A 207,550-nucleotide genomic window follows, 5' to 3' on the forward strand; every position below is an offset into this window, starting at 1 on the left:
GGTCTTCAGCGACGAGATCAGGGTCGCCGAGGTCATCGTCAGGGACGGCGGCGGCAGGACGTTCCAGGCGGGCGCCGCCGAACGCTCGGGGACGACGGTCACGCAGAGGCTGTCGGGCGCGCTGCCCGCCGGGTCCTACACGGTCGCCTACCGGGTCGTCGGCGAGGACGGGCACCCCATCGAGAACGACGACCTGACGTTCACCGCGGCCGGCGGCGCCGGGGCGCTCGGCGACGCCGCCCGCGCCCCGGGCGAGCAGCCGCCCGAGGCGGACGCGCAGCCGGCCGCCGCGAAGGAGGAGCCCGGCTCCGGGGCGGCGCTGTGGGTGCTGATCGTCGCCGGGCTGGTGGTCGGAATCGGCATCGGAATCGGCATCGTGTTCCGGGCCCAGCGCAAGTACCAGGCGGACTCCGGCCGTGAATAGGCGGAGCCTCGGCGTCTGGCGGGCCGCCGTGATCGCGGTGGCCGCGGCCGCCGCCGTCCTGGTGGCCGGACTGGTGCTCGGCGGCTCGGTCGCCGAGAGGGTCATCCCCGGCCTCGGCGACGCCGGCGCCCTCACCCGCTGGGGCCTGCCCGCCTCCCGGACGGCGATGGACCTGCTGTCCGCGCTGACCGTCGGCGCCCTGCTGGCCGCCGCCGCGTTCCTGCCGGTCGAGGGCGGGCGCGGCTCCGGCCGGTCCGCGAAGGACCGCGCCGGCCGGTCCGCGAAGGACGGCGCCGCCCGGCTCTCCAAGGACGCGGTCGGCTACGTGCTCGCCGCGTCCTGGCTCGCCGCCGCCTGGGCCGCCGCCGCGGCGGCCACCCTCGTGTTCACCGTCGCGGACGTCCTCGGCCAGCCGGTGCAGGAGGTCGTCACCGGCAGCGAGCTGAGCAGCTATGTCGGCTCGCTGCCGCAGGGCACCGCCCTCATGCTCGTGGTGCTGCTGGCCGTCGTCGTGGCGCTGCTGGCCCGCACCACCACCACGCCCGCCGCGGCGTTCGGGCTGCTCGCGATGGCCGGGATCGCGCTGCTGCCGGCGCCGCTGACCGGGCACTCGGCCTCCGCCGCCAACCACGCCATCGCGACGACGGGCGTGGCCCTGCACGTGGCGGCCGTCGCCCCGTGGGTCGGCGGCCTCGCCATCGTCGGCGTCCACGCCCTGCTCCGCCGCGACCGGCTCCCGATCATGGCGGACCGGTTCAGCCGCATGGCGCTGTGGTGCTTCGTCACCGTCGGCGCCAGCGGCCTGGTCAACGTGATCGCCCGCCTCCCCGATCCGGTGGAGCTCGTCGAGACCGACTACGGCAGGCTCGCCCTCGGCAAGATCGTCTTGTTCTGTGCACTCGGCTGTTTCGGCTGGTGGCACCGGACCCGCACCCTGCCCGCCCTCGCCGACCGCAGGCCGTGGTCGTTCACCCGGTTCGCGTCCGTCGAGGCGGCCGTGATGGCCGCCGCCATGGGCCTCGCCGTCGCGCTGGCCCGCACCGCGCCGCCCCCGCCGGCGGCCCCGGAGAGCGCGATCAAGTCGCTGCTCGGCTACGAGATGCCGCCCGAGGTCACCCCCGTGCGGCTGGCGACGCTGTGGCAGTTCGACCTCTTCTTCGCCGTCCTGGTCATCGTGTTCGGCGGCCTCTACCTCGCCGCCGTCCTCCGGTTGCGCGCCCGGGGGGACGGCTGGCCGGTGGTCCGCACCGTGTCATGGTTCGTCGGCCTGCTGACCATCGTGGCCGTCACCCAGACCGGCGTCGCCAAGTACGCGCCGATCCTGTTCAGCGTGCACATGGCGCAGCACATGGTGCTGAACATGCTGACGCCGATCTTCCTGGTCGTCGGCGCGCCGGTGACGCTGGCGCTGCGCGCCCTCAAGCCCGCCCGGATCCGCGGCGACCGCGGCCCCCGCGAATGGCTGACGGCGATGATGCACAGCCGGTACCTCACGGTCATCGCGCATCCCGCGGTCGCGACGGTCGTCTTCGTGGCGAGCACGTTCACGCTGTACTTCACACCGCTGTTCGAGGCCGCGATGCGCAACCATCTCGGCCACATCGCGATGATGGTGCACTTCCTCGCCGCCGGGTTCCTGTTCTTCTGGGTGCTGCTCGGCGTCGACCCGGCGCCGAAGAAGCTGCCCTACCCCGGACGCCTCCTCCTCCTGTTCGTCACGATGCCGTTCCACGCGTTCTTCGGGATCGCCCTGATGAACATGAGCCAGGCGCTCGCCCGCGGCTGGTACGCCTCCGTCGACCCGCCGTGGGGCACGACGATCCTGCACGACCAGCAGACCGGCGGCGCGATCGCGTGGGCCTTCGGCGAGATTCCGACGTTCATCGTCCTGATCGTGCTGGCGTTCCAGTGGTTCTTCGACGACCAGCGGCAGGCGCGCCGCATGGACCGCAAGGCCGACCGGGCCGCTCTGCCCGGCGGCCGCCCCGAGGACGACGAACTCGCCGCCTACAACGCCCGCCTGGCCAAACTCGCCGCACGCGACAAGAGCGCCGCCGAGGAGCAGGGCGAACGCGCCTGACCCGTCTCCCTCTCGCGGGGGAGTGGGCGGGCGGCCCGGTCTGCCAGGATCGGGGGTGTGAGACGTGTGCTGCGGCCGTTGGTCGACCGGACGACCTGGCAGCGCTGGTCCCATCTGGTGGTGGGCGGCGCGCTGCTGATGCCGTACTGGTTCCTCGGGGTCACCATCGTCCCGGCCCTGGTCGGGAACGTCGTGGTCATGCTGGTGCTGTCGCTGCTCGTCATGCCGGCGGCGGCGACGTTCGTCACCGGGCTGGTGCCGACGGTGCGGCTGCTGGAGGGGGCCCTCGCCAAGGAGCTTCTCAGGGGCCCGGCAACGGCCGTCGTGCCGGGGCCGGCGCGGTCGTGGGAGAGCCGGCTCCGGGCCGGGGCGTGGTTCAGCCTGCACCTGGCGGTGGGCGTGGTGGTCAGCGGGCTGAGCCTGGCGGTGCCGCCGTTCGCGCTCGTGATGATCGTCGCGCCGGTGGTGAACTGGGATACCCGGTTCCTGGAGTCGCTGGGGCTGCGCGAGACCTGGCACCAGTGGGCCGCGCCGCCGATCGGGCTGGCGTCGATGGCGGTGCTCCTCGCGCTGATCGTGGGTGCGGGCACACTGCTGTCCCGGCTGGCGCCGTGGCTCCTCGGGCCGTCCGCCGCCGAGCGGCTCGCCGACATGGAGGCCAAGGCCGTCAAGCTGGCCGAACGCAACCGGCTGGCCAGGGAGTTGCACGACTCGGTGGGGCACGCCCTGAGCGTGGTGACGCTGCAGGCCGGGGCGGCGGGACGGGTGCTCGACAGCGACCCGGCGTTCGCCCGGGAGGCGCTCGGCGCCATCGAGGAGTCGGCCCGCGCCGCGCTGGAGGACCTCGACCATGTGCTGGGGCTGCTGCGTGAGGACGCCGCGTCCCGTCCCGCGCCGCAGGCCACCCTGAGCGATCTCGGGCGGCTGCTGGAGCAGACGAGGATCGCCGGGGTGAAGATCGACGCGGAGGTCGGCCCCGAGGTGGGGCGGGTCCCGGCCGCGGTGTCGCGCGAGACGTACCGGATCGTCCAGGAGGGGCTGACGAACGCGCTGCGGCACGCCGGGAAGGTTCCGGTGCGGCTGCGGCTCGGGATCGAGGGGGAGAGGCTGGAGATGGAGATGAGCAATCCGCTCGGCGCGCCGCGCGGCGACGGCGCCGACCACGGCGGCGGGCGCGGCCTCGGCGGCGTCCGCGAGCGCGTCACCGTGCTGCGCGGCGAGATGACCGCCGGGCCGGACGGGGATCTCTGGCGTTTCCACGTGTCACTGCCGCTAAGGTCCGGAACATGACGATCAAGGTTCTGCTGGTCGACGACGAGCGGCTGATCCGGGCGGGCCTCGCGGCCATCATCGGCGCCGAGGACGACCTGACCGTGGTCGGTGAGGCGTCCGACGGGTCGGAGGTGCCGGGCGAGGTGAAACGGCTGCGTCCCGACGTGATCCTGATGGACGTGCGGATGCCCCGGCTCGACGGCATCCAGGCGACCCGCCACATCCTGGAGACCGTGCCGGAGCCGCCCCGGATCATCGTCGTCACCACGTTCGAGAACGACGAGTACGTCTACGACGCGCTGAAGGCGGGCGCGAACGGCTTCCTGCTCAAGCGGACGCGGCCGGAGGAGATCCTCCAGGCGATCCGGATGGTCGCGCACGGCGACAGCCTGCTGTTCCCCGCGGCGATCCGGGAACTGGCCGCCCTGCACGGCACGTCCGGCCGCTCGGCGGACGGGGCGCGCTGGCATGAGCAGCTCACCGAGCGGGAGGGGGACGTCCTGCGGCTGATGGCCAAGGGGCGCTCGAACGCCGAGATCGCCCGGGAGCTGTACGTGAGCCCGCAGACGGTGAAGACGCACGTGGGCAACATCCTGGCCAAACTCCAGGCCCGCGATCGCACCCAGGCGGTGATCCTCGCGTACGAGACGGCCTTCATCACACCGGGCTGATGAACCGGTCCTTACGCGTCGTTTACCTGCGAGTAGCTACAACGGAGTCAGAAGCGAACAAGTCCGACGATCGGGGGATCATGGACGCCGCGACCCTGTCCGAACTGCGCAAGCCGAGGACCTACCCGGCCGTGTCGGTGCTGATGCCGACGCACCGGTCCCTCCCGGAGAACCGGCAGGACCCGATCCGGCTGCGCAACCTGCTGGCGGAGGTGCGGCGGCGGCTGCACGACGACACCCGGGTGGCGTCCGACGCCGCCGACAACGTCGTCCGCGGACTGGAGCGCGCCGCGAACGAGGTCGACCTGCGGCACGCCTCCGACGGGCTGGTGCTGTTCGCCGCGCCCGACGGGGAGCACCACGCGTTCACGATCGGCCAGCCCGTTGACGAGCGGGTGGTCGTCGACACCGGCTTCGCCACCCGCGACCTCGTCGCCGACTTCACCCGCACCCCCCGCTACTGGCTGCTGTCACTGTCGGACCAGCGGACGCGGCTGTGGAACGGCCACGACGGCGACCTGACCGAGCACGTCGGCGGCGGTTTTCCCGCCGTGCCGGAGCCGATCGACGAGGCGGGCTCCGGGAAGCAGTCGCGGCGCGCCGCGCAGGGCGGCGACGCGGCACGGCACCGGCAGGCCGTCCGGGACGTGGCGCACGCCGTCGACCGGATCCTCGCGCACGACCGCCGTCCCCTGATCGTCGCCGGCGTCACCCGGCACCAGGCGCTGTTCGACGAGGTGGCGGGCCCTCACACGGTCGTCGCGGGACGCGTCGACGGCAGCTACGAGGGTGCCGCGCCCAGCACGCTCGCCGAGGCGGCCCGTCCGGCGCTCGCCGCCTACGAGGACCTCCGCGAGGTGGGCGTGCTGTCCGAACTGGAGGCCGCGCGCAGCATCCAGCGGTACGCGGGCGGTCTCTGCGAGGTCACGCGGCTGGTCGAGGAGGGCCGCGGCGAGCATCTGGTCGTCGAGCGCGGCTACTACGCGCCCGCTGTGAAGTCCCGCGGCGAACTCGTCCCGGTGGACGGCATGCCCGGCGTCCTGAAGGGCGCGGACGTGGTCGACGACGCCGTGGACGACGTCATCGAGTCGACGCTGGAGTACGGCGGCGAGGTCACGTTCGTCTCGGACGGCTTCCTGGTCGACCACGGCCGCATCGCCCTGGTGACCCGCTACTGAGCCTCCGGGTCAGCCGCGGGTGAGCCACTGGGCGGTGACGTCGCCGAGGACCGAGCGGACGGCGAGGACGGCGATGCCGAGGGTGAGGACGGGCATCACCACGAAGCGCTCCACCTTGCCGTCCGTCCTCGGGACGACGGGGACGTCGAGGCGCCACCGCAGCGGCCAGAACACCGGGCATCCCCGCGGTGTCAGGCAGTCGCCGGCGACGTGCGCCAGGCAGCCGAGCGTGACCGCGTACCCCGCGAAGCTCATGTCGATCTTGTGCATCAGCCAGACGGCGATGAGGGCGAGCGCGCAGTCGGCCAGCGCGGACTGGGGCTCCTTGCCCTCGAAGTCCAGGCCGACGCCGCGCAGCCCCAGGCCGACGATCATGAACAGGCAGGCCCACCAGGCGTAGACGTAGTGGGTGGCGAGGATGTCCATCGTCCAGCCGATGCCCACGGCGAACAGGATCGAGTGGGTCGCCTGCCGGTGCCCGCCCGAGATCTTCCCGATCCATTTGCACATGTGGCCGGTGATGGGCCCGAACGTGTTGGCGATGCGGCCGTTGTGGTGGTCGATGTCGGGCAGGAGTGCCGCTCCCGCGCACACCACGGCGCCCGCGGCGACCTGCTCCACCGACAGCGACACCGCGTAGTCGCCGAGCAGCCGCTCCTGCGCGAGCACCGGCACGGCCGCCAGCCACACCAGCGCGCCGCTGAGGGCGTGCGTCTTGCCCATCATCTGCCGTTCCCCCGCCTTCCAGCGCGTCCACCGCCCGGTTTCAGAGCGGGACTCTAGCCCGCTACTGATCGTTTTCAGCGGCGACGCGCCGAACCGGGCGTTACGTCCGTTTGGATGCGGGAAACCCCGCCCCGGTTCCGCTCAGGGCGGCGTGGCGGTCGCGGGCCGCGACGACGGCTTCGACGTTCTCCTCGGCCCATCGCGTGATGGCCTCGATGGGGGTTCGCAGGGAGCGGCCCAAGGGCGTCAGCGCGTATTCGACCCGGGGCGGGACCTCGGCGAAGACCGTCCGGGTGAGGAGGCCGTCGCGTTCCATCGCGCGGAGCGTCTGGGTGAGGACCTTGGGGGTGACGCCGCCGATCATGTCGCGGATCTGCGTGAAGCGGCGCGGCCCGTCGCACAGGCCGAGCACCACCAGCACGGACCATTTGTCGCCGATGCGGTCCAGGACGAGCCGGGTCGGGCAGTCGGGGTCGAACGCGTCGCCTCTCATGGTTTCCAGAGGGTACCAATGGAACGTTGAAGTAACCAGTATCCAATGGATACCGTCCTGTACCGACAGCGTTCTAGGAGGTCACATGAGGATTCTGCTGATCGGCGCGACCGGGATGATCGGGAGGCGGGTCGCGGACGAGGCGCGCCGGCGCGGCCACGAGGTCACCGGCGTCACCCGGAGCGGGAACGAGGGCACGGCCAGGGCCGAGGCGCGCGACACCGAGGCGATCGCCGCGCTTGCCAAGGGCCACGACGCCGCCGTGCTGTCGGTCCCGCCGCCCCGCGACGGTTCGGAGACGACCGGCCCGCTGCTCGCCACCACGCGAGGCGTCCTCGACGGGCTGCGGCGGGCGGACGTCCGCAGGCTGATCGTGGTGGGCGGCGCGGGAAGCCTGGAGATCGCGCCCGGCGTCCGGCTCGTGGACACGCCCGGCTTCCCCGCCGAGTACGAAAGCGAGGCGCTCGCGGCGGCGGAACAGCTCGGCGTCATCCGGGCGGAGGCCGGCGACCTCGACTGGACCTACATCTCGCCCGCGGCGGTGATCGAGCCGGGGGAGCGCACCGGTGAGTTCCGCCTGGGCGGAGACCGGTTCCTCAGCGACGCCGACGGCAACAGCGCCATCAGCGCCGAGGACTACGCCATCGCGCTGGTCGACGAGCTCGAGAAGAACAACGCCGTCCGCCAAAGGATCACGGTCGCCTACTAGGACGGAACCGAACGCCAGGCGCCGGACTCCTCGCCCGGCTCGTACGGGGAGTCCAGGCGCTTGGCGACCACGCCGGGCAGGCCCTGCTCGCCCGCCGCGGCGCGGACGGCGTCGCCGTCGCCGGGAAACCACGGCGCGGTCTGCCACAGCGGACCCGACAGGCCGAGGCCGTCCAGCGTCTCCCGGCGCTCCCGGTACGGGACGTCCAGCAGCGGCCGCCCGTCCAGATGCAGCACGTCGAAGATCATGTAGGTTTCGCGGCCGTCGAGGACGGCCAGCTCACCGTCCAGCAGCGCGGGCCGGGCGCCGAGCGCGGCGCCGAGGCGGGACCCGAGACCGCCCGGGCCGTCGACGGGGCGGCCCCGGCCGTCGGTGAACCGGGTCCGGCCGCCCTCGACGTAGGCGGCCGTCCGCCTGCCGCCCCACGCGAACTCGAAACCCCACGCGTCCTGGTCGCGCGGCAGCCGGGCCCTCTCCACCGGACGCATGGGACGCAGCGACTCCGGCAGCGGCTCGGCGTCCGGGTCGGCGGGCGGGTTCATCCGGTGGATCATCCAGTTCCTGCCGCGCGTCCGGAACAGCACGTACCGGCCGGAGACCCGCGAGCCGTGGATGACGACCTTCACCTCGCGCTCGGACCACTTCTCCGTCTCGTACGTCCCGCGATCCCAGAGGATCACCTTGCCGCCGCCGTACTCCTCCTTCGGGATGTCGCCCTCGAACGTGGCGTACTCCAGCGGGTGGTCCTCGGTGTGCACGGCGAGATGGTTGGTCTCCGGGCTCCACGGCAGGCCCTTCGGGACGGCCCACGAGACCAGCACCCCGTCGCGTTCGAACCGCAGGTCCCAGTGCAGGCTGCTCGCGTGATGCTCCTGGACGACGAACGTGTCGTCGTCACCGTGCGGCAGCGCCCTCTCCTCGGGAACGGGCTCCGGTGTCCGTTCCCGGTCGCGCTTGCCGCGGTACTCCGCCAGCCGGTCGCCGTTCTTCCGCTTCTCAGGGGTCACGCCCGTTCCGTACCCGAGATCAACGGATGAAGACGGCGTAGTCGGCGACCTCGCCGGTGAGGGCCGCCGGCAGGCCCGCCACCGCGGACAGCTCCTCCGCGGACATGAACCCGCCCGTCTCGGCCCGCACCCGCTCGATCTTCGCGGCGAGGTCCGGGGTGATGCCGGGCAGCAGCGTCAGCGCCTCCGCCGGGGCGTGGTTGACGTCGACCAGCCCGCCGTCGTTGTACTGGCGCGGCAGGTCGGGACGCCCGATCCGCAGCTCCTTGGCGAGACCCGGATCGTCCGCCGCCAGCTCGCGCGCCTTGTCCCGCAGCAGCCGCCGCCGCTTGACCCGCTCCACGACGGCCTCGTTGTCGACCGCGGACAGCCCGTGCGGGTCGAACACGCGGCGGCGGATGATGAACGCGTGCGCGCAGCCCACCACCGCGAGGACGAACAGCAGCACGCCGACCGTCCGTTCGGTGCCGTCGTCCTCGCCCATGCCGGGCAGCAGGTACAGCATCACCGCGAACACGCCGAGGTAGGCGGCCGTGGACAGCAGCAGATGCACGCTGCGCCGCCACAGCGCGGCCGCGGCGAACGTGAACGGGGTGGCGTAGCCGAGGGTCAGGAACGGCAGCGCCGCCCACGTCACGCTCAGCGCCGCGCGCCCCGGCGGCATGCTGTCGGACGGAACCCGCGGCTCGTACGGCGCTGGGGCGTTCATCTCTAGAGAGTCTCCCGGCCGGATAAGGGGGCGAATCGGACTCTAGATCAAGAGGTGCGTCACGGCAGGGTGAGGATTTCGTGGCCGTCCTCGGTCACCAGCAGGGTGTGCTCGAACTGGGCGGTGCGCCTGCGGTCCTTGGTGACGACCGTCCAGCCGTCCTTCCACATGTCGTAGTCGTGGGTACCGAGCGTCAGCATCGGCTCGACCGTGAACGTCATCCCCGGCTCGATGATCGTCGTGGCGCTCGGGTCGTCGTAGTGCGGGACGACCAGCCCGGAGTGGAACGTCGTGCCGATCCCGTGGCCGGTGAAGTCGCGCACGACCCCGTACCCGAACCGCTTGGCGTAGGACTCGATGACCCGCCCGACCACGTTCAGCGCCCGTCCCGGCTTGACCGCGCGGATGCCCCGCATGGCCGCCTCGCGGGTGCGCTCCACCAGCAGCCGCGACTCCTCGTCCACGTCGCCGCACAGGAACGTCGCGTCGGTGTCGCCGTGGACGCCGTCGATGAACGCGGTGATGTCGACGTTGATGATGTCGCCGTCGCGCAGGACGGTGTCGTCCGGGATGCCGTGGCAGATCACCTCGTTGATCGAGGTGCACAGCGACTTGGGGAACCCGCGGTAGCCGAGCGTGGACGGGTACGCGCCGTGGTCGAGCATGAACTCGTGCCCGATGACGTCCAGCTCGTCGGTCGTGACGCCCGGCCGGACGTGCCTGCCGACCTCCTGCAGCGCCTGTGCGGCGATCTTCCCCGCCACCCGCATCCGCTCGATGATCTCGGGCGTCTTGACGTCGGGCTCACCGGTCTTCGGGCGCTTCTTCCCCACGTACTCCGGGCGCGGAATGGTCGCCGGGACCTTGCGCATGGGGGAAACGTGTCCGGGCCGGAGTAGCTGGGTCGTCATAGTGATGGAGTGTAGTCAGCGGGATCGCGGCAACGAATCCCGTGCCGAGCGCACATTCGAGAGGAGCGCCGATGGCCGGCGACGACGGTGACTGGTGGTTCTGCCTGAAGCACATGAAGGTCGAGCACGGACCCGGCTGCCCCGGCAAGGACCGGATGGGCCCGTACGAGACCGAGAGCGACGCGGCGGGTGCCCTCGCCCTGGCGCGCGAGCGCAACGAGACGTGGCGCAGGCAGAACGGAGAAGAGTAACCCGGCCGGCCGGGTCAGTCGACGGTCGGGCCCGACACCGTGTCGAGCAGCCTGGCGAGGCGGCGCCGGAGCCCGCGGGGACTCCTCGCGGGCTCCTCGCCCGCCGCCGCGCTGACCAGGTGCTGCGCGCCGTCGAACGACAGGAGCGCCTCCCGCGGCGGGACGGTCAGCGCCTCATGGGCGAGGCCGCGAAGCTCGCGGTCGCCGCCCTCCAGGGCGAGGACGGTCGCGCCCGTGCGGCGCGCGTCGTCCACCCGCTCCAGCAGCGGGACGGGCGCGTCCTCCTCGGCGACGACGAACAGCGTCTCGCCGCGCCGTGCCGCTTCGAGCCGCTCCAGGCCGATCTTCAGATGCGCGGGCGCGTCCGCCGGCGGTTTCCAGCGCACCAGCGTGGGGGCCAGGCCGGGGACGTCGGCGAGGCGGCTCTCGTCGTCCAGGTGGGCCGCGAGATGCCATGGGTCGCCGCCGGGGGTCCCGACCAGCAGCAGCCCGCCCGGCGTCCGGGACGTGACGCGCAGCGCGCGGCCGAACTCCCGGGTCCGCTCCAGCCAGCCCGTGGCCGACAGCACCTCGCGCAACATGGTGATCTGCTCGGCGTCCACGGGACCATGGTGCCGCAACCGGACGCCTTGAGCAGGACGGTTCCGCGATGTGGGAGCCCGGGGCGAGGCGCCCGGAAGGCCGCCTGGCAGACTCGGCCGCATGACGGAGCAGCAGCAGAAGACGCCCTACGACCTCCCCGACGCGAGCGGCCTGTCGATCGGCATCCTCGGCGGCACCGGGGACCAGGGCAAGGGCCTCGCGCGCCGGTTCGCGCTCGCCGGCCACCGGGTGACGATCGGGTCGCGCAAGGCCGAGCGCGCCCAGCAGGCCGCCGACGACCTCGCCGGTGAGCGCGCGGACCTTCCCGTGTCCGGCGCCGAGAACCCGGTCGTCGCCCAGGGGTCCGACGTCGTGATCGTCGCGGTGCCGTGGGAGGGCCACAAGGCCACGCTGGAGTCCCTGCGCGACGAGCTGGCCGGCAAGATCGTCGTTGACTGCGTGAACCCGCTCGGCTTCGAAAAGGGCAAGGGCGCGTTCGCGCTGCCCGTCGAGGAGGGCAGCGCCGCCGAGCAGGCCACCGCCGTCCTGACCGGCAGCCGTGTCGTCGCCGCGTTCCACCACGTCTCCGCGAAGCTGCTGCTCGACCCCGGGGTGGACGAGATGGAACTGGACGTGCTCGTCCTCGGCAACGACCGGGAGGCGACCGACCTCGTCCAGTCCCTGGCCGGCCGGATCCCCGGCATGCGCGGCGTCTACGGCGGCAGGCTGCACAACGCCGGCCAGATCGAGGCGTTCACCGCCAACCTCATCTCGATGAACCGCCGCTACAAGGCACACGCGGGGCTGCGCATCACCGACGTCTGATCGTCCGACCCGGTACGGTGCCGATGGTGAACGATCCGGAGGCGGCGAAAGGGCCGCTCGTCCTGCTGCCCTCGGCCCGGACGGGGCCGCTGCGCGCCGTCGCCAAGCGGGTCGGGGTCGCTCTGCTGCTGCTCTTCGCGACGGTCGCCGCCGTGTACGCCGACCGCGACGGGTACCGCGACGGCGCGAACGGAACGCTGTCGCTGCTGGACGCCTTCTATTACGCCACGGTGACCATCTCGACCACGGGCTACGGCGACATCACGCCGGTCAGCGAATCCGCCCGGCTGGTCAACATTCTCTTCATCACGCCCGCGCGGGTGCTGTTCCTCATCGTCCTCGTGGGCACGACCCTTGAGGTGCTGGCGGAACGCACCCGCCAAGACTGGCGCAAGGCCCGCTGGAGGACACGCGTGCGCGACCACATCGTGGTGGCCGGCTACGGCACGAAGGGCCGCAGTGCCATCAAGACCCTGCTCAGCACCGGCGTGAGCCGCGAGTCGATCGTCGTCGTGGACCCGGACCCGCGCGTGGTGGCCGAGGCGGCGGAGGCCGGGTTCGTCGGCATCGTCGGGGACGCCACCCGCAGCTCGGTGCTCAGGCAGGCGGCGGTCGCGCGGGCCCGGGAGATCGTCGTCGCCAGCGCCCGCGACGACACGGCCGTGCTGGTCACCCTGACGGCGCGGCAGCTCAACCCGCACGCCGGCATCCAGGCGTCGGTGCGCGAGTCCGAGAACGTCCCGCTGCTGCGGCAGTCCGGCGCCGACCACGTGGTGACGTCCTCGGAGGCGGCCGGGCGGCTGCTCGGAGTGTCCACCAGCCAGCCGAACGTCGGCCAGGTCATCGAGGATCTGCTCGACCAGGGCAGCGGCATGGACCTGACGGAGCGCGAGGTGCGCCCGGACGAGGCCGGCGGGCCGGCCGGGGTGGTGGGCGAGCCGGTGCTCGCGGTGGTGCGGGACGGCCGGCTGCTGCCGTTCGACCACCCCGCATGCGCGGACCTCCACACCGGCGACCGGCTGATCGTGGTGCGCTCCCAGCGGGAGCGGCGGGCGTCGCCCGAATCCGGCGAGGCCGAGGCCCGCGACAACGGCCGCCACGAGAACGGCGCCTGACCGTTCCCGCGGGGGAGTGGTCCGCCGGCCGGACCGGCCACGCCGCCGCCACGGCGGCGGCGGGACCGGGATGCGGCCGGGAATCTAGTGGTAGGTGTGCTCGGGTGCCGGGTAAACGCCGCTCACGACCTCTTCGGCGTAGCTGCGCGCGGCATCGCTGAGCAGGCCGTTCATGTCGGCGAACTTCTTGACGAACTTCGCGGTGTGCGGGGTGAGCCCGGCCATGTCCTGCCAGACGAGGACCTGCGCGTCGGTCTGGTTGCCGCCGCCGATGCCGATCGTCGGGATGGACAGGGACGCGGTGACGCGGGCCGCGAGGTCCTCGGGGACGCATTCGAGCACGACGGAGAACGCGCCGGCCGCTTCGAGGGCCTTCGCGTCCGCCATCAGCTCGTCGCCGTCCTGGCCGCGGCCCTGCACCCGGTAGCCGCCGAAGACGTTCACCGACTGCGGGGTCAGGCCGAGGTGGCCCATCACCGGGATGCCCGCGGAGACCATCGCCTCGGCCTGCGGGATGACCCGGCGGCCGCCTTCCAGCTTGACCGCGTGCGCGCCGGTCTCCTTGAGGAACCGGGTGGCGGCCGACAGCGCCTCGGGGACGCCCGTCTGGTACGAGCCGAACGGCAGGTCGGCGACGACCATGGCGCGCTTGGAGCCGCGGACGACGGCCGCGGTGAGCGGGATCAGGTCGTCCACGGTGACGGGGATGGTCGAGTCGTAGCCGTACACGACCATCGCGGCGGAGTCGCCGACGAGCAGCACGGGGATGCCGGCCTCGTCGAAGATCCGCGCGGTGAGCGCGTCGTAGGCGGTGAGCATCGGCCACTTCTCGTGCCGCTCCTTGGCGGCCGCGATGTCGCGTACGGTGACCCTCCGCCCGCTCGTACCGCCGTACAGTGCGGTCGGCTGCGCTGGGGGTGCGACAGAAGAAGACATGCGAGAACCTCCGGTCTTGAGGCGCCACGGTGGCGTACCCAGACGGAACCGATCGTGCCACTTCGAGAACGATTCTGGTAGCCCCCGCCATTCCCGGATCGTGACGTCCGCCACACACCACCCGGCCGGGAATGGAATCCGAAACGGTACCGTTGCGTATCCATATGGACTCCCCCGCGATCCAGCGGCGCCGCTGGTACATCCTCGGCGTGCTGACCATGAGCCTGCTGGTGGTGGTGCTCGACAACACCATCCTCAACGTCGCGCTGAAGACCATCGCCGACCCGGTCAAGGGCCTCGGCGCGACGCAGAGCGAGCTCGAGTGGTCCATCAACTCCTACACGCTGGTCTTCGCGGGCCTCCTGTTCACCTTCGGCGTGATCGGCGACCGGCTCGGGCGCAAGCGGGTCCTGATCGGCGGGATGGCGGTGTTCGCGCTCGCCTCGCTGGTGTCGGCGTACGCGCAGACCCCGGACCAGCTCATCTATGCCCGCGCGCTGATGGGCCTCGGCGGGGCCGCGATCATGCCGCAGACGCTGTCGATCATCACCAACGTCTTCGAACCGCACGAGCGCGCCCGCGCCATCGGCATCTGGGCCGGCGCGGTCGGCCTCGCCATCGCCATCGGCCCGCTCACCGGCGGCCTGCTGCTCGCCCACTTCTGGTGGGGCTCGGTCTTCCTGGTCAACGTGCCGGTCATCGCGGTGGGCATCGCGCTGATGGTGTTCCTGGTGCCCGACTCTCGCAACCCGAAGCCCGGACGGCTCGACCCGCTCGGCGTGCTGCTGTCGGTCGTCGGCCTGGTCGTCCTGTCGTACGGCATCATCCGCGGCGGCGAAACGGGGAACTGGCTGGAGCCGCCCGTGGTCGGCCCGATCCTCGCGGGCTTCGCCGTCCTCGCGCTGTTCGTCCTGCACGAGGCCCGCAGCGACTCCCCGGCCTTCGACGTCCGGCTGTTCAGGGACCCGCGGCTGTCGGCCGCCGTCGCGTCCATCGCGCTGTGCTTCTTCGCGGCGTCCGGCGTGTTCTTCTTCGCCAACTTCTACATGCAGTCGGTGCGCGGCATGGTCCCGCTGGCGGCGGGCGCGATGCTGCTGCCGTTCGCCGCGGCCCAGCTCATCTTCTCCGCGCGCAGCGCCGTCATGGTCCGCCGCTTCGGCGCCAAGGCCGTCTGCACGACCGGGATGGTGCTGGTCGCCGCCGCGCTGGCGAGCTACCACTTCATCGGCACCGACACCCCGATGTGGATCCTCGGCGTGATCTTCTTCGTGCAGGGCGCCGGGATGGCCAACGTGATGCCGCCCGCGACCGAGTCGGTCATGTCCGCGCTGCCCCGCGAGAAGGCGGGCGCCGGGTCGGCCATCAACAACGTCGCCCGGCAGGTCGCGGTCGCGATGGGCGTCGCCGTGCTCGGCTCCGTCGTCGCGTCCGTCTACCGCCGCGACCTGCACGGCGACCTCGCCGCGCTGCCCGAGGGCGTGCGGGAGGCCGCCGGTGAGTCCATCGAGGGCGCGCACGGCGTCGCCGCCCAGATGGGCGCCTCCGGGCAGGGCCTCATCGAACCCGCCAACGCCGCGTTCGTGCACGCCATGCACACCGCGTCGGCGGCCGCAGCCGTCGTCGCCTTCGTCGGCGCCGTCGTCGTCTTCAGGTGGATGCCGGGACGTGCCGCGACCGGCCCCGCGCCCGCGCCCGCCGCGCCCGCCGCGGAGCCGGACGCGCCGCGGCGGCAGGAGAAGGCCGGCGTGTGAGAGCCGTGACCAAGAGCACCCGGGCGCCGGGACGGCCCCGCAGCGAACGGGCCGAGAAGGCCATCATCGAGGCGACCCTCGACCTGCTTGCCAGGGAGTCGGGCGTGGCGGGCGTGTCCATCGAGGCGGTCGCCGCCCGCGCCGGCGTCGGCAAGACCACCATCTACCGGCGCTGGCCCAGCAAGGAGGCGCTGATCGTGGAGGCGCTGGGCTCGGCGAAGGCCCCGCTGCCCGAGCCGTCCGGCGCGTCCGTCCGGGAGGACCTCACCGAGATCGCCCGCGCGCTCGCCGCCGAGCGGGGACGCCGGCACTCCCGATGCTTCTGGAACGTCGTCGGCAGCGCGGAGAAACACCCCGAACTGTACGCCCGCTACAAGGAGAACATCATCGAGCCGCGCCGCGCGATCGTCCGCGACGTGCTGCGCCGCGGGGTCGCCGGAGGGGAACTGCGCGCCGACCTCGACGTGGAGGTCGCGATGTCGATGCTCGTCGGCTCCCTGACGCCGAGGAGGGTCCGGGAGCCGGTCCCGGAGGGGTACGCCGACGCCGTCGTCGACACCCTCCTGAAGGGGATCGGAGCCGTCCGGGACTGATATGCGGCAAATGCCGAATGGTTTTCGGCGTGGTAAGCGTGATCTTCTCCCATGGAAACGGTGTCATGCCCCATACTGTCGCTGGGTAGTGCTAAGACGACCGGCTGTCTGGAGCGCGTCAGGTGAGATCAGTGATGGCGCCGCGTGGCGATGCGCCCGCCACCGATTCCGCGTCCCGGACCCTTGTCCTGGGCATCGACGGTTCCCGGCGGATCGTGCAGTGCGGACCGAACGCCCGGGCCGTCCTCGGCCGCGCCCCCCAGGACCTCATCGGCCGTCCCGCGACGGACCTGGTGGGGGACGAGGCGAAAGCCGAGCTGGAGGCCCTCCTCGAAGCGAACGACGTCGGCCAGGAGCGCAACGGCGTGATGACCGTGCTGCGCGGCGACGGCACGTCCGCCGACGCCGTGGTGACCGCGCAGCCGATGGTCGGCGACGCGGGCTCGGCGCCCTCCGCCCTGCTGTACGTCCGGGTCGCGCTGCCGCCGAGCGAGCGCTACCAGGACCCGGCCCTCATGCGCCGCGCGCTGATGGACGACCAGGTCACCCGGTTCGGTGCGTCCCTCGACCTCGACCAGTCCGCCCGCGGCCTCGTCGACGTCGTCGTCCCGCACTACTGCAACGTCGCCTCGGTGCTGGTGCTGGAGAGCCTGGTCGCCGCCGACGAGGTGCACAGCGAGTCCGGCTCGGCGGTGCTGCGCCGCATCGCCGTCACCTCCGACGACGGCAACGCGGGGTGGACGTCCACGTTCCCCGTCGGCGAGGTGCTCGTCTTCCCCGAGGGCACCCCGTACCGCGAGGTCATGGAGACCGCCCGGCCCGTCCACCTGCCGAACGTCGACATGGGCGCCGCGTCCGAGATCGCCCGGCTGTGGCGGCGCGGCCCGGTGGGCGACCTGCTGTCGGACGTGTCGATGGTGCTGCTCCCGATGATCGCCCGCGACACCCTGCTCGGCTTCATCGCCTGCACCCGCGTGCCCGGGTTCCGCAAGTTCGACGCCTACGACGTCGAGATCGGCATGGAATTCGCCGCCCGCGCCGCGATCGTCATCGACAACGCCCGGCTGTTCAGCCGCGAACGGGCCACCGCGCTCGCCCTGCAGCGCAGCCTGCTCCCGAACCGGCTGTCGGCGCCGTCGTCGGTCGAGGTCAGGCACCGCTACCTGCCCGGCAGCAAGCTCGTCGAGGTCGGCGGTGACTGGTACGAGTCGATCGCGCTGCCCGGCGCCCGCGTCGCCCTCATCGTCGGCGACGTCGCGGGGCACGGCGTCCGCGCCGCCGTCACCATGGGACGGCTGCGCACCGCGCTGCACACCCTCGCCAACCTGGAACTGCCGCCCGCCGACGCGCTGCACGTCATGCACGAGCTGATGATCGAGCTGGGCGAGCAGGAACCGCACTTCGCCACCTGCGTGTACGCGGTGTACGACGCGACGACCGGCACCATCGAGATCGCCTCCGCCGGCCACCTGCCGCCGCTGCTGGCCGGTCCCGCCGGCGACAACGAGTACCTGCAGGTCCCGCCCGCCCCGCCGCTCGGCGTCGCCGGCGGCGCCGCCATCGAGAGCCGCGAGTTCACCGTCGAGGACGGCAGCCTCTTCGTCATCTACACCGACGGCCTCGTCGAGAACCGCGGCCGCGACATCGACGACGGCCTCGCCCGCCTCCAGAAGATCTTCGGGCCGGAATCCGTCGACCGCCCGATGGAGGACCTCGCCAAGGCCACCCTCGCCGGTGTCTACGCCGACCAGCACCGCGACGACATCGCCGTCCTCATCGCCCGCCTGCGCCGCCTCCCCGAGGACCGCTACGCCTCCTGGACCCTGCCCGCCGACCCGGCGGCCGTCCGCCGCGCACGCGGCCTCGTCCGCACCCGCCTGGGGGAGTGGGGCCTGGAGGAGCTGGAGTACACCACCGAGCTGCTGACGTCCGAGCTGATCACCAACGCGCTGCGGTACGCGCCCGGCCCGATCGAGTTGCGCCTCCTGCTGGAACGCACCCTCGTCTGCGAGGTGCTGGACCGGTCCGCCGCCCTGCCGCGCCTGCGCCGCGCCGAGGACGACGACGAGAACGGCCGCGGCCTCCTCGTCGTCAGCCAGCTCGCGCACCGCTGGGGCACCCGCCGGACCGCGGCGGGCAAGGTCGTCTGGTGCGAGCAGATCGTCCCCGGCGTCGACCCCGACGCCTCCGAGCAGGTCTCCGGCTGGCCCGGCGAATCCTGGCCCGGCGAGAACCACCACCGCGAATAGGCCGGGCGGCTACCTCTCCCGCCAGCGGCTGGTGATGGGGAGGCGGCGGTCCCGGCCGAAGTTCTTCGGGGTGATCTTGGGGCCGGGCGGGTACTGGCGGCGCTTGTACTCCGCGATGTCGACCATGCGGATGACGCGGTCGACGAGGGCGGGGTCGTGGCCTGCGGAGACCAGGGCGTCGCGGCCCATGTCGCGTTCGACGTAGTCGGTCAGCACCGGGTCGAGGTCGGTGTACGGCGGCAGGCTGTCGATGTCGCGCTGGCCGGGGCGCAGCTCGGCGGACGGCTCCTTCTCGATGATCGCCTCGGGGATGGGCTCGTCGGCGAAGGGGTGCAGGAACGGCAGGTCGACGCCGGCCTGCGCGTTGCGCCAGCGGGCGAGGTCCCACACGGTGAGTTTGAAGACGTCCTTGATGGGGGCGAAGCCGCCCGCGGAGTCGCCGTAGAGGGTGGAGTAGCCGGTGGCGAGCTCGCTCTTGTTGCCGCCGGTGAGGACGAGGTGGCCGTGCTCGTTCGACAGGCCCATCCAGACGTTCGCGCGGATGCGGGCCTGGAGGTTCTCGGCGGCGAGGCCGTGCAGATCGAGCTGCTCCTCGAACGCCTCGACCATTCCGGCGATGGGGACGATGCGGGAGTTGACGCCCTGCCGTTTGACGAGGTCCTCGGCGTCGACGACCGAGCCCTCGGAGGAGTGGCGGCTCGGCAGCAGTATGGCGTGGACGTTCTCCGGGCCGATGGCGTCGGCGGCGATGGTGGCGACGAGGGCGGAGTCGATGCCGCCGGACAGGCCGAGGACGACGGAGCGGAACCCGTTCTTGCGGACGTAGTCGCGGGTGCCGAGGACGAGCGCCGCGTACACCTCGGCGAGGTCGTCCAGCGGCTCGGCGATGGTCTGCGGCTCGACCGGATAGGCCGGCAGGGGAGCGCTGGACAGGACGTGCCGGTCGATGGTGATCGTGGTGCCGTCCAGGGCGTCCACCGGGGTGCGGTCCGGGCCCGCGGAGGTGGCGGCGGGGAGCGCGAGGTCGGCGATGAGGAGGTGCTCGACGAAGCGGGGGGCGCGGGCGAGGAGCGACCCGCCGGCGCCGACGATGACGGAGTCGCCGTCGAAGACCAGCTCGTCCTGGCCGCCGACCATGTTGACGTAGGCGAGGGCGCAGCCGGCCTCGCGGGCGCGCCGGGCGCACAGGTCGAGGCGGACGTCGTCCTTGTCGCGCTCGTACGGCGAGGCGTTGATCGCGAGCAGCAGCCCGGCGCCCGAGGCGGTGGTGACGCTGACGGGGCCGCCGTCCTGCCAGAGGTCCTCGCAGACGGCGGTGGCGACGTCGACGCCGTGGACGCGGACGACGGGCAGCCGGTCGCCGCGCACGAAGATCCGGTACTCGTCGAACACGCCGTAGTTGGGCAGGTGGTGCTTGGCCGAGCGCACCACGACCTTCCCGCCGTGCAGCCACGCGGCGGCGTTCTGCGGCGCCCCGGCGGGCTGCCCGGACCGGACGAGCCCGACCGGACGGCGGTCGAGGTAGCCGGTGACGACGGCCACGTCGCCGAGACCCTCGTCGGCGAGCCTGCGGGCGAGGCGGTCGAGGGCCCGCTGGGACGCCTCGACGAAGGACGCGCGCAGCGCGAGGTCCTCCACCGGGTAGCCGGTCAGCATCATCTCGGGGAAGGCGACCAGGTGCGTGTTCGCGCCGGCGGCGCGCCGGACCCAGTCGACGATCTTGTCGGCGTTGCCGTCGAGGTCGCCGACGGTCGAGTTCACCTGTGCGAGTGCGATCCTGAGCTGTGCCACGGTCCAAGGATAGGTGTCCGGCCCCAGTTTCGTCACTATGACGAAAAGTACGCACGGGGCGTGTTCCGACGGTTGATGATCACCGGAGTGAGGCGAGGGCGTCCAGGCGCAGCGGCGAGCCGCCCGTGCCGCCCGTGCCGCCCGTGGCGGCCTCATAGCGGCCCGACTCGGCCAGCCAGTCCACATGGGCGCGCGGCGTGTCCAGCAGCACCTTGACGACCTGGGCGGCGGCGGAGCGCTGGGCGACGGTGAGCTCCAGCCGGTCGAGCATCTCCGGGAGCCGGCGCGCCGCCGTCCAGGCGTCCTCGATCCGGTCCGCGATCCGGTCGGCGACCGCCGCCGCGGCCTGCGCCGGGTCCAGCCCGTGCGCCCTGGTGAGGACGGCGGGCAGGTCGTGGACGTCGCCGCGGGCCGACTCCAGATCGTGGGAGGCGAGGTCGTTGGACCAGGCCACCACGTCGGCGACGCTGTGGGCGAGCGTCTTCCACCGCGGCGTGCGCAGCAGCCGGGCGGGCAGCTCGATGCCGAGGACGGGCTCGATCAGGTCGTACAGGAACGGCCCGCACGCCCGGCGGCGCAGCGGCGCGAACTCCGCCTCCGTCGGGACGTGCCGGATGCGGCGGTTGACCGACTCCTCGGCGCAGCCGTCCCGGTGCGCCTCCAGCTGCAGCATGAACCGGCGGCGCCAGTCGCGGCTCATGCCCGTGGACGTGGCGTGCCACAACTCCACCAGCGCCGACTCCAGCGGCCGCGCCCCCGGCCGGGCGTGCCCGCGCCGCATCGCGCGCAGCAGGTCGTCGTACAGCCCGTGGACGGCGCTGCCGCTGTCGGCGAGCGGCGGATGGTCCATCGCGTCGTCCAGGGCGAGAGACCATGTCAGCCAGCGGGCGAACAGGTCCACGGCGGCCAGGTCGGCGGCGGGGAAGACCCGCGCCGCGAGGCGCTCGCAGCGGGCGCGGCCGAGCGGCGAGGTGTCCGGATCTCCGAGCACCAGGCCCCGGCCGCGTGCCCAGGTCTCCACCTGCGCGCACAGCTGCCACGACTCCGGATGCATGGCCGACGGGGCGGCCAGCGCGGGCACCCGGTCGGTCATCGAGAGAAGAAGAGAGATGTCCACGACCCCGTCCACGCTAATGATCACTGCGTACGGCGAGCATGATCGCCACGTCAATTTTCGGGAAACCGGTAAGCGGGACCGTCATGGGCGTGCCGCGCCCGCCCTCCGGGACCGAGAAGACCGGGGAGTCGGATATGTTCCGTTCAGCGGTGCCCGACGCGTAACGTCGCGGTAACAGCGGCCGGGCATACTGCAACGTGGCCGGACCGGCGATCGCGGCCGGCGTGCGTCGCCCGGCCCCGTCAATGGCAAGGTCAACGGCAAGGTCATCGGCAGGGCAGTACCGAGGGAGAAGGCTTTGGACCGTCAGCAGGAGTTCGTGCTCCGCACGCTGGAGGAGCGCGACATCCGCTTCATCCGGCTGTGGTTCACCGACGTGCTCGGGTTCCTGAAGTCCGTGGCCGTCGCCCCGGCCGAACTCGAGGGCGCATTCGGCGAGGGCATCGGGTTCGACGGGTCGGCGATCGAGGGCTTCGCGCGGGTCTACGAGGCCGACATGATCGCCAAGCCGGACCCGTCCACGTTCCAGGTACTGCCGTGGCGGTCGGAGTCGCCCGGCGTGGGCCGGATGTTCTGCGACATCCTCATGCCGGACGGGACGCCGAGCTTCGCCGACCCCCGCTACGTCCTCAAGCGGGCGCTGTCGCGGGCCGCCGACCTCGGGTTCACCTTCTACACCCACCCCGAGATCGAGTTCTTCCTCCTCAACGACAAGCCGGAGGACGGCCGCGAGCCCGAGCCCGCCGACTCCGGCGGCTACTTCGACCACACCCCGCACAGCGCCGCGCACGACTTCCGCCGCAACGCGATCATGATGCTGGAGGCGATGGGCATCTCGGTGGAGTACAGCCACCACGAGGGCGCCCCAGGCCAGCAGGAGATCGACCTCCGGTACGCCGACGCGCTCACCACCGCCGACAACATCATGACGTTCCGGCTGGTGATGAAGGAGGTCGCCCTGGAGCAGGGCGTCAACGCGTCCTTCATGCCGAAGCCGTTCACCGAGCATCCCGGCTCGGGCATGCACACGCACATGTCGCTGTTCGAAGGCGACCGCAACGCCTTCTACGAGCCGGGCGCGGAGTTCAAGCTGTCCAAGGTCGGGCGGGCGTTCATCGCCGGGCTGCTGCGCCACTCCGCGGAGATCACCGCGGTGTGCAACCAGTGGGTCAACTCCTACAAGCGGCTGTGGGGCAACGTCGGCTCCGCCGCCGGCGCGGGGGGAGAGGCCCCGTCCTACATCTGCTGGGGCCACAACAACCGGTCCGCGCTCGTCCGCGTCCCGATGTACAAGCCGCACAAGGGCCACTCGACCCGCATCGAGTTCCGGTCGCTGGACACGGCCGCGAACCCGTACCTGGCGTTCGCGGCGATCCTCGGCGCCGGGCTGAAGGGCATCGAGGAGGGCTACGAGCTGCCGCAGGGCGCGGAGGACGACGTGTGGGCGCTCACCGTGGCCGAGCGGCGCGCCCTCGGCATCGAGCCGCTCCCGCAGGACCTGGACGACGCCATCCACGCGATGGAGCGCAGCGAGCTGATGGCCGACGTGCTCGGCGAGCACGTGTTCGACTTCTTCCTGCGCAACAAGCGTCAGGAATGGGAGGACTACCGGCGCCAGGTGACCGAGTTCGAGCGCAAGCGGCTGCTGGCGGTCCTCTGACCGTCCTCCAGCCCCCACCCGCCGCCATTCAACGGACGGGCTCCGTTCCATGCCCTGCGGGAATACGGTGGACCCTGTGACCGAGTCCTGGACTCCCGACCGCCGTCCCTCCTTAGCCGGCCGCCTGGCGAGGCTCGGCTTCACCGACGCCGCCCGCGCCGAACGCCTCCTCCTGGAGGCCGGGCGGGACACCGTCGCCGGCCCCGGCGACGACCTGCTCGACGCCCTCGGCGGCACCGCCGACCCCGACCTGGCCCTGGACGGGCTGCTCCGTATCCTCGCCGCCGCGTCCGAGCACGGTGCCGGCGGCGAGTTGCGGAACGCCCTCGCCGCGGAGCCCGGCACGCGGGAGCGGCTCACCACCGTCCTCGGGGTGAGCGCCGCGCTCGGCGATCACCTGGCCCGGCACCCGGACCACTGGGTGATGCTGCGCGACGGCCAGGGGAGACCCGCCGGGAGTCCCCGCGACGATCTGCTGGCCGCCGTCGGCGCGGACCCGGCCGCCGACGAGCCCGTCGCGTCCGGATCCGGCCCCGAAGCCCTCGTCGCGCTGCGGGTCGCGTACCGCAGGCGGCTCCTCGCCCTGGCGGGACGCGACCTGATCGGCGTCGCCGACGTCGCCGACGTCGCCGCCGAGCTGGCCGACCTCGCCGCCGCGGCGCTGGAGGCGGGCCTCGCGGTCGGCCGCGCCGAGGTCCCCGGGCACGGGACGTGCCGGCTCGCCGTCATCGGGATGGGCAAGTGCGGGGGACGCGAGCTGAACTACGTCAGCGACGTCGACGTGATCTTCGTGGCCGAAGCGCGCGAGGGCGAGCCCGAGGACGCCGCGCTGCGCACCGCGACGCGGCTGGCGTCGGCGATGATGCGGGCGTGCTCGGCCAGCACCGAGGAGGGCTCGCTGTGGGAGGTGGACGCGGCGCTGCGTCCCGAGGGCAGGGCCGGGCCGCTCGTGCGGACCCTCGCCAGCCACCGCGCCTACTACGAGCGCTGGGCCAAGACGTGGGAGTTCCAGGCCCTGCTGAAGGCCCGTCCCGTCGCCGGTGACGCGGGCCTCGGCGCCCGCTACCTGGACACCGTCACCCCGATCGTGTGGAAGGCCGCCGAAGGGGAGAGCTTCGTCGAGGACGTCCAGGCCATGCGGCGCCGCGTCGAGGCCGACCTGAACCAGCGCACCGCCGACTCCGAACGCCAGCTCAAGCTCGGCCCCGGCGGCCTGCGGGACGTCGAGTTCCCGGTGCAGCTGCTCCAGCTCGTCCACGGCCGCGCCGACGAGACGCTGCGGAGCCCGACCACGCTGGACGCCCTCGCCGACCTGTCGCAGGGCGGGTACGTCGGACGCGACGACGCGGCGGCGCTGGCCTCCGCGTACCGGTTCCTACGGCGCGTGGAACACCTCGTCCAGCTGCACCGGCTGCGCCGCACCCACCTCGTCCCCGGCGACGAGGACGGCCTGCGCCGCCTCGGCCGGGCCCTCGGCCTGCGCACCGACCCGGTCGGGGAGTTCACCGCGCTGTGGCGGCGGCACGCCCGCGAGGTCCGCCGCATCCACGAGAAGCTGTTCTACCGGCCGCTGCTGCGGGCCGTGGCGCGGCTGCCGGGGGAGGAGTCCCGGCTCACCCCGGAGGCGGCCCGCACCCGGCTGGAGGCCCTCGGCTACGCCGACCCGGCGGGCGCGCTCCGGCACATCGAGGCGCTGACCTCCGGGGTGTCGCGGCGCGCCGCGATCCAGCGGACGCTGCTGCCGGTCATGCTCGGCTGGTTCGCCGACGCGCCCGACCCGGACGCGGGCCTGCTCGGCTTCCGGCAGGTCAGCGACGCGCTCGGTACCACCCCCTGGTATCTGCGGCTGCTGCGCGACGAGGTGACCGTCGCCGAGCGGATGGCCTGGGTGCTCGGGTCCAGCCGCTACGCCACCGACCTGCTGCTGCGCGCCCCCGAGGCGGTCGCGATCCTCGGCAGCGACGCCGACCTGGCGCCGCGTCCCTTCGAAGCCCTCCGCTCGGAGGCGCTGGCCGCCGTCCGCCGGCACTGGGGCGTTTCCGGGGGGCCCGGCGACGCGTCCTCCCAGGACGGAGCGCTCGCCACGGCATCGGCGGAGGACGCGGTCGGGATCGTGCGGGCGCTGCGCCGCCGGGAACTGTTCCGCGTCGCGGTCGCCGACCTGCTGGGGATGGCGGACGTCCGGACGGTCGGGGAGGCCCTCACCGGCATCGCCACCGTCACCGTCGAGGCCGCGCTCAGCGCCGCCGTCAACAAGATCGAGACGGCGGCGGGTGAGCCGCTGCCGACCCGGATGGCCGTCGTCGCGATGGGCCGGTTCGGCGGCCACGAACTCGGCTACGGCAGCGACGCCGACGTGATGTTCGTCCACGACCCGCTGCCCGGCGCGGACGAGCGGGCCGCGGGGCGCGCCGCCCACGCCGTCGCCGAGGAACTGCGCCGCCTCCTCGCGCTGCCCGCCCCCGACCCGCCGCTGGAGATCGACCCGAACCTGCGGCCGGAGGGCCGGCAGGGCCCGCTGGTCCGCACGCTGGCGTCCTATGCCGCCTACTATGCGCGCTGGTCGGAGCCCTGGGAGGCGCAGGCGCTGCTGCGCGCCGACCCGCTGATCGGCGACGCGGGGCTGCGCGACCGGTTCCGCGCCCTGATCGACCCGGTCCGCTGGCCGGAGGACGGCATCGACGACGCCGCCGTCCGGCAGATCCGGCGGCTGAAGGCCCGGATGGAGTCCGAGCGGCTCCCGCGCGGCGTCGAGCGGCGGCTGCACACCAAACTCGGCCCCGGCGGCCTCGCCGACGTCGAGTGGGTCGCTCAGCTCCTCCAGCTCCGGCACGCGCACGAGATCCCCGGCCTGCGCACCACCCGCACCCTGGACGCGCTGGACGCGGCGGTCGAGGCCCGCCTCCTGGACGCCGAGGACGCCGCCGTCCTCGAAGACGCGTGGTGCCTGGCGACCCGCATCCGCGGCTCGATCATGCTGGTGCGGGGCCGTGCGTCCGACCTGCTGCCCACCGACCACCACCGGGAGCGCAGCGCCGTGACCCGCGTCCTCGGCTACCCGGGGACGGGGGACCTCCTGGAGGATCACCGCCGCCACACCCGCCGCGCCCGCGCGGTCGTCGACCGTGTGTTCTACGGCGCGGAGTGACCGGCCGCCGTACTCCCGGGGGAGTACGCGGGGGTCAGGTGCGTCCGGCGCACCGGGTGGCGGCGGAGCCGGCCGCCGACCCGCTCGGGCCGCGGCGGGTGCGCTGGGCGAGGCTGTGGGACGCGCGGGCCCGCGCGATGAGGAGCGGTTGGGGGCACCGCGTGTAGAGCATCCACGACACCCACAGTGCGCCGCTGACCAGCGCGATCCCGGCCACGGCGTCCAGGACGTAGTGGTTGGCGGTGGACAGGATCACCACGACGGTCGTCGCGGGATAAAGGGCTCCGAGCGCCTTGGCCCACGTCTGCGTCGCCAGCTTGACCAGGATGGCCCCGCACCAGAGCGACCATCCGGCGTGCATCGACGGCATCGCCGCGTACTGGTTGGTGAGGCTTCCCGAGGCGTCACTGGCGTACAGGCCGAGTGAGTGCAGCGCCGTCACCGGGTCGACGAAGCCCTCGCTGTGCAGGAACCTCGGCGGCGCCAGCGGGTACAGCCAGAATCCGATCAGCGCGACCCCGGTGGCCACCATGATCGACGTGCGGAGCCACCGGTAGTGCTGCGGCCGGTAGCGGTACAGCCAGATGACCACGGCGAGAGTCACGATGAAGTGGGCCGTGGCGTAGAAGACGTTGGCGGTGCGCGCCAGCCAGGGGACCGCCAGCAGCGTCTCGTTGAGGTAAAGCTCGATGTCCAGCCCGAGGGCGCGCTCTACGCTCAGGATCTGGTCGGCGTGCGCGAACGCCGGCCCCGTGCCGTCTTGAACCAGGACGATGCGCGTGAGCGTATACCCGGTGTAAAAGAGCACGACCAGCAGAAGCTCACGCCACACCGGAGGTGCTCTGAGCACCCGGCGCCGCACCGTCGCGGCAGGCTTTCGCTGCTCGCCCTGCCGGGCCTCGGCGGCCTGGCCTCGGCGGGCTGCTGGGGGGGCGGGTTGAGCCATGGTACCTATCTTTGCCGCACGGCCCCCTGACTGTGATCACCGCGGCGAATGGTCTTCATCTCAGACTTGAGTAGTACGACCCTGATGCGGTATCCGGACTTTCGGGGGAGAGATGTCGGGGTCGCATCCCCCTCCGCTCCTCCCCCGCGTGGAGCCACTGAAGTTGATCAGGAGTCAGCATAGGAGGCCCTGGGTAGGTTCGGACCGCCCCCCCGCGAAACGAACGGGGGACGAATGACCCGCCAGTGGGCGATACCTGGCATCGTGCTGGTCGGCGCCTGTGCGCTGGCCGTTTCCGGACTGATCTCCTGCCTCGGCGGAACGTCCGTGCGGCGCCCGGAGGCGACGACGGCCGCCGCGGCGGTGAGCCTGCCGCGCGCGACCGCCCGTCCACCGGACTGGAAGCCCTGCACCGGCCTCCCGGAACCGCCGCCGGGCGCCGAGACGCCACCGTCCGGGCTCCGCTGCGCGACCCTGAAGGTGCCCCTCGACCACGCCCGCCCCGCCGGCAAGAAGATCGACATCGCGCTGATCAAGGTGCCGGCCACCGACCGGGGTCACCGCGTCGGCTCGCTGCTGTTCAACTTCGGCGGCCCCGGCGGCGACGGCGTCGAGACGCTCGCCCAGGTCGCGGGCCAGTACGCCGAACTCGGCACCCGCTACGACCTCGTCGCGTTCGACCCCCGCGGAGTCGGACGCAGCACCCCCGTCACCTGCGTCGGCGACCGGCGCATGGACGAGATCGTCGCCCGGGACGACAGCCCCGACACGGCCGCCGAGGAGAAGGCGTACGCCGACGGACGCGCCGCCTACGTGAAAGGGTGCGCGACCCGCTCCGGCGGACTCCTGCCCCATGTCGGCACCCTCAACGCGGCCCGCGACATGGAACTGATCCGCGTCGCCCTCGGCGACAGGAGACTCCACTACTTCGGGATCTCCTACGGCACCTGGCTTGGCGGCGCCTACGCGCACCGGTTCCCCGACAAGGTCGGACGAGCCGTCCTCGACGCCGCCGTCGACACCCGCATCAGCGGCGTGGACCTCGCCCTCCAGCAGGCCGCCGCGTTCCAGCGCGCCCTCCGCGACTTCGGCGACGCCTGCGCACGCCTCGGCAGGAAGCACTGCCCGCTGGGCGCCGACGGCCCGTCCGTCGTGAAATCCATCGGGCGCATCCTGGACGGCCTCGACCGGAAACCCCTGCCCACGTCCGGCGGCCGCAGGCTCACACAGAGCCTCGGCACCTCCGGCGTGGCCGCGGCGCTCTACTCCCGCGACGCCTGGCCGTACCTCGCGCAGGGCCTCGTCGACGCGGTCAAGCGCCGCGACGGCTCGCTGCTGCTCATGCTCGCCGACGTCCAGAACGGCCGCGACGAGGACGGGACCTACACCAACCTGACCGCCGCCAACACCGCGATCACCTGCGCGGACGGCACCGGCCGGCACACCCCGTCCGACGTCCGGCGGCTCCTGCCGGCGTTCCGCAACGCCTCACCGGTCTTCGGGACGTCCATGGCGTGGGGCCTGCTGCAATGCACCGGCTGGCCGGTGCCGGGCGACGACGCGGCACGCGAGGTGTCCGCCCCGTCCGCCGCGCCCATCCTCGTCGTCGGCAACACCGGCGACCCGGCCACCCCCTACGCGTGGGCGCCCGCCCTGACCAGGGAACTGGGCGGCCGGGCGACGCTCCTCACCCTCGACGGGGAGGGCCACGGCGCCTACGACACCGGCGACCCGTGCGTCCGCAGGACCGTGAACGCCTACCTTCTGCTCGGGAAGGTGCCGGCCGCGGGCACGACCTGCGGCTAGGCGTCGCCGCCCGGTCCGGCGTCCACGACCTGCTCCACCTTCATCGGCTCCCGGAGGGCGGCGCCGACCGTGCAGTACCTCTCGTGCACCCGCGCGGCCACGGACTTCAGCACGTCCTCGGCCTTGTCGTCGCCCTCGGGCAGTTCGACGTCGTAGGTGACCGTGATCGTGCCCAGCGTGCTCGTCGCGACCTTGTCGGCCTGGACGGTCGCGGCGAGCCGCGCCATCCGGTGCCCGCGCTTGGCCGTCAGCGGCTCCACGGTGACCAGCTCGCAGCCGCCGAGCGCCGCCAGCAGCAGTTCCACCGGCGTGAAGACCCCCTCGGTGTCGTGATCCCCGATGGCGACCTTCGCGCCGCGGTCGTTGACGGCCTGGAAACCGTCCCCGGTGCGCTCCACCCTGACCTCGGCCATGGCATCCCCTTTGATCGTTCGGTCTCGCCCACGTGAACAGCGCGACCGGGCGCGCTCTTCCCGGCCCTCAGGACGTGCCCAGGCGCTCTTGTTCCTCCGCGACGATCTGGCGGGCGAGGGTCTGCTCGGAGATGTCGGTCGCGTCGGGCGTCTGCTCCGCCAGGTCGCTGCGCCGCGCGTACTGGTCGAACAGCCTGGTCTTGGTGTACAGGATCTTCAGCATCCGCTCGTCCACGCTGTCGGGCGTCAGCAGGCGGTGCACCTGGACGGTGCGCACCTGGCCCATCCGGTGGGCGCGGGCGATCGCCTGGGTCTCCATCGTCGGCTTCACCTGCGGCTCGCACAGGATGACGACCGACGCCGCCTGAAGGTTGAGCCCGACCCCGCCCGCCTGGATCTGGGCCAGCAGGACGGCGTGCCCGGGTGCGGCGGTGAACTCGTCCACCACCTCCTGGCGTCTCACCGGTGCCACGTCGCCCGAGATCGGGCCGTGCACCTCCGGGCCGAGTGCGTCGTCGACGGCGGCCAGCACGTCCCGGAAGTAGGAGAACACCACGACCTTCAGCTCGTTCGCCTCGGCCTCCGCGACCAGTTCCAGCAGCCGGTCGAGCTTGGCGGACCTCTTCGGGACGGCGTACGCGGCGCGGCGCATCGCCATGAAATTGCCGGCCGCCACCGCCCGCCGGTAGGCCGCCTGGTCCGCCGCGCTGAACTCCTCCAGCTCGTCCACGTGCACGACCTCGGGCAACTCCACGAGGACGTCCTCCTGGTTGCGGCGCAGGTAGACGGGGGCGACCGCCGACCGGAACGCCTGCGGACCGAGCACCGCCTCTCCCGGGCTGACCTGCTTCGCCAGCTCCGGCCGCAGATGCGCGACCAGACTGCGGAACTCCTCGACGCGGTTCTCCATCGGCGTGCCGGTGAGGAACAGCACCCGGTTCACCCGCCGGCACCACGACGCGACGGTCTTGGCGCGGCGCGTCTCGTGGTTCTTGGCGTAGTGGGCCTCGTCCACCACGAACATCGCCACGTCGACGTCGAGGGGAACGTCCAGCATGGGCAGTGTGGCGAAGGTCGTGACCCCGATGCCGCCGTCGGCGACGAACTTGGCCAGCGCCTCGTCCCGGCCGGGGCCGTGCAGCGGATGCGCGGGGATCGTGCTGCGCGCCTCGATCTCGCGCACCCAGTTGATCAGGACGCTCGCCGGGCACGCCACCACGAAGTGCGTCCCGCCCTCTGCCCGCAGATGGGCGATCGCCGCGATCGCCTGGATCGTCTTCCCGAGCCCCATCTCGTCGCCGATGATCACCCGTTCCTGGACGAGCGCGAACCGCGCCCCGAACGACTGGTAGCCGCGCAGCGAGACCCGCCGGCAGGCGTCGTCGAGCGGCTGCGCTTTGACCCGGGCGGCCAGATCACTCGGAACGAACCCTTCGGCGGCCTCCCGCCCGGGCTCCACGGAGGCCAGCTCCGCCAGGAGGGTCTGGTAGTCGGACGCGCGCAGCTCGAAGTCGATCCACGCCTCGTCCGCCGAGACGGCCGGCCGCAGCAGATCGACCGACGCCTGCGACATCAGCAGGCCGGTGTCCCGCGAGCCCTCCGCCTCCACGGCCTGGGCCAGCTCGCTCAGCGCATTCTCCGCACGCTCCCGCTTGGCCGGCCGGGCGAACAGCCTCCGCCACCACGACCCCGCCGGCCTCGCATCGTGTGCCAGGGGGCCGAGCCGCTCCGCCAGCCGCTCCGCCGCGGCGCGGGCGCGCGGAATGTCCGGCCCGGCGTTCACCAGCCGGTGCAGTGCGATGACAAGCGGCGTCGTCACGCCGTCCCGCCGCTCCAGGTCGACCCGTATCCCGGCCGACCGTTCCGCCGCCTCCGCCAGGCTGCCCGCCGCCGCATGCACCTGCGCCGCCGTCTGCGGCCCGATTCCCGGCACGAGCTGCAGCCGGTACCGGGTCGTCTCCAGGACGTCCGCGACGGTGGTGAACCCCGCCTTCTCCAGCGCGCCGACACGCAGCCGCCCGCCGGTGACGTCCTTCAGCCGCTCCACCGGGATCGACGCGAGCTTCTCCCGCGCCGCCTCCGCCCGCAACGGCGCCAGCGCCCGCTGCACCTCTCCGAGAGCCTGGTCATGATCGGCCAGCAGAACACGCGCGGCGCCCAGCAGGGAGTTGCCATCCCGCAGGACGTCCTTCGGGTCGTACGCCATCCCGCTCCTCAGCCACATCGCCCCGCACATCATGCCAGGACCCCGATACAGGGCCGCTTCCGGATTTGTCATTAGACGTATACGTCTATATCATCCATGGGTGCCCTTGGACGCGTCACGGAACAGCCTGGTGCTGCCGCTGCTCGGGCTTCTGGTCGAGCAGCCGTCGCATGCCTACGAACTCACCTCGCGCCTGCGCGAGCGATACGGCCATCTGCCGGTCACACGCAGCACGGTCACCTCGCTGCTGAAGGCGATGGAGACGTCGGGCCTGGTCGCCTCCCGCCGGCCCGAACGGGTCGGCAACCGCCCGCCGCGCACGGCGTATGAGCCGACCGAAGCGGGCATGGCCGATTTCCGGCGGAAGGTCGAGGCGGGCCTGCGCGAGGGCCAGGTCGCCTCCGTGGACTTCGTCATGGCCGTCGCCTACGCCGGTGCCCTCCCGGCCGATCATGCGGCGTCCATCCTGGACGCCCGCGCCGACCGCCTCGACGAGGAACTGGCCACCCTGCGGCGAACGGAGCGCCCCGACGGCGTGGCCGAAGCGCACATGCTCGAAGCCGCCTACTGGCGCACCATCGTGACCGCCGAGACCACCTGGATCAGGAGTCTGGCGTCGCGGATCCGCTCACACGACATCGACTGGCCGGACGTCCGGCCCGACGAAAGGAGGGCCGGACCGTGAAGTTCGGCATCTACCCGGGCGGCCGGGCGGCCACCGTCTGCTCGCACCCGCCCGACCCCGCCGCGATCGGTGACCTCGTGGACGACCTCGCCGGCGGCAACGCCTTCGTCGTCCGCGAGTACGTGCACTTCTTCGGCGACGCGACACCACCGGACGTCGTCACCTCACTCGGAGCGGACGACGAACTCGCCCGCCTCACGATGCCCGACGAGTGGTACGTCCAGGCGGGCCGTGAACTGGACCTCGTGGTGAGCTACATCCCCCAGGTCGCCGACCTTCCCGGATGGCTGGCCTTCCTCGACACCGTCATCGGCCGCTACGGCCACCTGGCGCGGTACCTGCAGGTGACGCTCGAACCCAACTTCCCCATCCCGCTCATCGACGGAAGCGCCCCGGGAGTCCTCGAAGCCCTGACCCTCGGCATCCCGCACGCACGCGCCGCGCTGGACCGACGCGGCCTCAGCGACGTGCGGGTCGGTTTCTCCGTCGCCGAACCACCGGAATGGCTGGGCGGCGACGACGAGTTCTGGCGGTACCTGTCCGCCGTGCCGCAGCAGGATTTCGCCGACCACGTCGACTACGTCGGCCTGGGCCTGTACCCGGACGCCTTCTCACCCGCCGCCCCGCGCGGTACACCGGGAGATGCCGCGTCCCTCACCGTCCACGCCCTGCACCACCTGCGAGAGCACTCGCTACCCCGTGCCCGCATCCCGGCCGGCACCCCGATCCACATCGCGGAGAACGGCACCCCGAGCGGGGAGCCGCGCACCGAGCAGGCGCAGTGCGACTCCCTGTCCAGCATGATCAATACGATCCTCGCCCTCCGCGAACCCCTGAACATCACCCAGTACGAATTGTTCAGCCTCCGGGACGCCGACAGCGGCTCGACCCAGCCCACCGGAACACTGGGGGTCGTCACCGACACCTACCGCCCCAAGCCCGCCTACACCCTCTACCGCGATCTCGTCCGCAGCGGTGTCCGGCCGCACACCACCGGAAGCCACTGACCGCACCGAGCCAAGTGCACCGGCGCGGCCACGTCGCTCATGCGCCTGCCGGCCGTCAGGCCGCGTAGGGCGCGGTGAGGGTCATGGGCGTGTTCGCCACGTCCAGTGCTTCTTCCGGGAAACGGGGGCCTGCGGTGTAGTAGCGGGCCCGGGTGCGGCCGACGGGGGTCAGGATCTCGGCGGTGACGAGGTCGCGGAGGTCGCGCTGGGCTTGCTGGAGGCTGAGACCTTCTGCGCGCTCGTAGCGGAGTCGGCGGACGCGTCCCGTCATGGCGACGTCATGCAGGGCCGTGACGGTGCGTTCATCTCGGCCGGTCTCCTCCGCGAACTCGGCCAGTGCTCTCCAGACCCCGGCGGCTCGGTCGAGGCGGCCTCGTACCGTCTGGGCCTGCTGGTGGTACGCGGTGAGGTTGAAGCGGATCCAGCTGGAGACGTCCTGGTCCGGGAGGTACCGCGCGCCGCGGCCGGCGAGTTCCCGGTAGTACTCCCAGGTGTTTCCCGGCCGGCCCAGCCACGCCTCGATGGAGGAGAACTCCGGGGCGAGGACGCCTTCCCGGGCGATCAACAGCGTCTGCAGGGAGCGGGACATCCGGCCGTTGCCGTCGGCCCAGGGGTGGATGGACACGAGGTGAAGGTGGGCCATCGCCGCGCGGATCAGGGGGTGGGTGCCGTTGTCGGAGTTGAGCCAGTCGATCAGTTCTTCGATGAGGGCCGGGACCTGGTCCGCGTCCGGCCCTGTGTATGCGGCGATGCTCGCGTCTCGGGGGTCGGTGACGTGGATGGGGCCGCGGCGCCACTGGCCGGCGGGCTTGCGCGAGGTATGCCGGTGTCCCTGGAGCATCCAGTGCAGGGCGTTGAGGAAGCTCTTGCCGTAAGAAAAGTCCTCGACGTCATGGAGGGTCTGGATGTAGGTCATCATCCGCTGGTAGGCGAGGGTTTCCTCGCGGTCCTCCTCGGAGACCTCGACATCGCGTTCGCCGTCCATCAGGTCTTCGACGTCGACCGTGGCGACCTTGAAGCCCTCGATGGAGTTGGAGGCCGCGACGGCGTCGGCGGTGAGGAACTTCCGCAATCCCTGCGTCCACTTCAACGGTGCGTTGCGCACCTGGTTCCGCAAGGCTTCACGCATCTGCTCGACTTCGCCGAGTACCCGCGTGTCCTCGGGAGTGAGCGCCGGGGTAGGGAAGAGCATGGCAGCGATGATAGTATGACCTAATCATTGCGTCTACCCGGAACCGCGGCCTCGCGCGGAACAAAGCTCGAACCAGGCGTGGGCGCGTTGACGATGTGCCGGGTCAACGCGCCCGCCGGTCCTAAATGTCGTAGTAGAGCTCGAATTCGTGGGGGTGGGGGCGGAGGCGGATGGGGTCGATCTCGAACTCGTTCTTCATCGTGATCCAGGTCTCGATGAGGTCCGGGGTGAAGACGCCGCCTTCGAGGAGGTAGTCGTGGTCGGCCTCCAGGGCCGCGAGGACCTCCGGCAGCGAGCCGGGGACCTGCGGGATGGCGCGGGCCTCCTCGGGCGGGAGTTCGTAGAGGTCCTTGTCGACCGGCTCCGGGGGCTCGATCTTGTTCTTGATGCCGTCCAGGCCGGCCATCAGCATCGCGGAAAAGGCCAGATAGGGGTTGCAGGACGGGTCCGGGACGCGGAACTCGACGCGCTTGGCCTTCGGGTTCGAGCCGGTGATCGGGATGCGGATGCAGGCGGAGCGGTTGCGCTGGGAGTAGACCAGGTTGACCGGGGCCTCATAGCCGGGGACGAGGCGGTGGTAGCTGTTGACCGTCGGGTTCGTGAACGCCAGCAGGGACGGGGCGTGCTTGAGCAGGCCGCCGATGTAGTAGCGGGCGTTGTCGGACAGGCCCGCGTAGCCGACCTCGTCGTAGAACAGCGGTGAGCCGTCCTTCCAGAGGGACTGGTGGCAGTGCATGCCCGAGCCGTTGTCGCCGAAGATCGGCTTCGGCATGAAGGTGACGGTCTTGCCGGCGTCGCGCGCGACGTTCTTGACGATGTACTTGTAGAGGAGCAGCTGGTCGGCCGTCTTCAGCAGGGTGTCGAAGCGGAAGTCGATCTCGGCCTGGCCGGCGGTGCCGACCTCGTGGTGCTGCATCTCGACATGGATGCCGACGTCGAGGAGCTGCGCGACCATCTCCGAGCGCAGGTCGGTGTAGTGGTCCATCGGCGGGACGGGGAAGTAGCCGCCCTTGTAGGGGGGCTTGGCGCCGAGGTTGCCGCCGGGCTCCTCGCGGCCGGTGTTCCAGGCGCCCTCGACCGAGTCGAGGTAGTAGTAGCCGGCGTTCTGCTTCGTCTCGAACCGGACGTCGTCGAAGATGTAGAACTCGGCCTCGGGGCCGAAGTAGCACGTGTCGGCGATGCCGGTGCCGCGCAGGTAGTCCTGCGCCTTCTTGGCCACGTTGCGCGGGTCGCGGCTGTAGGGCTCGCCGGTCAGCGGGTCGTGGACGAAGAAGTTCAGGTTCAGGGTCTTGTGCCGGCGGAACGGGTCGACGACGGCGGTGGACGGGTCCGGGAGCAGGAGCATGTCCGACTCGTGGATCTCCTGGAAACCGCGGACCGACGAGCCGTCGAACATCAGCCCCTCGGTGAAGACGCTCTCGCCGAAGCTCTCGACGGGGAACGTGAAGTGCTGCATCTTGCCCGGCAGGTCCACGAACCGGCAGTCGACGAATCGCACACCTTCGTTCCTGATGTAGCTCAGGACCTCTTCGGCGCTGCTGAACATCCAGCCTCCTTGGGGCGCTACTTGGCTTCCGGCAGGCTACGGCGGCGCCGTTTCCCGGCCGTGTCTCATATGTTTCCGCTGTGTTACGCGTCACGCCGTGGCTCCGGGAGCCGGGTCCGGACCCGCGAGGGGACGGGATAGCTTAGAGGGCATGAGCAGTGGCAAGGCGAAGGCCGGCGGGCCGCGGTGGACGCAGACGTGGCTGAGCGGGGCGCGTTCGGCCGGCGCCGATCTCGGTGAGCCCGGTGCGAGGCTCGGCCTCCCGGAGAAGGGCAGCGGCGCCGTCGCGTCCTACGGCCGGAGGCTCGTCGCGCTGTTCGTCGACTGGGGGCTGTCGATGCTGGTGGCGAGCCTGCTGGCGCGTTCGTTCGGGTGGGACCCGTCGCAGCGCAGCATGTGGACTCTGGTCATCTTCGGGATCCAGGTGTGGCTGCTGACGGCGCTGCTCGGCACGACGATCGGCAAGCGGCTGTGCGGCATCCACGTCGCCCGCCTGGACGGACGACCCGTCGGGCTCGGCTGGGCACTGGCCAGGACGCTGCTACTGGTGCTGGTCGTTCCCGCGCTGATCTGGGACCGGGACTACCGGGGCCTGCACGACCGAGCGAGCAACACGGTCGTCGTCAACATCTGAGCCGTGAACGAGGAAAGCGCCCCGGCCGGGGCGCTTTCTCATCGCATCTTGGGCTTGGGGCCCTTGGGCATCTTCGCGCCCTTGGGAATCGGGCCCTTCGGCATCTGCATCGACCGGGGGAGTGCCTGGAGCCGGTCGTTCAGCTCGCTCACCTGCCCCTTGTTCAGGTTGCGGGGCAGCTTCATCAGATGGCGCTGCAGCTTGTCCACCGGGATCTGGCCCTCGTCGTCCCCGACCTGCACGTCGTAGATCGGCACCTGCTGGGCGGCGCGGGACAGGCGCCTCTTCTCTGCGCCGAGCAGCGGCCCGACGCGGTTGCGGGCCCCCTCCGACACCAGCACCACCCCGGGACGGCCGACCGCGCGGTGCACCATGTCGAGGTTGCGGTTGCCGGCGACCGCCTCGGTGACCGTCCAGTTGCCGCGCATGTTCTTCAGGATCGCGGCGGCGGCGCCCGGCTGCCCGGCGATCACCTTGTACTGGGCGCGCTGCGCGAGCTGACCGAACACGATCATGCCGACGGCCAGGGCGGCCATGACGCCCATCGGGATGAAGAACCACAGCTGGCCGACGATCCACCCGATGAGGATGACGACGACCAGCGCGCCGATCGCCGAGGCGAACACGATCGGCAGGGCCTTCGGGTCGGCCTGGCGGAGCACCTGGGCGACCATGCGGATCTGCTTGAGGCGGCCCGGACGCTCCTGCGCCCCGTCCGTGGGCTTCTTCGACATGTGCCCAAGGATAGTCGTGTCGCGACGTTCGCGCGTTCAGCCCTCCCGCGCCTCGATCGCCTGCTTGTACAGACGGCCGGCGCGGTAGCTGGAACGGACCAGCGGCCCCGACATGACGCCCGCGAAGCCGATCTCCTCGGCCTCGGCCGACAGCTCGACGAACTCCTCCGGCTTCACCCACCGCTCCACCGGGTGGTGGCGGGCGCTCGGCCGCAGATACTGGGTGATCGTGATCAGTTCGCAGCCGGCGGCGTGCAGGTCGCGCAGGGCCTGCGAGACCTCCTCGCGGGTCTCGCCCATGCCGAGGATCAGGTTGGACTTGGTGACCAGGCCGTCCTCCCGCGCCATCGAGAGGACGTCGAGGGAACGGTCGTAGCGGAACCCGGGCCGGATCCGCTTGAAGATCCGCGGGACGGTCTCCACGTTGTGCGCCAGGACCTCCGGGCGGGACGAGAAGACCTCGGCGAGCTGCTCGGGGACGGCGTTGAAGTCGGGGATCAGCAGTTCGACGCCGCAGCCGGGGATCGCCGCGTGGATCTGCCGGACGGTCTCGGCGTACAGCCAGGCGCCGCCGTCCTCGAGGTCGTCGCGGGCGACGCCGGTGACGGTGGCGTACTTCAGGCCCATCGTGGCCACGGACTCGGCGACGCGGCGCGGCTCGTCCCGGTCGAGCGCGGAGGGCTTCCCGGTGTCGATCTGGCAGAAGTCGCAGCGCCGGGTGCACTGGTCGCCGCCGATCAGGAACGTGGCCTCCCGGTCCTCCCAGCATTCGTAGATGTTGGGGCAGCCTGCCTCCTGGCACACGGTGTGCAGGCCCTCGGACTTCACCAGGCCGCTGAGCTCGCGGTACTGCGGGCCCATCTTCAGCCGGGTCTTGATCCATTCGGGCTTGCGCTCGATCGGGGTCTCGCTGTTGCGTGCCTCGATGCGCAGGAGTTTGCGTCCGTCAGGTGTCACCGTCGTCACGGGACCCAGCGTACGTCGCGATCTACGGTGGCGGCACACCGGCCGCCGCCGGGGCCGGGTCGGCGGGGCGGGGCTCAAAGGCGTATCGGAGCGATCTCGAACGTATGACAGTACCCCGTTCACCTCGCGGATTCGCGTGTTTCCCCCATGTCCAACAGTGGATCTCTCTAGGGTGACTCCCTGTCGTCACGCAACAGCGTTAGCAGGAGGGCCGCAGTGGGTCTGGCAATGTCGTACCTCAGGGTGCCGCCGGTGCTGGAGGGGGAGCCGGATCCCGGCCGGACCGCCCGCCACATCTTCGGTGCCGCCGACTGGCGCCGGCGCGGCGCGGCGGAACTGTTCGATCTCGGCTGGGCGTGGCAGGCGATGCACTACCTCGTCACCGGCGACCCGTGGGACGGGCGGCAGCCCGAGGCCGACCTCGTGTGCGGCGGGCGGCTGCTCACCGAGGACGGAGCCGACGAACTGGGCATGGACGTGATCTACCTCGCCCCCGAACGGGTCAAGCCGGCCGCCGACCACCTGTCCGCGACGCCGTTCGCGAAGGTCGCCGGACGGTACGACCCGGCGGCGATGGGCAAGGCCGGGGTCCAGGACGCCGGCAGGCTCGACGCCGCCGCCCGCGACAAGCTCTTCAAGCCCGCCTACAAGGGGCTGGGGGAGTTCTTCACGGCCGCCGCCGCAGAAGGGCAGGCCGTCTACAAGGTGATGACCCCCGAGGGCTGACCCCGAGGGCTGACCCCGAGGGCCGGCCCCCTGCGGCCCTTCAGGCTCCCAGTTGTGCCGTGGTGCGGTGGAGCGTTTCCGCCGCGCCGAGCGCCGCGGACAGGCACCGCTCGACCATCGGGACGACCTCGGCGACCGGGACGTCCCGGCCGAGCTCGCGGCTGAGGCTGGTCGACCCCACGTCCCGGATCCCGCAGGGGACGATCTTGTCGAACCAGCCCATGTCGTTGTCGCAGTTGAGCATGAACCCGTGCATCGTCACGCCACGCGCCACCCGGATCCCGATGGAGCCGATCTTGCGGTTCGGGGCACCGGGCACCCAAAGGCCGCTGGCCCCCTCGACGGTGGCGGTCTCCAGGCCGAGTTCGACGCAGACGTCCATCATCATCCGCTCCAGCAGCCGCACGTACCCGACGACGTCCTTCGGATCGGGCAGCCGGACGATCGGGTAGCCGGTGAGCTGCCCCGGCCCATGCCACGTGATCTTGCCGCCGCGGTCGACGTCGATGACCGGGGCGCCCGGGTCGCCGAAGGGGCGGTCGAGCGGCTCGGTGCGCTTGCCCGCCGTGTAGACCGGCTGATGCTCCAGCAGCAGGACGGTGTCGGGGATCGCGTCGTCCACCCGCAGCGCGTGGGTGCGCTTCTGCAACTCCCATCCGTCCGGATAGGGGACGGCCGCCGTGCCGAACCCCGCGTGCACCACCACCAGCTCGCGTACGTCCACATCGCTCACACGAGCAAGCTTAAGCCTTCGCGGCGCGCGGTCCTCGGACGGCGGCGCGTCTTCAGAGGGCGGCGAGCAGGCGGGGCTCCAGCCGGGACTCCTTCGCCGTCCCCGGCCCGTCGGGCTCGACGCGGTAGGCGCCGGCCTCACGCCGGTACGACACGGCCTGGACGAACTCGGTGCCCACGTAGTGCAGGCCCACCGACTCGTCGGCCGCGTAGCCGCCGGGCACGGTCCCCTCGCCGACGAGCTGCTGCAGCAGCGGACGCCGCTGCGGGTCGCTGTCGTAGTGCACGCCGCACGAGAACGGCAGGAAGCCCAGGCCGTCGGTGAGCGGGCGGAGCTGCGGCCCGAACGAGTCGGTGTTGCCGCCGACGTGCCAGCACAGCGCGCCCGCGCTCTGCCCGGACAGGACCACGCCCTCCTGCCACGCCTCCCGCAGGATCTCGTCCAGGCCGTGCAGGCGCCACAGGGCCAGCAGGTTCGCGACGCTGCCGCCGCTCACGTAGACGAGGTCCTGGGTGAGCAGGTGCGCCCGGACGTCGGCGACGTTCGGCATCGGGAACAGCGCCAGATGGCTGACCTCCGCGTCCATCGACGAGAACGCCGTGTAGAAGCGCGCGATGTACTCGGCGCCGTCACCGACGGCCGTCGTGATGACGCAGACCCTCGGCCGGTCCTGCCCGGTCAGGTCGAACGCGTAGCGCAGCAGCGGGCTCGGTTCGAGCCCCTCCCGGCCGTCCGGCACGAACGTGCCCCCGCCGATCGCGAGGATGTGCGGCTGTCCGTCGGTGCTCATTCACCCTCCTCTGGGCCAAGCTGTCTCAATGTCACCGTATGGCTACCGAACGGGATCGGCCGGGACTTTGACGATTCTTGGGACTCACAGGACGGCGCGCAGAGCGGAGTCGAGGTCCTGGTGCGCGAACCGGAACCCCGCCTCCTCCAGCCGCCGCGGCAGGACCCGCTGGCTGACCAGCGGCCCCTCGTCGGCGAACTCGCGCAGCGCCGCCCGCAGCGCGAACGCCGGGACGGCCAGCCGCGCCGGCCGGTGCAGGAGACGGCCGAGCGTCCTCGTGTAGGTCTCGTTGGTCACCGGGGTCGGCGCGGTCAGGTTGACCGGCCCGGCGATCTCATGGTCGATGAGGAACCGCAGTGCCGCGATCTGGTCGGCCATGGAGATCCAGCTCATCCACTGCCCGCCGCCGCCGAGCCTGCCGCCCAGCCCGAACCGGAACAGCGGCAGCGTGCGGCCCAGCATCCCGCCCTCGCGGGTGAGGAGCACGCCCGTGCGCGGGTGGACGACCCGGACGCCGGCCTCCTTCGCGGGCGTGGCGGCGGCCTCCCAGTCGCGGACGAGGCCGGCCAGGAAGCCGCGCCCCGCGGGGTCCTTCTCGTCGACCTCCCGCCCGCCGGTGTCGCCGTAGAACCCGATCGCGGACCCGCAGACCAGCACCGGCGGCCGCGGGCCGGCCGCCGCGATCGCCTCCGCGATCGTCCGGGTGCCGACCACGCGGCTGTCTCTGATCTTGCGCTTGTACGCCTTCGTCCACGGCCGGTCGCCGATCCCGGCGCCCGCGAGGTGCACCACGGCGTCCGTGCCGTCCAGCGCGGCCGCCTCGACGCACCCGTCGGCGGGGGACCAGCGCGCCTCGTCGGATCTGGACGGTTCTCGCCGGATCAGCCGGACGACGTCGTGGCCGTCCTCCCGCAGCGACTGCACCAGTGCCGAGCCGATGAGGCCCGACGAGCCCGTGACGGTGACCCTCATGCCCTCCACCCTAAGCGGACGGCGCCACCGAAGGCTGAGACTCCCAACCGGTCCCGGGTTTCCACGGATCACATGCGCGGGACCCGCCGGCCGGTGGCGCGGCGGGGTCCCGGATCGTCGGGCGGACCGAGGTCCGCGGGAAACGGTCAGAGGCCGAGGTCGGCCTCGAAGTTGCCCTCCTCCAGGCGGTGCTTGATCGTGGCGAGGAAGCGGGCGGCGTCCGCGCCGTCGATCAGCCGGTGGTCGTAGGTCAGCGCCAGGTAGACCATCGAGCGCACCGCGATGACCTCGCCCAGGTCCGGGTCGTCGATGACGGCGGGACGCTTGACGACGGCGCCGGTGCCGAGCATGCCGACCTGCGGCTGGTTGAGGATCGGGGTGTCGAACAGCGCACCACGGCTGCCGGTGTTGGTCAGCGTGAACGTGCCGCCGGCCAGCTCGTCCGGGCTCACCTTGCCGGCGCGGGTGCGCTCGGCGAGGTCGGCGATCCGCTGCGCGAGACCGCCCAGGTTGAGCTGGCCCGCGTTGTGCACGACCGGGACCATCAGGCCGCGCTCCGGCACGTCCACGGCGATGCTGAGGTTCTCCACGTCGTGGTAGGTGACCTCGTTGGTCTCACCGTTGATGAGCGCGTTCATCTTCGGGTGCGCCTTGAGCGCCTCGACCGTCGCCATCGCGAAGAACGGCAGGAACGACAGCTTGACGCCCTCGCGGGCCTGGAAGTCGGCCTTCGCCTGCTCCCGCAGCCGCGCGATCTTGGTGATGTCCACCTCGACGACGGTGGTGAGCTGCGCGGAGACCTGCAGCGACTCCACCATGCGGCGCGCGATCGTCTGGCGCATGCGCGACATTTTTTCGGTGCGTCCGCGCAGCGCGAGCTGCTCGGCGGGGGCGCCGGCGGGTGCCGGTGCGGCGTGCCGGCCGGCGGGGGCCTGCGGAGCCGGGGCCGGGGCCGGGGCCGGGGGCGCCTCCCGGGCCGCCTCCTGGGCGGCGCGGGCCGCCTCCAGGACGTCCTGCTTGCGGATGCGCCCGCCGACGCCGGTGCCCTTGACCGTGGACAGGTCCACGCCGTGCTCGGCGGCGAGCTTGCGCACCAGCGGTGTGACGTACGGGCCCTCACCGGCCGGCGCCTCGGCCGGAGCGGGCGCGGACGGCTGCTGCGCCTGGGCCTGCTGCGGCGCGGCCGGCGGGGGGGCCTGCTGGGCCGGGGCGGGCGCCGGGGTCGGCGGTGCGGGCGGCTGCTCCTGCGCGGGCGGCGGCCAGGCGGCGGGCGGCGGGGCCTGCTGCGGCTCCGGTTCCGGGGCCGGCGCCGGGGGCTGGGCTGCCGGGGCCTGGGCGGCCGGGGCCTCCTGCTCCCCGGCGGCGGGGGCGCCGCCGCCGGACGGCGCCTCGCCCTCGTCCCCGATGACGGCCAGTTCGGCGCCGACCTCGACGGTCTCGTCCTCGGCGACGGTGATGCTGGTCAGGACGCCCGAGGCGGGCGACGGGATCTCGGTGTCGACCTTGTCGGTCGACACTTCCAGAAGCGGCTCGTCGGTCTCGACGCGCTCGCCCTCCTTCTTGAGCCAGCGGGTGACGGTGCCCTCGGTGACGCTCTCGCCGAGCTGGGGCATGGTGACGGAGACCGGCATGTCTCAGCGACTCCTTCGGAATACTTGTGCGGCGTTCAGCCGTGCACGTGCAGTGGTTTGCCGGCGAGGGCGAGATGAGCCTCGCCGACCGCCTCGGACTGGGTCGGGTGGGGATGGATCAGCTGGGCGACCTCGCCCGGCAGGGCCTCCCAGTTGTAGATGAGCTGGCCCTCCGCGATGAGCTCGCCGACGCGGGCGCCGACCATGTGGAGACCGAGGACGGGACCGTCCACGGCCGCGATCACCTTCACCTCGCCCTGCGTCCCCAGGATCTTGCTCTTGGGGTTGCCCGCGAGGTCGTAGGTGACCTCCTTGATCTCGTACCCGCGCTCCCTGGCCACGGCGGTGGTGATGCCGACCGAGGCCACCTCGGGGGCGGAGTAGGTGATGCGGGGGACGCCGTCGTAGTCGATCGGCGGCGGGGTGAGGCCCGAGAGCCGCTCGGCGACGAGGATTCCCTCGGCGAAGCCGACATGGGCGAGCTGCGGCGTCGGGATCAGGTCCCCGACCGCCGAGATCGTGGGGACGTTCGTCCGGCAGTACTCGTCGACCTTGACGAACCCGCGCTCGGTCTCGACGCCGGCCTCGGCCAGGCCGATCCCTTCGGAGACCGGGGCGCGTCCCACCGCGACCAGCAGCAGTTCGGCGTCGACCGTCTTGCCGCCTTCGAGGGTGACGGCGATTCCGCCCTGCGTCGTCTTGGCGCTCTCGAAGCGGGTGCCGACCTCGAACTTGATGCCGCGCTTGCGGAACGCGCGCTCCAGCCGCTTGGAGCTGGACTCCTCCTCCAGCGGCAGCAGGTGCGGGAGGGCCTCCACGATGGTGACCTCTGCGCCGAACGAGCGCCAGACGCTGGCGAACTCGACGCCGATCACGCCGCCGCCGAGGATGACGACCGAGCCCGGGACGCGGTCGAGCCGCAGCGCGTGGTCGCTGGAGATGATCCGCTCGCCGTCGAACTCCAGGCCGGGCAGCGTCTTCGGCTCCGATCCGGTGCCGAGCACGAGGTGCCGTCCCTCGATCATCCGGACCTGCCCGCCGGCGGTGGTGACCTCGACCGTGGTCGGGCCGGTGAGCCGCCCGGCACCGTGCACGACCTCGATGCCCCGGGACTTGATCAGCCCGGTGAGGCCCTTCACGGTCGTCGTGACGACCTTGTCCTTGTAGGCGTTCACACCGGCGACGTCGATGCCCTCGAACGTGGTCCTCACGCCGATCGACGACGCTTCGCGGGACTGGTCCGCCACCTCCGCCGCGTGCAGCAGCGCCTTGGTGGGGATGCAGCCGCGGTTGAGGCACGTCCCGCCGAGGGACTCGTCCCGCTCGATGAGCGCGACGGACTTGCCGAGCTCGGCGGCGCGCAACGCACACGCGTAACCGCCGCTGCCGGCACCTAGGACGACGATGTCGAAGGGGCCGCTGTTGGCCACTGGTCGCTCCCTTTCCCCGGTTGTGGCGCCCGCGTGGTCCGGGGCGCCCTGGGCGGGGCGGGGCGCACCGGGTTCCGGGCCCCCACCGCCACGAGAAAATCTATTCTGTTCTCCACCCGGAAAGCGGGCGGACCCCCTACAGAATTCCCGCGGCGACGTCCTCGGCGATCTGGACGAGCGTCCGGGCCGCGGCGCCCGTGCCGCCCTTCGGGGTGTAGCCGTAGGGCTCGCCCTTGTTGAACGACGGTCCGGCGATGTCGAGGTGGGCCCACTTGACGCCGTCCGGGACGAACTCCTTGAGGAAAATCCCGGCGACGAGCATGCCGCCCCACCGCTCTCCGCTGATGTTGGCGATGTCGGCGACGGCCGAGTCGAGGCCCTTGCGCAGCTCCGCCGGAAGGGGCATGCCCCAGGACGGTTCCCCGGCGCGCTCGGCCGCCGCGACCACCTTCTCACGGACGTCGTCGTCGTTGGCCATGACCCCGGTGGTCCGGGTGCCGAGCGCGACGAGCTGCGCGCCGGTCAGCGTGGCCACGTCCACGATCAGGTCGGGGGAGTCCTCGCCCGCGCGGACGAGGGCGTCGGCGAGGACGAGGCGGCCCTCGGCGTCGGTGTTGAGGACCTCGACGGTCTGGCCGCCGTAGATGCGCAGCACGTCGGACGGGCGCTGGGCGGTGCCGCTCGGCATGTTCTCCGCGATGGCCAGGTAGCCGACCACGTTGACCCGGGGGCCGAGCGCGGCGATGGCGGACAGCGCGCCGAGCACCGCTGCCGCGCCGCCCATGTCGGACTTCATCCAGTCCATGGCCTCGGCGGGCTTGAGGGACAGGCCGCCGGAGTCGAACGTGATGCCCTTGCCGACCAGGGCGAGGGTCTTGGACGCCTCAGGGTGCGTGTAGGAGAGGCGGACGAGCCGCGGCGGGTTGACCGAGCCCTGCCCGACGCCCGCGATGCCGCCGTAGCCGCCTTCGACGAGGCCCTTCTCGTCCAGCACCTCGATGGAGAGCCCGGTCTCGCCGGCGACCCGCTCGGCCTCGCCGGCGAGGTCCTCGGGGGACAGGTGGGACGGCGGGGTGTTGACCAGGTCGCGGACCAGCGTGACCGAGGCGGCGAGGGTCCGCGCGCGTTCCACGGCCGCCTCGGCGCCGCCGGGTGCCGCGGAGGAGACCAGCAGGATCTCCTCGACCGGGCTCTTGTGCTGGTCACCGGTGCGGTAGGAGTCGAAGGAGTAGGCGCCGAGCAGCGCGCCCAGCGCGACGGCCTCGACGTCCTCGGCGGATCCCCCGGCGGACAGGCCGGGCAGCGCGACGGCGACCCTGGCGGTGCCGGCGAGGGAGCGGACGGCGGCGCCGGCGGCGCGGCGCACGTTCTCGGCGGACGGCGTCTCGCCCAGCCCGGCGGCGACGATGACCTTGGCGGTGACGGCGCCTAGCGCGGGCAGCTTGGTGATCTCGCCGGCCTTGCCGGTGGCGCCCAGCGCGCCCAGCGCCTCCGTGAGCCGCCCGTCCAGCGCGCGGTCGAGGTCCTCGGCGCCGGCGGCCGGCACCGGGCCCGCCTCGGCTGGTGCGACGCCGACCACGATCGCGTCGACGTCGATGCTGGCCAGGGCTGCGCTGTCAAGGCTGATGCTCGTCACGTAGCACGATGTTAGTCGTCCCGGTGACCGGTTTCGTCCTTTTGGATCAAGCATTGCCCGTCCCGGCGAGTCATCCGCCCGGCGGCACGGCAGCGAGAACGATCAAGGCGGCGGTGCCGGCGATCTCGACCAGGGCGCCCAGGACGTCGCCGGTCACACCGCCCAGACGGCGCACGGCGTGGCGGAGCACGAGCAGGGCGGCGGCCAGCGCGGCGGCCACCGCCGCGACGGCGTGGAGCGCGCCGCCGAGGCCCCCGGCGGCCGTCCCGGCGGCCGCGGCGGCGGCCAGGACGGCGGCCGTGGCGGCCGACGCGGCGCGGACGGGGACCGTGCCCGCGACCAGTGCGCCGAGGCCGCCGGGGCGGGCGGCGGGGACACCGGCGCGGCAGGCCCAGGGGAGCGCCAGCCGGCCGGCGGCCGCCGCGACCAGCGCCGCGACGGCGGGATGCGGGGCCGCGGCCAGGGCGGTGACCTGGATCAGCAGGGTCAGCAGGAGGGTGACGACGCCGAACGGGCCGATGTCGGACCGCTTCATGACCGCCAAGGCGCCGGCGGCTGGACGCCCGCTGCCAAGACCGTCCGCGAGGTCGGCCAGGCCGTCCAGGTGCAGGGCCCGGGTGACCGCCGCCGTGGCGGCCACCGCGAGGGCCGCCGCCAGGAGACCGGGCAGACCGAGCAGGCCGCCCGCCAGCAGGACCAGCGCGGCGGCGCCGCCGGTGATCAGGCCGGCCGCCGGGGCGAGCAGCATGGCCGTCCGGGCGGCGCCCCGGTCGACCCGGTCCGTCCCGAGCGGGACGACCGTGAGCAGCGTGACGGCCAGCCGCAGACCGGCGATCATCCGAGCTCCGTGACGCGGCCCGCCACGACCAGCGCCGTCTCCTCGGACTCGGCCGCCAGCCGCTGGTTGAGCCGGCCGAGCACGTCGCGGAACGCCCGCCCGGACGGCGTCGCCGGCACCAGCGACAGGCCGACCTCGTCGCTCACGGCGACCACGCGCGCCCGTGTGCCGCGCCACGCCGTGACCAGATCGTCCAGAGACGGCTGTGCCAGGGCCGGGTCGTCCCATGCGGCGGCCTCGTCCATGGCGGCGGCGAGCCAGGTGCCGATGCCGTCCACCAGTACCGCGCCCGTTTCGGATTCCAGGACGTCCACCAGGTCCGTCGTTTCGGCCGTGCGCCACCATGCCGGGCGGCGAAGCCGGTGGGCGGCGACGCGCTCCCTCCATTCCGGGTCGCCGTCGCCGGCCGGCCCGGTCGCGGCGTAGAGGACGTCCGGGCAGGCGGCCAGACGCAGTTCCGCCTCGGCGGACTTGCCCGACCGTGCCCCGCCGAGAAGAAGGGTCCGATGCGGGCCGTGCCGGGGACGGCTCCAGAAGTCCATGCGGCGTTCCAGTTCGGCGGGCGACGAGATGCGGTGGTCCACGTGCATCGCCACCACCTCCGTCATGGGCGTCACCGCCCCCGTGCGGCGAAGGCGGCCGAGGTGTTCCGGGGAACCGGCCAGGTCCAGCAGGACGGCGTCGTACTCCGCGCCGGCGGCGGGCTCCGGCTTTGCCCCGGGGCCGGCCGCCACCAGCACCCGATGCCCGTGCGGGGCGCGCACCTCGTAGCCGCCGGGCACGTCCGTCCGGGGCCAGGACTGCAGCGGGACGCCGTCGATGACGACATCGGCCGGCTCGTGCCGGACACCTGCGGCGCGGAGCCGGCTGCAGGACGCGCAGCGGCACCCCTGCGCGGGCCAGCCCTCCGGGGCGGCGATGCCGCGAAGCTCGATGTTCATCTTGCCCGGAACTCTACGATTACGCTCGCCTGGAAGGATTACGCCGTCCCCCCGTCAGGAGGCCCCGTGGGCAACCCCCCGAACGCACCATGGCCGGGTTCGCCGGGCCCCGGTGCCCAACCGCCCTACGGCCCGCCCCCCGGCCCGCCGCCGGGCGGCTCCGGCTGGCAGCCCGGCCCGCCCGGCCCGTTCGGGCCGCCGCCGCCTCACCGGGGCAAGGGCGGTGCCGCCGGTCTGGTGATCGCGCTGACCGCGGGCGGCCTGGTCCTGTTGCTGGCCGCGGCGGTGGTCTTCTTCGTGGTCGTCCGGGGCGACGACGGCGGTGGCGGCGGTGGCGGCGGCGACGTCGAACTGACGGTCGGGAAGATCGCCGGTGGTGCGGAGGCCACGCCCCTCCCCGACGGCGGCCTGGCCATGGCGCGGCCGGGCGTCGAATCGCCCGTCGTCGAGGTCTACGAGGACTTCGCCTGCCCGCACTGCGGCGATTTCGACCGCAAGAACGACCCCATGCTCAAGGAACTGGCGGTCTCCGGGCAGGCCAAGGTCGTGTTCCGCCCGATGGTCGTCTTCAGCGAGGGCAACCAGCCGGCGTACGGCAACTCCCTCCGGGCGGCGTCCGCGCTGCGTTGTGTCGGCGACGGAGCACGCTGGCTCTCCTACCAGGACGCCCTGTACGCCCACCAGCCGGCGACCCTCAACTCCCCGGGGTACTCCACGGAGGACCTGCTCGTCTGGGCCGGGGACCTCGTGGCCGCCGACGACGGCTTCGCGTCGTGCGTCAAGGAGCAGCGCTACGCCGAGAGCGTGAAGACGGTCAGCCAGGGCTACATATCGGGCGGCGTCCGGGGCACGCCCAGTGTGCAGGTGAACGGCCGCACGCTCGGCTCGTCCGACATCGAGAGCCCGGAAGCGATGCGCCGCGCCATCGAGGCCGCATCCTGAGGGGCGCGACGCGGCTAGTCTCAGCGCGACGAGGGAGGTCGAACGCGATGGCGTGGAGCTGGCGTTTGGAGAAGGCCGACGGGCACACGGTCGGCATGTCGGAAGAGACCTTCTCCACCCAGGCGGACGCGGAGAGCTGGCTGGGGGAGAACTGGCGGGGGCTGCGCTCCGGCGAGGTCGACAAGGTGGCGTTGCTGGACGGCGAGTCTCTGGTCTACGAGATGAGCCTGCACGAACCGGAGTGAGACGGGGACACGCGGACGGGCCGCGGGGCTGAGGCTCCGCGGCCCTTCGCGCTGGTGTCCGGGCGGGCCGGTCAGGGGCGCCGGCTGGGGCTGGCGGTCTTGCCCGGGTCGCGGATGACGACCGGGTCGATGATGTCGTCGATCCGCTTCATCACCTCGTCGTCCAGCTGCACCCCGGCGGCCTTCACGTTGTCGGCGACCTGTTCCGGGCGGCTCGCGCCCACGATCGCCGCCGCCACGTTCGCGTTCTGCAGCGTCCAGGCGATGGCGAGCTGCGCCATCGACAGCCCGAGATCGGCCGCGATCGGCTCCAGGTCCTGGACGCGGGTCAGCAGGTCGTCGTTCAGGTAGCGCCTGATCATGTCGGCGCCGCCCTTGTCGTCGGTGGCGCGCGACCCCTCGGGCAGCGGCCCGCCCGGCTTGTACTTGCCGGTGAGGACGCCCTGGGCGATCGGCGACCAGACGATCTGGCCGATGCCCTCCCGCTCGCACAGCGGAACGATCTCCTCCTCGATGACCCGCCACAGCATCGAGTACTGCGGCTGGCTGGAGACGATCCGGTCGAAGCCCATCTCGTCGGCGATCTTGAGGGCGCTCTCGATCTGGTCGGCGCGCCACTCCGACACCCCGACGTAGAGGACCTTGCCCTGGCGGACGAGGTCGTCGAACGCCCGCAGCGTCTCCTCCAGCGGCGACTCGTAGTCGAAGCGGTGGGCCTGGTAGAGGTCCACGTAGTCGGTCCCGAGACGGCGCAGGGAACCGTTGATCGACTCCATGATGTGCTTGCGGGACAGGCCCCGGTCGTTCATGCCGGGGCCGGTGGGCCAGTAGACCTTGGTGAAGATCTCCAGCCCCTCGCGGCGCTGCCCCTTGAGCGCGCGCCCGAGGACCTCCTCGGCGCGCGTGCCGGCGTAGACGTCCGCGGTGTCGAAGGTGGTGATCCCCTCGTCGAGGGCCGCACGCACGCACGCGCGCGCCGCGTCCTCCTCGACCTGGGAGCCGTGGGTGAGCCAGTTGCCGTACGCGATCTCGCTGATCTTCAGACCGCTCCGGCCCAGGTTTCGGAACTCCATGACCCAGACCCTAGCCCGCCGTTGACCGGGAATCCCATGACGGAAACCGCACACGTGACAGACCCGGGGGGCGGTTCCGGACGGGGACGGGCCGTCCGGTCAGACCTTCTCCTTCTCGCCGACCTTGAGTTGCGGGTTCGGGATGCGCAGCCGGCGGATCTGCATGGCCCGCATCGCCGCGTACATGCCGACGCCCTTGGCGTCCTCTTCGGGGTAGCGCTCGGCGGCCAGCTTCTTGATGCCGCGGCTCAGCAGGATGCCCTCGGCGAACACCACGAAGAGCAGCACCGGTGGCGCGAACAGCACCAGCAGGCGTGCGATGGGGATCGGGAGCATGCTCAGCAGCACGATCGCGAACATGCCGTACATCAGGTAGGAGCCGACCGTGCGGCGCGAGTCCACATAGTTGCGGGCGAGCCTGCGCACGGGGCCCTTGTCCCGCTTGAGCAGGTGCTCCTCGCTGCCCTTGGCCATGCCCGCGCGGACCTTGGCGCGGTCGGCGGCCTGCTTCTCCCGCAGCTTCTTGTAGGCCTCCTTGCGGGTGGCCGGTGCGGTGATCGGCTGCCGGCGCCGCTTCTCGGCCTCGCTGCGCTTGGGCGTGGGGCGGCCCTTGCCTCCCGGCTTTACTACCTGAGGAGGATTCGCCGGGGCCTCCGGGGTACGACGCTTGAACACGGGATCAGCCTACCGGCTGCGAACATCGTGGCTGCCTCGCGCGTTAACGCGTAGGGTGATAAGAACCCCAGCAGTGGTCATTGAGCCCAGTTTGCGACTGAGGCGACAGCACGAAGGGACCGGCGCCGCGCGATGAGCGTGATGAAACGAATGTCGATGATCTTCAAGGCCAAGGCCAACAAGGCGCTTGACCGGGCCGAGGATCCTCGCGAGACCCTCGATTACTCCTACCAGCGCCAGCTGGAGATGCTGCAGAAGGTCCGTCGCGGGGTCGCCGACGTCGCCACCTCGCGCAAGCGTCTCGAGCTGCAGATCAACCAGCTGGAACAGCAGCAGGGCAAGCTGACCGACCAGGGCAAGAAGGCGCTGCAGGTGGGCCGCGAGGACCTCGCCCGCGAGGCGCTGACCCGCAGGTCCGGGCTGGAGGGCCAGCTGAACGACCTGCGCGTTCAGTACCAGCAGCTGCAGGGCGAGGAGGAGAAGCTCACGCTCGCCTCCCAGCGGCTGCAGGCCAAGGTCGACTCCTTCCGCACCCGCAAGGAGACGATCAAGGCGACCTACACCGCCGCCGAGGCGCAGACGAAGATCAACGAGGCGTTCTCCGGCATCTCCGAGGAGATGGGCGACGTGGGGCTGGCGATCCAGCGCGCCGAGGAGAAGACCGACACGATGAAGGCGCGTGCCGGCGCGATCGACGAGCTGCTGGCCTCCGGCGCCCTGGAGGACTTCTCCGGCCCGAAGGACGACATCCAGGCCGAGCTCGACCGGATGGGCTCCGGTCCCGGCGTCGACATGGAGCTGGAGCGGCTCAAGGCCGAACTCGGCCAGGGTCCCGCGCCCAAGGAGCTGAACCAGGGCACGCCGACCGCGCAGCCGCAGCAGCAGGACACCCCCCAGCAGGCCCAGTGGCCGCAGAATCCCGGGGGTGCCCAGTGATCGTCCGCCTGATGGGGGAGGGCCAGCTCGATGTGGCGGACGAGGAGCTGTCCGCCCTGAACACGCTCGACGCCGAGCTCGAGTCGGCGATCGAGTCGGGCGACGAGACGGGCTTCCGCTCCGCGCTGCACGCGCTGCTGGAGAACGTCCGCAAGGTGGGCAAGCCGCTGCCGCCCGACAGCCTGGCCCCGTCCGAGCTGATCCTCCCCCCGGCGGACGCGCACATCGACGAGGTGCGTTCGATGCTCGGGGACGAGGGATTGATTCCCGACTGAGCGCGTAAGGACTGGGGGCGGGCCCGTTCGAATTGGACAGTCGGGCACAAAACCGTGCTTTCACGCGTTATGACAAGTGAATAACGAAATCGGGGAACCGCAGGGGGTGGCCGCATGGCCAGTACGCGTTATGCCTCCGACCGGGGGCTGACGTCGCGCATGCTCGTGACGATGTTCCTGCTGGGGCTGGTCTACGTCGTCTTTGTGGGGGCTTTCTTCGTCTTCGTGCCCGAATGGGCCTTTGTCGCGCTGGCCGTGGCGGGCCTGTTCCTGCTTGCCCAGTACTTCTTCTCCGACAAGATGACGCTGTTCGCCATGCACGGCCGGGTCGTCTCCCCCGAGGAGGCGCCCGAACTGCACGGCGTCGTCGACCGGATCTGCGCGATGTCGGACGCCCCCAAGCCGAGGGTCGCGATCGCCGACACCGACGTGCCGAACGCGTTCGCCACCGGCCGCAACCAGAAGAAGGCCGTCGTCTGCGTCACCACGGGGCTGCTGCGCCGGCTCGACCCCGTGGAACTGGAAGGCGTGCTCGCGCACGAGATGGCGCACGTCGCCCACAAGGACGTCGCGGTCATGACGATCGCCTCGTTCCTCGGCATCTGCGCGGGCCTGATCACCCGGTTCGGCCTGCACTTCGGCCTGTGGGGCGGCTTCGGACGCCGCAGCAACGACCAGAACACCGGGCTGATCCTGCTGGCCGTGGTCGGGGCCAGCGCCCTGGCCTATGCGATCAGCTTCATGCTCACCCGGGCGCTGTCGCGCTACCGCGAACTGTCGGCCGACCGGGCCGCCGCGCTGCTGACCGGCCGCCCCTCGGCGCTGGCCAGCGCGCTGACCAAGGTCAACGGGGAGATCGCGCGGATTCCGACGAAGGATCTGCGGTCGGCGCAGGCGTTCAACGCGTTCTTCTTCACCCCGGCGTTCGGCAAGGGCTTCAGCGTCTCCTCGCTCTTCTCCACGCACCCGCCGCTGGACAAGCGGCTCGCCCAGCTCTCGAAGATCTCCGACCAGCTCAGCAGGGGAGTCTGATCCGTGGGTTTCCTGGACACGCTGCTCGGCCGATCCAAGCCGGTCAAACCCGACCTCGACCGGCTGTTCGGGCTGTCGACGGCCGCCGTCACGCTGGAGGCGGCGACGGGTTTCACCCCGACGGGGCTCGGCTCGGTGTGCTTCCGCGCCGCGGAGGGCGGCGCGTTCGCGCGGCTGCAGAGCGACGTCCGGGAACTGCTGGACGCCGACGAGGGCCCCAAGGTCGAGGTCAGCACCGACACCTACGGCTACACCTGGCTGCTCGCCACGCACCGGCCGGACGAACTGCCCGACCTCGTCACCGATCTGCACGCGGTGAACGCGACGCTGGAGTCCGGCGGGTTCGGCCCGCATCTGCTGTGCTCCCTGGCCGGATTCCGCGGCCCCGACGGGCGGCGCCTCGCGCTCGTCTACCTCTACAAGCGCGGAACGTTCTACCCGTTCGCACCCCTGCCGGGAGACAAGCGCGACAACGCGCTGGAGCTTCAGGTGCGCGGCGCGGTCGGCGCCGACCTGCCGTTCGAGGACGACCTCGGCCGCTGGTTCCCCGTCTGGGGCGCGCCCGGCCTGTGACCCGCGGCAAGTCGTCACCGGCTCGTGTCCTGGATTTGTGGCATAAGACGCTGACCGTAACCTGAAGCCGCTCTAGCGTCGGGCCATGGAGCCCTTCCGTGACGCACCCGACGCGGGGCTGGCCTGGCGGATGCTCGCCACGGCGGTCCTGGTCGCGCTCGTGTACGCGGCCGCCGTGCTGCCCGCATTCCTGGCCGGTCCGGTCTGGGGCGCGGTCGCGGCGGCCGTGGCGGTGGCCATCGCGGTCGTCTCGGTGCGGGCCGCGGACCGGCTGGCCCTGTACGCGATGGACGCCCGCCCGGTCGCCTCCGACGAGGAGCCGGAACTGCACGCCGTCCTGGACCGGCTGTGCATGTCGTCCGGCCTCCCCAAGCCGCGCCTCGCGGTCTCCGCCCTGGACATGCCCAACGCGTTCGCCGCCGGGTCGGGCCCCGGCTCGGCGGTGGTGTGCGTCACCGACGGGCTGCGCGCCCGCCTCGAACCCGCCGAACTCGCCGCCGTCCTCGCCCACGAGACCGCGCACGTCGCCAACCGGGACGTCCTCGTCGGGGCGATCGCCGCGTTCCCCGGCCTGTGCGCCGGCCTGTTCCTCGGCTGGTGGACGGGCCTCATCACCGGCCGGGACAGGTACGGAGCCGGACGCGTGGCGGCGGCCATGGCCGGCGGGGTGGTCCTGCTGCCGCTCGGGGCGGCGGCGGCCGTCCTGCACGGCGTCGGCACGCTGGTCGGGCTCGCGCTGTCGCGGCACCGGGAACTGTGCGCCGACTCCACGGGGGCGCTGCTGACCGGGCGTCCCACCGACCTCGCGTCCGCGCTCGGCAAGATCAGTGACGGGCTGCGGGACGCGTCCCCGCACGATCTGCGCGCGCTGCGGCCGGTGAGCGCCCTGTGCGTGGTCGGGGTGAGCGGCGGCGTCGACGGGCTGCTGTCCGGCCATCCGACTCTGGAGCGGCGCAGGGAACGGTTGTCGGCCATCTCCTGGCGGCTCACGGGCGGCGGCTGACATGGGGATCCTGGACGGGCTGCTCGGCCGTCCCGCGCCCGGCATGCCCGACCTGGACCGGCTGTTCGACCTGTCCGCCGCCGTGCCGGCGCTGGAGGCCGTGACGGGTTTCGCCCCGGACGGCACCGGCGCAGTCTGCCACCGCCTCGTCGAGGGCGGGCCGTTCGGTGCGTTCGGCGGCGCGCAGCGGGACGTCGTCCGGCTGCTGCGCGGCGACGGGACCCGCGAGACGGGCATGAGCGCCGGCCCGCACGGCTGGGGATGGGCGCACGTCACCCGCCCGCCGGACGCGTTCGATCGGCTGATCGCCGACCTGCACATGGTCGGCTCCATGCTGACCGGCGCCGGGTACGGGCCCTACCTGCTGTGCTCGGTCGCCGGCTTCCGCAGGGGAGACGAGCCGCAGCGGCTGCTGCTGGTCCATTCGCCCGGCCGCGGGACGTTCTACCCGTTCGCCCCCGGCCCGCCCGGCGAGCCGGGGGCGCGCCGCCGCCGCAACAACACGGTCGAGATGCGCGTCCGCGACGCGCTCGCCGGCGAACTGGCCATGGAGCCGGACACCGGCCGGTGGTTCCCCGTCTGGGACGCGCCCGGCCTGTGACCGGCCCTCACGTCCTCATCAGGGAAGGGCGAGCATCCGGTCGAGGGCCGCGCGGGCGTGGTGCGCGGTCTCCCCTTCCACCTCGATGACGTTCTCCACGTCGCCGCGCGCCAGTGACTCCAGCGACATCACCAGGTGCGGCAGGTCGATGCGGTTCATCGTCGAGCAGTAGCAGACGGTCTTGTCGAGGAACATGACGTTCTTGTCCGGGTGGGCGTTCGCCAGCCGTCGGACGAGGTTCAGTTCGGTTCCGATGGCCCAGGACGAGCCGGGCTCGGCCGCCTCGATCGTCTTGATGATGTACTCGGTCGAGCCGATCTGGTCGGCGGCCGTGACGACCTCGTGCCGGCACTCGGGGTGCACCAGGACGTTCACGCCGGGGACGCGCTCCCTGACCTCGTCCACGGCGTCCGTGGTGAACCGGCCGTGCACCGAGCAGTGGCCGCGCCAGAGGATCATCTTGGCGTCGCGGAGCTGCTGCGGGGTCAGGCCGCCGTCGCGGCGGTGCGGGCTGTAGACGACGCAGTCGTCCAGCGAGAGGCCCATCTGCAGGACGGCGGTGTTGCGGCCGAGGTGCTGGTCGGGCAGGAACAGGACCTTCTTGTCTCCATCGCCCGAACCTGCCTCGCCCTGGCCGTAGGCCCAGTCCAGGGCGCGCTTGGCGTTGGACGAGGTGCACACCACGCCGCCGTGCCGTCCGACGAACGCCTTGATGTCCGCCGAGGAGTTCATGTACGTGACCGGGACCACGTCGTCGGCGACACCGGCGTCCTCCAGGACGTCCCAGCACTCCTCGACCTGGTCGAAGGTGGCCATGTCGGCCATCGAGCAGCCCGCGCCGAGGTCGGGCAGGATGACCCGCTGGTGGCCGGCGGTGAGGATGTCGGCCGACTCCGCCATGAAGTGGACGCCGCAGAACACGATGTAGGGCGCCTCGGGGCGGGCCGCCGCCTGCTGGGCCAGCTTGAACGAGTCGCCGGTGACGTCCGCGAACTGGATCACCTCGTCGCGCTGGTAGTGGTGGCCGAGGACGAACACCTTCTCGCCGAGGGCGGCCTTGGCGGCGCGGGCCCGCTCGACCAGCGCAGGGTCGGAGGCCGGCGGCAGCTCGCCGGGGCAGTCCACGCCGCGTTCGCTGGCGGGGTCGGCGTCACTGCCGAGCAGCAGCAGCGGCAGGTCTTTTACCGGGGTGGTCACGGCGGTCTCCCTTCGCGACGGAGGACTTATCGTCGCTTTGACGACTAATGATGGCACATGCGGGGCCCGGCCGTGATGTGACGTAGACCGCACCGTCCGCGGGCGTTAAACACGGCCGATACGCGGAATGGCCATGTGGCGAGGTACGTTGTCCTACGGGAAGAGGCGTACGACGTCCTCGAGGACAAGCGACAGTCCGCCGCCGCGTGCGGCGCAGCGAGACCGGGAGCTGACACACATGACGGTTTCAGGCGAGACCACGCAGGAGACCACGCAGCAGGGCGTCGTCATCACCGACGCCGCCGCCGAGAAGGCCAGGGGCCTGCTCGAGCAGGAGGGCCGCGACGACCTTGCGCTGCGTGTCGCCGTGCAGCCGGGCGGCTGCTCCGGCCTGATCTACCAGCTCTTCTTCGACGAGCGGGAGCAGGACGGCGACCAGGTCCAGGACTTCGACGGCCTGTCCGTGCGCGTCGACCGGATGAGCGCCCCCTACCTCACCGGCGCCGTCATCGACTTCGTCGACTCGATCGAGAAGCAGGGCTTCACGATCGACAACCCGAACGCGTCGGGCTCCTGCGCCTGCGGCGACTCCTTCAACTGAGCGAAGGTCCGCGAGAGGCGGCCGGCACCTTGCCCGGCCGCCTCTTTCCGGTTGCCCGCCGCCCTCCGGTCGTGATCTACCGTGCGGTGGGGAAGTACTCTTGCCGGGTTCGAAACAGCCGGTGAACAGCCGGACGACCACGACGAGGAGAGCGGCTTCGTGCGCATCGCCGTGACAGGCTCCATTGCGACCGACCATCTGATGACCTTCCCCGGGAGATTCACCGACCAGCTCCTGCCCGACCAGCTCGCCCGGGTGTCGCTGTCGTTCCTGGTGGACGAGCTGGAGATACGCCGCGGCGGGATCGCCGCCAACATCTGCTTCGGCATGGGCAGCCTCGGCAAGGACTCGGTCCTCGTCGGCTCCGTCGGCGACGACTTCGCCGACTACCGCTCCTGGCTCGAACGGCACGCGGTCGACACCGCGTCCGTGCACGTGTCCGAGATCCACCACACCGCCCGGTTCCTGTGCACCACCGACCAGGAACAGAACCAGATCGCCACGTTCTACGCCGGCGCGATGAGCGAGGCCCGCTCCATCGAGCTCAAGCCGGTCGCCGACCGCGTCGGCGGCCTCGACCTCGTCGTCGTCAGCCCCAACGACCCCGACGCGATGCTCCGGCACACCGACGAGTGCCGCACCCGCGGCATCCCGTTCGCCGCCGACCCGTCCCAGCAGCTCGCCCGCATGGACGGCCCCGACGTCCGCCGCCTCATCGACGGCGCCGCCTACCTGTTCAGCAACGACTACGAGAGGGCCCTCGCCGAGGAGAAGACGGGCTGGAGCGGCGAGGAGATCCTCTCCCGCGTCGGAGTCCGCGTCACCACGCTCGGCGCCAAGGGCGTCGTCATCGACCGCGAGGGCGAGGAGGGCGTGCACGTCCCCTGCCTGCAGGTCGACGACATCGTCGACCCGACCGGTGTCGGCGACGCCTTCCGCGCCGGCTTCCTGACGGCCACGGCCTGGGGGGTCACGCTCGAACGCGCCGCGCAGGTCGGCAACGCGATCGCCGCGCACGCCCTCGAAGCCGCCGGCCCGCAGGAGTACTCCCTGGCCCGGCAGGCGTTCCTCGACCGCTTCTCCGCCGCCTACGGCTCCGCCGCCACCGGCGACATCGCCCCCCACATCAGCTGCCCCAACCCGTAGCCACGTACGTGCCGCACGTCAGGGGGCCGCGCCCACCGGCGCGGCCCCCTGCGTGTTCTGACGTTCCGGACGTTCCGGCGTTCTAGTACGTGCGCCGGATGTGGAAGCCCCAGCCGCCCTGCTGGAGGGTCTCCTCCCAGACGAAGTCCTGGGACTTCATGCGGCACCAGGCGGGGACGTCGGTGCGGGCGGCGGCGTCGTCGGCGAGGACGGCGACGATCTGCCCGACCGGGACCTCCCGGATCCGCTCGGCCAGCATGATGATCGGGATCGGGCATTTGCGGCCCAGCGCGTCGATGACGAGCACGGGCGGCGGGCCGGCCGGCTCGCCGGAGGACTCGGCGGGGGGCGTCCCGCCTTTGGCGCGGCCTCGGAACCTCATGGGCGCGACCGCCTCCCTGTCTCGATCGTGTTCATCGCCGCCCCGCGGAGGCGGGCGACGGCGCCCGGAAGCTCGGCGAGGAACCGGTCGACGTCCGCGGAGCCGACGCCGCGGGGCAGCGATACCCGCACGTTTCCATGGGTGATCACTCCCATCGCCTCCAGCACGTGACTGGGACGCAGCGTATCCGCCGTGCACGAACTCCCGGACGAAACCGCGAAACCCAGCCGGTCGAGTTCGGTCAGCAGCGCCTCGCCCTCCACGTACAGGCACGAGAAGGTCACCAGGTGCGGCAGGCGCCGGACCGGGTCGCCCACCACCTCCACGTCGGGCACCGTCCGCGGGACCTCCGCGCGGATGCGGTCCACGAGCGCGGAGATGCGGGGCGCGTCGGCGGTCATGTCCGCACGGTACGCCTCCAGCGCCGCGGCCGCCGCCACGATGCCGGGGACGTTCTCGAACCCGGGGACGCGGCGCCGCTCCCGCTCGTCGTCCGGCAGCGGGGAGCGCCACCGGACGCCCTTGCGGACGGCGAGCACGCCGACGCCGGCGGGGCCGCCCCACTTGTGGGCGCTGCCGGCGAGGAACGACCAGCCGGCCGGGACGTCGTCCCGTCCGAGGGACTGCGCGGCGTCGACGAACAGCGGCACCCCGGCCGCGCGGCACGCCGCGGCGGCCTCGGCGACGGGCTGGACGGTGCCGACCTCGTGGTTGGCCGACTGCAGGCACGCGAGCGCGGTGTCCGGGCGCAGCGCGGCGGCGAACTCCTCCGGGTCGACGCGGCCCGTCCGGCCGGCGCCGACGGTCGTCACCTCGCCGCCGTCGCGCTCGTGCGCCTCCGCGGCGTGCAGCACGCTGGAGTGCTCCACGGCGCCGACCACCAGATGCCGGCCGACACGGCGACGCGCCCGGAGGCCGCCGAGGACCGCCAGATGCACCGCCTGGGTTCCCGACGACGTGAACGACACCTCGTCGGGCCGGGCGCCCAGGACCGCGGCGACACGCGCGCGGGCCCGGTCGAGCAGGACGCGGGTGCCTCGGGCCGTCCCGTACAGGCGGGCGGGGTCGGCCCAGCCGGAGTCCAGTGCCTCAAGCAGCGCCGACCGGGCCGCCGGGTGCGGCGGCTCGGTGGACGCGGCGTCGAAATAGGCGACCTGCGCGCTGGGATCGGCCACGCGCAAACACTAACCGGGCACCCGATCGGGGGGGTGGGCGACCCTAGCGCTAGTGTGTCCACCACACGTGTAACAACTGTTCTCTCCGCCCGGCCGACCGGGCTTCATCCGTGGGGAAGGCATTCCGTGAGTCCGACCCGCTCTAGGGAGCGGCGTACGCCTGTGCGCAGTCGCCGCGCATTGAAAAGCGCCGGTGCGCTAGGGCTGCTGGCGCTGTCCACCACCGCGTGCAGCGGCACCCGCCTGGGCATGCCCGAGCCGATCAGCATTCAGGGCGAACGCATGCTGCACCTGTGGCAGGGCTCCTGGATCGCGGCGTTCGCGGTCGGGGGCCTCGTCTGGGGCCTGATCATCTGGGCGGTGCTGTTCCATCGCAAGCGCTCCGACGACCTGCCGCCGCAGGTCCGCTACAACATGCCGATCGAGATCCTCTACACGGCGGTCCCGTTCGTCATCATCGCGGTCCTGTTCTACTTCACCGCCCGCGACGAGAACTTCGTCGAGAAGACCACCGACAATCCCTCGGTGGTGGTCGACGTGACCGGGTTCCAGTGGAGCTGGCAGTTCGACTACAAGGAGAAGGACGCCACGGGCAAGGAGAAGACGGTCGCCTCCGTCATCGGCCAGCCCGTGAACCCGAACGGTCCCGCCCCCGGCAAGCCGGTGATGACGATTCCCTCGGGCGAGACGGTTCGCGTGCGGCTGCACGCCAACGACGTCATCCACTCGTTCTGGGTCCCGGCGCTGATCTACAAGAAGGACGTCATGCCGGGCTACACCAACGAGTTCGAGTTCACGGCCACCAAGCTCGGTACCTACGAGGGCCGCTGCGCCGAGCTCTGCGGTGTCGACCACAGCCGGATGCTGTTCCAGCTGAAGGTCGTGACGCCCGAGCAGTACGACAAGTTCATCGCCGATTCGAAGGCCGCACTGGCCGCGGGAGGTGCCAAGTGACCACGACGAGTCACGCACCGAGCGCGCCGATCGCCGCGCCGCGGACGAGTAAGGGGCGCATCCTCGCCTCCTGGCTGTCGTCCACCGACCACAAGGTGATCGGCTACCTCTACCTGATCACGTCGTTCTTCATGTTCCTGTTCGGCGGCGTGCTCGCCCTGGTGATGCGCGCCGAGCTGTTCCAGCCCGGTCTGCAGGTCGTCAGCAACGAGCAGTTCAACCAGATGTTCACGATGCACGGCACGATCATGCTGCTGATGTTCGCGACGCCGCTGTTCGCCGGCTTCACGAACGTCATCATGCCGCTGCAGATCGGCGCGCCCGACGTGGCGTTCCCGCGGATGAACATGCTGGCGTACTGGCTGTTCCTGTTCGGCAGCCTGATCGCCCTGTCGGGCTTCCTGACCCCCAACGGCGCGGCCAGCTTCGGCTGGTTCGCCTACGCACCGCTGTCGGACGAGGTCCGTTCCCCCGGCGTCGGCGGCGACCTGTGGGTGATGGGCCTGGCGATGTCGGGCTTCGGCACCATCATGGGCGCGGTCAACTTCATCACCACGATCCTGTGCATGCGCGCGCCGGGCATGACGATGTTCCGGATGCCGATCTTCACCTGGAACGTCCTGCTGACCTCCATCCTGGTGCTGATCGCGTTCCCGCCCCTCGCCGCGGCGCTGCTGGCCCTGGAGGCCGACCGCAAGCTGGGCGCGCACATCTTCGACGCCTCCCACGGCGGCGCGTTGCTCTGGCAACACCTGTTCTGGTTCTTCGGGCATCCGGAGGTCTACATCATCGCCTTGCCCTTCTTCGGCATCGTGACGGAGATCCTCCCGGTGTTCAGCCGCAAACCGGTCTTCGGCTATATCGGCCTGGTCTTCGCGACCATCAGCATCACGGGCCTGTCCATCACCGTGTGGGCGCACCACATGTTCGTGACCGGCCAGGTGCTGCTGCCGTTCTTCTCCTTCATGTCGTTCCTCATCGCCGTGCCCACGGGGGTGAAGTTCTTCAACTGGGTGGGGACGATCTGGCGAGGACAACTGACGTTCGAGTCGCCGATGCTGTGGTCGCTGGGCTTCCTGGTGACGTTCCTGTTCGGCGGCCTCACCGGCGTCATCCTGGCGTCGCCGCCGATGGACTTCCACCTGTCGGACACCTACTTCGTGGTGGCGCACTTCCATTACGTCGTGTTCGGAACCGTGGTGTTCGCGATGTTCGCGGGCTTCTACTTCTGGTGGCCGAAGTGGACCGGCAAGATGCTGAACGACCGGCTCGGCCACATCCACTTCTGGATGCTGTTCATCGGCTTCCACGGCACGTTCCTCATCCAGCACTGGCTGGGTGCCGCGGGCATGCCGCGCCGGTACGCCGACTACGCCGCCGAGTTCCAGGGGCTGAACGAGATCTCCACGATCTTCTCGTTCCTGCTCGGCGCTTCCATGCTGCCGTTCTTCTACAACGTCTACATCACGTGGAAGAGGGGCAAGCGGGTCGAGGTCGACGACCCCTGGGGCTACGGTTCCTCGCTGGAGTGGGCGACGTCGTGCCCGCCCCCGCGGCACAACTTCAACTCCATTCCGAAGATCCGTTCCGAGCGGCCGGCGTTCGACCTGCACCACCCGCACGTGGGTGCCCAGGGCGAGCTGGCCGGGGCGAAGGGGGAGTAGCCGATGCGCGTCCAGGCGTTCATGTTCTACGGGTCGGCGCTCTTCTTCCTCGTCACCGACGTCGTGTACTGGCTCTGGTCCGGTGACTGGACGGGCACGACGGCGCTGGGACTGGCCGTCGGCCTCGCCGGGCTCATCGGGTTCTACATCCACTTCACGGTCCGGCGCCTCGAGCGCGCCAACGCCGGGCCGCTGTACGAGGACGACCCGGAGGGCGACATCGCCGACGCGGCCGGCGAGCTGGGCTTCTTCAGCCCGCACAGCTGGTGGCCGCTGTACGTCGGGCTGTCGGCCGCGGCGGTGGCGCTCGGCATCGTGTTCGGCTGGTGGCTGGTCATCCTCGGGGTGGCCGCCGCGATCATGTCGACGATCGGTCTCGTCTTCGAGTACTACCGGGGTCATTTCGCCCACTGATCAGTAAAAGAACCCCATCGGGGGCCGGTGTCCGCTTTTTTGCGGGTACCGGCCCTTTCACATACTGGGCGCCGCTCCAGCGACGGGGCTGGGCAGGCGGACCGATCGCCCAGTGGACGACCGGGGGGACCACATGCGGGTGGGTGGCTCAGGACCGGGAGACCGGGGACGGCGCACGGCCGCCGTGCTCGTCGGCGCGAGCATGGTGGCGGGGGCCGCGGCATGCTCGGGGGGCGAGGATCAGGACGGCACGAAAGCCGTGCGGCTGACGGTGTCGCCCGTGGGCGGCGGGAACGGGCTCGGGCCGGACAGCCCGATCGCCGTCCAGGCGCGCGGCGGCACCATCGAGAACGTGACGGTGTCGACGGGGGACAGTGAGGTCGAGGGAGACCTGAACGCCGAACGGACCCGGTGGCGCTCACGCTGGACGTTGACGCCGGGAGCGACCTACACGGTCGACGCGACGGCGCTCGGCGACGACGGCAGGACCCGGACCGTCAGGAGCCGCTTCACCACGGCCGAGGTGGAGAAGACGAACGACGTGACGATCGAGGCGCCGCGCGACGAGGAGACCGTCGGCGTCGGGATGCCCATCATCATGCAGTTCGAAAGCCCGGTGAAGGACAGGGCGGCGGTCGAGCGGGCGCTGGAGGTGCGCGCCGACAAGGCCGTCAAGGGCGCCTGGCGCTGGTTCGGCGACCAGGAGGTCGTGTTCCGGACGAAGGAGTACTGGCCCGCCCACACCGAGGTGACGTTCAAGGCCCACCTCAGCGGTGTGCGCACCGGCGGCGACGTGTACGGCGGGAAGAACTACAGCCTCGGCTTCAAGGTCGGTGACTCGCACGTCTCCACGGTGGGTGAGGACACCCACAAGATGGTCGTGAAGGCCAACGGCAAGAAGGTCCGCACCATCCCGACCAGCATGGGCAAGGGAGGGGTCCGCAAGTACACCACCACCAACGGCGTCCACCTGACGATGTCGAAGGAGGACCCCACCGTCATGACGTCCGAGTGGATGGGCATCAGCCCCGGAAGTCCGGGCGGCTACAGCCTGACCGTGTACAAGTCCGTGCGGATCTCCGACAGCGGCGAGTACGTCCACAGCGCGCCCTGGTCGGTCGGCAGCCAGGGCAGCGAGAACGTCAGCCACGGCTGCATCAACATCAGCCCGTCCAACGCGAAGTGGTTCTACGACTTCACTCAGCGCGGCGACCCGGTGGTGGTGACCGGATCGGACCGGGAACTCGAACCGGGGAACGGCTGGGGCTACTGGCAGCTCGGCTGGAAGGACTGGGTGAAGGGCAGTGCCCTGAAACGGCCGGTCACGACGGCGCCGCAGGAGGACGCCTCGACGGTGTCCGCGGAGCAGGGCGGCCGAGCCGGGACCGGGCAGGACGGGCGGCGGGCGGAAGGCGACTGACGGCCCCGCGCCGCCCCATCCGCCTCGCCCTCAGTCGGGCCGCGTCTCCAGCGGCGGCGGCTCTTGAACGTGGTTGACGCGCGCCCACTCGCGGGCCATGGCGATCCTGTCGGGGCCCGGCGGGTGGGTCAGCCACAGCAGGCGCTCAAGTGCGTCCGGGGTCAGGTCGGAGATGTTGCGCACCGACAACTCGTGCTGCATCGACACGAACGTGGACGGGTCGCGGGTGAGGTTCAGCGCGTGCACGTCCGCCCGCGTCTCGATCTGCCGGCTGACGAGGTTCTGGACGGGGGCGCCGAACTGCGTCCCGGCCGTGACGAGCGCGAGGACGAGCGCGAGGGACCGCGGGTCGCGGGCCCCGGCGCCGCGGCCTCCGGGGCGGTGCTCGGGTGTCGCCGCGGGATCGACTCCCGCCCGGCGCAGGAGGCGCGGAGAGGTCATCAGGAGGTGCAGCAGGCACATGGACCCGGCGACGCCGAGCGCCCCCACGAGCGTGCCCCACAGGACGTCGTTGCGCTTGGCGTGGCCGAGTTCGTGCCCGACGATCGACTCGACCCGCTCGGGCGGCGACTCCAGCAGCGTGTCGTACAGGACGATGCGGCGCGTGGAACCGAACCCGGACACGTAGGCGTTGAGCGCCGTCGTCCTGCGGGAGGCGTCGGCGACGAGGACGTCGTCGACGGGCACGCCGTCCCGTTCGGCCATCGCCAGCAGGTCGCTGCGCAGGCGTCCCTGCTCCAGCGAGTGGAACTTGTTGAAGACGGGCTCGACGGCGATCGGGTAGATGAACGAGACCAGGACGACGAGGAGGAACCCGCCGGCGGCGGCGCCCGTCCACCAGTAGCGCGGGAAGCGGCGCACGACCGCGTACAGGAGCAGCAGGGCGACCGTGTAGATGACCCAGGTGACGCCGAGGGACTTGAGCTGGTCCACGAGCCACGCGGGCCAGCTCTGCGTCGACAGCCCGTACCGGCGCAGCACCGACTCGCTCCAGACGTCGAACGGGAGCCCGGCGACGCGCAGCAGCGTCGTCAGGGCGGCCGCACCGAGGACGACTCTCAGGGTCCAGTGCCGCAGGCGCTCCGGGGAGTGCGGGGGGGCGTCCCCCTCCGACCGGCGGGGCCACCGCCGGCTGCGCGCGGTGACCCGGCCGAGGAACCGTGCGCCCAGCGGGGTGAGACCCAGCGCGAAGATCAGGGCCAGGCCGAGGAGGAGGCCGGCGTAGGCGGGAGGGTTGATGGCCGAGTCGAACGCCTGGGATCGGGCGATCTCGGCGGCGGAGAAGTCCAGCGCCGGATCGGGCTCCACCTGCCCGCCCGCAACCCGATCGGGCAGCGGGTTCCACGGTGTGCTCAGCGCGAGGACGGTGCCGAGGGCGGCGAACAGCGCGGCGGCGGCGACGGCGGCGGCGATCCGGGGCCGCCGCATGGGGCCGGGGTCCCCGTCCCGGCGGGCGCCGGGCCCGGCCCGGTCCGCGTCCGCCTCCGCCTCGCTCATCTGAGCTCCCTCTTCAGGTAGTCGCGCCACAGGGCGGTGAAGCGGTCCCGGGTGAGTCCCAGCACGTCGCTCAGCGCGGTGGCCTCCGGGACGCGCCCGGCGGCGCGGTAGAGCCGCACGAGCGTCGCCTCACCGTACCGGTCGGCGACCATCCGGCAGGCGAGCCAGGCCTCCTGGTAGGACTGGGAGAGGCGTGCGGAGCCGCCGGAGAACGCGTCCGCGGCCGGCAGCGCGGACGGGACGCGTCCCGCGGCGACCTCGCGGTGCAGTTCGCCGGCCGCCGTCCGGACGCCGACCTCAGTCCGGAGGTAGCCGACATAGTCCGCGAAGCCCTCGATCAGCCACAGCGGGGTTCTGCGGTCGCGGGCGCCGCCGGTGGCGACATGGGTCAGTTCGTGGGTCAGGACCACGTCGCGCCCGAGTTCGTTGAGACGGCGGAAGGTGCCGGGGGAGATGACGACGCGGTCCTCGCCGTGGCCGCCGCCGGCGGACGGCGTGACGGTGGCGAGGGCCGCGATGCCGCCGAGGTTCTGGTCCGGACCGGCGAGGGCGGAGGCGAGGCCCGCGTCGGCGGGCACGAGAGCGACGACCCGCCGCGCCCATCCCCTGCCGACGGCGCCGGTGACGACGGGGACGGCCGCGTCCAGGCGTTCCGCGATCTCTTCCAGGCCGGGGGCCCCGGCGGCTGCGGCGTCGCCGATGACGAGGCTCGCGCGGCCCTTGACCACCGTCAGGGGGCCGCCGTCCCAGATGGCGGCGTCGTCCTCGAAGCCGTGGGACGACCCGTCGCCGACGATCGTCCAGACGCCGGAGCCGGGGGCGAGCGCCAGGTAGCGGGTGCGGACGACGTCGCCCCGGTCGAACCCCCGCAACCTGGAGCGCACCTCCAATCGGACGACCGCGACCCCCTGCTCGTCGTCCATCGACTGGGTGCCGATGGCACGTTCCTCCCAGCCGTCCAGGGGGAGCTTGCGGAGGTTGGCGTACAAGCGGGACTGGGCGTCCTGGAACGCGGCGGGGGCGGAGGCCACCGTCGCGAGGAAGGCCGCCGGGTTTCCGTCCTTCACCGCCCGCGCGCGGTTGGCGAGGACGGCGGCGGCGTCCGCGGGGCTGAACGCTCCGGCGGCCTGCGCGGCGTTGGGGGGCGGCGTCGCCTGGGCGTCCGGCGCTCCGTCGTCGCCGGAACGTGTGCCGAGGAGCCCCGCGCCGGCGCCCAGCAGCACGGCGGCCCCGCCGGCGCCCAGGGCGAGTGCCCTGCGGCGCGTGACGGGGCCGCCGTTTCCGGCCTGCCCGGGACCGTCCTCCATGCGCGTGATCCTATGCAGCCGGCGGGGGAGGAGGGGACGTCAGGACCTGTACTCGGGGTAGCCGTAGCCGACGACGGTGCCGGTCGAGCGTTCCCTGACCCGGACGGCGTTGTCGGTGTTGCCCTCGACCGCCTCGATGGTGCCGTCGTCGATCTTCTTGGTCACCATGCCGACGTGGACGATGTCGCCGATGTCCTTGCCGCCGTTCCAGGCGTAGAAGACGATCGCGCCGGGCTTGGGCTCGGTGCCCCAGCGCCCCTGGTCCCGGAACCACTCGGCGTGGGCGATGGTCCAGGCGTCGCTGCCGAACTGGTCGCTGAGGCCGATCTGCTCGCCGATCCATGAGACGAACATGTCGCACCAGGCGGCGTCGTCGTACGCCTGGACGGAGCCGCCGTCGCGCGCGACGGTCTCCTTGGCGCGGGCGGATTCCACGTACCACGTGTTGAACTTGGTCTTGCCGCTGCCGTCCTCCGCGATGCCGACCTGCGCCCTGGCGAGCTCGATGGCCTCGCCGGCGGTGGGCCGCGAATCCTCTGACGGCTTCTTGGGGGCGCCGGACTGCGGTCGGCCCTTTCCGGTGGGCTCGCCCTCCTTGCCACCGTCCTTGGACTTACTCCGGTTCTCGTCCTTGGAGCCGGACCTGTCCTTGGACGAGGACTTGGAACCGGGTGTGGACTTGCCCGCGTCCCCGCCGGCGGCCGGGCCGGCCGCGGCGGCGTGGGTGGGAACGGAGGCGAACGGCAGGACCGACGCCTGCGCGGTGGCCGCGGCGGTGCCGAGAACGGCGGCGCCGACGATCACGCCGCCGGCCGTCCGCCAGGTGATGGCCAAGGTACTGGGCTTGCGGTGCTTGCCCGGAATCTTCTTGCGATGCGCGCCTGGCATGGGGGATCTCCTGACTTCCATGCCGCCTACCGGGTTAGCTGACGGGTTCGGGCGTGGAAGCCGCCCTACGGCCCGCTGGGCAGGCCGATTCACCCCGAAAGGACACAGTGGGTCCCCGGCTCCGCGCTCCCGTGCGTCTGGGCACGGTGAACCGCGGACTCGGCGGTGGCGGCCCGGGGGCGGGCACGCCGGTTCGGATGGGGGTTCCGCCGGGCGGGGGCGCCCGTGCGGAAGGAAGGGAAAGCCGGGCGTGGCCGCACTCGGGCGGCCACGCCCAGGTAACGCTGCGGGTTTCTCTCCTTCTTCTTCCAGACGCCTACCGGGTTAGCTGACGGGTTCGGGCGTGGAAGTGGCCCTACGGCGGGCTCCCACCGTTCGGCGGTGAGAGACGCACCGATTCACCCCGGGTGCCGGAATGCCCGTCCAGGGACGGTCCCTGGACTCCGGCGGATATGGGTCCCCGGTTCCGCTCGTCGGCGGATTCGGCGCTGCCGCTGCGATCCTGGGGGCGTGATGGGGCCCGTGCGCGGGACCTGTCTCCCGCGTGCGAAAGAGCGGCGCCTGATGTTGTGTGTGCGGACGGCGGCCCGTTTGCGGGGACCGTCCTGGGCCTGATCCGCGGGATCCGCCGTGGCAGCGCTCTCAGCGCCATGCACGCTGCGGGCGTGCGCACGGTGGGCCGGGCCGGCCGGGTCTGCTGGGAGACCGTCTGCGGTACCCGTCGGGTACCGGGGGGCGACGCGTGGATCGTGCCGCCGGGGGGAGCGGCACGTGGCTCGCGCCGCAGTCACGCGGCAGCTGGATGTGCCGCGCGGGGGCCGTTGCGCCTGGTGGGCGCCTCGGGGCCACGGCGTCTGGAGGGCGCCGTGAGTGGTGACAACGTACCAAAGCCCCAACAGATGGCAAACCCCCCCAAAATCAACAACGGACCAGGTCAAGCCTGGTCCGCTGTCACAAAGGGCTCCGTCACGCCCATCGCGGGCGCTCCGGTGCGGGGCGTCAGGGGCGCCCGGCGCCGTAGTAGTTGCTCAGGTAGTAGCCCGAGGTGATGCTCACGACCTCGACGTTCTTGCCGGTGCGCGGCGCGTGGATCATCTTGCCGCCGCCCACGTACATGCCCATGTGCCCGAGGCCGCTGAAGAACACCAGGTCGCCGGGCTGCAGGTTGCTCTTGGACACCCGCTTGGTGGCGGCGTACTGGGTGTTGGTGGTGCGGGTGATGTTCACGCCCGCCGCGGCCCACGCCTTCATCGTCAGGCCGGAGCAGTCGTAGGAGTTCGGGCCGGTGGCGCCGTAGGAGTACGGCTTGCCGAGCTGGGCGTAGGCGAAGTTGAGCGCCACGCGGGCCGAGCCGCTGGCCGGGCCGTTGTAGGTGCCGCCGACGCTGCCCGAGCCGCCGGACGAGGTCCCGCCGCCGAGCCGCCGCAGCAGGGCCTTCTGCTTGGCGACCTCCTTGTCGAGCTTCTTCTTCTGCTCCTTCAGCTCCGTGCTCTTGGCCTTCACATCGTCGTAGGAGGCCTTGGCCTGCGCCTCCTCGCGGCGGAGCCGCTGGGCGGTCGCGAGGAACTGGGTCAGCTGGGAGCTGCGCTCGTGCGACAGATGCGAGAAGACGGCCGCCTGGTCCAGGATCGCCTGCGGGTCGCCGGTGCCGACGAAGCCGGTGACGTTGGCCGTGTCACCGTTCTTGTACGCGGCGGCCGCCATCTGGGCGATCTTGGCGCGCTGCTCCTCGAAGGCGGCCTGCTCCCGCTTGCTCGACTTGCTCGCGACCTTGTACTTCTTCTTGGCGATCTTGAGCTTCTCGTTGAGCTGGTTGAACTTCTCGACCTTCTGGTCCATCTCCTCGGCCAGCTTGTCGAGCTTCTTCTGGACCTGCGCCCTGGTCGGCTCGGGCTCGGCGTGCGCCACGACCGGGGGAGACGCGAGGGAGACCGTCAGCGTCAGGCACGCGACGGCCGCCAGGCGACGGGAGGCGCCTCTGTTCGCCGCGCCCCCTCGCCGGTCGCGCTCGTGCGCTGCTTGCCCGATGAGATCATTGGCCACGGTCGGTTTCGCCCCTCTCGTCCACGACAGTCAGCGGATGACATTAGCGATACGCAACAACCGTCACAACCGGTTCATCACTCTTTAGCTGGCTTAACTCGGAATAAGCGCCATCCGTGCCGACGTGATCACACAGCGCGATAAAGGCGTCATGGCGGGCGTCCTGATCGCGGCCGCCGCGCGCCGCCCGGCTAGGAGCGGCCGAGGCGGCGCAGCAGCAGCGTGGACGGGCAGGGCCGGGCATCGGCGCGGCGCGCTGCGTCGGCCACCTCCCGGTCGGACGAGACCACCACCACCGCGCGGCCCTGCGGCTCCGCCCGGACCAGCTCGCCGATCAGCTCGTCGGCGGTCTGCCCGGGACGGCTGAACAGCACCCGGACGCCGCGCGGCGCCGCGATGGCCACCGGCGCGTCCAGCTCCGCGCCGTCGAACACGCACGTCACCTCCGCGCGGGTCTGCGCGGCCAGCCCGCCGAGCCCCGACAGCAGCCGGCTGCGCTGGTCGGCGAGCGGCAGTTCCCCGTACCCGGTCTTGGTGACGTTGTAGCCGTCCACGACGAGGTGCACCCGCGGCAGGGTCAGCAGCCGGTCGAGCAGCTGCGGGTCACTGTCGGACAGGGCCCGGCCGGGGAGCGCGCGGTGCGCCTGCCGATCGGGCTCCAGGCCGCCGACCGCGTCCGCGGGACGGCCGATGGTGGAGGGCAGCGCCAGCTCCCGGCGGACGCCCTGCGCCGCGTCCAGGAGCGTGTCGAGCAGCATCCGCAGCCGGACGTCGTCGACGTTGCGGCCCTCCCGCGCGGCCCGCTTGGCCGCCTCGGCGGCGGCCTCGGCCTGCACGGCACGGGCGCGCAGCCGGCGCAGCTCCTTCTCGGACGCGGCGGTCGACTCGCGCGCGGCCGCCTGCTCGCGGCCGGCCTCCGCCGCGACCGCGCCGGCCCGCTCCTCCGCGGCCCGGAACCTGGTGCGCGCCTCGTGCAGCTTGCGGCGCAGCTCCGCCACCTCGGCCTTGGTCTCGCGCAGTTCGGCGCGCAGCCGGTCCACCTCGGCGCCGCGGGCGCTGCGGGCGGCGGCGAGTTCCTCCTTGAGCGCGGCGACCCGGCGCTCGGCGGCCTCCTCCTCCGAGGCGGTCGCGGAGCGGTCCAGCTCCTCGCGCGCGGACTCGACGAGGTCCGTCCAGCCCTCGGGACGCAGCAGGTAGGCCAGCACCGCCACCCGCACAGGGTCGGCGGCCGGCGGCACGTTCCCGGCCTCCACGGCCTCCACCAGGTCGGCCTGCGCCTCGCGCAGCGGTTCGGCGACGCGCCGCCGGAAGGCGGAGTCCTTCTCCAGCACCGCCGCGATGTGCTGCCCGGCGAGCTTGGCGCGCTTGCGGCGCTCGAACCGCGCGAACCGGCGCAGCGGGGCGGGAACCTCGTCATGGGGCAGCGCCCCGATCAGCTCGGCGGCGACCTCGACGACGCTCTGCCGCACGGCTTCGGGGAGCGGCCTGCTCAGACGCACGTCCGGGCGGGCCGGAGGGTCCGTTCCCTCGGATGGACGCGGCCTCTCTGCGGATTCTTCGCAACCGGGGGTCGCTTCGGGGCCGCTGTCGATGATCCCGCTCCTTCCGGGCTTCGCCGCCGGTGGGCTGTGTCTTCCCGAGCCGCCCGCACTTAACCAGCACGAACGTGCAATCGGACGGATCGCGCCGGTCCCCCCGGAGCCGCCCCGTGGCCCCCGGCCCGGCGGGACGTGCCGGCGCCCCTCAACCCTAGCGGGCCGGGCTTCTGTCGGTGGCGTCCTCTACGGTCGCGCACATGACGGCTGCGCACGGTGTCCAGGGGGCCGGTGTCCAGGGAACTCTGGACGACCTCGGCACGCCATTGTCCGAGGTCACCTTCGTGGTGGTCGACCTGGAGACCACGGGCGGCTCGGCCGCCGACTCGGCCATCACCGAGATCGGCGCGGTCAAGGTCCGCGGCGGAGAGGACCTCGGCGAACTCGGCACGCTCGTCGATCCCGGCGGGCCCGTCCCGCCGTTCATCACCGCGCTGACCGGCATCACCACGTCGATGGTGACGGCCGCGCCGCGCATCGAGTCGGTGCTGCCCGCGTTCCTGGAGTTCGCGCGCGGCGGCGTGCTCGTCGCGCACAACGCGTCCTTCGACATCGGCTTCCTCAAGGCCGCCTGCGCCGAGCACGGCCACGCCTGGCCCACGTTCCCCGTCGTCGACACCGTCGACCTCGCCCGCCGCGTCCTGTCCAAGGAAGAGGTGCCCAACTGCAAGCTCGGCACGCTCGCCCGCTTCTTCCGCACCACCACCGAGCCGACGCACCGGGCGCTCGCCGACGCCCGCGCCACCGTGGAGGTCCTGCACGGCCTGATCGAGCGGCTCGGCTCCTTCAACGTCACCACGCTCGAGGAGATGCGCGGCTTCGCCAAGGCCCCCACGCCCGAGCAGCGCCGCAAACGCCACCTCGCCGACGACGTCCCGAGCACGCCCGGCGTCTACCTGTTCGAGGACGCCTCCGGCGAGGTGCTGTACGTCGGCAAGAGCGGCGACCTGCGCTCGCGGGTGCGCAGCTACTTCACCGGCTCGGAGACGCGGTGGCGCGTCCGCGAGATGGTCGGCCTCGCCGAGAACGTCCGGACGATCGAGTGCGCCACCGGGCTGGAGGCCGAAGTCCGCGAGCTGCGGCTGATCGCCGAGCACAAGCCCCGCTACAACCGCCGGTCCAAGTTCCCCGAGCGGGCCATCTGGCTGAAGCTGACCGTGGAGCCGTTCCCGCGGCTGTCCATCGTCCGCGAGTGCCGCACCGACGGCGCCCGCTACCTCGGGCCGATCCCGTCCCGCCGGCAGGCCGAGGAGGCGCGGGCGGCGCTGCACGAGGCCGTCCCCCTGCGCCAGTGCACCCAGCGGCTGACGCTCCGGCTGATCGAGCGCGGCGGTGCCCGCGCGTGCGCGCTCGCCGAGATCGGCCGCTGCGGCGCGCCCTGCGACGGCCGCGAGTCCGCCGACGCCTACGCGGTCCACGTCGGCACGGCGCGTTCGGTCATGGAGGGCGACGTGCGTCCCGTCGTGGCCGCCGCCCAGGTGCGCATCGACCGGCTCGCCTCCGAACTGCGCTACGAGGAGGCCGCCGCCCAGCGCGACCGGCTCGCCGCGTTCGTCCGCGCCGCCGCCCGCGGGCAGCGGCTCGCCGCGCTGGCCCGGCTCCCCGAGATGGTGGCCGCCCGTCCCGGCTTCGACGGCGGCTGGGAGCTGTCGGTCGTGCGCTACGGACGGCTCGCCGCCGCCGGGACCGTTCCGCCCCGCGCCCACCCCCGCCCCTACGTCGACGCGCTCATCGCCACCGCCGAGACCGTCTTCCCGCCCGCGGGCGAAGCGCCCGGCGGCGTCGCGCTCGGTGAGCCGCCCTCGGCGGGCGCCACGGCCGAGGAGATGGAGTGCGTGCTGCGGTGGCTCGATCTGCCCGGTGTCCGCCTGGTCGAGGTCGACGGCGCCTGGACGTGCCCCGCGCACGGCGCCGAGGGCCTGCGCGAGCTGATCGACCGCGCCTACGACAGGACGTACGAGCGGCGTGAGCCGTCCCATTCCCGGCCCGGCCGCCGCTAAGGTGATCGGGGAAGCTCGGCGCCCGGAGAGGACTGCACCCGCGAATGGCCCTGCCTCTCTACGACAGCCAGCCGGCCCGGCGCGTCCCGTGGGTGACGTACCTGCTGGTCGCGGCCAACGTGGTGGTGTTCCTGCTCACCCCGATGTCGAACTTCGCCACCTGGTACGGCGAGGACCGGGTCCGCGAGTGCAAGGCCGCGCATTTCACCTACGAGTACGGCGCCGTCCCCAAGGAGCTGACGACCGGCGACCAGCAGCCGGTGCCGACCGACATCGTGCGCCAGTGCGGGCCCGCGGGCTTCGACAAGGCGCCCTGGACGTCGGCATTCACCTCGATGTTCCTGCACTCGGGGGCACTGCACCTGCTCGGCAACCTGGTCGCGCTGTTCGTCGTCGGGATGGGCGTCGAGGACCGGCTCGGACGATGGCGCTACCTGTTCAGCTACCTGGTCTTCGGGCTCGCGGCCGTCTACGGCTTCGCATGGACGTCGCCGGACTCCGTCATCCCGCTCATCGGCGCGTCCGGCGCCATCGCCGGGGTGATGGGCGCCTACGTGATCCTCAACCCCCGGGGCCGCATCGTGAGCTTCGTGCCGCCGATCATCGTGATCCGGCTGCCGGTGTGGGTGGTGCTCGGGTACTGGTTCGTCCTGCAGTGGCTGTCTCTGGGCGACGAGCAGAGCAACGTGGCCTACACCGCGCACATCTACGGTTTCGTCGCCGGAGTGGTGTTCGCGCTCCTCGCCCGCCGGGCAGGTGCGGCCGGACGCCTCGCCGCGCTGAGCCGCGGCTGACCCGTGCCCGGTAGGGTCGGAGTGTCGCAATCTCAGGGGGAGGATGAAGTGGTCACTGCGATCGTGTTCGTCAAGGCCGACGTCGCGCGCATCCACGAGGTGGCCGAGACGATCGCCGCCCTGGACGGCGTCAGCGAGGTCTACTCCATCACCGGGGAGCACGACCTGATGGCGATGGTCCGGGTGGGCCGCCACGAGGCGCTGAACGACGTCATCCCGGGCCGCCTGAACAAGGTCCCCGGCGTCCTCGGCACCGAGACGCACATCGCGTTCCGCACCTACTCCCAGCACGACCTGGAGCAGGCGTTCGCCCTGGGCCTCCCCGACGCCGACTGACAGAGATCCCCGCCACAACCTCTGTGGTCAGTACAGCTAGCGCAGCCTCTGGGAGAGGTCGACCCAGTTGTCCAGGAGCGTGCTCGCGGCGCCGGAGTCGACGGCGGCCGCGGCGCGTTCGTAGCCGTCCCGCAGGGCCCCGGTGAGCCCGCCGGCGGCCGGCGCGCCGTCGTAGGCCGTGATGAGCGCGGCGGCGTTCAGCAGCACCATGTCGCGGACGGGGCCCGGCCGCCCGGCGAACGTCTCGCGGGCCGCCCGGCCGTTGAAGTCGGGGCCCGCGCCGCGCAGGTCCTCCGGCTCGGCCGGCGGGATGCCGAGGTCGGACGGGTCGAACGTCGTCTCCGTCGCCGTCCCGTCGCGGACGACCCACACCGTCGAGGTGCCGGTGGTCGTCAGCTCGTCCAGGCCGTCGTCGCCGCGGAACACCAGCGACGAGCAGCCGCGGGCGGCGAACACGCCGGCGACGACGCCGGCCATCCGCGGGTGGAACACCCCGACCGCCTGGGAGGTGGGACGCGCCGGGTTCGTCAGCGGGCCGAGGAAGTTGAACACCGTCGGCGTGCCGAGTTCGCTGCGCGGCTTGGCGGTGTGCTTGAACGCGGGGTGGTACAGCGGCGCGAAGCAGAAGGCGATGCCGAGCTCCTCGGCGACCCGCTCGGTGGCCCCGGGGGACAGGTCGATGGCGACGCCGAGGTTCTCCAGCAGGTCCGCGGCGCCGCACGACGACGACGCCGCCCGGTTGCCGTGCTTGACGACCCGGACGCCCGAGGCCGCGGCGACCACGGCCGCCATCGTGGAGATGTTGACCGTGTGCGCCCGGTCGCCGCCGGTCCCGACGAGGTCGGCGATGGGGCCCGGCACGTCCACGGGGGTGGCGTTGTCCATCATGCCGTCGGCGAGGCCGGTGACCTCCTCGACCGTCTCGCCCTTGGCGCGCAGCGCGACCGCGAAGCCCGCGATCTGCACGTCGGTGGCCTCCCCGGCCATGATGCTGTTCATGGCCCAGGAGGTCTCCTCGCTGGACAGCGAGTCGCCCGAGAGCAGGGCGTTGAGGAGTGCGGGCCAGGTGGTGCGCGCGTCCATGTCCCCTACAGCGTCGATCGGTTGACGGGTTGGGCGGGCCGGCCGGCTAGAGGACCGGCAGGCGGGTCTCGATGCGCTTGCGCATCAGGCCGGCGAGCGCGTTGGCGACGGCGATCGGGTCGAGCGGGAGGCTCACGACCGCGTCCGCGCGCGACCAGGTCGCGAGCCAGCCGTCGTCGCGGCGGCCGATGATCGCGAGGACGGGCGGGCAGTCGTACACCTCGTCCTTGGCCTGCCGGCAGACGCCGAGGCCGCCCGCGGGCTGCGCCTCGCCGTCCACGATAAGGACGTCGATGTCGCCCTCGTCGAGCCGCTCGATGAGGGCGGGCCGCGTCGCCCGCTCGATGAACTCGACCTTCGGGAGGCCGGCGGCGGGGCGGCGCCCGACCGCCATCCGGATCTGGGCGCGGGTGTTCGCGTCGTCGCTGTAGACGAGAACCTTCATCGGGCTCTCCGGGACGGTGCTCATGGACGTGAAGGTTACCGGGTCGGGAGCGCCGGGGACACGCTCGGGAACCCTAGAAGGGGGGTCATGCGTCACTCACGGGATGGGGGCGCAATAATGTCGCCCGTGACAGCATCCGCGATAGAGACAACACCTCACGCACGGGCGAACCGTCCCAATCTGGTCAGCGTGGGGACGATCGTTTGGCTGTCGTCCGAGCTGATGTTCTTCGCGGCGCTGTTCGCGATGTTCTTCACGATCCGCTCCGTGACGATCGGCCAGTCCGGGCAGGACGCCTGGCCGGGCGCCCCGCTGGACCTGCCGCTTTCGGCCTTCAACACCACGATCCTGGTGCTGTCCTCGGTGACGTGCCAGATCGGGGTGTTCAAGGCGGAGGCCGGCAAGGTGGGCCGCGACGGCGGCCTGCTGAACTTCCGGCGCTGGGGGCTGCGTGAGTGGTACGTGCTCACGTTCCTCATGGGCGCCTACTTCGTGGCCGGCCAGGGGTACGAGTACTACAACCTGGTCACCCACGACGGGCTGACCTTCTCTTCCTCGGCCTACGGGTCGGTCTTCTACCTGTCGACCGGCTTCCACGGCCTGCACGTCATCGGCGGCCTCATCGCCTTCCTGTTCATCCTCGGGCGGACCTACGCCGCGAAGCGCTGGACGCACGAGCAGGCGACGAGCGCGATCGTCGTGTCCTACTACTGGCATTTCGTCGACGTGGTGTGGATCGGCCTGTTCTCGGTCGTCTACCTTCTCGACGTCTGACCGGCCCGACGACCCTGACCCACCAGAAGACATGACCCGAACGGGGATTTCCGTGAAAAGGATCACCGCATGGCGACGGCGCCCGTGGGCGGGCTACGCCGTCGTGCTGGCGGCCCTGGCGGCGATCGGCGTCATCTACGCCGGCTTCTCGCCGAAGACCGACCACGCCGAGGCGCAGAGCAGCGCCCAGGCCGCGCAGGACCTGGCGAACGGCCAGGCGCTGTTCAACAAGAACTGCGCGAGCTGCCACGGGTTGAACGCCCAGGGCACCGAGGACGCCGACGGCAACCCGATCGCGCCCAGCCTGATCGGCGTGGGCGCCGCCTCCGTCGACTTCCAGGTCACCACGGGCCGCATGCCCGCGATGAACCCCGGCGCGCAGGTGCCGCGCAAGGAGCCGATCCCCGCCTTCAACACCTCGATCAAGACCGACTACGAGGAGCCGGAGAAGCGGCGGCACGCCGAGGAGCAGGTCGCCCAGGCACAGAAGAACGTCGCCGACCTGCGCGCCTACATCCAGTCGCTGGGCGGCGGCCCGGAGGTTCCGCCGGCCTCGGCCGTCGACCCCGAGGGCGGTGACGTCGCCCTCGGCGGCAAGCTGTTCCGCACCAACTGCGCCCAGTGCCACAACTTCACCGGTCAGGGCGGCGCGCTGACCGGCGGCAAGTACGCCCCTCCGCTGACGGGGGACGTCACGCCCACCCAGATGTACGAGGCCATGCTGACCGGGCCGCAGGCGATGCCGGTCTTCAACGACACCACGCTCACGCCGGAGGACAAGCGGGCGATCATCGCCTACCTGGTCGACGTGCGCAACGAGCCGAACCCGGGCGGTAACGGCCTCGGGCGCATCGGCCCGGTGAGCGAGGGCCTGGCCGGCTGGCTGGTCGGCCTCGGGCTGCTGGTGCTGGCCGCCATGTGGATCACCGCGAAGAAGCCGAAGAAGCTGAAGAAGTCATGAGCGACGACAACAACGAGAGCGCGGGCTCGACGGACCCGCGCGAGGAGGGCGGCCGGCGCGAACGCGTGGTCGGCACCCCGTCCCCGGCGAGGGAGAAGGCCCTCCTCGCCGAGGACGACATCTCGGCGCCCGCGGGCGTGGGGGATCAGCTCGACGAGGCGTCGGCCAAGCGGGCCGAGCGGATCGTCGCGGCGTTCTTCCTGCTCGCGTTCGCCGCCAGCGTGACGTTCATCGCGTACTTCATCGGCTGGAGCGGCCGCGACGGCGGCATGCACGGCGTCTGGGACGCCCGCGAGTCCAACTTCTGGCTCGGCGGGACGATGGCGGTGGCCTTCCTCGCGATGGCCGCCGGCGTCACCATCTGGGTGCGGCGGCTGATGACCAGCAAGCCGATCGTCCAGGAACGGCACGAGCTGGCCTCCGACGAGGAGAGCCGGGCCGCCTTCGCCAGGGACTTCGTCGAGGGCGCCGACGACAGCGGCATCACCAAGCGGCCGCTGCTGCGCCGCACGCTGCTGCTGGCCGCCGCGCCGCTCGGCCTGGCCCCGCTGGTGCTGTTGCGCGACCTCGGCCCGCTGCCGGAGAAGAAGCTCCGCAGCACCTACTGGGCCGACGCCGTCGAGCGGGCGAAGGGCGAGGGCAAGAAGGGCGTCCGCCTGGTGGTGGACGGCACCCACAAGCCGCTGCGGGTCAGCGACTTCGCCGAGCCCGGCGGCATGATCACCGTCCTGCCCGAGGGTCTTGAGGAGCACGTTCCCCACGACCGGGTGCTGACGGAGGTCGCCAAGGCGGTCACGATCCTGATCAACGTCCCCGAGGCCCTGTTCAAGCCGGCCGAGGGCCGCGCCAACTGGCACGTCAACGGGGTCGTGGCGTACTCGAAGGTGTGCACGCACGTCGGCTGCCCCGCGGCCCTGTACGAGCAGACCACGCACCACATCCTGTGCCCGTGCCACCAGTCCACGTTCGACGCCACGGACGCGGCGAAGGTCGTCTTCGGTCCCGCGGCGCGGCCGCTGCCGCAGCTGCCGCTGGGCGTGGAGGACGGGTACCTCATCGCGACGAGCGACTATCAAGAGCCCGTCGGACCGAGCTTCTGGGAGCGCGGATGAGCGACACCACGGCTCCGAAGGCCGTCGAGGGCACGCTCGGCTTCATCGACGAACGCCTCGGATCCACCACCTTCTTCAGGCGGAACGTCAAGAAGGTCTTTCCGGACCACTGGTCGTTCATGCTGGGCGAGATCGCCCTGTACTCCTTCATCATCCTGCTGCTGACCGGTACGTTCCTCACGCTCTGGTTCAAGCCGAGCATGGTGGAGGTCGTGTATGACGGTTCGTACACGAACCTGCAGGGCGTGACGATGTCCGAGGCGTACGCCTCGACGCTGCACATCAGCTTCGACGTCCGCGGCGGCCTGCTCATGCGGCAGATCCACCACTGGGCGGCGATCCTGTTCATGGCGTCGATCCTGGCGCACATGCTGCGGGTGTTCTTCACCGGCGCCTACCGTAAGCCGCGCGAGCTGAACTGGCTCATCGGCCTCGGCATGTTCACCCTCGGCATCCTGGAGGGCCTGTTCGGCTACTCGCTGCCGGACGACCTGCTGTCGGGCACCGGCCTGCGGATCACCCAGGGCGTGGCGGAGTCGATCCCCGTCGTCGGGACCTACATCTACATGTTCCTGTTCGGCGGCGAGTTCCCCGGCCAGGACATCGTCCCCCGGCTGTACATGCTGCACATCCTGCTGATCCCGGGCCTGCTGCTCGGCCTGATCACCGCGCACATGATGATCATGTGGCATCAGAAGCACACCGCGATGCCGGTCAAGCACCAGTCCGAGAAGCAGGTGTACGGCTACCCGTTCTACCCGGTGTTCATGGCCAAGACGGGCGCCTACTTCCTGTTCACGTTCGGTGTGTGCGCGCTGTTCGGCGCGTTCCTGCAGATCAACCCGGTCTGGCTGTACGGCCCGTACGATCCCGGCGCCATCTCGTCCGGCTCCCAGCCGGACTGGTACATGGGCTTCCTCGAAGGCGCGCTGCGGATCATGCCCGGCTGGGAGATCACCGCCTGGGGCCACACGGTCAGCCTGAACGTGCTGATCCCCGCATTGGTGCCGCTCGGCATCATCATGACCGGTGCGGCCCTGTGGCCGTTCGTCGAGGCATGGGTGACCGGCGACAAGCGGCAGCACCACGTCAACGACCGGCCGCGCAACGCCCCGATCCGCACGGCGACCGGCATGGCCGCGGTGACGTTCTACGGGCTGCTGTGGCTCGGCGGCGCGAACGACATCCTCGCCGAGCGGTTCCACATCTCGCTGTTCGCCACGACCTGGTTCTTCCGCGTCGCGTTCTTCGTCGGCCCGGTCCTGGCGTTCATCATCACGAAGCGGATCTGCCTCGGCCTGCAGCGCAAGGACGCCGGCATCGTCGGGCACGGCGTGGAGAGCGGCGTGATCCTCATGTCGCCGGAAGGCAAGTTCTCCGAGCGGCACGAACCGGCGCGCGAGGAGGAGAAGGCCGTTCTGCTGTCCAAGGAGAACGCCAGGCCCGAGGCGCCCGACCGGGACGCCCAGGGCATCCCCGCCGCCAAGGGCCCGATCGGGCATCTGCGTTCGCGGCTGAACCGCGCGTGGACCTTCGACGACATTCCCGTCGAGGAGCACGGGCATGGCGAGCATGAGGCGATCGAGAGCGGCAAGGACTCGGAGCAGGTCAAGCACTGACCCGTCATCCCGGCCTCGGAGGGGCCCGGCACCGTCACGGCGGTGCCGGGCCCCTGCCGTTCCCACCGGGTCCGTATGCTGGCCGGCGATGACCAAGACGCTGTTCGTCACCAATGACTTCCCACCCCGTCCGGGCGGCATCCAGGCGTTCGTGCACGGCCTCGCGGTGCGGCGCCCGCCGGGCTCGGTGGTCGTCTACGCCCCGGCCTGGAAGGGCGCCGCGGAGTTCGACGCGGCGCAGCCGTTCCCGGTGGTCCGGCATCCGGGGTCGCTGATGCTGCCGGAACCGGGCGTGCTGCGCCGGGCGGCGGACGTGCTGCGCGCGGAGGGCTGCGACTCGGTGGTGTTCGGCGCGGCGGCGCCGCTGGGGCTGCTGGCCCCGGCGCTGCGGCGGCGCGGCGCGGGGCGGCTCGTCGGCATCACCCACGGGCACGAGGCGGGCTGGGCGTCGCTGCCGGTCGCGCGGGCCCTTCTCGGGCGCATCGGGGACGACGTGGACGTGCTGACGTACCTGGGCGAGTACACGCGGTCCCGGATGGCGCGGGCGCTGTCGCCGGACGCCGGGGCCCGGATGGCGCGGCTCGCTCCCGGCGTCGATGAGAAGGTGTTCCGCGCGGGCGCCGGCGGCGAGGAGATCCGGGCGCGGCATCGCCTGGCCGGCCGTCCCGTGGTCGTCTGCGTCTCCCGGCTGGTGCCGCGCAAGGGGCAGGACGCCCTCATCCACGCCTGGCGGCACGTCCTGCGCTCGGTACCGGACGCCGTGCTGCTGCTCGTCGGCGGCGGGCCGTACCGGGACGATCTGGAACGCCTTGCCGCGTCGCTCGGGGTGGGCGGGTCGGTCGTGTTCACCGGCGGCGTCCCGTGGGAGGAACTGCCCGCCCACTACGACGCGGGGGACGTGTTCGCGATGCCGTGCCGGACCCGCCGCCGCGGCCTGGACGTGGAGGGGCTCGGCATCGTCTACCTGGAGGCGTCGGCGACCGGGCTGCCGGTGGTGGCGGGCGACTCCGGCGGCGCGCCCGACGCCGTGCTGGACGGCGAGACCGGGGTCGTCGTGCCCGGCCGTTCGGTCGCCCGCCTCGCCGAGGCGCTCACCGGGCTTCTCACGGACCCCGGCCGCGCCCGCGCAATGGGCGAGAAGGGCCGCGCCTGGGTGGAGCGCGAGTGGCGCTGGGAGATCCAGGCCGCTCGCCTCGGCGGCCTGCTCGCGTCCTGAGATGGCAGGATGCGGATATGGACATCGAGGACGCATGGGCCCGCGTTCCCGGGGAGGCCGCCCGGTGGCTGCACGATCTGGATCCCGACCACTGCTATTCAGGGTTCGAGCCGCCGCGCCGTCCCGACTCCGTCTGGCTCCTGCACGCGATGTACGCGTGGGAGGAGGGGCTGGTCACCACGACCCACGACGATGTCCACCAGTCCGTGGCGGCGGCTGGCCTGGCCGACACGGCCGGTGACGTGCCCGGCGATGTGGGCGACCTGCTGGAGGGCGCGATCGTCACCGGCACCGGCCTCGGCCGCAGCGGCGATCCGGGCGCGGGGTGGCGGAGGCTGCGCTGGAAGGAGCTCGCGCGCGGGTTCGGCGAGCATGCCGTCCCGGAGGGGGAGCTGCCCGGCAACCGCTGCCTGCGGCAGGGGCATCCGGCCGGGAGCTGGTCGGCGGCCATCCAGCCGCCCGCGGAGGGCTGTCTCGACCGGGAGAGCTGGTTCCGGCTGATCGGGCTGCTGCTGCGGCACAGCCCGTCCGGCTCGGATACCCGCTGCCTGGCGTACTACTGCCCGCTCGTCACGGCCGACTGGGACGACGAGACGGTCTTCGCGGGACGGCTGGGCGACGCGGCCGCCCTGTACGACCATCCGGAGATGTCCAGCTGCCCGTCCGATCTGTGGGCGGAGGACCGGTCCTGGGTCGTCTACTGCGACTGGGATCTGTGGGGGACGAAGGTCGTCGGGCCCACCGCGCTCGTCGACGCCGTCCTGACCGATCCGGGTCTGGAGGCCGTCCGCCTCCCCTGGACGCGCTGACCGGTGACGCGGCGGCCGGTGACGCGCGGACCGGTGGCCGGTCGGGGCCGTGCCTCGCCTCCGGAGACCGGTTCCACGCGAACGCCCCTGCCGAGATGGGGTGGGTGGTGATCCGGCGTGACCGGCCCGGCGCCCTCGTGGGGGAGGACCTGGAGACGGGCGCGCCGTGCGGGCCGGCCCGCGGGGCCGGATCGAGTTCGCGTGGACGGGAGTGCGGGGCACGGCCCCGGCATCCGGCACCGCGGGGCCCGGCCCCGTGACGGTGCCCGGCCGCGGACGTGCAGGAGGGGTGGGCGCCCCCCTGGGCTGATCCCTGTCGCGGTGATCGACTCATCCGGGGGCACCTCCTGCCGCATGTGTCCGCGGTCATGGACGTTCACGAAGGTAGGCACCCTCGGCCGTCGCGGCATCCCCGTTAAAGCGCGCTTAAGGGGTGGATCAGTCGTCGCTAAGCCCATCACCACATTCGGCCAGAAAGTACCTGTTCTTAAGCATGTACGGCACTATCCGACATTGGGATGATCATCTCTGGGCGGGGTCGAGGAGGACGGGTGCGGTCCAAGGGCCTTGTGGTGCTGGCGGGGGTGCTGGCGGCCGTCCTGGTGGCAGGGCTCACGGTCGGCTGGGCACTGGGGAACGGACGGGGCGGCGATCCCCGGGAGGTCGCGGCCGGGTACTTCGCGGCCTGGAGCCACGGGGACCTGGACGAGATGCGCGAGTTCGTCGCCGACCCGCCCGCCGACTTCGCCTCGCAGCACCGCGCGCTGTCCCGCGGCCTCCTGGTCGACCGCATCGCGTTGGAGCCGCGCCCCGTCGTTCGCACCGGGCGAGCCGCCGCGCGGGCCGGCTTCACCGTCAGCAGGTCGGTCGCCGGGCACGGGAGGTGGTCGTTCACGTCGGAACTGCGGCTCGGGCAGGTGGACGGACGGTGGCGCGTGCTGTGGTCGCCCGCCACGCTGTACCCGGGCTTGAAGGGCAGCGGGCGGTGGGCGCTGCGGCAGGTGCGGGTCCCCGCCGTCACGCTGGTCGCGCGGGACGGCGAGGCGCTGCCCGAGGACGGCCCGCTCGCGCCCTACCTCGCCGGGATCACCGACCGGCTCGGCAAGGAGGACGAGCAGACCGGATGGGCGATCGAGCTGCGCGACGACGGCGGACCACCGCAGCGCGTGAAGCTGTTCGGGGTGGAGAAGGGCGAGAAGATCCGCACGACGCTGGACCGGCGCGTACAGGCGGCGGCGGTGAAGGCGGCCGCGTCCGCGCCCGGCCGGGCCGCGGTCATCGCCGTCCGCCCGTCCAGCGGGGAGGTGCTCGCGGTGGCCGACGGGCTCGGCGGGCTCGGCGCGTTCGCCTCCCTCTACCCGCCCGGCTCGACGTTCAAGGTGGTGGTCGCGGGCGCGCTGATCGCGGACGGGGCGGGCCCCGGGACCGGTGTCGACTGCCCCGCCTCGGTGGTCACCGCGCAGCGCACGATCCACAACGACGAGGACCACGCGCTCGGCCCGACGTCGCTGCGGGCCGCGTTCGCCGCGTCCTGCAACACCACGTTCGCGCGGCTCGCGGTCGAGCGGCTCGGTGCGGCGAAGCTGGCGGCGAGCGCCCGGCGCTTCGGGTTCGGCGTGCGGATCACGCCGGGTGTGGACGCCGCCCAGGGCGGCTTCCCGGACCCGCGCGGCGGCGCGGAACTGGCCGAGGCCGGGATCGGGCAGGGCCGCGTCCAGGCGAGCCCGCTGCTGATGGCGTCGGCCGCCGCCGCCGTGGCGGACGGCTCGTGGCGGGCGCCGCGGCTGCTGGCGCCGAAGCTGATCCGCGAGGGCGGGGGAGCGGTGCCGGAACCCCGCCGGGTGCCCGGGACCTCCGCGCTCGGCACGCTGATGCGGGCCGTGGTCACCGGCGGCACCGCCGCGGGCGCCGGCCTGCCGGCCGGGACGGCGGGCAAGACGGGCACGGCCGAGTTCGGCGGCGGGCGGTCGCACGCCTGGTTCATCGGATACCGCGACGATCTCGCCTTCTCGGTCTTCGTCGAGGCAGGGGGCTCGGGGCCGGAGGTCGCGGCGCCGCTCGCCGCCCGCTTCCTGAAGGCCGTCCGCTGACCGGTGCTCCGCGGCCGCCGTGCGTTCGCGGCGGACTTCCGGAAAAGGTGAGCCTCATCGTGAACACTCCGCGGTGTCCCCGCGTACTCCAGTGGAGAGCAGAAGGGCCGCGGGATAGGGTCTGTACGGATTTCTTGGCACCAGCGCGCAACGAGTGACTCATGGGGCGTATGCTCCCGGAGTGATCGAGCGGGTTCGTCAAGAATCCGTTCGGGGAACGCGGTGGGAGCGAGCGGGCTCCCGCACCGCGATCTCCGATGTCTCAGCGGGAAGGCCGCCGGGTGATGAGCCGGGCGGTCCGGAGCCGACCGGCGTTCGCCGAGCCCTCCGTCTCCTCCACAGGAGAGGGCATGGCGCGACGCGATATCGGGCATGCGTCCCGGAACAACACGCATGCTTCACCGTGGGCCGAGACGCCCGCGCGTCCCTCGTCGAGACCTGAGCCCCGTCGGGGGACATGGTCCGACGAGCCGCAGCCGCGGCCGCAGTGGCCCGAAGGGTCCTGGTGGTCCGAGCAGCCGGACGGCACCGAGCGCGGACGGCGATCGTCGCGCCGCGGGCCGAGCCGGCGCGAGATGAAGCGGCACGAGGCCCGCGCCAAGCGGTCCCGCAAGCGCACGGATGACCAGTTCGGCGCGCGGAACAGGCCTCCCAAGGACCGGGACGACCGTCCGCGGGACGACCGGTCCGATGCGCGGACCCGGCAGTTCGACGCACGGAACGGCCGGTCCGATGCCCGGGCGAACCAGTTCGGCCCTCGCAACGACCCGCCGGATGCGCGGACCCGCCAGTTCGGCCCCCGCAATGATCCACCGGATGCGCGAACCCGCGAGTTCGATGCGCGGGACGGCCGGTCCGATGCCCGGGGCCGGCAGCCCGATCCACGGGACGGCCGGTCCGATGCGCGCACCCGCCGGTTCGACGCCCGGTCCGAGACGCTCGACGCGCGGACGGAAGGGTTCGACGCGCGGACGGAAGGGCTCGCGGCGGGCCGGGACCGGTCGCGGGAGTTCCAGCCGCGCGGCGGACGGGCACGGCCCGCGGAGCGGTCACGCTCCCAGCGGCGCGCAGCGGAACGTCCCCCGCAGCGGGCCACCCGGTCGCGTCAGCCGGCCCGTCCGCCGTCCCGGCGCCCGGCGACACCGCGGCCGGGGCCGAAGGCGAAGCCGCGGCGCGGGCGGCGCCCCACCGACCGGATGAGCATCGGCGCGATCGTGCTGTCCACCGCCGTCGGCCTGTCCCTGCTCGGCATCGCCGAGCGGGCGCTGCTGGAAGGCGGGCCCATCGGCGGGGCGTCCGGCCCGGCCGGCTCACAGCGCGCGATCACGCCGCCCAAGCCCGGCGGCGACCCCGCACAGCCGCAGCAGCCCGGCCGGCCGCAGCAGCCCGGGCAGAGCGGGGCGCCCGCGGCGCCGTCCGCCCCGAACCTCGGGATCCTCGCCGCGCAGGTGCGCGAGCTGACCATCGACGAGCGCGGCGCGGCCGCCCGGCAGGCCTACGGCGCGGCGCCGGCGGGCCGGCCGATCGTGGACGCGACCAGGACGAGCGCCGACAAGAGCTGGGTGTTCGGCACCACCGCGCTCCCCGTCCCCACCGGCAGCACCGCGACCCCCGAAGTGGCGTTCTACGCGGCCCGCTGGACGGGTGAGGAGTGGCAGGTCGCGCTCTCGGGCGGGACGGAGTTCAACGCGCTGCTCGGCGCCGCCCCGGCGAAGGTCATGCCGGCGGCGGAGGTGCGTGCCCTGCGCCGGTACGGCGCCCTCACCGCCGCGCAGGCCACCGCGCTCGTCAACGGCTCGCGGGCCGGCGACGCGCTGATGCTGCCGTGGAAGACCGGCGAGGTCTGGTCGATGACGACCTCAAACGGCTCGCCGCGGCCGCTGGGTTCGCTGGCGTTCTCCGGCGGCGACGGGCGGGTCCTCGCGGCCGGCGACGGCCGCCTCTACCGCTTCTGCGCCGACTCGGGCGGCGGTGCGATGGTCATGCTCGTCCACGGGAGCGGTGTGGCCACCACCTACTACCGGCTCCGCGGCGCGTCGGCGGTACGCGACGGCAGCGTCGTCGAGCAGGGCGCCCCGCTCGGCCGCACCGGTACCGAACGGCCCTGCGGCGGGGCGGCCTCGCCGCGCGCCGAGGTCGGGTTCGGGCTGCGCCGCGGCGGCGGGCCGATCCCCCTCGACGGCGCGCAGATCGGCGGCTGGACGTTCCAGGAGCGGGCCAACCCCCTCCTCGGCTTCGCCGAACGCGGTGTTCTCCAGGTGCTTCCCGGCGGGCTGCTGGCCAACCTCGGCGCGGTCCCCGCGGGGGACGACCCTCCGTCGTCGCCGCCGTCCCCAGGCGCCTCGCCGGAGGACGGCGCCGGAACGCCCCCCGCCCCGGCGGAGGGCGCAACCCAGAAGAGGAGTCCGAGCGGTGCGAATTCGCAACAGTGATGATCCCATGGTCCCCACCTGGGCGCTGCGCCTCGTGCTCGCCGGCGCGGTGCTCGTGCTCGTCGGCGCGGCGACCCCGCAGGGCGCCGTCGCGGTCGCGAACGTGCAGTACTTCCTCAACTTCTTCGCCGGCGTCTTCGCCCTCGTGGCGCTGACCACCGCGGTGATGAGCGGGCTGCTGGCCACCGATCGCCTGATCCTGAAGATCCGGCACCGGGTGCTCGCGCAGGCCCTGCACCGCGCGTCCGCGATCATCTCGGTGGCGATGCTGTTCGCGCACGTGTCGGTGAAGGTGATGGCCGGCCTCGCCCTGCCCGTCAACGTCGTCGTGCCGACGGGCGGGGCGGTCGGCCTCGGCACGGTCGCGTTCGACCTGATGCTCGTCATCGTCGTCACCGGGATGCTGCGGTCGCGGTTCGCGTTCCGGGGCAAGGCGTGGGTGTGGCGGTCGGTCCACGCCCTCGCCTACGTCGCGTGGCCGTTCGCGATCGTGCACGGCCTGATCACCGGCCGGGCCGCGGCGAACTGGGTCGTGCTCTCCTACGTGATGAGCGTGGTGCTGGTCGTGCTCGCCCTGACGACCCGCCTGATCGTGGTGGTCAAACCACGGGAGCTGAACCGCGCCGACGACGAGATCGATCCGTTCTCCAGGCCGGACGGCGCCGGACGCCGCCGCGACCGGCGCGCGATGGCGGCGATGGAGCACGAGGAGGCCCGCGCCGCCGCGGCGGCCCGCGCGAGGGAGGCCGATCCCATGGACGGCTTCGACGACCCGCGCGGCACCGTCCAGGACCCGCGCGGCATGCCCGTGTACGGCGGCGGAAACGACACCGAGGTCTACCGATGACATCGACCGTCACCGTCTCCGGCATCGGCGGTCCGCGGCTCACGCTCGGATTCGACAGGTTCGACCGGCTGGACCTCGACAGGCACCTGGCCGTGCACGGCAGGCTCCGCGCGCCGGACCTGGACGACATCGTCCGCATGTGCGAGCAGGTCGATCTGCGGGGGCGCGGCGGCGCCGGCTTCCCGTTCGCCCGCAAGCTGATGGCCGTGGCGGCGCGGGTCAACTACCCGACGGCCGACCAGACCGCGCTGCTGCCCGGCGAGAGCGGCAACGAACGCGGCTCCAGCGAGGACGTCGTCATCGTGGTGAACGGCGCCGAGGGGGAGCCCGGCAGTTCCAAGGACAAGGTCCTGCTCGAACGGGCGCCGCACCTCGTCCTCGACGGCGCCCAGATCGCCGCGTCCGCGCTCGGCACCCAGCGGATCGTCGTGGCCGTCGAGGACGACGAGGCCGCCCGCTCGGTCCGCGCCGCGATCAGCGAACGGCGGATGCCCGCGCGGGTCGTCCGGCTGACCGAGCGGTTCATCTCCGGGGAGAGCGGCGCGGTGGTCCGCGCGATCAACGGGGAGACGCCGATCCCTCCGGGCGTCAAGGTCCGCGCGTCCGACTCCGGCGTCGATGGCTACCCGACGCTGCTGTCCAACACCGAGACGTTCGCGCAGCTCGCCGTGCTCGTCTCCCTCGGCCCCGACCTGTACGCGTCGGCCGGGACGGACGACGAGCCGGGCACCACGCTGCTCACCGTCGGCGGTACCCAGGTCGTGGAGGCGCCGCTCGGCACGCCGCTCCAGGCCGTGCTCGACCACTGCCAGGTGCCCCCGTCGCCGGGCGTGCTCGTCGGCGGCTACCACGGGATGTGGCTCGGCCCCGCCGCGGTGCCGCGGGCCGTGCTGTCACGCGCGGGGATGCGCCGGGTCGGCGGGACGGTGGGCGCCGGGATCATCCTGCCGCTCAGCCAGGGCACCTGCCCGCTCGGCGAGGTCACCCGGATCGCCTCCTACCTGGCCGCGCAGTCGGCCGGGCAGTGCGGGCCGTGCCGGCTCGGGCTCCCCGACGTCGTGCGGTCCCTCAACTCCCTCACCGAGGGGGCGGGAACGGTGGAGGACGTCCGCCGCGCCGCCGGCATCGGCCGGGGCCGGGGCGCCTGCACCCACCCGGACGGGACCGCCAGGTTCGTCCTTTCGGCGATGGAGGCGTTCGCCGCCGACATCGACGCCCACCGGTGGGGCGGCGGCTGCGATCTGTCGACGTACGGGGTCCTGCCGCTGCCGGTGCCCGACGGCTCGGAGGGCCGGGTGGCGATCGACTGGAGCCGCTGCGACGGGCACGGACTGTGCGCCTACATCGTCCCCGAGCTGATCCAGCTCGACCGGTACGGCTTCCCGGTGGTGCTCGGCACCGACATTCCCTCCTGGATGGAAAAGGACGTGCAGAAGGCGGTCGCGATGTGCCCCGCATTGGCGCTGCGCGTCGTCGACGGCGTCCCCGGCATCCCGTCCAGGCGCTGACCCGACGGTCCGGCGGCCAATTCGGGCGTGTGAAAAAGAGGAAATCAGATGAGCGCTCTTGAACCCGGTACCCCGCGTGGCGCGTATCTCCCACAGAACCCGCGCCGGGTCCGTCGAGAGATCCTCGAAAGGAGGAAGAAGTTCCCTTGAGGAAATCCTACGGAATCGCCGAAATGCGCAGGCTGCCACGCCTTCGCCTGGGCCGCACCCTGCTGATTCTGGCGGCCGTGGCGGCCGTGGGGGCCGCCTTCGTGGTCGTCATGAACCCGGTCGGCGTCCCCGCCAGCGGCGCGGCGAACCTCGGTGGCACCGTGAACACCCGCTGGGGACGTCTGAGCACTTTGGACAGGAAGTTGCTCGTCGCGGTGCGGCAGGCCGGCCTCTGGGAGATCCCCGCAGGCCAGCAGGCACAGCAGCGTGCCTCCAGCCCCCGGGTGAGGGAGGTCGCCGAGATCATCTGGCAGCAGCACGTGCAGCTGGACGCGGACGCCCGCGCGACCGCGGAGCGGCTCGGCGTGCTCCTCCCGAACGAGCCCAACGGGAGCCAGAAAGCCTGGCTGAGAGAGATGTCAGGCAAATTCGGCGCCGATTACGACAAGATCTGGGTGCATCGGCTGCGCGCCGCACACGGGGCGGTCTTCACCGTCATCGCCAAGGTGCGCTCGCAGTCCGAGAACAGCGAGGTCCGTGCGTTCGCCGAGCGTTCCATGAAGTTCGTCAACACGCACATGTCGCTGCTGGAGAGCACCGGCCTGGTACCCAGGCGTGCTCTGAAATGACGTACATCCCACCCCGCAAAAGGGAGTACCTTTCCATGGGAAGCAAGAAAAAAGCCTTCGCCGTGATCATTCCGGCGCTCGCCCTTGTCACGTCGGCGTGTCAGACGACGCCCGGCGGGATCGCCGCCCCGCAACCCGGCGCAAGCACGTCGGCCGCCGCGGACGGCTCGGACCTCGAAGGCGGCGGGAATCTCGACGATGTCAACAACCCGGGCGCCCCCACCGGAGCTCCGACCGGCTACCCGAACGGCGGCGGCCAGCAGCCCGGCGGCGGTCAACAGACCCCGGGCGGCGGTCAGCAAGATCCGGGCGGCGGTCAGCAGGACCCGGGCGGCGGCCAGCAGACCCCGGGCGGCGGTCAGCAAGATCCGGGCGGCGGTCAGCAGGACCCCGGCGGCGGTCAGCAGGACCCGGGCGACGGCGGCGGCCAGCCGGGCGACGGCCAGGGCAACGACCAGGGCGACGGTCAGGGCAACGACCATGGCCAGGGCAACGACCAGGGCCAGGGCAACGACCAGGGCGACGGCCAGGAAGTCGAGATCCCGGAGCTGAGGGCCGACCAGTTCGTCCCGATCCAGCAGGCGCCGCGCGTGCGGCAGCCGCGCAACACCCGGCGGGCCTCCACCGGTGTGTTCAGTGTGGACTGCGGCACGAACGAGGGCCAGGCGCACAGCAACCCCGACAACGTGCTCGCGGCGCCCGGCGTCGTGAACGGCGCGCACCACATCCACGACTACGTCGGCAACCTCGACACCGACGCCTTCTCGACCGACGAGACCTTCGCCGCGGCCGGGACGACCTGCGAGAACGGCGACAAGTCGGCCTACTTCTGGCCGGTGCTGCGGCTTCGCGCGGGCCAGGACGACTCCGAGCGGGCCGAGCAGAGCCAGATCGACGGCAACATCGGCAGCATCGTCGAGCCGGCCGAGGCGCGCCTGGAGTTCCTGGGCAATCCGCGCAGCAAGGTGACCGCGATGCCGCAGTTCATCCGGGTCGCCACCGGTGACGCGAAGGCCGTGACGAACGGCCTGCAGAACGCGAAGGCGCTGTGGATGTGCACGGGCTTCGAGGAGCGGGCGTTCACCGACAAGTACCCGCTCTGCCCGGAGGGCAGCCAGGTCGCGCGTGTGCTGAACTTCCCGAGCTGCTGGGACGGCCAGAACACCGACAGCGCCAACCACCGCGACCACATCGCCTTCCCCGACGAGCGGACGGGCGCCTGCCCGGAGGGCACTCAGGCCGTGCCGCAGCTGCGGATGACCCTGACCTACGACGTGCCCGCGGAGCCGCTGGCGTTCGCGCTGGACAGCTTCCCCGAGTCGGGCCACGACCCGGTGACCGACCACGGCGACTTCATCAACGTGATGGGTGAAGAGCTGATGCAGCAGGCGGTCAACACCATCAACGGCAGGGGCGGCGGCCAGAACGGCGGCGGCGGCCAGAACGGCGATGGCGGTCAGAACGGCGGCGGCCAGGAGGGCGGCGACCAGCCCACGACCCGGCCCAAGCGCCACCACTGATCCACCGGACGTCCGGGTGATCCGGACCGCCCCGGGCTGACCCGGACGCGCGGCCGGTGAGGATGCCGTCTTCGACCTTCGGCGGCATACTCACCGGCCGCGCCCGCGTGCCCGCGCGATTCCGGGCGCCCCGGCTCCGTACGATCGGGGCATGGACATCGTGATCGCGGGCGGGCACGGGAAGATCGCACTGCGGCTGTCGCGGCTGCTGGCCGCGCGGGGGGACACCGTGCTGAGCCTGATCCGCAATCCCGGCCACGCGTCCGACGTGCGCGGCACCGGCGCCGAGCCGGTGGTGTGCGACCTGGAGTCGGCGGACGCCGGCGAGGTCGCCGGCCATCTGACCGGGGCGGACGCGGTCGTGTTCGCCGCCGGGGCGGGGCCGGGCAGCGGCGCGGCGCGCAAGGACACCGTCGACCGGGCCGCGTCGGTGCTGACGGCGGACGCGGCGGAGCGCGCGGGCGTCCGCGGCTTCGTGCAGATCTCCGCGATGGGCGCGGGGGAGCCGCCGCCGCCGGGCCGCGGTGAGGCGTGGGAGGCCTACATCAGGGCCAAGGGCGAGGCGGAGGACGACCTGCGCCGCCGGGACGCCCTCGACTGGCTGATCCTGCGGCCGGGCCGCCTCACCGACGACCCGGCCACCGGCAGGGTGACCCTCGCCGAACCGCCCATCGGGCACGGCGCGGTCACCCGCGACGACGTGGCGGCGGTCATCGTGGCGCTGCTCGACGCCGGCGACGTCCGCCGCCGCACGCTCGACCTCCTCAACGGCGAAACCCCGGTCGGGGACGCCGTCAACGCGCTGCGCTGACCGGGCGAGGGCGGGCCCGCACCCCGGGTCAGCCGGTGTAGAGCGACTCGATCTCGCCGGCGAAGGCCTTCATCACGACGTTGCGCTTGACCTTCAGGCTCGGTGTCATGTGGCCGGCCTCCTCGGTGAAGTCCACGCCGAGGATCACGTACTTCTTGATCGCCTCGGCGCGGCTGACCGACTTGTTGGCCTCGGCGACGGCGGCCTCGATCGCGGCGATGACATCGGGGTCGAGGCGCAGCTCGTCCACCGTCATCGTCTCGGGCTTGCCGTGCCGTTCCTTCCACGGGCCGAGCGCCTCCTCGTCCAGCGTGACGAGGGCGCTGATGAACTTGCGGCCGTCGCCGACGACCAGGCACTGGCTGATCAGCGGGTGCGCGCGGAGCCTGTCCTCCAGCGGTGCGGGCGCGACGTTCTTGCCGGCCGCGGTCACGAGGATCTCCTTCTTGCGGCCGGTGATGCGCAGGAACCCGTCGTCGTCGAGGGAGCCGAGGTCGCCGGTGTGGAGCCAGCCGTCCTCCAGGGCCTCCTTGGTGGCGGCCTCGTTGTTCCAGTAGCCGCGCAGGATGTTGATGCCGCGGACGAGGACCTCGCCGTCCTCGGCGATGCGGACGTCCACGCCCGGGATCGGCTGACCGACGGTGCCGATCTTGAGGGCGGTGGGGCGGTTGACGCTGGCGGGAGCGGTCGTCTCGGTGAGCCCGTAGCCCTCCAGGATCGTGATGCCGACGCCGCGGAAGAAGTGCCCGAGGCGCTCGCCGAGCGCGGCCCCGCCGGACACCGCGTACTGCACCTTGCCGCCGACGGCCGCGCGCAGCTTCCCGTAGACCAGCGCGTCGAAGACCTTGTGCTTGGCCTTGAGGCCGAGGCCCGGCCGGCCGTCGTCCAGTGCCCGGCTGTAGGCGATCGCGGTCTCGGCGGCCGCCTTGAAGATCTTGCCCTTGCCGTCGGCCTCGGCCTTCTGCTCGGCGCCGTTGTAGACCTTCTCGAAGACGCGCGGGACGGCCAGCAGGAAGGTCGGCTGGAAGGAGGCGAGGTCGGGCAGCAGGTTCGGGATGTCGCTGTGCCCGAGGACGATGCCGCCCTCGATCGTGGCGACCTGGATGAGCCGGGCGAACACGTGCGCCAGCGGCAGGAACAGCAGTGTGGAGCTGCCCTCCACGGCGACCTCGGCGATCGCGCCCTGGACGGCGTTGCGGGACGTCGCCACGAGGTTCCCGTGGGTGAGCTCGCAGCCCTTGGGGCGTCCGGTGGTGCCGGAGGTGTAGACGAGCGTGGCGAGGTCCGCGGCGGTGCGGGAGCGGCGGCGCTCCTCGACGACGTCGTCGCCGGTGCCGGTGCCGAGTTCGCGTACCCGGTCGACGCCGCCCGCGTCGATGCCCCAGACGTGCGCGAGGCCGGGGAGGCGCTCGCGCACCTCATCGACCGAGGCCATGTGCGCGTCCGTCTCGGCGAACACGGCCTTCGCGCCGGAGTCGCCGACGATCCACTCGATCTGCTCGGCGGAGGACGTCTCGTAGATGGGGACCGAGACCGCGCCGGCGGTCCAGATCGCGTAGTCGAGAACGGTCCATTCGTAGCGGGTCCGCGACAGCAGGCACACCCGGTCGCCGGACTCGATCCCGGCGGCCACCAGGCCCTTGGCGACGGCCGCGACCTCGGCCGCGAACTCGGCCGCGGTGACGGCGCTCCACGCCGCCCCCTCGCCCGAGCCGTTCTTGCGGCGCGCCACGATCACGCCGGGATCCTCTGCGGCCCTGGTGAAGGGCGCGTCGGTCAGGGTGGCGGAATCGGGGACCTCCACCATCACGGGAACGCTGAACTCGCGCACGGCCTGCTCCTGTAGTCGATCTTCGAGGTCGGCGGGGAAGTCCCCACGAGGCTTCTCCGGTTGACGAATGATACCCATGAGTAGGGACTTTGCCCCGAAGGCCCGGTCATCGGCACCCGCCGGCGGTACGGGTTAACGGCACGGCAAAGACCGGCCGTCACCGGCGGCGTCCGCCGCGTGGTCGCCTACGCTTGGGCCGGTCGCACACGAACGGGGTTCCGGGGGATCGCCATGCTGCTCGAAGTGATCGCGCTGACGGCCGAGGACGCGCGGGCGGCGCAGGACGGCGGCGCCGACCGGCTCGAGGTCGTCGCCGACATGGCCGCGGACGGCCTCACCCCCGATCCCGACGTCGTCGAGGCGGTCCGGAAGGTCACCACTCTGCCGATGCGGGTGATGCTGCGGGCCAACGCCGGTTTCCGCACGACCGGCTTCGAACTGGACCGGCTGAGGCGCGCCGCCGCGGGTCTCGCCGAGGCGGGCGCGGACGGGTTCGTCTTCGGCTTCCTCGACTCGTTCGGCCACATCGACACGGCCGCGACCGGCAAGCTCGCCGCCGACGCCGCCCCGCTGCCCTGGACGTTCCACCGCGCGCTCGACCACGCCGCCGACCCCGGCGCCGCGTGGGACGCCGTCCGGCATCTCGGCGGCGGGCCCGACACGGTCCTCACGGCCGGCTCCGCGCGGGGCGTGGACGCCGGGGTGGACGTCCTCGTCCGGCGCGCCGCCGAGGACCCGGACTCCGCCAAGATGATCATGGCCGGGGGAGGGTTGCGCCGCAAGCACGTCGCGCTCCTCGCCGCCGCGGGCGTGACCGCGTTCCACGTGGGCACCGCCGTCCGCCCGGACGGCGCCTGGGACGCCCCCGTGGAACCCGCGCTCGTGAGCGAGTGGCGCTCCCTGGTGTCCGCCGCGACCGGCTGACCGGGCCCGCCCGCGGTGTTCCGCCCGCGGTGTTCCGCCCGCGGTGTTCCGCCCGGTCGGCGCGGAACCCGGCCATTCTCGTGGGCGGTGTGCCCTATTAGAGTCGGTTCATGAGGATCCACGTGGTGAGCGACGTCCATGGCCGCGCGGATGCGCTGACGAGCGCGGCGGACGGCGCGGACGTGCTCATCTGCCTGGGCGACCTGATCCTGTTCGTCGACTACCACGACCACGCGCAGGGGATCTTCGCCGACCTGTTCGGGCAGGAGAACGCCGAGCACTTCATCACGCTGCGCACCGAGCGGCGCTTCGACGAGGCCCGCGAGTTCTCCCGCGGGCTGTGGGCGTCCCTCGACGGCGACGCGTGGCCCCACATCGAACGCGCGGTCGACCGGCAGTACGCCGAACTGTTCGCGGCCATGCCGGCCCCCGCGTACCTGACGTACGGCAACGTGGACGTCCCGCGCATGTGGGGAGCGCACCTGCGGGACGGCCACCACGTCCTGGACGGCGAGACCACCGAGATCGGCGGCCTCCGGTTCGGGTTCGTCGGCGGCGGCCTGCGCACCGAGTACCGCACCCCCTACGAACTGGACGACGACGCGTTCGCCGCCAAGGTCGAGGCCGTCGGCGAGGTGGACGTGCTGTGCTGCCACATCCCGCCCGACGTCCCCGAGCTGCTGTACGACACGGTGGCGCGCAGGTTCGAACGCGGCAGCAGGGCGATCCTGGACGCGATCCACCGGACGCAGCCGAAGTACGTGCTGTTCGGGCACGTCCACCAGCCGCTCGCGAGCCGGATGCGCATCGGCCGCACCGAATGCGTGAACGTGGGCCACTTCCGGGCCCGTGGCGTGCCGCACGTACTGACGGTGTGAAAGATACTTTCTCTAGGACAGCGGGCCCGCGCGCGTGGGCTCACCGAGAGCCGGAGGGAGACGCAGATGGCGGACCGCACGAGTTCCACCATCACGGTCAAGGCCGGGAAGGCCGAGATCATGGCGGTGATCGCCGACCTTGAGGGGTACCCGGGGTGGGCGAGCGGCATCCGCGGGTTCACCGTCCAGGAGACGGGCGAGGACGGCCGGGCGTCCCTCGCCAAGCTGACCTTCGACGGCGGCCCGTTCAGCGACACCGTCGGCCTCGCCTACACCTGGGAGGGCGACGACCGGGTGACGTGGAAGCTGGTGGAGCAGGGCTCGGTCGTCACCGGCCTGCACGGCTCCTACAGCCTGGAGGAGAGGGACGGATCCACCGAGGTGACCTACGAGCTCGCCGTGGACGTCCGGATACCGCTGATCGGCATGGTGAAGCGCAAGGGCGAGAAGCGGATCACCGACTCGGCCCTCAAGGGCCTCAAACGCCACGTGGAGAGCTGAACACCACGCCCAAGCGATACCGTGCACGCCGACGACCGATGGAAGATGGACCCATGAGCGAGCAGCCGGGCGACGTCCTGGACGAGGCGGCCAAGCTTTTCGACACGCTGATCAGGCGGGTGGCCGGAGGCGGAGGCGCCGGCCGGGACCGCGGTGCGGGCGGGGACGCGTGGGGGCGGGCCACCGCCGAGGAGCCGCGCATCGCCACCGGCGCCCCGGAATGCCTCGACTGCCCGGTCTGCCGGGCGATCGCGGTGAAGCGCGAGGCGGGCGGCGACGTCGGCCGGCATCTGCACGAGGCCGGCCGGTCGCTGCTCGCCGCCGCACTGGACGTGGTGGCGGCGTTCGACCGGACGGGTTCCGGCCGGACGGGTTCCGGCCGGACAAGCCGGAACCGGCCGCCGGAGGCGTCGAAGAGCCCGCGGGCGGGTAGGTCCGAGCGGTCGGAACGTCCGGAGACGGGTGATGTGTGGTCGGTCGCCACGGGCGGCGGCCCCACCGACATCGGGTAGTGCGGTACAGGCTCCAGCCGGGGCGCGCGAGGAGGAGGAAGGGTACATGGCCCTGACCATCGGCGTGGATGTGGGCGGTACGAAGGTCGCCGCAGGGGTCGTCGACGACCGGGGGACGATTCTGGAGAAGGTACGCAGGCCGACTCCATCGACCAACCCCAAGGAGACCGCTGAGACCATCGCCGAGGTCGTCGACCTCCTGGCGGGCAAGTTCGAAGAGGTGTCGGCGGTCGGCCTCGGCACCGCGGGCTTCGTCGACGAGACCCGTTCCACCGTCCTGTTCGCGCCGAACCTGGCCTGGCGGGACGAGCCGATCAAGGAGAAGGTGGAGAGCCTCGTCGGCCTGCCGGTCGTGGTGGAGAACGACGGCAACGCCACCGCCTGGGGCGAGGCCCGCTTCGGCGCCGGCCGCGGCGAGAACTTCCTCGTCCTGGTGGCCCTCGGCACCGGTATCGGCGGCGGCATCATCATCAATGGCGAGCTGTACCGGGGCAGTTTCGGCATCGGCGCCGAGATGGGGCATTTCCGGGTCGTCCCGGACGGCCGCCGCTGCGGCTGCGGCAACCGCGGCTGCTGGGAGCAGTACGCCAGCGGCAACGCCCTCGTCCACGAGGCCCGGGACCTGGCCCGGGTGGCGCCCGCGATGGCGGGACGCCTGCTGGAGCTCGGCGAGGGCCGGCCCGAGGGCATCAGCGGCCCGGAGGTGTCACAGGCGGCCCGCGAGGGAGACAAGGCCGCCCTGGAGTGCTTCCGGACCATCGCGCACTGGGCGGGCCAGGGTCTTGCCGACCTCAGTGCGATCCTCGACCCGGGCGCGTTCATCATCGGCGGCGGCCTGTCGGACGCCGGCGATCTGCTGCTCGACCCGATCCGCTCGGCGTTCGAGGACGCCCTGACCGGCCGCGGCCACCGCCCCCTGCCCGACATCCGCATCGCCGAGCTGGGCTCGGCGGCGGGGATCGTCGGCGCCGCGGACCTGGCACGCGTCCGCCCCCTCCAGGACGTCGTCGTCTAGGGATGGCGTCCGTCCGCCTGCTGAGCTACAACATCCGGTCGCTGCGCGACGACCCGGCCGCCGTGGCCCGGGTCGTCCGCGGCATCGCCCCGGACGTGACGTGCCTGCAGGAGGTCCCGCGCTTCTTGGGCTGGCGCCTCCGGCGCCGCCGACTCGCCCGCGCGTGCGGCCTGCGGATCGCGGCGGGACGGCGGGCCTGCGGGCTCGCCGTCCTCACCGCACCGCACGTCCACCGGGTGGCCCGCGAGTTCCACCTGCTCACCCCCGAACCGGGCCTGCACCGCCGCGCCCTGGCGATCGCCGTCCTGGAGACCGGCGGAACCCGGCTCATCGCCGCGAGCACCCACCTGGACGTGCTGGGCGAGCCGCGCCTGCGCCACGTCCACGAGATCCTCGCCCACCTCGACCGCGCCCGCGCCCGCTACCAGGCCCCGGTCGTCCTCGCCGGAGACTTCAACGAGGACCCCGGTGGCCCATCCTGGACACTCCTCACCGAGCACCTCCGGGACGCCTACCGGGCGGCCCCCGCGGGCGGCGAACTCACCTTCCCCGCCCGCGACCCCCGCAGGCGGATCGACGCCGTCTTCGCCGACCCTTCCGTCCGCATAACCGCCTGCGGTGTCCCCACCCCCGATACGGCCGCCGACCACGCGGAGGCCACAGACCACCGGCCCGTGACGGCCGACCTGGAACTCCCTTAGACGACCGCGCCGTCGTCGGGGTCCCTTGGCTCGTCGCCCATGCGGAGGACGAGGGTGACGAAGCCGCCGATGAAGGCGGCGACGGCCAGGAAGGCGGCCCAGCCGGGGACCTCCCAGTCGAGGATGACGGTGACGAGCAGGTAGACGGGCCCGCCGATCAGGGCGATCCAGGCGCTCTTGGTGAGGGGGTCGGCGCTGGGCAGCGGCGGCGGCGGGGGCGGGATGTAGTGGCCGTCCGCGTCGTCGTCCGGGGGGATCTCCGGATCTTCGGCGGGCTTGATGACGCGGGCGCGGGGGAGGCGTCCGGTGCGGTCGTCGCCTTCCCGCGGGGGGTCGGCGGGCTCGCGGAGGTTCTCCTCGTCGGGCCAGGGGACGTCGTCGCCCTCGGGGACGGAGTCGTACCCGGCGACGATCTCGGCCCAGATGGCGTCCTCGTCGCGGTCGGCGGGGAGGTCGGTGTCCTTGGCCTTGGCGGGGGCGTGGTCCGCGGCGGCGTCGCGGTTCTCCGCGGCGTCGCGGGGGCCGGCGAGGTCGGTTTCGGGGCGTTCGGCGTCCGGGCCGCGGGCGGAGGTGTCGCGCAGTCGGGCGAGGTGGGCGCGCAGGATGCCCTCGGCGGCGGGTTTCATGTCGACGTCGACGTACAGCCGGTCGAGGACGTCGCCGGCGACGGGTTCGCCGGACGGGTCGGTCAGGTCGGAGAGGTCGGACGGCGAGGCCGCGTACGCCGCCACGCCCGCCTCCCCGAGCGCCGCCAGCATCGCGTCGGCGAGGTGCGGCGCGAGGTCGACCAGCGGGGCGTAGGTGTCGGCCGACAGTCCATTGCCACGGCGATTCACGGGGCCGGCTCCTTCGACTCCGGCGTGACCGACAGCACCGGCATGACGGCCTCCGCTCCCCCAACGACATGTGCCCGGTGGCGCCCCCGGCTCGCGGCGGCACTTCCGGACACCCTGAAACGTGTGTCCCACGGTATTCGCTGCGCCGCCCGGGACAAGCCCCCGGGCGCACCCGATTGAGATTTACGTCAGAGCCTACGTTCATTCGGCCGCCGCTCGCCGCATCGCTTCGGCGCGCGACCGGGCGGGCCGCCCGGGACCCGGGGAGTACCGGCCGGTAGATGGATGGGACGTGGAGTGGGAAGATGTCCCATCATCTCTCGTCGGTCAGGGACCGGTCGTGCTCATCCAGGGCACGCGGTCCGAGGAAGGTCCCGCATGCTCTGGTTCTGGATCCTGCTCCGGATCGTTCTCTCGCCCCTCATGTACCTCCTGTGGTGGCCGCGGAACCGGGGGATGAAGAACGTCCCCAAGCGGGGGCCGGCGCTGCTGGTGGGCAACCACCTGTCGTTCGCCGACCATTTCTTCGGGCCGCTGCCGCTGATGCGGCCGATCTTCTTCATCGGCAAGGGCGAGTACTTCACCGGCAAGGGGGTCAAGGGGCTGATCAGCAAGGCGTTCATGACCGGGGTGGGCGTGGTGCCGGTGGACCGGACGGGCGGCTCGGCGGCCGACGCGGCGCTGCAGACCGGGCTGCGGATCCTCGCGGAGGGCAAGCTGCTCGGCATCTACCCGGAGGGCACCCGGGCCCCCGACAACCGGCTGTACCGCGGCAAGACGGGCGCCGCGCGGCTGGCGCTGAAGTCGCGGGTCCCGGTGATCCCGATGGCGATGATCAACACGTTCGAGCTGATGCCGCCCGGCCAGACCTACCCGCGGCTCGGTGTCCGGCCGGGCGTCCGGTTCGGCAAGCCGATGGACTTCTCCCGCCACTACGGCCGCGAGGACGACAAGGCGGTCCTGCGGGAGGTCACCGACGAGATCATGAACGCGATCAGGGAGCTGTCGGGGCAGGAGTACGTCGACCGGTACGCCGCCGAGGTGAAGGCGGAGATGGCCGGCAAGCCGACGCGGCCGGCCGAGGACGACTGAGGCCTGAGCGACCACGTATGAGCGAAGCGGACCGGGGGGTGTGGGGGGTCGTCCCTCCACAGTGGCACGTATGAGCGAAGCGGACCGGGGGGTGTGGGGGGTCGTCCCTCCACAGTGGCACGTATGAGCGAAGCGGACCCGGGGGGTGTGGGGGGTCGTCCCCCACAGCGGCATGGTTGAGCGAAGGCGGACCGGGAGGCGCGGGGCCCGCCCACCCGCGAGGGCGCGGATGATCGGGGCCGAGCCCCGGGGGATGGGGCTCGAGGCCGCGCTGTGGCGGGCGGTGGCGGTCTACCGCGGCCTGGCGCTGGTCTACGCCGGGCTCGTGATCGCGATGAACTCCGGCGGCTACGCGCATACGGCGGCCGGCTGGGCCGTCCTCGGTGTCATGGCCGCCTGGACGGCGTACGCGGTGCGGGCGTTCGGCGACCCGCGCAGGCGGGGGCGGGCGCTGCTGGGCGCCGATCTCGCCGTCGCGGCCGGATGCGTGCTCGCGACGGCCTGGGTGGAGACGGCGGAGAACATCGCGGCCGGGCGGCCGACGCTGCCGGTGTCGTGGGTGGCGGCCGCGGTGCTGTCATGGGCGGTGGCGGGCGGGCGGCGGCTCGGCGTCACCGCGGCGCTCGTGCTCGCCGCCGCGAACCTGACGGTGCACGCCATCGCCGGGACGGCCGGCGGGATGGGGTCGACGACGTTCAACGGCATCGTCCTGCTGTTCCTCGCGGGCCTCGTCGTCGGGCACGTCGTGCGGCTGGCGCTGGAGGCGGAGGCGCGGCTGGCGCGGGCCGTGGAACTGGAGTCGGCCACCCGGGAGCGGGAGCGGCTGGCGCGCCGCATCCACGATTCGGTCCTGCAGGTGCTGGCGATGGTGCAGCGGCGCGGCGGCGAGCTGGGCGGCGAGGCGGCGGAGCTGGGCCGGCTGGCGGGGGAGCAGGAGGCGGCGCTGCGGTCCCTCATCGGCACCGGCCCGGCCGTGCCCGCGCCGTCGCCGGGCGCCGGGGCCGGGGTCGACCTCCGGCCGCTGCTGACCGGCCACGCGTCTCCGTCGGTGACGGTCTCGACGCCGGCGACGGAGGTGCTGCTGCCCGGGCCCGCCGCCCGGGAGGTCGAGGCGGCGGTCGCGGCGGCGCTCGACAACGTCCGGCGGCACTGCGGCGCCGGTGCCCGCGCCTGGGTGCTGCTGGAGGACGGCGCCGGCGAGATCACCGTCAGCGTCCGGGACGACGGCCCCGGCATGGCCGCCGGGCGGCTCGAGGAGGCCGCGGCGGACGGCCGGCTCGGCGTCGCCCAGTCCATCCGCGGCCGGGTGGCCGACCTCGGCGGCAAGGTCACGATCGTCTCCACCGAGGCCGAGGGCACAGAGATCGAGCTGACCGTCCCCCGCCCCTGGCGCGCGGCTTAGGGTGTGGGCGTGAGCGACGTTCCCCTCAGGGTCATGGTCGTGGACGACCATCCGATGTGGCGCGAGGCGGTCGCCCGCGACCTCGCCGAGGCCGGTCACGACGTGGTCGCGACCGCCGGCGAGGGACGCGCCGCCATCCGCGTCGCCGCCGCCGCGCGCCCGCAGGTGGCCGTGGTCGACCTCCAGCTTCCCGACATCGGCGGCGTCGAGGTGACCCGCCATCTGGCCGCCGCGGACCCGCCCGTCCGCGTCCTGGTGCTGTCGGCGAGCGGTGAGCAGCAGGACGTGCTGGAGGCGGTGAAGGCGGGCGCCACCGGCTACCTGCTCAAGTCCGCCGCGCGCGAGGAGTTCCTGGACGCCGTCCGGCGCACCGGCGAGGGCGACGCCGTGTTCACCCCCGGCCTCGCCGGGCTGGTGCTCGGCGAGTACCGCCGCCTCGCCGCCGCGCCCGCCCGCGCCGACGACGACGCGCCGCGACTGACCGACCGCGAGACCGAGGTCCTGCGGCTGGTGGCGAAGGGCCTGACGTACAAGCAGATCGCGCAGCGGCTCGTCCTGTCCCATCGGACGGTGCAGAATCACGTCCAGAACACCCTCGGAAAGCTCCAGCTCCACAACCGCGTCGAACTCGTCCGCTACGCCATCGAGAAGGGTCTCGACCAAGACCGGTAGTGGACAGCGGACCTCCCGCCCGTCACATGAGCGCCGCGTTCGGCCCCGGCCCCTTCGGCTCAGGGCCGGCGGCGGCGCAGGAGGCCCCGCAAGGCGGCCGTGCGGCGGGTGCCCGGGGGCGTGCTGATCCAGGTCGGCGGGCGGATCCGCGTCTTCGGCCGGGACCCGGCGCGCTGATGCCGTCCACTCGGCGGACGACGTGCGGCGGGCGCCCGCGAGCGGCTATGGTCTAGACCAATGGCGGCACGCCGGGGCGGGCGGTGAATGCCCTGTGCGGCCGCGTCCGGATGGCTAGTCTGGCCCTGGCCATGTGAATCGAGGGAGGAGCCCGGTGGCGGGACAAGGAGAGGGCATGCGCGTCGGAGTGCTGACCGGAGGCGGTGACTGCCCCGGACTGAACGCTGTGATCCGCGCGGTCGTGCGCAAGGGCGTCCAGGTCTTCGGCTACGAGTTCGTCGGCTTCCGGGCCGGCTGGCGCGGCCCGCTCGAAGGCGACACCGTGGCCCTCGACGTGCAGGCCGTGCGCGGGATCCTGCCGCGCGGCGGGACGATCCTGGGCTCGTCCCGGACGAACCCCGTCAAGGTCGAGGGCGGCGTCGAGCGCATCAAGGACAACCTGGCCGGCCTCGGCGTGGACGCACTGATCGCGATCGGCGGCGAGGACACCCTCGGCGTCGCGCGCGAGCTGTACGCCAACGGGGTGAACGTCGTCGGCGTCCCGAAGACGATCGACAACGACCTCAACGCGACCGACTACACCTTCGGCTTCGACACCGCGGTGAACATCGGCACCGAGGCCGTCGACCGGCTGCACACCACCGCCGAGAGCCACCACCGCGCGCTGATCTGCGAGGTCATGGGGCGGCACGCGGGCTGGATAGCGCTGCATGTCGGGATGGCCGCCGGTGCCAACGTCATCCTGATTCCCGAGCGGCCCTTCGACATCGACAAGGTCGTCGAGTACGTGGAGAGCCGGTTCAAGACCCGCTACGCGCCGATCATCGTGGTGTCCGAGGGCGCCCACCCGGTCGACGGGCAGATGCAGCTGCAGACCGGGGAGCGGGACGCGTTCGGGCACGTCCGGCTCGGCGGCATGGGGCAGGCCCTCGCCGACGAGATCGAGAAGCGCACCGGCAAGGAGGCCCGCGCCACCGTGCTCGGGCACATCCAGCGCGGCGGCACCCCGACCGCGTTCGACCGCGTCCTCGCCACCCGCTTCGGCCTGCAGGCGATCGACGCCGTCAGCGACGGCGACTACGGCAAGATGGTGGCGCTCCAGGGCACCGACATCATCCGGGTCGGCCTCGACGAGGCGACCAAGACGCTGAAGACCGTCCCGCTGGAGCGATACGCCGAGGCCGAGGTCTTCTTCGGCTGACCGCCCGTCCTGGCGGGAACTCTGCTCCCCGCGCATGCGGGGATGGTCCCACGAGTATCGGGTCGCGGCATCGGCTCCACTGGGCCACACTGGAGGCTCCCTTTCGACCTGTTCCCGCCAGGAGGATCACGCATGACCACGCTCGACCCCGCGCCCGCGACCGTGCCGGCGCCCGCGCCGGCGCCGGCGGACGTCCGGGAGCAGTCACCGGTCGACGGCGAGCCGTGCGTGCTGCTCAAACTCGGCGAGGTCGTCCTCAAGGGCAAGAACCGCGAGCAGTTCGAGCGGCGCCTCGCCGACAACGTCCGCACCGCCGTCCGCCCGATCGCCCGGGTGGACGTCATCCGGCGCCACGGCGTCTTCATCGTCCGCAAGCACGACGCCGATCTGGCGACCATGGAACGGGTGGCGCAGCGCGTCACCGACGTCATGGGCATCGTGTGGGCGCACCGCGCCTGGCGGGTCGGCAAAGACCTCGCCAGCGTCGAACGCGCCGCGCTGGAGCTGATGGACGGGCGGATCGGCTCGTTCGCCGTCCGGGCCCGCCGCCGCGACAAGCGGTTCCCGATGACGTCCATGGAGCTCGACCGGCACATCGGCGCCCTCGTCGCCGCCCGGTACGGGCAGCCCGTCAGGCTCAAGGACCCCGAGCACACGCTGTCGATCGAGGTCGACCGCGACGAGGTGTTCGTCTACTCCGGAGGCCTGCCCGGCCAGGGCGGACTGCCCGTCGGCATGAGCGGCCGCGCCCTCGTGCTGATGTCGGGGGGCATCGACTCGCCCGTCGCCGCCTACCGGATGATGCGCCGCGGCCTGCGCGTCGACTACCTGCACTTCTCCGGCATGCCCTTCACCGGCCCGGAGTCGATCTACAAGGCGTACGCGCTGGTCCGCGAGCTGGACAGGTTCCAGGGCGGCTCCCGGCTGTTCGTCGTCCCGTTCGGCAAGGCGCAGCAGCAGATCAAGACGTCCGGCGCCGACCGGCTCGCCGTGATCGCGCAGCGCCGGCTGATGCTGCGCACCGGCGAGATCCTCGCCCGCCGGCTGCGCGGCAGCGCGCTGATCACCGGTGACGCGCTCGGCCAGGTGTCCAGCCAGACGCTGACCAACATCACCGCGCTGGACGACGCCGTCGAGCTGCCGATCCTGCGTCCCCTCGTCGGCATGGACAAGGTCGAGATCATGGACCAGGCGCGGCGCATCCGCACCCTGACGATCTCCGAGCTGCCGGACGAGGACTGCTGCACCGTGCTGGCGCCGCGCCGCGCCGAGACCAAGGCCAGGATCGACGACCTGCGGCAGATCGAGAAGCGCCTCGACGCCGGGGAACTCGCCGACCAGCTCGCCGGCTCCGTCCAGGAGCACCGTCCCGTCTACGGCGACACGGCCGGCTGAGCGCGGGGCCCGGCGCGCCTAGCGCGCGTCGAAGTCGGTGAGGCGCGGCGGCTCGGGGCCGCCGGGACCCATCAGCGCGATGCGCTCGACGCGGACGATGCGGAACCGGCGGCCCGCGACGGCGATGCCGTTGCGGCGCGTCTCGTCCTCCATCAGCTCCGCCGCCTCGGCGAACTGGGCGACGTCCGCGTCGCCGGGACTCTCCACCGCGGGCACCACGTGCCGGAAGTAGGTGACCAGCGAGGCGCGGGCCCGCTGCGGGGCGTCGTGCAGCCGCCCGACCGGGCGCCAGCGCCGCTCGCTGCGCTCCGCGACCGTGAACGCGGGCGCCAGCGCGACCGGGGTGAGGAACGCGCCGGACGGCTCGTTCCCGATGGCCGCGGCGGCGTCCAGCACCTGGCACAGCAGTTCGGCGGTCGCGAGGTCGGACGCGGAACCGTGGTCGGGCAGCAGCTCGTGGCGGCGGCCGGGCCCGGTGCGGGGGCCGGACGGGTCCACGTCCGTCGGGCGGGGCGGTTCCGGCCCGTCGGGCCCGGTCCGGACCAGCTGCTCGATCCGCACGATCCGGAACCGCCGCTCGCCCGCGTTCACCGCGTCGGTCGGTTCGTCCTGCAGCGTCCGTGCGGCGGCGCGCAGCTCACGCGCCTCCGCGCGGCCCGCGGACACGGCCATGTCCGCCAGATGGACGGCGAGGAGCTCACGCGCGCCCTGCGGCAGCGGGTCGCACGGGCAGATGATCTGCCAGCCGCCCGGGACCTGCTCGGCGGCCGTGAACAGCGCGCCGACGGCCACGAGCTCCGGGTAGGCGGAGATGGCGCGGCACGCGTCCGCGAGCATCACCGCCGCGACCGGGTCGACGCCGTCCAGGTCCTCCGGGAACAGCCGCCCCCCGGCATCACCATCGCCGGTTGTCATGCCGGACATCATCCTCGTCGCGCCCGCTCCGGCCAATGGTTCAGACCAATTTGTTACCGGCCCGTTCGCGTTTTCTCGCGGCTCCGCCGGGAGGCCCGCGGCCCGGCCGGTGCGATGAGGACGATCAGGCTCGCCCCCACCAGCGCCAACCCGCCCGGCGCGGCCGCGCCCAGGTCCTCGTCCAGCAGGACGGTACCGAGGACCGCGGCGACCGCGGGCTCCGCCAGCGTCAGCGTCGTCGCGGTCGTGGCGGGCGTGGTCCGCAGCCCCCGGGCGAACAGAAGATAGCCGCCGCCCGTGGTGATCACCCCGAGGAGAGCGCGGTAAATCGGAGAGAGGAAATCCGGATTCGGGGCGCAGGAGTGCACGGCCCCGGGCACACGCCGGTGCCGGGCCGTGTCAGGACTCGGGTGGAGAGTGCGGTCGCCGCGCCCCGTCAGGAGCGCGGCGGTCCGCAGTCAGGGGTCCAGTACGCCATGGTCCAGAACGATGGCCGGTCAGGCGGGGACGGTGTCGGTGTCGGGCGCCTGTGCCAGGGAGCGGCCGACGATGGGGGGCAGGTCGCGGACCAGCTTGGCGAGCTCGCGCAGGTCGCCGTCCACGAGGGCCTGCGGGCCGTCGCAGAGGGCGGTCTCGGGGTGCGGGTGCACGTCGATGATCACGCCGTCGGCGCCGACCGCGATCGCGGCGCGGGTCAGCGGCAGGACGAGGTCGCGGCTGCCGCCCGAGTGCGACGGGTCCACGATGACCGGCAGGTGGGACAGGCGCTGCGCCACCGGCACGGCGGAGATGTCGAGGGTGTTGCGGGTGGCCTTCTCGAACGTGCGGATGCCGCGCTCGCACAGCACGATGTCGAGGTTGCCGCGCTGCGCGACGTACTCGGCGGCCATCAGCCACTCCTCGATCGTCCCGTTCATGCCGCGCTTGAGCATGACCGGCTTGCCGGACTCGCCGGCGGCCTGCAGGAGGGAGAAGTTCTGCGCGTTGCGGGTGCCGATCTGCAGCATGTCCGCGTAGGAGGCGACGAGGTCGACGTCGCCGGCGTCCACCACCTCGGTGACGATCGGCATTCCGGTCTCCTCGCGCACGTCCGCGAGGATGCGCAGGCCGGTCTCGCCGAGTCCCTGGAACGCGTACGGGGAGGTGCGCGGCTTGAACGCGCCGCCGCGCAGCAGCGTCGCGCCCGCGGCCTGCGCCATCTGCGCCGCGCCGAGGGTCTGCTCGGGGGTCTCCACGGCGCACGGGCCGGCGATCAGCGTCATGGTGCCGGGGCCGACCGGCACGCCGCCGACCCGGACGATCGAGCGCTCGCCGTGGTTCTCGCGGCTCACCAGCTTGTAGGGCGCCGAGATGCGGATGACGTCGGTGACACCGCGCATCCCGCGCAGGTTCAGCGAGCCGAACTGCTGGACGTCGCCGACGAGCCCGACGATGGTGCGTTCCACGCCGCGGCTGACGAAGGCGTCACCTCCCGCCGTCTCGACAAGTGAGACGACGGCCCTGATGTCCGCTTCGTTGGCCTCCTGGGCCATGACGACGACCATTGATGTGCTGCCTCTCCTGTACGCCCGGGATCCCGGTGACCTCGCGGCTTACCCCTGAAACGGCGAAAGCCCCGGGCCAGCCGGCCCGGGGCTTTCGTTCTGTGGTCTGTCAGCGCAGCGCGTGGCAGACCAGCCGCCCGGGCTGGTCGTACCAAAAGAAATAGACGACGCTGCGCATGTGGTCAGCGTAGCCGAATTTCCCGGTGGTGGGCCCGCGCGACCCCGAATATGGCTCAGCTCACCCCGGATGGCAGTATGGCCGCGTCATGTCCCACCCCGAACAGCCCGCGCCGCAGCCGCGGGACCTGCCGCCCGGCCAGTACGTCCCCCGGGGCTGGCCCGTCCTCCACTACGGCCCCGTGCCGAAGTTCCGTCCCAAGGACTGGGATTTCCGGGTCTTCGGCGCGACGGAGTCGGGTGAGCAGCACCGCTGGACCTGGGACGAGTTCGAGGCGCTGCCGACGGCCGCGGCGGTCGCCGACTTCCACTGCGTCACCAAGTTCACGATCCCCGGAAACGAGTGGGAGGGCGTCCCGGGCACGGTGATCGCGGAGTTGGCGCCTCCGGCGCCGGACGCCACGCACGTGATGGTCTGGGCGGAGTACGGCTACAGCGCCAACATCCGGATGACCGACTTCCTCGCGGACACGACGATGTTCGCCACCCACCGCGGCGGTGAGCGGCTCACTCCCGACCACGGGTTCCCCCTGCGCATCGTGATCCCGCACCTGTACGCGTGGAAGAGCGTGAAGTGGGTGCGGGGCGTGGAGTACCTCGTGAAGGACCGCCGCGGCTTCTGGGAGGAGCGCGGCTACCACAACGTCGCCGACCCGTGGCGGGAGCAGCGGTACTCCTACCAGGAGGACGAAGGCGAAGCCCCGCCCCTGTGACCCGCGTGCGCAGACGGGGGCGTTCTTGGTGCGCGCGCGGCCGTGTGGCCGTGTGTGGCCACCCAAGAGGTTCGTAAATGGTCAACACACCGACCCGCACGGAAGACAGACGTTACCGTAAGTCGTCATGGTCCTACCGTCCGTCGTGGACGCCGTGGCGGGCGCCGTGGCCGCCGGTGCCGCCACGGGAGCCTGGGCGCTGCGCCGATGGCTCCGCGTCCCGCGCCGCGCGCCCGCCGATCCCGCCGAGAAGGCGGCGTTCGCGGCCCTGCACACGGTCGCGCGGGCGTCGCCGCCGCTGCGTGCCGGGCTCACCGAGGAATCGGCGCGCAAAGCCGCCCGGCGGCTCAGATCGTTGCTGGGCGCCGAGGCGGTCGCGCTGGTCGGAGTACCGCCCCCGGACGACGCCGCCCATCCCGAGGGCCTCGACGATTCCGGCGACGGCGACGGCCCCGGCGACGGCGGTCCCGAGCCGGTCCGGGAGGCGCCGTGGCTGCTCGCATGGGACGGTGCGGGTCGCGGCGTCCACGCGGCGGAGGCCGTCCAGCACGCCTTGCCGGTCCTGACCTCCGGACGGCCGAGGGTGACGACCCTCGAGCCGCCCGGCTGCCACGACCCGCTGTGCCCCGTCCAGGTCGCGATGGTCGCGCCCCTCACCGTCGAGGGACGTGTCGAGGGGACGCTGACCGCGTACTGGCGGCACCCGTCGGCGGCGCGGGTCAGGGCGGTCGGCGAGGCCGCCCGTCTGGTCACCGGGCAGCTGGAGCTGGCCGGGCTCGACACCGCCCGCATCCGCCTGGCCGAGGCCGAAATGCGGGCCCTGCGCGCTCAGATCTCCCCCCATTTCGTCTACAACTCGCTGACCACGATCGCCTCGTTCGTCCGCACCGACCCCGAGCGCGCCCGGGAGCTGCTGCTGGACTTCGCCGACTTCGCCCGCTACTCCTTCCGCAACCCGCGCGACTTCACCACCCTCGCCGACGAGCTGCGCTCCATCGACCGCTACCTGCTGCTGGAACGCGCCAGGTTCGGCGAACGGCTGAAATGCCGGGTCGAGATCGCGCCCGAGGTGCTGCCGGTCGCGGTGCCGTTCCTGGCGCTGCAGCCGCTGGTCGAGAACGCCGTCCGGCACGGCATGGCGGGCACGGGGGAGGCGTTCCACATCTCGATCGTCGCGCGCGACTCCGGCGCCGAGGCGGCGATCAGCGTCGAGGACGACGGCGTCGGCATGGACCCCGAACGGCTCCAGGAGATCCTCTCCGCCCCGGTGGGCGGGCCCGGGCCGACCGGCTGGGGGAGCGTGACCACCCGGGCGCGGCGCGACGGCGACGGCGCCGGATCCGGGGCCGGAATCGGACTCGCGAACGTCGACGAGCGGATGCGGCAGGTCTACGGAGAGGAGTACGGGCTGACCGTCGAGACCGCTCTCGGCGCCGGGACGAAGGTCAATCTGCGCGTCCCGAAGTACCGTCCGGGGGTGTTTCCGGACTGACCGATGCCCCCGCGACACGCCACTCACTTTTCGGAACCGATTGCGGACAGACGGTAATCGCGGCAAAGTCGCCCTCATGCTCCACGTCCTGGCCGTCGACGATGAACGCCCCGCCCTGGAGGAGCTGGCCTATCTCCTCCGCAGGGATCCGCGCATCGGCCAGGTCAGCTGTGCGGGCGACGCGTCGTCCGCGCTGCGTGACCTGAGCCGGATGCTCGTCGAGGGCGAACGCCTCGACGCCGTGTTCCTGGACATCCGGATGCCCGGGCTCGACGGGCTCGACTTCACCCGCCTGCTCACCGGCTTCACCGCACCCCCGCACGTGGTCTTCGTGACCGCCCACGACGACTGCGCCGTCACCGCCTACGAGCTCGGCGCCCTCGACTACCTGCTGAAGCCCGTCCGTCCCGAGAGGCTCGCCGAGTCGGTCCGCCGGGTCCACGTGGCCGCCCGGCGGGCGGGCCCGGCGGACGAGGACGGCCGCGACGCCGACGACGAGATGATCCCCGTCGAACTCGGCGGGCGCACCCGGCTCGTCTCCCGCCGGTCGGTCACCCACGTCGAGGCGCAGGGCGACTACGTGCGGCTGCACACCGCCGACGGCGGCTACCTGGTCCGCATGCCGCTGTCGGCGCTGACCAAGCGGTGGGAGGCGGCCGGGTTCATCCGGATCCACCGCAGCACCCTGGTCGCGTCCGCGCACGTCACCGAGCTGCGCTTCGACGGCGGCCGCGCGGCCGTCCAGATCGGGGACGAGCTGCTGCAGGTCAGCCGCCGCCACACCCGCGAGGTGCGGGACCTGCTGGTCCGCAAGTTCCACCGGCCGGGCGGCGACGGTGACGGCGACGGCGACGGGGCCGCGGAGGACGACGGCGATGACCGGTGACCGCCCCGCCGCGGTCCCCCAGGCACCAGGTTCCGCCCCACCGCCCACCGCCTCGCCCGCCCCCGGCCCGCCGGATAACGGGCTGCCGGACACCGGCCCACCCGCCCCCGGGTCGCCGGGCGCCGGACCGGCCGATTTAGGGACGGTCGACACCGGTCCGTCCGATCCCAGCTCGCCGGGCTCCGCCGCGTGCGGTTCCGGGACCGCCGAGGTACGCGCCCTCATCCGCACCCAGCTGCGCATCGCCCTCGGGACCTGCGCGATCGTCGTGAGCACGGTGACGGGCCTGCCCGTGCTGCTGGCCACCGTCCCTGCGATCGCACGGGCGCGCGTGCACGGCGTTCCGCTGTGGTGGCTCGTCCTCGCGCTCGGCGTCCAGCCGCTCTGGATCGCCGTCTCGCGGTGCCAGCTGCGACGCGCCGAGCGGGCGGAACGCGACCTGACGAGGCCGGTGGGCCGTCCGTGACCGTGCTGGCCGTGACGGCGGCGCTGATCGCGCTGGTGGCGGTGCTGGGGATGACGGCCGTCCTCGGCCTGTACGGCCGCCGCTCCGCCCGGACGACCTCCGACTTCCTCGTCGCCTCGCGAGGCGTCACCCCCTGGTGGAACGCCTCGGCGGTCAGCAGCGAGTACCTCTCCGCCGCCGCCTACCTCGGCACCGCCGGGCTGGTGCTCGCCTACGGCACCGACATGCTGTGGCTCCCCATCGCCGGGACCGCCGGATACGTGCTGCTCCTGGCGTTCGTCACCGCCCCGCTGCGCAGGTCCGGCGCCTACACCGTCTCCGACTTCGCCGAATGGCGGCTCGGCTCCCGGACCGTCCGGCGGATCGTCACCGGCTGCGTCTGCTGCATCGGCTGGTTCTACCTGCTCCCGCAGTTCCAGGGAGCCGGCGTGACGCTGCACCTGCTGACCGGCGCGCCCGCCTGGACGGGCTGGGCCGTCGTCGTCGCCGTCGTGCTGACCGCCGTCGCCTCCGGTGGAATGCGCAGCATCACCGCCGTCCAGGCCGTCCAGTTCTGGGTGAAGCTGGCCGCCGTGGCCGTCCCCGCCGTGGCGCTGCTGGCGCTGTGGAACCTCGACGGACGCCCCGGCCCGGTGACGGACGGCCCGCCGAGCTTCGAGCGGACCACCCGGGTGCAGGTGCACACCGACGCCGCCGTCACCGTGCCGGCGGCCGTCACCGTCACCGCCCGGGGACGGGTCGACGGCACCGCCCACGACGGCGCCGCGGTGCCGCTCGCGCCCGGCCGCCACACGATCGGCCGGGGGACCGAGGTCGTCTTCCCGGCCGGGGCGGCGGTGCCGCACGCCGAACGGCTCCCCGTGCAGGACGGCGCGGCCTGGGTGACGCCGTTCGGGCGCGACGCGGAACACGGTCTCTTCCGCACCTGCTCGGCGCTGCTCGGCGTTCTCCTGGGCACCATGGGCCTGCCTCACATCCTGATGCGCTTCTACACCAGCACCTGCGGAAGCGCCGCACGCCGCACCGCCGCGTACGTTCCCTGCCTGCTCGCGCTGTTCTCCGTGTTCCCCATCCTGTACGGGACGCTGGGACGCCTCTACGCCCCCGAACTGCTCATGACCGGCGACACCGACGCGACCCTCCTGCTGCTCCCGCAGCGCATGTTCCCCGGGCCCGCCGGTGCGCTGCTCACCGGCCTGATCACCGCCGGGGCCTTCGCCGCGTTCATCTCCACGTCCTGCGGAATCGTCGTGGCCCTCGCCGGGACGCTGTCCCAGTGCACGGGCCGGTCCCAGTGCACGGGCCGCCCCAGCGGCGTCACCGCGTTCCGCGTCGGCGTCGTGGTCACGCTGGCCGTCCCGGTGGCCGTCCTGCCCGCGATCGGCCCGCAGGGCGCGGCCACCCTGGTCACGATGGCGCTCTGCGTGTCGGCCTGCTCCCTGTGCCCGCTCCTCGTCCTCGGCATCTGGTGGCGCGGCCTCACCGCCGCCGGCGCCGCCGCCGGCCTCCTCGCCGGCGGCGGCCTGGCCGCCGCCGCGGGCGTCACCCGGCTGTTCTCCGGCTGCTGGACGGGCTGGCCCGCCGCCGTCCTGACCCAGCCGACCCTGGTCGTCGCACCGGCCGTCTTCGCCGTCATGGTCGCCGTCTCGCTGCTGACCCGCCACCGCGTCCCCCGCCGCGCCGACCAGGCCCTGATGAAACTGCACCTGCCCGAGGACGCGGACGCCCGCTGAACCGCGGGTAAATCATCGACGACCGTTCGCCGCCTGTTGTGGACCGTTCCCACCCACCGCTCGTCCCCCAACATCGACCGCTCACCGCATGATCACGCTACGTACAACTCTGACTACGTACCGCTTATCGAGAGCCGCGTTTTCCTGCGCCGATCGTCCACGCCGGACCCCTAGTGTTCTCAGTGGCACCACACGCCACACCGCCGACGGAGGGCGGGCGGCCGGAAAGCGGCCCACGCCGCATACCACCGCGAACCTCCCACAAGAGCAAATCCGGAGATCCGGCGCGCGCCAGTCGAACGCCGGATCATGCGCCGCTGGATCCCGTACCGGGGGGGTGGGATCCGGTGGCCTATGGCTCGGGCGCCGCTGAACAGTCGGGGGGTTGTTCATCGGCGCCCGAGTCGTGTTTGTTTGCAGTGCCCTTGGCGGTCGGGCCCTGGGGGCCCTCCCTTCGGCGGGCACTGCGTGCGATCGCTGCATCGCTCCGGCTCGCCTTGCGGCTCGCTGCGCGATCAGGTTTCTCGCTTCGCTTGCAACCTGCCTTCGGACGCGATCGCGACGGTTTCGGTCGTCGCGTGGTGCGGTGGTGGCCGGTGTGGGCGCAGTAGTCGGTACCTCTTTGCGCGTACCTGCCGCTTCCAGCCCAACCCCGCCTCCAGGGTCAGTGGGGGGTGTCGCGTAGGTGTTTCAGGGTCTCTATGTCTTTGGCGTGGGGGGCGGGGGCCCGGCCCGGGGTCTCGATGATGAAGGGGAGGCCGGTCACGGCGGGGTGGCGGAACAGGTCGGCGAAGGGCTGTTCGCCGATCAGGCCGGCGCCGATGTTCTGGTGGCGGTCCCGGGTGGAGCCGCAGGGGTCCATCGAGTCGTTGGCGTGGACGAGTTTGAGGCGGCCCTCGCCGACCGTGGCGACCAGCGCGTCGATGGTGTCCTTGACGCCGCCGGGGGCGGACAGGTCGTGGCCCGCGGCGAACGCGTGGCAGGTGTCGAAGCACACGCCGAGCTTGGGGTGGTGTTCGAGGCGCTCGAAGAACGGGCCGAGGTCCTGGACCTTCCGGCAGAGCATCCCGGCCCGGCCCGCCATGGGTTCGAGGAGCAGGTCCGGGCCGTCGTCGGGAATCTCTTCGAGGAGGGGGAGCACCTGGTCATGGACCTGGGCCATCGCCTCGTCGTAGGTCTGGGTGACGGCGGAGCCGGTGTGGACCACGACGCCGCGGGCGCCGATGGCCCGGCCGCGGACCAGGGAGTGGCGGACCGTCGCGATCGACTTCGCGAGGGTCTCCTCGGAGGGGGAGCCGAAGTTGACCAGGTACGGGGCATGGACGTAGACGGGGACGCCGGAGCGGCGCAGCTTCTCGTCCTCGGCGGGCTTGCCCTCGGGGAGGGCCCAGCCGCGCGGGTTCGCCACGAACACCTGGACGGCTTCCGCGCCGATCTCGGCGGCGTACTTCAGGCCGCCGGTGGCCAGGCCGCCGGCCACGGGGACATGGGCCCCGACGGGGCTCTGGGGTGAGGTCATGACCGGCTCAGCCTATCCGGTCACGGCCCCTTGACGATGGTCACGGTGGAGCCGCGCGGGGCCTCGCCGCTGCTCGGGGACTGGAAGCGGACGATGTCGCCGCCGAAACCCGTCACATTGACCTTGAAGCCGGATTCCTTCAGGGCCTTCTTGGCGTCGCCCACGGTGCGGCCGGTCATGTTCGGCACGGGGACGTTCTGCTCGCTGCCGTCGTCGCAGCCGAACTGGAACGGGCCCGCGTCGACGAGGCAGTCGCGCTTGTTGACGACGATCGTGACGTCGTCGCCGCGGGAGACGCCGGTGCCCTCGGACGGGGCCTGGTCGATCACGGAGTTCGGTTCCTTGCCGTCGACCTGCCGCTTCTCGACCTTGACGTCGAGGCCCATCGAACGCAGCCGGTTGGCGGCGGCGTCGCCGTTCTCGCCGATGAGGTCGGGCATGGACATGCCGGTGGAGACGATGACGGCGACCGGGTCGTCGGGGGACTGCTTCTCACCCGCGTCCGGGTCGGTGCCGATGACCCTGTCCTTGGCGACGGTCTGGGAGGGGGTGGTGCTCGTCCGCCCGACCTTGAAGCCTTCGTTCTCGAGGGTCTGCTCGGCCTCGGGCAGGGTCTTGCCCGCGACGTCCGGCACCTGGCGCGGAGTGATGCCCTTGGACGGCGTCAGGGTGACGGTCCGGCCCTCGGCGATGCGGGCGCCGGCGGGCGGGTCGGACTTGGCGACGTTGCCCTTGTGGACCCGGTCGTCGTAGACGGGTTCCGCGGTCCGCACGTCGAGGCCGGCGCTCTCCAGCTGGTCGCGGGCGTCGGCGACCTTCATCCCGATGATCGACGACGGGACGTGCTCGTACTGCCCGGACGTCTGGTACCAGACGGCCCAGCCGAGGATGAGCGCCGCGATCGCGCCGATGGCGACCAGGACGTAGCGGCCGGTCAGTGCCCCGATGGCGCGGTCGGTCGCGGTGCGCCGGGGGACGTGCTCGGACGGGTGGTCGGCGGGCAGGGTGCGCCGGTCGAGGACGGCCGTGCGTCCGCCGGGGGGCGCCTCCAGGACGCTCGTGGCGTTGCGGGAGGCCTCTTCCAGGCGCCGGTCGAAGTCGCCGGGGAGGCCGCCGTACACCTCGGCGACCTCGGCGTGGTACTGGTTCGCGTCCACCGGGCGGCGCGCCGGGTCGTGGCTCGTCGCGTCGGTGACCAGGGCGTCCACCTGCGGCGGCAGGCCGGGGACGACGCCGGACGGCGGCGGGACGGTCTCGTTGACGTGCTTGTAGGCGACGGCCAGGGGCGTGTCGCCCCGGTGGGGCAGATGCCCGGTGATCAGCTCGAACAGCATGATCCCGGCGGCGTACACGTCGGAGCGGACGTCGGCGCTGCCGGCCGTGACCTGCTCGGGCGCCAGGTAGCCGACCGTCCCGATGATCATCCCGGTCTTGGTCATCTTGCTCGCGGTCTCGGCCCGCGCGAGGCCGAAGTCGGCGACCTTGACCTGGCCGTCCTCGGTGATCAGCACGTTCTCGGGTTTGACGTCGCGGTGCACGAGACCGGCCCGGTGGGCCGCGCCGAGGGCGGCGAGCACCGGTTGCATGATCTCCAGCGCCGCCCGGGGGCCGAGCCGGCCGAGCGAGGTCAGCGCGTCGCGCAGCGTCTGCCCCGCGACGTACTCCATCACCAGGAAGACGTGCTCGCCGTCGGTGCGCTGGTCGTAGACGGCGACGACGTTCGGGTGGGACAGAGCCGCCGCGGCCTTGGCCTCACCGATGAAGCGGGCGACGAAGTCCTCGTCGGAGGCGAGTCCGGCGTGCATCACCTTGATCGCGACGATGCGGTCGAGCCTGATGTCGCGCGCGACGTAGACCGTGGCCATGCCGCCGCGCGCGATGCGGGACTCAATGCGGTAGCGCCCGTCGAGCACCTGCCCGACGAGTGGATCAGCAACCGTCGTGTCCATCGGTGCGAGTTTACGGGCGAATCCCCGTGGATCCCATCAGTCCCGAGTATGAGCCTCGATGAGCACGGAGCGCGGCTCCTGCGGCGCGGCCGGTTCCGGCGGGACGCGGCGGCGGCTGCGGGAGACGGCCACGCCGGCGAGGCACAGCAGGCCGCCGCCGAGGGTGATCAGGCCGGGGACCTCGCCGAGGAACAGCCACGACATCAGCACGACGATGGCCGGGACGGCGTAGGTGGTGGCGCCCATCTTCCCGGCGGACGTGCGGGCCAGCGCGTATCCCCAGGTGGTGAACGCGATGGCGGTGGGGAAGATGCCCAGGTAGACCATGTTGAGGGTGGCGCCGGCCGGGGCGTCCGCGGCCTCGGAGACGAGCTGCCAGGAGAACGGCAGGCAGGCGAGGGCGCCGATCGCGCAGGCGAACGTGGTGAACTGCAGGGCCGAGGCGTGCCGGAGGGCGGGCTTCTGGCTGACGACGCCCGCCGCGTAGGTGACCGCGGCGACCATGCACAGCAGGACGCCCAGGACGGATGAGCCTCCCTCGCCGGACATCGACAGCCCGACGACGGCGGCGCCGGCGAACGACACCACCAGGCCGGCCATCAGCCGGGGCGGCAGCCCCTCCTTCAGCAGCCAGCCGCCGAGGAGCGCGATGAGGATGGGCCCGATGTTGACGATCAGGGCCGCGGTGCCCGCGTCCACCAGTTGCTCGCCCCAGTTCAGGGCGACCATGTAGGCGCCGAACCACAGGATGCCCGCGGCGATGATGCCCGGCCAGGCGCCCCTGGGCGGAAGTCCTTCGCGCCGGACGAGCCACAGTGCGCCCAGCACGACCGTCCCGGAGAGGAGGCGGCCCAGGGCGAGGGCGCCGGGGCTGTACTCGGCGCCGGCGCTGCGGATGGAGACGAACGCGGAGGCCCAGAGCACCACCGTGACCGTGGCGGCGGCCACCGCGATTTTGTCGATGCCCGGCGCGGCCGTCTGCGGGCTGTCCTGCTGCATAGTGACGCACCTTAGGTATGGGACGTTTCCACGAACACCGAAGGAACGTGCCGGGTTGCGGCGCGGCCTGGTGCACCGCCCCAGTCTCACCAAGCCGACATTTCAGGTCTAGCGAATATTTCTATAAGCGAGTCTTTAGCGTTGCTACGACGTGGCGAGGCCTTCGAACGGCGACGACGCCTGGGCGTAGCGGCGCTTGGGGATCCGCCCGGCCAGCCGCGCGAGCCGCCCGGCCTCGACCGCGTGCCGCATCGCGGCGGCCATCCGCGCGGGGGACTGCGCGCGGGTGACGGCGGTCGCGAGCAGGACCGCGTCGCAGCCCAGCTCCATGGCCAGGGCCGCGTCGGACGCGGTGCCCAGGCCCGCGTCCAGGATGACCGGGACGCCCGCCCGCTCGACGATCAGCTCGATGTTGTGCGGGTTGCGGATGCCGAGCCCCGACCCGATCGGGGAGCCGAGCGGCATCACGGCGGCGCACCCGGCCTGCTCCAGGCGCCGCGCGAGGACGGGGTCGTCATTGGTGTACGGCAGCACGGCGAACCCGTCGTCGACGAGCTGCTCCGCGGCGTCGACCAGCTCGATCGGGTCGGGCAGCAGCGTGTGCTCGTCGGCGATGACCTCCAGCTTGACCCAGTTCGTGCCGAGGGCCTCCCGGGCGAGCTTGGCGGTGAGGACCGCCTCGCCCGCAGTGAAGCAGCCGGCCGTGTTCGGCAGCACCCGGATCCCGCACTCGGCCAGGACGTCCAGCACCGAGCCGCGCGCGGACGGGTCCACCCGCCGCATCGCGACCGTGGTCAGCTCCGTCCCGGACGCGGTGAGCGCCTCCCGCAGCACCCGCATGCTGGGCGCGCCCCCGGTCCCCATGATCAGCCGCGAGCCGAGCTCCTCGCCCGCGATGACCAGCCTGTCGTCGTCCACCTTCAGCCTCCTTGGACCGCCGTGAGCACTTCGAGCCTGTCGCCGTCGCGCAGGGCCGTCGACTCCCACGCGGAACGCCGGACGACCTCGTCGTTCAGCGCGGCGGCCACGCCGGTCCCGGCGGCGGTGACGGACGCGACCACCTCGGCCACGCTGGCGCCCTCGGGCAGCTCGCGCGGCTCGCCGTTGACGAACACCTTCATCAGCGCACCTCGGCCATCAGCGCACCTCGGCGGAGAAGCGGCCGGGGGAGAACGGCGCGGCGACGCCGGGGACGGGCTCGTCCAGGAGCATCGCCGACAGGATGTCGGCGCTCACCGGGGTCAGCAGGATGCCGTTGCGGAAATGCCCGGTGCCGACGACGAGGCCGGGGAGCGCGGACGGGCCCATCACTGGCGCGTTGTCGGGGGAGCCGGGACGCAGTCCGGCCGAGACCTCGGCGAACTCCAGTTCGGTGATGCCGGGTACCAGCTCGCGGGCGTCCCGCAGCAGCTCCCAGAGTCCGCCGGCGGTGACGCGCGTGTCGAAGCCGAGTTCCTCCTGCGTGGCGCCGAGGACGATCTCGCCGTCCGCGCGCGGCACCAGGTAGACCGAGGAGCCCTTCACCAGCCCCCGCGTGGCGCGGCCGAGGAACGGCGTCCGGGTGCGGAGGCGGATCACCTGGCCCTTCACCGGGCGGACGGGTGGAACGGTCCCGGGAGGCAGGCCGTCGAGGTCGCCCGACCACGGGCCGGCGGCCAGCAGCACCCGGTCGGCGGGGATCACCGTCCCGTCGTCCAGCCGTGCCCCGGCGGCCGCGTCGTTCGCCACGGCGATGCCGGCGGCCCGGCGCCGGACGAGCCGGACGCCCGTCTTCCCGGCCGCGGCCAGCAGGGCCGTGGTCAGTCTGCGCGGGTCGATCGAGCCGTCCTCGGGGGCGTGCAGGCCGCCGCGGACGCCGGGGGCGAGCATGGGCTCCAGCCTCCGGCACTCCCGCCCGGTCAGCGCCTCGGCGGGGATGCCGAGGCTCTCCTGGAAGCGGCGCAGCTCGTCCAGGTACGTCAGGTCGTCGGAGTCGAACGCGACCTGGAGGATCCCGTCGGTGCGGTAGCCGGTCTCCAGGCCGGTCAGCTCCTCCAGTTCGGCGGCGAACGCGCCGTACCGGTCGCGGGAGGCGAGGCCGAGCCGCAGCAGCGGCTCCTCGCCGTAGGTCACCTCGCTGACGGGTGTCAGCATGCCCGCCGCCACCGATGACGCGCCGCTCGCGGGCTCCGGATCGACCAGGGTGACGCGGGCGCCGGCCGCCGCGGCCCGCCAGGCGGTGGCCAGGCCGATGACCCCGGCGCCTATGATCACGATCTCCATGCGCGCTCCCTTCGCCGGCATGATCCGGATCAGGTCGTGGCGGTCGGCGGCCCGTTCCAGCCGCCCTCTCAGCCCGGTCGCACCGGACTCCCGCGCTTCTGCTGTTTTATCCGGTTCCACTCTACGACCTCGGTAGCGTGCGCAGCTGTCTGGACGATCGTCCGAGCCTCGATCGCGCCCCGTTAGGGTGACCTTATGGACAGGGTCATCGTCGTGGGCGGAGGGCTGGCCGGCGTGCGCGCCGTGGAGGTCCTGAGGAACAAGGGGTACGAGGGCGCGCTGACCCTCGTCTCGGCGGAACGGCACCGGCCCTACGACCGGCCGCCGCTGTCCAAGGCCGTCCTCGCGGGCGACTCCGACGACACGACGGTCGACGTCGACTGGGACGCCATGCGCTGCGACCTGCTGCTCGGCGAGCGCGCCACCGGCCTGCGCCTGGACGAACCGGGACGCGGCGGCATCGTCGCGTCCACGGTGGGCGATCTTCCGTTCGACGGGCTGGTCATCGCGACCGGCGCCGTCCCGGTCACGCTGCCGGGGGACGGGCGCCAGCACGTCCTGCGCACCGTCGACGAGGCCCGCGAGCTGCGGTCCCGGCTCACCGGGGGCGCGCGGATCGTCATCGTGGGGGCGGGCTGGATCGGCGCCGAGGTCGCCACCACCGCAGCCGGGAAGGGCTGCGCCGTGACCGTCGTCGAGGCCGCCGACACCCCGCTCGAGGGCGCGATCGGTCCCGAGGTGGGCGCGCTCACCGTCCCGTGGTACGCCGAGGCGGGCGTCGAGCTGCGCACCGGCGTCAAGGTCGCGGCCGTGCAGGACGGCGGTCTCCTGCTGGCCGACGGCACCCGGATCGAGGCGGACGAGGTCGTCGCCGGCATCGGCGTCCGGCCCGCCCTGTCCTGGCTGGAGGACTCGGGGCTGCTGCTGGAGCGCGGCGTGGTGACCGACGGCTCGTTCCGCGCCTACCAGGGCGAGGAGGAGCCCGGCTCGCTGCGCCCGGACGTCGTGGCCGTCGGCGACTGCGCCGCGTGGTGGTCGCGGCGGTACGGGCGGCGGCTCCTCGTCGAGCACTGGGACACCGCCCTCAACGCCCCCGAGGTGGCCGCCGCGACGCTCCTCGGCGAGGACGCCGTGTACGACGCCGCCCCGTACTTCTGGTCCGAGCAGTTCGGCCGCATGGTGCAGTACACGGGCAGTCACGCCGCGTCCGAGCGGATCGTCCACCGCGGCGACCCGGCCGGCCGCAAATGGGCGGTGGCGTGGCTGACCGGCGACCGCCTCGACGCGGTCCTCACCGTCGACCGGCCGCGCGACCTGGTGCAGGCGCGGCGCGTCATCGCCGCCGGGACGCCCGTGGACCCCGGCGCGATCGCCGACCCCGGCGTGCCCCTCCGGCAGGCCGTTCGCTGAAGGCGATCAACGCCGGGACGTTACGGCTGTGCAGGGGGTTTGAGGGTTCCGAAGGAGTGGTAGCAAGGGGGCGTGACGCAGATGCACGCAACCGTTGACAGCGCACTCGACCCCCGGACCGACGCCCTCGCGGGCGAATGGCTCTCCCTGCGGGAGGCCGCCGAACGACTCGGGATCAAGCCCAACCGGATCAAGCAGCTCATCAGCGAGCGCAGGCTCCTGGCGGTGCGCCGGGAAGGAACCCCCATGGTGCCCGCCGCCTTCATCAAGGACGGTCAGGTCATCAAGGGGCTGCCGGGCACGCTGACGCTCCTGTCGGACGCGGGCTACGACGACGTGGAGACGATCCGCTGGCTGTTCACCGCCGACGACACTCTGCCGGGGACGCCCGTGGACGCGCTCACGGAGAACCGGGGGACCGAGGTCCGCCGCCGCGCCCAGGCGCTGGCCTTCTAGGGCGCCCGCGCCGTCCGGCCGAGGGCCGCCCCCGGGATCCGGCGGAAGACAAGGCACGTGACACGATCGCGGGGTCGTGCGCGGCGGGACGTGACCGCCGCGCGACCCCGCGATCTCTCCTGTGGAAGGACGGACTCCGGCCGTGTCCAGGCATCTCCCCTCCGAACGCGCCGTCGCGCTGCGCGCCCGGCTCAGCCGGTCCCGCCTCTACCTCTGCACGGACGCGAGAGAGCGCCAGGGGGACCTGCCCGCCTTCCTGGACGCCGTGCTCGCGGGCGGCGTCGACCTCGTCCAGCTCCGCCAGAAGGGCCTGGAGGCCCGGCAGGAGATGGAGTACCTGGAGACCTTCCGGGCGGCCTGCGACCGGCACGGGGCACTGCTCGCGGTCAACGACCGGGCCGACGTCGCGCACGCCGTCCGCGCCGACGTGCTGCATCTCGGCCAGGACGACCTGCCGGTGGCCGCCGCCCGGGAGATCGTCGGCGGCGACATGCTGATCGGCCGGTCCACGCACTCGGGCGAGCAGGCGTCCGCGGCCGCCGCCGAGCCGGGCGTCGACTACTTCTGCGCCGGCCCGGTGTGGCCGACCCCGACCAAACCGGGCCGTCCCGCGCCCGGCCCCAAGCTGCTCGAATACGTCGCGGCGCAGCGCGTCGCCCGCCCCTGGTTCGCGATCGGCGGGATCGACCTCGGCAACCTCGGTGCGGTGACGGCCGCGGGCGCGGGCCGGGTCGTGGTGGTACGGGCGATCACCGAGGCCGGCGATCCGGGCGCCGCCGCGGCGGAGTTCGCCCGCCGGCTCGCCGGCTGACCTCCGTGTGGGGATTTGACCCGTATCACGGTGCGGGCCGGGGCCCGATCGCGGACAATGGGATCATGAGCGTGGGACCCGACGACGACCGGCCGGTGAATCTCGGCGACGAGCTGGAGATCCTGCCCGACCAGACCTCCGACGACACCGACGTCGGATGGGGCGAATGGCGCGGCGGCGACGACGACTCGCGCCTCCTGGAGGACCGCCCCCCGCACTGGTGACGCCGGGCCGCGCGGATCCGGACCACGGCTGGAATACGGCTGGAACAAGGCTAGAACAGCATGCCCAGGGCGAACCCGGCGACGACCACGGCGGCGAGCGCGACCATCATCCGCCACCGGTAGCGCGGGATCCTGGTCGGCCGCGGTTTCGTCATCGGTCCCTGCCCTTCGCGTAGCGCGCGGACGATCTGCGGCGCGGTCGGCCGGGCGGCGGGGTTCTTGTCCAGGCAGCGGGCCGCGAGGTCGCGCAGCGGGCCCGCCATGTCGCCGAGGTCGGGCCTGCGGGACGTGACGCGCCGCATGACGGCCGCGCTCGGCCCGGTGCCGAACGGCGGGCGCCCCGTCGCGGCGAACACCATCGCGGCGCCCCAGGCGAACACGTCCGCGGGCGGCCCGACCGGCTCGTCCTCGATCTGCTCCGGCGCCATGTACGCGGGCGTGCCGACCGGCCCCGTCGTCAGCGGCGTGTCGAGCGCGGCGTCGGCGGTGCGGGCGATGCCGAAGTCGATGACCTTCGCGCCGTCCGGGCCGAGCAGCACGTTGCCGGGCTTGAAGTCGCGGTGCACGATCCCGGCGCGGTGGATCGCGGCCAGCGCCGCCGCCGTCCGGAGCGCGACCTTGCGCAGCTGCGGCGCGGGCAGCGGACCGCGGTCCTCGACGATGTGCTGGAGCGGCGGCCCCTCGACGAACTCGCTGACGATGTAGGGCCGGTCGCCGGTCATGTCCGCGTCCAGGACGCGCGCGGTGTGCCGCCCGGACACCTGCAGGGCCGCGTCCGCCTCCTTGACGAAGCGGCTGCGCGCCCGGTCCCCGGCCGCCGTTCCGCCCCGCAGCAGCTTGACGGTGACGAGCTCGCCGTCGCCGTCCCGCCCGAGGTAGACGACGCCCTGCCCGCCCTCGCCGAGCCGCCCGAGCAGCGTGTAGCCGCCGAGGCCGCGCGGATCGTCGGGGCCGAGCGGCGTCTCGTGTCGCCGGTCCGGTCCGTGCGGCGGACGGGCCGCGCCGCCGCGCCGCGGCCCGTCCACCGCACGGGCGGGCCGCGTCTTGGCCGGGTGGCCGGAGTGACCCTGCCCGGCCCGCGCGGGCCGGGCGGCGGGCCGCGCGGGATGGGGGTTCGTCCTCCCGCGGGAGGTGTCGTGCGGCAAAAGAGGCTCCGACTCGGCGGGGACGGACGAAGATTTCCTCATTTGTACCGTGTAACCGGGGCGTACGGCAGAGGAACCTCGATCTTTCCCTTTACCGGCACCCTCCGAGCGTCCCCGTCTGGGCGATCTCCCGCGACGAGGAGCCGACCATGACCCTGTAGCAGCCGTCTGCGACCTTCCACGCCTTCGCGCCTTCGTTCCAGTAGGCGAACGAACGCGGGGACAGCGGGAACGTCACCCTCGTGCTCTCACCGGGGGCCAGTGCGACCTTCGTGTAGCCCTTGAGCTGCTTGGGCGGCTGCGGGACGTCCACGCCCGGCGACGGCATGCCGATGTACAGCTGCGGGACGGCGATGCCGGCGCGCCGGCCGGTGTTCGTCACCGTCACCTGCACCGACTCTGTGCCGGCCTCCAGGCCGCTGTAGCCGAACGTGGTGTAGGACAGCCCGTGCCCGAACGGGAACCGCGGTGTGATGCCCCTCGCGTCGTAGTGCCGGTAGCCGACCATGACGCCCTCGGAGAGCGCGATGGTCTCGTCGACGCCGGGATACTGCGCGGGGTTCGCGGACGCCGGCGCGTCGTTCTCGTTGACGGGGAACGTCACCGGAAGCCGCCCGCCCGGGTCCACGTCGCCGTACAGGACGCGGGCCAAGGCGTTCCCTGCCTCCTGACCGGGATACCAGGCCTCGACGATGCCCTTCACCTGCCCGGCCCACGGTGTCAGCACCGGACCGCCGGTGTTGAGCACGACGATGGTGTTCGGGTTGGCCTTGGCGACCTCGGAGATCAGCCCGTCCTGGTCGCCCCTGAGCGGCTCGCCGCACTCCAGCGTCAGGCACGACTTGTCGAAGAACTCGCCCTGGCCGTCGGTGGCGAACACGATCGCCACGTCCGCCGCACGCGCGGCGTTCGCCGCCGCACCGCGGTCGTCGCCGTTGTTGAACGTGATCTGTGTTCCGGACCCCGCGCGGCGCGCGATGCCGTCCTGCGCGCTGACCGTGGTGAACGGGACGACCTGCGCAGAACCGTGCCCGCTCGGGCTCTGCTGCGCGGCCCGGCCGATCAGCGCGATCGACTCCGGGGCCTTCAGCGGCAGGATCCCGTCGTTCTTCAGCAGCGTGATCCCGGCCTCCTCGACCTTCCCGGCCGCGGTCTCGCTCGCCGTCCGGTCGATGCGGGTGAGGTCGTTCGGGTACGCCTGCCGGTCGAACACCCCGAACTCGAACATCGTCCGCAGGACGTTGCGGACGTGCCCGTCGATGGTCGCCTGCGTGACCTTCCCCTGCCCGGCGGCCGTCTTCAGCATGAAAGCGTTGTACCTCAGGCCGACCGGCAGTTCCATGTCGAGCCCGCCGTTGGCCGCGTCGGCGGCGTCCTTGGGGGCGAAGTGGTCGGAGGCCACGTACCCCTTGAAGCCCCACTCCGACCGCAGGATCTTGTTGAGGACGGTGTCGTCCTGGCAGGCCCACCGGTCGTTCAGCAGGCCGAACCCGCACATGACGGTCGCCGCGCCGCCCTGCTTCACGGCGGCCTCGAACGGCGGCAGGTAGATCTCCCGCAGGGTGCGCGGGTCCACCTTCATGTTCAGCGACAGCCGGTCGGTCTCCTGCGTGTAGACGGCCAGGTGCTTGACCGACGTCATCACGCCCTCGGCCTGCGCGCCCTTGATCCAGGGCACCCCGAGGGTCGCCGACAGGTACGGGTCCTCACCGAAGCCCTCGAACGTCCGGCCGTTGCGGGGGGTGCGCAGGACGTCCACGGTCGGGCCGAAGACGACGTCGTTGCCGCGGTGCCTGGCCTCCCACGCCACCGTCCGGCCGTACAGCTTCGCGGTCTCCGCGCTGAATCCCGCCGCGAGCGCGATCGGCGCGGGCAGCGCCGTCGCCTTGCCCTGCCGGACGCCCGCGGGCCCGTCGGCCATGTAGACCGGGGGGATGCCGAGCCGCTCGATCCCGTTGTTGGTGTCGGCGTGCGCGGTCTCGAAGTACCCGCCGAGCGGGCCGCCGAAGATGTCGTCCGCCGCGAGCATCGCGATCTTCTCGTCGGCGGTCATCTCCGGCAGCAGCAGGTCCGTCCGCCGGTCCGGTGTCAGCGAGGTGTCGCACCACGGCCGCTGCGCCGGGTCGCCGCACCGTCCGGTGTCCGCGCGCGCGTCATCGGGGGCCGACACCGCCGCCAGCGCCAGGACGGACGCGAGCACGCCCGCGGCCGGCAGCCATTTCCCCACCCGCATCAGTGCTCCTCCTCGTTCCGCACGCGCCCCTCGTCCTGCACGCGCTCGCCGAACCGGCGTGGACGGCTCGGTCCACGTCGCGGCGCAGGGTCGAAGCGCGGGACGCGGTCGCCCGGGGTGTCGGCACACATGGCGACATTTCTGCCACCAATCGGTGGGAAAGTTCTAGTCCACCGGGGAAATTTGACCGGATCGTGTCACTTGAGGGCTCAGGTGCTGCGTGCGGTGGCCGCCACCGCGAGTTCCGAGAGTGCCGCGTGGGACTCCCCGTCGACGGGCGCGGAGCGCAGCGCCTCCTCCGCCTCGGCCAGGTAGCGCTCGATCATCTCCTCGCAGGCGGCGAGCCCGCCGGCCTCCTCGATGATCGCGCGCAGCTCGTCCACGCCGGCGCGGTCCAGTTCCGGGTCGCCCAGGCGCCGCCGCACCGCCGCGGCCTGCGCCGCGGACGCGCGTTCCAGGGTCAGGGCGACCAGCACCGTCCGCTTGCCCTCGCGCAGGTCGTCGCCCGCGGGCTTGCCGGTCTCGGCCGGGTCCCCGAACACGCCGAGGACGTCGTCGCGGAGCTGGAACGCGATGCCGAGCGGCAGGCCGTAGCCGGTGAGTGCGGCGGTCACGTCCGGGCGGGCCCCGGCGAGCGCCGCGCCGAGATGCAGGGGGCGCTCGATCGTGTACTTGGCGCTCTTGTACTCCACCACCCGCAGCGCCGTGGCGACCGTCGCCTCGCCGCGCGTGCCCTCCAGCATGTCGAGGTACTGCCCGCACATGACCTCGGTGCGCATCAGGTCGTACACCGCCCGGCCGCGCCGCCTGCGGTCGCCGTCCAGCCCGCACGTCTCGAACATCTCGCCCGACCAGGCCAGGCACAGGTCGCCGAGCAGGATCGCGGCGCCGCCGCCGAACGCCTCCGCGTCGCCCGGCCACGCCTGCGCGCGGTGCAGCGCCTCGAACCTGCGGTGGACGGACGGCTGGCCGCGCCGGGTGTCGCTGGAGTCCATGACGTCGTCGTGGATCAGCGCGCTCGCCTGCAGCAGCTCCAGGGACGCGGCCGCGGCCACGATGCCGGGGCCGTCCTCGCCGCCCGCGGCGCGCCACCCCCAGTAGCAGAACGCGGGACGCAGCCGCTTGCCACCGCCCAGCAGGGCGTCCAGGGCGGACACCATGGGCGTGAGATCGTCACTGATGGTCAGCAGGGCCGGGCGCTGCCGGTCGACGAAGGCCAGGAGCGCCTCGTCGACCTCCTTGCGGATGCGGCTGGTCGACATGCCGTGATCGTATCCACGTGGGTGGATTCAACCGTCCATCGGAAACGTGAGATGTCGTTAGATCTTCAGAAATGCGCCCATTATGGCCGTGCGGTGTGCCGAGCATCACTCCGATCGGCGGGTGCGCCGGGCTTCTGTAGGCTTGGGGAATGCGACGTCTGCGGCCGAATCGTCCCCCCACCGTCCGGGAGCTCCTGGCCTCCGGCGGCAGGTCCTTCTCGTTCGAGTTCTTCCCGCCCAAGACCGACAAGGGCGCCCTGAACCTCTGGCGTGCCATCCGGGAACTGGAGTCCCTCCACCCGACCTTCGTGTCCGTGACCTACGGCGCCGGCGGCGGCACCCGCGACAAGACCGTCGACATCGTCGAGCGGATCGCCACCGACACCACGCTCACCCCCGTCGCCCACTTCACCGCCGTCAACCACTCCCAGGCCGAGCTGCGGAACCTGATCGGGCGGTTCGCCTCCGTCGGCGTCCGCAACATCCTCGCCGTGCGCGGCGACCCGCCCGGCGACCCGATGGGGGAGTGGGTCAAGCACCCCGACGGCGTCGCGTACGCCTCCGACCTCGTCCGGATGATCCGCTCCTACGGCGACTTCTGCGTCGGCGTGGCCGCGTTCCCCTACAAGCACCCGCGCTCACCCGACGTCGACAGCGACGTCCGCCACTTCGTCGAGAAGTGCCGCGCCGGCGCCGACTACGCGATCACGCAGATGTTCTTCCGCGCCGAGGACTACTTCCGCCTCCGCGACCGCGTCGACGCCGCCGGCTGCGACGTGCCGATCCTGCCCGGCATCATGCCGGTCACCCAGATGAGCACGATCGAGCGGTCCGAGCAGCTGTCGGGCGCGCCGTTCCCGCCCGAGGTCAGGGCCCGCTTCGAGGCCGTCGCCGACGACCCGGAGGCGGTGCGCCGCCTCGGCGTCGAACACGCCGCCGAGCTGTGCCGCGAACTGCTCGACCAGGACGCCCCCGGCATCCACTTCATCACCTTCAACAAGTCCACGGCGACGCGCGAGGTCTACGGGCTGCTGGACGCCGGCGCGTACGGCGTCAAGGGCAGCGCCCCGCCCATGACCGCGTAGCGGGGCCCGCCGCCGGGGAACTCGAAGCCGGTCAGCAGATCGACCATGCCGACCGAGCGGTAGAGGGAGCGGGCCGGCGTGTCCGGCCGCCTGTCCAGCGTCGACAGCACGACGGTCCGCTCCGGCCTGCCCTCGCACAGCGCGTTGAGCAGGCCCCGTCCCAGGCCCCTGCCCTGGGAGTCCGGGTGGACGTGAAGCTCCGCCACCTCGAACGTGTCGTCCAGCCACCGCTCGGCGTGTCCGGGCCCCTCCAGATCGCTGAGCGCCTGGAAGACGACGTCATGCCACCACTGGCCGCGCGTCCCGTGGAACCCGTACGCGAACCCCTGGACGGGGCCCGCCAGCACGGGCAGCGCGCCACGCCGCTCCACCACGAACGCCCGGAAACCGGGATGCGACGCGTGCCGCTCCATGATGGTGTGGCGGCCGGGAATCTGCTCGTTCGGCGGTTCCATCGCGGCCGCGTACACGTCCAGCATGGGGTTGAGCCTGCGCAGAAAGGCGCGTTCGTCGATCTCGCGCAGCTTCGGGTCCCTCACGCGACTGAGACTAGACCCGGGGGATGGTCCGCGGTGCAGCGCAGAGCCGATCGCCGGCGCCCCAGGTGACGCGGCCGGCGGCCTTTCCGGCCGTCCGTGTCACCGGCCGTCGAGAGCCCTGCGCACCGATGCGTCGTCACGGGCCACGACGGCGGCCCCGCCGGTCAGGACGATCGGACGCTGGATCAGCACGGGGTTCGCCACCATGATCTCGATCCACCGGGCCCGGTCGCGTTCGAGGTCCTTCAGCCCGAGTTCCTTGGCGACCGGCTCGTTCAGGCGTGCCACGTCCCACGGCTCGGCGCCGATCCGGGTGAGCACCGCGTCGAACTCGTCCGCCGTGGGCGGCTCGTCCAGGTAACGGCGCTCGGTGTACTCCACGCCCGCCTCGTCCAGTGCCGCCTTCGCGGCCCGGCTCTTCGAGCAGCGCGGGTTGTGCCAGAGCTCCATGTCACTCATTCTCGCGTCACTCCACTTCCGCCGGGGTGCCCCCGGTGATCCTCAGCAGTTCCTCATACGACGTGGGGAAGACGGTGTGCGGGTGCCCGCCGGCCGCCCAGACCCGCTCGTACTTGTCCAGCCAGACGTCCACGAGCGTCCGGACCGGCGCGGGGTGGCCCAGCGGCGCGACGCCGCCGATCGGCTGCCCCGTCGCCTCCCGGACGAACTCCGGCGACGCCCTCTTCACCTTCGCCGCCCCCACCAGCGACGCGACCTTCGCCGTGTCGACGCGGTGCGCGCCGCTCGTCAGCACCAGCAGCGGCGCCCCGTCGGCGTCGAACAGCAGGCTGTTGGCGATGGCCCCCACCTCGCAGCCCAGCTGCTCCGCGGCGGCCTGCGCCGTCCGCGCGGAGTCGGGCAGCTCGACGACGGCTCCCGTCGCGCCCTGGTCGAGCAGGGCCTTCGCGACGCGTTCGGCATTCGGGTGCATGGGAAGCACTTTAAGCTCAGCGCATGCGCGGAAGACCGATGGGCATGCGGAAGAGCGCGGTTCTGCCGATTGCGGCCGTCCTCCTGGCGAGCTGCAGCGGGACGGACGAAGCGGCCCCGCCGCCGCCGAAGACCTCACCGGCCGCGAAGCCGGCCACGCCGACGCCCACGCCGACCCCCACGCACCGCGAGTTGAAGCCGGGCGCGAAGGGCTCCGATGTCGAGGAGCTTCAGCGCCGCCTCAAGCAGCTGCGCTACGACCCGGGCAAGATCGACGGGAAGTACGGGCCGTCCACCCAGATGGCCGTCTGGGCGTTCCAGGCGGTCAACCGCATGAAGCAGAAGGGCACGCTCGGCAAGTCGTTCCGGGAGGCCCTGGCCGACCCCGAGGAACCTCGCCCGGTGGCCAAGAAGCGCGAGAAGGACCGCGTCGACGTGGATCTGAAGCGCCAGTACCTCGTCGTCTACAAGGACGGCACGCCGCGCCTCATCACGCACGTCTCGTCGGGCTCGGGCGAGCTCTTCTGCACCGAGGACCGCGGGTGCCGGTACGCCACGACCGGCACGGGCGACTTCCGGACGGGACGCCGCTTCTCCGGCTGGGAGACCTCGCCCCTGGGACGGCTCTACAACCCGGTCTACTTCAACGGCGGCATCGCCTTCCACGGCGCCCTGAGCGTGCCCAGGGACCCCGCCTCGCACGGCTGCGTCCGGATGCCGATGCACATCGCCGAGTACTTCCCGGACCTGCTCGGAACCAACGTCCCCGTGCACGTCAGGCGGCCTCGCTGAGGTCCCGCCGCGGAACCGTCGTACCCCGTTGTTCTCCTGCCGTCATGCCCGCTGACCTGCGGGATGCGACACCCGTTCGAACACGTTGACGAATCGTCGTCAGGGCGGTTTACTGGTCATGCGTCGAACTTATGTTCGACGTGGTGCGGGACTCGCGGCCCGCGCCAGGGCGACGTCCCCGCCGTTCGCGGTGTTTCGGCGGGACGGACGGCCGGGCGGAGTGAGGGGAAGCTCTCCGCCCGGCCGGCCCGAGCCCCGGAAGGAGGCAGAAATGTCCGGACCGATGACCGCACGCGGAGTCCACTCCGCCGCCCAGTCCGTCCCGCCACCGAGCCCGCGGCACCGTCCGCTGCCCGCGCCGCGCCCGGCGCACACGGCGGTCGGCCAGCTGCATGCCGCCCGTATGGGCCTCGCGGAGGCCGCCGAGGCCACCTCGCCCGCCGTCCGCTACGTCTGCGCCCACCTGGCCGCGCTGCGCGCCGCCGCCGCGGTGCTGGCGTCCAAGGAACCGCTGGAGACCCACCGCCGCGGGCGTCCCCGCAGCGTCTGGGTGCTGCTGCCCGAGGCCGAGCCCGCACTGCGCGAGTGGGCCGCCTTCTTCGCCGCCGGCGCCGACAAGCGCGCCGCGGCGGAGGCGGGCCTGCCGCGCGCGGTCACTCCGCGTGAGGCCGAGGAACTCCTGCACGACGCCGACGTCTTCGTCACCCTCGTCGAAGACACCCTCGGCATCGTCGGCCAGCCGACGCTGCCCGTGCCCGAAGCCAGCTAGCCGCTCCTCGGGCCGTCCCACCTCCCCGGGACCGGCCCCGCCGGAGGCCGGGGCGACCGTCCCGCCGATCTCACCACAGGGCGGCGGCCCCGGCCTCCGGCGCCCTGGGCGATCGCGCCGGCGACGGCCGCAACCCCCCGAGCCGGCCCCGCCGGCGCGATCCCGCCCGCTCCCGCCCGCTCCCGGCCGCGCCGCCGCGCCGCCGCGCTCGCGTGCGGGCGTGCCGGCTCGCGTCGTGGCCGGTGGTGCCGCCCGTCCCGGTGGTGCCGGCGGTGCGGTCAGGGACCGTGGACGGGGCGGTCGCCGGAGGCCGGTTCGCTGAGGACCCCGTGCGACTGCAGGTGGTCGATCAGGAGACGGCCGATGTGCCTGATGTGTTCGGCCATGGCCTCGCGGGCGGCGCCGGCGTCACGGGCGCGGAGGGCGTCGAAGACGGCGGAGTGGTCGTGCGCCGAAGCCTCCGCCCACCCCTCGATGGTGCCGAAGAAGCCCAGCGGGACGTAGTGGACGGTCAGGTTGAGCAGTGACGCCATGCGGGACGACCCCGGCGAGCGGTTGATCGTCCGGTGGATCTCGTGGTTGAGACGGTCGACCTGCTCGGCGTCGCGTTCGCGGGCCGCGGCCTCCAGGCGGACCTGGACCCGCTGGAGGCGCTCGATCTCGGCGCCGTCCAGGGCGACGGCGGCGCGGGCGGCGAGTTCACCGGCGATGTACGCCTGCACGGCGAACAGGTCGGTGACGTCCTGCGCGGTGATGGGCAGCACCCGGAAGCCGCGGCGCGGCTCCCAGCGGACGGCGCCCTCGCTGTGCAGGATCATCAGCGCCTCGCGCACGGGGGTCGCGCTGATGCCCAGCTCGGCGGCCAGATGCTCGGTCCGGACGTAGTCCGGGGCGCGCAGCTCGCCGATCATGATGGCCTCGCGGACGTGGGAGGCGACCATCTCGCTGAGCTGGTGCCTGACGGCCGGCACGGGACGGCGCCCGGCGCGCGGCGCCTGGCCGACGGGCATGGTCTCCCCCGCTCTCCTTGCCGGAACGACGTGAGCATATCGTCGGGTGACCGCGCGGCCCCGCGGTGCGGGGCGGGGGCGCGCGACATCGCCGGACGGGCGGTGCATATTCTATAGAATCCGCCGACATCCACCGCGAGGAGCCGCTGTGCGCGACCGAGACGCCCTCTACATCGACGGAGCGTGGACCAGCCCGCTGGGCGGCGGGGTCATCGCCGTCGAGAACCCCGCGACCGAGGAGACCCTCGCCACCGTGCCCGAGGGGACCGCCGAGGACGTCGACCGCGCCGTCCGGGCCGCCCGGGCCGCGCTGCCCGCCTGGTCGGCGACGTCGTACGCGGAGCGTTCGGCGTTCCTCGGCCGCCTCCACGACGCGCTCGCGAGCCGCGAGGAGACCATCGCGCGGACGATCGCGAGCGAGGTCGGCACGCCGATGCGCATCGCGACCCGCATCCAGGCCGGGCTGCCGCGGACGGTGGTGGCCGGGTACGCCGAGATGATCGCCGGCGGAGTGCCGGACGAGCGCGTCGGCAACTCCCTGATCGTCCGCGAGCCGGCCGGCGTCGTCGCCGCGATCACGCCGTGGAACTATCCGCTGCACCAGATCACCTGCAAGCTCGCCCCCGCGCTCGCGGCCGGCTGCACGATCGTGATCAAGCCGAGTGAGATCGCCCCGCTGGTCGCCTACGAGCTGCTGGACGCCGTCCACGAGGCCGGGCTGCCCGCCGGCGTGGTCAACCTCGTCCCCGGATACGGCCAGGTCGTCGGCGAGACCCTCGCCACCCACCCCGAGGTCGACATGGTGTCGTTCACCGGGTCGGTGCGGGCGGGCTCCCGCGTCGCCGAACTGGCCGCCGGGACGATCAAGAAGGTCGCGCTGGAGCTGGGCGGCAAGTCCGCGAACGTCATCCTGGACGACGCCGACGTCAAGACCGCCGTGAAGGTCGGCGTCTCCAACGCGTTCCTCAACGGTGGCCAGACGTGCACGGCCTGGACGCGGATGCTCGTCCACCGGGACCTCTACGACCAGGCCCTCGAACTCGCCCGGGGTTTCGCGGAGGGCTTCGTCCCGGGGGACCCGCTCGACCCGTCCACCAAGCTGGGCCCGATGGTGTCCGGGGCGCAGCTCGACCGGGTGCGCGGCTTCATCGACACCGGCGTCTCCGAGGGCGCGCGTGTCGTGACGGGTGGAACCGCCACGCCGGACGGGTTCGACCGCGGCCACTACATCTCGGCGACCGTGCTGGCCGATGTCGACCAGGACGCGACGGTCGCGCAGGAGGAGATCTTCGGGCCGGTCCTGTCCGTCATCCCGTTCCGGGACGAGGACGAGGCGCTCCAGATCGCGAACAACTCCCGCTACGGTCTCGCGGGGGCCGTGTGGGCGGCCGACCAGGACCGGGCCGTCGCGTTCGCCCGCCAGGTGAAGACGGGTTCCATCGACGTCAACGGCGGCGCCTTCAACCCGATGGCCCCGTTCGGCGGCTACAAGCAGTCCGGCGTCGGCCGGGAGATGGGCCGCTTCGGCCTCGACGAGTTCACCGAGATCAAGACCATCCAGCTCTGATCCCCAGCCGAGGAGAACACCCATGGTCAAGGCCGTCGTCGCCACCGAGCCGGACGCTCCGCTGCGGGTCCGCGACATCGAACTGCCCCCGGTCGGCCCCCGGGACGTGCGGGTCCGGGTGGCGGCGGCCGGGGTGTGCCACTCCGATCTGTCGATGATCAACGGCACGCTCGCGCCGGCGTTCCCCCTCGTCCTCGGCCACGAGGCCGCGGGGACGGTCGCCGAGGTGGGCGCGGACGTGACGAAGGTGCGGCCCGGCGACCACGTCGTGCTGAACTGGGCGGCCGCCTGCGGCGAGTGCTGGTTCTGCGGGCAGGGCGAGCCGTGGCTGTGCAGCGCCGTGGAGGGCGCCGTGAGCCCCTCGTCCGGTGCCACGCTGGACGGCGCCGAGCTCTACGCGTGCATGGGCGTCGGCGGGTTCGCCGAAGAGCTGGTCGCCCCGGAACGCTCGGTGGTGCCGCTGCCCGCGTCCGCCCCGCTCGACCTGGGGGCGCTGCTCGGATGCGCCGTGCTGACGGGGATCGGCGCCGTCCGCAACACCGCGCAGGTCCGTGAGGGGCAGTCGGTGCTCGTCATCGGTCTCGGCGGCATCGGGCTGTCGACCGTCATGGGCGCGCGCCTCGCCGGTGCCGGGACCATCATCGCCGTGGACCGGGGGACCGAGAAGGAGGGCCTCGCCAGGGCGGCGGGCGCGACGCACTACCTGGAAGGCGACCCCAAGCTGGCCAAGCAGGTCCGCGCCCTGACGGAAGGACGCGGCGCCGACCACGCCTTCGAATGCGTGGGCAGGGCCGAACTGATCCGGACGGCCTGGCAGTCGGTGCGCCGCGGCGGCCAGTGCACGGTCGTCGGCGTCGGCGCCCGCGACGACGCCGCCACCTTCAACGCGTTGGAGCTGTTCCACTTCAACCGGCGCCTGACCAGTTCCGTCTACGGATCGTCCGATCCCGACCGGGACGTGCCGCTGCTCGTGCAGGAGATCGAGGCGGGACGGCTCGACCTGTCCACCCTGGTCACCCACCGCATCGGACTGGACGGCGTCGCCGAGGCGTTCGACCGGATGCGGGCCGGGCACGGCGCCCGCTCCCTCATCGAGGTCGCCCGATGACCCTCCCGCTCGCCGGGATGCGGGTGGTCGAGCTGTCCAGCTTCGTCGCCGTCCCGCTGGGCGGGATGACGCTCGCCCAGCTCGGCGCGGACGTGATCCGCGTCGACCAGGTCGGCGGCGGCCCCGACATCGACCGCTGGCCCCTCGCCCCGTCCGGCCGCAGCCTGTACTGGGCCGGGCTCAACAAGGGCAAGCGGTCCGTCACCGTCGACCTGCGCTCCCCGGAGGGCCGCGAACTGGTCGCGGGGCTCGTCGCCGAGAGCGGCACCGTCGTGACCAACGCGCCGCCACGCGACGGGCTCACCTACGAGGCGTTGCGCGAGACCCGTCCCGACCTCATCCACGTGCAGCTCCAGGGCCGCCGGGACGGGGGCAACGCCGTCGACTACACGGTGAACGCCGCCATGGGCTTCCCGTCCATCACGGGCCCGTCCGGCCAGGCGGGCCCGGTCAACCACGCACTTCCCGCCTGGGACATCGCGTGCGGCCTCTACCTCACGATCGGCCTGCTCGCCGCCGAACGGCACCGCCTGCGCACGGGCGAGGGCCGGAGCCTCCGCGTCGCGCTGCAGGACGTCGCCCTGGCCACGGCCGGGAACCTCGGCTACCTCGCCGAGGCCCAGCTCGGCGGGGTCCGCCCCCGGCTCGGCAACAACCTCTTCGGCGACTTCGGCCGCGACTTCGCCACCGCCGACGGCCGCGTCATGGTCGTCACCCTGACCCCCCGCCACTGGCGCGACCTGGTGGAGGCCACCGGGTTCGGCGAGGTCACCGCCGCCCTAGAACGCGCCCTCGACGCCGATTTCCGCCGCGCCGCGGACCGCTACACCTACCGCGAGACCATCGCCGGCGTCCTCGCCCCGTGGTTCGCGTCCCGCACCTGCGCACAGGTCGAGGACGCCTTGCAGAACACGTCCGTCCTGTGCTCCCGCTACCGGGACTTCGCGGAAGTGACCGCGGACCTGGGCACCGAACCCCTCATGGCCGCCCTGGACCAGCCGGGCATAGGCCCCCATCTGGCCCCGGGCTCCCCGCTGCGCCTCGACGGGACGTCCCCGCCCCCCGTCCCGGCCCCGGCCCTGGGCGAGCACACGGACGAGGTCCTCCAGGACGTCCTGTCCCTTTCCCCGGACCGCGTGAAGGCCCTCCGCGCCCGCCGCGTCACCGGCGAGTCGTGACCGGGACGCCGAGGCCCGGCGGCGGGTCAGCGGCGGCGGCGCCGGTAGGAGACCGCCAGGGCGGCGAGGAGGGGCGCCCAGGCCGCTATGGGAAGGTAGAGGAAGCCGACGAGCGTGTGGCCGGCCGGCGTCATGCCGTCATGGGGCATCGCCCACCAGGCCAGTAGCGGCGTCCACAGGAAGGCGAGGACGGCGACGCCCAACCAGGCGGGTATCAGGACCGCTATGGGCGGGATGTTCCTGCCGCCGATGAACGGGACCCGGCGGGGGATCACCTCGCCCCACCGCTGGACCAGGCCGAGCGCCAGCAGCGCGGCGCCCTCGGTGAGCACGGAGAGCATGATCAGGTAGAAGGGCCCCGAGAACCCGGGCGGGCGCACCGCCTGGAGGCCGCTGTCGGTGTAGCCGAGGTGGAAGCCCATGGCGAGGCCGAGCCGCCACAGAGCGGACGGCAGCGCGAGCAGCGTGATCGCGTGCGCGGCCCGGTGAGCCCAGCGGGGGGCGCGGCGGACGCGGGCGCCGCGCCCGGGGGAGGCGCCTACGCCGGCGAAGGCGTCCTCGGGAGCGGTTGCGGTCGTCATGGACACGATCATGCCCGCCGGGTCCGGCCGGGGCCTCCCGCCGCCGGGTGAGCCGCATCCCCCGGGCGGCGTATGAGATTGTTAGGCAGGCGAACTAAGGGAGGTCATGGTGTCGGCGCGGGGCGGGCGGGGGCTGGTGCCGCTGCTGGCGTTCCTCGGCGTGATGGCCTACTCGCTGTCCATGGCCGTCGTGACGCCCGCGCTGCCGCAGATCCAGGAGGGCCTGGACACGACGCCCGCCGGCGCCGCGTGGGCGCTCACCGCGATGACCCTCTCCGCGGCCGTCGCCACGCCGGTGGTCGGCCGCCTGGGGGACCTGTACGGGCCGCGGCGCGTCCTGCTGACCGTGCTCACGGTCGCCACCGTGGGAATGGTCATCGCCGCCCTGGCGCCGGACGTGCCGGTCATGCTGGCCGGACGGACCCTCGGCGGCGTCGGCAGCGGCGTCTTCCCGCTGGCCTACACGATCATCCGGGACGTCATCCCCGCCGCACGCAGGGCCTCGGCGGTCGGGCTGATGTCGTCCATGCTGGGGCTCGGCGGCGCCGTCTCCTGGTGCCTGGCGGGGCCGATCATCGACTTCCTGGGCTGGAGGTGGCTCCTCTGGGTGCCGGTCGCCGGTCTGGTGCCCGGGATCGTCCTCGCCTGGTGGATCGTTCCGCGCGCCGAATCCCGGGAGGCCGCCAGCGTCGACTGGTGGGGCGCGCTCCTCTTCGCCGCCTGGCTGGCCGCCGCCCTCACCGCCCTCACCCAGGGCATCGAGTGGGGCTGGACGTCCCCGGGCGTCCTCGGCCTGCTCGCCGTGTCGCTCGTGACGGCCGCCGCCTGGCTGTGGGTGGAGGGCCGCGTCTGCGAACCTCTCATCGACCTGCGGCAGATGCGGGCACGCGGCGTCTGGACGGCGCACGCCGCGTCGCTGCTGTCCGGCTACGCGCTCATGGCGGGCGGGCTTCTGTTCCCCCTCCTCGTCCAGCTCCCGGAGGGCACCGGCTACGGTTTCGGTGGAACGGCCACCCAGGCGGCCATGCTGCAACTGCCCGCCAGCATCGGCATGACCGCCGCGGGAATGACGGCGGGCCTCCTCGACCGGCGGATCGGGTCGCGCATGGTCCTTTTCGGCGGCGCGCTGATGACGGGTCTCGGGTACGCGTTCGTGGCCGCCCAGCACGAGGCCATGTGGCAGCTCTACGCCGGCGGCCTGGCCCGCGGGATCGGCCTGGGCCTGGCCTACGCCGCCGTCGCGAACCTCGTCGTCGCCGCCGTCCCCGCGAGCGAGACGGGCGTCGCCACCGGCATCAACACCCTCATCCGGACGGTCGGCGCCTCCCTCGGGCCCCAGATCAGCGCGGTCATCCTCGTGACGGTCCCCGGGGACGGCGGCTACACCGCGGGGTTCGGCATGAGCGCCGCCGTCATGGCCCTGGTCATCCCCCTCGCCCTCCTCGTCCCGCGACGGGGGCGCCGAGGCGGGGAGGCCCGGCGTCTCGCGGACGAGCCGCGCACCGCGCTCATGATGTCCCGGGCGGAGCGATAGCGGGGCGGGGCCCGCCGGGCGCCTGGACGCGCGACGGGGCCCGGCACGGTGCCGGGCCCCGTCGCGGTGGTGCGGGTTCTCTCAGAACGACTCGACGGCGCGGCGCGCCTCCGGGTCGAGGACGCCCCAGCCGATGAGCTCTTCGGTCAGCTCCGTCGGGGACTTGTCGTAGATGACCGCGAGTGAACGCAGGTCTTCCTGGCGGATGGACAGGACCTTTCCGTTGTAGTCGCCCCGCTGGCTCTGAATCGTCGCGGCGTAACGGGCGAGAGGACCGGCCTTGTCTTTCGGAAGCTGCTGCAACCGCTCTAGATCGATCACGAGCTTGGGTGTAGGCCCGAGCGGGCTCGGCGCGGCTCCGCCGGGCAGCAACTCGGAAACCGGCACGCCGTAGAAATCGGCGAGCTCGGCCAGCTTCTGAACGGTGACGGCGCGGTCGCCCCGCTCGTACGAACCCACGACGACGGCCTTCCAGCGGCCACGTGACTTCTCTTCCACACCGTGCAGGGACAGGCCCTGCTGGGTGCGGATGGCGCGCAGTCGCGCGCCGAGAGCCTTAGCGTATTCAGACGGCATTGTGCGGCCCCCAGGCTCACTTTCGTCGTCGTCGGACTCCGGCGGTCGCCGGAGGGGGACAGTTCTGCGGGACCTTTTGCGCCACAGGAACCCGTCCCCAGGGATGGTTACGGACAGTGACGGTAAAACGGAGAAGGCCCTAGGTCAAGCTGATTGGAAAAAAGCGGTCGAATCCGCCGGACTCGATCCGGACGGTCCGGATCGTCCGCAACCCCTGTGGGCAGGGCGTGAACGGCCGGTCACACGGCCGGTCCGCGGTCCGGCGGCCGATCGAATGTGACCCCTCTCACCTGCGAAGACGTGGAGCGGTCCGAGTGCGGGGCGGTTTCGGCCTGGTGCTAACGTGGGGGCGACAAGACGTCCTTTAAGGCCCGTCCAGTGAGGCGGGAAAGGAGGTTCGGTGGTGAATGCTGCCTCCAGGCCGGAACGGCCTGCCGGGGCGCGCGTGGCGGACGGTGACCCCCGGCCCAAGGCCGTTCTGGAGGGACCCGACATCAGGCGCGCGCTGACCCGGATCGCGCACGAGATCCTTGAGCGGACCAAGGGCGGGCACGACGTCCTGCTGCTCGGCATCCAGACCCGCGGCGTGACGCTGGCCGAGCGGCTGGCGGGGGCGCTGCGCGAGGTCGAGGGCCGCCCGGTGCCGTGGGGTTCGCTCGACGTGACCATGTACCGCGACGACCTGCGGATGCGGCCCGCCCGCGCGCTCGGCCGCACCGAGCTGCCCTCCGACGGGATCGACGACCGGGTCGTCGTCCTGGTCGACGACGTCCTGTTCTCCGGGCGGACGGTGCGCGCCGCGCTCGACGCGCTGAACGACCTCGGGCGGCCCCGCGCCGTCCAGCTCGCCGTGCTCGTCGACCGGGGGCACCGGGAGCTGCCGATCCGCGCCGACTACGTGGGCAAGAACCTGCCCACCTCGATGCGCGAGACCGTGAAGGTCCTGCTGGACGAGAACGACGGGCGCGACGAGGTGCTGCTGGGCCCGGTGCCGCTCGGCCCGACAGGGGGTGCCTGATGAACCGCCATCTGATCTCCGCCGCCGACCTGAGCCGCGACGACGCGCTGCTCGTCCTCGACACGGCCGAGGAGCTCGCGCAGATCGCGGGGCGCTCCATCAAGAAACTGCCGACGCTGCGGGGCCGGACGGTCGTCAACCTCTTCTTCGAGGACTCCACCCGCACCCGCATCTCGTTCGAGGCGGCCGCCAAGCGGCTGTCCGCGGACGTCATCAACTTCTCCGTCAAGGGGTCGAGCGTCTCCAAGGGCGAGAGCCTGAAGGACACCGCCCTGACGCTGGAGGCGATGGGCGCGGACGGCGTCGTCATCCGGCACGGCGCCTCGGGCGCCCCGCACCGGTTGGCGGGCTGGGTCCAGGGCAGCGTCGTCAACGCCGGCGACGGCACGCACGAGCACCCGACGCAGGCGCTCCTGGACGCCTTCACCATGCGCAAGCGCCTGGGCGACCTGGAGGGCCGCAAGGTCACGATCGTCGGCGACGTCCTGCACAGCCGGGTGGCACGATCCAACGTCCTGCTGCTCGACACGCTCGGCGCCGACGTCACCGTGGTCGCGCCGCCGACGCTGCTGCCGGTCGCGATCGGCACGTGGCCGTGCTCGGTCTCCTACGACCTGGACGGGGTGCTCCCCAAGAGCGACGTCATCATGATGCTGCGCGTCCAGCAGGAGCGGATGAACGCCGCCTACTTCCCGACCGTCCGCGAGTACAGCCGCCGCTACGGCCTGGACGCCGAGCGCATGGCGGAACTGCCCGACCACGCCATCGTCATGCATCCCGGGCCTATGAACCGCGGCGTCGAGATCGCCGCGGAGGTCGCCGACTCCGTCCGCTCCACCATCGTCGAGCAGGTCGCCAACGGCGTCAGCGCCCGCATGGCCGTCCTCTATCTGCTCCTCGGCGGCTCCGAGGCGGCGATCGGCAAGGAGGTCTCGGGATGACGGGGCCTTCCTGCTCCTCGGCGACGGTTCCGAATCCCGCCATCCGCCAGGAGGTCTCCCAATGAGTTTTCTAATCAAGGGCGTGCGCGTTCTCGGTGGGGAGGGCGCCGACATCCTGGTCCGTGACGGCGTCATCGCCGAGGTGGGTTCCGGGCTGGACGCGGCCGGGGCGCAGGCCGTCGAAGCCGAAGGGCTCATCGCCCTGCCCGGTCTCGTGGACCTGCACACCCATCTGCGCGAGCCCGGCCGCGAGGACGCCGAGACCGTCGAGTCCGGGACGAAGGCCGCCGCGGTCGGCGGATACACCGCCGTCCACGCGATGGCCAACACCGACCCGGTCGCCGACACGGCCGGTGTGGTCGAGCAGGTGTGGCGCCTGGGACGCGAGGCCGGGTACTGCGACGTCCAGCCCGTGGGGGCGGTCACGCGCGGCATCGCCGGGGAACAGCTCGCGGAACTGGGCGCCATGGCCGATTCGGCCGCCCGGGTACGGGTCTTCTCGGACGACGGGCACTGCGTGTCCGACGCGGTCATCATGCGCAGGGCACTGGAGTACGTGAAGGCGTTCGACGGGATCGTCGCCCAGCACGCGCAGGAGCCGCGCCTCACCGAGGGCTCGCAGATGAACGAGGGAGAGATGTCCGCGGCGCTCGGCCTGCGCGGCTGGCCCGCCGTCGCCGAGGAGGCGATCATCGCCCGGGACGTGCTGCTCGCCCAGCACGTCGGGTCGCGGCTGCACGTCTGCCACGTGTCCACGGCCGGCTCGGTGGAGATCATCCGGTGGGCCAAGAGCCGGGGCTGCCCGGTGACCGCCGAGGTCACCCCGCATCACCTGCTGCTGAACGACGCGCTCGCCGGGTCCTACGACCCGATCTTCAAGGTCAACCCGCCGCTGCGCACCGCCGACGACGTCGCCGCGCTGCGCGGTGCCCTCGCGGACGGGACGATCGACTGCGTCGCCACCGACCACGCCCCGCACCCGGTGGAGGCCAAGGAGACCGAGTGGGCGGTGGCCGCGATGGGCATGATCGGCCTGGAGACGGCGCTGCCGGTCGTCCAGGAGGCCATGGTCGAGACCGGGCTGCTCGACTGGGCCGGGGTCGCCGACCGGATGTCCGCCCGTCCCGCCCGCATCGGCCGCCTCTCCGGACAGGGTCGTCCGCTCGAGGCGGGCTCGCCCGCCAACATCACGCTGTACGACCCGTCGCCGCGCCGTTCCGTGGACCCGTCGGCCATGACGTCCAAGAGCCGCAACACCCCGTTCGCGGGACTGGAGCTGCCCGGGCGGATCGTCGCCACGTTCCTGCGAGGCAAGCCGACCGTCCTGGAAGGGAAGCTCCAATGACCCCTGCTCTACTCGTTCTGGAAGACGGCAGGGTGTTCCACGGCGCCGCGTACGGGGCCGTGGGGGAGACCTTCGGCGAGATGGTCTTCAACACCGGCATGACCGGTTACCAGGAGACCCTGACCGACCCTTCGTACGCGCGGCAGATCGTGGCCATGACGTCCCCCCACATAGGCAACACCGGCGTCAACGGCGAGGACCCCGAGTCACGCCGCATCCAGGTGGCCGGGTACGTGGTGCGCGAACCCGCCCGTGTGGCGTCGAACTGGCGCGCCACCGGGTCGCTGGGTTCCGCGCTGCGCGAGCAGGGCGTGGTGGGCATCGCCATCCCCGGCACGCGTGCGCTGACGCGGCACCTGCGCGACAGGGGCGCGATGCGCGCGGGCGTCTTCAGCGGTGCGGCCGCGGTCGCGCCCGGTGAGGACGCGCTGCTGGAGCGCGTGCGGCGGAGCCCCTCGATGGAGGGCGCCGACCTCGCGCGGGACGTGTCGACCACCGAGCCGTACGTCGTCCAGGCGCAGGGAGGCAGGCGCTTCACCGTCGCCGCCGTCGACCTCGGCATCAAGGCGATGACGCCGAACCGGCTGGCCATGCGCGGCTGCGAGGTGCACATCCTGCCGGCGACCAGCACGGCCGAGGAGATCCTCGCGCTCGGCCCGGACGGGGTGTTCTTCTCCAACGGCCCCGGCGACCCCGCCGCGGCCGGCTACGCGGTGGACGCGCTGAAGGGCGTCCTCGACGCCGGGACCCCGTTCTTCGGCATCTGCTTCGGCAACCAGATATTCGGGCGCGCGCTCGGGCTCGGGACGTACAAGCTGCGGTTCGGCCACAGGGGCGTCAACCAGCCCGTCCAGGACCGGGCGACCGGCGGTGTCCACATCTCGGCCCACAACCACGGGTTCGCGGTGGACGCCCCCAAGGACGGCCCGTTCGACACCCCCTACGGCCCCGCCGAAGTCACCCATGTCAACCTCAACGACGGTTGCGTGGAAGGACTGAGACTGCTGGAGCGTCCCGCGTTCAGCGTCCAGTACCACCCGGAGGCCGCGGCCGGCCCGCACGACGCGTCCGGCCTCTTCGACCGTTTCTGCGAACTGATGGAGGCGTCGAAGTAATGCCGCGCAGGGAAGATCTGAAGTCCGTCCTGGTCATCGGCTCCGGGCCGATCGTCATCGGGCAGGCGTGCGAGTTCGACTACTCCGGTACCCAGGCGTGCCGGGTGCTGAAGGCCGAGGGCCTGCGGGTGACGCTGGTCAACAGCAACCCGGCCACGATCATGACCGACCCGGAGTTCGCCGACGCGACCTATGTCGAGCCGATCACCCCCGAGGTCGTCGAGAAGATCATCGCGAAGGAGCGGCCGGACGCGCTGCTGCCCACGCTCGGCGGCCAGACGGCCCTGAACACCGCCATCGCGCTCTATGAGGGCGGCGTCCTCGCCCAGTACGGGGTCGAGCTGATCGGCGCCGACGTGGACGCGATCCAGGCCGGGGAGAACCGGGAGAAGTTCAAGGAGGTCGTCGCCAAGGTCGCGCGGGAGCGGGGCCTGAACGCCGAGTCCGCCCGGTCGCTCATCTGCCACACGATGGAGGAGTGCCTCGCCGCCGCCGGGGAGCTGGGCTACCCGCTCGTCGTCCGGCCGTCGTTCACGATGGGCGGCGCCGGCTCCGGGTTCGCCCACGACGAGGACGACCTGCGCCGCATCGCCGGCACGGGCCTCGACGCGTCCCCGACCACCGAGGTGCTCCTGGAGGAGTCGATCCTCGGCTGGAAGGAGTACGAGCTTGAGGTCATGCGCGACCGCCACGACAACGTGGTGATCGTGTGCTCGATCGAGAACCTCGACCCGATGGGCGTGCACACCGGCGACTCGATCACGGTCGCGCCCGCGCTGACGCTGACCGACCGCGAGTACCAGAACATGCGCGACGTCGCGATCGCGGTGATCCGCGAGGTCGGCGTCGACACCGGCGGCTGCAACATCCAGTTCGCCGTGCACCCCGGCACCGGCCGGATGATCGTCATCGAGATGAACCCGCGGGTGTCGCGGTCGTCGGCGCTGGCGTCCAAGGCCACCGGCTTCCCCATCGCCAAGATCGCGGCGAAGCTGGCGATCGGGTACACGCTGGACGAGATCCCCAACGACATCACCCGCGAGACGCCCGCGTCGTTCGAGCCCACGCTCGACTACGTCGTGGTCAAGGTGCCGCGGTTCGCGTTCGAGAAGTTCCCCGGCGCGGACGGCACCCTCACCACGCACATGAAGTCCGTGGGCGAGGCCATGGCCATCGGACGCTGCTTCACCGAGGCGCTGCAGAAGGCCCTGCGGTCGCTGGAGCAGAAGGGCTCGTCGTTCAGCTGGGCGGGTACGGCGGACGCCGCCGAGCTGGTCGAGTCGGCCAAGCGCCCGCATGATGGGCGGCTCAAGGACGTGCAGCGCGCGCTCTGGGCGGGCGCCGGCATCGACGACCTCTACAAGGCGACCGGCATCGATCCCTGGTTCCTGGACCAGATCGCGGCGATCAACGAGGTCGCCGAAGAGATCCGTACCGCCGACGACGCGCTCACCAGGGACAAGCTGCTGCGCGCCAAGCGGCACGGGTTCTCCGACGCGCAGATCGGCGAACTGCGGAACCTCTCCGAGGAAGTGGTCAGGGAACTGCGCCACGCCCTCGGCATCCGCCCCGTCTACCTCACCGTGGACACCTGCGCCGCCGAGTTCGAGGCGCAGACCCCGTACCTCTACTCCGCCTACGACGAGGAGACGGAAGTGCCGCCGGGTGCCAAGCCCAAGGTGCTCATCCTCGGCAGCGGACCCAACCGCATAGGCCAGGGCGTCGAGTTCGACTACTCCTGCGTCCACGCGTCGTTCACGCTGGCCGAGGCGGGCTACGAGACCGTGATGGTCAACTGCAACCCGGAGACGGTCTCCACCGACTACGACACCTCCGACCGGCTCTACTTCGAGCCACTCACCCTGGAGGACGTCCTAGAGGTCGTCTACGCGGAACAGCAGTCCGGCGAGGTCGCGGGCGTCATCGTCCAGCTGGGGGGCCAGACGCCCCTGGGCCTCGCCCAGAAGCTCAAGAACGCGGGTGTCCCGATCGTGGGCACCTCGCCCGAGAGCATCCACCTCGCGGAGGAGCGCGGCGCGTTCGGACGCGTCCTGCACCGGGCGGGGCTGCTCGCGCCCAAGCACGGCACCGCCTCGTCCTACGAGGAGGCCCGCGAGATCGCCGACGAGATCGGTTACCCGGTTCTCGTCCGTCCCTCGTACGTCCTCGGCGGCCGCGGCATGGAGATCGTGTACGACGACGCGACGCTGGAGTCGTACATGACCCGCGCCGCCGAGACGCTCGGCGCGGCGGCCCTGGCGGAGCATCCCGTCCTGGTCGACCGCTTCCTGGACGAGGCCATCGAGATCGACGTCGACGCCCTGTACGACGGTGAGGACCTGTACCTCGGCGGTGTCATGGAGCACATCGAGGAGGCCGGTATCCACTCCGGCGACTCGGCGTGCGCGCTGCCCCCCATCACCCTCGGGAACGACGACATCCGCCGCATCCGGGAATCGACGGAGGCGCTCGCACGCGGCATCGGGGTGCGCGGGCTCATGAACGTCCAGTACGCGCTCTCCGCGGGCGTCCTGTACGTCCTGGAGGCGAACCCGCGCGCGTCCCGCACCGTCCCGTTCGTGTCCAAGGCGACGGCCGTGCCGCTGGCCAAGGCCGCCGCCCGCGTCATGATGGGCGCCACCATCGCCGGACTGCGGGCCGAGGGGATGCTGCCCGAGTCGGGCGACGGCGGGACGCTGCCGCCGGACGCGCCGATCGCCGTGAAGGAGGCCGTCCTGCCGTTCGACCGGTTCCGCAACGAGCGCGGCCAGGGCGTCGACACCGTCCTCGGCCCCGAGATGCGCTCGACCGGTGAGGTCATGGGCATCGACGAGGTGTTCGGCACCGCCTTCGCCAAGTCGCAGCAGGCCGCCTACGGCTCGCTGCCGACCAAGGGACGCGCGTTCGTCTCCGTCGCGAACCGGGACAAACGGCACATGGTGTTCCCCGTCAAGCGCCTCGCTGACCTGGGCTTTGAGATTCTTGCCACGGAAGGGACCGCCGGGGTCCTGCGCCGCAACGGCGTGCGTGCCAAGATCGTGCGCAAGCACAGCGAGGGTCCGGGCCCGTCCGGCGAGCCCACGATCGTGCGGCGCGTCCTGGACGGCGAGGTCGACCTCATCGTCAACACTCCCTTCGGCAGCCCCGGGCAGTCCGGGCCGCGGCTCGACGGTTACGAGATCCGCACCGCGGCCGTGCTGCGGGGCGTACCGTGCGTGACGACCGTCCAGGGCCTCGCGGCGGCCGTGCAGGGCATCGAGGCCGTCGCCGGCGGCCAGGTCGGCGTCCGCTCCCTCCAGGAGCACGCCGAGCGGCTCGGCGGCGCCCACGGGCGCGCCGGCGGGCCCGCACCGGGCGGTGAAGGAAGCATGACGCCCGAGTGACAGAAGCCGGGCGGGCGGGGCGGGCGGGAACGCCGCGTCCCCGCCCGCCCGGCGCATGCGACGAGGAGAGGGAGACGGGTGTCCGACACACCGGTGCAGACGTCGGGGACGGTTCTGACGGTCCGCCAGGTGCAGGACTACCACGCGCTGACGCTGGTGGCCCCGGCCATCGCCGAGCGGTTCCGGCCCGGCCAGTTCGTGGCGCTCGCCGTCGGCGGCGAGCACACGTCCCGGCTGATCCGCCGCTGCTTCGGGGTGCACGAGGTCAAGTCCGACTACGGCGGCACCGTCGAGCTGGTGTTCGCCGACACCGAGCCCGGCACCGCCTGGCTCGCCGGACGCCGCTCCCGCGACCAGATCGACCTCGTCGGGCCGCTCGGACGCCCGTTCCGGCTTCCCCGCGACCCGGTGACCTGCCTGCTCGTCGGCGGCGGCCCCGGCGCCGCCGCCCTGTTCGCCCTCGCCGACGCCCTGCTGCGGCGCGGCTGCCGGGTGCACTTCGTGCTCGGCGGGCCGTCCGCCCGGCAGGTCTTCGGCTCCCGCATGGCGCAGCGCATCGGTGACAGCTCCGCCGTCGCCACCGATGACGGGTCGATGGGGGAGAGGGGCACCGTCCGCGACGTCCTGCCCCGCGTGATCGAGGAGACCGGTGCCGACGTCGTCTACGGGTGCGGGCCCACGGACCTGCTCCGCTCGGTCACGCAGGTCGCCGGCGACTTCGGCCTGCCCTCGCAGGTCTCGGTCGAGGAGTTCCTGCAGCGGACGGGCGCGTGCGGAATCGGCGTGTGCATGACGTGCATGCTGCCCGTCCACGGGGAGGACGGCGTGACCCGCATGGTCCGCGCCTGCGCGGACGGTCCCGTCCTGCGCGGCGACCGCATCCGGTGGGGCGACCTCGGAACCATCCCGTTCGACGCGCTCGGTGCTCCGCGCGTCCTGAGCGTCTCGGAAGGGGGCTCCCAATGAGCGACCGGGTGAGCGACCGGGTCAGGACGACACTGGGACCTCTGGAGCTGCCCAATCCCGTCATGACGGCCTCCGGGTGCGGTGGGTCGGGACGTGAGCTCGCCCAGTTCTTCGACCTCTCCCGCCTGGGCGCGTTCGTCAGCACGTCCGTGATGGCCCAAGCGCGCGCGGGCCGCCCCACACCCCGCGTGACCGAAACCCCCAGCGGTCTCCTCACCGCCATGGGCCTCCCCGGCCCAGGCGTCGAGTCGTTCCTGGAACGCGACCTCCCGTGGCTCATGGAGCAGGAGGTCCGCACGATCGTCTCCGTCGCCGGCAACAGCGTCGAGGAGTACGGCGAACTGGGGCGCCGCCTCCGCAACGTCCCGGGCATCGCCGCCATCGAGGTCAACATCGCCTGCCCGAACGTCGAGGACCGCGGCCGCATGTTCGCCTGGCACCCCGCCGCCGCCAGGTCCGTCGTCCGGGCCGTCCGCGACAACGCCCGGCCGGGCGTCCCCATCTTCGCCAAGCTCGCCCCCGACGTGACCGACATCGTCACCATCGCCCTCGCCTGCGTCGACGCGGGCGCCGACGGCCTCACCCTCATCAACACCATCGAGGCCATGGCGATCGACCCCCGGACGCTCCGTCCCGCCCTCACCGGCGTGTCGGGCGGCCTGTCCGGGCCGGCCGTCCGGCCCATCGCGGTCCGCTGCGTCTACCAGGTGCACTCCGCGCTGCCCACGACGCCCATCATCGGCGTCGGCGGCGTCGCCACCGGCCTGGACGCGCTCGAGTTCATCCTCGCCGGGGCCTCCGCCGTCGCCGTCGGAACCGCCGTCTTCCACGACCCCACGGCCGGGCCACGCGTCCTGCGCGAGCTGGAGGAGGCCCTCGTGGCCCGACGCATCGGACGTCTCGCCGACGCCGTCGGCCTCGCGCACAAGCCCGCCGGGTACGTCCCGCCCCAGGTGCGCCCGCAAGAGCCCGAGAAGGAGAAGCTGTGACCGCCCCCATCGCCGTCGCGCTGGACGCGCCCGACCTGGAGACGGCCGCGCGCTGGGCCACCCTGGTGACGCCGCACGTCTCCACCGTCAAAGTGGGCCTGGAGCTCTACCTGCGGTACGGGCCGGACGTCGTCGCCAGCGTCCGGGGCGCCAGCCGCGTCCAGGTCTTCCTGGACCTCAAGCTGCACGACATCCCCGCGACCGTCCGCGGCGCCGCCCGCGCCGTCGCCCGCCTCAAGCCCTCCTACCTGACCGTGCACGCCGCGGGCGGCCCCGCCATGATCCGCGCGGCGGTCGAGGCGGTCCCGGCCACCAAGATCGCCGCGGTAACCGTCCTGACGTCGCTCGGCGAGGCCGACCTCACCGCCCTCGGCCTCGCCGGCCCCGCCCCGGACGCCGTCCGCCGGCTGGCCGCCCTGGCCGTCGAGGCGGGCGCGCAGGCACTCGTCTGCTCCCCGCAGGAGGCCGCCGCCGTCCGCGCCGAGGTCGGTCCCGACATCATGCTCATCACCCCGGGCGTCCGCCCCGCCGGCTCCGCCAACCAGGACCAGGCCCGCGTCGCCACCCCCGAGGACGCCCTCGCCGCCGGCGCCGACCTCCTGGTCATCGGACGCCCCATAACCGCCGCCCCCGACCCCGGCGCCGCGGCGGCCGCCATAGCCGCCGCCCTGCGCAGGAAGTCGGCCGGGACTCCCTGAACGAGATCCCATGGGGAGCGGATGCGGTGCTCAATGGTGCGTGCGGCCGCTGTGGCGAGATGTGCTTTCGAGGTGAGTTTTGAGTGTTCTCGGGGCGCGGGGTATCGCACTTTGTGGTTTTAGTCGCATGCCAATGCGGAGACGGTCTCGTCCACATTGGGATACGTGGTGAAGGGCGAACTCGTTCACGCGGGGCGGCGATTCACACCCGGGATCGTCTCCGGCTCATGGCCGGCGGCGGGTCCGGTGGTTCGGTGGCGGGTTCGGCGCCCTGGCGGTGGGCGGGGGAGCTGGTGCGGTGGCGGGGGCCTCCGGTGTGGGAGCGATCTTGGCGGGTTGGAGTGCTGTCGAGGATGACAGTAACGGTCCGGTCGCGACGTGCGGAACGGCGTGGCGTGACGAGTGTCACTCGGTCGGGATCATTTGTGGGGGACCTCACAGCGGGCCGCCGCGGGGGTCCGCCCGCGGCGGACGGGAGCGTGGCGCGGCGGCCCGCCGGGGGCGCGGACCGTACGGCAAAGCGGTATCGAGTGCCGCATTTGGGGTCGGAAAGGGGGGATTTTCACGATCATGCGAAAGTCCCAGCAAGGCAGGGTGATGCACGAATGAGGGCCCGCAGTTGTGTACACTCTGTATTCAGGACACTCCGGGGAGTGATTTTCATGAATTTGTGGCGGGCTAAACGGCACTTCACGTTGCCTAATGGGCGGTGAACTCGCTAGTTTCCCAACCCGTCCGACTCCGTCGAGTGGAAACCTGAGGTGACCCGGCGTGGCTCTTCCGCCCCTAACCCCCGAACAGCGCGCCGCAGCCCTGGAGAAGGCTGCCAAGGCTCGCAAGGAGCGGGCCGAGGTTAAGAACCGGCTCAAGCACGGGGGAACCTCGCTCGCCGAGGTTCTCAAAGAGGGTCAGTCCGACGACGTCATCGGAAAGATGAAGGTGTCGGCCCTTCTTGAATCGCTGCCCGGTGTGGGCAAGGTCCGTGCAAAGCAGATCATGGAGCGTCTGGGCATCGCCGAGTCCCGCCGTGTGCGGGGCCTCGGTGCGAACCAGCGCGCCTCCCTGGAGCGTGAGTTCGGCGGAAGTGCGAACCGCTGACGCGCGACTCACGGGCGGGCGCGGCGGTCTGACCGCCGCGGCCGGCTCGGGGCGACCCGAATCCGGCTCCATCCCGTCCGGCTCCGGCGCACACGGAGGACGCTTCTCATCCCCGGCAGGCCCGCACAGGCCACGCCTTCGCGGACAGGCCGGATGAGAATGTCCAATCCCGCGCCGGACGGCTCCAAGCCGCATGACCCGCTCGCGCGGCGGCTGACGGTCCTGTCCGGGCCGTCGGGCGTCGGCAAGAGCACGGTCGTCGCCGAGATCCGGCGATCACACCCCCGGGTGTGGCTGTCGGTCTCGGTGACCACCCGGCCCCCCCGGCCGGGTGAAACCCACGGTGTGCAGTACTTCTTCGTCGACGACGCCGGTTTCGACCGGCTCGTCGACGAGGGGGAGCTCCTCGAATGGGCCGAGTTCGCGGGCAACCGCTACGGGACCCCGCGGCGGCCCGTCGAGGAGCGGCTCTCCCTCGGTGAGCCGGTGCTCCTGGAGATCGATCTGCAGGGCGCCCGGCAGGTCCGCCGGTCCATGGCCGAGGCGCTGCTGGTGTTCCTCGCGCCGCCCAGCTGGGAGGAGCTCGTCCGCAGGCTGACCGGCCGCGGCACCGAGCCCGCCGAAGTGATCGAGCGCCGCCTCGAGGCCGCCCGCGTCGAACTCGCCGCCGAGAAGGAGTTCGACGTCACGCTCGTCAACACGTCCGTCCGGGACGTGTGCGATGAGCTGCTAGCCTTGATGGTTGTTCGTTAACACGCGATCCAGGGGAAGGCCACCGAGTGGCAGCCAGCAATGAAGGCATCACCAACCCGTCGATCGACGAGCTCCTCGAAGTCGTCGACACCAAGTACGGCCTCGTGAGCATCGCGGCCAAGCGCGCCCGGCAGATCAACGCCTACTACGCCCAGCTGGGCGAGGGCCTGCTGGAGTACGTCGGCCCGCTCGTCGAGACGCAGGTCCAGGAGAAGCCGCTGTCGATCGCGCTGCGCGAGACGCGCGAGGGCCTCCTGAACGCCGAGCCCATCGAGGGCTGAGGCGGCGAGGCCTCGGGCGGCCCCGGCGCGGAGGCGCCGGGCGCCTGATGGGACAGTGGCCGACATGACCTCCCCCAAGCCGCGCGTCGTGCTCGGCGTGAGCGCCGGCATCGCCGCGTACAAGGCGTGCGAGCTGCTCCGGCGGTTCACCGAGTCGGGTCACGACGTCACCGTCGTCCCGACTACCGACGCGCTCCGCTTCGTCGGCGAGCCCACCTGGGCGGCCCTGTCCGGCAAACCGGTCTCCCCGCGGGTCTGGGACGACGTCGCCGCGGTCCCGCACGTCCGGCTCGGGCAGAACGCCGATCTCGTGTTCGTCGCCCCCGCCACCGCCGACCTGCTCGCGCGCGCCGCGCACGGGCTGGCGGACGACCTGCTCACCAACACCCTGCTCACCGCCCGCTGCCCGGTCGTGTTCGCGCCCGCGATGCACACCGAGATGTGGGACCACCCGGCGACCCGGGCGAACGTGGCGACGCTGCGGGCCCGCGGCGCCGTCGTGATCGAACCGGCCTCGGGACGTCTCACCGGCAAGGACACCGGGCCGGGCCGGCTGCCCGACCCGGCCGAGCTGTTCGAGGTCGCCCGGCACGTCCTGGCCCGCGGCGCCGACGGCCGCGACCTCGCCGGGCGCCACATCGTCGTCTCCGCCGGCGGGACCCGGGAGGCGATCGACCCCGTCCGCTTCATCGGCAACCGCTCGTCCGGCCTGCAGGGCTACGCCCTCGCCCGCACCGCCGTCGCACGCGGCGCGCGCGTCACCCTCGTGTCCGCCAACGTCGCCCTCCCCGACCCGGCCGGGGCCGAGGTCGTGACCACCGGGTCCGCCGAGGAGATGCGCAAGGCCGTCCTGGAGGCCGCGGGCACGGCCGACGCGGTCGTCATGGCCGCCGCCGTCGCCGACTTCCGCCCGTCCGGCTACCAGGGCTCGAAGATCAAGAAGACCGAGGGCGGCGAGCCGGAGCCGATCCGGCTGGTCAAGAACCCCGACATCCTGGCCGAGCTGGGCGGGCTCCGCCGTCCCGGGCAGGTGATCGTCGGTTTCGCGGCCGAGACCGACGACGTCCTGGAGAACGGCCGCGCCAAGCTCGCCCGCAAGCGCAGCGACCTGCTCGTCGTCAACCAGGTCGGCGAGGACCTGACGTTCGGGCGCCCCGACAACGCCGCCGTCATCCTCGGCGCCGACGGCTCGCAGACCGAGGTGCCGCGCGGCGCCAAGGCGGCGCTCGCCGAGGTCGTCTGGGACCTCGTCGCCGCCCGCCTCGACCCGCCGCCGACCGACTGACCGGAGGTGCCCCACCAGCGCCGCGCTAGCGGTGCTGGACGACGATCCCGCTAGACTTCGGCCCAACACCCGTGGGAAACCCCGGCGGGGGGCGGGGTCCCCTGCCGAACTCGACAAGAAATCCGTCCTGCGACGCCAGTCAGCAGCCGCTGCAAGGAGTTCACGTACGTGCCTCGCCGCCTGTTCACCTCCGAGTCCGTCACCGAAGGACACCCGGACAAGATCGCGGACCAGATCAGCGACGCGATCCTCGACTCGATGCTCAAGGACGACCCGAAGAGCCGAGTCGCCGTCGAAACGATGATCACGACCGGTCAGGTGCATGTGGCCGGTGAGGTCACCACCGAGACCTACGTGGACATCCCGGGCGTGATCCGCGAGAAGATCCTGGAGATCGGCTACGACTCGTCCAAGAAGGGCTTCGACGGCCACTCCTGCGGCGTGTCGGTGTCCATCGGCGCGCAGTCGCCCGACATCGCCCAGGGCGTCGACGACGCCTACGAGGCCCGCGAGGGCGAGGGCGTGGACGACCTGGACCGGCAGGGCGCCGGAGACCAGGGGCTGATGTTCGGCTACGCCACCAACGAGTCGCCCGACCTGATGCCGCTGCCGATCACGCTGGCGCACCGGCTCGCGCACCGGCTGTCGGCGGTCCGCAAGAGCGGCGACGTGCCCTACCTGCGTCCCGACGGCAAGACCCAGGTCACCATCGAGTACGACGGCGACCGCGGCGTCCGCCTCGACACCGTCGTCGTGTCCAGCCAGCACGCCCCCGACATCGACCTGAAGGAACTGCTGGCCCCCGACGTCAAGGAGCACGTCGTCGACCCGGTGCTCGCCGAGTTCGACCTCGACATCGAGGGCTACCGGCTGCTGGTCAACCCCACCGGCCGCTTCGAGATCGGCGGCCCGATGGGCGACGCCGGGCTCACCGGCCGCAAGATCATCGTGGACACCTACGGCGGGATGGCGCGGCACGGCGGCGGCGCCTTCTCCGGCAAGGACCCGTCCAAGGTCGACCGGTCCGCCGCGTACGCGATGCGCTGGGTCGCCAAGAACATCGTCGCGGCGCAGCTCGCCGACCGCGCCGAGGTGCAGGTCGCCTACGCCATCGGCAAGGCGCACCCGGTCGGGGTGTTCGTGGAGACGTTCGGCACCGAGAAGGTCGCCCCCGAGAAGATCGAGAAGGCGATCTCCGAGGTCTTCGACCTGCGCCCGGCCGCGATCGTCCGCGACCTGGACCTGCTCCGCCCGATCTACCAGCAGACCGCCGCGTACGGCCACTTCGGCCGGTCCGAGCCCGACTTCTCCTGGGAGTCGACGGACCGCGCCAAGGACCTGGCCTCCGCGGCCGGCCTGTGACGGCGAGCCGCCTGTGACCACGGGCCGCCTGTGACGACGGGGCCCCGGGGATCTCCTCCCCGGGGCCTCTCCGTGCGCGGGATCCTGCGGCCGGTCAGGGGTCGCAGTGGTTGCCGCGCTGCAGGCCGTAGCGGGCGGCGATGGTGTACCGGCCGGGCGTGGCCGCCTCCAGCCGGACGAAGTCGCCGTCGCGCGTCAGGCACGCGTCCCCGCCCGTCACCCTGAGCCACGGGGACCAGTAGGTGCGCACCAGGACGGAGCCGCTGGACGGCATGTCGACGACGAGTTCGCCGGAGTCGAGCCGGTGCACGGACGCCGGACGGTCGACCAGGGGCGTCGCGCGCAGGACGCGGAACAGGCGCCAGTGCTCGTCGCGCCAGATCTCCGTCAGGTACGGCTGGCCGTCCTCGACGAGCGCCTCCTCCTCCTGCGCGGACCAGTCCGTTTCCTGCTCGGGCAGGACGACGTACTGCACCGCCCACTCGCTCAGCCAGTCGCGGTAGGCGCCGGGCGTCAGCGCGCCCTCTTCGTAGAACAGTTCGTGGCGTTCCGCGTCGACCTGCCGGTTCCAGCCGCGCGCGAGGGTGAAGTGGCGGCTCATGCCGGACGATTCCCAGTGGGAGCGCAGCGGGACGACCTCGATGCGCCCCTTGTCGGCGCCGAGTGCGTTCAGTTCGGCGACGAGCCCGCTGGCGTGGGCGGCGGCCGCGTCGGCGGGTTCGGTGTGGATGAGGTCGTCGACGGGTTTCACGACCTGCCAGGACGCCGTGACGATGAACGCCAGGGACAGCACGGCGATCCGGAACCGCCCGTGCGCGCGCGCGACGGCCGACAGCAGGAACATCCCGCCGAACAGCAGGGAGAGCCGTTCGACGTTGCTGCCGACCGGGGACGGGATCAGCCAGGTCAGGGCGATCCCGGCCAGGTACGCCCCCGCGCCGATCCGGATGAACCTCCAGCTCTTCGGCGCGCACGTCAGCACCGCGATCACGCTGGTGACGGCGGGCAGGACGATGGCGGTGAACGAGATGGGCTGGATGCCGTCGAAGGGGAACAGCAGGCTCGTCGTGCCCACCACGACGGGGAGGCCGACGGCGACGCAGATCCCGGCGCGGCGGCGTCCGGTCAGGATCATGGCGGCGGCCAGCACCAGGAGGAAGAGCCCCGCGACCGGGCTCGCGAGCGAGGCGAGCAGGCTGAGCCCGGCCATCCCGGCCGCGCGCAGGGCGGGGGTGCCGCGCGGGGTGAACGCGACGATCACCGCCATGAGCGCGAACATGAGCCCCAGGCCGAACGTGACCCGGCCGGACGCGGCGTTGCACGACAGCGCGAACGCGGCCCACAGGGAGGCGGGCAAGGCCACCGGCGCCCTGAATCGCCTCAGCAGATGTGCGGTGAGGGCGGCCGAGACCGTGCCGGTCACCACCGCCACCGTGCGAATGCCGAACAGCGCCATCAGATGCGGTGACATGACGCTGTAGGAGGCGGGGTGCATACCGCCGTACCAGGCGAAGCTGTACGCGGCGTCGGGGTGCTCCCAGGCGAAGTCCGTCCAGGCGGCCTGTGCCGCGAGGTCGCCGCCCTCGGTCGCCAGGAAGAGCCCCCACACGAGGTGGAGGACGGCCGCCGCGAACGTGGCGGCCACGACCGGGTGGCGTGGGTTCGCCCACTTTCTCCAGGCCGGACGGGCCCGCGGGTCTCCGGGGCGGCGCGACGGCCCGTGCCGGACCGGGGCGTCCGCCCGTTCGTGGGTATGCGCTGTGGTCATCGCCTGCACGGGCTCGTCGGATGGCGGGGCGCGGAAGGCATCGGGCGATGGGCCGGCGGGTGCGCACCCCGTTCAAAGGATCAACCCTAGCGTGCACGTTCGGTTGTCGGGCTGATCTGGTAGGACGGGGGCGTGACGAAGGACGGCGGGGGAACGGACCTGATCCCGGGGCTGGGCGAGCTGCCGACGACACCGGCGGAGAAGCCGGGCAGACCGGGCAACCCGCGGAAGTCCGGGAAGGCCGGGAAGGCCGGGAAGGCCGGGAAGGCCGGGAAGAAGGGGGCGCGTCGTCCCGCCGAGGAGCGGCCCGTCGCGCGGATCGCGGTCGACATGTCCCTTCCGCACCTGGATCGTCCGTTCGACTACCTGGTGCCCGCCGAGATGGACGCCAAGGCCGTCCCCGGGTGCCGGGTGAGGGTGCGCTTCGCCGGCCAGCTCGTCGACGGTTTCCTGCTGGAGCGGGTCACCGAGAGCGACCACGAAGGAAAACTGCTTTACCTGGAGCGGGTCACCTCCTCCGAGCCGGTGCTCACCCCGGAGATCGCGGCACTGGTGCGGGAGGTGGCCGACCGGTACGCGGGAACGTTCGCGGACGTGCTCCGGCTGGCGGTCCCGCCCCGCCACGCGCGCGTCGAAGCGGAACCGGTGGCCGCGCCCCACGGCGAGGAGTCCGAGCCGTCCGGGGACGGCGATACGGCCGATCCAACCGATACGGCCGATATCGGTGTCTGGCGTGATTATCCGGCGGGGCCGTCGTTCCTGAGCGCGCTGGCCGAGGGCAGGGCACCGCGCGCGGTGTGGACGGCCCTCCCCGGCCCTGACTGGACGGCGGCCATAGCGCGCGCCGTCGCCGCGACCCTGCGGGGTGGGCGCGGCGCACTCGTCGTCGTGGCCGACGGCCGCGACGTGGCGCGGATGGACGCCGCGATGAAGGCGGAACTGGGGGAGGGCCTCCACGTCGCCCTGACGGCGGAGCTCGGCCCGGCGGAGCGGTACCGGAGGTGGCTGGCGGTCCTGCGCGGCTCCGCACGGGCCGTCGTCGGCACACGCGCCGCCATGTTCGCGCCCGTCGCCGATCTCGGGCTGGCCGTGCTGTGGGACGACGGCGACGACGTCCACGCCGAACCGCACAGCCCGTACCCGCACCCCCGCGACGTCCTCGCCCTGCGCGCACACAGAACGGGTGCGGCGGCTCTGATAGGCGGATTCACCAGAACCACCGACGCGACCCAGCTCGTCGAGTCCGGCTGGGCGCACACGCTGGCCGCGGACCGGGAACGTGTCCGGACGGCGATGCCGCGCGTCCGTTACGTGGGGGAGGACGCCCAGCTCGCCCGTGACGCCGCCGCCCGGACCGCGCGCCTGCCGAACGTCGCGTTCGAAGCGGCGCGGCAGGCGCTGGCGGACGGGCCCGTCCTCGTGCAGGTTCCGCGGCGCGGATACGTCCCGGGCATAGCGTGCGGGCGCTGCCGCACACCCGCCCAGTGCGCGGCCTGCCAGGGGCCGCTGTCGCTGCCCTCGTCCCACGCCGCCCCCCATTGCCGGTGGTGCGGACGCATCGCGGGTGACTGGCACTGCCCCGAATGCGGCTTCTTCCAGGTGCGTGCGGTGGTGGTCGGCGCCAAACGCACCGCGGAGGAGCTGGGCAGGGCGTTTCCCGGTGTTCCGGTGCGCACCTCTGGGCGGGACGCGATCCTCGGACACGTCGGCCCGGAGCGGGCCCTGGTGGTGTCCACGCCGGGCGCCGAACCGCCCGCGGAAGGCGGATACCGGGCGGCGCTGCTGCTCGACGGCTGGGTGCTGCTGGGCCGGCCGGATCTGCGCGCCGGGGAGGAGACGCTGCGGCGCTGGATGAACGCGGCGGCGCTCGTCCGCCCGCACGGGCCGGTCGTGGTGGCCGCGGAGGGGTCGCTGCCCGCCGTGCAGGCCCTCGTCCGGTGGGACCCGGTCACCTACGCGGAGCGGGAACTGGCCGAGCGCAGGGACGTGGGTTTCCCGCCCGCCGCGCGGATGGCGTCCCTGACCGCGTCCTCGACGGCGATCCGGGAGCTCCTGGCCGACGCCCGGTTGCCCGAGGGGGCGGAGGTGCTCGGGCCCGTCCCCGTCCCGCAGCCGCCTGGCCCGCAGGCCGGGGGCGACGCGCCGCAGAAGGAACGCGCGCTGATCCGGGTCCCACGGACGGCGGGCAACGCCCTTGCGCGCTCACTGAAGGAAGCCCAGGGCGTACGCAGTGCGCGCAAGGCGGCGGAGACCGTACGAGTGCAGATCGACCCCCTGGAGCTGATCTGACGCCTGGAGCTGATCTGACCCCTGGAGCTGATCTGACCCCTGGAGCTGATCTGACCAATAGGGTTCTCGGGTGGCCGACAACTGGGTGGAGACCACCGTGGGCGACCTGCGGCGGTGGGCGGACGAACGCGGCGAGGCGCTGGACGAGCCGGGTGCTCGGCTCCTGCTCGAACTCGCGCGGGAGGAGATGGGCCTGCCCGGCCCGGAGGCACTCACTCCGGAGCGTCTCCGCGAACTCCTGCTGGAGGTGTTTCCCGGGTCCGTGGTCGCAGGGCGCGACGACGTTCCCACGGTTCTGGACGTCCTGCGCAGGGTCGTCGCGTACCTGGACGACACCCGCGCCCTCCCCGACGGCGCCGCCGCGGGCCTGGAGGCCGAGATCGAACGGACCGGCCCCGAGTTCGCGGACCTGGTCGCCGAGCTCGACACCGAGGAACGGCAGGCGGCCGCCGAGGTCATCGGCGGGCTGATGCGGGCCGACGGCGTCTCCCTGGACGACCAGGAGGCGGTCGACGCGTGGATCCGCGAGTTCGAGGCGCTCCCCGAGGAGGAGCGCTACGCCCGCACCGAGGGGTACCTGCGGCAGGTCGAGGAACTCGTCGTCCCGCCCGTACGGCTCGCCTCCGAGGCGGAGCTGGCGGACGCCGTCCGCCGCTCCCGCCTGACCCGGAACGTCCTCGGCCTGGCCGACTGGACGGGCGAGCGCGACCTCACCGAGCACGACTCGCTCACCGAGGCCGACGCCGAGGCCGCGGGCCTCGCCCTGGGCATGGAGGTCCCGCGGCGCCACGGCCAGATGGAGGACGCGGGTGAACTGGAGCGGATCTGGTGGGCCGCCGTAGAGGCGGAGGCCATCACGGCCGAGGACGGCAAGTCCGCCCCAGGGCCCGCCTTGGAAGGCCTCCGTTCCAGCGATGACGCGGCGCTGCTCACCGCCTGGCTGCCGCTGTTCGACGCGCTCGTCGTGCCCGGGCACGACTATGCGGACGGCCTGGACGCGGTCGAACTCGTCCAGAACGAGATGACCGGCGTCCTGATCCACCTGTACGAGCAGGAGGAGCCGACCGAGCCCGGAACGCTCATCGGCGCCCTGCTCGACCACGTCGAGGAGGCCTACGACCTCACCGACGCCGAGACCATGCCCGCGCTCGTGTCGGACGCGTTCTTCCTCGAACTGGCGGTCCTTGAGGAATGGGGCGTCGTCGAAACGTCCGGCGAGGGGCGGGCCCTGACGCCGCTGGGCGTGTGGGCCGTCCGGGAGATGCTGCTCGCGGACGGGTTCACCGCGCCGGTCATCGGCGAGCTGGCCGGCTCCAGGGCGTCAGACCTGGTCGCCGGCCTCACCTGGTACCGGCCGGACGCCGCCGACGAGGAGATCGACGGGTGGCTGGCCCGCCACGACCCCAAGGACGCCGCCGCCGACCTGCTGGACGTCATGCGCACGGGCGGCCCCGGCGCACGCAACCTCGCCGCGGCGGTCCTGCACCGCATCGGCCCGGAGGCCGCCGCCGTGGTCCGCGCCGCGCAGGAGCATCCGCTGGTCTCGCCCTACGCCGCGCTCTGGCTGAACGCCGCGGGGGACCCGTCCGGGCGGGAACTGGCCCGCGAGGAGTACCTGTGGGTGTTCGTCGACACCGTCGCGGGGATGCTGGAGACCGCCGAGCCCGATGAGGCGGTCGAGGCGGCCCTCATCGACGCGCCGCCGGGTGCGGAAATGGAACTGATGGTCGACGACCTCTGGCGCACCGACCATCCCGGTGTGGCCGACGTCCTGGAGGCCCTGGGCGCGCACCACCCCGACAAGGCGACCGCCAAGGCGGCCCGCACCGCCGCCTACAAGGCGCGTTCGGCGTACCAGGGGGCACGCCGCAGCGTGTGAATGTTCACGGGACGCCTCCGTAGACTGGGACGGTGCATCCCACACGGTGCATCCCACTGTGCACGAACGCGGGTACCTCGCAGGAACCTCGCAGGAAACGGAGTCCTCGTTGGCCGTCAAGCCCATCCGCCTTTTCGGCGATCCCGTGCTGCGCACGCCCGCGGATCCGGTGAAGGACTTCGACAAGGAGCTGCGGCAGCTCGTCAAGGACCTCACCGACACGATGATCGACGCTCCGGGGGCGGGCCTGGCCGCGCCGCAGCTCGGCGTGGGCCTGCGGGTGTTCACCTACTACGTCGACGACCGGCTGGGCCACGTCGTCAACCCGACCCTGGACCTGTCGGACGAGCAGGAGACCGACGACGAGGGCTGCCTGTCCCTTCCCGGCTTGGCGTTCCCCACGGTGCGCGCCGTCCGGGCCGTGGCGAAGGGCTTCAACATGCACGGGGAGCCGATCACGCTGGAGGGCACGCACATGCTGGCCCGCTGCGTCCAGCACGAGACCGACCACCTCGACGGCGTCATCTTCATCGACCGGATGGACCCCGAGCAGCGCAAGACCGCGATGAAGGCGATCAGGGAGGCCGAGTGGTTCGGCGCCCCGGCCCCGATCGTCAAGGAGTCCCCGCACCGCACCTTCGGGAAGGCGATCTAGGTGAGGCTCGTCTTCGCTGGAACACCCGAGACCGCGCTCCCGTCCCTGAGAGCGCTTCTGGCGTCCTCGCACGAGGTCGCCGCGGTCGTGACCCGGCCGGACGGACGTTCGGGCCGTGGGCGCCATCTGAGCGCCAGCCCGGTCGCGGAGCTCGCGGCCGAGGCCGGTGTCGAGGTCCTCAAGCCCGCCAAGGCCCGTGATCCCGAGTTCCTCGGCCGGCTCCGCGAGATCGCGCCCGACTGCTGCCCCGTCGTCGCCTACGGGGCGCTGCTGCCCCGCGAGGCCCTGGACATCCCCCGGCACGGCTGGGTGAACCTGCACTTCTCGCTGCTGCCCGCCTGGCGCGGCGCCGCACCCGTGCAGCGTGCGATCCTGCACGGCGACGACATGACCGGCGCGGCCACGTTCCAGATCGAGGAGGGGCTGGACACCGGTCCCGTCTACGGCGTCCTCACCGAGCCGATCCGTCCGGCCGACACCACCGGCGACCTGCTGGGCCGGTTGTCCATCGCCGGAGCGAGCCTCCTCCTCGACACCGTGAACGGCATTGAGGAGGGCGTACTGGAGCCCCGGCCACAGCCCACGGAGGGCGTGTCCCACGCGGCCAAGCTGACGCCCGAGGACGGTCACGTCGACTGGCGCAGCCCGGCACTGCACATCGACCGCCTCATCCGCGCATGCACACCCGCTCCCGGCGCGTGGACGAACTTCCGCGACACGCGGGTCAAACTGGGGCCGGTACGCCCGGTACCCGACGCGGAGAAGCTGTCACCCGGCGAACTGCGTCCGGGAAAGAGCGAGGTACTGGTGGGGACGGCCACGCACCCCGTCGCACTGGGCGACGTCCAGCCGCAGGGCAAGCGCCGCATGGCCGCCGCCGACTGGACCCGCGGTATCGACATCGACAAGGACACGCTGCACTGATGCCGCCCGCCCCTAACCGCCGACGCGCACCGAACCGCAGGCCCGGCGGTCCCCGCAAGACGGGACGTCCCCAGGACCTCGTCCGGCGCACCGCGTTCGACGTGATCCGCGCGGTCGAGACACGCGACGCCTACGCCAACCTCCTGCTCCCCACGCGCCTGCGCGACCGCGGCCTCTCGGGCCGCGACGCCGCCCTCGCCACCGAGCTCACCTACGGCACGCTGCGCGGCCGGGGCACCTACGACGCGGTGCTCGCGCTGTGCAGCGACCGTGAACTGCGCCGCATCGACGCGCCCCTCCTGGATGTCCTGCGCCTCGGCGCCCACCAGATCCTCGCGACCCGCATCCCACCGCATGCCGCGGTGGGGACGACGGTCGAGCTGGCGCGCTCGGTCTCCGGCCCCGGGCAGGCCAAGTTCGCCAACGCGGTACTGCGCAAGGTCGCCGGCCGCGACATGGACGAGTGGCTGGAGATCGTGGCACCGGCCGACGCGGACACGACGACCCGCCTCTCGGTCGCGCACAGCCACCCGAAGTGGATCGTGTCCGCCCTTCGGGACGCCGTCGGCGCCGACGAGATCGAAGAACTCCTCGCCGCGGACAACGCGCGGCCGCGCGTCACCCTGGTCGCCCGCCCCGGCCGGGCGACCGTCCAAGAGTTGTACGACACGGGTGCGGAGCCCGCCGCGTACTCGCCCTACGCGGCCCTTCTGCCCGAGGGCGACCCGGCGGCCATCGCCGCCGTCGGTGAAGGACGCGCCGCCGTCCAGGACGAGGCCAGCCAGTTGGTCGCCCTCGCCTTGGCCGATGCGCCACTGGACGGCCCGGACGCACGCTGGGCGGACCTCTGTGCGGGCCCCGGAGGCAAGGCGGGCCTACTGTCCGGCCTCGCGACCCAGCGCGACGCGCGGCTCCTGGCCGCGGACATCCAGCCGCACCGCGCCGGTCTCGTCCGCGGCGCGGTCGACGGCCGTGCCGGAGTGGTCGCCGCGGACGGGACCAGGCCCGCATGGCGTCCCGGGTCCTTCGACCGGATCATGGTGGACGCGCCCTGCACCGGCCTCGGCGCGCTGCGCCGCCGCCCTGAGGCCCGCTGGCGCCGCGGCCCCGAGTCGGTCGCCGAACTCGGTCCCCTCCAGCGCGGGCTGCTCGGATCGGCCCTCGACTCCGTCCGCCCCGGCGGCGTGGTCGCCTACGTCACCTGCTCACCCCATCTCGCCGAGACCCGGGTGGTCGTGGACGACGTCCTGCGCGGCCGCGACGACGTGGAACGGCTCGACGCCCCGGCCGTCCTGACGTCGCTCGCGCATGACCTCACCGGCCTGGGGAAGGGGCCTTACGCGCAGTTCTGGCCGCATCGCCACGGAACGGACGCGATGTTCCTGGCCCTCCTGCGTCGCACCTAGCCTCTGGGGGTTCCGTGCTGACCGGCTTCTGGCATGTCATGTCGTTCCTGGGCAGCGCGGCTTTCTACGTCCCCCTGATAGTGGTCTTGTTCTGGTGCGTGGCTCCACGCCTGGCAGCGCGGGCCGCGGTGATCCTGCTGTTCGGCGCGTTCCTCAACACGCTCCTCAAACTCGTCTTCCACGATCCGCGTCCCTACTGGACGGACCCCGCGGTCGAAGGCGAGCAGTCGCACTCGTCGTTCGGGATGCCGTCCGGCCATGCCCAGAACGCCCCGGTGGCCTGGGGCTTCTTCGCCGCCCAGACACGGCGCCGGCTCCTCTGGGCGGCCGCGGCCGTCATCGTCGTCCTGATCGGAGCCTCCCGGGTCCAACTGGGCGTCCACTCGATCGGCCAGGTCCTGGGCGGCGGAGCCATCGGCCTGACCCTTCTCGTGGCCGCCCTGGCGCTGGAACCCATCGTCGTCCCGTGGTGGAGACGCCGTCACCTGGCCGTGCAGATGGCGCTCGCCCTCGCGGTCTCTCTGCTGCTGCTGGGCGCGGCCTGGGCGGCCCTGCAGCCGCTCCAAGACTGGCAGTGGCCGAGCGCCTGGGTCCGCGCCATCCGAGCGGCCGGAGGTGACATCGACCCTGTCGACCTCGTCGAAGCGGCCAGAGCCACGGGCGGGTTCTGCGGAGTCCTGGCCGGGATATCCCTGCTCGCCGCCCGTGGCTGGTTCGATCCCGGCGGAAAGCTCTGGCAACGCCTGGCACGCCTCCCGGTGGGCCTCCTCGGCACCGCCGTCGTCTCCGCCTTCGCCGGGGCGAACGTGGTCCAGTCGTTCATCGTCCAGGCGGTGCTCGGCCTGTGGGTCACGGCCGGTGCGCCGGAGGTCTTCGTCCGCCTCCGCCTGGCCGGCCGCACCACCCCCGCGCTCACCCGGCCGGGTGATGAGCGGACGGGACTGCGGCAATAGGATCGGGACATCATGGCTCCTCAGATCGCACCCAGCATCCTGTCCGCTGACTTCGCCCGCCTGGCCGACGACGTCGCGCGCGTCGCCGACTCCGCCGACTGGGTCCACGTCGACGTCATGGACAACCACTTCGTCCCGAACCTCACCTTGGGGCTGCCCATCGTCAAGGCACTGCTGAAGCACAGCGCGCTGCCGCTCGACTGCCACCTCATGATCGAGGACCCGGATCGCTGGGCTCCCGAGTACGCGGAGGCCGGCGCGAAGAGCGTCACCATCCACGCCGAGGCCGCGAAGGCCCCCATCCGCACCCTGCGCACCATCCGCGCCGCGGGCGCGCGCGCGGGACTGGGCGTCAACCCGGCCACCCCCGTCGACGGGTTCGAAGACCTCCTGGGCGAGATCGACATGCTTTTGCTCATGACCGTCGAGCCGGGCTTCGGCGGCCAGAAGTTCCTGGACGTCGTCCTGCCGAAGATCCGCCGCGCCCGCGAGCTCATCAAGGGCCGCGACCTCCCCGTCTGGCTCCAGGTCGACGGCGGGGTCAGCGCGGAGACCATCGAACGCTGCGCCGAAGCGGGAGCCGACGTGTTCGTCGCGGGCAGCGCCGTCTACGGAGCCGACGACCCCGCCGAGGCCGTCCGCAGGCTCCGCGGCCAGGCCGAGGAAGCGACGGCCAAGGCCGACTGGTGATCCTGCCCTGCGCCGCCGTCCTGTTCGACGTGGACGGCACCCTCGTCGACTCCACGCCCCTCGTCGAATGGGCGGCGCGCGAATGGGCGGCCGAATACGGCATCGACGCCGACGAGTTCCTGTCCGACGCCCACGGCCGCCGGACAGGCGACCGTGTGGCCGACTTCCTCCCCCCGGACCAGGTCCGCGAGGCCGCCGCACGCCTGGACGCCCTGGAATCCTCCGGCACCGACGGCATAACCGCCCTCCCCGGCGCCGTGGACCTCCTCACCAACATGAACGGCCTGCCCTGTGCCTTCGTCACCTCAATGGACAGGGCGCAGCTGAAACTCCGCACGGACGTGGCCGCCATCCCGCTCCCGCCCACGGTGATAACGGCCGAAGACGTCGAGAACGGCAAACCGGACCCGTCCGGTTACCTGCGGGCAGCCCGACGGCTAGGAGTGGACCCGGCCGCCTGCATCGTCATAGAGGACGCCCCCGCAGGCATAGCCGCAGGCCGCGCCGCCGGCGCCACCGTCCTGGCCGTGACCACCAGCCACGATTCCGCCGTGTTGACCGAAGCCCACCGCATCATCCCGGACCTGACGGTGGTGACCACGACCCGAACCGCCCTACACCTCACCGCCCGCTGAATCCGCAGCCGGTGCGATCCCGGCCAGAGTCACGGTGACGAGCCTCCCGTCTCCGTGCCGATGCCGAGGGCGGAGCGGAACATCTCATGGACCTGGAAGCGCTTGGCGGCCCCGAGGTTGAGGTGCTGCACCTGGTGGCTTCCCAGGAACCTGCCGCTCGCGTTGGCCTCCGCGGTGAGCAGGCCCGCCCGCCAGAGGACCTCGATGAGGTCGTTCGGGTTGCAGAACGGCAGCCACGACTCGGTCCCGTGCGTGGGGATGTCGCCGACCGCCAGTTCCAGGCACAGCAGTTCGATCTGGTCACGGCCGAAGGTGTGCGGATGGTTGCGGAAGACCTCGAAGACGCTCAGCAGGCCCGGGTACTGGGAGCGGTACTCGGCGGCGATGTCCTTGGTCCGCTCGGCCGAGTAGCCGTACTCGCAGCGCTCGATCGCCGAATACGGCACCGGGAGCCTGGACGTCCGTCCCCTGGCCTGCGCCAGCGCCTCCGAGCAGAACTGGATGATCTCCCTCGGCCGGTACAGCGTCCTGTCGACCATGTAGCGGAAGGATCCGTCTCTCGTCTGGCCCGGCGGCGAGGCGAAGACCGCCGACCAGCAGGCCCGGTCGCCGGCCTGTTCCAGGGCCTCCACGTCGAAGCCCTTCTCGTGGGCCGAGTACCGGATCCGCTTGGCGATCAGCTCCAGCAGCGACTCCTCGGACCAGTAGATCTTCTCCAGCAGGTCCCGGTGCTTCTGGGCGTCCTCGTAGAGGGCGGGGATGTCGTCGTACAGCTCCTGCCGTAGCGAGACGTAGACGCGCAGGTTGGGGTGCAGCGCGTTGATCGACACGCACGCCTGGAACAGCCCCGAAACGAACGCCTTGGCGTCCTCGGACGAGTCCCACCCGCGGTCGAGCTCGTCCACGAGCACCACGACCCGCTGGCCGTCCAGAACCTTCCGCAGCGCCGGCAGCAGGTTCTGGATCTCCTCCAGTTTGTAGAGGCGGTCCAGCTCGCGGGTCCGCAGACCGGCCTCGATCGGCCCGATCTTGATGGCCTCCAGCCGCTTCAGATACGACACCAGCAGCGACAGCGTGCCGAGCTGGCTGGCGCCGTGGTTGTCGCGGATGTACTTGTGGATCTCCCGTCCGCCGCCCTTGGTCAGCCGCATGCCCTTCCTCGCCAGCGCCTTCATGACGAGGATGTAGATCAGGTACTTCCAGGCGGCGGCATAGGCCCCGTGCTTCGCCCACGACCCCGCGTCCTCCGCCTCCATCGTCGAGCTGAGCAGCTCGTAGGAGTAGTCCTCGGGGCTCAGTTCGATGACGTGGCTGCCCGCCGCGCGCTCCCGCTTGGCCAGCACCTTGAAGATCGCGCTCTTCCCGGCCCCGCGGTTGCCCATCAGGATCGTCTTCGCCCCCGACCGGACCCGCTGGTAGGCATCGGATTCGACGAAGTACTTCTCCAGCCCCCGCGAGATGTCCCGCTCGGCAGACGGCGTCCCGAAGTCGAGAACATCCAAGATCTTCGGCGACAGGCTCAACCTGCCCATGGGCCTCCCCAGCGAGCGGCACGGCTTCCGCAAACGAGTTTCGCCCACCCCCTTCGCCCCGGCAAGACCCACCACAAACCGGACGCCTCGCGCACGTCCGCCGGACGGTCCGAAACCCGTACGCACGCCCCGCCCCGCCGGCGGGGCCGTCGTCATGCGTCACTTGCGTCCCGTGCTCTACCCGCATTCAAGATCGTTGAACGTTGAATTAACCGGGATGTGCCGTCGGGTGGTGGCGATGGTCACATCGGGCGGGAATGGATGGCGTGGCACACTGGTTGCCAAGCATGAAACGCGTGCTCCGGGGTCGGTGAAATTCCGAACCGGCGGTGACAGTCCGCGACCCGGCCGAAGCCATCGGCCGGTTGACCCGGTGAAACTCCGGGACCGACGGTTAAAGTCCGGATGGGAGGCGGCGCGCGGTACGCCCCTGACCAGGGCGTGCGCTGATGTATGGACGTCCCCGGAGCCCTGATCTAGGAGGCCCGGGAGAGGATGTTCACCGGCATCGTCGAGGAACTCGGCGAAATCGTGGGGATCGAACCCCAGGGTGACTCGGTCAAGCTCACGGTCCGCGGGCCGCTCGTCACCCGGGACGCCGTGCACGGCGCGTCGATCGCCGTCAACGGCGTCTGTCTCACCGTCGTGGACGTCAAGGACGACGTCTTCACCGCGGACGCCATCAAGGAGACGCTGGACAAGTCCAGCCTCGGCGCGCTCGAAACCGGCTCCAAGGTCAACCTGGAACGTCCGGTGCGGCTCTCCGACCGGCTCGGAGGGCATCTCGTCCAGGGCCATGTGGACGGCGTCGGCGAGATCATCTCCCGGGAGCCGGGGGAGCGGTGGGACGTCGTCACCGTGTCCCTGCCCCCGGACCTGAGCCGCTACCTCGTGGACAAGGGCTCGATCACCGTGGACGGGATCAGCCTCACGGTCGTGGAAGCGGGCGCCGACCGGTTCAGCATCGCCCTCATCCCGACGACCCTCTCGCTCACCACGCTCGGCCACAAGAAGACCGGCGACCCGGTGAACCTCGAAGTGGACGTCGTCGCCAAGTACGTCGAACGCATGCTGGGTGACCGCTCCGGGTCCCCCTACAGGAGGCACTCATGAGTGGCAACGACGACGGGATCTTCGACTCCATCGAATCGGCGGTCGCCGACATCGCGGCGGGACGCGCCGTCGTGGTCGTCGACGACGAGGACCGCGAGAACGAGGGCGACATCATCTTCGCGGCGGCGAAGGCGACGCCCGAGCTGCTGACGTTCACGATCCGCTACACCAGCGGCGTCATCTGCGTGCCGATGGAGGGCGGCGACCTCGACCGGCTGCAGATCCCGCTGATGACGGCGCAGAACACCGAGCGCATGCGCACCGCGTACACGATCAGCGTCGACGCGCGGCTCGGCGTCAGCACCGGCATCTCCGCCGCCGACCGGGCCCACACGATCCGGACGCTGTGCGATTCGGCGTCGGAGCCGCGCGACCTGGTCCGCCCCGGCCACATCTTCCCGCTGCGCTACCGCGAGGGCGGCGTGCTGCGCCGCCGGGGCCACACCGAGGCCTCCGTCGACCTCGCCAGGATGGCGGGGCTCACCCCGGCGGGCGTCCTCGCCGAGGTCGTGAACGAGGACGGCACCATGGCGCGGCTGCCGGAACTCCAGGTCTTCGCCAAGGAGCACGGGCTCAGGCTCATCTCGATCGAGCAGCTCGTCGAGTACCGCAGGCGCCACGAGGCGATGGTCACGCGCGTCGTGGAGACCGGGCTGCCCAACCGGTACGGGACGTGGCGCGCGGTCGGGTTCTCCAGCGCCATCGACGGCGGCGAGCACGTCGCGCTGGTCCTCGGGGACATCGGCGACGGTGAGGACGTCCTGATCCGGGCCCACTCGGAATGCCTCACCGGTGACGTCCTGCACTCCGAGCGCTGCGACTGCGGAACGCAGCTGGACGCCGCCATGGAACGCATCGCGGAAGAGGGACGCGGCATCGTCCTGTACCTGCGCGGCCACGAGGGACGCGGCATCGGCCTGCTCGCCAAGCTGCAGGCGTACGCGCTCCAGGACAACGGGTCCGACACCGTCGACGCCAACCTGGAGCTCGGGCTCCCCGCCGACGCGCGCGAGTACTCCAACGCCGCCCACATGCTGCGTGACCTCGGCGTACGCTCGGTAAGGGTGCTCACCAACAACCCGGACAAGCTCAGGGGCCTGGACGGTTTCGGCCTGGACGTCCGGGGACGCGAGTCGATGCCCGTCATCGTCACCGAACACAACCGGCGCTACCTGACGGTCAAGCGCGACCGTCTCGGACACCAGATCGAGGGACTCTCTTGAGCGGCGCGGGACGCCCCGAGGACATCACCGTCGACGCCGCCGGCATCACGCTCGGCGTCGTCTGCACCCGCTGGCACGGGCGCATCACCGACCAGCTCCTGGACCGCGCGCTCGCTGCGGCGAAGGCGTGCGGCGTCGACCAGCCCGTCGTCGCCCGCGTCGCGGGCGCGCTCGAACTGCCGGTGATCGCGCAGCAGCTCGCCCGCGACCTCGACGCCGTCGTCTGCCTCGGCGCGGTCATCCGGGGCGCGACCGCCCATTTCGACTACGTCTGCGACTCCGTCACCGCGGGTGTGACCCGTGTCGCGCTCGACGAGGCGACTCCGGTGGGCAATGGTGTCCTCACGTGTGACACCATTGAGCAGGCACTGGAACGCAGCGGGCTGCCCGACAGCTCCGAGGACAAGGGATGGGAGGCGACTGTGGCCGCACTCGACACGGCACTGACCCTGCGAGGTCTGCGGCATCACGGTCACGCCGGGCACGGTATGGAGCATATGTAGGGGTCCAGGGGCTCCGTCCCTGAATGACTCGTGCATATGTAGGGGTCCAGGGGCTCCGTCCCTGAATGACTCGTGCATATGTAGGGGTCCAGGGGCTCCGTCCCTGAATGACCTGCGCATCAGCGCTCCTGAACGAACCGGGTATCTCACTCTCATCTCACCGAAAGGCAATTCCGTGCTGTCACTAGTCCTGCCCAAGGGGTCGCTGGAGAAGGCGACCATGCAGCTGTTCGACGCCGCCGACCTCACCGTCCAGCGGGCGTCGGACCGCGACTACCGCGCATCCATCGACGACCCACGCATCGACCGGGTCCGCGTCCTGCGCCCGCAGGAGATCCCGACCTACATCGAGCAGGGCCTGTTCGACCTCGGCATCACCGGCCGTGACTGGATCACCGAGACCGACTCCGACGTGGTGAGCCTCGGCGAGCTGAAGTACTCGAAGGCGACGTCCAACCCCGTCCGCGTGATCATGGCGGTGCCGGACGGCGCGCCCTGGCAGACGGTGTCCGACCTGCCGGAGGGCGTCCGGATCTCCACCGAGTTCCCGGCGATGACCAAGCGGTTCCTCGACCAGCACGGCGTGAAGGCCACGGTCGTCCCGTCCTACGGCGCGACGGAGGCGAAGGTCCCCGACATCGTGGACGTGATCGTCGACCTCACCGAGACCGGCTCGTCCCTGCGCAAGAACGGCCTGCGCATTCTCGACACGCTCCTGACGAGCTACACCGAGCTGGTCGCCAACCGCGAGGCCTACGAGGACGCGGAGAAGCGCGCCGCGATGGAGGACGTCTCCCTGCTCCTGCAGGGCGCGATCCGCGCGCGCGGCAAGGTGCTGCTGAAGCTGAACGTCGCCCAGGGCGACCTGCAGAAGGTCCTCGACATCATGCCCGCGATGGCGTCGCCCACCGTGACCTCCCTCGCGGGCGGCGAGTCGAACGCCGTGGAGTCCGTGGTCGCCAAGCGCGGCGTCAACACGCTGATCCCGGCGCTGAAGGCCGCCGGCGCCCACGACATCCTCGAGATCCCGATCGCGAAGATCGTTGACTGAGGTTCCGGCACTGCCGACCGTGTGGCGCCCACGCACCACCCGGATCGTCGCCTACATCACGGCGGGCGTGATCGTGCTGGGCCTGATCGTGCTCGCCGTGGTGGTGGCGCCCCAGTTCGGGTTGCTCGACCGCGTCCTCATGGTCGCGTTCGGCGTCTTCATGGCGTGGATCCTGCACATGCTCGCGCGCTGCCGCGTCGCCGCCGACGAGTCGGGCCTCACCGTCGTCAATGCGTTCCGGACCCGGCGCTTCGAGTGGCCGGAGGTCGTGGACGTCTCCATGTCCATCGGCGAACCCTGGCCCACCCTCGACCTGGCCGACGGCACGTCCATCGGCGCGATGGGCATCAACGGCGCCGAGAAGACCCTCGCCGCCCGCCAGCTCACCGAGCTCAAGGCGCTCCTCCACACCCGAGGCGAAGCCCCCGACCCCACCTGATCGGGCTTGTTCTAGGCTGTTGTCCGGTCCGAGAGCGCCGTCGTGTGCCACAGTGGGCCCCGTGAGTGCTCAGAGTGTCGAGGCATATGCAGAAAGTAGCTACATGGGTGCTGCATCGCTGCCAGACTGGGTGATCCCCCCGCCGGACGGCTTCACTGCTGATGACTTCCTTCGCATGCGTGGTCTGCCCCGGCACACGGAGCTGATCGACGGGAGCTTGGTCTTCGTGAGCCCGCAGCGCAAGTGGCATGTCGGAGTGATCGACCTACTCAAGGACGAACTCAACCGACAGGCGCCCGAGCACCTGAAGGCCGACCGGGAGATGGCGGTGAGACTCGCCAGGCGCCAGGTGCCGGAGCCGGACGTCATGGTCGTGACTCGAGAGGCTTTCGATCGTGACGATCCGGACACGTACTACCTTCCGGAAGATCTCGTGCTTGTGGTCGAGGCCGTCTCGCCGGATTCCGAGGAGCGCGATCGGGACACCAAGCCCCGGAGGTATGCGGCCGCGGGGATCCGGAATTTCTGGCGGGTGGAGAGAATCGAAGGCCGCGCAGTTGTCTACGTGTATGAGCTCGACCCCTCCAGCAACTCCTTCTTTCTGACCGGCATCCATCACGACCAGCTCAAGGTGACGGTGCCGTTCGACATCGAGATCGACCTCACCGCGGTCAGGCGCTGACGAGGGGCCGATCTCGCGCGGCTCGGGCGCGGCGACCCGTCCAGGTGGCGGCGGAGGCCGTGAAGGTGACCGGCGCCGAGCCGCCGTGATGGCGGGAGGCGGACCGCGAAAACGCAAGGGGCCCGAGCATGTGAGTTGCGCCTCGGGCTGAGTAGCCTGAGAGCCGTGGGGGAGACGGCGCCGGTGACGGTGGACCAGGTGACGATGGACCAGGTCGGGTCGCCCGCGGAGCTCGCGGGCCTGCTCGACAGGCACGCCTACCTGTGCGACGAGGGGCTCGCGACGGCGTGCTTCCTCGCCCTGCGCATGGGGCGGCCGCTCTTCCTGGAGGGAGAGGCGGGCGTCGGCAAGACCGAGCTGGCCAAAACGCTCGCGCGGGCGCTCGGCGCACCGCTGATCCGGCTGCAGTGCTACGAGGGCCTTGACGCGTCCCAGGCCCTGTACGACTGGGACTTCCCGCGCCAGCTCCTGCACCTGCGCGCCGCCGAGGCCGCGGGCGTCAGCGACGTGACCCGGCTGGAGGGCGAGCTGTACGACCGGCGGTTCCTGCTGGCCAGGCCGCTGCTCCAGGCCCTCGAAACCTCGCCGAGCGTCCTGCTGGTGGACGAGATAGACCGCGCCGACGACGAGTTCGAGGCGTTCCTCCTCGAAGTCCTCAGCGACTTCACGATCACCGTCCCCGAGCTGGGCACGATCCGCGCGGAGCGCCCGCCGGTCGTCGTGGTCACCTCCAACCGCACCCGCGAGGTCCACGACGCGCTGAAGCGGCGCTGCCTGTACCACTGGCTGGAGCACCCGTCGTTCGACCGCGAGGTCGCCATCATCAGGCGGCGGCTGCCGGACGCGGCGGAGCGCCTCGCCGGGCAGGTCGCCGGCGCCGCGCAGCGGATGCGCGAGACGGACCTGCTGAAGCCCCCCGGCGTCGCCGAGACCCTCGACTGGACCGAGGCCCTCGTCGCGCTCGGCGTCCGCGAGCTGGACCCGGGGACCGCGGCGGTGACCCTCGGCGCCGTCCTGAAGTACCGCGAGGACCAGCAGCGGGTGCTCGGCGGCGGCCTAGAGGCCCTGCTCAACGGGGGGTGAGCTCAACGGGGGGTGAGCCGGGCGTGGAGCGGGACGTCACCGAGACGATGGTCGGCTTCGCCAGGACGGTGCGCGCGGCGGGCGGCGCCGCCGACCCCGAGCGGGTGCAGGCGATGCTGGCGGCCCTCGACCACCTTGAGGTCCTCGATCCGTCCGACGTGTACTGGGCGGGACGCCTGACGCTGTGCGCCGACCCCGACGACCTCGCCCGCTACGACCGGTGCTTCGCCGCGTACTTCTCCGGCGCGACCGTCCGCCCGGGGCGCCGCCCGCCGCCGCCCGTGGTCGTCCGCCGGATGACGATGCCCGACCCGGGCGCGGAGGCGGGCGAGGAGCAGACCGGGGACCTGAAGGCCGTCACCGCCAGCGCGGCCGAGGTGCTGCGCGACCGCGACATGGCGCGGCTCAGCGCCGCCGAGCGCGCCGAGGTCGCCCGGCTGATCGCGGTGCTGGACGCGGGCGCCGAGCAGCGCAGATCACGGCGGTTCGCGCCGTCGCCGACGGGCCGCCTCGACCCGGCCCGGACGGTCCGGGAGACGCTGCGGCGCGGCGGCGAGACGTCCCTGCTGCGGCGCCGCACGCACCGCACCCGCCCGCGCCGCGTCGTGCTGATCGTGGACGTCAGCGGATCGATGAGCCCCTACGCCGACGCGCTGCTGCGGTTCGCGCACGCCGCCGCCCGCTCCGGCGGCCGGGACGTGGAGGTGTTCAGCGCCGGGACGCGGCTGACCCGCCTCACCCGGGAGCTGCGGCACCGCGACCCGGACGCGGCGATGGCGGCGGCGTCCGCGGCCATCCCGGACTGGAGCGGCGGCACCCGGCTCGGCGAGGAGCTGAAGGAGTTCCTCGATCGGTTCGGGCAGCGCGGCCTGGCCCGCGGCGCGATCGTGGTGATCGCGTCCGACGGCTGGGAGCGCGGCGACGCGGCGCTGCTCGGCGAGCAGATGGCGCGGCTGCACCGGCTCGCGCACCGGGTCGTGTGGGCGAACCCGCACAAGGCGCGTCCCGGGTACGAGCCGCTGACCGCGGGGATGGCCGCGGCGCTCCCGCACGTCGACGACTTCACGTCCGGGCACAGCCTCGCGGCGCTGGAGGAGCTGGCCCGCCTCGTGGCCGGCGCCGGGCGCCGGGGCCCGAGGAACTCCAGCGGCACAGGTAACTCCGGCAGCACAGGCAACTCCGGCAACTCCGGGAAGGGGAACGCACATGCGTGACGTCCTCGGCGACATCGCCGGCTGGTACGCGTCCGGGGAGACGTTCGGGCTCGCGACCGTCGTGAACACCTTCCGCAGCGCGCCGCGTCCGCCGGGCGCGGCGATGGCGGTGTCGCCCGGCGGGGAGGTGGCGGGCAGCGTGTCCGGCGGCTGCGTCGAAGGGGCCGTCTACGAGCTGGCGCAGTCGGTGCTGGAGACCGGTGAGCCGGTCGTGCAGCGGTACGGGGTCAGCGACGACGACGCGTTCGCCGTCGGCCTGACCTGCGGCGGGATCCTGGACGTGCTGGTGGAGCCGGTCGGACCCGGCACGTTTCCGGAGTTCGCCGACGTCGCCGCGTCGATCGAGCGGCACGACCCCGTCGCCGTCGCCACCGTCGTCGCCGGCCCGGGACGGATCGGCGCCCGCCGCGTCGTCTGGACCGACCGCGCGTCCGGGTCGCTCGCGCCGGACGCCCCGCACGCCGCCCGCCTCGACGCCGCGGTCGACGACGACGCGCGCGGCATGCTCGCCCAGGGCCTCACCGGGCAGCGCCACTACGGGCCCGAGGGGGAGCGGCGCCTGGACGACCTGACCGTCTTCGTGCATTCGTACGCCCCGCCGCCCCGGCTGCTGGTGTTCGGCGCGATCGACTTCGCCGCCGCCGTGGCCCGGGTCGGCAAGTTCCTCGGCTACCACGTGACGGTGTGCGACGCGCGGCCCGTCTTCGCCACGCCCAAGCGGTTCCCGGAGGCGGACGAGGTCGTGGTGAAGTGGCCGCACAAGTTCCTGCAGGAGACGGGCGCCGCCATCGACGAGCGGACGGCGATCTGCGTCCTGACCCACGACCCCAAGTTCGACGTCCCGCTGCTGGAGGTCGCGCTGCGCACCGGCGCCGGCTACGTCGGCGCGATGGGGTCGCGCCGCACCCACGACGACCGTCTCGCCCGGCTCCGCGAGGCCGGGATGACCGAGGCGGAGCTGGGGCGGCTGCGCTCGCCGATCGGCCTCGACCTCGGCGCCCGCACCCCGGAGGAGACGGCGGTCTCGATCGCGGCCGAACTCGTCCAGCTCCGCTGGGGCGGGTCCGGGCGTCCGCTGACCGACACCTCCGGCAGGATCCACGCCGACGCGCCGTGACCGGACTACCCTCACAGGATGACGGTGCGGTCTTTCGGGGGACACGGTGCGGAGCCCCCCGCGGGCCTGCTGCTCGCGGCGGGGGAGGGCAGGCGCCTCGGACGCCCCAAGGCGACGCTCGAACTGGACGGTGAACGGCTGGTCGACCGGGGCGTGCGGATGCTGCGGGACGCGGGCTGCTCCCCGGTCCTCGTGGTGGCCGGCGCCGAACCGGTCGAGGTCATCGGCGCCGTCGTCGTCCCCAACGCGGCCTGGCGCGACGGCATGGGCTCGTCGCTGCGCGCCGGGCTCGCCGCGCTGCCGCCGGCCTGCCCCGCCGTCGTGGTCGCGCTCGTCGACCAGCCCCTCGTCACCTCCGCGGCGGTGACACGCCTGATCGCGGCCTACGAGGAGGGCGCCGAGATCGCCGTTGCGACCTACGGGGGAGCGCCGCGCAACCCCGTCCTCCTGCGCGCCGGGCACTTCGCCGCCGCCGCCGAGGCCGCGGTCGGCGACATGGGCGCACGCGGCTACCTGCGCGCACACCCCGGCGTCACCACGCACGTCCCCTGCGACGACGTGGCGGCACCCGACGACATAGACACCCCCGGCGACCTGCTCAGCTACGAACGGGGCGCCTTCACCCGCCGCCCGCCCCGCCCGTGATCACGAGACCGGGAGGACGCTCTCGTCGAGGGCGCCGCAGTCCACGGCGCGGCGGAGGCGGGACGTGAGCGCCTTGATGGTGGCGGGCTCGTCCAGGACGCCCGGGTCGCCCGCCGCCTGCTCGTGCCATGCCCGGACCCGCCCGATGACGTCGTCGACGCCGCTCAGGTGGAAGGCGTACACGGCGGCGTAGCGGCTCGGCAGGTGCGCGGGATGCAGGTCCCAGCCCTGGTAGAAGCCGTGCCGCAGCGAATGCAGGACATGCCCGGCGTGCGTCGCCCAGGCCGCGTTGACCTCGTCCGGCCCGTCGTTGCGGGGGATGACGTTGGTGGAGCCGTCCGACAGCCGCACGCCGGTGCCCGCGAACGTGACCTGCATGACGTGCCGGGCGAAGTCGCAGGCGGGATGGTCGAGGCGCTGCTCGTGCGGCGGCAGCCCCAGCGCGGCGGTGTAGTCGAACACGCCGAAGTGGGCGGCGGTGAGACGGCCGCCGGCGGCGGCCGCGATGCCGCGCAGCGCGGTCCGGCCGTCGCCGTCCAGGATCGCCTCGGGCGTCTCGACCTGGATCTCGAACCGCAGGATGCCGGACGGCAGGCCGAGCGCGGTCTCCAGCCGGTCCAGGTACTCCACGAACAGCGCGACGTGCTCGGCCGCGACCACCTTCGGGAACGTGATGGTGAACCCGCCGGGCAGCCGCCCGAGGCGGTCGCGCAGGGCGGTGAGGAACCCGTCGAGCGTCCGCATCGCGCGTTCGTGCCCGCCGTCGGCGAACGACTTGATCCGCACCCCCCAGTAGTGGGGGAGGCCCTTGACCTGGTACGCGGCGGCGACGGCCTCGACGACCTGTTCGACGTGCGCGTCCTCCTCCGCGTCGGGCCGCACGCCGTAGCCGTCCTCGAAGTCGATCCGCACGTCCTCGACCGGCTCGGCGGACAGCTTCGCCGCGACCCGCTCGCGGACCAGCCCGGCGATCTCCGGGTCGAGCCCGAACGCCGCGCCGAACGACCCGGCGCCCGGCGTGTGCGTGTTCAGCAGCCGCAGTGCCTCGGCGCCGAAGTCGGCCGGCGTCGAGCGGGAGAACCGGTCGGCCGGAACGTACACCGTGTGCACCGGCTGCCGGCCGTCGGCGCCGCCGGGATGGCGCTCGCCGTGCTCGTCGCGGACGGCGGCGATGCGCGCGGACAGGTCGTCGAACGAGGAGACGCTGAAGTTCACCCCGCCATGATCCCCCAACCCGCACCGGCTAGGGAACCCGCCGGGCGTCAGGAGCCCGCGGCGATGCCGTAGGTGCCGGTGTGCCCGGTGCCGGGCTTCAGGTCGATGAGGCCCTCGCCGGTCGCGAACGCGTTGGGCGGGCAGGTCATGGGCTCGACGCCCAGGCCCTCGCGGGGGTCCGGGGCGTTGTCGGCGGTGTAGATCATCATCCAGGGGTGCGCCTCGTCCGCCCAGAGCCGCACCGTCCGGCCGCCGCCGGCCAGGGTCACCCAGACGCGGCCGTCGCCGTCGCGGTTCAGGCCGGCGAACGCGGTGTCGATCCGCCGGTCGCTGAGGACCGGGCCGGCGCGCAGGTCGTACTTGGTGCCCGTGACGTCGAGGGACGGCCCCGACGGGATCATCCGCTCGTCCACCGGGACGTAGCGGTCCGCGCGGAGCGTGACCTCGCAGCCGTCGATGGGCTCGCCGACCGTCAGGTAGGGGTGGGAGCCGTGCCCGTACGGGGCGGTCACCGTGCCGGGGTTGCGGGCGGTGACGCGGACGCGCAGGCCGTCCGCCGCGTCCAGGGAGTACTCGGCCTCCAGGTCGAGGCGGAAGGGGTACCCGGCCGTCGCGAGGAGGCGGTGCGTCAGCCGCACCCGGTGCGGCTCGTGCTCGGCGGCCCGCCACGGCGCCCAGCGGGCGAGGCCGTGGATGGCGCAGTCGCGGGCGGGTTCGGAGATGTCGAGCTGGTGCGAGACGCCGCCGTAGTCGTAGCGGCCGTGGTCGACGCGGTTCGGCCACGGGATCAGCAGATGCCCGAACGCCGCCGGGGCCGGCTCGTCGGCGCCGTGCGACAGCACCAGCGGCCGCCCCTCGTGCGTGAGCTCGCGCAGGCTCGCGCCCGACTCGGTGATGACGGCCTGGTACGGCCCGGCGCTGAGGGCGTACTGCTCCCCGGTGATCGACTCGCTCATGTCCGGGACGTTACCCGCTGCCGTGCCCCCTACGCGGGCCCGTGAGCGCTCTCCGCCAGGGCGTGCAGGGCGTCGGTGAAGATATCCGCCGGCGGTTCGACCAGGCCGGCGCCGACCTGGCCGGTGCCCGCCTCCCGCCCCGCGATGCCGGTGTCGATGACGGGCAGGATCCCGGTGCGGACGACGCGGGTGACGTCGACGCCGGCGGGGGTGCCCCGGAACGACAGCAGCGGGATCTGCAGCGACGGATGCTCGGCGAGCGTGATCTCGTACATCCGCTGGGTGGCGGCCACCGCGTCCGGTACCTCGCCGCCGACGAACCGGACGATCGCGGGCGCGGCGGCGAGCGCGAACCCGCCCATCCCGGCCGTCTCGGTGATCGCCGAGTCGCCGATGTCGGGGTTGGCGTCGTCCGGGCCGTAGCCGCCCAGGTAGAGGCCGTCCGGTACCCCGGCGGGGCCGGTGAACCAGCGGTCGCCCGTCCCCGACACCTGGATGCCGAAGTCGGTGCCGTTGCGGGCCATCGCCACGACCAGGCTGGAGCCGGGGACGCCGCGGGCCGCGTCCGCGCACGCCTTCGCCGCCGCCATCCCCGGGTTCAGGAAGAAGTGCTCGTTGCCGGCCGCGAACCGCAGCGCCTCGGCGGCCACGCCTCGCGGCACGTCCTCGGCGGCGGCCAGGTCGGGCGCCAGCTCGCGCAGCAGCAGCGACGTCGCCGCCCGGTTCCGGTTGTGCAGCTCGTCGCCCATCTGCAGCGCCTGCGCGATGAGCGACATCAGGTCGAGCGGGCCGTGCCGGCGGACGGCCGCCTGGAGAGCGGGCCCGAGCGCCTCGCCCATCCACGTCAGCCGCTCGATGACCTCCGGCCCGTACGCCCCGTACCGCAGGACCTTCCCGAGCCCCTCGTTGAGCGAGCAGTACGACCTGCCGCCGTGCTCGGCGTCCTCCACCACCCACATCCACATGGACGAACTGACGACACCGGCCATCGGCCCCACGGTGGCGTGGTGATGGCACGGTTCGAGCGTCGCCGCCCCGCGCTCCAGCTCACGTTCCGCGCCGAGCGGCGTCTCCGCCAGCCCCTCCAGGAGCATCGCGCCGATGAGCGCGCCGCGCATCGGGCCGGACGCGCGTTCCCATTCCAGCGGCGGGCCGGCGTGCAGGAACGTTCCCGCGTCCAGGCCGAGCACCTCGCGGGCCGGGCGCACGTCCACGAGGTGGGGACGGGCCGTCACCATGCGCTCCACGGCGCGGGCGTTGGCGCCGGCGTGGCCCGGGTCGCCGAGGACCGCCGCGAGCGCCTGCTCGGTCCCGGCGGGCGGCGGCCGCCAGTCGACCGTCTCCACCGGGACGGCCTGTTCGGCGAGCGCGCCGGTGAGTATCTCCACCCCGGCGGCGACGACCACGGGGTCGCGCGTGAGCAGCCCGCCGAGCAGGTGCCGCTGGTCGCTCATCCGGGCCCCTCTTCCTCGGGCTCTTCTTCCTCGGGCTCTTCTTCCACGGGCCTCTCTTCCACGGGCCCTTCCAGCATCGACAGGGCGTGCCGCGTCGCCTCGGCGTTGGAGGCGAACACGTCCGCGCCGGCGCCGCTCAGCGCCGCGGCCTGCCGGTCGCGGTCCTGCGGGTCCGCGGGCGTCCCGCACAGCGACACGACGACGGCCAGGCCGGGACGGTCCTTCACCGCGGCGGCGATGGCCGGGGCCAGCGACGCCGCCGGGTCGGGCTCGGCGCCGTGCCCGAGCACGACGTCCAGCAGCAGGACGCCGCACTCGCCGCCGGACGCCTCGGCGGCCAGCGCCTCCAGCCGCAGCGTCGGGTCGATCATGGGGTGGGCGCGGCCCCGCGTGTAGGCGTCGTCGCCGAAGTCGGTGAACCGGTGACCGTGTGCGTCGGTGCCCCGCGCCACCAGATCCCAGCCCAGCGCGCCCCGCGCGATCATCTCCGCCTCGTCCCGCAGCGTCCCGCCCGCGAACAGCCCCCGCAGCGCCCGCCCGGCGACCGGCACCGGACGCCGGGCCGCCGCCCAGCGCGGCCACTCCGGAACGGTCCGGCCGAGCGCCTTCACCGTCTTCTCCGCCGCCTGCGTGAGATCGTCCTCAGCGGCCATCGGCAACGCGAACACGACCGGGGTGTCCAGCCGCCGGGCCGCCTCCCGGATCAGGTCCGCGACCTGCGGCGCGGGCGGCTTGGACACCAGGACGATCAGCTCGGTGCGCGGGTCGGCGTCCAGCGCCGCCAGCGCCGCCAGCGCCGACCGCCCGCTCACCTCCGGCGACAGGTCCCGGCCGCCGACGCCCAGAACGTGGGTGACGCCGACGCCCGCCTCGTCCAGCAGGCACATCACCTGCTGGGCGCCCGTCCCGGACGCCGCGACGATCCCCACCGGCCCCGGTCGCACCGCGTTCGCGAACCCGAGGCCCGCGCCGCCGATCATCGCCGTCCCGCAGTCGGGCCCCATCACGATGAGGCCGCGCCGCGCCGCCGCCTCCTTCAGCGCGACCTCCTGCGCGAGCGGCACGTTGTCGCTGAAGATCATCACGTTGAGCCCGGCGTCGAGGGCGTCCATCGCCTCCGGGAACACGTGCGGGCCCGGCACCGACAGCAGCGCGACGGTCGCGTCCGCGCGGGCCGCCGCCGACCCGGTCGTCCGCGCCGGCACCGGCGCGCCCAGCACCCCGGACCCGGCGGGCGGCCGGGACGCCTCGCGCAGCAGCCCGTCCAGCGCCACGCGCGCCTCGTCGATGCCCCGCCCGTCCCCGCCCTGCCCGCCTTCGCCCTGCGCGCCTTCGCCCGGTCCGGTCTCCTGGGCGCCGTCCACCCGGATCGCCACGATCAGGTCGTCCGGCCCCGCGTCCGCCGGCACATCGAAGCCCATCCGGACGAACATCTCCCGGTTGAGCTCGGTGCCCATCGCCACCATCGCCCCGGCCACCCCGGGACGCTCCGACAACGACCGGCTCACCCGCATGAGCGTGACCGAATCGTGGTATCTCCCCCGCCGCACCTCGACCCAGTCGCTCATGCCCGTCTCCTGTGAGGGGGCGACCCCCCACACCCCCCGGTTCGCTTCGCTCATGCCCGTCTCCTGTGAGGGGGCGACCCCCCACACCCCCCGGTTCGCTTCGCTCATGCAGAAACCCTCGGGCTGCGGCGCGCGTTCGCGGTGTGCGCCGCGTTCGCGGTGTGCGCCGTGAGGGCGAGGGTGGCGCGGCAGCCGGCGAGGACCCCGTGCGCCAGGTCGGTGCCGGAGGTGTGGCCGACCGCGAGGAGACGGCGGACGGCCGCGGTCGGCGGCTCATGTCCGGCGACGCAGCGCAGCACCGCGGCGACCTCGGCGCCCGCGCCGCCCGCCGCCGCGCAGTGCAGCAGCGTCGCGGCCAGCGCGGTCGTGCGGGTGCCCGCGTCGGCGGTGACGGCGGCGCCGAGCCAGTCGGCCAGCCGCACCGCGGTCCTGCCGTGCCGGACCGCGTCCCCGACGAGGCGCAGGGACACCAGCAGGCCGCACAGGATGTCGTCGCCGCTCGGCGTCAGGCCAGGGCCGAGGCCCACGATCCGCTCGGCCGCCTCGACGGCGCCCGCGAGGTCGCCGCCGGCGCAGCACTCGGCGAGCACGTCCGGATCGGGGTGGCCGGACAGGCCGCCGCCCGCCATCCCGGCGTCGGTGAACGCGGCCTCCAGCGACCGGATGCCGGTCGCGAGCGCGGCGGGCTGCATCCCGCCGAGTGCCGGAGACGGGTCCCACCAGCGGCGGATCCGGACCCGCAGCCCGTCCGCCTCGACCCGGCCGTCGCCGACGAAGGCGTCGCCGCCCTCGCGGACGGAGCGGAACGGGTGCTCGCGGCGCGTCGCGACGACCACCACGGCGTTCGGCAGCCGGTGCGCGTCGGAGGCGACGACGGCGAGCACGCGCGGTTCTGGGCCGCCCCGCATCTCCAGGTACAGCGCCGAGGGGAAGACGGCGATGACCCGCGCGGCGCGGCGCGGCGGGTCCAGCAGCGGCCGCAGCGCGAGGCTCGCCGCGCCGGCGGCGGGCGGCCGCCCGCCGGGCCGTGCCGGGAGCGGGATCGGGTCGCGGACGAGGGCAGTCACTGATCCTCCCGAGGCCGGTATCGGTTGTCGTCCGGCACACGGCGTCCGGCGGGTGGGCGGACCGGCCTCTGCGGAGACCGTAGAACGGCCCCCGCGGCGGACGTATGGAGAAAGCTGCCAAGGATGGTTGTCATCGTTCGTCTTTGTTGTCAGTGTTGATCAGGAACAGGTAGCGATCACGCCGTAACGGGCGATGTACGCACCAAAAGGCGAGGTGACCCCTGGCATGAGTTACACCAGCGCGGACCCGGGCCCACCGGCCCTCAGGCTCGCGAGCACCGGAACACTGACCTATGGCCTGTCGGTCGGCGAGGTCCTCGGCGTCAGCACCCTCAACGGCGCCCGCCTCATCGCCGGACGGGCCGGACTCGAGCGCATCGTCCAGCGGCTCAACGTGATGGAGGTCCCCGACATCCTGTCGTGGGTCAAACCGAACGAGCTGCTCCTGACCACCGGCTACCCCCTCCGCAACACCCCCCAGTCGCTCGGCAACCTGGTCGCCGACCTGGACGAGCGCGGCCTCGCGGCCCTGGCCATCAAGCTCGGCCGCTACCTCGACTCGCTCCCCGCCGAGATGATCGCGCAGGCGGACCGGCGCGGCTTCCCCCTGATCCTGCTCCCCAACGACGTCGGCTTCGACGACATCCTCAACCAGGTCCTGACCGACATCCTGAACCGGCAGGCGGCCGTGCTCGCGCGCACCGAGGAGGTGCACCGGGCACTCGTGCAGATCGTGCTGTGCGGCGGCGGCCTCCAGGAGGTCGTGGACGAGGTCGCGGCGCTGCTGGAGGCGGCGGTCGTCGTCCTGGACGGCGAGCAGCGCGTGCTCGCCGGCGCCGGGCCGGACGAGCACGTCCAGGCGATGCGCGCGTTCGACGCGGGCCGGCACGCGGCGTGCGGGCGCGGCGGCTGCGGCATCATCGGCGCGCACGGCACCGGCGACCACCTGGTCGTGCCCGTGATGGCGGGCGGCTTCGACCACGGCCGCATCGTCGCGTTCAGCCCGGACGGCACGCTGCGCGGCACCGACCTCGGCATCCTGGAACGGGCCGCGACCGTCGCCGCGCTCGTGGTGACCAAGCAGCAGGCCGTCGCCGCCGTCGAGAGCAAGTACCGCGCCGACTTCCTGCGCGACATCCTCGCGGGACGCGCGGGCGACGACGGCCGGGTCATCGCCCACTGCGACGGGTTCGGCTGGGACCTGGACCGCCCGGTGATGGTCGTCGTCGCCGAACTCGACGGCCGCCCGCGCGGCACCGGCGGGCCGGTTCCGGCCACGGCCCCCGAGAACGACGCGACGGGCCGCGGGAAAGGATCCGAGTCCGACGGCGGGAACCGCGGCGGGCGCGGCATCGAGGAACGGTCCGCGCAGGAGCGCCTCGCCGCCGCCTGGACCACGGCCGTCCGGCGGCACGACCGGGGCGCGGCCGTCGCGAGCTTCGCACACGAGGTCGTCGCGATCGTCGGCGCCGACGGCGGCGATCCGGCCGAGCTGACGGCCGGACCGCTCCACGCGATGGTCAAGGAGGCGTCGTCGATCTTCGCCGAGCACCAGCCGGTGCGGCGGACGTTCTCCACCGGCATCAGCCGGACGGTGTCGTCCCCCGCGGCGCTGCCCGAGGCGTACGAGCAGGCGGTCAAGGCCGTCAGGGTCGGCCGCCAGCTCAACGGCACGGGCGCGCGGGCGCACTTCGACCAGCTCGGTGTGTACCGGCTGCTGAGCCTGGTCTCCGACCCGGACGAGCTGCACGCGTTCGTCCGGGAGACGCTGGGCGACCTGGCCGCCGACGACGAGCCGGAGCTGGTGGACCTGCGCCGCACCCTCCAGGTGCTGCTGGAGACCAACCTCAACGTCGCCGAGACCGCGCGCCGGCTCCACTTCCACTACAACACGCTGCGCTACCGCATCGGGAAACTGGAACGGATGCTCGGAGCGTTCACCGAGGACGCGCATCTGCGGCTCAACCTCACCCTCGCCCTTCACGTACTGCGCATGCGCGGTATCTGAGGGTAGTGGCACCGCCTCGGCCGCGTCCGCCCGGCGCGCCGGGGCGGCCTCACGGGCCGCCGCACGTGCCACCACACGGGCCTGTCCTCCCAATCGAGGACCCGGGCTTTGGCAGATGTCGCCGATGCCCGTCCATCAGGGTAGATCTACCTTGCCCGCATGAACGCGGTCGGCTGAACGCGGCCGGTTGAACAGGGAGGGGCCCCCGATGGTGATCGGCTGGAAGCTGCACGGCGACGGACGCACACCGCCGCCCGGTGAGGTCGTCAGACCCGACGAGCGGCTGTCGTGGCCGCGCACCGCGGGCATCGGCGCGCAGCATGTGGTGGCGATGTTCGGGGCGACGTTCGTGTTCCCCGTGGTGATGGGCCTGGACCCCAACCTGGCCATCATGATGTCCGGGGTCGCCACGATCCTGTTCCTGCTGATCGTCGGCGGCCAGGTGCCGAGCTACCTCGGCACGAGCGCGTCGTTCGTCGGCGCGGTCGCGGCGATCCGCGCGGCGGGCGGCGACAGCGCCACCGTGACCGGCGCGATCCTCGTCGCGGGCGCCGTGCTCGCGGGAGTGGGCGTACTGATCCACTTCGTGGGCGGCGACGTCATTCACCGGATCTTCCCGCCGGTGGTGACCGGCGCCGTGGTCATGCTGATCGGATTCAACCTGGCCCCCGTGGTCGCCACCGTCTACTGGCCTCAGGACCAGTGGGTGGCGCTGGCGACGCTGGCGTTCGCCGTGCTGTGCGCGGTGCTGCTGCGGGGGTTCTGGGCGCGCATCACGATCCTTCTGGCGCTGGTGTTCGGCTACGTGCTGTCGTGGGTCCTCGACAAGGCCGTCGGTTCCATCACGTCGGTGCTGCCGGGTCAGAACCTGCTGGACGCGTCGGGCCAGGCGTGCGCGGCGGAGGGGCCCTACTGCGTGGCGACCGCGTTCGCGCACGACCGGGTCGAGTTCGCCGGCGTGGAGTCGGCGAGCTGGTTCGGGTTCCCGAGCCTGCACGGCCCCGACTTCAAGACGTCGGCGATCCTGCTGGCGCTGCCGGCGGTCATCGCGCTCATCGCGGAGAACACCGGGCACGTCAAGGCCGTGTCAGCGATGACCGGTGACGACCTCGACCCCGTCCTCGGCCGCGCCATCGCCGCCGATGGCATCGGCACCGTCCTGGCCTCCTCGGTCGGCGGCTCGCCCACCACCACCTACGCCGAGAACATCGGCGTGATGGCGGCGACGCGCATCTACTCGACGGCCGCGTACTACGTCGCCGCGCTCGTGGCGATCCTGTTCGGGCTGTGCCCCAAGTTCGGGGCGCTGGTCGCCGCGACACCGGGCGGCGTGCTCGGCGGCATCACCGTCGTGCTGTACGGGATGATCGGCCTGCTCGGTGCGAAGATCTGGGTCGAGAACCGGGTGGACTTCGCCGACCCCGTCAACCTCGTCCCGGTGGCGGCCGCGATCATCCTGGCGATCGGGAACGTGACACTCCAGATCACCGACGACTTCCCGCTGCAGGGCATCGCGCTCGGTACCATCGCGGTCCTGCTCGGCTACCACGTCCTGAACGCGGTGCGCCGCCCGGACGGGTCGGGCGGCGGCATCATCGCGCCGTCGGAGAAGGAGATCGGCGGCCCGGTCCGCCACCCGAAGAAGGAAGCGCCCGGCACCGAGACGGGCTGAGGGGACCGCGCAGTGAAGCCACCGCCGTTCGGCTACCACGCCCCGGCCACCCTGGACGAGGCGCTGGACGCGCTCGCCGCCGCACCGTCGGGCAAGGTGCTCGCCGGCGGCCAGAGCCTCATCCCGCTGCTCAACATGCGGCTCGCCGCCCCGTCCGACCTCGTCGACATCAACCGCGTGGGCGAACTCGACACCGTCCACGCGGGAGACGGGGGCGTGCGGGTCGGCGCGCTCGCCCGGCACGCGCGGGTGGAGCGCTCCGCGGAGGCCGCGGCGGTCCAGCCGCTGCTCGCGCAGGCGCTCCGGCACGTCGCGCATCCCGTCATCCGCAACCGGGGCACGGTCGTCGGGAGCCTCGCGCACGCCGATCCCGCCGGGGAGATGCCGGCCGTGCTGGCGGTCCTCGGCGGGACGGTCGAGGCGGCGTCCGCGCGTGGACGCCGGACGATCCCGGCCGCCGAGTTCTTCGCCGGGCCGCTGGAGTCGGCGCTCGAACCCGGTGAGCTGGCCGTCTCCGCGTTCTTCCCGGCGGCGCCGCCGCGCACCGGCACCGCGTTCGCCGAGACGGCGCGGCGGCACGGCGACTACGCGCTCGCCGGCGTCGCCGCCGTCGTCACCCTCGACGAGGACCTGCGGGTGTCGGCCGCCCGCGCCGGGTACCTCGGCATCTGCGACGTCCCGCTCGTCCTCGACCTGACCGGCCCGGCGGGCCCGCACGGCGACTGGGCGGCGGCCGCCGCGCACGTCCGGGAACGCGTCGACCCCGACACCGACATCCACGCGGGCGCCGAGTACCGGCGGCACCTGACCGGCGTGCTCACCGAGCGCGCCCTGACGATCGCGGCGGCCGCCGCCATGGACTCGGCGGCGGGCGCCGGGATGAACGCGGCGGCGGCCGACGCGCCGCGGAAGGCGGGAGACTGATGGAGGAGAGCCTCGACGTCGCGATGACCGTCAACGGGACGCTCCGCACGGCCCGCGTCCCCGCCCGGCGGCTGCTGTCGGACCTGCTCCGGCACGACCTCCGGCTCACCGGCACCCACGTCGGCTGCGAGCACGGCGTCTGCGGGTGCTGCACCGTCCTGCTGGACGGCGAGCCCGTGCGGTCGTGCCTGATGTTCGCCGTCACCGCCTCCGGGCACGACATCACGACCGTCGAGGGCCTCGCCGGCGAGGACGGGACGCCGTCACCCGTCCAGCGGGCCTTCCGCGAGTGCCACGGCCTGCAATGCGGCTTCTGCACGCCCGGGTTCCTCTGCACGGTCACGGCGCTGCTGCGCGAGACGCCGCGTCCGACCGAGGACCAGGTCCTTGAAGGGATCTCCGGGAACCTGTGCCGCTGCACCGGCTACCAGAACATCGTCAAGTCGGTGCACCGCGCCGCCGACCTGCTCGCGCAAGCCGAAGAAGGGGAGGACTAGATGGGGACGCGGGTCTTCGGTGAGCCGGTCGAGCGCCGCGAGGACGGCAGGCTCCTCACCGGCAGGGGCCGCTACCTGGACGACCTCGGGCACGACGCGCTCGCGGCGGCGTTCGTCCGGTCCCCGCACGCGCACGCCCGGATCGCCGACATCGACGTGTCCGGCGCCCTCGACGTGGACGGCCTCGTCGCCGTCTACACCTGGGAGGACCTGCCGGGCCGGGTGGGGGAGCCGCTGCCGCTGCTGATCCCGCACCCGTCGCTCACCCACGGCCGCACCGGCCACCCGCTCGCCCGCGACGTCGTCCGGCATGTCGGGGAGCCCGTCGCGATGGTCGTCGCCCGCGACCGCTACCTGGCCGAGGACGCCGCCGAACGCATCCGCGTGGAGTACGAGACGCTGCCCGCCGTCGTCGGCATCGAGGCCGCGTCCCGGGCCGGGAACCTCGTCCACGACGATGTGCCGGGCAACGTCGGCGCCGTCCTGACCCAGGAGAACGGGGACGCCGCCGCCGCGATCGCCGCCGCCCCGCACGTGCTGGAGTTCAGCCTCGCGATCGAGCGCAGCGCGTCGATGCCCCTCGAAGGACGCGGCGTGTACGCGCGGTGGGACGCCGACGACGGGTCGCTGCGCGTCTACTCGTCCACGCAGGCGTCCACCAGCGTGCGCGCCGCGATCGCCGCGCGGCTCGGGCTGCCGAACGGCAAGGTCGAGGTGATCGCGCCGGACGTCGGCGGCGGCTTCGGCGTCAAGATCGTCCACCCGTGGCCGGAGGAGATCCTCGTCCCGTGGGCGGCGCGGCTGCTGGACCGCGAGATCAAGTGGGCCGAGGACCGCCGCGAGCACTTCGTGTCCGCCGCCCACGAGCGCGGCCAGCTCCAGGACGTGCGGGTCGGGTTCGACGACGACGGCCGCATCCTCGGCCTGGACGTCCGGATCCGGCACGACCACGGCGCCTACACCCCGTACGGGATCATCATCCCGATCGTCACGTCCACCCAGCTCCTCGGCCCGTACAAGATCGGCGCGTACCGGGCGGAGGTCGTCAGCCTCTACACCAACACGCTGATCGTCACCCCGTACCGGGGCGCGGGCCGTCCCCAGGGCGTGTTCTGCATGGAGCGGACGATGGACCGCGTCGCCCGCCACCTCGGCCGCGACCGCGCCGACGTGCGCGCCGCGAACTTCATCCAGCCCGACGAGTTCCCTTACGACCAGGGCCTCACGTTCCAGGACGGCCGCCCCCTCATCTACGACTCGGGCGACTACCCGGAGCTGCTCCGCAAGGCGCGGGACCTGATCGGCTGGGACGGTTTCGAGGCCGAACGCGCCGCCGCCTCGTCCCGGGGCCGCCGCCTCGGCATCGGCCTCGGCGTCTACGTCGAGGGGACGGGCGTCGGTCCGTACGAGGGCGGGCACGTCGAGATCGACACCTCCGGGCGGGTGCACGTCTCCACGGGCCTGACCTCGCAGGGGCAGGGCCACGAGACCGTGTTCGCGCAGATCGCCGCCGCCGAACTCGGCGTCCCCATCGAGGACGTGCACGTGACGACGGGCGACACCCGCCGGTTCGGGTACGCGGTCGGGACGTTCGCGTCCCGCGCCGCGGTCATGAGCGGCAACGCGATCGCGCTCGCCGCCCGCAAGGTCCGCGACAAGGCGCTGCGCATCGCCGGCGAGGCCCTCGAAGCCGACCCCCGCGACCTCGACATCAACGACGGCGTCGTGCACGTGCGGGGCGACCCGTCGTCGGCGGTGCCGCTGCGGACGGTCGCGGTGCTGTCGAACCCGCTGCGGTACGCGTTCGACGAGGAGGCCGCGGCGGCGACGCAGTTCGCGGTCGGCCGCCCCGTCACCGAGCCGCCCGTCGCGGCCGGGGACGAGCCGGGGCTGGAGGGACGCGACTACTACTCGCCCGTCCGGTCCACGTTCGCGGCCGGGGCGCACGCCGCGATCGTGGAGGTCGACCCGGACACGGCGGAGATCGCCGTCCTGCGGTACGCGGTGGTCCACGACTGCGGGCGGCTCATCAACCCGATGGTCGTCGAGGGGCAGATCCACGGCGGCGTCGCGCAGGGCATCGGCGGCGCGCTGTACGAGCGGATGGTCTACGACGAGTCGGGGCAGCTGCTGAACGCCTCGTTCATGGACTTCCTCATGCCGTACGCGACGGAGATCCCCCGCATCGAGACCGACCATCTGGAGACGCCGTCGCCGCTGAACCCCCTGGGGATCAAGGGCGCGGGGGAGGCGGGCGTGATCCCGGTGTCGGCGGTGATCGCCTCGGCGATCGAGGACGCCGAGGGCATCCGCGTGGAGTCGATGCCGATCTCCCCGGACGAGCTCTACATGCTCCGGCGGCGCGCCGGCAGCGACCCGTCCCTACGCGTCCGGGAGGGCGTCCACGCAGGCTGACGGGATGGTGCCGGCGGGCTGGTGTCGGCGGGCTGGCGCTGACGGGCTGGTGCCGGCGGGGGTGGTGCTGGCGGGGTTGGCTCGGGTTGCGGGGGACCTCAACCCCGCCAGCGTGTTGACGATAGTGAAGCGCCGCCTTGGCGTTCGGCGTAACCGGGATTCCTCCGGGAAAGTCGGCTTTCAGCCGTGCGCCTGGGGCTTGTCGGGGACGTTGCCGCCGAGGGACTTCGGCAGGTAGTTCTCGACGGCGGCGGGCCGGAAGCCGGCCTGCTCGATCCAGTTCAGGATCATCTGGAGCTGCTGGGCGAGGCCCTTGCGGTAGTGCATGAGGACGATGTCGCCGGGTTTGAACCCCTTGCCGCCGTCGCCGCGCGCGAAGCCGTTGAAGCCGACGCCGGGGCCGGACGTGCCGTTGTAGAACTCCGCCGACCACAGCAGGATCGACTTGATGCCGCACTCCTTGGCCATCCGGCGGGTGGTCTCGTTGAAGCTGCCGAACGGGGGGCGGAGGATCTCGGGGCGGCGTCCGTACTGCTTCTGGATCTGGTCGGACGCCTCGCAGATCTCCTTCTTCTGCGCGTCGGGACCGAGCGTCGCCATGTTGGGGTGACTGACGGTGTGGTTCTCCATCACCGAGCCCGCGTTGCGCATGGCCCAGAAGTACTGTCCCTGGCCTTTGATGTAGGTGGAGGTCAGGAACGTCATCATCGGAACCTTCTCCTTCCGGACGAGGTTCACGAACTCGGCGTCGTAGGTGTAGCCGTCGTCGATGGTGAGGAAGACGACGCGGTCCTGCGTCTCGATGTTCTTGATGACCGGGGGGAGCCCGTCCTTGGAGGGTTCGGGCATCGTCCAGGAGCCGGGCTTCGGCGTCGCCCACTTCTGGTCGGCGAGCACCGAGGCGAGTTGCGTGCGCATCGGCGGTCCCGAGTCGCCCGGGAGGGCGGTCGCGACGGGCCAGCCGCCCGCGGCCACGCCGAGCACTCCGGCGGCCACCATGGTGATGACGGGCGTCTTCCCTCGCATCTGCCGCGTACTCCGTTCGTTCGGTGGGGTCGTTCGGTCGGGTCGTCCGGTGGGGTCGTCCGGTGGGGCTCGCTTCGGTTGACGCACCGGTGGCGGCGCGAGTTCGCGGCCGACGGAACCCGCCGGACATATCTGACCATTTCCAAAGGGCGTGCGGGTAGCTTCGCCCAAACCTCGGCGTGGAGTCGGCAGATGTTGCCGTTCGGCCGGGCGGCGGCATTCCCTAAGGTCGGGTCATGCAGCTCAACGGCAGTGCCACCGTCGCCGCGCCGCTCGCCCGCGTGTGGGACGCGCTCCAGAATCCGGCGGTCCTGGCCAGGACGATCCCCGGGTGCCGTTCCCTGGAGGAGACGGGCCCCGACACCTACCGCATGACCGTCTCGGCGGGCGTCGCCTCGATCCAGGGCACCTACGTGGGGCAGGTCGAACTCGCCGAACCCGACCCGCCGCGCTCGTTCGTCCTGCGGGCACGCGGGCAGGGGGCGCCCGGGACGGTGGACGCCACGGTCCGCGTGCGGCTCTCCGGCGGCGACGGCGCGACGCGGATCGACTACGACGCGGACGCGGTCGTGGGCGGGATGGTCGGCGGCGTCGGCCAGCGGATGCTGGGCAGCGTCGCCAAACGCACCGCCGGCGAGTTCTTCGCCGCCGTCGAACGCGACCTGGCCGCACTCGCGTCCGCACCCGTGTCCACACCCGCGGAACCGGAGCCCGCCGGGCCGCGGGCACCGGGCGTCCCGGCCGCGGCCGGTGCGGCGGGCGCGGTCTACGCGGGACGCGCCGCGGCCGAGCCGGAGCGGGCGTCCGTGGCGTGGCCGATGGCCGTCGCGTTCGGCTCCGGCGGCGCCGTCGCGCTGGCCGGAGTCGCGCTCGGCTACCTGCTCGGCAGGCGATCCCGCACCCGCTGAGCCCCGTCCACGCCGGGAACCCGTCCACGCCGGGAACCCGTCCACGCCGGGAACCGGCCCACGTCGGGAACCGGCCCACGTCGGGGCGCGCACTTGCTGATAAACGACGGCGGGCACCCGGGGCGATCGATCACCCAGGGTGCCCGCCGGTCGGAGGCGTCAGCCGGCCGCCATCAGGTCGACGACGAAGATGAGCGTCTCGCCCGGCTTGATGGCGGGGCTCGGGCTGCGGTCGCCGTAGGCGAGGTGCGGCGGGATGACGAGCTTGCGGCGGCCGCCGACCTTCATGCCGACCAGGCCCATGTCCCAGCCCTTGATGACGCGGCCGGTGCCGAGCTGGAAGTCGAGGGTGGAGCCCCGGTTCCAGGAGGCGTCGAATTCCTCGCCGGTCGACCACGACACGCCGACGTAGTGCATCGACACGTTCGAGCCCTTGGCGGCCTCGGGGCCGTCGCCCTCGGTGATGTCGGTGATGTCGAGGTACTCGGGCGGCTGGCCCTCGGGGAAGTCGATCTCGGGGCGTTCAAGCGCCATGAACGGGCTCCAGCGGTCTCGTGGAATGCGTCGGTCGATTGGAACGGCCCAGCCTAGCGGCATCGCGGTCTGACGAAAGAACACCGCGTCCATTGGCAGATCACGACGGTTTCCCAGGTGGCGAGTGTCCGGTAGACCCTTGACCATGGCGAGGCGGCTGCGGATCGGGATCGACACGGGCGGGACGTTCACCGACGTCGTCGCGCTGGACATGGACGCGACCGGGGACGGCGGGGGGATCGTCACCACGAAGACGCCCTCGACGCCCGCCGACCCCGCGGAGGGGTTCGCGGCGGGCGTCGCCAAGGTGCTGGGGCTGCTCGGTGCGGGTCCGGAGGACGTCGCGGCGCTGTCGCACGGCACGACGGTCGCGACGAACCGCCTCCTGGAGGACCGGATCGACGACCTCGGGTTCATCACGACCGAGGGGTTCGAGTCGATCCTGGAGATCGCGCGGCAGAGCGTCCCCGACGGGTACGGCAACAGCTACTTCTGGGTGAAGCCGCCGCGGATCGTCCCCGCGCACCGGGTGCGGACGGTCGGCGGGCGGCTCGACCACACCGGCGCGGAACTGCGCCCGTTCGACGAGGAGTCGGCGGTCGCGGCGGCCCGCTGGTTCCGCGACGCGGGGATCCTCGCGATCGGGGTGTGCTTCCTGCACTCCTACGCCGACCCGTCGCACGAGCTGGCGATGCGGGACGTGCTGCGCCGCGAGCATCCGGACGCGGTGGTGTCGCTGTCGTGCGAGGTGCTGCGCGAGTACCGCGAGTACGAGCGGTCGGTGACGACGCTGGTGGACGCCGCCGTCAAACCCGCGATGAACGGATACCTGGCGCGGATCGCCGAACGCGTCGCGGCCCGCCTGCTGGTGATGAAGAGCAACGGGGGCGTGCTGTCGGCGGAGGAGGTGGCCCGGCAGCCGATCACGACCGTGCTGTCCGGCCCGGCGGCGGGCGCGCTCGGCGCCGCGTTCGTCGTCGCCCACCGTGGCCGGGGAACGGGTGGTCGGCGAACGGGTGGACATGGAGCAGGCGGTCATGGCTCGGTGGTCACGCTGGACGGCGGCGGCACGTCCACCGACGTCGCGGTCGTCCTCGACGGCGAGCCGACGCTCACGACCGAGGGGACGATCGGGCGGCATCCCGTCAAGATCCCGATGATCGACATCGTGACCGTCGGGGCGGGCGGCGGCTCGGTCGCGTGGCGGTCGCCCGAGGGCGCGCTGAAGGTCGGCCCGCGCAGCGCGGGCGCCGACCCGGGCCCGCTCTGCTACGGACGCGGCGGCACCGAGGTGACGGTGACCGACGCGCACGCCGTCCTCGGCCGCATCCCGCCGCACCTCCTCGGCGGCGAGGTCCCGCTGGACGTGGGCGCCGCCCGGACCGGCGTCGAAGCCCTGGCCGGGCGACTCGGTCTCCCGTTCGAGCGGGCCGCCGCGGGCGTCCTGGAGATCTCGGCGTGGAACCAGGCGAACGCCATCCGGCAGATCACCGTGAAGCGGGGCCTGGACGTCCGCGACTACCCCCTCGTCGCGTTCGGCGGCTCCGGGCCGCTGCTCGCGTGCCGGCTGCTCGACGTCCTCGGCCTGCCCGCCGCCGTGATCCCCGAGAACCCCGGCAACGTGTCGGCGTTCGGGCTCCTCACGGTGGACGTGAAGAACGACTACGTCCGGACGCGGGTCGTCCGCGACGCCGAAATCGATCCCGCGCTGCTGGACGGCGTCTACGCCGACCTCGAAGGGGAGGCCGCCGCCGCCCTCGAACGCGAGGGCTTCCCGGAGGACGGGCGCCGCTTCGCCCGCTCCGCCGACCTGCGGTACTACGGGCAGGCGTTCGAGGTCCGGGTCCCCGCGCCCGCCGGGCCGCCGGACGAGGCGTTCCGCGCCGAGGTGGTCCGCCGGTTCCACGACGCCCACGAGGCCCTCTACGGCTACTGCTACCGCGACGACCCGCGGCACCCGGTCGAATGGGTCAACCTGCGGGTCTCCGGCATCGGCCCGATCGCCCGCCCCCGCCTGGCGGAACGCCCGCCCGGGGACGGCGACCCGTCGCGTGCACGCACCGGTACCCGGCCCGTCTACTTCGACGCCTGGGAGGAGACGGACGTCTACCGGCGCGAGAAACTCGCCCCGGGCGACAGGATCGGGGGCCCGGCCGTCATCGAGGAGTTCGGCTCGACGCTGCCGCTGCACCCCGGCTTCACCGCGGAACTCGACGGCCACGGCAACCTGGTGGTGACCCGATGATCGACCCGATCCTCCTGGAGATCGTCGAGGGCACCCTCACGTCGGTGGAACGCGAGGTCGAGACGGCCATCGCCCGCACGGCCCGCTCCCCGATGATCCGGGACGCGCACGACTTCCGCGCGGGCATCCACGACCGCCGCCTCCGCAAACTCACCGGACGCTCCTACTCGGCCCTCGTCCAGCCGGTCGCCCGCGACTTCCCGCTGGAGGAGATGCGTCCGGGCGACGTGTTCTTCCACAACGACGTGTACCTGTCGGAGGGCGGCATCGGGCACCTGCCCGACCTGTGTGTCACGGTCCCGGTGTTCCACGGCGGCGAGGTTGTCGCGTTCGTCCAGGCGTTCGGCCACCACGACGACATCGGCGGCGCCGTCCCCGGCTCGATGCCGAGCCACGCCCGCAGCGCGTTCGAGGAGGGCCTGATGGTCCCGCCGATCAAACTGTGGGACCAGGGCGTCCCGAACGCGGCGGCGTTGACGATCATGACCCGCAACTCCCGGATGCCCGACTCCCTGGCCGGCGACCTGGACGCCGAATGCTCGGCGTGCCTCATGGGCGCCCGCCGCCTCGGCGACCTGTTCGCCCGCTACGGCCGCGCCGACATCGAGGCGTGCTTCGACGCCGTCATCGGCAAGACCACCGAGACGTTCCGCCGCGAACTTCTCTCCAAGATCCCGGACGGGACGTTCGTGTGGGAGGACTACGCCGAGCACGACGGCGTCGACCCGCCCCGCCTGCACGCCCAGCGCATCACGCTGACCGTCGAGAAGGCGGCGGACGTCCCCCTGACCATCGACTTCGCGGGCACATCGCCCCAGGCCAAGGGCCCCATCAACCACGCCGGAGACTACGCGGACGGCGTCTTCCTGAAGAAGTGGCTGGCGCCCGTCCTGCGGAACCTGGCCGACACTCCCGAGCGCGCCGCCGAACTGGACGTGAACGAGGGCGTGGTGCCGCTCATCGAGATGCGCTTCCCGGAGAAGGGGACGCTCCTCACCCCCGTCTTCCCGGCCCCGACCAACGCCCGGACCTTCGTCATCCTGCGCCTCCTCGGCGTCCTCGCGGGCGTCCTGGCCAAGGCCACGGGCGGCCGGATGCCCGCCGACCAGGAGACGATCCGCTACACCGGCGTCTACGGCGAGGACGACCGCGGCCCGTACCTGATGCGCGAGGTCCTCGGCGGAGGCTCCGGCGGCCGCTACTACGCCGACGGGGAGGACACCATCCACGTCGTGCCCGACTCCCGCAACATCCCCGCCGAGTTCGCCGAGTCCCGCTGGCCGTTCGTCGTCGAACGCCTCGGCCTGGCCGTCGACTCCGGCGGCCCGGGGGAGTACCGCGGCGGCCTCGGCTACGACAAGCACCTGCGCATGCTCCGCGACGCCCACTACATGTCGATCGCCGACCGCTCGATCCTGTCCTGCTGGGGCGTCAACGGCGGCCGGGCAGGACGCCCCTTCCGCGTCGACATCGACGGCGAGGAGATGGAGGGCCTGGTGGACGGCCATCCCGTCAAGGCCGGCCAGATCATCCGCATCCGCACCACGGGCGGCGGTGGCTGGGGCGACCCCCTGAACCGCGACCCGTCCCGCGTGGTCGGCGACGTCCGCGACGGCAAGGTCTCACCCGAAGGCGCCCGCACCGACTACGGCGTGATCCTGGACGGCGGCCAAGTGGACGAGGAGGCGACCGCCTCCCTGCGCACGCGCCTACGCGCCGAACGCACCCCCACCCCGTTCTTCGACCGGGGCCCCGGCTACCCGGAACTCTCGGGAGGACTCCCATCCGCCGACCTCGACACCCTCTGAGACGTCACCCCGCCCTCCACCCCAGAGCGGCGTCCCGCTCTCCGTCTCTGAGCGGTGCCCGGCCCTCCGGCCCAGAGCCGTGTCCGGCCGTCCGGCCCGGAGCGGTGTCCCGCCGTCCAGCTCTGAACGGCGTCCCGCCCTCCCAGTCCAGAGCGGTGCGCCTGCGACTGGCGCATCATGGGACGTCCCTCGCGGACAGCTCGAAGGAGCCGGTGTCGATCCCGCGCGTCAGGACCCGGCGTGGACGGATACGGATCCACGCCGAGTCGAACGGCATGCCCGCCTCGATGCGTTCGCCGAGCTCCTCGCCCCCGGTGAGGTGCGTTTCCGCGCGCCCCCTGATCTCGATGCCGCGTGGCGCCCAGGGATCGACGGACGCCAGGTCGTCCACGGCGAACGCGACCTCGGGGTTGCGTTCGGCATCGCGGAACTTCTTGCTCGCCGCCATGCCGCTGCCGGCGTGGCCGCCGATCACGATGCTCTGGTCGTCCGCATCGAAGAAGACCCCTACCGGCGTGATGTGGGGCCGGCCACCGGGTCCTACGGTGGCCAGGCGGCCGAGGAGCCGGCCGTGCCTCGGGCGCCGACGTCCTGTGCCCGGGAGGACTGCCGCCCGAAGACCAGGTGCGTCCAACGGTGCGGGCGCTGCTCGACCGGCTTCATCCCGCCCCGGCGGTGGTCCTCAACCGGCTCGGCGACACCCTGGCCCACACCCCTGGCTACGAGCGGCTCGCCGGGCCCATCGGCCTGCTGGACGGCGAGCCGCCGAACCGGGCCCGGTTCGTCTTCACCGACGAGCGGGCCCGGACCGCCTACCCCGACTGGGACCGCGTCGCCGACGAACGGGTCGCCGCGCTCAGGGCGGAATCGTCACCGGACGATCCGTACCTCACCCATCTCGTCGAAGAGCTGACCATCACGGCGGGCGCACCGTTCACCGAACGGCTCCACGCCGCCCCGGCCACACCCCGCCGCACGGGCGTCGAGCGCCTCGTCCACCCCGGGGTAGGAGAGCTGCGGCTGGCCTACGAGGTCCTCGACGCTCAGACCCAGACCATGATCGTCTACTTTCCGGCCGACGACACGACCTCCGCTGACCTGGACCACCTCACCCGCGACCCCGGCACCACCCTGCACGTGATCCACGGCTGACCCCGCGCGCCCGCATCACGTCCCCAAGCCCTGGGGTTGTCACTGGGGGGCGTAAGCGGCTGGTGACCAGGGTGTTCTAGGTGTACTGCTCAGGGACGGGGTCAATCTGGTGATGGGTGGTTTGCCGCCGGTTGCGGTGTGGGGCCGGTGGTGATTGTAAGAGTGCAGCCACGCTGGGAGGGCTTTGCGGCGGGCTTGTTCGGAGCTGTAGAAGCGGCCGAGGGCCCAGCCGTCGGCCAGGCCAGGGTGCGGTGGGGGCGTTCGACCTTCCCGTTGGTCTGGGGCCGGTAGGGCCTGGTCTTCTTGGGTCGGATGCCGAGCTGGGCGCACGCGTCGCGCCAGGCGTGGGATTTGTAGGCCGAGCCGTTGTCGCTGAGCACTCGCTCGACGGTGACGCCCCGGGCGGCGAACCAGGCGACGGCGTTGCCGAGCACCCCAATGGCGGTGGCGGCCTTCTCGTCGTCGTGGATCTCGGCGTAGGCGAGGCGGGTGTGGTCGTCGATGACGGTGTACACGAACGCGGTGCCGACCCGCGGTTCGCGGCGGGTGTTGCGGGCGCCGGTGCGGCGGGCGGTGGCCTCACGGCTGCGTTCGCCCTGGACCCGGCCGACGAACCCCAGCCGCCGCCGTCGGGGATGTTGCCGAGTTTCTTGACGTCCACGTGCCCTGCCCGGGCCCAGCCGCTGCTTCCACCGCAGGTGCACGATCTTGCGGACCATCGACTGCGGGGTGCGGGACGGGCTGTGACGCGGCCGACAGGACCGGTCGGCCATGCCGGCCGCACCCTCGGCCCGGTACCTGTCGGCCCAGCGTTTGGTCTTTGGCCCGGCCTTAGCTGGGCGACCGGGTGGTACCCGGACCCGACCCACCGGTTGCGCGCCGAGGATGCCCCGCACGTGCCGGATCTCAGGAAACCGGAGGCCGTCCTCACTCCGTTCGCCGGCTCCGACCATTCGACGACATCGTGGTGCCGGCCTTCTCCGACGACGGCCGCTTTCTCGCCGTCACCAGCGAAGACGGCGAGCTGGCCGTCTACGACACGGCAGACCGGTCCAAACGTCTCCGCGTGACACCCGTCTCGGCCGGCCGGGATGTCATGTGGGTGCCCGGGCGGCACGTGGTCACGCTCAAGGAGGACGAGGACGACGAGGTTCTCCCGTGGGCCTACGACCTCGACGCCGACACCGAGATCGACATTGCGGTGCAGCCGGGCCGCGCACGCTCGCGCACCGGCCGCTTCCGGGTCGAGTACGGCGTCGGCGATCGGGTGGACTTCAACTCCGGGCGGTCCACGCCCGAGCGTACGGTGTGGCTCGGTGACGGATCCGCCGACCGGGTAACGCGCGTGACCTTCAGCGCGGACGAGCCCCGGATGTTCGTCGCGCACGGCTCGAAGGTGCACGTGATCGAGCCCGCCACCGGCCGGGCCCTGGACACCATCGCCGTGCCAGGCGACTGGCTGAACGCTGTGGCGGCGAGCCCGGACGGCGCGTACCTGGCCGTGGCGAGCGAGGATTGGAACGATGAGCGGAAGAGCACACCGGACATCTACCGGGTCGCCGACCGTGAGCTCATCATGCGGCGCCCGACCAAGGACCCCATGCAGGCTGGGATCAGTGCCCAAGCCCTGGCCTGGTCGCCCGACGGCGCTCGGCTGGCGGCCATCGTCGAGAACCAGATCCATCTCTTCCGCGTCGGCCTGCCAGACGAGCCACCAGTCGGTCTCAGGCTCTCGGCGCCGTGATGGGCTCGATATGGGTATAGCGACGAGACCGATAGCGAGACACGCGACCCCTCAGCAGAGCCGACCGAGGCGTCTCCGGCCTGGACTGGCCTGGGGACTGGCCTGGGGCCGGGCTGGACATGACCGGGGCCGGGCTTGGACCTGGGGTTGAGCGGATGCAGGTGCGGCTGTTCGTTTCTAGGGACCGGCGGTTTGGCGTTGGCCTCGGGGTTGGAGCCTGGTTCGGGGTGGAGGGGGCCGGGGTGTACGGCGTCGGCGAATGCGGTCGGCGGGTGCGGCAAGGGGTTCGTGCGGCACTGGTCCCACGTTGGTTGGCGTGTCCGGTTCCCGAGGCTGGGGGACTGCGGGGGGAGGCGCCGGTGGTGGACGGTGGCCGGGTGCGTCATCGGGGCTGTGGGGGCGGTAATCGGGGGTGTGGAGGCGGTAGATGTAGCGTCCGTCGGCACCCCGGGTGATGCGAATCTGTGCCGGGTTGGCGTGTTTGTGTCGGTTGTGCCAGCCGCAGCAGGGGGCGAGTTTGTCGATGTCCGTGGGGCTGTTGCCCAGCGCCCAGCCATGCACGTGGTCGACTTCGCACAGGGTGGCGGGGACCTCGCACCCTTCGACCGCACATGTGGGGTAGAGGGCTTCGAGGACGCGACGCTGGGCGGCGGTGGCGAGCCGGACGGTGTGCCCGAGGTAGAGGGGAAGACTGCCCCGGCCGAGGATCAGGGCTGAGACGCCGGCGTTGAGGGCGATGCGCCGCGCCTGGGCGGCCGGGATGGGGGTGCCGTCGGTCAGGCGTGCGGGGGTCGTGCCGCCGGTGAGGGTGTCAAGGTCGCAGAGGACGGTGACCTTGGTGGCGCGATGTCCGCCCGACAGGACGTGCGTCAGGGCCGCCGCCGTGCGTTCGGACAGGTCGCGGCGGTCGTCGGCCCCCGCTGGTTTGGCCAGGGGCGCGAGGGTGCCGTCCCAGATGGCGGCGTCTTCGGCGTTGAGCCAGCCCTTCACGTAGCGGCCGCCGTCCAGGGAGCGGGTGGAGTCGATCCAGGATCGTTCGTAGCCGCGCCGGGATTCGGGGTCGGGTTTCTCGGTGCCGTCGCGTTCGGCGATCAGGTCGGTGATCCGGGTGCCGAACGCGGCGACCTTACCGGCGGAGAACCCCTTCCCGGCCAGATCGAGCAGGATCTCTTCGGCGGCGGCGCAGTCGTCATCGTCCAGACGGGTCACGGCACCGGCCACGGTGGCGGCGTACCCGTAGGACAGGCCCCCGCAGGCGAGCAGATCGCCGACCTTGGGCAGGCGGTGGAGCTGGCGAGCCAGAGCGAGACGTTCCTTCGCGCGGGCCTCGCGCATGCCGAGGCGGGAGCGCAGCCAGGCACGGGAGGACGGGTAGCCCCAGCGGCGCATCTCACCGGCGGCGTCCACCAGGCCGATGAGCCCCGCGAGGACGCTCTCGTGCCGGTCGGTGGCGGCGGCGAGGGTCTCGGCGGCCCGCATGCACTCCGCCGGGGAGTCGGGTGCGTCCCGGCGGGCGAGTTCGGCTGCGATCGAGGCCGCCGCGTCCACCAGCCGGGTGGTGGACATCGACGCCACATCGATGATCTCAGTCGAACACATGCTCCAATGTTATCGAACGAACACAGAGCGTGTTCGCATTCGGAGGTGAGAATATTGAGTCCCTCTGGACAGGCGAGGAGGGCGGCCCATCGAAGTCCTCGCGCTCGGCCGCCTCAGCGCCCGGGTTCGCGTCCGGCGGCGAGTTCCTCGAAGACATGGTCGGGGTCGTGCTGTTTCCAGTACCGGAACATCAACGAGACACGGCCGTCCGCACCGAACGAGTTGATCGGCCGTGACGAGTCGACGAGATAACGCGGTTCGTCCCACTGCTGTGCCACGACCGCCAGGGGACTGTCGGCGACGAGAATCCACGTGGCCTCGCCGCTCGCGATTGAGGCGAGGAAGTGCCGGTCAAGGAGGTACGCGACCACGTCGGACAGGGACGTCTCGGGCGGCAGATCGATCGTCTCGGCGTGGGGGAGGGCATCGTCGCCCATGGCGACGCTGCCGCGATCCACATTGATCATCATTGCCGGGCGGCCGTTCGTGCCCGCCAGGTCTCGGCCTCGTCCGCACGCCCTGTTCGCGTCAGCAGGCCGGCGAGCAGTTCCGCGGCGCCGGCATGCCCCTTCTCGGCCGCGGCGGTGAGCCACGACTCCGCCTCCGGAAGGTCGTCCGCCTCCAGCTTCAGGCGTCCGAGGTTGGCCATCCCATCAATGCCGCCGGCGGTGGCGGCCTCACGGAACCACCGCTCGGCGTCCGCGTGGCTCCCCTGGAGGACGTACTGGATGGCCAGGTTGTTCATCGCGATGTCGAAACCGGCCTCGGCGGCGCGCCGATACCAGTCCATCGCCTCCTCCCGGAGACCGGTGCGGCTGAGGACGGAACCCAGGTTGTTCATCGCCGGGACGTGACCCGCCTCCGCCGCGCGGCGATACCAGCGCTCCGCCTCCTCGGGGAGGGACAGTCCCAGTTCGTACATCGCCCATGGATCTCCGTCCTGGGCGGCACGGCCGAGCCAGGTGACGGCGTCGCCGTCCCGGCCCGCCTCCCAGGCGAGCCACACCATGCACTTGACGGACGCGAGGTCGCCGTCCTCGGCCACCGGACGGAAGTGGTCCCGGGCTTCCTCGACCAGTCCGAACCGGGCCAGCCGCGCACACCAGGCGGGTGCGGCGTCCGTGTCGTCCTCGGCCGCCGCCTGCTTCAGTGCGATCACCGCCGCCGGTCCGATCCCCTCGGAGAGCCTGTCGTCAACGCTCATCCCGCCAACCTACTGAAGTGATTTCTCTGACTTGTCGGTTTCGAGGGAAAGGTGCCCATTTCACGGGACGATCCGGGTCCATACCCATTTCCCGCGTTGGGGTCGCGGGTCACGTCGCATGCGGCCGAGAGTGCCCGGACGATCTGCAGACCCCGGCCGCCGTTGTCGTCGAACGCGTCCTCGGAGAGGCCGAGGGTTTCGAGGGTGAGATCGACCTTCGGCTTGACTCGGGGCAGGTCGGGGCTGCCGTCCCAGACGGCGATGACGATCCCTTGCGCGTCCCGGCTGAGCCGGAGGCGCAGCTCCTTGTGCGGCGTGTGCTCGGCCGCGTTGGTGACGAGTTCCGAGACGACGAGAAGCGCATTGTCCAGAATGTGAAAGTAGTTCCATTTGCGGATTCGCGCGTCGACAAGTGTGCGTGCGAGCCCCACTGAAGCCGGTGTGCCGAAAAGTGGGATGATCAAGTCCACGGTCACCGTCATCACCATCGTCCCGTCCTTGTCTCGGTTTCCGATTTCCTGCGACAGGGATCACGAGTTATGTCTAACCTTCTGCTGTACTCGAAATCTGAAAACCAAGGAGACGCGATGCCCCCCCGTTCGCGAACCCCTGGACCCTCGGGTCTCGATGTGGCACTTCCTGTCCTTCTTCATGCGTTTCATGCGCGAGAAGGCCGGCCTGTCGCTCTCTCAGTGCGGCGAGATCATGGGCGCTGCTCGGTCCACTGTTTCCAACCTGGAGGCGGGCAGGCGCCGCCCTCAGGACGATCAAATGCGGCTGCTCGACAAGCGCTACGGGACGGGTCTGCTTTTTCAGCTCATTCTGTGGATTGCCCGAATGGCGCATGACCCGGACTGGGCGCGTCAGTGCATGGAGTACGAGAAGCGGTCCACGGCGATCAAGACCTACCACGGGAAGGCGATACCCCGCCCCTTCCAGACTGAGGGATACATCCGCGCGCTCCTCGAAACGGAGACGACCACGGACATCGAGGCCGGGATCGCCATGCGTGTGGAGCGGCAGCGCTTGATCTTGGAGCGCCCAGACCCACCTACGCTGTGGATGCTCGTGGATGAGAGCGTTATGGCATCTCCCATCGGTGGTCCCGAGGTCATGAAGCATCAACTGGAGCACTTGCTCGACATGGCGAGCCGCCAGAACGTCATCATGCGGATCGTGCCGACTGCGGCCGGCGCTCACCAAGGATTGACGGGCCGTTCCAAGTCATCTGTCTGGAAGAGCGGGACGCCGCCTACGCAGGCGCCCAACACGGCGGACGCTTGATCGAGAGCCCCATCGAGGTGAAGGACTTTTCGACTAGGTTCGAACGTATCGGTGTGAAGGCCCTCCCCGAAGATCGCGTTCCGCCAGCCGGTCCAGGTCGGCGAGGGTCGGCTGCGGGCGCCCCTGGTCCTCGGGCGCGCGAAGGACGCCGATGACCTCCCGGAGATCCTCCAGCGCCTGGTGCGCGCTGTCCCGGCACCGGCCACCGCCGCCGCAGGGACAGCGCTGCGCAGGCCAGCGCGCCCGTGATCTGGTCGGCGATCACCCGTGCGGTCCCCACGCCCTGCGTCGCCGTGTCGAAGGCGATCACGGAGAAGCCCGCGGCGAGGAGGAAGAGGCCGATGTCGATGAGCCAGTCCCGGGTGGCGCGGCGCATAATCCGGGAACCTACTTCGGCACCTGCCGCGTTCGTGCACTGCGGCGCGGAGGCGAGACCGTCGGATGACAGACGAGGACGTGATCCGCGACTTTGGTCTGCACCGGTCGATCCCGTCGACCGATGGCGGCCCCGGAACGGGCTGTCTAGCTTCGGGCCATGAAGGGTCTTCTCGGTTTCCTGTGCTTCGTCCTGCTCGCCCAGGGCGTCGGCGGGCTCATGCGGGAACTCACCGGCAGAGGGCCCCACCTGTGGGGCCTCACTCACAAGATCGGTTTCCTGGACGACCACCAGGTCTACGCCAACATCGGCCTGATCGTGCTGGGCATGGCGGTTCACCGTGATGTCGCTCGTGCTGCTCGGCCAGATCACCCCTGTCGGGATTCTGCTGTCCCCCTCGGCCCGAGCGCACTTCAGGTACACCCGGGTGCCCGGAAACGGTGCCGGGTGAGGGCGGTGCGGGCCGGGGGCCGGCCGGGCCGCGCGGTCAGGAGGGGCCGGAGCAGGTCGAGAAGCGGTGATGGGTGAAGGTGGTGCCGTCCACGAAGAGGTCGGAGCGGTCGCGGGTGGCGTCGGCGGCGAAGTGGGCGTTCTCGCGGGTGGCCCAGTCATCCCAGGCGCCGGCGTACTCGGGGCCGTCGCGGTCGAGGGCGCGGGCGCGGCGGAGGTCGCGGGGCGCGTCGATCCAGATGCGGTAGGCGGCCGGCGACTCCGCCCAGGCCGCGCCGACGCCTTCGAGTACGACGACGGGCGCGGGCGGGATCTCCTCCTCCGGGCCGTAGCGGTCGCGGTGCCAGTCGTAGCGGCGCAGGACGGCGGGACGGCCGTCCCGGAGGGGTGTCAGGACCGTGTCGCGGAGGGGCGGCCACCAGGTGAGCGGGTCGGCGTCCCAGGGCACCCGGAAGTCGTCCGACCGCACGACCGGCGCGCCCGAGAGGACGGCGGCCAGGTGGTCGGTGAACGTCGACTTGCCGGCGCCGCTCGGGCCGTCGACCGCGACGAGCCGCACGGGGCCGCAGGACGGCGGCAGTGCGAGCAGGCGCACGGCGAGCGCGGGGTACGTCAGGGTGGCGTCCGGCACGGACGGCATACTTCCAGGTGCCGCCCCCGAAGGAGGACGTCCTTGCCCGGACCGCTCGAAGACGTTGTGATCGTCGACCTCAGCCGCGTGGTGGCGGGTCCGCAGGCCACGATGACGCTCGCCGACCTCGGCGCCAGGGTGATCAAGGTGGAGCAGCCCGGCGGCGGTGACGAGACGCGGGGCTGGGGGCCGCCGTTCGCGGGCGACGAGCAGGTCAGCACCTACTACCTGTCGATCAACCGCAACAAGGAGTCGATCACCCTCGACCTGAAGGCCGCCGGCGGCAAGGACACCCTTGCGCGGCTGGTGCGGCACGCCGACGTGCTCGTGGAGAACTTCCGGCCGGGCGTCCTCGACCGGCTCGGCTTCCCGGTGGAGCGGCTGCACGAGCTGAACCCGGGCCTGATCGTCCTGTCGATCACGGGGTTCGGGCATGAAGGGCCGGAGGGCGGACGTCCCGGCTACGACGCGATCGTGCAGGGCGAGGCGGGCATCATGAGCGTGACGGGGCCGCCCGGCACGCCGAGCAAGGTCGGGTTGTCGATCGCCGACATCCTCGCAGCGGGCAACGGTGTGGCCGGGGTGCTGGCCGCACTGTACGAGCGGGCGCGCACCGGGCGCGGCGCGGTCGTCCGCACGTCGCTGCTGGCTTCGGTGGTCGGCGCGCACATGTTCCAGGGGACGCGCTGGACCGTCGCCCGCGACGTCCCCGAGTCGGTCGGCAACGACCACCCGTCGATCGCCCCGTACGGGACGTTCCGCTGCAAGGACGGGCAGATCCAGATCGGCGTCGCCAACCAGAACCTGTGGCGCCGGTTCGCGGCGGTCGTCGGCCTCGACCCCAGCGACCCCCGGTACGCGACGATCCCGGACCGATCCGCCAACCGCGCCGAGCTGACCGGCGACATCGAGCGGGTCCTGGGCGGCGACACCCGTGAGGTCTGGCTGGCGCGGCTGAACGAGGCGGGCGTCCCGGCCGGGGCGATCCGGTCGATCGACGAGGTGTACGAGTGGGAGCAGACCCGCTCGCAGGGGCTCGTCGTCGAGGTCGACCATCCGCAGCTGGGACGGATCGAGCTGCCGGGGCCCGCGCTGCGGTTCGACGGGGCGCCGCCGCGCGAGCACTCCGCGCCGCCGCTGCTCGGCGAGCACAATGACGCGGTGATGGCCTGGCTCGACGAATGCGACGGGCTTGACGAACGCGACGGGCTTGACGAACGCGACGGGCTTGACGAGGCGGAGAGGGGCGAGTGATGGACCTGCTCGGCGAGTCGGGCGGCCCGGTGCGGATCGACGGGCGGGAACTGGCGCGTGACGAACTGCTCGGATGGGCGTCGGCCGTCGCCGCGGAGATCCGGGGCGCGGACGCCGTCGCCGTCCACGCCACCGCGTCCCTGGAGACGGTCGCCGCGGTCGTCGGCGGTGTCCTCGCGGGCGTCCCGGTCGTGCCGCTGCCGCCGGACTCCGGGCCCGCCGAACGCGCGCACATCCTGGGCGACTCGGGCGCGAGCCTGCTGCTTGCGGCGAGCGGCACGCGGCCGGCGGACGGGGAACCGCCCCTCATCCCGGTCGACGGGCTCCCGCGCAACGGAAGCGAACGGACGGGCGCCGGCGCCGCCGCGGACGCGACCGCGATGATCCTCTACACGAGCGGGACGACCGGTGCCCCCAAGGGCGTCCTGATCTCGCGGGGCGCGATCGCCGCCGGGCTGGACGCCCTCGCCGAAGCCTGGGAGTGGACCCCCGACGACGTCCTGGTCCACGGTCTGCCCCTCTTCCACGTGCACGGTCTCGTCCTCGGGGTCCTGGGAGCCCTCCGGGTGGGGTCGCCGCTCGTCCACACGGGACGCCCTAGACCCGAGGCGTACGCCGCCGCGGCGCAGGACGACGGCGGGAGCCTGTTCTTCGGCGTCCCCACCGTCTGGTCGAGGACGGCGGCGGAACCCTCCACCGCGCGGGCTCTCCGCACCGC

191 protein-coding genes, 1 pseudogene and 4 riboswitches (1 of these 196 cut by a window edge) are annotated in these 207,550 nt (G+C 72.4%); of the genes and pseudogenes, 120 read left to right on the forward strand and 72 right to left on the reverse strand.

All coding sequences use genetic code 11. The annotated features are described in order from the left end of the window. The 5 genes from ACGFK0_RS09910 to ACGFK0_RS09930 all read left to right on the forward strand — a co-directional run. On the forward strand, positions 1–424 hold the 3' portion of the coding sequence (locus ACGFK0_RS09910) for a copper resistance protein CopC (protein ID WP_392902410.1). 167 nt of this gene lie to the left of the window's left edge; the window shows 424 of its 591 coding nt (coding positions 168–591); its start codon lies beyond the left edge, outside the window; its stop codon occupies positions 422–424. After that, positions 417–2,504 carry a cytochrome c oxidase assembly protein gene (locus ACGFK0_RS09915; RefSeq protein WP_392902412.1) on the forward strand — a complete coding sequence of 696 codons (2,088 nt, stop codon included), beginning with the start codon at positions 417–419 and terminating at the stop codon, positions 2,502–2,504. The genes ACGFK0_RS09910 and ACGFK0_RS09915 overlap by 8 nt, the downstream gene beginning before the upstream one ends. Before the next feature lie 57 nt (positions 2,505–2,561). Then, complete coding sequence (locus ACGFK0_RS09920; protein WP_392902415.1) at positions 2,562–3,794, forward strand: sensor histidine kinase; 1,233 nt, start codon at positions 2,562–2,564, stop codon at positions 3,792–3,794. Then, entirely contained in the window at positions 3,791–4,447 is a 657-nt protein-coding gene (locus ACGFK0_RS09925; protein ID WP_392902417.1) for a response regulator, read from the forward strand. Before ACGFK0_RS09920 ends, ACGFK0_RS09925 begins: the two co-directional genes overlap by 4 nt. 80 nt (positions 4,448–4,527) lie before the next feature. Beyond that, positions 4,528–5,625, forward strand: coding sequence for a hypothetical protein (locus tag ACGFK0_RS09930; RefSeq protein ID WP_392902419.1), 1,098 nt, complete (start codon positions 4,528–4,530; stop codon positions 5,623–5,625). A 9-nt stretch (positions 5,626–5,634) separates the two neighbouring features. Here the strand turns inward: ACGFK0_RS09930 and ACGFK0_RS09935 are convergent, their stop codons facing one another. Together ACGFK0_RS09935 and ACGFK0_RS09940 are read right to left on the reverse strand one after the other, a co-directional pair. Beyond that, the gene (locus ACGFK0_RS09935) at positions 5,635–6,351 is read right to left on the reverse strand and encodes a metal-dependent hydrolase (protein ID WP_392902421.1); all 717 of its coding nucleotides are present in this window, start codon (positions 6,349–6,351) and stop codon (positions 5,635–5,637) included. 100 nt (positions 6,352–6,451) lie between these two features. Further along, positions 6,452–6,844 (reverse strand): winged helix-turn-helix transcriptional regulator, encoded by a 393-nt coding sequence (locus ACGFK0_RS09940; protein WP_392902423.1) that lies wholly within the window; start codon positions 6,842–6,844, stop codon positions 6,452–6,454. Positions 6,845–6,929: 85 nt separating this feature from the next. Between ACGFK0_RS09940 and ACGFK0_RS09945 the strand changes: the two genes are divergently transcribed. Next, on the forward strand, positions 6,930–7,553 hold the full coding sequence (locus tag ACGFK0_RS09945; RefSeq protein WP_392902425.1) for an NAD(P)-dependent oxidoreductase: 624 nt from the start codon (positions 6,930–6,932) through the stop codon (positions 7,551–7,553). Here the strand turns inward: ACGFK0_RS09945 and ACGFK0_RS09950 are convergent. From ACGFK0_RS09950 to map, 3 genes are read right to left on the reverse strand one after another with little or no spacing between them, the layout of a single operon-like run. Beyond that, the gene (locus ACGFK0_RS09950; protein ID WP_392902427.1) at positions 7,550–8,560 is read right to left on the reverse strand and encodes a DNA polymerase ligase N-terminal domain-containing protein; all 1,011 of its coding nucleotides are present in this window, start codon (positions 8,558–8,560) and stop codon (positions 7,550–7,552) included. The genes ACGFK0_RS09945 and ACGFK0_RS09950 overlap by 4 nt on opposite strands. A 19-nt stretch (positions 8,561–8,579) precedes the next feature. Further along, positions 8,580–9,269: a ComEA family DNA-binding protein gene (locus ACGFK0_RS09955; protein WP_392902429.1), complete on the reverse strand. Its 690-nt coding sequence runs from the start codon at positions 9,267–9,269 to the stop codon at positions 8,580–8,582. Between the two features lie 59 nt (positions 9,270–9,328). After that, positions 9,329–10,180 carry a type I methionyl aminopeptidase gene (gene map, locus ACGFK0_RS09960; protein WP_392902431.1) on the reverse strand — a complete coding sequence of 284 codons (852 nt, stop codon included), beginning with the start codon at positions 10,178–10,180 and terminating at the stop codon, positions 9,329–9,331. A 71-nt stretch (positions 10,181–10,251) separates the two neighbouring features. Between map and ACGFK0_RS09965 the strand changes: the two genes are divergently transcribed. Further along, positions 10,252–10,431, forward strand: a complete 180-nt coding sequence (locus ACGFK0_RS09965) for a hypothetical protein (RefSeq protein ID WP_392902433.1) — start codon at positions 10,252–10,254, stop codon at positions 10,429–10,431. Positions 10,432–10,445: 14 nt separating this feature from the next. Here the strand turns inward: ACGFK0_RS09965 and ACGFK0_RS09970 are convergent, their stop codons facing one another. Further along, positions 10,446–11,012 (reverse strand): hypothetical protein, encoded by a 567-nt coding sequence (locus ACGFK0_RS09970; protein WP_392902886.1) that lies wholly within the window; start codon positions 11,010–11,012, stop codon positions 10,446–10,448. Positions 11,013–11,133: 121 nt separating this feature from the next. Here ACGFK0_RS09970 and npdG point away from each other — a divergent pair, with 121 nt between their 5' ends. Both npdG and ACGFK0_RS09980 read left to right on the forward strand, forming a co-directional pair. Beyond that, a complete protein-coding gene (gene npdG, locus ACGFK0_RS09975) occupies positions 11,134–11,838 on the forward strand; it encodes an NADPH-dependent F420 reductase (protein WP_392902435.1) in 705 nt (234 codons plus the stop codon). 23 nt (positions 11,839–11,861) lie between these two features. Continuing rightward, positions 11,862–12,953, forward strand: coding sequence for a potassium channel family protein (locus ACGFK0_RS09980; RefSeq protein WP_392902438.1), 1,092 nt, complete (start codon positions 11,862–11,864; stop codon positions 12,951–12,953). An 84-nt stretch (positions 12,954–13,037) separates the two neighbouring features. Here ACGFK0_RS09980 and panB read toward each other — a convergent pair whose 3' ends face one another. Beyond that, positions 13,038–13,889, reverse strand: a complete 852-nt coding sequence (gene panB / locus ACGFK0_RS09985) for a 3-methyl-2-oxobutanoate hydroxymethyltransferase (protein WP_392902440.1) — start codon at positions 13,887–13,889, stop codon at positions 13,038–13,040. Between the two features lie 164 nt (positions 13,890–14,053). On the opposite strand from panB, the gene ACGFK0_RS09990 reads away from it, so the two are divergent. The 3 genes from ACGFK0_RS09990 to ACGFK0_RS10000 all read left to right on the forward strand — a co-directional run bounded on the left by ACGFK0_RS09990 (position 14,054) and on the right by ACGFK0_RS10000 (position 18,482). Beyond that, positions 14,054–15,640: an MFS transporter gene (locus ACGFK0_RS09990; RefSeq protein ID WP_392902442.1), complete on the forward strand. Its 1,587-nt coding sequence runs from the start codon at positions 14,054–14,056 to the stop codon at positions 15,638–15,640. Beyond that, positions 15,637–16,233, forward strand: coding sequence for a TetR/AcrR family transcriptional regulator (locus tag ACGFK0_RS09995; RefSeq protein ID WP_392902444.1), 597 nt, complete (start codon positions 15,637–15,639; stop codon positions 16,231–16,233). Before ACGFK0_RS09990 ends, ACGFK0_RS09995 begins: the two co-directional genes overlap by 4 nt. 134 nt (positions 16,234–16,367) lie before the next feature. Then, positions 16,368–18,482, forward strand: a complete 2,115-nt coding sequence (locus ACGFK0_RS10000; protein WP_392902446.1) for a SpoIIE family protein phosphatase — start codon at positions 16,368–16,370, stop codon at positions 18,480–18,482. A gap of 9 nt (positions 18,483–18,491) precedes the next feature. On the opposite strand, the gene ACGFK0_RS10005 is transcribed toward ACGFK0_RS10000, so the two are convergent. Continuing rightward, on the reverse strand, positions 18,492–20,273 hold the full coding sequence (locus ACGFK0_RS10005; protein WP_392902448.1) for an NAD+ synthase: 1,782 nt from the start codon (positions 20,271–20,273) through the stop codon (positions 18,492–18,494). Between the two features lie 79 nt (positions 20,274–20,352). Next, on the reverse strand, positions 20,353–21,390 hold the full coding sequence (locus ACGFK0_RS10010; RefSeq protein ID WP_392902450.1) for a terpene synthase family protein: 1,038 nt from the start codon (positions 21,388–21,390) through the stop codon (positions 20,353–20,355). Positions 21,391–21,688: 298 nt separating this feature from the next. Between ACGFK0_RS10010 and ACGFK0_RS10015 the strand changes: the two genes are divergently transcribed. Beyond that, complete coding sequence (locus tag ACGFK0_RS10015) at positions 21,689–23,050, forward strand: glutamine synthetase family protein (RefSeq protein ID WP_392902453.1); 1,362 nt, start codon at positions 21,689–21,691, stop codon at positions 23,048–23,050. A 49-nt stretch (positions 23,051–23,099) separates the two neighbouring features. Further along, complete coding sequence (locus tag ACGFK0_RS10020; RefSeq protein WP_392902455.1) at positions 23,100–26,198, forward strand: bifunctional [glutamine synthetase] adenylyltransferase/[glutamine synthetase]-adenylyl-L-tyrosine phosphorylase; 3,099 nt, start codon at positions 23,100–23,102, stop codon at positions 26,196–26,198. A 34-nt stretch (positions 26,199–26,232) separates the two neighbouring features. On the opposite strand, the gene ACGFK0_RS10025 is transcribed toward ACGFK0_RS10020, so the two are convergent. Then, positions 26,233–27,144: a phosphatase PAP2 family protein gene (locus tag ACGFK0_RS10025; protein ID WP_392902457.1), complete on the reverse strand. Its 912-nt coding sequence runs from the start codon at positions 27,142–27,144 to the stop codon at positions 26,233–26,235. A gap of 234 nt (positions 27,145–27,378) precedes the next feature. Here ACGFK0_RS10025 and ACGFK0_RS10030 point away from each other — a divergent pair, with 234 nt between their 5' ends. Next, positions 27,379–28,950, forward strand: a complete 1,572-nt coding sequence (locus tag ACGFK0_RS10030; protein WP_392902459.1) for an alpha/beta hydrolase — start codon at positions 27,379–27,381, stop codon at positions 28,948–28,950. Here the strand turns inward: ACGFK0_RS10030 and ACGFK0_RS10035 are convergent. Continuing rightward, positions 28,947–29,363, reverse strand: a complete 417-nt coding sequence (locus tag ACGFK0_RS10035) for an OsmC family protein (RefSeq protein WP_392902461.1) — start codon at positions 29,361–29,363, stop codon at positions 28,947–28,949. The two genes, ACGFK0_RS10030 and ACGFK0_RS10035, sit on opposite strands and share 4 nt — an antisense overlap. 67 nt (positions 29,364–29,430) lie before the next feature. Further along, complete coding sequence (locus tag ACGFK0_RS10040) at positions 29,431–31,569, reverse strand: DEAD/DEAH box helicase (protein ID WP_392902463.1); 2,139 nt, start codon at positions 31,567–31,569, stop codon at positions 29,431–29,433. A 100-nt stretch (positions 31,570–31,669) separates the two neighbouring features. Between ACGFK0_RS10040 and ACGFK0_RS10045 the strand changes: the two genes are divergently transcribed. Continuing rightward, complete coding sequence (locus tag ACGFK0_RS10045; protein WP_392902465.1) at positions 31,670–32,254, forward strand: PadR family transcriptional regulator; 585 nt, start codon at positions 31,670–31,672, stop codon at positions 32,252–32,254. Beyond that, on the forward strand, positions 32,251–33,261 hold the full coding sequence (locus ACGFK0_RS10050; protein WP_392902467.1) for a hypothetical protein: 1,011 nt from the start codon (positions 32,251–32,253) through the stop codon (positions 33,259–33,261). Before ACGFK0_RS10045 ends, ACGFK0_RS10050 begins: the two co-directional genes overlap by 4 nt. Positions 33,262–33,316: 55 nt before the next feature. Here the strand turns inward: ACGFK0_RS10050 and ACGFK0_RS10055 are convergent, their stop codons facing one another. Both ACGFK0_RS10055 and glnA read right to left on the reverse strand, forming a co-directional pair. Beyond that, the gene (locus ACGFK0_RS10055; RefSeq protein WP_392902469.1) at positions 33,317–34,453 is read right to left on the reverse strand and encodes a Fic family protein; all 1,137 of its coding nucleotides are present in this window, start codon (positions 34,451–34,453) and stop codon (positions 33,317–33,319) included. A gap of 121 nt (positions 34,454–34,574) precedes the next feature. Further along, positions 34,575–35,999, reverse strand: coding sequence for a type I glutamate--ammonia ligase (glnA, locus tag ACGFK0_RS10060; protein WP_392902471.1), 1,425 nt, complete (start codon positions 35,997–35,999; stop codon positions 34,575–34,577). A gap of 151 nt (positions 36,000–36,150) precedes the next feature. Between glnA and ACGFK0_RS10065 the strand changes: the two genes are divergently transcribed. Beyond that, positions 36,151–36,633 carry an RDD family protein gene (locus tag ACGFK0_RS10065; protein WP_392902473.1) on the forward strand — a complete coding sequence of 161 codons (483 nt, stop codon included), beginning with the start codon at positions 36,151–36,153 and terminating at the stop codon, positions 36,631–36,633. Positions 36,634–36,671: 38 nt separating this feature from the next. Here ACGFK0_RS10065 and ACGFK0_RS10070 read toward each other — a convergent pair whose 3' ends face one another. Both ACGFK0_RS10070 and lipA read right to left on the reverse strand, forming a co-directional pair. Then, on the reverse strand, positions 36,672–37,367 hold the full coding sequence (locus tag ACGFK0_RS10070) for a DUF4191 domain-containing protein (protein WP_392902475.1): 696 nt from the start codon (positions 37,365–37,367) through the stop codon (positions 36,672–36,674). A 36-nt stretch (positions 37,368–37,403) separates the two neighbouring features. Further along, positions 37,404–38,333, reverse strand: a complete 930-nt coding sequence (lipA, locus tag ACGFK0_RS10075) for a lipoyl synthase (RefSeq protein ID WP_392902477.1) — start codon at positions 38,331–38,333, stop codon at positions 37,404–37,406. 216 nt (positions 38,334–38,549) lie between these two features. Between lipA and ACGFK0_RS10080 the strand changes: the two genes are divergently transcribed. Then, on the forward strand, positions 38,550–39,059 hold the full coding sequence (locus tag ACGFK0_RS10080; RefSeq protein WP_392902479.1) for a DUF1877 family protein: 510 nt from the start codon (positions 38,550–38,552) through the stop codon (positions 39,057–39,059). A 40-nt stretch (positions 39,060–39,099) separates the two neighbouring features. Here ACGFK0_RS10080 and lipB read toward each other — a convergent pair whose 3' ends face one another. The 8 genes from lipB to ACGFK0_RS10120 all read right to left on the reverse strand — a co-directional run bounded on the left by lipB (position 39,100) and on the right by ACGFK0_RS10120 (position 48,030). After that, positions 39,100–39,792: a lipoyl(octanoyl) transferase LipB gene (gene lipB / locus ACGFK0_RS10085; RefSeq protein WP_392902481.1), complete on the reverse strand. Its 693-nt coding sequence runs from the start codon at positions 39,790–39,792 to the stop codon at positions 39,100–39,102. Between the two features lie 52 nt (positions 39,793–39,844). Beyond that, a complete protein-coding gene (locus ACGFK0_RS10090; protein WP_392902483.1) occupies positions 39,845–40,582 on the reverse strand; it encodes a Type 1 glutamine amidotransferase-like domain-containing protein in 738 nt (245 codons plus the stop codon). A gap of 84 nt (positions 40,583–40,666) precedes the next feature. Next, positions 40,667–41,554, reverse strand: coding sequence for a TIGR01777 family oxidoreductase (locus ACGFK0_RS10095; protein ID WP_392902485.1), 888 nt, complete (start codon positions 41,552–41,554; stop codon positions 40,667–40,669). Between the two features lie 146 nt (positions 41,555–41,700). Next, positions 41,701–43,185 (reverse strand): 2-oxoglutarate dehydrogenase, E2 component, dihydrolipoamide succinyltransferase, encoded by a 1,485-nt coding sequence (gene sucB, locus ACGFK0_RS10100; RefSeq protein WP_392902487.1) that lies wholly within the window; start codon positions 43,183–43,185, stop codon positions 41,701–41,703. A gap of 35 nt (positions 43,186–43,220) precedes the next feature. Next, complete coding sequence (lpdA, locus tag ACGFK0_RS10105) at positions 43,221–44,615, reverse strand: dihydrolipoyl dehydrogenase (RefSeq protein WP_392902489.1); 1,395 nt, start codon at positions 44,613–44,615, stop codon at positions 43,221–43,223. A gap of 136 nt (positions 44,616–44,751) precedes the next feature. Beyond that, positions 44,752–46,305, reverse strand: coding sequence for a leucyl aminopeptidase (locus tag ACGFK0_RS10110; RefSeq protein WP_392902491.1), 1,554 nt, complete (start codon positions 46,303–46,305; stop codon positions 44,752–44,754). A 16-nt stretch (positions 46,306–46,321) separates the two neighbouring features. Next, the gene (locus ACGFK0_RS10115) at positions 46,322–47,089 is read right to left on the reverse strand and encodes an adenosylcobinamide-GDP ribazoletransferase (RefSeq protein WP_392902495.1); all 768 of its coding nucleotides are present in this window, start codon (positions 47,087–47,089) and stop codon (positions 46,322–46,324) included. Next, positions 47,086–48,030 carry a bifunctional adenosylcobinamide kinase/adenosylcobinamide-phosphate guanylyltransferase gene (locus ACGFK0_RS10120; RefSeq protein WP_392902497.1) on the reverse strand — a complete coding sequence of 315 codons (945 nt, stop codon included), beginning with the start codon at positions 48,028–48,030 and terminating at the stop codon, positions 47,086–47,088. Before ACGFK0_RS10120 ends, ACGFK0_RS10115 begins: the two co-directional genes overlap by 4 nt. 66 nt (positions 48,031–48,096) lie before the next feature. Here ACGFK0_RS10120 and ACGFK0_RS10125 point away from each other — a divergent pair, with 66 nt between their 5' ends. Then, the gene (locus ACGFK0_RS10125; protein WP_392902499.1) at positions 48,097–48,972 is read left to right on the forward strand and encodes a DsbA family protein; all 876 of its coding nucleotides are present in this window, start codon (positions 48,097–48,099) and stop codon (positions 48,970–48,972) included. A gap of 47 nt (positions 48,973–49,019) precedes the next feature. Next, positions 49,020–49,217 (forward strand): hypothetical protein, encoded by a 198-nt coding sequence (locus tag ACGFK0_RS10130; RefSeq protein WP_392902500.1) that lies wholly within the window; start codon positions 49,020–49,022, stop codon positions 49,215–49,217. Positions 49,218–49,288: 71 nt separating this feature from the next. Here ACGFK0_RS10130 and ACGFK0_RS10135 read toward each other — a convergent pair whose 3' ends face one another. Continuing rightward, positions 49,289–50,290 (reverse strand): aldo/keto reductase family protein, encoded by a 1,002-nt coding sequence (locus ACGFK0_RS10135; RefSeq protein WP_392902501.1) that lies wholly within the window; start codon positions 50,288–50,290, stop codon positions 49,289–49,291. 99 nt (positions 50,291–50,389) lie between these two features. Then, complete coding sequence (locus ACGFK0_RS10140; RefSeq protein ID WP_392902502.1) at positions 50,390–50,965, reverse strand: DUF3043 domain-containing protein; 576 nt, start codon at positions 50,963–50,965, stop codon at positions 50,390–50,392. A gap of 132 nt (positions 50,966–51,097) precedes the next feature. Here ACGFK0_RS10140 and ACGFK0_RS10145 point away from each other — a divergent pair, with 132 nt between their 5' ends. The 6 genes from ACGFK0_RS10145 to ACGFK0_RS10170 all read left to right on the forward strand — a co-directional run bounded on the left by ACGFK0_RS10145 (position 51,098) and on the right by ACGFK0_RS10170 (position 55,385). Then, entirely contained in the window at positions 51,098–51,901 is an 804-nt protein-coding gene (locus tag ACGFK0_RS10145; RefSeq protein WP_392902504.1) for a PspA/IM30 family protein, read from the forward strand. Beyond that, positions 51,898–52,176: a hypothetical protein gene (locus ACGFK0_RS10150; RefSeq protein ID WP_392902507.1), complete on the forward strand. Its 279-nt coding sequence runs from the start codon at positions 51,898–51,900 to the stop codon at positions 52,174–52,176. The genes ACGFK0_RS10145 and ACGFK0_RS10150 overlap by 4 nt, the downstream gene beginning before the upstream one ends. Positions 52,177–52,290: 114 nt before the next feature. Next, complete coding sequence (gene htpX / locus ACGFK0_RS10155; RefSeq protein WP_392902509.1) at positions 52,291–53,208, forward strand: zinc metalloprotease HtpX; 918 nt, start codon at positions 52,291–52,293, stop codon at positions 53,206–53,208. Positions 53,209–53,211: 3 nt separating this feature from the next. Next, positions 53,212–53,781: a hypothetical protein gene (locus ACGFK0_RS10160; RefSeq protein ID WP_392902512.1), complete on the forward strand. Its 570-nt coding sequence runs from the start codon at positions 53,212–53,214 to the stop codon at positions 53,779–53,781. Between the two features lie 85 nt (positions 53,782–53,866). Continuing rightward, positions 53,867–54,784, forward strand: a complete 918-nt coding sequence (locus ACGFK0_RS10165) for a M48 family metalloprotease (protein WP_392902514.1) — start codon at positions 53,867–53,869, stop codon at positions 54,782–54,784. A gap of 1 nt (position 54,785) precedes the next feature. Continuing rightward, the gene (locus ACGFK0_RS10170; RefSeq protein ID WP_392902516.1) at positions 54,786–55,385 is read left to right on the forward strand and encodes a hypothetical protein; all 600 of its coding nucleotides are present in this window, start codon (positions 54,786–54,788) and stop codon (positions 55,383–55,385) included. 18 nt (positions 55,386–55,403) lie between these two features. Here the strand turns inward: ACGFK0_RS10170 and nadA are convergent, their stop codons facing one another. Further along, positions 55,404–56,582, reverse strand: coding sequence for a quinolinate synthase NadA (gene nadA, locus ACGFK0_RS10175; protein WP_392902518.1), 1,179 nt, complete (start codon positions 56,580–56,582; stop codon positions 55,404–55,406). Positions 56,583–56,820: 238 nt separating this feature from the next. On the opposite strand from nadA, the gene ACGFK0_RS10180 reads away from it, so the two are divergent. Together ACGFK0_RS10180 and ACGFK0_RS10185 are read left to right on the forward strand one after the other, a co-directional pair. Next, on the forward strand, positions 56,821–57,183 hold the full coding sequence (locus ACGFK0_RS10180; protein ID WP_392902521.1) for a HesB/IscA family protein: 363 nt from the start codon (positions 56,821–56,823) through the stop codon (positions 57,181–57,183). A gap of 159 nt (positions 57,184–57,342) precedes the next feature. After that, positions 57,343–58,329 carry a carbohydrate kinase family protein gene (locus tag ACGFK0_RS10185; protein WP_392902524.1) on the forward strand — a complete coding sequence of 329 codons (987 nt, stop codon included), beginning with the start codon at positions 57,343–57,345 and terminating at the stop codon, positions 58,327–58,329. 82 nt (positions 58,330–58,411) lie between these two features. Here the strand turns inward: ACGFK0_RS10185 and ACGFK0_RS10190 are convergent, their stop codons facing one another. Both ACGFK0_RS10190 and ACGFK0_RS10195 read right to left on the reverse strand, forming a co-directional pair. Next, positions 58,412–58,711 carry a sulfurtransferase TusA family protein gene (locus ACGFK0_RS10190; protein WP_392902526.1) on the reverse strand — a complete coding sequence of 100 codons (300 nt, stop codon included), beginning with the start codon at positions 58,709–58,711 and terminating at the stop codon, positions 58,412–58,414. After that, on the reverse strand, positions 58,708–59,886 hold the full coding sequence (locus tag ACGFK0_RS10195) for a cysteine desulfurase family protein (protein WP_392902528.1): 1,179 nt from the start codon (positions 59,884–59,886) through the stop codon (positions 58,708–58,710). The genes ACGFK0_RS10190 and ACGFK0_RS10195 overlap by 4 nt, the downstream gene beginning before the upstream one ends. A 180-nt stretch (positions 59,887–60,066) precedes the next feature. Here ACGFK0_RS10195 and coxB point away from each other — a divergent pair, with 180 nt between their 5' ends. The 4 genes from coxB (at position 60,067) to ACGFK0_RS10215 (ending at position 64,338) form a co-directional block, all read left to right on the forward strand. Then, complete coding sequence (coxB, locus tag ACGFK0_RS10200; protein ID WP_392902530.1) at positions 60,067–60,840, forward strand: cytochrome c oxidase subunit II; 774 nt, start codon at positions 60,067–60,069, stop codon at positions 60,838–60,840. After that, positions 60,837–62,504, forward strand: a complete 1,668-nt coding sequence (ctaD, locus tag ACGFK0_RS10205) for a cytochrome c oxidase subunit I (RefSeq protein WP_392902532.1) — start codon at positions 60,837–60,839, stop codon at positions 62,502–62,504. Before coxB ends, ctaD begins: the two co-directional genes overlap by 4 nt. 3 nt (positions 62,505–62,507) lie before the next feature. Continuing rightward, entirely contained in the window at positions 62,508–62,918 is a 411-nt protein-coding gene (locus ACGFK0_RS10210) for a cytochrome c oxidase subunit 4 (RefSeq protein WP_392902534.1), read from the forward strand. 133 nt (positions 62,919–63,051) lie between these two features. Beyond that, the gene (locus ACGFK0_RS10215; RefSeq protein ID WP_392902536.1) at positions 63,052–64,338 is read left to right on the forward strand and encodes an Ig-like domain-containing protein; all 1,287 of its coding nucleotides are present in this window, start codon (positions 63,052–63,054) and stop codon (positions 64,336–64,338) included. A 30-nt stretch (positions 64,339–64,368) separates the two neighbouring features. Here the strand turns inward: ACGFK0_RS10215 and ACGFK0_RS10220 are convergent, their stop codons facing one another. The 5 genes from ACGFK0_RS10220 to ACGFK0_RS10240 form a co-directional block, all read right to left on the reverse strand. Next, complete coding sequence (locus tag ACGFK0_RS10220) at positions 64,369–65,835, reverse strand: M48 family metallopeptidase (protein ID WP_392902538.1); 1,467 nt, start codon at positions 65,833–65,835, stop codon at positions 64,369–64,371. Next, entirely contained in the window at positions 65,832–67,142 is a 1,311-nt protein-coding gene (locus ACGFK0_RS10225) for a hypothetical protein (RefSeq protein ID WP_392902540.1), read from the reverse strand. The genes ACGFK0_RS10220 and ACGFK0_RS10225 overlap by 4 nt, the downstream gene beginning before the upstream one ends. A 39-nt stretch (positions 67,143–67,181) precedes the next feature. Beyond that, a complete protein-coding gene (locus tag ACGFK0_RS10230) occupies positions 67,182–68,030 on the reverse strand; it encodes a CHAP domain-containing protein (protein WP_392902542.1) in 849 nt (282 codons plus the stop codon). 8 nt (positions 68,031–68,038) lie between these two features. After that, a riboswitch (cyclic di-AMP (ydaO/yuaA leader) is annotated at positions 68,039–68,205 on the reverse strand. 123 nt (positions 68,206–68,328) lie between these two features. Next, positions 68,329–68,528, reverse strand: a riboswitch (cyclic di-AMP (ydaO/yuaA leader). Positions 68,529–69,029: 501 nt separating this feature from the next. After that, positions 69,030–70,073 carry an NlpC/P60 family protein gene (locus tag ACGFK0_RS10235; RefSeq protein WP_392902544.1) on the reverse strand — a complete coding sequence of 348 codons (1,044 nt, stop codon included), beginning with the start codon at positions 70,071–70,073 and terminating at the stop codon, positions 69,030–69,032. Between the two features lie 191 nt (positions 70,074–70,264). After that, positions 70,265–71,566 (reverse strand): NYN domain-containing protein, encoded by a 1,302-nt coding sequence (locus ACGFK0_RS10240; RefSeq protein WP_392902887.1) that lies wholly within the window; start codon positions 71,564–71,566, stop codon positions 70,265–70,267. A gap of 302 nt (positions 71,567–71,868) precedes the next feature. On the opposite strand from ACGFK0_RS10240, the gene ACGFK0_RS10245 reads away from it, so the two are divergent. The 3 genes from ACGFK0_RS10245 to ACGFK0_RS10255 are packed head-to-tail and all read left to right on the forward strand — an operon-like array spanning position 71,869 to position 74,798. After that, positions 71,869–73,668 carry a DEDD exonuclease domain-containing protein gene (locus ACGFK0_RS10245; RefSeq protein WP_392902546.1) on the forward strand — a complete coding sequence of 600 codons (1,800 nt, stop codon included), beginning with the start codon at positions 71,869–71,871 and terminating at the stop codon, positions 73,666–73,668. 44 nt (positions 73,669–73,712) lie between these two features. Continuing rightward, positions 73,713–74,462 (forward strand): rhomboid family intramembrane serine protease, encoded by a 750-nt coding sequence (locus ACGFK0_RS10250; protein ID WP_392902548.1) that lies wholly within the window; start codon positions 73,713–73,715, stop codon positions 74,460–74,462. Between the two features lie 48 nt (positions 74,463–74,510). Continuing rightward, the gene (locus ACGFK0_RS10255; RefSeq protein WP_392902551.1) at positions 74,511–74,798 is read left to right on the forward strand and encodes an Lrp/AsnC family transcriptional regulator; all 288 of its coding nucleotides are present in this window, start codon (positions 74,511–74,513) and stop codon (positions 74,796–74,798) included. Between the two features lie 36 nt (positions 74,799–74,834). Here the strand turns inward: ACGFK0_RS10255 and trpD are convergent, their stop codons facing one another. Continuing rightward, positions 74,835–75,881, reverse strand: a complete 1,047-nt coding sequence (gene trpD / locus ACGFK0_RS10260; RefSeq protein ID WP_392902555.1) for an anthranilate phosphoribosyltransferase — start codon at positions 75,879–75,881, stop codon at positions 74,835–74,837. A 46-nt stretch (positions 75,882–75,927) separates the two neighbouring features. After that, a complete protein-coding gene (locus tag ACGFK0_RS10265) occupies positions 75,928–76,350 on the reverse strand; it encodes a hypothetical protein (protein WP_392902558.1) in 423 nt (140 codons plus the stop codon). 93 nt (positions 76,351–76,443) lie between these two features. Between ACGFK0_RS10265 and ACGFK0_RS10270 the strand changes: the two genes are divergently transcribed. The 13 genes from ACGFK0_RS10270 to ACGFK0_RS10330 all read left to right on the forward strand — a co-directional run bounded on the left by ACGFK0_RS10270 (position 76,444) and on the right by ACGFK0_RS10330 (position 92,804). After that, a complete protein-coding gene (locus ACGFK0_RS10270; protein ID WP_392902561.1) occupies positions 76,444–77,100 on the forward strand; it encodes a heme-copper oxidase subunit III in 657 nt (218 codons plus the stop codon). A 52-nt stretch (positions 77,101–77,152) separates the two neighbouring features. Further along, positions 77,153–78,061 (forward strand): c-type cytochrome, encoded by a 909-nt coding sequence (locus tag ACGFK0_RS10275; RefSeq protein ID WP_392902564.1) that lies wholly within the window; start codon positions 77,153–77,155, stop codon positions 78,059–78,061. Next, positions 78,058–79,173 carry a Rieske 2Fe-2S domain-containing protein gene (locus ACGFK0_RS10280; RefSeq protein ID WP_392902567.1) on the forward strand — a complete coding sequence of 372 codons (1,116 nt, stop codon included), beginning with the start codon at positions 78,058–78,060 and terminating at the stop codon, positions 79,171–79,173. The genes ACGFK0_RS10275 and ACGFK0_RS10280 overlap by 4 nt, the downstream gene beginning before the upstream one ends. Then, positions 79,170–80,792, forward strand: coding sequence for a cytochrome bc complex cytochrome b subunit (locus ACGFK0_RS10285; RefSeq protein WP_392902570.1), 1,623 nt, complete (start codon positions 79,170–79,172; stop codon positions 80,790–80,792). Before ACGFK0_RS10280 ends, ACGFK0_RS10285 begins: the two co-directional genes overlap by 4 nt. Before the next feature lie 88 nt (positions 80,793–80,880). Then, positions 80,881–82,008, forward strand: a complete 1,128-nt coding sequence (locus ACGFK0_RS10290; RefSeq protein ID WP_392902572.1) for a glycosyltransferase family 4 protein — start codon at positions 80,881–80,883, stop codon at positions 82,006–82,008. Between the two features lie 17 nt (positions 82,009–82,025). Further along, positions 82,026–82,817, forward strand: coding sequence for a hypothetical protein (locus tag ACGFK0_RS10295; RefSeq protein ID WP_392902574.1), 792 nt, complete (start codon positions 82,026–82,028; stop codon positions 82,815–82,817). 551 nt (positions 82,818–83,368) lie between these two features. Next, complete coding sequence (locus tag ACGFK0_RS10300) at positions 83,369–84,907, forward strand: penicillin-binding transpeptidase domain-containing protein (protein WP_392902577.1); 1,539 nt, start codon at positions 83,369–83,371, stop codon at positions 84,905–84,907. A gap of 575 nt (positions 84,908–85,482) precedes the next feature. After that, positions 85,483–87,339, forward strand: coding sequence for a peptidoglycan DD-metalloendopeptidase family protein (locus ACGFK0_RS10305; RefSeq protein WP_392902580.1), 1,857 nt, complete (start codon positions 85,483–85,485; stop codon positions 87,337–87,339). Continuing rightward, positions 87,320–88,186, forward strand: a complete 867-nt coding sequence (locus ACGFK0_RS10310; RefSeq protein ID WP_392902582.1) for a hypothetical protein — start codon at positions 87,320–87,322, stop codon at positions 88,184–88,186. Before ACGFK0_RS10305 ends, ACGFK0_RS10310 begins: the two co-directional genes overlap by 20 nt. Next, complete coding sequence (locus ACGFK0_RS10315) at positions 88,183–89,694, forward strand: ferredoxin (protein WP_392902583.1); 1,512 nt, start codon at positions 88,183–88,185, stop codon at positions 89,692–89,694. The genes ACGFK0_RS10310 and ACGFK0_RS10315 overlap by 4 nt, the downstream gene beginning before the upstream one ends. 146 nt (positions 89,695–89,840) lie before the next feature. Continuing rightward, positions 89,841–90,473 carry a DUF4142 domain-containing protein gene (locus ACGFK0_RS10320; protein WP_392902586.1) on the forward strand — a complete coding sequence of 211 codons (633 nt, stop codon included), beginning with the start codon at positions 89,841–89,843 and terminating at the stop codon, positions 90,471–90,473. Positions 90,474–90,508: 35 nt separating this feature from the next. Further along, positions 90,509–91,993 carry a DUF1996 domain-containing protein gene (locus ACGFK0_RS10325; protein ID WP_392902589.1) on the forward strand — a complete coding sequence of 495 codons (1,485 nt, stop codon included), beginning with the start codon at positions 90,509–90,511 and terminating at the stop codon, positions 91,991–91,993. 151 nt (positions 91,994–92,144) lie between these two features. Continuing rightward, positions 92,145–92,804: an NAD(P)H-binding protein gene (locus tag ACGFK0_RS10330; RefSeq protein WP_392902591.1), complete on the forward strand. Its 660-nt coding sequence runs from the start codon at positions 92,145–92,147 to the stop codon at positions 92,802–92,804. A 28-nt stretch (positions 92,805–92,832) separates the two neighbouring features. Here ACGFK0_RS10330 and ACGFK0_RS10335 read toward each other — a convergent pair whose 3' ends face one another. Beyond that, the gene (locus tag ACGFK0_RS10335) at positions 92,833–94,635 is read right to left on the reverse strand and encodes an AMP-dependent synthetase/ligase (protein ID WP_392902593.1); all 1,803 of its coding nucleotides are present in this window, start codon (positions 94,633–94,635) and stop codon (positions 92,833–92,835) included. Between the two features lie 231 nt (positions 94,636–94,866). Between ACGFK0_RS10335 and ACGFK0_RS10340 the strand changes: the two genes are divergently transcribed. The 6 genes from ACGFK0_RS10340 (at position 94,867) to ACGFK0_RS10365 (ending at position 99,166) form a co-directional block, all read left to right on the forward strand. Continuing rightward, positions 94,867–95,559, forward strand: coding sequence for a copper homeostasis protein CutC (locus tag ACGFK0_RS10340; RefSeq protein ID WP_392902595.1), 693 nt, complete (start codon positions 94,867–94,869; stop codon positions 95,557–95,559). Between the two features lie 110 nt (positions 95,560–95,669). Next, positions 95,670–96,437 (forward strand): metallophosphoesterase, encoded by a 768-nt coding sequence (locus tag ACGFK0_RS10345; protein ID WP_392902598.1) that lies wholly within the window; start codon positions 95,670–95,672, stop codon positions 96,435–96,437. A 66-nt stretch (positions 96,438–96,503) separates the two neighbouring features. Continuing rightward, positions 96,504–96,938, forward strand: coding sequence for an SRPBCC family protein (locus tag ACGFK0_RS10350; RefSeq protein WP_392902600.1), 435 nt, complete (start codon positions 96,504–96,506; stop codon positions 96,936–96,938). A gap of 53 nt (positions 96,939–96,991) precedes the next feature. Continuing rightward, positions 96,992–97,450, forward strand: coding sequence for a hypothetical protein (locus ACGFK0_RS10355; RefSeq protein WP_392902603.1), 459 nt, complete (start codon positions 96,992–96,994; stop codon positions 97,448–97,450). Positions 97,451–97,496: 46 nt separating this feature from the next. Beyond that, positions 97,497–98,465, forward strand: a complete 969-nt coding sequence (locus ACGFK0_RS10360; protein ID WP_392902606.1) for an ROK family glucokinase — start codon at positions 97,497–97,499, stop codon at positions 98,463–98,465. A gap of 2 nt (positions 98,466–98,467) precedes the next feature. Next, positions 98,468–99,166 (forward strand): endonuclease/exonuclease/phosphatase family protein, encoded by a 699-nt coding sequence (locus ACGFK0_RS10365; RefSeq protein WP_392902608.1) that lies wholly within the window; start codon positions 98,468–98,470, stop codon positions 99,164–99,166. Here the strand turns inward: ACGFK0_RS10365 and ACGFK0_RS10370 are convergent. Further along, positions 99,163–100,002 carry a hypothetical protein gene (locus ACGFK0_RS10370; protein WP_392902611.1) on the reverse strand — a complete coding sequence of 280 codons (840 nt, stop codon included), beginning with the start codon at positions 100,000–100,002 and terminating at the stop codon, positions 99,163–99,165. The two genes, ACGFK0_RS10365 and ACGFK0_RS10370, sit on opposite strands and share 4 nt — an antisense overlap. Positions 100,003–100,380: 378 nt before the next feature. On the opposite strand from ACGFK0_RS10370, the gene ACGFK0_RS10375 reads away from it, so the two are divergent. The 5 genes from ACGFK0_RS10375 (at position 100,381) to thiI (ending at position 105,941) form a co-directional block, all read left to right on the forward strand. Beyond that, complete coding sequence (locus ACGFK0_RS10375; RefSeq protein WP_392902613.1) at positions 100,381–101,094, forward strand: lysophospholipid acyltransferase family protein; 714 nt, start codon at positions 100,381–100,383, stop codon at positions 101,092–101,094. Between the two features lie 253 nt (positions 101,095–101,347). Continuing rightward, positions 101,348–102,496: a MacS family sensor histidine kinase gene (gene macS / locus ACGFK0_RS10380; protein ID WP_392902615.1), complete on the forward strand. Its 1,149-nt coding sequence runs from the start codon at positions 101,348–101,350 to the stop codon at positions 102,494–102,496. A 33-nt stretch (positions 102,497–102,529) separates the two neighbouring features. Beyond that, complete coding sequence (locus ACGFK0_RS10385) at positions 102,530–103,168, forward strand: response regulator (RefSeq protein WP_392902890.1); 639 nt, start codon at positions 102,530–102,532, stop codon at positions 103,166–103,168. A 352-nt stretch (positions 103,169–103,520) separates the two neighbouring features. Next, entirely contained in the window at positions 103,521–104,546 is a 1,026-nt protein-coding gene (locus tag ACGFK0_RS10390) for a 6-phosphofructokinase (protein WP_392902618.1), read from the forward strand. Positions 104,547–104,678: 132 nt separating this feature from the next. Beyond that, entirely contained in the window at positions 104,679–105,941 is a 1,263-nt protein-coding gene (gene thiI / locus ACGFK0_RS10395; protein ID WP_392902620.1) for a tRNA uracil 4-sulfurtransferase ThiI, read from the forward strand. 18 nt (positions 105,942–105,959) lie between these two features. On the opposite strand, the gene ACGFK0_RS10400 is transcribed toward thiI, so the two are convergent. The 3 genes from ACGFK0_RS10400 to aroF form a co-directional block, all read right to left on the reverse strand. Next, positions 105,960–106,856: a DUF5954 family protein gene (locus tag ACGFK0_RS10400; protein ID WP_392902622.1), complete on the reverse strand. Its 897-nt coding sequence runs from the start codon at positions 106,854–106,856 to the stop codon at positions 105,960–105,962. A 53-nt stretch (positions 106,857–106,909) separates the two neighbouring features. Continuing rightward, positions 106,910–107,236 carry an EamA family transporter gene (locus ACGFK0_RS10405; protein ID WP_392902624.1) on the reverse strand — a complete coding sequence of 109 codons (327 nt, stop codon included), beginning with the start codon at positions 107,234–107,236 and terminating at the stop codon, positions 106,910–106,912. 117 nt (positions 107,237–107,353) lie between these two features. Beyond that, positions 107,354–108,400 (reverse strand): 3-deoxy-7-phosphoheptulonate synthase, encoded by a 1,047-nt coding sequence (aroF, locus tag ACGFK0_RS10410; RefSeq protein ID WP_392902627.1) that lies wholly within the window; start codon positions 108,398–108,400, stop codon positions 107,354–107,356. A gap of 266 nt (positions 108,401–108,666) precedes the next feature. On the opposite strand from aroF, the gene ACGFK0_RS10415 reads away from it, so the two are divergent. The 5 genes from ACGFK0_RS10415 (at position 108,667) to ACGFK0_RS10435 (ending at position 113,867) form a co-directional block, all read left to right on the forward strand. Beyond that, positions 108,667–109,290: a sulfite oxidase-like oxidoreductase gene (locus ACGFK0_RS10415; RefSeq protein ID WP_392902629.1), complete on the forward strand. Its 624-nt coding sequence runs from the start codon at positions 108,667–108,669 to the stop codon at positions 109,288–109,290. Between the two features lie 127 nt (positions 109,291–109,417). Further along, positions 109,418–110,782, forward strand: coding sequence for a sensor histidine kinase (locus ACGFK0_RS10420; protein ID WP_392902632.1), 1,365 nt, complete (start codon positions 109,418–109,420; stop codon positions 110,780–110,782). 76 nt (positions 110,783–110,858) lie between these two features. Next, positions 110,859–111,668, forward strand: a complete 810-nt coding sequence (locus tag ACGFK0_RS10425) for a LytR/AlgR family response regulator transcription factor (protein ID WP_392902634.1) — start codon at positions 110,859–110,861, stop codon at positions 111,666–111,668. Continuing rightward, positions 111,658–112,134 carry a hypothetical protein gene (locus ACGFK0_RS10430; protein ID WP_392902636.1) on the forward strand — a complete coding sequence of 159 codons (477 nt, stop codon included), beginning with the start codon at positions 111,658–111,660 and terminating at the stop codon, positions 112,132–112,134. Before ACGFK0_RS10425 ends, ACGFK0_RS10430 begins: the two co-directional genes overlap by 11 nt. Further along, positions 112,131–113,867, forward strand: coding sequence for a cation acetate symporter (locus tag ACGFK0_RS10435; RefSeq protein ID WP_392902639.1), 1,737 nt, complete (start codon positions 112,131–112,133; stop codon positions 113,865–113,867). The genes ACGFK0_RS10430 and ACGFK0_RS10435 overlap by 4 nt, the downstream gene beginning before the upstream one ends. A gap of 664 nt (positions 113,868–114,531) precedes the next feature. Here the strand turns inward: ACGFK0_RS10435 and ACGFK0_RS10440 are convergent. The 6 genes from ACGFK0_RS10440 to thiO all read right to left on the reverse strand — a co-directional run bounded on the left by ACGFK0_RS10440 (position 114,532) and on the right by thiO (position 120,596). Further along, positions 114,532–115,386: a deoxyribonuclease IV gene (locus ACGFK0_RS10440; RefSeq protein WP_392902640.1), complete on the reverse strand. Its 855-nt coding sequence runs from the start codon at positions 115,384–115,386 to the stop codon at positions 114,532–114,534. Positions 115,387–115,406: 20 nt separating this feature from the next. Further along, complete coding sequence (gene pknB, locus ACGFK0_RS10445; protein WP_392902643.1) at positions 115,407–117,335, reverse strand: Stk1 family PASTA domain-containing Ser/Thr kinase; 1,929 nt, start codon at positions 117,333–117,335, stop codon at positions 115,407–115,409. A 36-nt stretch (positions 117,336–117,371) separates the two neighbouring features. Next, positions 117,372–118,334 carry a DMT family transporter gene (locus ACGFK0_RS10450; protein ID WP_392902645.1) on the reverse strand — a complete coding sequence of 321 codons (963 nt, stop codon included), beginning with the start codon at positions 118,332–118,334 and terminating at the stop codon, positions 117,372–117,374. A 144-nt stretch (positions 118,335–118,478) separates the two neighbouring features. Beyond that, positions 118,479–119,198, reverse strand: coding sequence for a thiazole synthase (locus tag ACGFK0_RS10455; protein ID WP_392902893.1), 720 nt, complete (start codon positions 119,196–119,198; stop codon positions 118,479–118,481). Positions 119,199–119,254: 56 nt separating this feature from the next. Beyond that, complete coding sequence (thiS, locus tag ACGFK0_RS10460; RefSeq protein WP_392902648.1) at positions 119,255–119,455, reverse strand: sulfur carrier protein ThiS; 201 nt, start codon at positions 119,453–119,455, stop codon at positions 119,255–119,257. A 16-nt stretch (positions 119,456–119,471) separates the two neighbouring features. Then, a complete protein-coding gene (thiO, locus tag ACGFK0_RS10465; RefSeq protein ID WP_392902651.1) occupies positions 119,472–120,596 on the reverse strand; it encodes a glycine oxidase ThiO in 1,125 nt (374 codons plus the stop codon). Next, a riboswitch (TPP riboswitch) is annotated at positions 120,586–120,700 on the reverse strand. Its footprint overlaps the gene before it by 11 nt. A 91-nt stretch (positions 120,701–120,791) precedes the next feature. On the opposite strand from thiO, the gene ACGFK0_RS10470 reads away from it, so the two are divergent. The 4 genes from ACGFK0_RS10470 (at position 120,792) to ACGFK0_RS10485 (ending at position 123,497) form a co-directional block, all read left to right on the forward strand. Beyond that, the gene (locus tag ACGFK0_RS10470; RefSeq protein WP_392902653.1) at positions 120,792–122,006 is read left to right on the forward strand and encodes an NAD(P)/FAD-dependent oxidoreductase; all 1,215 of its coding nucleotides are present in this window, start codon (positions 120,792–120,794) and stop codon (positions 122,004–122,006) included. 81 nt (positions 122,007–122,087) lie between these two features. Next, positions 122,088–122,462 carry an Rv2175c family DNA-binding protein gene (locus ACGFK0_RS10475; protein WP_392902655.1) on the forward strand — a complete coding sequence of 125 codons (375 nt, stop codon included), beginning with the start codon at positions 122,088–122,090 and terminating at the stop codon, positions 122,460–122,462. 142 nt (positions 122,463–122,604) lie between these two features. Beyond that, positions 122,605–123,273, forward strand: coding sequence for a thiamine phosphate synthase (gene thiE / locus ACGFK0_RS10480; protein WP_392902657.1), 669 nt, complete (start codon positions 122,605–122,607; stop codon positions 123,271–123,273). A 65-nt stretch (positions 123,274–123,338) separates the two neighbouring features. After that, complete coding sequence (locus ACGFK0_RS10485) at positions 123,339–123,497, forward strand: hypothetical protein (protein ID WP_392902660.1); 159 nt, start codon at positions 123,339–123,341, stop codon at positions 123,495–123,497. Between the two features lie 50 nt (positions 123,498–123,547). Here ACGFK0_RS10485 and ACGFK0_RS10490 read toward each other — a convergent pair whose 3' ends face one another. The 3 genes from ACGFK0_RS10490 to ACGFK0_RS10500 all read right to left on the reverse strand — a co-directional run bounded on the left by ACGFK0_RS10490 (position 123,548) and on the right by ACGFK0_RS10500 (position 128,137). Further along, the gene (locus ACGFK0_RS10490; RefSeq protein ID WP_392902662.1) at positions 123,548–124,684 is read right to left on the reverse strand and encodes a serine/threonine-protein kinase; all 1,137 of its coding nucleotides are present in this window, start codon (positions 124,682–124,684) and stop codon (positions 123,548–123,550) included. 49 nt (positions 124,685–124,733) lie between these two features. Beyond that, positions 124,734–126,875: a beta-glucosidase gene (locus ACGFK0_RS10495; RefSeq protein ID WP_392902664.1), complete on the reverse strand. Its 2,142-nt coding sequence runs from the start codon at positions 126,873–126,875 to the stop codon at positions 124,734–124,736. 209 nt (positions 126,876–127,084) lie between these two features. Then, positions 127,085–128,137 (reverse strand): polyprenyl synthetase family protein, encoded by a 1,053-nt coding sequence (locus tag ACGFK0_RS10500; RefSeq protein ID WP_392902667.1) that lies wholly within the window; start codon positions 128,135–128,137, stop codon positions 127,085–127,087. Between the two features lie 149 nt (positions 128,138–128,286). Here ACGFK0_RS10500 and metF point away from each other — a divergent pair, with 149 nt between their 5' ends. Beyond that, positions 128,287–129,222 carry a methylenetetrahydrofolate reductase [NAD(P)H] gene (gene metF, locus ACGFK0_RS10505; RefSeq protein WP_392902668.1) on the forward strand — a complete coding sequence of 312 codons (936 nt, stop codon included), beginning with the start codon at positions 128,287–128,289 and terminating at the stop codon, positions 129,220–129,222. Here metF and ACGFK0_RS10510 read toward each other — a convergent pair. The 3 genes from ACGFK0_RS10510 to ACGFK0_RS10520 form a co-directional block, all read right to left on the reverse strand. Continuing rightward, positions 129,159–129,761, reverse strand: a complete 603-nt coding sequence (locus ACGFK0_RS10510; RefSeq protein ID WP_392902669.1) for a GNAT family N-acetyltransferase — start codon at positions 129,759–129,761, stop codon at positions 129,159–129,161. The genes metF and ACGFK0_RS10510 overlap by 64 nt on opposite strands. 99 nt (positions 129,762–129,860) lie before the next feature. Further along, positions 129,861–130,211, reverse strand: coding sequence for an arsenate reductase family protein (locus ACGFK0_RS10515; protein WP_392902671.1), 351 nt, complete (start codon positions 130,209–130,211; stop codon positions 129,861–129,863). A 16-nt stretch (positions 130,212–130,227) separates the two neighbouring features. Then, positions 130,228–130,692 (reverse strand): YbaK/EbsC family protein, encoded by a 465-nt coding sequence (locus tag ACGFK0_RS10520; RefSeq protein WP_392902674.1) that lies wholly within the window; start codon positions 130,690–130,692, stop codon positions 130,228–130,230. Positions 130,693–130,715: 23 nt separating this feature from the next. On the opposite strand from ACGFK0_RS10520, the gene ACGFK0_RS10525 reads away from it, so the two are divergent. Further along, on the forward strand, positions 130,716–131,483 hold the full coding sequence (locus tag ACGFK0_RS10525) for a peptidoglycan-binding protein (protein ID WP_392902677.1): 768 nt from the start codon (positions 130,716–130,718) through the stop codon (positions 131,481–131,483). Positions 131,484–131,754: 271 nt separating this feature from the next. Next, positions 131,755–132,252, forward strand: coding sequence for an SAV_6107 family HEPN domain-containing protein (locus ACGFK0_RS10530; protein ID WP_392902680.1), 498 nt, complete (start codon positions 131,755–131,757; stop codon positions 132,250–132,252). Between the two features lie 278 nt (positions 132,253–132,530). Here ACGFK0_RS10530 and ACGFK0_RS10535 read toward each other — a convergent pair whose 3' ends face one another. Next, positions 132,531–133,262 (reverse strand): GntR family transcriptional regulator, encoded by a 732-nt coding sequence (locus tag ACGFK0_RS10535; protein WP_392902683.1) that lies wholly within the window; start codon positions 133,260–133,262, stop codon positions 132,531–132,533. A 148-nt stretch (positions 133,263–133,410) separates the two neighbouring features. On the opposite strand from ACGFK0_RS10535, the gene ACGFK0_RS10540 reads away from it, so the two are divergent. From ACGFK0_RS10540 to ACGFK0_RS10550, 3 genes are read left to right on the forward strand one after another with little or no spacing between them, the layout of a single operon-like run. Next, positions 133,411–134,829, forward strand: a complete 1,419-nt coding sequence (locus tag ACGFK0_RS10540; RefSeq protein ID WP_392902684.1) for an aldehyde dehydrogenase family protein — start codon at positions 133,411–133,413, stop codon at positions 134,827–134,829. 22 nt (positions 134,830–134,851) lie between these two features. Further along, complete coding sequence (locus ACGFK0_RS10545) at positions 134,852–135,937, forward strand: Zn-dependent alcohol dehydrogenase (RefSeq protein ID WP_392902687.1); 1,086 nt, start codon at positions 134,852–134,854, stop codon at positions 135,935–135,937. Further along, the gene (locus ACGFK0_RS10550) at positions 135,934–137,115 is read left to right on the forward strand and encodes a CoA transferase (protein ID WP_392902689.1); all 1,182 of its coding nucleotides are present in this window, start codon (positions 135,934–135,936) and stop codon (positions 137,113–137,115) included. Before ACGFK0_RS10545 ends, ACGFK0_RS10550 begins: the two co-directional genes overlap by 4 nt. Before the next feature lie 26 nt (positions 137,116–137,141). On the opposite strand, the gene ACGFK0_RS10555 is transcribed toward ACGFK0_RS10550, so the two are convergent. Further along, the gene (locus ACGFK0_RS10555) at positions 137,142–137,696 is read right to left on the reverse strand and encodes a hypothetical protein (RefSeq protein ID WP_392902691.1); all 555 of its coding nucleotides are present in this window, start codon (positions 137,694–137,696) and stop codon (positions 137,142–137,144) included. Between the two features lie 106 nt (positions 137,697–137,802). Here ACGFK0_RS10555 and ACGFK0_RS10560 point away from each other — a divergent pair, with 106 nt between their 5' ends. After that, complete coding sequence (locus ACGFK0_RS10560) at positions 137,803–139,230, forward strand: MFS transporter (RefSeq protein WP_392902694.1); 1,428 nt, start codon at positions 137,803–137,805, stop codon at positions 139,228–139,230. An 81-nt stretch (positions 139,231–139,311) separates the two neighbouring features. Here ACGFK0_RS10560 and ACGFK0_RS10565 read toward each other — a convergent pair whose 3' ends face one another. Next, positions 139,312–139,806, reverse strand: coding sequence for a transcriptional regulator (locus ACGFK0_RS10565; protein ID WP_021597992.1), 495 nt, complete (start codon positions 139,804–139,806; stop codon positions 139,312–139,314). Positions 139,807–140,251: 445 nt separating this feature from the next. Here ACGFK0_RS10565 and pyrR point away from each other — a divergent pair, with 445 nt between their 5' ends. The 13 genes from pyrR (at position 140,252) to metK (ending at position 155,040) form a co-directional block, all read left to right on the forward strand. After that, on the forward strand, positions 140,252–140,824 hold the full coding sequence (gene pyrR, locus ACGFK0_RS10570; RefSeq protein ID WP_392902697.1) for a bifunctional pyr operon transcriptional regulator/uracil phosphoribosyltransferase PyrR: 573 nt from the start codon (positions 140,252–140,254) through the stop codon (positions 140,822–140,824). Continuing rightward, positions 140,824–141,765: an aspartate carbamoyltransferase catalytic subunit gene (locus ACGFK0_RS10575; RefSeq protein ID WP_392902699.1), complete on the forward strand. Its 942-nt coding sequence runs from the start codon at positions 140,824–140,826 to the stop codon at positions 141,763–141,765. The genes pyrR and ACGFK0_RS10575 overlap by 1 nt, the downstream gene beginning before the upstream one ends. 61 nt (positions 141,766–141,826) lie before the next feature. Beyond that, positions 141,827–143,110, forward strand: coding sequence for a dihydroorotase (locus ACGFK0_RS10580; RefSeq protein WP_392902702.1), 1,284 nt, complete (start codon positions 141,827–141,829; stop codon positions 143,108–143,110). Then, entirely contained in the window at positions 143,107–144,225 is a 1,119-nt protein-coding gene (gene carA / locus ACGFK0_RS10585) for a glutamine-hydrolyzing carbamoyl-phosphate synthase small subunit (RefSeq protein WP_392902704.1), read from the forward strand. Before ACGFK0_RS10580 ends, carA begins: the two co-directional genes overlap by 4 nt. After that, positions 144,225–147,608: a carbamoyl-phosphate synthase large subunit gene (gene carB, locus ACGFK0_RS10590; protein ID WP_392902706.1), complete on the forward strand. Its 3,384-nt coding sequence runs from the start codon at positions 144,225–144,227 to the stop codon at positions 147,606–147,608. Before carA ends, carB begins: the two co-directional genes overlap by 1 nt. Before the next feature lie 78 nt (positions 147,609–147,686). Next, complete coding sequence (locus ACGFK0_RS10595) at positions 147,687–148,574, forward strand: dihydroorotate dehydrogenase electron transfer subunit (RefSeq protein ID WP_392902708.1); 888 nt, start codon at positions 147,687–147,689, stop codon at positions 148,572–148,574. Next, positions 148,571–149,563, forward strand: a complete 993-nt coding sequence (locus ACGFK0_RS10600; protein ID WP_392902711.1) for a dihydroorotate dehydrogenase — start codon at positions 148,571–148,573, stop codon at positions 149,561–149,563. Before ACGFK0_RS10595 ends, ACGFK0_RS10600 begins: the two co-directional genes overlap by 4 nt. Then, on the forward strand, positions 149,560–150,261 hold the full coding sequence (gene pyrF, locus ACGFK0_RS10605; protein ID WP_392902713.1) for an orotidine-5'-phosphate decarboxylase: 702 nt from the start codon (positions 149,560–149,562) through the stop codon (positions 150,259–150,261). The genes ACGFK0_RS10600 and pyrF overlap by 4 nt, the downstream gene beginning before the upstream one ends. Positions 150,262–151,032: 771 nt before the next feature. After that, positions 151,033–151,359, forward strand: coding sequence for an integration host factor, actinobacterial type (gene mihF / locus ACGFK0_RS10610; RefSeq protein ID WP_026405770.1), 327 nt, complete (start codon positions 151,033–151,035; stop codon positions 151,357–151,359). Positions 151,360–151,518: 159 nt separating this feature from the next. Next, a complete protein-coding gene (gene gmk / locus ACGFK0_RS10615) occupies positions 151,519–152,112 on the forward strand; it encodes a guanylate kinase (protein ID WP_392902895.1) in 594 nt (197 codons plus the stop codon). A 26-nt stretch (positions 152,113–152,138) separates the two neighbouring features. Continuing rightward, on the forward strand, positions 152,139–152,393 hold the full coding sequence (rpoZ, locus tag ACGFK0_RS10620) for a DNA-directed RNA polymerase subunit omega (RefSeq protein ID WP_021597645.1): 255 nt from the start codon (positions 152,139–152,141) through the stop codon (positions 152,391–152,393). Between the two features lie 64 nt (positions 152,394–152,457). Beyond that, the gene (gene coaBC / locus ACGFK0_RS10625) at positions 152,458–153,678 is read left to right on the forward strand and encodes a bifunctional phosphopantothenoylcysteine decarboxylase/phosphopantothenate--cysteine ligase CoaBC (protein WP_392902715.1); all 1,221 of its coding nucleotides are present in this window, start codon (positions 152,458–152,460) and stop codon (positions 153,676–153,678) included. 168 nt (positions 153,679–153,846) lie between these two features. Further along, complete coding sequence (metK, locus tag ACGFK0_RS10630) at positions 153,847–155,040, forward strand: methionine adenosyltransferase (RefSeq protein ID WP_392902718.1); 1,194 nt, start codon at positions 153,847–153,849, stop codon at positions 155,038–155,040. A 94-nt stretch (positions 155,041–155,134) separates the two neighbouring features. On the opposite strand, the gene ACGFK0_RS10635 is transcribed toward metK, so the two are convergent. After that, the gene (locus ACGFK0_RS10635) at positions 155,135–156,808 is read right to left on the reverse strand and encodes an MFS transporter (protein WP_392902720.1); all 1,674 of its coding nucleotides are present in this window, start codon (positions 156,806–156,808) and stop codon (positions 155,135–155,137) included. A 132-nt stretch (positions 156,809–156,940) separates the two neighbouring features. On the opposite strand from ACGFK0_RS10635, the gene ACGFK0_RS10640 reads away from it, so the two are divergent. From ACGFK0_RS10640 to ACGFK0_RS10675, 8 genes are all read left to right on the forward strand, one after another. Beyond that, a complete protein-coding gene (locus tag ACGFK0_RS10640) occupies positions 156,941–159,097 on the forward strand; it encodes a primosomal protein N' (RefSeq protein WP_392902721.1) in 2,157 nt (718 codons plus the stop codon). 70 nt (positions 159,098–159,167) lie between these two features. Then, entirely contained in the window at positions 159,168–160,976 is a 1,809-nt protein-coding gene (locus tag ACGFK0_RS10645) for a hypothetical protein (RefSeq protein ID WP_392902724.1), read from the forward strand. 109 nt (positions 160,977–161,085) lie between these two features. After that, positions 161,086–161,631 (forward strand): peptide deformylase, encoded by a 546-nt coding sequence (gene def / locus ACGFK0_RS10650; protein WP_392902727.1) that lies wholly within the window; start codon positions 161,086–161,088, stop codon positions 161,629–161,631. After that, positions 161,632–162,555 (forward strand): methionyl-tRNA formyltransferase, encoded by a 924-nt coding sequence (fmt, locus tag ACGFK0_RS10655; RefSeq protein WP_392902730.1) that lies wholly within the window; start codon positions 161,632–161,634, stop codon positions 162,553–162,555. It begins immediately after the preceding gene. Next, positions 162,555–163,961, forward strand: coding sequence for an RsmB/NOP family class I SAM-dependent RNA methyltransferase (locus ACGFK0_RS10660; RefSeq protein ID WP_392902732.1), 1,407 nt, complete (start codon positions 162,555–162,557; stop codon positions 163,959–163,961). The genes fmt and ACGFK0_RS10660 overlap by 1 nt, the downstream gene beginning before the upstream one ends. 14 nt (positions 163,962–163,975) lie before the next feature. After that, a complete protein-coding gene (locus tag ACGFK0_RS10665) occupies positions 163,976–164,914 on the forward strand; it encodes a phosphatase PAP2 family protein (RefSeq protein ID WP_392902734.1) in 939 nt (312 codons plus the stop codon). Positions 164,915–164,926: 12 nt separating this feature from the next. Further along, positions 164,927–165,604, forward strand: a complete 678-nt coding sequence (gene rpe, locus ACGFK0_RS10670) for a ribulose-phosphate 3-epimerase (RefSeq protein ID WP_392902736.1) — start codon at positions 164,927–164,929, stop codon at positions 165,602–165,604. Beyond that, complete coding sequence (locus ACGFK0_RS10675; RefSeq protein WP_392902738.1) at positions 165,601–166,239, forward strand: HAD-IA family hydrolase; 639 nt, start codon at positions 165,601–165,603, stop codon at positions 166,237–166,239. The genes rpe and ACGFK0_RS10675 overlap by 4 nt, the downstream gene beginning before the upstream one ends. A gap of 29 nt (positions 166,240–166,268) precedes the next feature. Here ACGFK0_RS10675 and ACGFK0_RS10680 read toward each other — a convergent pair whose 3' ends face one another. Then, the gene (locus ACGFK0_RS10680; protein WP_392902741.1) at positions 166,269–167,771 is read right to left on the reverse strand and encodes a P-loop ATPase, Sll1717 family; all 1,503 of its coding nucleotides are present in this window, start codon (positions 167,769–167,771) and stop codon (positions 166,269–166,271) included. 292 nt (positions 167,772–168,063) lie between these two features. Next, a riboswitch (FMN riboswitch) is annotated at positions 168,064–168,192 on the forward strand. Between the two features lie 74 nt (positions 168,193–168,266). On the opposite strand from ACGFK0_RS10680, the gene ACGFK0_RS10685 reads away from it, so the two are divergent. The 10 genes from ACGFK0_RS10685 (at position 168,267) to ACGFK0_RS10730 (ending at position 176,841) form a co-directional block, all read left to right on the forward strand. Beyond that, positions 168,267–168,884: a riboflavin synthase gene (locus tag ACGFK0_RS10685; RefSeq protein WP_392902743.1), complete on the forward strand. Its 618-nt coding sequence runs from the start codon at positions 168,267–168,269 to the stop codon at positions 168,882–168,884. Then, a complete protein-coding gene (locus tag ACGFK0_RS10690) occupies positions 168,881–170,107 on the forward strand; it encodes a bifunctional 3,4-dihydroxy-2-butanone-4-phosphate synthase/GTP cyclohydrolase II (protein WP_392902746.1) in 1,227 nt (408 codons plus the stop codon). Before ACGFK0_RS10685 ends, ACGFK0_RS10690 begins: the two co-directional genes overlap by 4 nt. Beyond that, a complete protein-coding gene (gene ribH / locus ACGFK0_RS10695) occupies positions 170,104–170,610 on the forward strand; it encodes a 6,7-dimethyl-8-ribityllumazine synthase (RefSeq protein ID WP_392902749.1) in 507 nt (168 codons plus the stop codon). Before ACGFK0_RS10690 ends, ribH begins: the two co-directional genes overlap by 4 nt. Positions 170,611–170,785: 175 nt before the next feature. Further along, positions 170,786–171,661: an ATP phosphoribosyltransferase gene (gene hisG / locus ACGFK0_RS10700; protein WP_392902751.1), complete on the forward strand. Its 876-nt coding sequence runs from the start codon at positions 170,786–170,788 to the stop codon at positions 171,659–171,661. Beyond that, complete coding sequence (locus ACGFK0_RS10705) at positions 171,654–172,100, forward strand: PH domain-containing protein (protein WP_392902754.1); 447 nt, start codon at positions 171,654–171,656, stop codon at positions 172,098–172,100. Before hisG ends, ACGFK0_RS10705 begins: the two co-directional genes overlap by 8 nt. A gap of 103 nt (positions 172,101–172,203) precedes the next feature. Beyond that, on the forward strand, positions 172,204–172,782 hold the full coding sequence (locus ACGFK0_RS10710; RefSeq protein WP_392902756.1) for a Uma2 family endonuclease: 579 nt from the start codon (positions 172,204–172,206) through the stop codon (positions 172,780–172,782). Positions 172,783–172,986: 204 nt separating this feature from the next. After that, positions 172,987–173,865: an AAA family ATPase gene (locus tag ACGFK0_RS10715; protein ID WP_392902898.1), complete on the forward strand. Its 879-nt coding sequence runs from the start codon at positions 172,987–172,989 to the stop codon at positions 173,863–173,865. Between the two features lie 23 nt (positions 173,866–173,888). Continuing rightward, positions 173,889–175,079, forward strand: coding sequence for a VWA domain-containing protein (locus ACGFK0_RS10720; protein ID WP_392902758.1), 1,191 nt, complete (start codon positions 173,889–173,891; stop codon positions 175,077–175,079). Further along, positions 175,072–176,196 carry an XdhC family protein gene (locus ACGFK0_RS10725; protein ID WP_392902760.1) on the forward strand — a complete coding sequence of 375 codons (1,125 nt, stop codon included), beginning with the start codon at positions 175,072–175,074 and terminating at the stop codon, positions 176,194–176,196. Before ACGFK0_RS10720 ends, ACGFK0_RS10725 begins: the two co-directional genes overlap by 8 nt. 18 nt (positions 176,197–176,214) lie before the next feature. Next, on the forward strand, positions 176,215–176,841 hold the full coding sequence (locus tag ACGFK0_RS10730; RefSeq protein ID WP_392902763.1) for an NTP transferase domain-containing protein: 627 nt from the start codon (positions 176,215–176,217) through the stop codon (positions 176,839–176,841). On the opposite strand, the gene ACGFK0_RS10735 is transcribed toward ACGFK0_RS10730, so the two are convergent. The 5 genes from ACGFK0_RS10735 to ACGFK0_RS10755 are packed head-to-tail and all read right to left on the reverse strand — an operon-like array spanning position 176,842 to position 183,101. Continuing rightward, the gene (locus ACGFK0_RS10735) at positions 176,842–178,056 is read right to left on the reverse strand and encodes a DUF6986 family protein (protein WP_392902765.1); all 1,215 of its coding nucleotides are present in this window, start codon (positions 178,054–178,056) and stop codon (positions 176,842–176,844) included. A gap of 47 nt (positions 178,057–178,103) precedes the next feature. Then, positions 178,104–179,012, reverse strand: coding sequence for an aldose 1-epimerase family protein (locus ACGFK0_RS10740; RefSeq protein ID WP_392902768.1), 909 nt, complete (start codon positions 179,010–179,012; stop codon positions 178,104–178,106). Positions 179,013–179,041: 29 nt separating this feature from the next. Next, positions 179,042–180,466, reverse strand: coding sequence for a DUF1116 domain-containing protein (locus ACGFK0_RS10745; protein WP_392902770.1), 1,425 nt, complete (start codon positions 180,464–180,466; stop codon positions 179,042–179,044). Further along, on the reverse strand, positions 180,463–182,088 hold the full coding sequence (locus ACGFK0_RS10750) for an FdrA family protein (protein WP_392902774.1): 1,626 nt from the start codon (positions 182,086–182,088) through the stop codon (positions 180,463–180,465). The genes ACGFK0_RS10745 and ACGFK0_RS10750 overlap by 4 nt, the downstream gene beginning before the upstream one ends. Before the next feature lie 50 nt (positions 182,089–182,138). Beyond that, positions 182,139–183,101, reverse strand: coding sequence for a DUF2877 domain-containing protein (locus ACGFK0_RS10755; protein WP_392902776.1), 963 nt, complete (start codon positions 183,099–183,101; stop codon positions 182,139–182,141). Between the two features lie 226 nt (positions 183,102–183,327). On the opposite strand from ACGFK0_RS10755, the gene ACGFK0_RS10760 reads away from it, so the two are divergent. The 5 genes from ACGFK0_RS10760 (at position 183,328) to cutA (ending at position 190,617) form a co-directional block, all read left to right on the forward strand. Beyond that, complete coding sequence (locus ACGFK0_RS10760; RefSeq protein ID WP_392902779.1) at positions 183,328–185,109, forward strand: PucR family transcriptional regulator; 1,782 nt, start codon at positions 183,328–183,330, stop codon at positions 185,107–185,109. A gap of 208 nt (positions 185,110–185,317) precedes the next feature. After that, a complete protein-coding gene (locus ACGFK0_RS10765; protein ID WP_392902781.1) occupies positions 185,318–186,781 on the forward strand; it encodes a uracil-xanthine permease family protein in 1,464 nt (487 codons plus the stop codon). Positions 186,782–186,793: 12 nt separating this feature from the next. Then, a complete protein-coding gene (locus ACGFK0_RS10770; RefSeq protein ID WP_392902783.1) occupies positions 186,794–187,705 on the forward strand; it encodes an FAD binding domain-containing protein in 912 nt (303 codons plus the stop codon). Beyond that, positions 187,705–188,202: a (2Fe-2S)-binding protein gene (locus ACGFK0_RS10775; RefSeq protein WP_392902785.1), complete on the forward strand. Its 498-nt coding sequence runs from the start codon at positions 187,705–187,707 to the stop codon at positions 188,200–188,202. The genes ACGFK0_RS10770 and ACGFK0_RS10775 overlap by 1 nt, the downstream gene beginning before the upstream one ends. Next, positions 188,203–190,617 carry an aerobic carbon-monoxide dehydrogenase large subunit gene (cutA, locus tag ACGFK0_RS10780; RefSeq protein WP_392902787.1) on the forward strand — a complete coding sequence of 805 codons (2,415 nt, stop codon included), beginning with the start codon at positions 188,203–188,205 and terminating at the stop codon, positions 190,615–190,617. It abuts the gene before it with no gap. 180 nt (positions 190,618–190,797) lie between these two features. On the opposite strand, the gene ACGFK0_RS10785 is transcribed toward cutA, so the two are convergent. Continuing rightward, a complete protein-coding gene (locus ACGFK0_RS10785; RefSeq protein ID WP_392902788.1) occupies positions 190,798–191,643 on the reverse strand; it encodes a polysaccharide deacetylase family protein in 846 nt (281 codons plus the stop codon). 236 nt (positions 191,644–191,879) lie between these two features. Here ACGFK0_RS10785 and ACGFK0_RS10790 point away from each other — a divergent pair, with 236 nt between their 5' ends. Then, positions 191,880–192,551 (forward strand): carbon monoxide dehydrogenase subunit G, encoded by a 672-nt coding sequence (locus ACGFK0_RS10790; protein WP_392902790.1) that lies wholly within the window; start codon positions 191,880–191,882, stop codon positions 192,549–192,551. 159 nt (positions 192,552–192,710) lie between these two features. Here ACGFK0_RS10790 and ACGFK0_RS10795 read toward each other — a convergent pair whose 3' ends face one another. Then, complete coding sequence (locus ACGFK0_RS10795; protein WP_392902792.1) at positions 192,711–193,085, reverse strand: FKBP-type peptidyl-prolyl cis-trans isomerase; 375 nt, start codon at positions 193,083–193,085, stop codon at positions 192,711–192,713. A gap of 145 nt (positions 193,086–193,230) precedes the next feature. Between ACGFK0_RS10795 and ACGFK0_RS10800 the strand changes: the two genes are divergently transcribed. Together ACGFK0_RS10800 and ACGFK0_RS10805 are read left to right on the forward strand one after the other, a co-directional pair. Beyond that, the gene (locus ACGFK0_RS10800) at positions 193,231–195,330 is read left to right on the forward strand and encodes a hydantoinase/oxoprolinase family protein (protein WP_392902794.1); all 2,100 of its coding nucleotides are present in this window, start codon (positions 193,231–193,233) and stop codon (positions 195,328–195,330) included. After that, positions 195,327–197,138 carry a hydantoinase B/oxoprolinase family protein gene (locus tag ACGFK0_RS10805; RefSeq protein WP_392902796.1) on the forward strand — a complete coding sequence of 604 codons (1,812 nt, stop codon included), beginning with the start codon at positions 195,327–195,329 and terminating at the stop codon, positions 197,136–197,138. Before ACGFK0_RS10800 ends, ACGFK0_RS10805 begins: the two co-directional genes overlap by 4 nt. A 175-nt stretch (positions 197,139–197,313) precedes the next feature. On the opposite strand, the gene ACGFK0_RS10810 is transcribed toward ACGFK0_RS10805, so the two are convergent. Continuing rightward, positions 197,314–197,772: a PPOX class F420-dependent oxidoreductase gene (locus tag ACGFK0_RS10810; RefSeq protein ID WP_392902798.1), complete on the reverse strand. Its 459-nt coding sequence runs from the start codon at positions 197,770–197,772 to the stop codon at positions 197,314–197,316. Between ACGFK0_RS10810 and ACGFK0_RS10815 the strand changes: the two genes are divergently transcribed. Continuing rightward, positions 197,763–198,290, forward strand: a complete 528-nt coding sequence (locus ACGFK0_RS10815; protein ID WP_392902800.1) for a hypothetical protein — start codon at positions 197,763–197,765, stop codon at positions 198,288–198,290. The two genes, ACGFK0_RS10810 and ACGFK0_RS10815, sit on opposite strands and share 10 nt — an antisense overlap. 39 nt (positions 198,291–198,329) lie before the next feature. Here the strand turns inward: ACGFK0_RS10815 and ACGFK0_RS10820 are convergent. Further along, positions 198,330–199,159 (reverse strand): annotated as a pseudogene (locus tag ACGFK0_RS10820) (DDE-type integrase/transposase/recombinase). A 95-nt stretch (positions 199,160–199,254) separates the two neighbouring features. Here ACGFK0_RS10820 and ACGFK0_RS10825 point away from each other — a divergent pair. Next, positions 199,255–200,034, forward strand: coding sequence for a WD40 repeat domain-containing protein (locus tag ACGFK0_RS10825; RefSeq protein ID WP_392902803.1), 780 nt, complete (start codon positions 199,255–199,257; stop codon positions 200,032–200,034). A 177-nt stretch (positions 200,035–200,211) separates the two neighbouring features. Here the strand turns inward: ACGFK0_RS10825 and ACGFK0_RS10830 are convergent, their stop codons facing one another. The 4 genes from ACGFK0_RS10830 to ACGFK0_RS10845 form a co-directional block, all read right to left on the reverse strand. Beyond that, positions 200,212–201,633, reverse strand: a complete 1,422-nt coding sequence (locus ACGFK0_RS10830) for a DUF222 domain-containing protein (protein WP_392902805.1) — start codon at positions 201,631–201,633, stop codon at positions 200,212–200,214. A gap of 113 nt (positions 201,634–201,746) precedes the next feature. After that, positions 201,747–202,091, reverse strand: a complete 345-nt coding sequence (locus ACGFK0_RS10835; protein WP_392902807.1) for a hypothetical protein — start codon at positions 202,089–202,091, stop codon at positions 201,747–201,749. An 8-nt stretch (positions 202,092–202,099) separates the two neighbouring features. After that, the gene (locus ACGFK0_RS10840; RefSeq protein ID WP_392902810.1) at positions 202,100–202,837 is read right to left on the reverse strand and encodes a tetratricopeptide repeat protein; all 738 of its coding nucleotides are present in this window, start codon (positions 202,835–202,837) and stop codon (positions 202,100–202,102) included. Beyond that, complete coding sequence (locus ACGFK0_RS10845; protein ID WP_392902813.1) at positions 202,834–203,325, reverse strand: ATP-binding protein; 492 nt, start codon at positions 203,323–203,325, stop codon at positions 202,834–202,836. The genes ACGFK0_RS10840 and ACGFK0_RS10845 overlap by 4 nt, the downstream gene beginning before the upstream one ends. Before the next feature lie 139 nt (positions 203,326–203,464). On the opposite strand from ACGFK0_RS10845, the gene ACGFK0_RS10850 reads away from it, so the two are divergent. Further along, positions 203,465–204,121 (forward strand): helix-turn-helix transcriptional regulator, encoded by a 657-nt coding sequence (locus tag ACGFK0_RS10850; RefSeq protein WP_392902814.1) that lies wholly within the window; start codon positions 203,465–203,467, stop codon positions 204,119–204,121. Between the two features lie 863 nt (positions 204,122–204,984). Here the strand turns inward: ACGFK0_RS10850 and ACGFK0_RS10855 are convergent. Continuing rightward, positions 204,985–205,587: a uridine kinase gene (locus ACGFK0_RS10855; protein ID WP_392902817.1), complete on the reverse strand. Its 603-nt coding sequence runs from the start codon at positions 205,585–205,587 to the stop codon at positions 204,985–204,987. A 33-nt stretch (positions 205,588–205,620) separates the two neighbouring features. Here ACGFK0_RS10855 and ACGFK0_RS10860 point away from each other — a divergent pair, with 33 nt between their 5' ends. Then, positions 205,621–206,832 carry a CaiB/BaiF CoA transferase family protein gene (locus ACGFK0_RS10860; protein ID WP_392902820.1) on the forward strand — a complete coding sequence of 404 codons (1,212 nt, stop codon included), beginning with the start codon at positions 205,621–205,623 and terminating at the stop codon, positions 206,830–206,832. Continuing rightward, positions 206,832–207,550: AMP-binding protein (locus tag ACGFK0_RS10865; protein WP_392902823.1), on the forward strand; the 719-nt coding region annotated here is incomplete at its 3' end. The genes ACGFK0_RS10860 and ACGFK0_RS10865, both read left to right, overlap by 1 nt.

The sequence above is a fragment of the Spirillospora sp. NPDC048823 genome, assembly GCF_043198445.1.
In the GTDB taxonomy this organism is placed as follows: domain Bacteria; phylum Actinomycetota; class Actinomycetes; order Streptosporangiales; family Streptosporangiaceae; genus Spirillospora.

Excerpts from the sequence above, each read along its gene's own strand:
- ACGFK0_RS10330 (WP_392902591.1), top strand. The coding sequence starts at position 92,145 with ATGGACATCGTGATCGCGGGCGGGCACGGGAAGATCGCACTGCGGCTG.
- aroF (WP_392902627.1), bottom strand. The coding sequence starts at position 108,400 with ATGGTCGTCGTCATGGCCCAGGAGGCCAACGAAGCGGACATCAGGGCC.
- ACGFK0_RS09940 (WP_392902423.1), bottom strand. The coding sequence starts at position 6,844 with ATGAGAGGCGACGCGTTCGACCCCGACTGCCCGACCCGGCTCGTCCTG.
- ACGFK0_RS10360 (WP_392902606.1), top strand. The coding sequence starts at position 97,497 with ATGGCCCTGACCATCGGCGTGGATGTGGGCGGTACGAAGGTCGCCGCA.
- ACGFK0_RS10190 (WP_392902526.1), bottom strand. The coding sequence starts at position 58,711 with ATGAGGTTCCGAGGCCGCGCCAAAGGCGGGACGCCCCCCGCCGAGTCC.
- ACGFK0_RS10215 (WP_392902536.1), top strand. The coding sequence starts at position 63,052 with ATGCGGGTGGGTGGCTCAGGACCGGGAGACCGGGGACGGCGCACGGCC.
- ACGFK0_RS10035 (WP_392902461.1), bottom strand. The coding sequence starts at position 29,363 with ATGGCCGAGGTCAGGGTGGAGCGCACCGGGGACGGTTTCCAGGCCGTC.
- ACGFK0_RS10020 (WP_392902455.1), top strand. The coding sequence starts at position 23,100 with ATGCCCTGCGGGAATACGGTGGACCCTGTGACCGAGTCCTGGACTCCC.
- ACGFK0_RS10090 (WP_392902483.1), bottom strand. The coding sequence starts at position 40,582 with ATGAGCACCGACGGACAGCCGCACATCCTCGCGATCGGCGGGGGCACG.
- ACGFK0_RS10750 (WP_392902774.1), bottom strand. The coding sequence starts at position 182,088 with ATGAGCGAAGCGAACCGGGGGGTGTGGGGGGTCGCCCCCTCACAGGAG.
- ACGFK0_RS10355 (WP_392902603.1), top strand. The coding sequence starts at position 96,992 with ATGAGCGAGCAGCCGGGCGACGTCCTGGACGAGGCGGCCAAGCTTTTC.
- sucB (WP_392902487.1), bottom strand. The coding sequence starts at position 43,185 with ATGCCGGTCTCCGTCACCATGCCCCAGCTCGGCGAGAGCGTCACCGAG.
- ACGFK0_RS10800 (WP_392902794.1), top strand. The coding sequence starts at position 193,231 with ATGGCGAGGCGGCTGCGGATCGGGATCGACACGGGCGGGACGTTCACC.
- ACGFK0_RS10450 (WP_392902645.1), bottom strand. The coding sequence starts at position 118,334 with ATGCAGCAGGACAGCCCGCAGACGGCCGCGCCGGGCATCGACAAAATC.
- ACGFK0_RS09935 (WP_392902421.1), bottom strand. The coding sequence starts at position 6,351 with ATGATGGGCAAGACGCACGCCCTCAGCGGCGCGCTGGTGTGGCTGGCG.
- ACGFK0_RS10165 (WP_392902514.1), top strand. The coding sequence starts at position 53,867 with ATGGAGCCCTTCCGTGACGCACCCGACGCGGGGCTGGCCTGGCGGATG.
- ACGFK0_RS10040 (WP_392902463.1), bottom strand. The coding sequence starts at position 31,569 with ATGGCGTACGACCCGAAGGACGTCCTGCGGGATGGCAACTCCCTGCTG.
- ACGFK0_RS10850 (WP_392902814.1), top strand. The coding sequence starts at position 203,465 with ATGTGGCACTTCCTGTCCTTCTTCATGCGTTTCATGCGCGAGAAGGCC.
- ACGFK0_RS10760 (WP_392902779.1), top strand. The coding sequence starts at position 183,328 with ATGAGTTACACCAGCGCGGACCCGGGCCCACCGGCCCTCAGGCTCGCG.
- ACGFK0_RS10495 (WP_392902664.1), bottom strand. The coding sequence starts at position 126,875 with ATGCGGGTGGGGAAATGGCTGCCGGCCGCGGGCGTGCTCGCGTCCGTC.
- ACGFK0_RS10715 (WP_392902898.1), top strand. The coding sequence starts at position 172,987 with ATGGACCAGGTCGGGTCGCCCGCGGAGCTCGCGGGCCTGCTCGACAGG.
- ACGFK0_RS10855 (WP_392902817.1), bottom strand. The coding sequence starts at position 205,587 with ATGCCGTCCGTGCCGGACGCCACCCTGACGTACCCCGCGCTCGCCGTG.
- metF (WP_392902668.1), top strand. The coding sequence starts at position 128,287 with ATGCGACGTCTGCGGCCGAATCGTCCCCCCACCGTCCGGGAGCTCCTG.
- ACGFK0_RS10115 (WP_392902495.1), bottom strand. The coding sequence starts at position 47,089 with ATGATCGCCGGTCTGCGGCTGGCCGTCACGCTGCTCACGGTCGTCCCG.
- ACGFK0_RS10285 (WP_392902570.1), top strand. The coding sequence starts at position 79,170 with ATGAGCGACACCACGGCTCCGAAGGCCGTCGAGGGCACGCTCGGCTTC.
- ACGFK0_RS10685 (WP_392902743.1), top strand. The coding sequence starts at position 168,267 with ATGTTCACCGGCATCGTCGAGGAACTCGGCGAAATCGTGGGGATCGAA.
- ACGFK0_RS10210 (WP_392902534.1), top strand. The coding sequence starts at position 62,508 with ATGCGCGTCCAGGCGTTCATGTTCTACGGGTCGGCGCTCTTCTTCCTC.
- pknB (WP_392902643.1), bottom strand. The coding sequence starts at position 117,335 with ATGGACACGACGGTTGCTGATCCACTCGTCGGGCAGGTGCTCGACGGG.
- ACGFK0_RS10600 (WP_392902711.1), top strand. The coding sequence starts at position 148,571 with ATGAGCGACCGGGTGAGCGACCGGGTCAGGACGACACTGGGACCTCTG.
- ACGFK0_RS10660 (WP_392902732.1), top strand. The coding sequence starts at position 162,555 with ATGCCGCCCGCCCCTAACCGCCGACGCGCACCGAACCGCAGGCCCGGC.
- ACGFK0_RS10565 (WP_021597992.1), bottom strand. The coding sequence starts at position 139,806 with ATGCCGTCTGAATACGCTAAGGCTCTCGGCGCGCGACTGCGCGCCATC.
- ACGFK0_RS10390 (WP_392902618.1), top strand. The coding sequence starts at position 103,521 with ATGCGCGTCGGAGTGCTGACCGGAGGCGGTGACTGCCCCGGACTGAAC.
- ACGFK0_RS10795 (WP_392902792.1), bottom strand. The coding sequence starts at position 193,085 with ATGGCGCTTGAACGCCCCGAGATCGACTTCCCCGAGGGCCAGCCGCCC.
- panB (WP_392902440.1), bottom strand. The coding sequence starts at position 13,889 with ATGTCTTCTTCTGTCGCACCCCCAGCGCAGCCGACCGCACTGTACGGC.
- ACGFK0_RS10790 (WP_392902790.1), top strand. The coding sequence starts at position 191,880 with ATGCAGCTCAACGGCAGTGCCACCGTCGCCGCGCCGCTCGCCCGCGTG.
- ACGFK0_RS10805 (WP_392902796.1), top strand. The coding sequence starts at position 195,327 with ATGATCGACCCGATCCTCCTGGAGATCGTCGAGGGCACCCTCACGTCG.
- ACGFK0_RS10375 (WP_392902613.1), top strand. The coding sequence starts at position 100,381 with ATGCTCTGGTTCTGGATCCTGCTCCGGATCGTTCTCTCGCCCCTCATG.
- ACGFK0_RS10470 (WP_392902653.1), top strand. The coding sequence starts at position 120,792 with ATGGACAGGGTCATCGTCGTGGGCGGAGGGCTGGCCGGCGTGCGCGCC.
- ACGFK0_RS10315 (WP_392902583.1), top strand. The coding sequence starts at position 88,183 with ATGACATCGACCGTCACCGTCTCCGGCATCGGCGGTCCGCGGCTCACG.
- ACGFK0_RS10070 (WP_392902475.1), bottom strand. The coding sequence starts at position 37,367 with ATGTCGAAGAAGCCCACGGACGGGGCGCAGGAGCGTCCGGGCCGCCTC.
- ACGFK0_RS10525 (WP_392902677.1), top strand. The coding sequence starts at position 130,716 with ATGCGCGGAAGACCGATGGGCATGCGGAAGAGCGCGGTTCTGCCGATT.
- thiI (WP_392902620.1), top strand. The coding sequence starts at position 104,679 with ATGACCACGCTCGACCCCGCGCCCGCGACCGTGCCGGCGCCCGCGCCG.
- ACGFK0_RS10180 (WP_392902521.1), top strand. The coding sequence starts at position 56,821 with ATGACGGTTTCAGGCGAGACCACGCAGGAGACCACGCAGCAGGGCGTC.
- ACGFK0_RS10345 (WP_392902598.1), top strand. The coding sequence starts at position 95,670 with ATGAGGATCCACGTGGTGAGCGACGTCCATGGCCGCGCGGATGCGCTG.
- ACGFK0_RS10515 (WP_392902671.1), bottom strand. The coding sequence starts at position 130,211 with ATGGAGCTCTGGCACAACCCGCGCTGCTCGAAGAGCCGGGCCGCGAAG.
- carB (WP_392902706.1), top strand. The coding sequence starts at position 144,225 with ATGCCGCGCAGGGAAGATCTGAAGTCCGTCCTGGTCATCGGCTCCGGG.
- ACGFK0_RS10095 (WP_392902485.1), bottom strand. The coding sequence starts at position 41,554 with ATGAGGGTCACCGTCACGGGCTCGTCGGGCCTCATCGGCTCGGCACTG.
- ACGFK0_RS10135 (WP_392902501.1), bottom strand. The coding sequence starts at position 50,290 with ATGGAGTTCCGAAACCTGGGCCGGAGCGGTCTGAAGATCAGCGAGATC.
- ACGFK0_RS10270 (WP_392902561.1), top strand. The coding sequence starts at position 76,444 with ATGTCGCCCGTGACAGCATCCGCGATAGAGACAACACCTCACGCACGG.
- ACGFK0_RS10000 (WP_392902446.1), top strand. The coding sequence starts at position 16,368 with ATGGCGCCGCGTGGCGATGCGCCCGCCACCGATTCCGCGTCCCGGACC.
- ACGFK0_RS10520 (WP_392902674.1), bottom strand. The coding sequence starts at position 130,692 with ATGCACCCGAATGCCGAACGCGTCGCGAAGGCCCTGCTCGACCAGGGC.
- ACGFK0_RS10730 (WP_392902763.1), top strand. The coding sequence starts at position 176,215 with ATGACGGTGCGGTCTTTCGGGGGACACGGTGCGGAGCCCCCCGCGGGC.
- ACGFK0_RS10680 (WP_392902741.1), bottom strand. The coding sequence starts at position 167,771 with ATGGGCAGGTTGAGCCTGTCGCCGAAGATCTTGGATGTTCTCGACTTC.
- ACGFK0_RS10280 (WP_392902567.1), top strand. The coding sequence starts at position 78,058 with ATGAGCGACGACAACAACGAGAGCGCGGGCTCGACGGACCCGCGCGAG.
- ACGFK0_RS10400 (WP_392902622.1), bottom strand. The coding sequence starts at position 106,856 with ATGACAACCGGCGATGGTGATGCCGGGGGGCGGCTGTTCCCGGAGGAC.
- ACGFK0_RS09965 (WP_392902433.1), top strand. The coding sequence starts at position 10,252 with ATGGCCGGCGACGACGGTGACTGGTGGTTCTGCCTGAAGCACATGAAG.
- carA (WP_392902704.1), top strand. The coding sequence starts at position 143,107 with ATGACCCCTGCTCTACTCGTTCTGGAAGACGGCAGGGTGTTCCACGGC.
- ACGFK0_RS10575 (WP_392902699.1), top strand. The coding sequence starts at position 140,824 with ATGAACCGCCATCTGATCTCCGCCGCCGACCTGAGCCGCGACGACGCG.
- coaBC (WP_392902715.1), top strand. The coding sequence starts at position 152,458 with ATGACCTCCCCCAAGCCGCGCGTCGTGCTCGGCGTGAGCGCCGGCATC.
- ACGFK0_RS10290 (WP_392902572.1), top strand. The coding sequence starts at position 80,881 with ATGACCAAGACGCTGTTCGTCACCAATGACTTCCCACCCCGTCCGGGC.
- ACGFK0_RS10225 (WP_392902540.1), bottom strand. The coding sequence starts at position 67,142 with ATGGAGGACGGTCCCGGGCAGGCCGGAAACGGCGGCCCCGTCACGCGC.
- ACGFK0_RS10065 (WP_392902473.1), top strand. The coding sequence starts at position 36,151 with ATGAGCAGTGGCAAGGCGAAGGCCGGCGGGCCGCGGTGGACGCAGACG.
- ACGFK0_RS10030 (WP_392902459.1), top strand. The coding sequence starts at position 27,379 with ATGACCCGCCAGTGGGCGATACCTGGCATCGTGCTGGTCGGCGCCTGT.
- ACGFK0_RS10170 (WP_392902516.1), top strand. The coding sequence starts at position 54,786 with ATGGGGATCCTGGACGGGCTGCTCGGCCGTCCCGCGCCCGGCATGCCC.
- ACGFK0_RS10295 (WP_392902574.1), top strand. The coding sequence starts at position 82,026 with ATGGACATCGAGGACGCATGGGCCCGCGTTCCCGGGGAGGCCGCCCGG.
- ACGFK0_RS10340 (WP_392902595.1), top strand. The coding sequence starts at position 94,867 with ATGCTGCTCGAAGTGATCGCGCTGACGGCCGAGGACGCGCGGGCGGCG.
- ACGFK0_RS10845 (WP_392902813.1), bottom strand. The coding sequence starts at position 203,325 with ATGGTGATGACGGTGACCGTGGACTTGATCATCCCACTTTTCGGCACA.
- ACGFK0_RS10245 (WP_392902546.1), top strand. The coding sequence starts at position 71,869 with ATGACGGCTGCGCACGGTGTCCAGGGGGCCGGTGTCCAGGGAACTCTG.
- ACGFK0_RS10690 (WP_392902746.1), top strand. The coding sequence starts at position 168,881 with ATGAGTGGCAACGACGACGGGATCTTCGACTCCATCGAATCGGCGGTC.
- ACGFK0_RS10500 (WP_392902667.1), bottom strand. The coding sequence starts at position 128,137 with ATGTCGACCAGCCGCATCCGCAAGGAGGTCGACGAGGCGCTCCTGGCC.
- ACGFK0_RS10325 (WP_392902589.1), top strand. The coding sequence starts at position 90,509 with ATGGGAAGCAAGAAAAAAGCCTTCGCCGTGATCATTCCGGCGCTCGCC.
- ACGFK0_RS10765 (WP_392902781.1), top strand. The coding sequence starts at position 185,318 with ATGGTGATCGGCTGGAAGCTGCACGGCGACGGACGCACACCGCCGCCC.
- ACGFK0_RS10440 (WP_392902640.1), bottom strand. The coding sequence starts at position 115,386 with ATGACCTCACCCCAGAGCCCCGTCGGGGCCCATGTCCCCGTGGCCGGC.
- thiS (WP_392902648.1), bottom strand. The coding sequence starts at position 119,455 with ATGAAGGTGTTCGTCAACGGCGAGCCGCGCGAGCTGCCCGAGGGCGCC.
- ACGFK0_RS10775 (WP_392902785.1), top strand. The coding sequence starts at position 187,705 with ATGGAGGAGAGCCTCGACGTCGCGATGACCGTCAACGGGACGCTCCGC.
- ACGFK0_RS10145 (WP_392902504.1), top strand. The coding sequence starts at position 51,098 with ATGAGCGTGATGAAACGAATGTCGATGATCTTCAAGGCCAAGGCCAAC.
- ACGFK0_RS10545 (WP_392902687.1), top strand. The coding sequence starts at position 134,852 with ATGGTCAAGGCCGTCGTCGCCACCGAGCCGGACGCTCCGCTGCGGGTC.
- gmk (WP_392902895.1), top strand. The coding sequence starts at position 151,519 with ATGTCCAATCCCGCGCCGGACGGCTCCAAGCCGCATGACCCGCTCGCG.
- glnA (WP_392902471.1), bottom strand. The coding sequence starts at position 35,999 with ATGTTCAGCAGCGCCGAAGAGGTCCTGAGCTACATCAGGAACGAAGGT.
- ACGFK0_RS10535 (WP_392902683.1), bottom strand. The coding sequence starts at position 133,262 with ATGCCCGTCGGCCAGGCGCCGCGCGCCGGGCGCCGTCCCGTGCCGGCC.
- rpe (WP_392902736.1), top strand. The coding sequence starts at position 164,927 with ATGGCTCCTCAGATCGCACCCAGCATCCTGTCCGCTGACTTCGCCCGC.
- ACGFK0_RS09930 (WP_392902419.1), top strand. The coding sequence starts at position 4,528 with ATGGACGCCGCGACCCTGTCCGAACTGCGCAAGCCGAGGACCTACCCG.
- ACGFK0_RS09990 (WP_392902442.1), top strand. The coding sequence starts at position 14,054 with ATGGACTCCCCCGCGATCCAGCGGCGCCGCTGGTACATCCTCGGCGTG.
- ACGFK0_RS10130 (WP_392902500.1), top strand. The coding sequence starts at position 49,020 with ATGGCGTGGAGCTGGCGTTTGGAGAAGGCCGACGGGCACACGGTCGGC.
- ACGFK0_RS10740 (WP_392902768.1), bottom strand. The coding sequence starts at position 179,012 with ATGAGCGAGTCGATCACCGGGGAGCAGTACGCCCTCAGCGCCGGGCCG.
- ACGFK0_RS09970 (WP_392902886.1), bottom strand. The coding sequence starts at position 11,012 with ATGTTGCGCGAGGTGCTGTCGGCCACGGGCTGGCTGGAGCGGACCCGG.
- ACGFK0_RS10220 (WP_392902538.1), bottom strand. The coding sequence starts at position 65,835 with ATGAGCGAGGCGGAGGCGGACGCGGACCGGGCCGGGCCCGGCGCCCGC.
- ACGFK0_RS10830 (WP_392902805.1), bottom strand. The coding sequence starts at position 201,633 with ATGTGTTCGACTGAGATCATCGATGTGGCGTCGATGTCCACCACCCGG.
- ACGFK0_RS10385 (WP_392902890.1), top strand. The coding sequence starts at position 102,530 with ATGGTCGTGGACGACCATCCGATGTGGCGCGAGGCGGTCGCCCGCGAC.
- ACGFK0_RS10430 (WP_392902636.1), top strand. The coding sequence starts at position 111,658 with ATGACCGGTGACCGCCCCGCCGCGGTCCCCCAGGCACCAGGTTCCGCC.
- thiO (WP_392902651.1), bottom strand. The coding sequence starts at position 120,596 with ATGGAGATCGTGATCATAGGCGCCGGGGTCATCGGCCTGGCCACCGCC.
- ACGFK0_RS10025 (WP_392902457.1), bottom strand. The coding sequence starts at position 27,144 with ATGGCTCAACCCGCCCCCCCAGCAGCCCGCCGAGGCCAGGCCGCCGAG.
- ACGFK0_RS10485 (WP_392902660.1), top strand. The coding sequence starts at position 123,339 with ATGAGCGTGGGACCCGACGACGACCGGCCGGTGAATCTCGGCGACGAG.
- ACGFK0_RS10560 (WP_392902694.1), top strand. The coding sequence starts at position 137,803 with ATGGTGTCGGCGCGGGGCGGGCGGGGGCTGGTGCCGCTGCTGGCGTTC.
- ACGFK0_RS10725 (WP_392902760.1), top strand. The coding sequence starts at position 175,072 with ATGCGTGACGTCCTCGGCGACATCGCCGGCTGGTACGCGTCCGGGGAG.
- map (WP_392902431.1), bottom strand. The coding sequence starts at position 10,180 with ATGACGACCCAGCTACTCCGGCCCGGACACGTTTCCCCCATGCGCAAG.
- cutA (WP_392902787.1), top strand. The coding sequence starts at position 188,203 with ATGGGGACGCGGGTCTTCGGTGAGCCGGTCGAGCGCCGCGAGGACGGC.
- macS (WP_392902615.1), top strand. The coding sequence starts at position 101,348 with ATGGGGCTCGAGGCCGCGCTGTGGCGGGCGGTGGCGGTCTACCGCGGC.
- ACGFK0_RS10420 (WP_392902632.1), top strand. The coding sequence starts at position 109,418 with ATGGTCCTACCGTCCGTCGTGGACGCCGTGGCGGGCGCCGTGGCCGCC.
- trpD (WP_392902555.1), bottom strand. The coding sequence starts at position 75,881 with ATGGACGCGCGCACCACCTGGCCCGCACTCCTCAACGCCCTGCTCTCG.
- ACGFK0_RS10365 (WP_392902608.1), top strand. The coding sequence starts at position 98,468 with ATGGCGTCCGTCCGCCTGCTGAGCTACAACATCCGGTCGCTGCGCGAC.
- ACGFK0_RS10455 (WP_392902893.1), bottom strand. The coding sequence starts at position 119,198 with ATGGGGACCGGGGGCGCGCCCAGCATGCGGGTGCTGCGGGAGGCGCTC.
- ACGFK0_RS10580 (WP_392902702.1), top strand. The coding sequence starts at position 141,827 with ATGAGTTTTCTAATCAAGGGCGTGCGCGTTCTCGGTGGGGAGGGCGCC.
- ACGFK0_RS10710 (WP_392902756.1), top strand. The coding sequence starts at position 172,204 with ATGGGTGCTGCATCGCTGCCAGACTGGGTGATCCCCCCGCCGGACGGC.
- ACGFK0_RS10230 (WP_392902542.1), bottom strand. The coding sequence starts at position 68,030 with ATGCCAGGCGCGCATCGCAAGAAGATTCCGGGCAAGCACCGCAAGCCC.
- ACGFK0_RS10120 (WP_392902497.1), bottom strand. The coding sequence starts at position 48,030 with ATGAACATCGAGCTTCGCGGCATCGCCGCCCCGGAGGGCTGGCCCGCG.
- ACGFK0_RS10635 (WP_392902720.1), bottom strand. The coding sequence starts at position 156,808 with ATGACCACAGCGCATACCCACGAACGGGCGGACGCCCCGGTCCGGCAC.
- ACGFK0_RS10055 (WP_392902469.1), bottom strand. The coding sequence starts at position 34,453 with ATGCTCTTCCCTACCCCGGCGCTCACTCCCGAGGACACGCGGGTACTC.
- htpX (WP_392902509.1), top strand. The coding sequence starts at position 52,291 with ATGGCCAGTACGCGTTATGCCTCCGACCGGGGGCTGACGTCGCGCATG.
- ACGFK0_RS10250 (WP_392902548.1), top strand. The coding sequence starts at position 73,713 with ATGGCCCTGCCTCTCTACGACAGCCAGCCGGCCCGGCGCGTCCCGTGG.
- ACGFK0_RS09945 (WP_392902425.1), top strand. The coding sequence starts at position 6,930 with ATGAGGATTCTGCTGATCGGCGCGACCGGGATGATCGGGAGGCGGGTC.
- npdG (WP_392902435.1), top strand. The coding sequence starts at position 11,134 with ATGACGGAGCAGCAGCAGAAGACGCCCTACGACCTCCCCGACGCGAGC.
- ACGFK0_RS10425 (WP_392902634.1), top strand. The coding sequence starts at position 110,859 with ATGCTCCACGTCCTGGCCGTCGACGATGAACGCCCCGCCCTGGAGGAG.
- ACGFK0_RS09955 (WP_392902429.1), bottom strand. The coding sequence starts at position 9,269 with ATGAACGCCCCAGCGCCGTACGAGCCGCGGGTTCCGTCCGACAGCATG.
- ACGFK0_RS09980 (WP_392902438.1), top strand. The coding sequence starts at position 11,862 with ATGGTGAACGATCCGGAGGCGGCGAAAGGGCCGCTCGTCCTGCTGCCC.
- ACGFK0_RS10475 (WP_392902655.1), top strand. The coding sequence starts at position 122,088 with ATGCACGCAACCGTTGACAGCGCACTCGACCCCCGGACCGACGCCCTC.
- ACGFK0_RS10550 (WP_392902689.1), top strand. The coding sequence starts at position 135,934 with ATGACCCTCCCGCTCGCCGGGATGCGGGTGGTCGAGCTGTCCAGCTTC.
- ACGFK0_RS10745 (WP_392902770.1), bottom strand. The coding sequence starts at position 180,466 with ATGAGCGACCAGCGGCACCTGCTCGGCGGGCTGCTCACGCGCGACCCC.
- ACGFK0_RS10265 (WP_392902558.1), bottom strand. The coding sequence starts at position 76,350 with ATGAGCACCGTCCCGGAGAGCCCGATGAAGGTTCTCGTCTACAGCGAC.
- ACGFK0_RS10350 (WP_392902600.1), top strand. The coding sequence starts at position 96,504 with ATGGCGGACCGCACGAGTTCCACCATCACGGTCAAGGCCGGGAAGGCC.
- ACGFK0_RS09925 (WP_392902417.1), top strand. The coding sequence starts at position 3,791 with ATGACGATCAAGGTTCTGCTGGTCGACGACGAGCGGCTGATCCGGGCG.
- ACGFK0_RS10555 (WP_392902691.1), bottom strand. The coding sequence starts at position 137,696 with ATGACGACCGCAACCGCTCCCGAGGACGCCTTCGCCGGCGTAGGCGCC.
- ACGFK0_RS10840 (WP_392902810.1), bottom strand. The coding sequence starts at position 202,837 with ATGAGCGTTGACGACAGGCTCTCCGAGGGGATCGGACCGGCGGCGGTG.
- ACGFK0_RS10415 (WP_392902629.1), top strand. The coding sequence starts at position 108,667 with ATGTCCCACCCCGAACAGCCCGCGCCGCAGCCGCGGGACCTGCCGCCC.
- ACGFK0_RS10530 (WP_392902680.1), top strand. The coding sequence starts at position 131,755 with ATGTCCGGACCGATGACCGCACGCGGAGTCCACTCCGCCGCCCAGTCC.
- ACGFK0_RS10490 (WP_392902662.1), bottom strand. The coding sequence starts at position 124,684 with ATGAGGAAATCTTCGTCCGTCCCCGCCGAGTCGGAGCCTCTTTTGCCG.
- ACGFK0_RS10305 (WP_392902580.1), top strand. The coding sequence starts at position 85,483 with ATGAAGCGGCACGAGGCCCGCGCCAAGCGGTCCCGCAAGCGCACGGAT.
- ACGFK0_RS10110 (WP_392902491.1), bottom strand. The coding sequence starts at position 46,305 with ATGCTTGATCCAAAAGGACGAAACCGGTCACCGGGACGACTAACATCG.
- ACGFK0_RS10785 (WP_392902788.1), bottom strand. The coding sequence starts at position 191,643 with ATGCGAGGGAAGACGCCCGTCATCACCATGGTGGCCGCCGGAGTGCTC.